General features: G+C 30.3%; 248 protein-coding genes, 10 tRNA genes, 3 rRNA genes, 1 other RNA gene, 6 pseudogenes and 1 CRISPR repeat array (2 of these 269 running past the window's edge). Of the genes and pseudogenes, 148 read left to right on the top strand and 120 right to left on the bottom strand.

Annotation, left to right across the window (positions count from 1 at the left end; genetic code table 11):
• On the top strand, window positions 1-597 hold the 3' end of the coding sequence (locus METVI_RS0105005; RefSeq protein ID WP_017981090.1) for a glycosyltransferase. It extends 648 nt beyond the left edge of the window; 597 of the gene's 1,245 nt are visible here — the last part of the coding sequence; its start codon lies beyond the left edge, outside the window; the stop codon is at window positions 595-597.
• A 37-nt stretch (window positions 598-634) separates the two neighbouring features.
• Window positions 635-1,357 carry a class I SAM-dependent methyltransferase gene (locus METVI_RS0105000; RefSeq protein ID WP_004593623.1) on the top strand — a complete coding sequence of 241 codons (723 nt, stop codon included), beginning with the start codon at window positions 635-637 and terminating at the stop codon, window positions 1,355-1,357.
• Window positions 1,358-1,471: 114 nt separating this feature from the next.
• Here METVI_RS0105000 and METVI_RS0104995 read toward each other — a convergent pair whose 3' ends face one another.
• From METVI_RS0104995 to rfbF, 8 genes are all read right to left on the bottom strand, one after another.
• Window positions 1,472-2,527 carry a glycosyltransferase family 9 protein gene (locus tag METVI_RS0104995; protein WP_004593622.1) on the bottom strand — a complete coding sequence of 352 codons (1,056 nt, stop codon included), beginning with the start codon at window positions 2,525-2,527 and terminating at the stop codon, window positions 1,472-1,474.
• Between the two features lie 213 nt (window positions 2,528-2,740).
• Window positions 2,741-3,547 (bottom strand): glycosyltransferase family 2 protein, encoded by an 807-nt coding sequence (locus METVI_RS07190; protein WP_017981089.1) that lies wholly within the window; start codon window positions 3,545-3,547, stop codon window positions 2,741-2,743.
• 6 nt (window positions 3,548-3,553) lie between these two features.
• Window positions 3,554-4,561 (bottom strand): glycosyltransferase family 2 protein, encoded by a 1,008-nt coding sequence (locus METVI_RS0104985; RefSeq protein ID WP_017981088.1) that lies wholly within the window; start codon window positions 4,559-4,561, stop codon window positions 3,554-3,556.
• Entirely contained in the window at window positions 4,551-5,588 is a 1,038-nt protein-coding gene (locus METVI_RS0104980; protein WP_004592961.1) for a GDP-mannose 4,6-dehydratase, read from the bottom strand. Before METVI_RS0104980 ends, METVI_RS0104985 begins: the two co-directional genes overlap by 11 nt.
• Entirely contained in the window at window positions 5,589-6,893 is a 1,305-nt protein-coding gene (rfbH, locus tag METVI_RS0104975; protein WP_004592962.1) for a lipopolysaccharide biosynthesis protein RfbH, read from the bottom strand.
• Window positions 6,877-7,977: a CDP-glucose 4,6-dehydratase gene (gene rfbG / locus METVI_RS0104970; RefSeq protein ID WP_004592963.1), complete on the bottom strand. Its 1,101-nt coding sequence runs from the start codon at window positions 7,975-7,977 to the stop codon at window positions 6,877-6,879. The genes rfbH and rfbG overlap by 17 nt, the downstream gene beginning before the upstream one ends.
• The gene (locus METVI_RS0104965; RefSeq protein WP_004592964.1) at window positions 7,967-8,866 is read right to left on the bottom strand and encodes an NAD-dependent epimerase/dehydratase family protein; all 900 of its coding nucleotides are present in this window, start codon (window positions 8,864-8,866) and stop codon (window positions 7,967-7,969) included. Before METVI_RS0104965 ends, rfbG begins: the two co-directional genes overlap by 11 nt.
• A 10-nt stretch (window positions 8,867-8,876) precedes the next feature.
• Window positions 8,877-9,650, bottom strand: a complete 774-nt coding sequence (gene rfbF / locus METVI_RS0104960; protein WP_004592965.1) for a glucose-1-phosphate cytidylyltransferase — start codon at window positions 9,648-9,650, stop codon at window positions 8,877-8,879.
• Between the two features lie 277 nt (window positions 9,651-9,927).
• On the opposite strand from rfbF, the gene METVI_RS0104955 reads away from it, so the two are divergent.
• The gene (locus METVI_RS0104955; protein WP_004592966.1) at window positions 9,928-10,218 is read left to right on the top strand and encodes a transposase; all 291 of its coding nucleotides are present in this window, start codon (window positions 9,928-9,930) and stop codon (window positions 10,216-10,218) included.
• Between the two features lie 27 nt (window positions 10,219-10,245).
• Here METVI_RS0104955 and METVI_RS0104950 read toward each other — a convergent pair.
• The 7 genes and pseudogenes from METVI_RS0104950 to METVI_RS0104920 form a co-directional block, all read right to left on the bottom strand.
• Window positions 10,246-10,893, bottom strand: a pseudogene (locus tag METVI_RS0104950) (DDE-type integrase/transposase/recombinase); the annotation flags it as partial.
• Window positions 10,894-10,923: 30 nt separating this feature from the next.
• Window positions 10,924-11,295: an oligosaccharide flippase family protein gene (locus METVI_RS0104945; protein WP_017981087.1), complete on the bottom strand. Its 372-nt coding sequence runs from the start codon at window positions 11,293-11,295 to the stop codon at window positions 10,924-10,926.
• A gap of 252 nt (window positions 11,296-11,547) precedes the next feature.
• Window positions 11,548-12,616, bottom strand: a pseudogene (locus METVI_RS07185) (ATP-binding protein).
• A gap of 24 nt (window positions 12,617-12,640) precedes the next feature.
• On the bottom strand, window positions 12,641-13,621 hold the full coding sequence (locus tag METVI_RS0104935) for an NAD-dependent epimerase/dehydratase family protein (protein WP_004594058.1): 981 nt from the start codon (window positions 13,619-13,621) through the stop codon (window positions 12,641-12,643).
• Window positions 13,618-14,943: a UDP-glucose dehydrogenase family protein gene (locus METVI_RS0104930; protein ID WP_004594060.1), complete on the bottom strand. Its 1,326-nt coding sequence runs from the start codon at window positions 14,941-14,943 to the stop codon at window positions 13,618-13,620. The genes METVI_RS0104935 and METVI_RS0104930 overlap by 4 nt, the downstream gene beginning before the upstream one ends.
• Window positions 14,944-16,464 (bottom strand): flippase, encoded by a 1,521-nt coding sequence (locus METVI_RS0104925; protein WP_017981086.1) that lies wholly within the window; start codon window positions 16,462-16,464, stop codon window positions 14,944-14,946.
• Window positions 16,465-16,475: 11 nt separating this feature from the next.
• Window positions 16,476-18,239 (bottom strand): KamA family radical SAM protein, encoded by a 1,764-nt coding sequence (locus METVI_RS0104920; RefSeq protein WP_004592020.1) that lies wholly within the window; start codon window positions 18,237-18,239, stop codon window positions 16,476-16,478.
• 98 nt (window positions 18,240-18,337) lie between these two features.
• Here METVI_RS0104920 and METVI_RS0104915 point away from each other — a divergent pair, with 98 nt between their 5' ends.
• Genes METVI_RS0104915 through purD form a run of 5 tightly spaced genes read left to right on the top strand, consistent with a single transcriptional unit; the run spans window position 18,338 to window position 23,529 of the window.
• On the top strand, window positions 18,338-19,576 hold the full coding sequence (locus METVI_RS0104915; protein WP_004592019.1) for a tRNA (N(6)-L-threonylcarbamoyladenosine(37)-C(2))-methylthiotransferase: 1,239 nt from the start codon (window positions 18,338-18,340) through the stop codon (window positions 19,574-19,576).
• A complete protein-coding gene (purM, locus tag METVI_RS0104910) occupies window positions 19,573-20,613 on the top strand; it encodes a phosphoribosylformylglycinamidine cyclo-ligase (RefSeq protein WP_004592017.1) in 1,041 nt (346 codons plus the stop codon). Before METVI_RS0104915 ends, purM begins: the two co-directional genes overlap by 4 nt.
• 7 nt (window positions 20,614-20,620) lie before the next feature.
• Window positions 20,621-21,691 carry a cobalt-precorrin-5B (C(1))-methyltransferase CbiD gene (gene cbiD, locus METVI_RS0104905; RefSeq protein WP_004592015.1) on the top strand — a complete coding sequence of 357 codons (1,071 nt, stop codon included), beginning with the start codon at window positions 20,621-20,623 and terminating at the stop codon, window positions 21,689-21,691.
• Window positions 21,688-22,185 carry an MJ0936 family phosphodiesterase gene (locus tag METVI_RS0104900; RefSeq protein WP_004592012.1) on the top strand — a complete coding sequence of 166 codons (498 nt, stop codon included), beginning with the start codon at window positions 21,688-21,690 and terminating at the stop codon, window positions 22,183-22,185. Before cbiD ends, METVI_RS0104900 begins: the two co-directional genes overlap by 4 nt.
• A gap of 9 nt (window positions 22,186-22,194) precedes the next feature.
• Window positions 22,195-23,529, top strand: a complete 1,335-nt coding sequence (purD, locus tag METVI_RS0104895) for a phosphoribosylamine--glycine ligase (protein ID WP_004592010.1) — start codon at window positions 22,195-22,197, stop codon at window positions 23,527-23,529.
• Here the strand turns inward: purD and METVI_RS0104890 are convergent.
• On the bottom strand, window positions 23,513-23,920 hold the full coding sequence (locus tag METVI_RS0104890) for a DUF371 domain-containing protein (RefSeq protein WP_017981085.1): 408 nt from the start codon (window positions 23,918-23,920) through the stop codon (window positions 23,513-23,515). The genes purD and METVI_RS0104890 overlap by 17 nt on opposite strands.
• A 92-nt stretch (window positions 23,921-24,012) precedes the next feature.
• Between METVI_RS0104890 and METVI_RS0104885 the strand changes: the two genes are divergently transcribed.
• Window positions 24,013-24,324, top strand: coding sequence for a winged helix-turn-helix transcriptional regulator (locus tag METVI_RS0104885; protein WP_004592008.1), 312 nt, complete (start codon window positions 24,013-24,015; stop codon window positions 24,322-24,324).
• Between the two features lie 6 nt (window positions 24,325-24,330).
• Window positions 24,331-25,098: a ParA family protein gene (locus METVI_RS0104880; protein ID WP_004592005.1), complete on the top strand. Its 768-nt coding sequence runs from the start codon at window positions 24,331-24,333 to the stop codon at window positions 25,096-25,098.
• Here the strand turns inward: METVI_RS0104880 and METVI_RS0104875 are convergent.
• Window positions 25,090-25,953, bottom strand: coding sequence for a hypothetical protein (locus tag METVI_RS0104875; RefSeq protein WP_004592003.1), 864 nt, complete (start codon window positions 25,951-25,953; stop codon window positions 25,090-25,092). The two genes, METVI_RS0104880 and METVI_RS0104875, sit on opposite strands and share 9 nt — an antisense overlap.
• An 83-nt stretch (window positions 25,954-26,036) precedes the next feature.
• Between METVI_RS0104875 and METVI_RS0104870 the strand changes: the two genes are divergently transcribed.
• The 12 genes from METVI_RS0104870 to METVI_RS0104815 are packed head-to-tail and all read left to right on the top strand — an operon-like array spanning window position 26,037 to window position 32,799.
• Window positions 26,037-26,450, top strand: coding sequence for a CBS domain-containing protein (locus METVI_RS0104870; RefSeq protein ID WP_004592001.1), 414 nt, complete (start codon window positions 26,037-26,039; stop codon window positions 26,448-26,450).
• The gene (mmp11, locus tag METVI_RS0104865) at window positions 26,447-27,343 is read left to right on the top strand and encodes a methanogenesis marker protein 11 (protein WP_169316586.1); all 897 of its coding nucleotides are present in this window, start codon (window positions 26,447-26,449) and stop codon (window positions 27,341-27,343) included. The genes METVI_RS0104870 and mmp11 overlap by 4 nt, the downstream gene beginning before the upstream one ends.
• Before the next feature lie 4 nt (window positions 27,344-27,347).
• Window positions 27,348-27,890, top strand: coding sequence for an Era-like GTP-binding protein (locus METVI_RS0104860; protein WP_004591997.1), 543 nt, complete (start codon window positions 27,348-27,350; stop codon window positions 27,888-27,890).
• Between the two features lie 5 nt (window positions 27,891-27,895).
• Window positions 27,896-28,303 carry a cell division protein SepF gene (gene sepF, locus METVI_RS0104855; protein WP_004591995.1) on the top strand — a complete coding sequence of 136 codons (408 nt, stop codon included), beginning with the start codon at window positions 27,896-27,898 and terminating at the stop codon, window positions 28,301-28,303.
• Window positions 28,304-29,083 (top strand): indole-3-glycerol phosphate synthase TrpC, encoded by a 780-nt coding sequence (locus tag METVI_RS0104850; protein WP_017981084.1) that lies wholly within the window; start codon window positions 28,304-28,306, stop codon window positions 29,081-29,083.
• Window positions 29,084-29,089: 6 nt separating this feature from the next.
• Window positions 29,090-29,815: a CRISPR-associated endoribonuclease Cas6 gene (gene cas6 / locus METVI_RS0104845; protein WP_017981083.1), complete on the top strand. Its 726-nt coding sequence runs from the start codon at window positions 29,090-29,092 to the stop codon at window positions 29,813-29,815.
• On the top strand, window positions 29,784-30,332 hold the full coding sequence (locus METVI_RS0104840) for a UbiX family flavin prenyltransferase (RefSeq protein ID WP_017981082.1): 549 nt from the start codon (window positions 29,784-29,786) through the stop codon (window positions 30,330-30,332). Before cas6 ends, METVI_RS0104840 begins: the two co-directional genes overlap by 32 nt.
• 18 nt (window positions 30,333-30,350) lie before the next feature.
• Window positions 30,351-30,965 (top strand): orotate phosphoribosyltransferase-like protein, encoded by a 615-nt coding sequence (locus tag METVI_RS0104835; RefSeq protein WP_004591988.1) that lies wholly within the window; start codon window positions 30,351-30,353, stop codon window positions 30,963-30,965.
• Complete coding sequence (locus METVI_RS0104830) at window positions 30,965-31,258, top strand: histone (protein WP_004591986.1); 294 nt, start codon at window positions 30,965-30,967, stop codon at window positions 31,256-31,258. Before METVI_RS0104835 ends, METVI_RS0104830 begins: the two co-directional genes overlap by 1 nt.
• 4 nt (window positions 31,259-31,262) lie before the next feature.
• Entirely contained in the window at window positions 31,263-31,949 is a 687-nt protein-coding gene (gene purQ / locus METVI_RS0104825; protein ID WP_004591985.1) for a phosphoribosylformylglycinamidine synthase I, read from the top strand.
• The gene (locus tag METVI_RS0104820; RefSeq protein ID WP_004591983.1) at window positions 31,930-32,160 is read left to right on the top strand and encodes an ATP-binding protein; all 231 of its coding nucleotides are present in this window, start codon (window positions 31,930-31,932) and stop codon (window positions 32,158-32,160) included. Before purQ ends, METVI_RS0104820 begins: the two co-directional genes overlap by 20 nt.
• 6 nt (window positions 32,161-32,166) lie before the next feature.
• Window positions 32,167-32,799: a hypothetical protein gene (locus METVI_RS0104815; protein WP_017981081.1), complete on the top strand. Its 633-nt coding sequence runs from the start codon at window positions 32,167-32,169 to the stop codon at window positions 32,797-32,799.
• A gap of 20 nt (window positions 32,800-32,819) precedes the next feature.
• Here the strand turns inward: METVI_RS0104815 and METVI_RS07405 are convergent, their stop codons facing one another.
• A complete protein-coding gene (locus METVI_RS07405) occupies window positions 32,820-33,101 on the bottom strand; it encodes a HesB-like protein (RefSeq protein WP_255296109.1) in 282 nt (93 codons plus the stop codon).
• 84 nt (window positions 33,102-33,185) lie between these two features.
• Between METVI_RS07405 and METVI_RS0104800 the strand changes: the two genes are divergently transcribed.
• Complete coding sequence (locus tag METVI_RS0104800) at window positions 33,186-33,347, top strand: preprotein translocase subunit Sec61beta (protein WP_004591976.1); 162 nt, start codon at window positions 33,186-33,188, stop codon at window positions 33,345-33,347.
• Here the strand turns inward: METVI_RS0104800 and METVI_RS0104795 are convergent.
• Together METVI_RS0104795 and METVI_RS07345 are read right to left on the bottom strand one after the other, a co-directional pair.
• A complete protein-coding gene (locus METVI_RS0104795) occupies window positions 33,339-34,067 on the bottom strand; it encodes an isopentenyl phosphate kinase (RefSeq protein ID WP_004591974.1) in 729 nt (242 codons plus the stop codon). The genes METVI_RS0104800 and METVI_RS0104795 overlap by 9 nt on opposite strands.
• Window positions 34,064-34,240, bottom strand: coding sequence for a hypothetical protein (locus METVI_RS07345; protein ID WP_004591973.1), 177 nt, complete (start codon window positions 34,238-34,240; stop codon window positions 34,064-34,066). The genes METVI_RS0104795 and METVI_RS07345 overlap by 4 nt, the downstream gene beginning before the upstream one ends.
• Before the next feature lie 107 nt (window positions 34,241-34,347).
• Here METVI_RS07345 and METVI_RS0104785 point away from each other — a divergent pair, with 107 nt between their 5' ends.
• The 15 genes and pseudogenes from METVI_RS0104785 (at window position 34,348) to METVI_RS0104720 (ending at window position 44,562) form a co-directional block, all read left to right on the top strand.
• Window positions 34,348-34,704, top strand: a complete 357-nt coding sequence (locus tag METVI_RS0104785; RefSeq protein ID WP_004591971.1) for a CBS domain-containing protein — start codon at window positions 34,348-34,350, stop codon at window positions 34,702-34,704.
• Window positions 34,701-35,174, top strand: coding sequence for a 5-(carboxyamino)imidazole ribonucleotide mutase (purE, locus tag METVI_RS0104780; protein WP_004591961.1), 474 nt, complete (start codon window positions 34,701-34,703; stop codon window positions 35,172-35,174). The genes METVI_RS0104785 and purE overlap by 4 nt, the downstream gene beginning before the upstream one ends.
• A gap of 10 nt (window positions 35,175-35,184) precedes the next feature.
• The gene (locus METVI_RS0104775; protein WP_004591959.1) at window positions 35,185-35,835 is read left to right on the top strand and encodes a V-type ATP synthase subunit D; all 651 of its coding nucleotides are present in this window, start codon (window positions 35,185-35,187) and stop codon (window positions 35,833-35,835) included.
• Window positions 35,828-36,199, top strand: a complete 372-nt coding sequence (locus METVI_RS0104770) for a DUF22 domain-containing protein (RefSeq protein ID WP_004591957.1) — start codon at window positions 35,828-35,830, stop codon at window positions 36,197-36,199. The genes METVI_RS0104775 and METVI_RS0104770 overlap by 8 nt, the downstream gene beginning before the upstream one ends.
• 40 nt (window positions 36,200-36,239) lie before the next feature.
• Window positions 36,240-36,455: pseudogene (locus METVI_RS0104765) on the top strand (ATP-binding protein); the annotation flags it as partial.
• Between the two features lie 102 nt (window positions 36,456-36,557).
• Window positions 36,558-39,527 (top strand): DUF1156 domain-containing protein, encoded by a 2,970-nt coding sequence (locus tag METVI_RS0104760; protein ID WP_004591954.1) that lies wholly within the window; start codon window positions 36,558-36,560, stop codon window positions 39,525-39,527.
• A 10-nt stretch (window positions 39,528-39,537) separates the two neighbouring features.
• Window positions 39,538-39,855, top strand: coding sequence for a hypothetical protein (locus METVI_RS07340; RefSeq protein ID WP_050559665.1), 318 nt, complete (start codon window positions 39,538-39,540; stop codon window positions 39,853-39,855).
• Window positions 39,834-40,136: a UPF0175 family protein gene (locus METVI_RS07335; protein ID WP_050559664.1), complete on the top strand. Its 303-nt coding sequence runs from the start codon at window positions 39,834-39,836 to the stop codon at window positions 40,134-40,136. Before METVI_RS07340 ends, METVI_RS07335 begins: the two co-directional genes overlap by 22 nt.
• A complete protein-coding gene (locus tag METVI_RS0104750) occupies window positions 40,121-40,498 on the top strand; it encodes a hypothetical protein (protein WP_004591953.1) in 378 nt (125 codons plus the stop codon). Before METVI_RS07335 ends, METVI_RS0104750 begins: the two co-directional genes overlap by 16 nt.
• On the top strand, window positions 40,492-40,698 hold the full coding sequence (locus METVI_RS07430; RefSeq protein ID WP_081604673.1) for a DUF3368 domain-containing protein: 207 nt from the start codon (window positions 40,492-40,494) through the stop codon (window positions 40,696-40,698). Before METVI_RS0104750 ends, METVI_RS07430 begins: the two co-directional genes overlap by 7 nt.
• Window position 40,699: 1 nt before the next feature.
• Window positions 40,700-41,185 (top strand): hypothetical protein, encoded by a 486-nt coding sequence (locus tag METVI_RS0104745; RefSeq protein ID WP_017981079.1) that lies wholly within the window; start codon window positions 40,700-40,702, stop codon window positions 41,183-41,185.
• An 82-nt stretch (window positions 41,186-41,267) separates the two neighbouring features.
• Window positions 41,268-41,546 (top strand): hypothetical protein, encoded by a 279-nt coding sequence (locus METVI_RS0104740; protein WP_017981078.1) that lies wholly within the window; start codon window positions 41,268-41,270, stop codon window positions 41,544-41,546.
• A 238-nt stretch (window positions 41,547-41,784) separates the two neighbouring features.
• Window positions 41,785-42,659 (top strand): annotated as a pseudogene (locus METVI_RS07175) (ATP-binding protein).
• Window positions 42,660-42,839: 180 nt separating this feature from the next.
• The gene (locus METVI_RS0104725; RefSeq protein ID WP_004591061.1) at window positions 42,840-44,198 is read left to right on the top strand and encodes an ATP-binding protein; all 1,359 of its coding nucleotides are present in this window, start codon (window positions 42,840-42,842) and stop codon (window positions 44,196-44,198) included.
• A gap of 169 nt (window positions 44,199-44,367) precedes the next feature.
• Window positions 44,368-44,562 (top strand): hypothetical protein, encoded by a 195-nt coding sequence (locus METVI_RS0104720; RefSeq protein WP_004591063.1) that lies wholly within the window; start codon window positions 44,368-44,370, stop codon window positions 44,560-44,562.
• 195 nt (window positions 44,563-44,757) lie between these two features.
• On the opposite strand, the gene METVI_RS0104715 is transcribed toward METVI_RS0104720, so the two are convergent.
• Genes METVI_RS0104715 through METVI_RS0104700 form a run of 4 tightly spaced genes read right to left on the bottom strand, consistent with a single transcriptional unit; the run spans window position 44,758 to window position 52,401 of the window.
• Complete coding sequence (locus METVI_RS0104715) at window positions 44,758-47,802, bottom strand: type I restriction endonuclease subunit R (RefSeq protein WP_004591064.1); 3,045 nt, start codon at window positions 47,800-47,802, stop codon at window positions 44,758-44,760.
• Window positions 47,803-47,814: 12 nt separating this feature from the next.
• The gene (locus tag METVI_RS0104710; protein ID WP_004591066.1) at window positions 47,815-49,122 is read right to left on the bottom strand and encodes a restriction endonuclease subunit S; all 1,308 of its coding nucleotides are present in this window, start codon (window positions 49,120-49,122) and stop codon (window positions 47,815-47,817) included.
• Between the two features lie 8 nt (window positions 49,123-49,130).
• Complete coding sequence (locus METVI_RS0104705; protein WP_004591068.1) at window positions 49,131-50,786, bottom strand: hypothetical protein; 1,656 nt, start codon at window positions 50,784-50,786, stop codon at window positions 49,131-49,133.
• 4 nt (window positions 50,787-50,790) lie between these two features.
• Entirely contained in the window at window positions 50,791-52,401 is a 1,611-nt protein-coding gene (locus tag METVI_RS0104700; protein WP_004591070.1) for a type I restriction-modification system subunit M, read from the bottom strand.
• A gap of 192 nt (window positions 52,402-52,593) precedes the next feature.
• Between METVI_RS0104700 and METVI_RS0104695 the strand changes: the two genes are divergently transcribed.
• Both METVI_RS0104695 and asnB read left to right on the top strand, forming a co-directional pair.
• A complete protein-coding gene (locus tag METVI_RS0104695) occupies window positions 52,594-53,034 on the top strand; it encodes an EVE domain-containing protein (RefSeq protein WP_004591072.1) in 441 nt (146 codons plus the stop codon).
• Window positions 53,035-53,044: 10 nt separating this feature from the next.
• Window positions 53,045-54,502 carry an asparagine synthase (glutamine-hydrolyzing) gene (gene asnB, locus METVI_RS0104690; RefSeq protein WP_026152901.1) on the top strand — a complete coding sequence of 486 codons (1,458 nt, stop codon included), beginning with the start codon at window positions 53,045-53,047 and terminating at the stop codon, window positions 54,500-54,502.
• On the opposite strand, the gene guaA is transcribed toward asnB, so the two are convergent.
• On the bottom strand, window positions 54,483-55,409 hold the full coding sequence (gene guaA, locus METVI_RS0104685) for a glutamine-hydrolyzing GMP synthase (protein ID WP_004594597.1): 927 nt from the start codon (window positions 55,407-55,409) through the stop codon (window positions 54,483-54,485). The two genes, asnB and guaA, sit on opposite strands and share 20 nt — an antisense overlap.
• Before the next feature lie 63 nt (window positions 55,410-55,472).
• On the opposite strand from guaA, the gene METVI_RS0104680 reads away from it, so the two are divergent.
• The 4 genes from METVI_RS0104680 to mch are packed head-to-tail and all read left to right on the top strand — an operon-like array spanning window position 55,473 to window position 58,599.
• A complete protein-coding gene (locus METVI_RS0104680; protein ID WP_004594595.1) occupies window positions 55,473-56,141 on the top strand; it encodes a fibrillarin-like rRNA/tRNA 2'-O-methyltransferase in 669 nt (222 codons plus the stop codon).
• Window positions 56,142-56,143: 2 nt separating this feature from the next.
• The gene (gene hisB, locus METVI_RS0104675; protein WP_004594593.1) at window positions 56,144-56,722 is read left to right on the top strand and encodes an imidazoleglycerol-phosphate dehydratase HisB; all 579 of its coding nucleotides are present in this window, start codon (window positions 56,144-56,146) and stop codon (window positions 56,720-56,722) included.
• A gap of 48 nt (window positions 56,723-56,770) precedes the next feature.
• Window positions 56,771-57,583: an SDH family Clp fold serine proteinase gene (locus METVI_RS0104670; RefSeq protein ID WP_017981076.1), complete on the top strand. Its 813-nt coding sequence runs from the start codon at window positions 56,771-56,773 to the stop codon at window positions 57,581-57,583.
• 50 nt (window positions 57,584-57,633) lie between these two features.
• Window positions 57,634-58,599 (top strand): methenyltetrahydromethanopterin cyclohydrolase, encoded by a 966-nt coding sequence (gene mch / locus METVI_RS0104665; protein ID WP_004593152.1) that lies wholly within the window; start codon window positions 57,634-57,636, stop codon window positions 58,597-58,599.
• Here mch and METVI_RS0104660 read toward each other — a convergent pair.
• Window positions 58,576-59,334: a hypothetical protein gene (locus METVI_RS0104660; RefSeq protein WP_004593150.1), complete on the bottom strand. Its 759-nt coding sequence runs from the start codon at window positions 59,332-59,334 to the stop codon at window positions 58,576-58,578. The two genes, mch and METVI_RS0104660, sit on opposite strands and share 24 nt — an antisense overlap.
• The gene (locus tag METVI_RS0104655) at window positions 59,319-60,176 is read right to left on the bottom strand and encodes a coenzyme F420-0:L-glutamate ligase (RefSeq protein ID WP_004593148.1); all 858 of its coding nucleotides are present in this window, start codon (window positions 60,174-60,176) and stop codon (window positions 59,319-59,321) included. Before METVI_RS0104655 ends, METVI_RS0104660 begins: the two co-directional genes overlap by 16 nt.
• A gap of 52 nt (window positions 60,177-60,228) precedes the next feature.
• On the opposite strand from METVI_RS0104655, the gene rimI reads away from it, so the two are divergent.
• From rimI to METVI_RS0104615, 8 genes are read left to right on the top strand one after another with little or no spacing between them, the layout of a single operon-like run.
• The gene (gene rimI, locus METVI_RS0104650) at window positions 60,229-60,699 is read left to right on the top strand and encodes a ribosomal protein S18-alanine N-acetyltransferase (RefSeq protein ID WP_004593146.1); all 471 of its coding nucleotides are present in this window, start codon (window positions 60,229-60,231) and stop codon (window positions 60,697-60,699) included.
• Between the two features lie 4 nt (window positions 60,700-60,703).
• Window positions 60,704-61,408: a 1-(5-phosphoribosyl)-5-[(5-phosphoribosylamino)methylideneamino]imidazole-4-carboxamide isomerase gene (hisA, locus tag METVI_RS0104645; protein ID WP_017981075.1), complete on the top strand. Its 705-nt coding sequence runs from the start codon at window positions 60,704-60,706 to the stop codon at window positions 61,406-61,408.
• On the top strand, window positions 61,408-62,835 hold the full coding sequence (gene pheS, locus METVI_RS0104640) for a phenylalanine--tRNA ligase subunit alpha (protein ID WP_004593141.1): 1,428 nt from the start codon (window positions 61,408-61,410) through the stop codon (window positions 62,833-62,835). Before hisA ends, pheS begins: the two co-directional genes overlap by 1 nt.
• 4 nt (window positions 62,836-62,839) lie before the next feature.
• The gene (proS, locus tag METVI_RS0104635; RefSeq protein WP_004593139.1) at window positions 62,840-64,195 is read left to right on the top strand and encodes a proline--tRNA ligase; all 1,356 of its coding nucleotides are present in this window, start codon (window positions 62,840-62,842) and stop codon (window positions 64,193-64,195) included.
• A 9-nt stretch (window positions 64,196-64,204) separates the two neighbouring features.
• Window positions 64,205-65,023 carry a 2-amino-3,7-dideoxy-D-threo-hept-6-ulosonate synthase gene (locus tag METVI_RS0104630; RefSeq protein WP_004593137.1) on the top strand — a complete coding sequence of 273 codons (819 nt, stop codon included), beginning with the start codon at window positions 64,205-64,207 and terminating at the stop codon, window positions 65,021-65,023.
• A 24-nt stretch (window positions 65,024-65,047) separates the two neighbouring features.
• On the top strand, window positions 65,048-66,526 hold the full coding sequence (locus METVI_RS0104625; RefSeq protein WP_017981074.1) for a helicase HerA-like domain-containing protein: 1,479 nt from the start codon (window positions 65,048-65,050) through the stop codon (window positions 66,524-66,526).
• 21 nt (window positions 66,527-66,547) lie between these two features.
• Entirely contained in the window at window positions 66,548-67,204 is a 657-nt protein-coding gene (locus METVI_RS0104620; protein WP_004594739.1) for a selenouridine synthase SelU-like subunit, read from the top strand.
• On the top strand, window positions 67,197-67,856 hold the full coding sequence (locus METVI_RS0104615; RefSeq protein WP_004594741.1) for a selenouridine synthase SelU-like subunit: 660 nt from the start codon (window positions 67,197-67,199) through the stop codon (window positions 67,854-67,856). The genes METVI_RS0104620 and METVI_RS0104615 overlap by 8 nt, the downstream gene beginning before the upstream one ends.
• Here METVI_RS0104615 and truD read toward each other — a convergent pair.
• On the bottom strand, window positions 67,830-69,122 hold the full coding sequence (gene truD / locus METVI_RS0104610) for a tRNA pseudouridine(13) synthase TruD (RefSeq protein WP_004594742.1): 1,293 nt from the start codon (window positions 69,120-69,122) through the stop codon (window positions 67,830-67,832). The two genes, METVI_RS0104615 and truD, sit on opposite strands and share 27 nt — an antisense overlap.
• A gap of 27 nt (window positions 69,123-69,149) precedes the next feature.
• Here truD and METVI_RS0104605 point away from each other — a divergent pair, with 27 nt between their 5' ends.
• From METVI_RS0104605 to hemC, 6 genes are all read left to right on the top strand, one after another.
• A complete protein-coding gene (locus tag METVI_RS0104605) occupies window positions 69,150-69,455 on the top strand; it encodes a hypothetical protein (RefSeq protein WP_004594743.1) in 306 nt (101 codons plus the stop codon).
• A 2-nt stretch (window positions 69,456-69,457) separates the two neighbouring features.
• Window positions 69,458-69,844: an HIT family protein gene (locus METVI_RS0104600; protein WP_004594744.1), complete on the top strand. Its 387-nt coding sequence runs from the start codon at window positions 69,458-69,460 to the stop codon at window positions 69,842-69,844.
• Between the two features lie 72 nt (window positions 69,845-69,916).
• Entirely contained in the window at window positions 69,917-70,420 is a 504-nt protein-coding gene (locus METVI_RS0104595; RefSeq protein WP_394296186.1) for a hypothetical protein, read from the top strand.
• Entirely contained in the window at window positions 70,417-71,124 is a 708-nt protein-coding gene (locus tag METVI_RS0104590; protein ID WP_017981072.1) for a uroporphyrinogen-III synthase, read from the top strand. Before METVI_RS0104595 ends, METVI_RS0104590 begins: the two co-directional genes overlap by 4 nt.
• Window positions 71,121-72,518, top strand: a complete 1,398-nt coding sequence (locus METVI_RS0104585) for a replication factor C large subunit (RefSeq protein WP_004589800.1) — start codon at window positions 71,121-71,123, stop codon at window positions 72,516-72,518. The genes METVI_RS0104590 and METVI_RS0104585 overlap by 4 nt, the downstream gene beginning before the upstream one ends.
• Window positions 72,519-72,531: 13 nt before the next feature.
• A complete protein-coding gene (gene hemC, locus METVI_RS0104580; RefSeq protein WP_004589801.1) occupies window positions 72,532-73,377 on the top strand; it encodes a hydroxymethylbilane synthase in 846 nt (281 codons plus the stop codon).
• Here hemC and METVI_RS0104575 read toward each other — a convergent pair.
• Genes METVI_RS0104575 through mfnF form a run of 3 tightly spaced genes read right to left on the bottom strand, consistent with a single transcriptional unit; the run spans window position 73,366 to window position 76,550 of the window.
• Complete coding sequence (locus METVI_RS0104575) at window positions 73,366-74,337, bottom strand: methanogenesis marker 2 protein (protein WP_004589802.1); 972 nt, start codon at window positions 74,335-74,337, stop codon at window positions 73,366-73,368. The two genes, hemC and METVI_RS0104575, sit on opposite strands and share 12 nt — an antisense overlap.
• Before the next feature lie 27 nt (window positions 74,338-74,364).
• Window positions 74,365-75,597 (bottom strand): phosphoglycerate kinase, encoded by a 1,233-nt coding sequence (locus METVI_RS0104570; protein WP_004589803.1) that lies wholly within the window; start codon window positions 75,595-75,597, stop codon window positions 74,365-74,367.
• Window positions 75,591-76,550, bottom strand: coding sequence for a (4-{4-[2-(gamma-L-glutamylamino)ethyl]phenoxymethyl}furan-2-yl)methanamine synthase (mfnF, locus tag METVI_RS0104565; RefSeq protein ID WP_004589804.1), 960 nt, complete (start codon window positions 76,548-76,550; stop codon window positions 75,591-75,593). Before mfnF ends, METVI_RS0104570 begins: the two co-directional genes overlap by 7 nt.
• A 21-nt stretch (window positions 76,551-76,571) precedes the next feature.
• On the opposite strand from mfnF, the gene METVI_RS0104560 reads away from it, so the two are divergent.
• Window positions 76,572-77,147, top strand: a complete 576-nt coding sequence (locus METVI_RS0104560) for a FumA C-terminus/TtdB family hydratase beta subunit (RefSeq protein ID WP_017981071.1) — start codon at window positions 76,572-76,574, stop codon at window positions 77,145-77,147.
• Here METVI_RS0104560 and METVI_RS0104555 read toward each other — a convergent pair.
• The 5 genes from METVI_RS0104555 to METVI_RS0104535 are packed head-to-tail and all read right to left on the bottom strand — an operon-like array spanning window position 77,130 to window position 80,148.
• On the bottom strand, window positions 77,130-77,516 hold the full coding sequence (locus METVI_RS0104555; protein WP_004589805.1) for a DUF2209 family protein: 387 nt from the start codon (window positions 77,514-77,516) through the stop codon (window positions 77,130-77,132). The two genes, METVI_RS0104560 and METVI_RS0104555, sit on opposite strands and share 18 nt — an antisense overlap.
• Complete coding sequence (locus tag METVI_RS0104550; protein WP_004589806.1) at window positions 77,509-78,222, bottom strand: hypothetical protein; 714 nt, start codon at window positions 78,220-78,222, stop codon at window positions 77,509-77,511. The genes METVI_RS0104555 and METVI_RS0104550 overlap by 8 nt, the downstream gene beginning before the upstream one ends.
• Before the next feature lies 1 nt (window position 78,223).
• Complete coding sequence (locus METVI_RS0104545; protein WP_004589807.1) at window positions 78,224-78,643, bottom strand: translation initiation factor IF-2 subunit beta; 420 nt, start codon at window positions 78,641-78,643, stop codon at window positions 78,224-78,226.
• A 5-nt stretch (window positions 78,644-78,648) separates the two neighbouring features.
• Window positions 78,649-78,834 (bottom strand): 50S ribosomal protein L37e, encoded by a 186-nt coding sequence (locus METVI_RS0104540; RefSeq protein ID WP_004589808.1) that lies wholly within the window; start codon window positions 78,832-78,834, stop codon window positions 78,649-78,651.
• A 57-nt stretch (window positions 78,835-78,891) separates the two neighbouring features.
• Window positions 78,892-80,148, bottom strand: a complete 1,257-nt coding sequence (locus METVI_RS0104535) for a CBS domain-containing protein (RefSeq protein WP_017981070.1) — start codon at window positions 80,146-80,148, stop codon at window positions 78,892-78,894.
• A gap of 81 nt (window positions 80,149-80,229) precedes the next feature.
• Here METVI_RS0104535 and METVI_RS0104530 point away from each other — a divergent pair, with 81 nt between their 5' ends.
• The 9 genes from METVI_RS0104530 to fwdC all read left to right on the top strand — a co-directional run bounded on the left by METVI_RS0104530 (window position 80,230) and on the right by fwdC (window position 87,399).
• On the top strand, window positions 80,230-80,877 hold the full coding sequence (locus METVI_RS0104530; RefSeq protein ID WP_004589809.1) for a DUF5612 domain-containing protein: 648 nt from the start codon (window positions 80,230-80,232) through the stop codon (window positions 80,875-80,877).
• Window positions 80,874-81,167, top strand: a complete 294-nt coding sequence (locus tag METVI_RS0104525; protein ID WP_004589810.1) for a DUF167 family protein — start codon at window positions 80,874-80,876, stop codon at window positions 81,165-81,167. The genes METVI_RS0104530 and METVI_RS0104525 overlap by 4 nt, the downstream gene beginning before the upstream one ends.
• The gene (locus METVI_RS0104520; protein ID WP_004589811.1) at window positions 81,146-82,516 is read left to right on the top strand and encodes a PFL family protein; all 1,371 of its coding nucleotides are present in this window, start codon (window positions 81,146-81,148) and stop codon (window positions 82,514-82,516) included. The genes METVI_RS0104525 and METVI_RS0104520 overlap by 22 nt, the downstream gene beginning before the upstream one ends.
• A 92-nt stretch (window positions 82,517-82,608) precedes the next feature.
• Window positions 82,609-83,076, top strand: a complete 468-nt coding sequence (locus METVI_RS0104515; RefSeq protein WP_004589812.1) for a 4Fe-4S binding protein — start codon at window positions 82,609-82,611, stop codon at window positions 83,074-83,076.
• On the top strand, window positions 83,048-84,184 hold the full coding sequence (fwdF, locus tag METVI_RS0104510) for a tungsten-dependent formylmethanofuran dehydrogenase subunit FwdF (RefSeq protein WP_004589813.1): 1,137 nt from the start codon (window positions 83,048-83,050) through the stop codon (window positions 84,182-84,184). The genes METVI_RS0104515 and fwdF overlap by 29 nt, the downstream gene beginning before the upstream one ends.
• Before the next feature lie 10 nt (window positions 84,185-84,194).
• The gene (locus tag METVI_RS0104505) at window positions 84,195-84,446 is read left to right on the top strand and encodes a 4Fe-4S binding protein (RefSeq protein WP_004589814.1); all 252 of its coding nucleotides are present in this window, start codon (window positions 84,195-84,197) and stop codon (window positions 84,444-84,446) included.
• Window positions 84,447-84,454: 8 nt separating this feature from the next.
• Window positions 84,455-84,847, top strand: a complete 393-nt coding sequence (fwdD, locus tag METVI_RS0104500) for a tungsten-dependent formylmethanofuran dehydrogenase subunit FwdD (RefSeq protein ID WP_004589815.1) — start codon at window positions 84,455-84,457, stop codon at window positions 84,845-84,847.
• A gap of 10 nt (window positions 84,848-84,857) precedes the next feature.
• Complete coding sequence (gene fwdA / locus METVI_RS0104495) at window positions 84,858-86,558, top strand: tungsten-dependent formylmethanofuran dehydrogenase subunit FwdA (RefSeq protein WP_017981069.1); 1,701 nt, start codon at window positions 84,858-84,860, stop codon at window positions 86,556-86,558.
• Between the two features lie 19 nt (window positions 86,559-86,577).
• A complete protein-coding gene (gene fwdC / locus METVI_RS0104490) occupies window positions 86,578-87,399 on the top strand; it encodes a tungsten-dependent formylmethanofuran dehydrogenase subunit FwdC (RefSeq protein WP_004589816.1) in 822 nt (273 codons plus the stop codon).
• Here the strand turns inward: fwdC and METVI_RS0104485 are convergent.
• The 3 genes from METVI_RS0104485 to modA are packed head-to-tail and all read right to left on the bottom strand — an operon-like array spanning window position 87,396 to window position 90,077.
• Window positions 87,396-88,460: an ABC transporter ATP-binding protein gene (locus METVI_RS0104485; protein WP_004589817.1), complete on the bottom strand. Its 1,065-nt coding sequence runs from the start codon at window positions 88,458-88,460 to the stop codon at window positions 87,396-87,398. The genes fwdC and METVI_RS0104485 overlap by 4 nt on opposite strands.
• 22 nt (window positions 88,461-88,482) lie before the next feature.
• Window positions 88,483-89,283 (bottom strand): ABC transporter permease, encoded by an 801-nt coding sequence (locus tag METVI_RS0104480; RefSeq protein WP_004589818.1) that lies wholly within the window; start codon window positions 89,281-89,283, stop codon window positions 88,483-88,485.
• Window positions 89,274-90,077, bottom strand: coding sequence for a molybdate ABC transporter substrate-binding protein (modA, locus tag METVI_RS0104475; protein WP_004589819.1), 804 nt, complete (start codon window positions 90,075-90,077; stop codon window positions 89,274-89,276). The genes METVI_RS0104480 and modA overlap by 10 nt, the downstream gene beginning before the upstream one ends.
• Window positions 90,078-90,234: 157 nt before the next feature.
• On the opposite strand from modA, the gene spcS reads away from it, so the two are divergent.
• Both spcS and METVI_RS0104465 read left to right on the top strand, forming a co-directional pair.
• Window positions 90,235-91,542 (top strand): O-phosphoseryl-tRNA(Sec) selenium transferase, encoded by a 1,308-nt coding sequence (spcS, locus tag METVI_RS0104470; RefSeq protein ID WP_004589820.1) that lies wholly within the window; start codon window positions 90,235-90,237, stop codon window positions 91,540-91,542.
• The gene (locus tag METVI_RS0104465) at window positions 91,543-92,610 is read left to right on the top strand and encodes an MnmC family methyltransferase (RefSeq protein ID WP_004589821.1); all 1,068 of its coding nucleotides are present in this window, start codon (window positions 91,543-91,545) and stop codon (window positions 92,608-92,610) included. It abuts the gene before it with no gap.
• On the opposite strand, the gene METVI_RS0104460 is transcribed toward METVI_RS0104465, so the two are convergent.
• The 7 genes from METVI_RS0104460 to METVI_RS07165 form a co-directional block, all read right to left on the bottom strand.
• Window positions 92,569-93,786, bottom strand: a complete 1,218-nt coding sequence (locus METVI_RS0104460) for a M20 family metallo-hydrolase (RefSeq protein WP_004589822.1) — start codon at window positions 93,784-93,786, stop codon at window positions 92,569-92,571. The two genes, METVI_RS0104465 and METVI_RS0104460, sit on opposite strands and share 42 nt — an antisense overlap.
• Window positions 93,787-93,818: 32 nt before the next feature.
• Entirely contained in the window at window positions 93,819-95,123 is a 1,305-nt protein-coding gene (locus tag METVI_RS07170; RefSeq protein ID WP_081604667.1) for a formylmethanofuran dehydrogenase subunit B, read from the bottom strand.
• 18 nt (window positions 95,124-95,141) lie between these two features.
• Entirely contained in the window at window positions 95,142-96,326 is a 1,185-nt protein-coding gene (gene vhuB, locus METVI_RS0104450) for a F420-non-reducing hydrogenase associated-polyferredoxin VhuB (RefSeq protein WP_004589823.1), read from the bottom strand.
• Between the two features lie 231 nt (window positions 96,327-96,557).
• On the bottom strand, window positions 96,558-97,811 hold the full coding sequence (gene vhuA / locus METVI_RS0104445; protein ID WP_026152897.1) for a F420-non-reducing hydrogenase Vhu subunit A: 1,254 nt from the start codon (window positions 97,809-97,811) through the stop codon (window positions 96,558-96,560).
• Window positions 97,812-97,818: 7 nt separating this feature from the next.
• Window positions 97,819-98,670, bottom strand: coding sequence for a F420-non-reducing hydrogenase subunit VhuG (gene vhuG / locus METVI_RS0104440; protein ID WP_004589825.1), 852 nt, complete (start codon window positions 98,668-98,670; stop codon window positions 97,819-97,821).
• 110 nt (window positions 98,671-98,780) lie between these two features.
• A complete protein-coding gene (gene vhuD, locus METVI_RS0104435) occupies window positions 98,781-99,194 on the bottom strand; it encodes a F420-non-reducing hydrogenase iron-sulfur subunit VhuD (protein ID WP_201763955.1) in 414 nt (137 codons plus the stop codon).
• Window positions 99,195-99,259: 65 nt separating this feature from the next.
• A complete protein-coding gene (locus METVI_RS07165) occupies window positions 99,260-101,236 on the bottom strand; it encodes a CoB--CoM heterodisulfide reductase iron-sulfur subunit A family protein (protein ID WP_081606188.1) in 1,977 nt (658 codons plus the stop codon).
• Window positions 101,237-101,437: 201 nt separating this feature from the next.
• On the opposite strand from METVI_RS07165, the gene thsA reads away from it, so the two are divergent.
• Window positions 101,438-103,069 carry a thermosome subunit alpha gene (thsA, locus tag METVI_RS0104425; RefSeq protein WP_004589827.1) on the top strand — a complete coding sequence of 544 codons (1,632 nt, stop codon included), beginning with the start codon at window positions 101,438-101,440 and terminating at the stop codon, window positions 103,067-103,069.
• A gap of 49 nt (window positions 103,070-103,118) precedes the next feature.
• On the opposite strand, the gene METVI_RS0104420 is transcribed toward thsA, so the two are convergent.
• The 3 genes from METVI_RS0104420 to METVI_RS07315 are packed head-to-tail and all read right to left on the bottom strand — an operon-like array spanning window position 103,119 to window position 105,584.
• Window positions 103,119-104,498, bottom strand: coding sequence for a TldD/PmbA family protein (locus METVI_RS0104420; RefSeq protein WP_004589828.1), 1,380 nt, complete (start codon window positions 104,496-104,498; stop codon window positions 103,119-103,121).
• The gene (locus tag METVI_RS0104415; RefSeq protein ID WP_026152895.1) at window positions 104,470-105,429 is read right to left on the bottom strand and encodes an RNA-guided pseudouridylation complex pseudouridine synthase subunit Cbf5; all 960 of its coding nucleotides are present in this window, start codon (window positions 105,427-105,429) and stop codon (window positions 104,470-104,472) included. Before METVI_RS0104415 ends, METVI_RS0104420 begins: the two co-directional genes overlap by 29 nt.
• Window positions 105,426-105,584, bottom strand: a complete 159-nt coding sequence (locus tag METVI_RS07315; protein WP_017981063.1) for an AtpZ/AtpI family protein — start codon at window positions 105,582-105,584, stop codon at window positions 105,426-105,428. The genes METVI_RS0104415 and METVI_RS07315 overlap by 4 nt, the downstream gene beginning before the upstream one ends.
• Window positions 105,585-105,632: 48 nt before the next feature.
• On the opposite strand from METVI_RS07315, the gene METVI_RS0104405 reads away from it, so the two are divergent.
• The 6 genes and pseudogenes from METVI_RS0104405 (at window position 105,633) to METVI_RS07160 (ending at window position 109,821) form a co-directional block, all read left to right on the top strand.
• On the top strand, window positions 105,633-106,376 hold the full coding sequence (locus METVI_RS0104405; protein WP_004589830.1) for a DNA polymerase sliding clamp: 744 nt from the start codon (window positions 105,633-105,635) through the stop codon (window positions 106,374-106,376).
• Between the two features lie 6 nt (window positions 106,377-106,382).
• Complete coding sequence (locus METVI_RS0104400; protein ID WP_004589831.1) at window positions 106,383-106,820, top strand: DNA replication complex GINS family protein; 438 nt, start codon at window positions 106,383-106,385, stop codon at window positions 106,818-106,820.
• Window positions 106,817-107,104, top strand: coding sequence for a 50S ribosomal protein L44e (locus METVI_RS0104395; RefSeq protein WP_004589832.1), 288 nt, complete (start codon window positions 106,817-106,819; stop codon window positions 107,102-107,104). The genes METVI_RS0104400 and METVI_RS0104395 overlap by 4 nt, the downstream gene beginning before the upstream one ends.
• An 18-nt stretch (window positions 107,105-107,122) precedes the next feature.
• Window positions 107,123-107,311: a 30S ribosomal protein S27e gene (locus METVI_RS0104390; RefSeq protein WP_394296180.1), complete on the top strand. Its 189-nt coding sequence runs from the start codon at window positions 107,123-107,125 to the stop codon at window positions 107,309-107,311.
• A 49-nt stretch (window positions 107,312-107,360) separates the two neighbouring features.
• Entirely contained in the window at window positions 107,361-108,365 is a 1,005-nt protein-coding gene (gene argC / locus METVI_RS0104385) for an N-acetyl-gamma-glutamyl-phosphate reductase (protein ID WP_004589834.1), read from the top strand.
• 21 nt (window positions 108,366-108,386) lie between these two features.
• Window positions 108,387-109,821: pseudogene (locus METVI_RS07160) on the top strand (RtcB family protein).
• On the opposite strand, the gene METVI_RS0104375 reads toward METVI_RS07160, so the two are convergent.
• Both METVI_RS0104375 and METVI_RS0104370 read right to left on the bottom strand, forming a co-directional pair.
• Window positions 109,818-110,522, bottom strand: coding sequence for a hypothetical protein (locus tag METVI_RS0104375; protein WP_004589836.1), 705 nt, complete (start codon window positions 110,520-110,522; stop codon window positions 109,818-109,820). The pseudogene METVI_RS07160 and the gene METVI_RS0104375 overlap by 4 nt on opposite strands.
• 6 nt (window positions 110,523-110,528) lie before the next feature.
• Complete coding sequence (locus tag METVI_RS0104370; RefSeq protein ID WP_004589837.1) at window positions 110,529-111,239, bottom strand: hypothetical protein; 711 nt, start codon at window positions 111,237-111,239, stop codon at window positions 110,529-110,531.
• Between the two features lie 98 nt (window positions 111,240-111,337).
• On the opposite strand from METVI_RS0104370, the gene serA reads away from it, so the two are divergent.
• The 3 genes from serA to ilvE are packed head-to-tail and all read left to right on the top strand — an operon-like array spanning window position 111,338 to window position 115,257.
• The gene (serA, locus tag METVI_RS0104365) at window positions 111,338-112,909 is read left to right on the top strand and encodes a phosphoglycerate dehydrogenase (RefSeq protein ID WP_004589838.1); all 1,572 of its coding nucleotides are present in this window, start codon (window positions 111,338-111,340) and stop codon (window positions 112,907-112,909) included.
• Window positions 112,910-112,914: 5 nt separating this feature from the next.
• Complete coding sequence (locus METVI_RS0104360; RefSeq protein WP_004589839.1) at window positions 112,915-114,390, top strand: (R)-citramalate synthase; 1,476 nt, start codon at window positions 112,915-112,917, stop codon at window positions 114,388-114,390.
• 9 nt (window positions 114,391-114,399) lie between these two features.
• On the top strand, window positions 114,400-115,257 hold the full coding sequence (ilvE, locus tag METVI_RS0104355; RefSeq protein WP_004589840.1) for a branched-chain-amino-acid transaminase: 858 nt from the start codon (window positions 114,400-114,402) through the stop codon (window positions 115,255-115,257).
• Here ilvE and METVI_RS0104350 read toward each other — a convergent pair.
• Genes METVI_RS0104350 through METVI_RS0104320 form a run of 7 tightly spaced genes read right to left on the bottom strand, consistent with a single transcriptional unit; the run spans window position 115,247 to window position 122,988 of the window.
• Entirely contained in the window at window positions 115,247-116,854 is a 1,608-nt protein-coding gene (locus METVI_RS0104350) for a tRNA uridine(34) 5-carboxymethylaminomethyl modification radical SAM/GNAT enzyme Elp3 (RefSeq protein ID WP_004589841.1), read from the bottom strand. The two genes, ilvE and METVI_RS0104350, sit on opposite strands and share 11 nt — an antisense overlap.
• A complete protein-coding gene (locus METVI_RS0104345) occupies window positions 116,820-117,899 on the bottom strand; it encodes an SPOUT family RNA methylase (RefSeq protein ID WP_004589842.1) in 1,080 nt (359 codons plus the stop codon). Before METVI_RS0104345 ends, METVI_RS0104350 begins: the two co-directional genes overlap by 35 nt.
• Window positions 117,877-118,983 (bottom strand): O-antigen polymerase, encoded by a 1,107-nt coding sequence (locus METVI_RS0104340; RefSeq protein ID WP_004589843.1) that lies wholly within the window; start codon window positions 118,981-118,983, stop codon window positions 117,877-117,879. The genes METVI_RS0104345 and METVI_RS0104340 overlap by 23 nt, the downstream gene beginning before the upstream one ends.
• A 33-nt stretch (window positions 118,984-119,016) precedes the next feature.
• A complete protein-coding gene (locus METVI_RS0104335; RefSeq protein WP_017981062.1) occupies window positions 119,017-120,066 on the bottom strand; it encodes an ATP-binding protein in 1,050 nt (349 codons plus the stop codon).
• Window positions 120,036-121,115 carry an oligosaccharide repeat unit polymerase family protein gene (locus METVI_RS0104330; protein WP_004594639.1) on the bottom strand — a complete coding sequence of 360 codons (1,080 nt, stop codon included), beginning with the start codon at window positions 121,113-121,115 and terminating at the stop codon, window positions 120,036-120,038. The genes METVI_RS0104335 and METVI_RS0104330 overlap by 31 nt, the downstream gene beginning before the upstream one ends.
• Window positions 121,116-121,119: 4 nt before the next feature.
• On the bottom strand, window positions 121,120-121,839 hold the full coding sequence (locus METVI_RS0104325) for a TrmB family transcriptional regulator sugar-binding domain-containing protein (RefSeq protein ID WP_004594637.1): 720 nt from the start codon (window positions 121,837-121,839) through the stop codon (window positions 121,120-121,122).
• A 6-nt stretch (window positions 121,840-121,845) separates the two neighbouring features.
• Window positions 121,846-122,988 carry a cation:proton antiporter gene (locus METVI_RS0104320; protein ID WP_004594635.1) on the bottom strand — a complete coding sequence of 381 codons (1,143 nt, stop codon included), beginning with the start codon at window positions 122,986-122,988 and terminating at the stop codon, window positions 121,846-121,848.
• A gap of 71 nt (window positions 122,989-123,059) precedes the next feature.
• Here METVI_RS0104320 and thrC point away from each other — a divergent pair, with 71 nt between their 5' ends.
• Window positions 123,060-124,277, top strand: coding sequence for a threonine synthase (gene thrC / locus METVI_RS0104315; RefSeq protein WP_004594633.1), 1,218 nt, complete (start codon window positions 123,060-123,062; stop codon window positions 124,275-124,277).
• A 1-nt stretch (window position 124,278) separates the two neighbouring features.
• A complete protein-coding gene (locus tag METVI_RS0104310; RefSeq protein WP_004594632.1) occupies window positions 124,279-124,779 on the top strand; it encodes a 3-isopropylmalate dehydratase small subunit in 501 nt (166 codons plus the stop codon).
• Between the two features lie 2 nt (window positions 124,780-124,781).
• Here the strand turns inward: METVI_RS0104310 and METVI_RS0104305 are convergent, their stop codons facing one another.
• Window positions 124,782-125,369: an AAA family ATPase gene (locus tag METVI_RS0104305; RefSeq protein WP_004594630.1), complete on the bottom strand. Its 588-nt coding sequence runs from the start codon at window positions 125,367-125,369 to the stop codon at window positions 124,782-124,784.
• Entirely contained in the window at window positions 125,370-125,555 is a 186-nt protein-coding gene (locus METVI_RS0104300; RefSeq protein ID WP_004594628.1) for a class III signal peptide-containing protein, read from the bottom strand.
• A 67-nt stretch (window positions 125,556-125,622) separates the two neighbouring features.
• Here METVI_RS0104300 and METVI_RS0104295 point away from each other — a divergent pair, with 67 nt between their 5' ends.
• A complete protein-coding gene (locus METVI_RS0104295; RefSeq protein WP_017981061.1) occupies window positions 125,623-128,025 on the top strand; it encodes a DEAD/DEAH box helicase in 2,403 nt (800 codons plus the stop codon).
• On the opposite strand, the gene METVI_RS0104290 is transcribed toward METVI_RS0104295, so the two are convergent.
• From METVI_RS0104290 to METVI_RS0104255, 7 genes and pseudogenes are all read right to left on the bottom strand, one after another.
• Entirely contained in the window at window positions 128,014-128,466 is a 453-nt protein-coding gene (locus tag METVI_RS0104290; protein ID WP_004594798.1) for an HAD hydrolase family protein, read from the bottom strand. The genes METVI_RS0104295 and METVI_RS0104290 overlap by 12 nt on opposite strands.
• 257 nt (window positions 128,467-128,723) lie before the next feature.
• The gene (locus METVI_RS0104280) at window positions 128,724-129,164 is read right to left on the bottom strand and encodes a hypothetical protein (RefSeq protein WP_004592896.1); all 441 of its coding nucleotides are present in this window, start codon (window positions 129,162-129,164) and stop codon (window positions 128,724-128,726) included.
• A gap of 100 nt (window positions 129,165-129,264) precedes the next feature.
• The gene (locus METVI_RS0104275) at window positions 129,265-132,264 is read right to left on the bottom strand and encodes a helicase-related protein (RefSeq protein ID WP_004592898.1); all 3,000 of its coding nucleotides are present in this window, start codon (window positions 132,262-132,264) and stop codon (window positions 129,265-129,267) included.
• 19 nt (window positions 132,265-132,283) lie between these two features.
• Window positions 132,284-132,742 (bottom strand): hypothetical protein, encoded by a 459-nt coding sequence (locus METVI_RS0104270; RefSeq protein WP_004592900.1) that lies wholly within the window; start codon window positions 132,740-132,742, stop codon window positions 132,284-132,286.
• Between the two features lie 74 nt (window positions 132,743-132,816).
• Window positions 132,817-136,230, bottom strand: a complete 3,414-nt coding sequence (locus tag METVI_RS0104265; RefSeq protein ID WP_017981059.1) for a DUF499 domain-containing protein — start codon at window positions 136,228-136,230, stop codon at window positions 132,817-132,819.
• A 33-nt stretch (window positions 136,231-136,263) separates the two neighbouring features.
• Window positions 136,264-136,457, bottom strand: a pseudogene (locus tag METVI_RS0104260) (ATP-binding protein); the annotation flags it as partial.
• Between the two features lie 96 nt (window positions 136,458-136,553).
• On the bottom strand, window positions 136,554-137,000 hold the full coding sequence (locus tag METVI_RS0104255) for a protein-tyrosine phosphatase family protein (protein ID WP_004592470.1): 447 nt from the start codon (window positions 136,998-137,000) through the stop codon (window positions 136,554-136,556).
• A gap of 68 nt (window positions 137,001-137,068) precedes the next feature.
• On the opposite strand from METVI_RS0104255, the gene METVI_RS0104250 reads away from it, so the two are divergent.
• The gene (locus tag METVI_RS0104250) at window positions 137,069-137,989 is read left to right on the top strand and encodes a methanogenesis marker 7 protein (RefSeq protein ID WP_004592472.1); all 921 of its coding nucleotides are present in this window, start codon (window positions 137,069-137,071) and stop codon (window positions 137,987-137,989) included.
• The gene (locus tag METVI_RS0104245; protein WP_004592474.1) at window positions 137,979-138,359 is read left to right on the top strand and encodes a hypothetical protein; all 381 of its coding nucleotides are present in this window, start codon (window positions 137,979-137,981) and stop codon (window positions 138,357-138,359) included. The genes METVI_RS0104250 and METVI_RS0104245 overlap by 11 nt, the downstream gene beginning before the upstream one ends.
• Here the strand turns inward: METVI_RS0104245 and METVI_RS0104240 are convergent.
• The 9 genes from METVI_RS0104240 to METVI_RS0104200 form a co-directional block, all read right to left on the bottom strand.
• On the bottom strand, window positions 138,345-138,869 hold the full coding sequence (locus METVI_RS0104240) for a hypothetical protein (protein ID WP_004592476.1): 525 nt from the start codon (window positions 138,867-138,869) through the stop codon (window positions 138,345-138,347). The two genes, METVI_RS0104245 and METVI_RS0104240, sit on opposite strands and share 15 nt — an antisense overlap.
• Window positions 138,866-139,702 carry a fumarate hydratase gene (locus METVI_RS0104235; protein ID WP_004592478.1) on the bottom strand — a complete coding sequence of 279 codons (837 nt, stop codon included), beginning with the start codon at window positions 139,700-139,702 and terminating at the stop codon, window positions 138,866-138,868. The genes METVI_RS0104240 and METVI_RS0104235 overlap by 4 nt, the downstream gene beginning before the upstream one ends.
• Window positions 139,702-140,616 (bottom strand): aspartate carbamoyltransferase, encoded by a 915-nt coding sequence (pyrB, locus tag METVI_RS0104230; protein WP_004592480.1) that lies wholly within the window; start codon window positions 140,614-140,616, stop codon window positions 139,702-139,704. Before pyrB ends, METVI_RS0104235 begins: the two co-directional genes overlap by 1 nt.
• On the bottom strand, window positions 140,613-141,422 hold the full coding sequence (locus METVI_RS0104225; protein ID WP_004592481.1) for a vWA domain-containing protein: 810 nt from the start codon (window positions 141,420-141,422) through the stop codon (window positions 140,613-140,615). The genes pyrB and METVI_RS0104225 overlap by 4 nt, the downstream gene beginning before the upstream one ends.
• A gap of 89 nt (window positions 141,423-141,511) precedes the next feature.
• Window positions 141,512-142,537: an ATP-binding protein gene (locus tag METVI_RS0104220; protein WP_004592482.1), complete on the bottom strand. Its 1,026-nt coding sequence runs from the start codon at window positions 142,535-142,537 to the stop codon at window positions 141,512-141,514.
• 123 nt (window positions 142,538-142,660) lie between these two features.
• A complete protein-coding gene (locus METVI_RS0104215) occupies window positions 142,661-143,989 on the bottom strand; it encodes a phosphomannomutase/phosphoglucomutase (protein ID WP_017981058.1) in 1,329 nt (442 codons plus the stop codon).
• Complete coding sequence (locus METVI_RS0104210) at window positions 143,979-144,710, bottom strand: MJ0144 family RNA dihydrouridine synthase-like protein (protein WP_004589877.1); 732 nt, start codon at window positions 144,708-144,710, stop codon at window positions 143,979-143,981. The genes METVI_RS0104215 and METVI_RS0104210 overlap by 11 nt, the downstream gene beginning before the upstream one ends.
• Complete coding sequence (locus tag METVI_RS0104205) at window positions 144,707-145,501, bottom strand: GTP cyclohydrolase III (protein ID WP_004589878.1); 795 nt, start codon at window positions 145,499-145,501, stop codon at window positions 144,707-144,709. The genes METVI_RS0104210 and METVI_RS0104205 overlap by 4 nt, the downstream gene beginning before the upstream one ends.
• 86 nt (window positions 145,502-145,587) lie before the next feature.
• Window positions 145,588-145,672: transfer RNA gene (locus METVI_RS0104200), tRNA-Ser, on the bottom strand.
• A 143-nt stretch (window positions 145,673-145,815) separates the two neighbouring features.
• Between METVI_RS0104200 and METVI_RS0104195 the strand changes: the two genes are divergently transcribed.
• Window positions 145,816-147,129, top strand: a complete 1,314-nt coding sequence (locus tag METVI_RS0104195; RefSeq protein ID WP_004589879.1) for an MATE family efflux transporter — start codon at window positions 145,816-145,818, stop codon at window positions 147,127-147,129.
• Window positions 147,126-148,133 carry a TIGR01177 family methyltransferase gene (locus METVI_RS0104190; RefSeq protein ID WP_004589880.1) on the top strand — a complete coding sequence of 336 codons (1,008 nt, stop codon included), beginning with the start codon at window positions 147,126-147,128 and terminating at the stop codon, window positions 148,131-148,133. Before METVI_RS0104195 ends, METVI_RS0104190 begins: the two co-directional genes overlap by 4 nt.
• Here the strand turns inward: METVI_RS0104190 and METVI_RS0104185 are convergent, their stop codons facing one another.
• From METVI_RS0104185 to METVI_RS0104160, 6 genes are read right to left on the bottom strand one after another with little or no spacing between them, the layout of a single operon-like run.
• Entirely contained in the window at window positions 148,134-149,672 is a 1,539-nt protein-coding gene (locus METVI_RS0104185; RefSeq protein ID WP_004589881.1) for a glycogen synthase, read from the bottom strand.
• A gap of 5 nt (window positions 149,673-149,677) precedes the next feature.
• On the bottom strand, window positions 149,678-150,364 hold the full coding sequence (locus METVI_RS0104180; RefSeq protein ID WP_004589882.1) for a glycosyltransferase family 2 protein: 687 nt from the start codon (window positions 150,362-150,364) through the stop codon (window positions 149,678-149,680).
• Between the two features lie 16 nt (window positions 150,365-150,380).
• On the bottom strand, window positions 150,381-150,521 hold the full coding sequence (locus tag METVI_RS07310; RefSeq protein WP_017981057.1) for a hypothetical protein: 141 nt from the start codon (window positions 150,519-150,521) through the stop codon (window positions 150,381-150,383).
• A 2-nt stretch (window positions 150,522-150,523) separates the two neighbouring features.
• The gene (locus METVI_RS07155) at window positions 150,524-150,703 is read right to left on the bottom strand and encodes a hypothetical protein (protein ID WP_004589883.1); all 180 of its coding nucleotides are present in this window, start codon (window positions 150,701-150,703) and stop codon (window positions 150,524-150,526) included.
• Window positions 150,703-151,488 carry a septum site-determining protein MinD gene (gene minD, locus METVI_RS0104165; protein WP_004589884.1) on the bottom strand — a complete coding sequence of 262 codons (786 nt, stop codon included), beginning with the start codon at window positions 151,486-151,488 and terminating at the stop codon, window positions 150,703-150,705. The genes METVI_RS07155 and minD overlap by 1 nt, the downstream gene beginning before the upstream one ends.
• A 21-nt stretch (window positions 151,489-151,509) precedes the next feature.
• A complete protein-coding gene (locus tag METVI_RS0104160; protein ID WP_004589885.1) occupies window positions 151,510-152,388 on the bottom strand; it encodes a DUF2121 family protein in 879 nt (292 codons plus the stop codon).
• 91 nt (window positions 152,389-152,479) lie between these two features.
• On the opposite strand from METVI_RS0104160, the gene nikR reads away from it, so the two are divergent.
• Window positions 152,480-152,905: a nickel-responsive transcriptional regulator NikR gene (gene nikR / locus METVI_RS0104155; RefSeq protein WP_004589886.1), complete on the top strand. Its 426-nt coding sequence runs from the start codon at window positions 152,480-152,482 to the stop codon at window positions 152,903-152,905.
• Here the strand turns inward: nikR and METVI_RS0104150 are convergent.
• Together METVI_RS0104150 and METVI_RS0104145 are read right to left on the bottom strand one after the other, a co-directional pair.
• Window positions 152,874-153,866, bottom strand: a complete 993-nt coding sequence (locus METVI_RS0104150; RefSeq protein ID WP_004589887.1) for an archaeosine biosynthesis radical SAM protein RaSEA — start codon at window positions 153,864-153,866, stop codon at window positions 152,874-152,876. The two genes, nikR and METVI_RS0104150, sit on opposite strands and share 32 nt — an antisense overlap.
• A gap of 9 nt (window positions 153,867-153,875) precedes the next feature.
• A complete protein-coding gene (locus tag METVI_RS0104145; RefSeq protein ID WP_004589888.1) occupies window positions 153,876-154,994 on the bottom strand; it encodes a pyridoxal phosphate-dependent aminotransferase in 1,119 nt (372 codons plus the stop codon).
• A gap of 26 nt (window positions 154,995-155,020) precedes the next feature.
• Here METVI_RS0104145 and METVI_RS0104140 point away from each other — a divergent pair, with 26 nt between their 5' ends.
• The 5 genes from METVI_RS0104140 to arfB all read left to right on the top strand — a co-directional run bounded on the left by METVI_RS0104140 (window position 155,021) and on the right by arfB (window position 157,817).
• Window positions 155,021-155,536: a hypothetical protein gene (locus METVI_RS0104140; RefSeq protein ID WP_004589889.1), complete on the top strand. Its 516-nt coding sequence runs from the start codon at window positions 155,021-155,023 to the stop codon at window positions 155,534-155,536.
• A 9-nt stretch (window positions 155,537-155,545) separates the two neighbouring features.
• Entirely contained in the window at window positions 155,546-156,097 is a 552-nt protein-coding gene (gene hpt / locus METVI_RS0104135; protein ID WP_004589890.1) for a hypoxanthine/guanine phosphoribosyltransferase, read from the top strand.
• 114 nt (window positions 156,098-156,211) lie between these two features.
• On the top strand, window positions 156,212-157,000 hold the full coding sequence (locus METVI_RS0104130; RefSeq protein WP_004589891.1) for a translation initiation factor IF-2 subunit alpha: 789 nt from the start codon (window positions 156,212-156,214) through the stop codon (window positions 156,998-157,000).
• Complete coding sequence (locus tag METVI_RS0104125) at window positions 156,997-157,167, top strand: RNA-protein complex protein Nop10 (RefSeq protein ID WP_004589892.1); 171 nt, start codon at window positions 156,997-156,999, stop codon at window positions 157,165-157,167. The genes METVI_RS0104130 and METVI_RS0104125 overlap by 4 nt, the downstream gene beginning before the upstream one ends.
• Entirely contained in the window at window positions 157,149-157,817 is a 669-nt protein-coding gene (arfB, locus tag METVI_RS0104120) for a 2-amino-5-formylamino-6-ribosylaminopyrimidin-4(3H)-one 5'-monophosphate deformylase (protein WP_004589893.1), read from the top strand. The genes METVI_RS0104125 and arfB overlap by 19 nt, the downstream gene beginning before the upstream one ends.
• A 3-nt stretch (window positions 157,818-157,820) precedes the next feature.
• On the opposite strand, the gene nrdD is transcribed toward arfB, so the two are convergent.
• Window positions 157,821-160,109, bottom strand: coding sequence for an anaerobic ribonucleoside-triphosphate reductase (gene nrdD, locus METVI_RS0104115; protein WP_004589894.1), 2,289 nt, complete (start codon window positions 160,107-160,109; stop codon window positions 157,821-157,823).
• 160 nt (window positions 160,110-160,269) lie between these two features.
• Here nrdD and METVI_RS0104105 point away from each other — a divergent pair, with 160 nt between their 5' ends.
• From METVI_RS0104105 to METVI_RS0104080, 6 genes are read left to right on the top strand one after another with little or no spacing between them, the layout of a single operon-like run.
• A complete protein-coding gene (locus tag METVI_RS0104105; RefSeq protein ID WP_004589895.1) occupies window positions 160,270-161,436 on the top strand; it encodes a molybdopterin molybdotransferase MoeA in 1,167 nt (388 codons plus the stop codon).
• On the top strand, window positions 161,433-162,434 hold the full coding sequence (locus METVI_RS0104100) for a DUF354 domain-containing protein (RefSeq protein ID WP_004589896.1): 1,002 nt from the start codon (window positions 161,433-161,435) through the stop codon (window positions 162,432-162,434). The genes METVI_RS0104105 and METVI_RS0104100 overlap by 4 nt, the downstream gene beginning before the upstream one ends.
• A complete protein-coding gene (serS, locus tag METVI_RS0104095; RefSeq protein ID WP_017981055.1) occupies window positions 162,431-163,930 on the top strand; it encodes a serine--tRNA ligase in 1,500 nt (499 codons plus the stop codon). The genes METVI_RS0104100 and serS overlap by 4 nt, the downstream gene beginning before the upstream one ends.
• Window positions 163,921-164,961 carry a FecCD family ABC transporter permease gene (locus METVI_RS0104090; RefSeq protein ID WP_004589898.1) on the top strand — a complete coding sequence of 347 codons (1,041 nt, stop codon included), beginning with the start codon at window positions 163,921-163,923 and terminating at the stop codon, window positions 164,959-164,961. The genes serS and METVI_RS0104090 overlap by 10 nt, the downstream gene beginning before the upstream one ends.
• Window positions 164,958-166,052: a FecCD family ABC transporter permease gene (locus METVI_RS0104085; RefSeq protein WP_004589899.1), complete on the top strand. Its 1,095-nt coding sequence runs from the start codon at window positions 164,958-164,960 to the stop codon at window positions 166,050-166,052. Before METVI_RS0104090 ends, METVI_RS0104085 begins: the two co-directional genes overlap by 4 nt.
• 48 nt (window positions 166,053-166,100) lie before the next feature.
• Window positions 166,101-167,186: a 3-dehydroquinate synthase II gene (locus METVI_RS0104080; protein ID WP_004589900.1), complete on the top strand. Its 1,086-nt coding sequence runs from the start codon at window positions 166,101-166,103 to the stop codon at window positions 167,184-167,186.
• Window position 167,187: 1 nt separating this feature from the next.
• On the opposite strand, the gene METVI_RS0104075 is transcribed toward METVI_RS0104080, so the two are convergent.
• Window positions 167,188-167,331, bottom strand: a complete 144-nt coding sequence (locus tag METVI_RS0104075; protein ID WP_004589901.1) for a 50S ribosomal protein L40e — start codon at window positions 167,329-167,331, stop codon at window positions 167,188-167,190.
• The gene (locus tag METVI_RS0104070) at window positions 167,331-167,837 is read right to left on the bottom strand and encodes a DUF367 family protein (protein ID WP_004589902.1); all 507 of its coding nucleotides are present in this window, start codon (window positions 167,835-167,837) and stop codon (window positions 167,331-167,333) included. Before METVI_RS0104070 ends, METVI_RS0104075 begins: the two co-directional genes overlap by 1 nt.
• A gap of 69 nt (window positions 167,838-167,906) precedes the next feature.
• On the opposite strand from METVI_RS0104070, the gene METVI_RS0104065 reads away from it, so the two are divergent.
• Window positions 167,907-168,794 (top strand): PLP-dependent aminotransferase family protein, encoded by an 888-nt coding sequence (locus tag METVI_RS0104065; protein ID WP_004589903.1) that lies wholly within the window; start codon window positions 167,907-167,909, stop codon window positions 168,792-168,794.
• Here METVI_RS0104065 and METVI_RS0104060 read toward each other — a convergent pair.
• Genes METVI_RS0104060 through pgi form a run of 5 tightly spaced genes read right to left on the bottom strand, consistent with a single transcriptional unit; the run spans window position 168,781 to window position 173,652 of the window.
• Window positions 168,781-169,128 carry a roadblock/LC7 domain-containing protein gene (locus METVI_RS0104060; RefSeq protein ID WP_004589904.1) on the bottom strand — a complete coding sequence of 116 codons (348 nt, stop codon included), beginning with the start codon at window positions 169,126-169,128 and terminating at the stop codon, window positions 168,781-168,783. The two genes, METVI_RS0104065 and METVI_RS0104060, sit on opposite strands and share 14 nt — an antisense overlap.
• Window positions 169,129-169,148: 20 nt before the next feature.
• Entirely contained in the window at window positions 169,149-170,177 is a 1,029-nt protein-coding gene (locus METVI_RS0104055; RefSeq protein WP_004589905.1) for a H(2)-dependent methylenetetrahydromethanopterin dehydrogenase-related protein, read from the bottom strand.
• Window positions 170,178-170,216: 39 nt separating this feature from the next.
• A complete protein-coding gene (locus METVI_RS0104050) occupies window positions 170,217-171,092 on the bottom strand; it encodes a PHP domain-containing protein (RefSeq protein WP_004589906.1) in 876 nt (291 codons plus the stop codon).
• Window positions 171,089-172,519 carry a bifunctional ADP-dependent NAD(P)H-hydrate dehydratase/NAD(P)H-hydrate epimerase gene (locus tag METVI_RS0104045; RefSeq protein ID WP_004589907.1) on the bottom strand — a complete coding sequence of 477 codons (1,431 nt, stop codon included), beginning with the start codon at window positions 172,517-172,519 and terminating at the stop codon, window positions 171,089-171,091. The genes METVI_RS0104050 and METVI_RS0104045 overlap by 4 nt, the downstream gene beginning before the upstream one ends.
• Window positions 172,495-173,652: a glucose-6-phosphate isomerase gene (pgi, locus tag METVI_RS0104040; RefSeq protein WP_004589908.1), complete on the bottom strand. Its 1,158-nt coding sequence runs from the start codon at window positions 173,650-173,652 to the stop codon at window positions 172,495-172,497. The genes METVI_RS0104045 and pgi overlap by 25 nt, the downstream gene beginning before the upstream one ends.
• 147 nt (window positions 173,653-173,799) lie before the next feature.
• Here pgi and METVI_RS0104035 point away from each other — a divergent pair.
• The 11 genes from METVI_RS0104035 (at window position 173,800) to rnpB (ending at window position 179,772) form a co-directional block, all read left to right on the top strand.
• Window positions 173,800-173,876: transfer RNA gene (locus METVI_RS0104035), tRNA-Phe, on the top strand.
• Window positions 173,877-173,884: 8 nt separating this feature from the next.
• Window positions 173,885-173,960: transfer RNA gene (locus tag METVI_RS0104030), tRNA-Asn, on the top strand.
• A gap of 29 nt (window positions 173,961-173,989) precedes the next feature.
• Window positions 173,990-174,064: transfer RNA gene (locus tag METVI_RS0104025), tRNA-Ile, on the top strand.
• An 11-nt stretch (window positions 174,065-174,075) separates the two neighbouring features.
• Window positions 174,076-174,150: transfer RNA gene (locus tag METVI_RS0104020), tRNA-Glu, on the top strand.
• Between the two features lie 38 nt (window positions 174,151-174,188).
• A tRNA-Leu gene (locus METVI_RS0104015) sits at window positions 174,189-174,276 on the top strand.
• A gap of 13 nt (window positions 174,277-174,289) precedes the next feature.
• A tRNA-His gene (locus METVI_RS0104005) sits at window positions 174,290-174,361 on the top strand.
• 198 nt (window positions 174,362-174,559) lie between these two features.
• Window positions 174,560-176,047 (top strand): 16S ribosomal RNA (locus tag METVI_RS0104000).
• A 63-nt stretch (window positions 176,048-176,110) separates the two neighbouring features.
• Window positions 176,111-176,186: transfer RNA gene (locus METVI_RS0103995), tRNA-Ala, on the top strand.
• 106 nt (window positions 176,187-176,292) lie between these two features.
• Window positions 176,293-179,303, top strand: a 23S ribosomal RNA gene (locus METVI_RS0103990).
• A 46-nt stretch (window positions 179,304-179,349) separates the two neighbouring features.
• A 5S ribosomal RNA gene (rrf, locus tag METVI_RS0103985) occupies window positions 179,350-179,464 on the top strand.
• The 16S, 23S and 5S rRNA genes sit together here with 7 tRNA genes alongside, the layout of an rRNA operon.
• Window positions 179,465-179,517: 53 nt before the next feature.
• An RNA gene (gene rnpB, locus METVI_RS07235) (RNase P RNA component) lies at window positions 179,518-179,772 on the top strand.
• Between the two features lie 22 nt (window positions 179,773-179,794).
• On the opposite strand, the gene METVI_RS0103975 is transcribed toward rnpB, so the two are convergent.
• Window positions 179,795-180,778, bottom strand: coding sequence for a sn-glycerol-1-phosphate dehydrogenase (locus METVI_RS0103975; RefSeq protein ID WP_004595203.1), 984 nt, complete (start codon window positions 180,776-180,778; stop codon window positions 179,795-179,797).
• A 72-nt stretch (window positions 180,779-180,850) separates the two neighbouring features.
• Here METVI_RS0103975 and METVI_RS0103970 point away from each other — a divergent pair, with 72 nt between their 5' ends.
• Entirely contained in the window at window positions 180,851-181,162 is a 312-nt protein-coding gene (locus METVI_RS0103970; protein WP_017981053.1) for a CxxCxxCC domain-containing protein, read from the top strand.
• Here METVI_RS0103970 and METVI_RS0103965 read toward each other — a convergent pair.
• Window positions 181,144-182,475: an FAD-dependent oxidoreductase gene (locus tag METVI_RS0103965; protein WP_004590424.1), complete on the bottom strand. Its 1,332-nt coding sequence runs from the start codon at window positions 182,473-182,475 to the stop codon at window positions 181,144-181,146. The two genes, METVI_RS0103970 and METVI_RS0103965, sit on opposite strands and share 19 nt — an antisense overlap.
• 9 nt (window positions 182,476-182,484) lie before the next feature.
• Window positions 182,485-184,395, bottom strand: coding sequence for a PINc/VapC family ATPase (locus METVI_RS0103960; RefSeq protein ID WP_004590425.1), 1,911 nt, complete (start codon window positions 184,393-184,395; stop codon window positions 182,485-182,487).
• A gap of 128 nt (window positions 184,396-184,523) precedes the next feature.
• On the opposite strand from METVI_RS0103960, the gene METVI_RS0103955 reads away from it, so the two are divergent.
• Genes METVI_RS0103955 through METVI_RS0103925 form a run of 7 tightly spaced genes read left to right on the top strand, consistent with a single transcriptional unit; the run spans window position 184,524 to window position 190,287 of the window.
• Window positions 184,524-184,958, top strand: a complete 435-nt coding sequence (locus tag METVI_RS0103955; protein ID WP_004590427.1) for a GbsR/MarR family transcriptional regulator — start codon at window positions 184,524-184,526, stop codon at window positions 184,956-184,958.
• Entirely contained in the window at window positions 184,942-186,087 is a 1,146-nt protein-coding gene (locus METVI_RS0103950) for an efflux RND transporter permease subunit (RefSeq protein WP_017981052.1), read from the top strand. Before METVI_RS0103955 ends, METVI_RS0103950 begins: the two co-directional genes overlap by 17 nt.
• Window positions 186,080-187,687 carry a COG1361 S-layer family protein gene (locus METVI_RS0103945; protein ID WP_017981051.1) on the top strand — a complete coding sequence of 536 codons (1,608 nt, stop codon included), beginning with the start codon at window positions 186,080-186,082 and terminating at the stop codon, window positions 187,685-187,687. The genes METVI_RS0103950 and METVI_RS0103945 overlap by 8 nt, the downstream gene beginning before the upstream one ends.
• A gap of 14 nt (window positions 187,688-187,701) precedes the next feature.
• Window positions 187,702-188,190, top strand: a complete 489-nt coding sequence (locus METVI_RS0103940; RefSeq protein ID WP_004590429.1) for a MogA/MoaB family molybdenum cofactor biosynthesis protein — start codon at window positions 187,702-187,704, stop codon at window positions 188,188-188,190.
• Complete coding sequence (cbiB, locus tag METVI_RS0103935; protein WP_004590431.1) at window positions 188,190-189,125, top strand: adenosylcobinamide-phosphate synthase CbiB; 936 nt, start codon at window positions 188,190-188,192, stop codon at window positions 189,123-189,125. The genes METVI_RS0103940 and cbiB overlap by 1 nt, the downstream gene beginning before the upstream one ends.
• Window positions 189,109-189,927, top strand: coding sequence for a UbiA family prenyltransferase (locus METVI_RS0103930; protein ID WP_004590433.1), 819 nt, complete (start codon window positions 189,109-189,111; stop codon window positions 189,925-189,927). The genes cbiB and METVI_RS0103930 overlap by 17 nt, the downstream gene beginning before the upstream one ends.
• A gap of 6 nt (window positions 189,928-189,933) precedes the next feature.
• Entirely contained in the window at window positions 189,934-190,287 is a 354-nt protein-coding gene (locus METVI_RS0103925; protein ID WP_004590435.1) for a nascent polypeptide-associated complex protein, read from the top strand.
• Here the strand turns inward: METVI_RS0103925 and METVI_RS0103920 are convergent.
• From METVI_RS0103920 to METVI_RS0103910, 3 genes are read right to left on the bottom strand one after another with little or no spacing between them, the layout of a single operon-like run.
• On the bottom strand, window positions 190,273-191,391 hold the full coding sequence (locus METVI_RS0103920) for a methanogenesis marker 16 metalloprotein (RefSeq protein WP_004590438.1): 1,119 nt from the start codon (window positions 191,389-191,391) through the stop codon (window positions 190,273-190,275). The genes METVI_RS0103925 and METVI_RS0103920 overlap by 15 nt on opposite strands.
• Entirely contained in the window at window positions 191,388-192,242 is an 855-nt protein-coding gene (locus METVI_RS0103915) for a zinc metalloprotease HtpX (RefSeq protein ID WP_004590440.1), read from the bottom strand. The genes METVI_RS0103920 and METVI_RS0103915 overlap by 4 nt, the downstream gene beginning before the upstream one ends.
• A gap of 23 nt (window positions 192,243-192,265) precedes the next feature.
• Window positions 192,266-193,393 carry an MFS transporter gene (locus METVI_RS0103910; protein ID WP_004590442.1) on the bottom strand — a complete coding sequence of 376 codons (1,128 nt, stop codon included), beginning with the start codon at window positions 193,391-193,393 and terminating at the stop codon, window positions 192,266-192,268.
• A gap of 33 nt (window positions 193,394-193,426) precedes the next feature.
• Between METVI_RS0103910 and METVI_RS0103905 the strand changes: the two genes are divergently transcribed.
• Genes METVI_RS0103905 through METVI_RS0103895 form a run of 3 tightly spaced genes read left to right on the top strand, consistent with a single transcriptional unit; the run spans window position 193,427 to window position 195,120 of the window.
• Window positions 193,427-194,050, top strand: coding sequence for a metallophosphoesterase (locus tag METVI_RS0103905; RefSeq protein ID WP_004590444.1), 624 nt, complete (start codon window positions 193,427-193,429; stop codon window positions 194,048-194,050).
• Window positions 194,051-194,060: 10 nt separating this feature from the next.
• The gene (locus METVI_RS0103900; protein ID WP_026152885.1) at window positions 194,061-194,639 is read left to right on the top strand and encodes an anthranilate synthase component II; all 579 of its coding nucleotides are present in this window, start codon (window positions 194,061-194,063) and stop codon (window positions 194,637-194,639) included.
• A gap of 4 nt (window positions 194,640-194,643) precedes the next feature.
• On the top strand, window positions 194,644-195,120 hold the full coding sequence (locus tag METVI_RS0103895) for a hypothetical protein (protein ID WP_004590449.1): 477 nt from the start codon (window positions 194,644-194,646) through the stop codon (window positions 195,118-195,120).
• Between the two features lie 61 nt (window positions 195,121-195,181).
• On the opposite strand, the gene cyaB is transcribed toward METVI_RS0103895, so the two are convergent.
• The 13 genes from cyaB to mfnE form a co-directional block, all read right to left on the bottom strand.
• Complete coding sequence (gene cyaB / locus METVI_RS0103885) at window positions 195,182-195,742, bottom strand: class IV adenylate cyclase (RefSeq protein WP_004590451.1); 561 nt, start codon at window positions 195,740-195,742, stop codon at window positions 195,182-195,184.
• A 67-nt stretch (window positions 195,743-195,809) separates the two neighbouring features.
• Window positions 195,810-195,968, bottom strand: coding sequence for a hypothetical protein (locus tag METVI_RS07150; protein WP_004590453.1), 159 nt, complete (start codon window positions 195,966-195,968; stop codon window positions 195,810-195,812).
• Entirely contained in the window at window positions 195,940-196,155 is a 216-nt protein-coding gene (gene gatC / locus METVI_RS0103875; RefSeq protein ID WP_004590455.1) for an Asp-tRNA(Asn) amidotransferase subunit GatC, read from the bottom strand. The genes METVI_RS07150 and gatC overlap by 29 nt, the downstream gene beginning before the upstream one ends.
• A gap of 11 nt (window positions 196,156-196,166) precedes the next feature.
• Window positions 196,167-197,030 carry a 4-hydroxy-tetrahydrodipicolinate synthase gene (dapA, locus tag METVI_RS0103870; protein ID WP_004590457.1) on the bottom strand — a complete coding sequence of 288 codons (864 nt, stop codon included), beginning with the start codon at window positions 197,028-197,030 and terminating at the stop codon, window positions 196,167-196,169.
• A 4-nt stretch (window positions 197,031-197,034) separates the two neighbouring features.
• Window positions 197,035-197,226: a 30S ribosomal protein S17e gene (locus METVI_RS0103865; RefSeq protein ID WP_004590459.1), complete on the bottom strand. Its 192-nt coding sequence runs from the start codon at window positions 197,224-197,226 to the stop codon at window positions 197,035-197,037.
• Window positions 197,219-197,506 (bottom strand): chorismate mutase, encoded by a 288-nt coding sequence (locus tag METVI_RS0103860; RefSeq protein ID WP_004590461.1) that lies wholly within the window; start codon window positions 197,504-197,506, stop codon window positions 197,219-197,221. The genes METVI_RS0103865 and METVI_RS0103860 overlap by 8 nt, the downstream gene beginning before the upstream one ends.
• Window positions 197,493-198,812, bottom strand: coding sequence for a pyridoxal phosphate-dependent aminotransferase (locus METVI_RS0103855; protein WP_017981049.1), 1,320 nt, complete (start codon window positions 198,810-198,812; stop codon window positions 197,493-197,495). The genes METVI_RS0103860 and METVI_RS0103855 overlap by 14 nt, the downstream gene beginning before the upstream one ends.
• 33 nt (window positions 198,813-198,845) lie before the next feature.
• Window positions 198,846-199,049, bottom strand: coding sequence for a 50S ribosomal protein L29 (gene rpmC, locus METVI_RS0103850; RefSeq protein WP_004590463.1), 204 nt, complete (start codon window positions 199,047-199,049; stop codon window positions 198,846-198,848).
• A 10-nt stretch (window positions 199,050-199,059) separates the two neighbouring features.
• The gene (locus METVI_RS0103845) at window positions 199,060-199,671 is read right to left on the bottom strand and encodes a 30S ribosomal protein S3 (protein WP_004590465.1); all 612 of its coding nucleotides are present in this window, start codon (window positions 199,669-199,671) and stop codon (window positions 199,060-199,062) included.
• An 11-nt stretch (window positions 199,672-199,682) separates the two neighbouring features.
• On the bottom strand, window positions 199,683-200,141 hold the full coding sequence (rplV, locus tag METVI_RS0103840) for a 50S ribosomal protein L22 (protein WP_004590467.1): 459 nt from the start codon (window positions 200,139-200,141) through the stop codon (window positions 199,683-199,685).
• Window positions 200,142-200,172: 31 nt separating this feature from the next.
• Window positions 200,173-200,445: an elongation factor 1-beta gene (locus METVI_RS0103835; protein WP_004590469.1), complete on the bottom strand. Its 273-nt coding sequence runs from the start codon at window positions 200,443-200,445 to the stop codon at window positions 200,173-200,175.
• A gap of 8 nt (window positions 200,446-200,453) precedes the next feature.
• Window positions 200,454-200,621 (bottom strand): zinc finger domain-containing protein, encoded by a 168-nt coding sequence (locus METVI_RS0103830; protein ID WP_004590471.1) that lies wholly within the window; start codon window positions 200,619-200,621, stop codon window positions 200,454-200,456.
• An 11-nt stretch (window positions 200,622-200,632) separates the two neighbouring features.
• On the bottom strand, window positions 200,633-201,262 hold the full coding sequence (gene mfnE, locus METVI_RS0103825; protein ID WP_004590473.1) for a [5-(aminomethyl)furan-3-yl]methyl phosphate kinase: 630 nt from the start codon (window positions 201,260-201,262) through the stop codon (window positions 200,633-200,635).
• A gap of 21 nt (window positions 201,263-201,283) precedes the next feature.
• On the opposite strand from mfnE, the gene METVI_RS0103820 reads away from it, so the two are divergent.
• Window positions 201,284-201,715 carry an RNA-binding domain-containing protein gene (locus METVI_RS0103820; protein WP_201763961.1) on the top strand — a complete coding sequence of 144 codons (432 nt, stop codon included), beginning with the start codon at window positions 201,284-201,286 and terminating at the stop codon, window positions 201,713-201,715.
• On the opposite strand, the gene METVI_RS0103815 is transcribed toward METVI_RS0103820, so the two are convergent.
• The gene (locus tag METVI_RS0103815; protein ID WP_004590477.1) at window positions 201,712-202,035 is read right to left on the bottom strand and encodes a transcription factor S; all 324 of its coding nucleotides are present in this window, start codon (window positions 202,033-202,035) and stop codon (window positions 201,712-201,714) included. The two genes, METVI_RS0103820 and METVI_RS0103815, sit on opposite strands and share 4 nt — an antisense overlap.
• Before the next feature lie 11 nt (window positions 202,036-202,046).
• Window positions 202,047-203,411: an adenosylmethionine--8-amino-7-oxononanoate transaminase gene (bioA, locus tag METVI_RS0103810; protein WP_017981048.1), complete on the bottom strand. Its 1,365-nt coding sequence runs from the start codon at window positions 203,409-203,411 to the stop codon at window positions 202,047-202,049.
• Between the two features lie 788 nt (window positions 203,412-204,199).
• Here bioA and METVI_RS0103805 point away from each other — a divergent pair.
• From METVI_RS0103805 to METVI_RS0103785, 5 genes are all read left to right on the top strand, one after another.
• Window positions 204,200-204,274, top strand: a tRNA-Cys gene (locus METVI_RS0103805).
• A gap of 76 nt (window positions 204,275-204,350) precedes the next feature.
• The gene (locus METVI_RS0103800; RefSeq protein ID WP_004592618.1) at window positions 204,351-204,809 is read left to right on the top strand and encodes a 30S ribosomal protein S19e; all 459 of its coding nucleotides are present in this window, start codon (window positions 204,351-204,353) and stop codon (window positions 204,807-204,809) included.
• 13 nt (window positions 204,810-204,822) lie between these two features.
• Window positions 204,823-205,152, top strand: coding sequence for a DNA-binding protein (locus tag METVI_RS0103795; RefSeq protein WP_004592617.1), 330 nt, complete (start codon window positions 204,823-204,825; stop codon window positions 205,150-205,152).
• A gap of 4 nt (window positions 205,153-205,156) precedes the next feature.
• Window positions 205,157-205,753, top strand: a complete 597-nt coding sequence (locus tag METVI_RS0103790) for a DUF7411 family protein (RefSeq protein ID WP_004592616.1) — start codon at window positions 205,157-205,159, stop codon at window positions 205,751-205,753.
• Window positions 205,740-205,895, top strand: coding sequence for a 50S ribosomal protein L39e (locus METVI_RS0103785; protein WP_004592614.1), 156 nt, complete (start codon window positions 205,740-205,742; stop codon window positions 205,893-205,895). Before METVI_RS0103790 ends, METVI_RS0103785 begins: the two co-directional genes overlap by 14 nt.
• On the opposite strand, the gene METVI_RS0103780 is transcribed toward METVI_RS0103785, so the two are convergent.
• Window positions 205,884-206,282, bottom strand: a complete 399-nt coding sequence (locus METVI_RS0103780; RefSeq protein ID WP_004592613.1) for a UPF0146 family protein — start codon at window positions 206,280-206,282, stop codon at window positions 205,884-205,886. The genes METVI_RS0103785 and METVI_RS0103780 overlap by 12 nt on opposite strands.
• A gap of 83 nt (window positions 206,283-206,365) precedes the next feature.
• On the opposite strand from METVI_RS0103780, the gene METVI_RS0103775 reads away from it, so the two are divergent.
• Window positions 206,366-206,444 (top strand) — tRNA-Met (locus METVI_RS0103775).
• A 10-nt stretch (window positions 206,445-206,454) separates the two neighbouring features.
• Here METVI_RS0103775 and METVI_RS0103770 read toward each other — a convergent pair.
• Window positions 206,455-207,219, bottom strand: a complete 765-nt coding sequence (locus METVI_RS0103770) for a 4-phosphopantoate--beta-alanine ligase (RefSeq protein ID WP_004592612.1) — start codon at window positions 207,217-207,219, stop codon at window positions 206,455-206,457.
• Window positions 207,220-207,288: 69 nt separating this feature from the next.
• Between METVI_RS0103770 and METVI_RS0103765 the strand changes: the two genes are divergently transcribed.
• From METVI_RS0103765 to comC, 3 genes are read left to right on the top strand one after another with little or no spacing between them, the layout of a single operon-like run.
• Window positions 207,289-208,155 (top strand): ATP-binding cassette domain-containing protein, encoded by an 867-nt coding sequence (locus METVI_RS0103765; protein ID WP_004592611.1) that lies wholly within the window; start codon window positions 207,289-207,291, stop codon window positions 208,153-208,155.
• Window positions 208,127-208,642: a tRNA-intron lyase gene (gene endA / locus METVI_RS0103760; protein WP_004592610.1), complete on the top strand. Its 516-nt coding sequence runs from the start codon at window positions 208,127-208,129 to the stop codon at window positions 208,640-208,642. The genes METVI_RS0103765 and endA overlap by 29 nt, the downstream gene beginning before the upstream one ends.
• 10 nt (window positions 208,643-208,652) lie before the next feature.
• Window positions 208,653-209,687, top strand: coding sequence for an L-sulfolactate dehydrogenase (gene comC / locus METVI_RS0103755; protein ID WP_004592609.1), 1,035 nt, complete (start codon window positions 208,653-208,655; stop codon window positions 209,685-209,687).
• Here comC and METVI_RS0103750 read toward each other — a convergent pair.
• Complete coding sequence (locus METVI_RS0103750) at window positions 209,675-210,418, bottom strand: sugar phosphate isomerase/epimerase family protein (RefSeq protein WP_004592602.1); 744 nt, start codon at window positions 210,416-210,418, stop codon at window positions 209,675-209,677. The genes comC and METVI_RS0103750 overlap by 13 nt on opposite strands.
• A gap of 59 nt (window positions 210,419-210,477) precedes the next feature.
• Between METVI_RS0103750 and METVI_RS0103745 the strand changes: the two genes are divergently transcribed.
• The 11 genes from METVI_RS0103745 (at window position 210,478) to metG (ending at window position 222,578) form a co-directional block, all read left to right on the top strand.
• The gene (locus METVI_RS0103745) at window positions 210,478-210,867 is read left to right on the top strand and encodes a gamma-glutamylcyclotransferase family protein (RefSeq protein WP_017981047.1); all 390 of its coding nucleotides are present in this window, start codon (window positions 210,478-210,480) and stop codon (window positions 210,865-210,867) included.
• 93 nt (window positions 210,868-210,960) lie between these two features.
• Window positions 210,961-213,522, top strand: coding sequence for a type III-A CRISPR-associated protein Cas10/Csm1 (gene cas10, locus METVI_RS0103740; protein WP_004592280.1), 2,562 nt, complete (start codon window positions 210,961-210,963; stop codon window positions 213,520-213,522).
• A gap of 2 nt (window positions 213,523-213,524) precedes the next feature.
• Window positions 213,525-213,977: a type III-A CRISPR-associated protein Csm2 gene (gene csm2, locus METVI_RS0103735; RefSeq protein WP_004592279.1), complete on the top strand. Its 453-nt coding sequence runs from the start codon at window positions 213,525-213,527 to the stop codon at window positions 213,975-213,977.
• A 16-nt stretch (window positions 213,978-213,993) separates the two neighbouring features.
• Window positions 213,994-214,767 (top strand): type III-A CRISPR-associated RAMP protein Csm3, encoded by a 774-nt coding sequence (gene csm3 / locus METVI_RS0103730; RefSeq protein ID WP_017981046.1) that lies wholly within the window; start codon window positions 213,994-213,996, stop codon window positions 214,765-214,767.
• 25 nt (window positions 214,768-214,792) lie between these two features.
• Complete coding sequence (gene csm4, locus METVI_RS0103725) at window positions 214,793-215,866, top strand: type III-A CRISPR-associated RAMP protein Csm4 (protein WP_004592276.1); 1,074 nt, start codon at window positions 214,793-214,795, stop codon at window positions 215,864-215,866.
• Window positions 215,863-217,005: a type III-A CRISPR-associated RAMP protein Csm5 gene (gene csm5, locus METVI_RS0103720; RefSeq protein WP_017981045.1), complete on the top strand. Its 1,143-nt coding sequence runs from the start codon at window positions 215,863-215,865 to the stop codon at window positions 217,003-217,005. Before csm4 ends, csm5 begins: the two co-directional genes overlap by 4 nt.
• A 57-nt stretch (window positions 217,006-217,062) precedes the next feature.
• Window positions 217,063-218,553, top strand: a complete 1,491-nt coding sequence (locus tag METVI_RS0103715; protein WP_004592274.1) for a hypothetical protein — start codon at window positions 217,063-217,065, stop codon at window positions 218,551-218,553.
• Between the two features lie 411 nt (window positions 218,554-218,964).
• Window positions 218,965-219,360: direct repeats of the CRISPR family, unit length 37 nt; unit sequence GTTTGAATCGCTTATCCATTAAAACAAGGATGGAAAC.
• Window positions 219,361-219,511: 151 nt separating this feature from the next.
• Window positions 219,512-219,928, top strand: a complete 417-nt coding sequence (gene ribH, locus METVI_RS0103705; RefSeq protein ID WP_004591463.1) for a 6,7-dimethyl-8-ribityllumazine synthase — start codon at window positions 219,512-219,514, stop codon at window positions 219,926-219,928.
• Window positions 219,925-220,215, top strand: coding sequence for a phosphoribosyl-ATP diphosphatase (gene hisE / locus METVI_RS0103700; RefSeq protein WP_004591461.1), 291 nt, complete (start codon window positions 219,925-219,927; stop codon window positions 220,213-220,215). The genes ribH and hisE overlap by 4 nt, the downstream gene beginning before the upstream one ends.
• Window positions 220,212-220,658: an adenylyltransferase/cytidyltransferase family protein gene (locus METVI_RS0103695; RefSeq protein WP_017981043.1), complete on the top strand. Its 447-nt coding sequence runs from the start codon at window positions 220,212-220,214 to the stop codon at window positions 220,656-220,658. Before hisE ends, METVI_RS0103695 begins: the two co-directional genes overlap by 4 nt.
• 6 nt (window positions 220,659-220,664) lie before the next feature.
• Window positions 220,665-222,578 (top strand): methionine--tRNA ligase, encoded by a 1,914-nt coding sequence (metG, locus tag METVI_RS0103690; protein ID WP_004591459.1) that lies wholly within the window; start codon window positions 220,665-220,667, stop codon window positions 222,576-222,578.
• Here metG and mptA read toward each other — a convergent pair.
• Together mptA and METVI_RS0103680 are read right to left on the bottom strand one after the other, a co-directional pair.
• Window positions 222,571-223,512: a GTP cyclohydrolase MptA gene (gene mptA, locus METVI_RS0103685; RefSeq protein ID WP_017981042.1), complete on the bottom strand. Its 942-nt coding sequence runs from the start codon at window positions 223,510-223,512 to the stop codon at window positions 222,571-222,573. The genes metG and mptA overlap by 8 nt on opposite strands.
• Complete coding sequence (locus METVI_RS0103680; RefSeq protein WP_004591458.1) at window positions 223,496-224,725, bottom strand: ArsR family transcriptional regulator; 1,230 nt, start codon at window positions 224,723-224,725, stop codon at window positions 223,496-223,498. Before METVI_RS0103680 ends, mptA begins: the two co-directional genes overlap by 17 nt.
• A 622-nt stretch (window positions 224,726-225,347) precedes the next feature.
• Here METVI_RS0103680 and METVI_RS0103675 point away from each other — a divergent pair.
• Window positions 225,348-225,872: a hypothetical protein gene (locus METVI_RS0103675; RefSeq protein WP_004592510.1), complete on the top strand. Its 525-nt coding sequence runs from the start codon at window positions 225,348-225,350 to the stop codon at window positions 225,870-225,872.
• Window positions 225,873-226,402: 530 nt separating this feature from the next.
• Here the strand turns inward: METVI_RS0103675 and METVI_RS0103670 are convergent.
• Both METVI_RS0103670 and cobI read right to left on the bottom strand, forming a co-directional pair.
• On the bottom strand, window positions 226,403-227,428 hold the full coding sequence (locus tag METVI_RS0103670) for a Fic family protein (protein WP_017981041.1): 1,026 nt from the start codon (window positions 227,426-227,428) through the stop codon (window positions 226,403-226,405).
• Window positions 227,425-228,111, bottom strand: coding sequence for a precorrin-2 C(20)-methyltransferase (gene cobI / locus METVI_RS0103665; RefSeq protein WP_004591537.1), 687 nt, complete (start codon window positions 228,109-228,111; stop codon window positions 227,425-227,427). Before cobI ends, METVI_RS0103670 begins: the two co-directional genes overlap by 4 nt.
• 64 nt (window positions 228,112-228,175) lie before the next feature.
• On the opposite strand from cobI, the gene METVI_RS0103660 reads away from it, so the two are divergent.
• The 4 genes in view from METVI_RS0103660 to ribB are tightly spaced (at most 17 nt apart) and all read left to right on the top strand, a layout consistent with a single transcriptional unit that may run on beyond the window.
• Complete coding sequence (locus tag METVI_RS0103660; protein WP_004591535.1) at window positions 228,176-228,733, top strand: GMP synthase subunit A; 558 nt, start codon at window positions 228,176-228,178, stop codon at window positions 228,731-228,733.
• 17 nt (window positions 228,734-228,750) lie between these two features.
• Complete coding sequence (locus METVI_RS0103655) at window positions 228,751-230,031, top strand: cation:proton antiporter (RefSeq protein WP_004591533.1); 1,281 nt, start codon at window positions 228,751-228,753, stop codon at window positions 230,029-230,031.
• Window positions 230,021-230,401: a CTP-dependent riboflavin kinase gene (ribK, locus tag METVI_RS0103650; protein WP_004591531.1), complete on the top strand. Its 381-nt coding sequence runs from the start codon at window positions 230,021-230,023 to the stop codon at window positions 230,399-230,401. Before METVI_RS0103655 ends, ribK begins: the two co-directional genes overlap by 11 nt.
• Window positions 230,398-230,686, top strand: the 5' portion of a protein-coding gene (gene ribB / locus METVI_RS0103645; RefSeq protein WP_004591529.1) for a 3,4-dihydroxy-2-butanone-4-phosphate synthase. The gene runs 383 nt beyond the window's last position; only the first 289 of its 672 coding nucleotides appear in the window; the start codon lies at window positions 230,398-230,400; its stop codon lies off the right edge, out of view. Before ribK ends, ribB begins: the two co-directional genes overlap by 4 nt.

Here is a 230,686-nt window from a genome sequence, read left to right as displayed (position 1 = left end):
ATTTTAGGGGTTGATGAGAATAAAATAGAAGTCATATATAACCCAATATCTTATGATATTGTTTCTAATCTTTCTAAAGAAGAAACAAGAAAATTATTAAATCTACCAAAAAATAAAAAAATTATTTTATTTGTAGGAAGTTTAATAGAGAAAAAAGGAGCACACTTAATCCCTAAAATTGCTGAAAAACTGGAAGATTATTTGTTTGTAGTTATAGGAGATGGAATCTTAAAAGAACTGTTTTTAAAAAATAGTAAAGATAACATCATTTACTGTGGATATTTGCCAATTTCAAAAATTAAACATTTTTATCGAGCATCTGATATCTTATTAGTGCCTTCCCTTTGGCATGAACCATTTGGCAGGGTTGTTATGGAAGGAGCGTATAATGGATGTTATGTTATTGGAAGTAATAGAGGAGGAATTCCTGAAGTTATAGATTGGTTAAAATGTGGAGTTTATGTTGAACCAAAAATCGAAAATTTTATAAAAGAGATTGAAAAATTTGAAGAAAATAAAAATAAAATAAAGGAGTTTAAATTAGGAAGATACGATTATTATGGAATGTTTATGGCGTCGATTAAAAAAATATTATAATGGTATTTATAAAAAAACATAAAAAGAGGTGATACATATGACCTTTATATTTCAAAAAGAACTATCGCATATTAAAAATTTTCTTAGATTGTATGCTAGCAATAGATATATTTATTTAAGAAAATATATTAAATCAAACAAAAAAAGTAAAATAAGACTCTTGGATGTTGGTTGCGGTGTACATAGTCCTAAAGTAATAGAAGCACTATTTTCAACAAAAGTTGAATATTATGGTATTGATAAAATAGATATTAAAGATTCTCTAGATAAAAAATATAGTCGGATGCGTTTTATTAAGATAGATTTAGAAAAAGAATTAGAAATATTGGATAAAAAATTAAAAAATAATTTTTTTGATTTTATAATGATGAATCATGTGATTGAACACTTGGAGAATGGGTTGGAGGTAGTAAGTGTTTTATGTAAGAAATTAAAAGAAGGAGGTGGTTTTTATATAGAATATCCTGGTGTTCGAAGCTTAAGTTTACCATCTATGAAGGGAACCTTGAATTTTTGTGATGATCCAACACATAAAAGGATATACTCAATACAAGAAATCGGAAACGTATTATTAAAAAATAATTTTAGAATTATTAAAGCAGGTGTTGTACGGAATCCATTAATGATATCATTAATCCCTTTTAGATTAATTGAATCTATTTTTTATAACTATTCAAAAGCGAGTATTTTTTGGGATCTGTTTGGATTTGCTGAATTCATTTATGCAATAAAAAAGAACAATTCTTACAAACATAATTGAATCTTTTTATAAAAGACGATTAAAAAATTTGATGGGGGCAAATGAAAGAACAAAAACAAAAAAATATAAGCTACTGAATAATTACAGGCCATTTATAAAGGTATTATAAAATTATTAGATCAGATTTAAGGTTTTTATATGTGTTTTTATTGATTCAAAAGCATCTTCAGGTTCTAAATTCATTAGCAAATTTTTTGGTTTTTTAATAAAACCATAATAAGGTATATAATATATTTCGTAGTTTGGGGGAGTTATAATATTAACTTTGTTTGAGAAAGGTGCTGTATGTATGTAACTTGTTCCTCCAAAAATTACACTTTGTGGAATATTAAATAGAGATGCACAATGGGATAGTCCACTATCATTGCTTATAAAGTAATTACATTTACTTATTAATGAAATTACATATTTTAATGGAATGTTTTTTATTATAATTACATTATCATGATTTCGAAAATACTTTTCATATATAATTTCATCAGGACCCAAAAATATTAAAAATTTAATTTTATTTTTATATTCACTATTTAATAGGTCAATTAATTTTTTCCATTTTTTAATACCCCATCTTTTCCAAACCATATCACTTTTTCCACCAGGATGAATGCCTATAATGAACTCGTCTTTTAGATTTTGTTTATCTAAAAACTTATTAGCAAATTTGATTTCTTTTTGTGTTAAATAATATGAATATCGAATATCTTCATCTTTATATTTTACATTTAAGTATTTTATTAGATCCAAATTTATATACACACTATGTTTGTTTTCTATTTTTGGTGAATATGTTAAAAACCAATCTATATTTTCAAAGATTTTAAAGTTATATTTATGTTGAATTCTAATTTTTGCTTTAATCAACTTCATTAGTAATGCGGAAAAAATTCCTTGAGACGGATATATAGTTATTGCTATGTCATAATTATTTGTTTTTAATAGTTTTATTATAGCCTTTGTATAATTATCTAACAATAAACTTCTTATAGATTGATTTTTTAGAACAAAAATTTTATTTACAAATGGCTGATTTTCTAATACTTCTCTTGTACCTCTTAGCGCTACTAAAAAATCAATTTTTGAGTTAGGATAATTTTTTTTTAGTATATTTATCATTGGAAAAGCCATAATTAAATTTCCAATTCCTGAAAGTGCAATTATTAAGATTTTCATTTTAATCCCTATAATATTTTAAACCTAATTTTGTATATACCTTTCTTGCTATTCTAAACATAAGTGAAGGTGTTAAAAGTATCGGTATTATTTTGAAATAGAAATCTAAATTTTCTTTATAATAATTAACAAATTTAAGGAAAACTTTAAAATTATATTTAACTTTGTAATCTTTTGACAATTTTAAAGAAATTAAACTTTTAACAAAAAAATTTAATAATTCTTTTTTGAAGATCTCATATTCCCTAGAGTGTTCCCAAAAACCTCTTTGAAAATATCTAATGTGTTAAAATCTAATATAAGTCTATTATATTTACCTCCCACTTCTCTTATAAATGAATCATTTTCTAATCTTTGTCCCACTAATTTATACGGGATAAATTTAATCTTGGAACCTCTATTAAGTAAGGTAATAAATATGTAGAAATGAACATAAGCAGTTCCTATGTATTTATTCTTATTTGGCACAGAGTTCCATGCTTTTCTCTTAAATATTAAGTTTGATATATATCCTCCAGCAGGTGGTAATTTTTTTGAATATTCTAAAAATCCCTTCGCAGTAGTATCTTCTAATATTGTTAATCTATCTGCCAACTTATCTTTTACCTTTTTTCTTAAGGTGATATCATACTTTTGAACATTAGTATAAAAAATATCCACATCTTTATTTTTTTCAATCTCACTTAAAACAGTATCTATTCCACCATCTTCAATAATATCATCACTCCCCAATAACCAACAATACTCACCATTGGCAATTTCAACGACTTTTAAATAATTATAATCAGCGCCCATATTTTTTTTATTCCTATGGTATATTATTGGTATTGGGGATTTTTTTTGATATTCTTTAATTAACTCTTCAGTATTATCTTCAGATGCATTATCTGAAATACATATTTCAACTTTATCTTTATTATTTTCATTTATTTGTTTTATTATAGAATCTAATGCATCCTTGAGATATCTCGCCCTATTGTATGTAGGAATACAGATGGATAGTAATGGCCTAATCCTCATGAATACCTACCATTTACCTTTTATTATAAATCTAATAAATCTATATACAAAGGAAGGAATAATCATTAAAGGTACATACCATAACCAGAACTTTGGATGATCTTTATATATTGGAAATAAATCTTTAAATGCGTTAACATAAAATTTATAGGACAACCCTTTAAATTTCGCACCAGTGATTCTACCCCAAAAGCCAGATCTATTAATTAACATATCTTTGACTATTTTATATTCTTCAGAATCTTTTCCAAAAACATCTTCTGCAATATAAACATAATTTATGTCAATTTTAAATCTTCTGTATTCCCCTAATTCATGTAAAAAGCTGTCATTATCACTTCTCCAGCCTACTAAGTGTTTATTAATGAATTTAACTTTTGAACCTTGTTTGATTAAAGAATATATTATATAAACATGAACATAAGCACTTCCTATCCATTTTTCATATCCTTTTACAGAAAGCCATTTCTTCCTATTCACAACAATTACTGAAATGTATCCCCAATTTCCAGAAGAGTATTTAAGACATTCAATTTTATTATTAAATATATAATCTTTTCCTAATTTCCTGGTTTTTGGCTCATCAACTTCTTTTGTATGTTTATTATTTAAATTTTTAGAATAAATATATCTATCGAAAGTAAAAATATCCACATCTTTATTTTTTTCAATCTCACTTAAAACAGTATCTATTCCACCATCTTCAATAATATCATCACTCCCCAATAACCAACAATACTCACCATTGGCAATTTCAACGACTTTTAAATAATTATAATCAGCGCCCATATTTTTTTTATTCCTATGGTATATTATTGGTATTGGGGATTTTTTTTGATATTCTTTAATTAACTCTTCAGTATTATCTTCAGATGCATTATCTGAAATACATATTTCAACTTTATCTTTATTATTTTCATTTATTTGTTTTATTATAGAATCTAATGCATCCTTGAGATATCTCGCCCTATTGTATGTAGGAATACAGATGGATAGTAATGGCTTACTTGACACGTCGCTCACCTAAAATTTCTTCACACCATTTAATCATTCTCTTTAATCCTTCTTCTTTGGATATTTTTGGTTTCCAGCCAGTGTATTTATTTATCTTAGTAATATCTGCAACGAATATTTTTTGATCGCTAATCCTCCAAGGTTTTTTATTTATTTTTATTTCAATGTCAAGTTCATCTTCTAAAAATCTAAACAACTCTAACAATGATAAGCTGTTTTCCATCCCCCCCCCAATGTTAAACGCCTCACCAGCACATTTTTCAATGTTATCAACAGTTTTAAAATATAGGTTTATCACATCATCAGCATGTAACACATCCCTAACTTGTTTACCATTTCCATGAATTTTAACTTCTTCAATCTCCTCTCTCTTAATTCTCAATGCCTCTCTAATAAACCATCCAATCCATCCTTGGTCGTAGGTGGCAAACTGCCTTCCCCCATACATTGAAGAGTGTCTAAAAACAACAGTTTTTATACCAAATATTCTGTGGTAATCTAATAAATATTGATCTGCTGTTCCTTTTGAACATCCATAAGGAGTATGGAAATCTAATTTTAAGCTCTCATCAAACCCATTTGGATAATCTGGGGCAATATATCTTGTCTCTGTTTCTATATATTTGATATATTCCAAATCTCCATAAACTTTATTTGTTGAAGAATATAATACGATAGTTTCTGGGCTGTATTTTCTGATAGCTTCAAGTAAATTAAATGTTCCTAATGCATTAACCTCAAAATCCAATCTTGGGTTTTTTAATGAGGTAGTCATCGCCACCTGTCCGGCAGTATGGAAAACAACATCTGGTTTATACTTTTTTATCATTTCTTCAACGTCATACCATATTCTTATATCTTTATTTTCAAAGATAAACTCACCTTGCTCCTTTAGCCAATTATAGTTTAATGTAGTCCCTTCCCTAAAAAAATTGTCCATTATTATTGTTTCATATTCTCTATTTATGCTTTCACTAGCGAGATTGCTCCCTAAAAACCCTAAACCCCCAGTAATAAGGATTTTCATTTATTCCACCCCGTCTAAATACTTCTTAAACACTTCATAAACATAATCCAAATGTCCTTTTTCCAATGCAGGATATACTCCAATCCAAAATGTATTATTCATTACGATGTCGGTATTCTCTAAATTTCTAATCTGTTTATATTTAATACCGTAATCAACAAAATACGGCTGTTTTATTAAGTTCCCACCAAATAGTAACCTTGTTCCAATGCCATTATCGTTCAGATACTGCATAAATTTGGTTCTATTTATATTACTACTATCTTTTATAGTTAGTAAAAACCCAAACCATGATGGTTCTGAATTTTCAGTTGCCTTTGGAAGAATGAAATAATCTTCAAATTCTTTTAATTTATTATATAAATACTCAAAGTTTTCTTTTCTTTTTTTGATGAAATACCCCAACTTGTCCATCTGTGCTACACCAATTGCCGCCTGCAAATCAGTCATTTTCAAATTATATCCTATTTCAGAATAAATATACTTATGATCATAACCATAAGGCAATTTTCCTAACTGCCAGCTAAATCTCCTTCCACAGGTATTGTCCTTCCCTGTTGGACACCAACAATCTCTTCCCCAATCTCTTATTGAACGAGCTATTCGATACAGTTGTGGATCATTAGTTAGAACAGCTCCTCCTTCTGCAGTTGTTATATGGTGTGCGGGATAAAAACTCAATGTTGCTAAATCTCCAAATGTTCCAGTATACCTTCCATCATATTTTGAACCAAGAGCATCGCAATTATCTTCTATAAGCCATAAATTATAATCTTCACAAATCTCTTTAATCGCCTTAACATCAAATGGATTTCCCAAAGTATGTGCTAAGAATATTGCTTTTGTTTTTGGCGATACTGCCTCTTGTATTTGTTCAACTATGGCATTGTAAGTTCCCAGTTCAACATCTACAAAAACAGGGATTGCTCCAACTTCAATGATAGGATTAACTGTCGTAGGAAAACCTGCAGCTACCGTAATTACCTCATCACCAGGCTTAATTTTCCTATCTCCCAATTTTATTGATGTTAATGTCTTAATTGCAATAAAATTTGCAGATGATCCAGAATTAACCAAGAGGGCAAAGTCAATATTTAAAAAGTTTTTTAACTTCTCTTCAAAGATAGAACACCACTTCCCCTCTGTCCACCATCCTTCTAATGCTGCTTCAACGATATTTTGTAGTTCTTTCTCATCATAAACCTTTCCAGAAACTGGAACTTTGTTATAGGGTAATTTTTTATAGGTTTTATAGTAGTATTCCTTCACTAACTCTAAAATCTTATTTTTAATGCCTTCTGGCACGCTCCCACCTTTCAAAGAAGGTATTTATTTGCCTATTTGTGAATGTTATCATATCTTCTCCATTGTAATATCTTCTATACCATTCAAATGTCCATTTTAGTGTCTCGTCAATACTCAGCAGAGGTCTCCAACCCAAATAAACCTTTGCCTTTGTAGCATCTAACTTCAATATCTTTGACTCATGTTTTTCCTCATCCTTCTTAATTATGTATCTTCCTTTTCCTAATATCTCAGTTCCTTTTTTAACCAATTCCTCAACAGTAATAAAGTTTTCTTCATTAGGGGCAAGATTCCAAGCTCCAATAAAATCTATCTCTCCATTATACAGCCTTTCAGCCAATAATAAATAACCCAATAGAGGCTCTAAAACATGTTGCCAAGGTCTTATGCTTTCGGGATTTCTTAAAACTACAGTCCCATCACCTTCAAATATCGCCCTTATGATGTCTGGAACTAATCTATCTTTAGACCAATCCCCACCTCCAACAACATTTCCAGCTCTAACAGATGCTATTAATGTGTTGTGCTTTTTTCCATAATCCTTAACATTAAAAAACGACCTTATGTATGACCTAATTATCAATTCAGCACAAGCCTTTGATGTGCTGTATGGGTCATAGCCTCCAAGTTCATCGTTTTCTCTATAAGCCCAGATCCATTCTTTATTTTCATAAACTTTATCAGTAGTTATCATTATTGCAGCCTTTACACCTCCCACATCTTTAACTGCTTGCAGTATGTTTGCCGTTCCAATGATATTTGTTTCATAGGTATACAATGGGTCATCGTAACTATCCCTAACTAACGGCTGAGCTGCTAAGTGAAAAACGATTTCTGGCTTTTCTTTTTCCATAATAGATTTAATTTTATCAAAATCTCTGATATCAGCATAGTAGTTTTTTATTTTTTTATCTAATTTCAAAATTTTAAATAAATTTGGGCTAGTGTTTGGTTTCAGAGAATAACCAACAACATCAGCCCCAAAATTTAGCAGTATTTGAGTAAGCCAACTCCCCTTAAACCCCGTATGTCCAGTTATGAGAATTTTTTTACCTTTGAAAAATTCTGATAATTTATTTTCCATTTTTTTCCACCATAAGTTTTTTGTAATAATCTATAGTCTTCTTTAATCCTTCTTCTATAGATATTTTTGGTTCCCATCCTAAACTTTTTAAAAAATCAATGTTGGCATAAGACTTCATAATCTCATTTTTTCTGTAAGGTATTGCTCCAAAGTTTAATTTTATGTTAGAGTTACATAGCTTTTTTATTAAAATTACCAAATCTCTAATCTTAATAGGATTCCCAACTCCTACTTCAATATTATAAAACTTTTTTTCAAAATTATCTAACTTATTTAGAACCGTTATGTATGCACTAACCACATCGCTAATATAAATAAAATCTCTCTCCTGTTCTCCTTTTGTTAAATCAATCTCCTTCTCATTTTTTAGTATTTTTTCAATTATATATGGGATAAATTTTGTATTATCATCTTTTGGACCATACATGTGTTCTAACTTTATATTTATGAATCTTAAGTTATATTCATCACACATTCTTTTCCCATATTCTAAAAATTGCTTTTTTGATAACACATAGTAATTTAAGTTTTTAGGTAAAATTGTATCAGTATTAAAGAATGTATCAATATTAAAGAATGTACATAACTCTAATAACTTCAACGGAAACATTAAATTAGTGTCTACTATTTCGCTGATTTTTTCATTTTTTCTGCCGTAAGATGTAGCAGTATGTATAACTACATCTATTTGGTTTTCCTTAAATGGTTTTTCTAATTCAACTTTATCGATATCATAGTATATCACATTATCCAAAAGATGTTGAATCCTCCAAGTATTAGAAAAACTTCTTTTTAAAATAATAACATTATAATTCTCTTTTAATAATGATTCCAACAAATGACTTCCTAAAAACCCTGTAGCTCCAGTTAGCAATATAGTTTTTGACATAGATATTCACCTAATCTTTCCAAATTTTCCAAGGAGCATTTCCAGAATTCCATAATTTTTCCAACTCCATTTTATCTTTTAATTTATCCATGGGCTTCCAAAATCCTCTGTGGAAATACGCCATTAATTGTCCATCTTCTGCAAGGCGTTCTAAGGGTTCTTTTTCCCAAATTGTATCATCACCTTTTATGTAGTCAATAACCTCCGGCTCTAAAACAAAGAATCCAGCATTTATCCAACTATCTTTATTGTCCATCTTTTCGGCAAATTTTATAACTTGATTGCCATTTAATTTCAACACTCCAAATCTACCCTCAGGCTGAACAGCAGTAACAGTTGCTAATTTTCCATGCTTTTTATGGAATTCAACAAGTTCTCTTATATTTATATTCCCTACTCCATCCCCATATGTCATCATGAACGTCTCATCACCTATATATTTAGCAACCCTCTTTATCCTACCTCCAGTTTGAGTATGCAACCCAGTATCTACGAGAGTAACTCTCCAAGGTTCTGAATAGTTGTTATGGACCTCAATCTCATTAGTTTTTAAGTCAATTGTAACATCACTATTGTGTAAGAAATAGTTTGCAAAATATTCTTTTATAATATATCCTTTATATCCGAGACATATTATAAAGTCATTATATCCATAAGTAGAGTATATCTTCATGATGTGCCAGAGAATTGGTTTTCCTCCAATTTCTACCATTGGTTTTGGTATTCTATGAGTTTCTTCTGATAATCTTGTTCCAAATCCCCCGGCTAAGATGACAACTTTCATTAAAATCACCATCTTTTATATCGATTTTATCAGTAAGGCATTTATTTATTACGTTATAATTATTAACAGGTCTATAATATTCACCATTGCAATTTTTAGAACTTTTTATCTATTTTTTTATCTTCATTATATTTAGAACTTTCGCAAGTAAATTTAAATACTTAGATTAAGTTTAAATTAACCTCTTCAAGGAAAGATTTTATTGCTAAGCGGTAGAAATTTAATTTGATCTTCTTCGCTCATGTTCATTTAGAGTAACTTATATATGCAATGAACTGTGTGGGTAGTTTTTATTAGTGCGGGAATATATAAATTATTCTCACCGAAAGATGAAGAGCGTATTGAAGTTATAATGCGGATTAGGTGGGATAAAGGATATATTTGTCCGTTCTGTGGTTCAAGAGATGTTATTTTAAAGGGTAAGAAGAAAGGTAGGCCTCATATTAAGAGGTATAAGTGCAATTCGTGTGGAAAGAATTTTAACGATTTAACTGGGACAATATTCGCTAAAAAGCGAATGTCTTTAGGAGAAATGTTTTACATTATTAAAAATCTGAAAAATTCATAAATTAAACAAATATCGGTGGAGTTAGGGAGATATTCTTTCAACTTTTCCTATCGTTTGAGGGTGTCTGATTGAGGTTTTTATATGTAAAATTTTTCTTTCCATTAGAAACTTCTGAAATCTCGAGATTCCACTCTTTGCAGGGATGAATTGGGTTCCATTATCAGTTAATATCTTTTTCGACGTTCCATGCTTTTCAAAGTATTCTTCTAAAGCCGAGATAACAACGTCGGTTGTAGCTTCTTTGTAAATTCCAGCATGTAGGATGAATCTACTGTGATCATCAATTATTAACAGGAGATTATATCTAACTCCATCCACATCTACGATTTTAAAATCTATCTGCCACATTTCGTTAGGTTTTGAAGTGCTGAATCGCTTTGGCTTTTCGCTTGCGTAGCAAGCGAGCAACGAAAACCGAAGGTTTTCGTCTAATTCTTTCTTTTCTTCTTTCCCTTCTGGATAAGGTCGAACTTCTTCAGTATAGTATATATACGATTGTGTGGAATATATATTGTGCTTATTCTCTATGTATTTCTCTAAATGCACTGCACTGGTTCCTTTATACTCCTCAACTGCTTTAAGAACTAAATCAATCTCTCCCTTCGATATTTTCTTTGGCTTTCTACCCCTACGCTTTATCTTTGGAATTTCTCCGGTCTCTCTATATTCTTTCCATTATTCTTATTATTAACATTCCTCTTTTTATTACCTACTGATACGAAATAATTTCAGGATACCACACGCTATAAGTGGAGATAATAAAATTATTAAAATTGTTATAATTAAAGAAACTGAACTTTGTAAAACTCCAACACTAATTATTGCTGACTTAACCAAATCTTTCCTTTTCTCATGTAAAAATTTTGGAATAAATTTTACTAATGCTGAACTTAATCCTAGATCCTTAAAAATAGCCATCATACAACAAAAGTCTAAAACAGCATAAAATAAACCAACCTCTAACTTAGGAATTTCATTTGCATAAAGCATTCTAACCAAATATCCAATTGGAGCTGATAAAATTAAGAGTAAAAAATTCCAAGTAACACCTTTTATAACTCTCTCCTTATAACTCAAGAATTCTTCACCTTAGTTATTGGTGTGGAACAGTTATTATAACTATATCAGCTTCTTTTATTTTCTTCTCATCATAGGTAAATTTTATAGTTGTGTGCAGAATTAGTATTATACGGCAAAATCCCGAGAGATTTTGCCGTTGATTTTTTGAAATAACCTACAACCATTAAAAATTCATCAGCAGCATATTTCCAGATTCTAACGCACACAACTATATATTTCCCTATAAAATTTTCCTTTTTAAACTCTCCATTAATCTATCAATTCTTTTATCCCATTCCAGATTAAAAAAACTCTATGGTTTTATAACCCCTTTTATTGTATCTAAAAATAAAATGTTCCTTTTAACTAAAAACTTTCTAACTTTTGTTATCTATTGTTACATCCTCAACATTATAGTTTTCTTTAAATATTTTTAAAGCATAGACTACTTTTTTATAAAGTTCTTCATTTTCCTCCTTAACGTCCTCTAAGAAGTATTTTAATTTTTGTTTGGCATCATTTAAGAGGTAGTTTAAAACCTCTTTTAGATTTTTATTCTTAAGCTTTTGAATCACATATTATATCAACTGGCTTTCCTCCAACGTAGGAGTAGATTAGCTCTTTTTCTTCATTAGTGAGTTTTTTATTTAAAATATTCTCTGATAAAAAATCCGTAAACTTTATTGCTGTCTCTTTATCAAAGTCATCGACTAAGAGGTACTTAGCCCTTCCATTTAATATTGCTTCGCTATAAACCTTCTCAATGGATAAACTATCTGAACTTAGGCAGAATACGTGACATAAATGCAGTTATTTGGTTAAGCTGAAAATTGGTTAAGCTGATAAAATAGTTAAATAACTCATAGATAAGAAAGCCGTTAATCTTTAGATCTCCAATCTTTTGAAGTTCATCTAAAATAATTATCGGTATCTTTCCAGATTTTTTAATTTCTAATAGTATGTTAGTTATATATCTAAAAACATTTTTGGTGGTTTTTTTATTTAATAACTCTTCCAAAGTATTCTTTGGAACTGGAATACCAAATAACAATGGAGTATCTTTAATTAGACCTTTTATTATTTCAACTGGCTTTTTATTTTCGTTATATTCCTCAAACAAAACTTCAATAAAATCATCATATTTAGAGATAAAAATCTCTCTCAAATCAAAATAAAACACTACATACTTATCTTTATCTAATCTATTATTAATTATCTCATTAATTAAAGCTGTCTTACCAGAGTTTATAGGGCCATAAACAAAATAAATAAAATTTGGCTCAAATTCAATAATTGATAGAATCTCATTTATTTCTTTTTCTCTGTTAAAAAATTCCATAGAATCACCAAGTATTTTTTAAATCTAAATTTTTAAAGTCCAATCTTTATTTTTCAAAAACCACTCACAAAATCTTTTTAAACCTTCTTCTATCCTAACCTTTGGATCATATCCTAAGAGCTTTCTACTTTTTGTTAAATCAGCCCAAGTTCTCTCAACATCTCCTGGCTGAATAGGTTTATAATCTTTGATAGCTTTCTTCCCTAAATATTTCTCTATTAAAGAAATAGCATATTCTAAATTTGTAGGATTATCATTTCCTAAGTTGAATATTTCATAGTCAAAATTTTTATCTATACTTTTTATTATCCCATCAACTATATCAGATATATAGGTGAAATCTCTCTCCATCTTTCCATAATTATAAACTTCAATAGGCTTTCCTAAGAGAATATTTTTTGTAAATTTCCAAAATGCCATATCTGGCCTTCCATATTCGCCATAAACAGTAAAGAACCTCAAACCAATCATCTTAATACCATATAAATGATGATATGTATAAGCCATTAACTCATTACTTCTTTTTGTTGCAGCATATAATGAGATAGGTTTATCGACCCTATCATCCTCAGAAAAAGGAATTTTTTTATTCCCTCCATAAACAGAGGAAGATGAAGCATAAACAACTTTCTCAATATCTAACTTCCTTGCAAGCTCAAAGATGTTTAAAGTTCCCATATCATTACTCTTTATATAAGCCCAAGGATTTTCTAAAGAATATCTAACACCAGCCTGAGCTCCCAAATGAACAATTAAATCAATCTCCATATTTTTTAAATTTTCAAATAAACTATTCCAATCAGAAAAATCTAATTTTATAAAGTGATAATTTTCATAATTTTTTAAAATTTCATTTCTTTTCTCTTTTAATATAGGCTTATAGTAGTTGTTTAAATTATCTATTCCTATAACATTTACATCATCATAATTTTCTAATAAGTATTTACTTAAATGAAATCCTATAAAGCCTGCACTTCCAGTAACTAATATATTCTTATACTTCATCTCCTACCAACCCCATAGTATTTAAAGCCCAATTTTTTAACCTTTTTAACATCTAAAACATTTCTCCCATCAAAGATAACTTTTTCTTTAACTAATTTTCCTATTTTTTTCCAGTCTTCTTTATTATAGTCATATTCTGTTGCTATTATTATTCCATCAACATCTTTAACTGCCTCATATATATCATCTAATACATATAGGTTATATCCATAAACTATTTTGGATTTGTTTAACTTATACATGTTGATGGTATTTTCTCTTGCCTTCTCCACATAGTCAAACCCTTTTACAATTGCTCCACTATCTAAAAGCATATCTATCAATTTTATAGCTCTACTCTCCCTCAAATCATCAGTATTTGGTTTAAATGCCAATCCTAAAACTGCAAAGGTCTTTCCATTTAAATTTCCATAATAACCTTTAATCTTCTCAAAGAACCATTTTATTTGCTCCTCATTAACCTTATCAGTAGCTTTTATTAATATTGGCTCTATATTGTTGTTTTCAAACTGTTTTATTAAAGCTTTAACGTCTTTGGGAAAACAGCTTCCACCATAGCCTATTCCCGCATTTAAAAATTTATCTCCTATCCTCTTATCCAAACCCATGGCATAGCTTATTGTTTTTATGTCAGCCCCTACTTTATCAGATAACTTTGCCAACTCATTTATAAAAGATATTTTTGTTGCTAAGAAGGCATTTGAAGCATACTTTATCAATTCTGATGTTTCCCAATTGGTTATTATAAAAGGAATATTTTTCTCTTTAAAATACCCATAAATAGTTTCCATAATTTCAATTGGCTTTTTATTACTTAGATCTTCAAACCCTAAAACTATTCTCTCTGGATTGAAGAAGTCATAAACTGCAATTCCCTCCCTCAAAAACTCAGGGTTTGATACAACATCAACATTATAACCCTTCAAAATCTCTTTAACCTTTCTATTAGTTCCTACAGGAACAGTAGACTTTATAACAATAACCCTATATTTTTCATCCAAATAATCTTTCATTTTTTCAACAGCAGAAAACAGAAATCTCAAATCTGCATTTCCTTCTGCATCTTGTGGAGTTCCAACACATAAAAAAACAACGTCTGAATCTTTTATTGGTTCATAAGATGTAGTAAAAGTTAAATTTTTATTTATATGCTTTTTTAAAAGCTCTTCTAAATCTTCTTCATACAAAGGAGATTTTCCTTTATTTAATTGCTTTATCTTCATTTCATCTATATCTATTCCTACAACTTCAAAACCAAGCTCTGCCAAACCTACTGCCTGAATTAAACCAACGTAACCAGTCCCTACAACTGAAATTTTCATTTAAATCCCTCTTATTTTATTTAACATATCATAAATCTCTTTTACATCTATAATTCTTAAACCAAAAATTCCGATTAAATAGATACCAAAATAAACTATTCCTCCTAAAATTAACTGTAAAATAATATTATTTATAATTTTTGTTATTATTATTAAAGGAATCAAACTAAAAATTCCTATTAAAGTTACTAAAATCCACTTTTTAATCAAAAATGAATAATTTAAAAATTTATTTAAATATTTCACTTGTAAAATCCACATTAATAAATAACCAAAAACTGTTGTTAAAGAAGCTCCAACAATTCCAAACTTTGGAATCAGCAAAATATTAAAAATTAAATTAAAAATAGCTCCAACATATAAAATCTTAGTTGATAAATGTGGCTTCCCAATGCCATTTAAAACTGTAAACCCTATATTATTTAATGTCATAAAAATCATCCCTAGGCTTAAAATTCTTATAGCATCTGCTGCTGATAAATATTGAGGATTAAAAAATAAGTTTATAATAACCTTTGGAAAATAGGTCATTAATATTGCCATAGGTAAAACTAAAATAAAAGAATATAAACAGATCTTCTCTACTCCATATCCTAAAGCCTTCTTATAACCTTTTACCCATAGCTCAGAGCTTAAAGGAAAGAGGACAGTAGTAACAGAAGAGGCAAAATAGCTTAATACAGAAACAGTAGGCACAGCTACATTTCTATAATCAGCAACTGCATTTAAACCAATAAAATAAGTTAAACAAATTCCATCAATATAACCCAAAACAAGACTTCCAGCACTACCTATCATTATATAAATTCCATAAGAAAATAAATCTTTAATTAATTTTTTTGAAAGTAAAAATTTCACTTCAAAGAACTCTGGAAAAATCTTTTTAAAAAATATGTAAGCATAAATCAAAATCATTAAAACTGGGGTTAATGTATAAGCATAAGTTGGGACAAAAACATTATGAAATCCAAAAAAATAAATAAATATTGCAGATAAAATCAAAATTAAAGATATTCTAACAAAACTTATTGTTCCACGATATTTTTGATTTTGAAATCCTTGAATAGAACTAGAAATAACATCCATGATACTCTGAAACCAAAACCCTACACTTAAAATAATCAAAACATTAATAACTAAATCTAAATGCCCTGTAAATTGACCTTGATTATTTATGTAATATTCAGCTATAAGTGGAGATAATAAAATTATTAAAATTGTTATAATTAAAGAAACTGAACTTTGTAAAACTCCAACACTAATTATTGCTGACTTAACCAAATCTTTCCTTTTCTCATGTAAAAATTTTGGAATAAATTTTACTAATGCTGAACTTAATCCTAGATCCTTAAAAATAGCCATCATACAACAAAAGTCTAAAACAGCATAAAATAAACCAACCTCTAACTTAGGAATTTCATTTGCATAAAGCATTCTAACCAAATATCCAATTGGAGCTGATAAAATTAAGAGTAAAAAATTCCAAGTAACACCTTTTATAACTCTCTCCTTATAACTCAAATTTATCCACCTTAGTAATAATACCAAATTGTCCAATAATCTTCTATATTTTCTCCAATTTTCTTTAAACTATCTAAATAATCTTTAATTGGGTAATCTTCATAAGTATATAGCTTAGTCTTATATATTCCTTTCTCCCATGGATGCATTAAATAAACCCTACTTCCATCTTCTTTTAAAGCTATTAACTCCCTATCTTGGAAAGATCTCATGTGTAATTTTCCCATTCTTGGTACATTAAAAATAGCTTCATCTGTTCTAAATGTTCCAGGTAATAACCTAGCTTCTTCCTTAATTTCTTGACACAATCTTGCTATAGGTATTAAATACTCCTTATGTTCATATTTACCTTTAGGATAAAAAGTGTAATATGGAATAATCCCTGCTCTTTTTAATGCTATTCTCAGAGCAACATTTTCAAACCTTCTACTAACAAACTTATGAAAAACATGCTGATTATAAACATTAATACCTCTTTTATTTATCTTTTTAACAGTTTCTTTAACTTCTGGGGTAATTTCATAAGCTGATTCTGCATGAGTGACAATTAAAACTCTCTTATTATCATTAAAATTCTCCAAAATATCTAACAAATTCTCTGTTATTCTCATTGGAACTGTTAATAATGTTCTTGTCCCAAATCTAACACCAACAACATGATCCATATCTTCTATCCTATTTAATATTCTCTCAATTGCTTTATCACTTAAACTAAATGGATCTCCTCCAGTTATTAAAATCTCTATCATTGAATCATGTTCAGCAAACCACTCTAATGCTTTTTCAACTTTATCCCACCCAGAAAATGCTTTTTCATCAAAATTCTTTACCATCCAGTTTCTTTGGCAATAAACACATATTTGTGGGCAAGATTCAAATGGTTTTATTATGGCTATAGTTACATATCTTCTTGTTACAAGATCTATTGGTGTTGTATCTAACTCTCCCATGAAATCAAATTCTTCCTTTTCCTTAGAAGCCATAACTTCAACATAATGTCTTGTAGGAATCACTTGCCTTCTAATGGGAAGATCATACTTATATGCTTTATCAAAGTCAAACAAATGTAAATAATATGGAGTTATTCCAAAAGGAATTCCTTTTTCTATAGCCATTTCTATGACTTCAAAATCTTCCTTTGGAAAATCTATAAACTTCATTTCCTTTAAAATCTCTAGACCTTTTTTACCTTTTATTATATTTTTAAATTGCCATTTATAATCATTCCAATCCTCCTCATCTATTCCAAAAAATTCCATAAGTAATCTTTTATTTTCCCTTCTTCTCTCAATAACTTCCTTATCAAGACCACAGGGATACTTTTTAATATAATCTTTCATTACTCTATAAACTTCATCTAAAAATTCAGATCTTTTCTTTCCAGCTTCTCTACCACTGAGTTTTGAAAAATCTATAATTTTATCTTTTAATTTCTCCCCTAAAAATCCTTCTGAGTATTTAGCTTTTCCAGATATAGCTAATAATAAATGCTTGATTTCTTCTAAGAAAGCTTCATTTTTTATCTCTCCTTTATATGCTTTTATCATTAATTCTAGAGTAGAAAATCCTGCTATTTTTTCATACTCTTTTGAAATGAAATTTTTAAATACCTGTATGGCTTTTAAACTTAACCACCTATCTATCTCATTCTTAATAATTCCTTCATTCCTTACCTTATATTCAAATTCATTTAAATATTTAAATAAACTTTCTCTTATCTCCTCAATATCATCTTTGCTGAAAATTTCTTTTAGCTCTGGTAATATTGAAAACATAATTTCACCATTTGTGAATTATTTGTTAAAAAATGAAAAAAAGAGAGTTATTACAAAATATATTAGAAATAATATATAAAACTTGTTGGTGAAAGTTTATGAAGGTTTATGTAGAAGGTTATGGTTGTGTCTTAAATCAGGCTGATACTGATATTATTAGAAATTCTATAAAAAAAGAGGGATTTGAAATAACAGAAGATATTAATGAAGCTGATATTATAATAATAAACACTTGTGTGGTTAGATTAGAAACAGAAAATAGAATGATTTATAGAATAAATGAATTAAAGAAATTAAATAAATTCTTGGTTGTGGCTGGATGTTTACCAAAAGCTTTAAAAGAAAAAATAGGAGACCTACCCTATATATACCCAAGAGAAGCTCATAGAGCTGGAGAAATACTAAAAGAATATTTGCATAAAAGAAAGAGAGAGAATAAGGAGGATCATAAAACACTTTATGAAAAGCTAAAATATATTTCTCCAAAGCTAATAACCCCTCTCCCTATATGTGAAGGTTGCTTAGGAAATTGTTCATACTGTATAGTTAAAATAGCTAGGGGAAATCTTATTTCCTATCCTAAAGAAAAGATAGTTAAAAAAGCTGAAGAGTTAATTAAAGGAGGGACAAAATGCTTATTTATAACAGCTCAAGATACTGCTTGTTATGGTCTTGATATTGGAGAGAACTTAGCCAATTTACTAAATGATATCTGTTCAATAGAGGGGGAGTTTATAATAAGAGTGGGAATGATGCATCCAAAAAATTTAGAGAGGATTGTTGATGATTTAATAGAAGTTTATAAGAATGATAAGATAGGCAAATTTTTACATCTTCCAGCACAGAGTGGAGATGATGAAATATTAAAATTAATGAATAGGGGATATACTGTAGATGAGTTTAAATCATTAGTAAATGAATTTAGAAAAAAGATCAAAAATCTATGTTTTGTCACAGATATTATTGTAGGATTTCCTGGAGAGAGTGATGAACATTTTATGAATACTTTAGAATTTCTAAAAGAGGTTAAACCTGATTATATACATGGGGCAAAATACAGCCAGAGAAAAGGGACATTAGCAAGCAAGATGAAACAGGTTGATACAAAGATTAGAAAAAGAAGAAGTGAGATTTTAGATAAGCTTAGAAGGGAGCTAAGTTATATAAACAATAAAAAATATATTGGAAAAAGTTTAAGGGCAATTGTAGTAGATAAAGATAAGGGATATACAGAAAATTTTAAAACTGTAAAGCTTAAATGTGAAGAAGTTGGAGAATTTAAGAAAGTTAAAATAAAGGATGCTAAAACATTCTGCTTAATAGGGGAGATAGAATGATAACTTATAAAGATGCTGGGGTAGATATTGAGTTTGAAGATAAAGTAATAAAAGCTTTAACATCAAAAATAAAGTTTAAAAGAAATGATTTCAAGCCAGTATTAAAATACCATTATGCTGGGGCAGTAGAGTTTGGAGATTATTATTTAGTTTTAACAACTGATGGAGTAGGTAGCAAGATGATTGTTGCTGAGATGGCTAACAAGTTTGATACTGTGGCTATAGATATGATAGCTATGAATGTTAATGATGCTATTTGTATTGGGGCAGAACCTATTGCTTTAGTAGATTATATTGCATGTGGTAGGATAACAGAAGAGATTGCTGAGCAGATAGGGGAAGGGTTAAATAGAGGGGCTGAAGAGGCAAATATCAATATAATTGGTGGAGAAACTGCTACACTTCCTGAGATGGTTAATGGTATAGATTTAGCAGGAACTGTTTTGGCTATAGTTAAAAAGGATAAGATAATAACTGGAGAAAAGGTAAAAGAGGGAGATGTTATAATAGGACTTAGAAGTTCTGGGATACATAGTAATGGTTTAACATTAGCAAGAAAAGTATTATTTGATATAGCCAAGTTGCAGGTTTTTGATAAACTATCCTATGGAAAAACTGTAGCTGAAGAGTTATTAACCCCTACAAGGATATATGTTAAACCTGTTTTAGAGATGGTTAATAGCTTAGATATCCATGGGTTAGCTCATATAACAGGAGGAACTTATAGAAAGCTTAGAAGGTTGAATAGTGATGTTGTTTATTATATTAACAACCTTCCTGAACCACAACCTATATTTAAAGAGATTCAGAGGTTGGGAGATATAGAGATAGGGGAGATGTTTAAAACATTTAATATGGGTATAGGATTTTGTGTTATTACCTCTGAAGATAATGCCAAGGATGTTATAAAGATATCTAAGAGATATGGTATAGATGCACAAATTATTGGAGAAGTTTTAAAGGAGTTTAAAATTAATAATAAAACAATTAATGGAAAGAGTGTTATAGAATATAAGGACAACATTATTATCTTATGATGATAATATGATTTATGACTTTAGAAAGAAGCTAAAATATGGCTACACAACAGGCTCATGTGCTGCTGCTGGAGCTTTTGCTGCCTTATATTTTTTAAAATATAATAAAAAGCTGGATTATGTATTAATAGAGAATAGTAGTGGAGATAAATTAATAATTCCAATAGAAAAATTAGAAAAAGATAAAAATAGAGCTAAAGCTGTTGTGAGGAAATATGCAGGTGAAGATATAGATATAACAGATGGTATAGAAGTGGAGGTTGAAGTTTTTCTAAGAAATGATGGTGAGATAGAGATAAAGGGTGGAAAAGGTATTGGGATAGTTACAAAAGATGGCTTACAAATTAAGAAGGGAGAATATGCAATAAATCCAAAACCAAAAGAGATGATAATAAAAAATATTTTAAGACTTTTAGATAAAGGTGAAGGGGCTACAGTAATAATTTCCATCCCTAAAGGAGAAGAATTAGCTAAAAAAACATTAAATCCAAAGCTTGGCATTGTAGGAGGTTTATCTATACTTGGAACAACAGGCATTGTAAAACCTATGTCAAATGAAGCATATATAGAATCATTAAAACTACAAATAGATGTAGCTTTAGCTAATAATTATAAGGATCTTGTTTTTGTTCCTGGAAATATTGGGAGAGTTTATGCTAAAAGAATACTTAATGTTGAAGAGGATAGGATAGTAGAAGTTTCTAATTTTTGGAAAGAGTTGTTAGATTATGCAAACAATAAAGTAGAAAAAATAACAATATTTGGGCATGCTGGGAAGATAATAAAACTTGCTGCAGGAATTTATAACACTCATTCAAAAGTAGCTGATGCAAGAAATGAGATATTGGCAGCATATTCATCTCTTTTTATAAACAATAAAGATGATATTAAAAAAATACTCTATGCCAATACTACAGAAGAAGTTATTAATATTTTGAAAAAGTATAATATTGTTAATGATGTTTTTAATCTAATAGCTAAGAGAGTTATAGAGAGGGCTGAAGAGAGGTGGAATATAAAATTCAATTGTATTATTATAGATATGAAAGGGAATATATTGGGAAAGGTGGTAAAGTGAAAATTGGAATTATCAGTGACACACATGATAACTTAGTGAATATAAGAAAAGCTATAGAAGAGTTTAAAAAAGAGGGCATAGATTTGCTTATTCACTGTGGGGACTTTGTAAGTTTATTTGTTATAAAAGAATTTTATAATATAAACTGTGACATTATAGCTGTTTATGGAAATAATGATGGTGAAAGAGAGAAGTTAAAAGAGATGTTAAAGAACATTAATAAAAATAATACAATAGCAGACTTTCAATCTGTTGAAATTGATGGTTTAAAGTTTTTCATAACCCATGGGCATTATCAAGAGATTTTAGATCTTGCTATAGCCTCAAAACTTTATGATGTTATTATTTATGGACACACACATGAAAGAGTTTTTGAGAATATTGATAACACATTAATAATAAATCCTGGAGAGTGCTGTGGTTATCTTACAGGAGAAGCAACTATAGGAATTTTAGATACAGAAAAGAGAGAATATAAAGAAATATTTTTGTAGGTGGGAAAGATGAAGGTCTTGTTAATAGGTGGAGGGGCTAGAGAAAGTGCTATAGCTCATGCTTTAAAGAGGGGTGATGTGGAGTTATATACCCTTATGAAAAATAAAAATCCTGGAATTGCTAAGTTATCAGAGGAAATAAAAATAGCTAAAGAAACTGATTTAAATGCTATAGAAGAGTTTGCTAAAAAGACAAATCCTGATCTTGCTATTATAGGCCCAGAAGCTCCATTAGAGAAAGGAGCTGTTGATCTCTTAGAATCTCTTTCAATTCCTACAGTAGGTCCTAGTAAAGAGGCTGCTAAAATAGAAACTGACAAAAGCTTTATGAGAAACTTAATGAAAAAATATGGTATAAAAGGTTCTCTACTTTATAAAACATTTGACAGTTATGGAGAGGATTTAATCTCTTTTATAGATGAACTTACTGAAAAGGGTATAAAAGCGGTTGTCAAACCTGTTGGATTAACAGGTGGAAAAGGTGTTAAAGTAGTTGGTGAGCAGTTAAAAGATAATGAAGAAGCTAAAAAATATGCTAAAGAAATATTTGAAAAGAGCATAGGTGGTGGGAGGGTAATTATAGAAGAAAAATTAGAAGGGGTAGAATTTACATTACATGGGTTTGTTGATAGTGACAATATAGCTTTCACTCCATTTGTTCAAGATCATCCTCATGCTTTAGAGGGTGATAAGGGGAGCATAACAGGAGGGATGGGTTCATACTCATGTCCAGACCATAAATTACCATTCTTAACAGATGAGGATGTTGAAGAAGCTAAAGAAATAATGTCTGAAACAGTTAAAGCTTTGAAGGAGGAAGTAGGTGGGTATAAGGGAATATTATATGGTCAATTCATGCTAACAAAGGAAGGACCAAAAATTATAGAGTATAATGCAAGATTTGGAGATCCTGAGGCTATGAATATATTAGCTATCTTAAAAAATAATTTCATAGATGTTTGTGAAGGAATAGTTAATAGAAGTTTAAATAAGATGAATGTTGAGTTTGAGAATAAAGCAACAGTTTGTAAATACATTGCCCCAAAAGGTTATCCAGATGATCCTGTTAAAGGATTTATAGAAGTTGATGAAGGAAAGATAAAAGAAGTTGGGGCTATTTTACATTATGCTTCAGTTGATGAAAGAGACGGAAAGTTATATATGACAGGTTCAAGAGCTTTGGCAGTTGTAGGTGTGGCTGATACAATAGAAGAGGCTGAAAGGATAGCTGAAGAAGCTACAAAGTATGTAAGAGGAGAGGTTTATCATAGGAGTGATGTAGGTAAAAAAGAACTGATAAAAAAGAGAATAGAAAAAATGAGAAAACTTAGACAATTATCTTAAATATTAGCTCTTTACCTTCTTGAAGTTTTTTTACAATCTCCCTATTTATATCCCTAGCCCCTTTATTTGCCTTAATCATTAATGTTCTTGGGCATATGTAGGAACTCTTTCTTATAACAATATCCGTAGGATGAGTCATTAACAGATCCCTATGTCCATAACCTTCTATAATCTCTTTTAATCCATCTACCTCTATCTCAATTCTAAACTTTCCCCCTTCTCTTATTTTGTTTTTCAGCTCATCTGGAAAATCTAACATAGATTTGTTAGCTTTAATTCCAATAATACAATCCCCTCTTTTTGTTAAATAATCTTCTTTAGTAATTTCTAATGTTGTCTTATGCTTAGCTGATACATTCTTATGCCCATAAGCTTTTATAATAAACTCCATATAACCACCTTTAATATGATACATAACATTAATTTTATAAATATTAAAAACAAATTAAAAATATGAAACACTCTATTAAAGGTGAAATGTCTATGCCCATTTTTCATGTTCTTGGAAAAAAAGGAACAATTGAGATAATATATAAAATTAAAGATGGAATTAATACATTTACAAAGCTTAAAAACAGCTTGGATATGGATGGGTGTGGGGTAAGTACAAGAACTTTGGCAGAGAGATTAAATGAGTTAGAGCAGGAGAACATTATTCAAAAAGAAGGTAGTAAATACTATTTAACAAAAAAGGGTTATGAGCTCATTGAGATTATAGAGCAAGTAAAAGAGTGGGAAAACAAGTGGGAAGAGTCAAAGATTCCAAAGATTGTTATAAATATGTTAAAAGGGTGAAAAATAATGAAAGTTGTTACTTTTGCTATTGCTAAGGGTGGTACTGGGAAGACTATAATTACTGCAAATGTTTCAGCTGCATTAGGTAAGAAAGGAAAAAGAGTTTTAATAATAGACAATGATATAGGCTCAAGATCTTTAAGTTATTTATTCAACATCTCTCCAGAGAGATATCTCATAGATATTATAAATAAAAAATCTATAAAAGATGCAATAATAAAAACTGATGTGGAGAATATAGATATCTTACCTATGGGAAAGAATTTAATGGATTACTTAAAATTAGATATTGAAGATTTAAATAAGTTTAATGAGATAAAAGACTATGATTATATATTCATAGACTCACCTGCAACATCTACAGGTGTAGAAACATACATATCATTAGGTTTCTCTAACTACTTTATCCCTGTTATAGACTACACCTCTCTAGCTCCAAGCCTACAAGGGGCTATAAATACATTGGTTATAGGAAAAAATTATTTAGAAAGTGAACCTGTAGGATTTATAATAAATAAAGCTGAAGAAGTTCCAGAAAGTGTAAAAAAAGATCTTGAAAAGATTTTAGGAGTTAAATGTATAGCCATAATAAATAAAAATTCATTTATTGAAGATTCATATGAAAAGAAAAAGATCCTATACTTGACTGGAGAGGATGAAAGGTTTAATAAGATAATAGATAATATTGTCAATTTCTTAGAAGAGCTTGAAGATAAGAGTGAGATAAATATCCCAAGTGTTATAGCTAAGATAAAAAAGGCCACCCTATTTTAATTTTTTATTTTCAGATAAAAAAATAGCTAAAGTTTTTAAAACTTCTAATTGTTCATTTTCATCAGGTATTTTTACACCATACTTTTTTAAAAGCTCTTCATCAACACTATGTTTTATGGGTTTAACCTCTTCTCTAAGAACTGTTGTTAATATCTTATCCCTCAAATCAGGAGATCTGATAATTAAAAATTTTAAAGCTATTAATGTGACAGTAACAAATATCCCACAGAATAGGCTTAATAAAATAATTATAGGTAAGTTTATAAAAACATTACAAATCTTTGGTAGTTTATGCCCAGTAATAATCCTTACAATCTTTTCATATATGTGTCCTGTAACAATAGATATGAATGAAAGAGAAGTTGAGGATAGAAGTACTTTAAATATATTACTGCTAAATAAATAATCATCAAATTTATCTTTTATAATATAAATGATAGCTATTGAAACTATAACAGCATAAGGGATGTGCAAATAATTATCCATTTTTAAAAAAATAATGAGATAGTATAATATCAATGTTCCAAAAGCTATTATATGTAAAGATAACCTCCACCTCTTTTCACATAACCAACCTACAACTAAAGTAGATATTACTGGAGGAACTAACATAAATGGCTCAATCTGAAATAAATTTGTAATCATGTAGATAAAAAGTATTATTAAAATTGCTAAAGATCCATATATTGGCCCTAAAAATATCCCTGAAAAAGCAGATAATCCATTATTAATAGAAAATTTTAAATTAGATACATATTTAAAAAAGGGCAGAAAGAAAAATATGTTTATCAATACCCAAATAAAGAGCATTAAAAACAAGAATTTATCTTTTCTAATATACCTAATAACATTCATAAATTATCCCGTTAATATATGTTATAATAACCTTTGATATTAATATTAATTGTTAATAGCCTATATTAATGTTTGGTGGTAATATGTTTAATATTAAAAATATTAAGGTTAAAGATATAATGACAAGAAATGTAATAACCGCCAAAAAAGATGAGTCAGTTATAGAAGCCTTTGAAAAGATGTTAAAATATAAAATTAGTTCTCTACCAGTTGTAGAGAATAATAAGGTTATTGGAATAGTAACTACAACAGATATAGGATACAATTTAATTAAGGATAAATACACTCTAACAACAACTGTTGGAGAGGTTATGACAAAGAATGTTGTAACAATAAATGAAGATGCATCTATCTTAGAGGCCATAAAGAAGATGGATGAGTATGGAGATAAGGATGAAATTATCAATCAACTACCTGTTGTAGATAAAGACAATAACCTTGTTGGGATAATATCTGATGGGGACATAATAAGAGCACTGTCAAAAATAATAAGGTGAAAGCCTTGTATAAAAGAATAATAGCTTTAGTAGATGAACCATTAAAAAGAGTAGAACTAATTGAGGAACATCCTTGCCCAAATGGTAATGAATGGATGATATATCAATATAAAAGAACATCACCTCTAATCATCTCTGCTTGGAGGGAAGGTAATAAGCATCATTTCTTAGTAAAAATTGGTAAAGAAAGGTTAAATTTAATACCTTCATTAGCTGCTGCTGGTATAGAAGAGGTGTATGTTGAGGGAGATAGGGTTCACATAATACATGCAGGTTTAGCAGGTGCAGGAGTGGGAGTTGAGTTAAGAAAAGGAGCAGAAAATGTTATTGAGGCTAAAATAATAGAGAAAGGTGGGGGGTCAAAGTTAGGAAAGGGAGAGATTGTAACTAGGAAGATGTATAAAGTAATAGTAGGAATAGATGACACAGATACAAAGGATGAAGGGGCTACTTGGCTATTAGCTCATAAGATTGGTTTGGAAATAGAAAAGATGGGATTGGGTTATTATTTAGATCATACAACAGTTCAACTCTATCCAAAAAATCCAGAAAAAACTCAAAACTGTGTTTCTATAGCCCTAAGCTTTGCTGTTTTTCCTGAATATAGATATAAAATATGTAAATCTATAAAAAAGCTACTTAAAGAGAATACCCTTTCTGACAATACTGCTATGGCTATATACTATGGTCTTTTCCCATCAAAAAGTTTAAAACTTTTTGCATTAAAAGCAAAAAAAGAAATTGTTAGTTTAGAAGAGGCCAAACTTGTGGCTTTGAGAAATAATGTTGATGTCATTGAGATAACAGGAGAAAAAGGGATTATTGGGGCAGTAGCTGCTCTTGGCCTGGCTGAGCATCATAATATAGCCCCAAAACTTCCTGAAGATTTGTGATATTATGGAATTTAAGATAGCCATTATAGGACCTGAGAATGCAGGTAAATCTTCAATAATGAATGCTTTATTTGGAAAATATGTTTCTTTTGTCTCTGAAGTTGGAGGAACTACAAAAATGCCTATAAAAAAATATTGGGGAAAAATAAAAATTGGTAGAAAAAAACAGCCAGAATTTGCTGATCTGATATTTATTGATCTTGGAGGGCTTTATACTGAAAGGGATAAAGAATCTCCACTAAAACCAGGTGTATTAAAGAAAACTTTTGAAGTTATAGAAGATGCTGACATGATAATTCATGTTGTTGATGGTAAAATAGGACTTTTAAGGAATTTTGAAAGGCTACATCACCTTTTAAAGTTTAGATATCAAAAACCTATAATAGTGGTTATTAACAAATCTGACTTATTATCAGAAGATGATAAGATAAAAATAAAAAAATATATAGAAGAAAGATTAAAAAATGAACCATTATTAATCTCTGCTAAAACTGGTGAAGGGATTGAAGATTTATTAAATTTGATTATTAGTTATCTAAAAAGGTGAAAAAGATGTTTAAAAAATTAAAGGAGATATTTAGTCCGGAAGGAAAGAAAATAAAAAGCACAAAGCCAATAACAATAGAAGAATATTTTGAAAGTTTAGAGGAGTTACCACATGATGTTGTAGATGAAGAAAAGATAGTTATAAAAGCATGCTCTATATATAATGAAAAGGATGGGGTTGATGCTATATTATATGCTGAATCAGGGCATATAGTTATAGCAAAAATCCCAAACTTAGAGAAAGATGTAGATGAAGAATTTATAGAAGTTATAAAAAAGATTAGAGATGAAGTGTCTAAGTTTGGGGGGAAACTTATACTATTAGGTGAAGAACATTTATTAATCACCCCAAAAAATGTAATTATTGAAAAGGTGATAAAAGAGAGCAGAGAAAAGAAAGGAGAGGAGAAATAGATGAATATATTGAAAGAGATTGTATCAAATAGAAAAAAACTTGTAGAGGAGGAGAAAAAGGGTTTAATAGATGAATTAAAAAAATATATTGAAGATGAAAGAAAGAGATTTAAATTATCTAAAGCTATAAAATTGAATAAAAATTATTTAAATCCAATAATAGCAGAGATTAAGCCAAGTTCTCCTTCAAAAGGTAAAATCAAAGAAATTAATGAAAACAATATTAAAGATATAGCTAAAGAACTTATTGAAGGGAATGCTACTGCTTTATCAGTCTTAACAGAACCAAAATATTTTAATGGTTCATATAAGAATATTATATTACTCAGAGATATTAACATTCCAATACTTATGAAAGATTTTGTTATTGACAAGTATCAAATAGAGATAGCTAATGAAATAGGTGCTGATGCTGTTTTGTTAATTGTGTCTGCCTTAGGTGAAGAGTTATATAAGTTTTTAGACTATGTTGATGACTATAACTTAGAGGCATTAGTAGAAGTTTCTAATGAAGAAGAGATAGATTTAGCTGTAGATGCTGGAGCAAAGATTATTGGAATAAATAATAGAGATTTGAGAACTTTAAATATTGATTTAAAAAGAACTGAAATGCTCTCTAAATTTATACCAAAGGGTAAAATAAAGGTTAGTGAAAGTGGAGTTAAAAGTAGGGAAGATCTTCTATATGTGTTAAAATATACAGATGCTGCTTTGGTAGGGACATCTATTATGGAAAGTGATAATATTAAAGCAAAAATGTTATGGTTAACTAAGAAGTGATCTAAAATGAGGGCTAAAATAGAATTTGCTACTGAAAAAAATACTATAATTCCTTTTAATCACCAATATCCTTTAGCCTTAGCTATATGTAACATTTTAAAAAGTATAGATAAGTTACAGAAATATGATAAATATGAATTTTTTACATTTTCACTTTTACAAATTCCAAAGAGAGAAATTACAAAATTGGGAATCAAAACCTTAGATGGTAGAATTTTTTTACATATTGCTTCTCCAAATAATGAATTTTTAAAGACTTTTATTAAAGGAATTTTAGAATGTGAATCATTTAAAGTTGATAATATCGAATTAGTGCCAATAACACTAACTTTTGAAGATATACCAAAACAGTTTAATATATTAAAAACAATCTCCCCAATTTATCTAAGAACTACAATAGAGGAGAATGGAAAGAAAAAAATATATGATCTTTTGCCAAACCATTCTAAATTTTATGAAAACCTAAAGAAAAATTTAAAAATGAAGTATGAAGCTTTTTACAATAAAAAATGCAACTTTGATTTTGACTTTGAGATATTAAAATTCAAAACAAAGAGAATGTTAGTAAAGAATACATACTGTAGGTGCACAGAAATGGTTTTTAGGGTCTGGGGGGATTATGAGATTATAAAATTTGGATATGAATGTGGTTTTGGGGAGTGGAATTCAATGGGTTTTGGAATGGTTATAGAGGGAAAAGATGAAAATAATAGTGGGAATAACAGGAGCTAGTGGAGTTATATATGCTAAAAGATTATTAGAAGCTTTGGATAAGCATGAAACAATTTTAGTTATTTCTGAGGCGGGAAAGAGGGTAATTGAAGAAGAATTGAATATGAGTTGGGAAAAATTGAAGGATTTAGCTAATGAATATTATGACAATAATGACTTTTTCTCTCCATATGCTTCTGGATCTAATAAATTTGATTCAGCAATAATTATCCCTTGTTCAATGAAAACACTTTCAGCTATAGCTAATGGATATGCAAGTAGCTTAATAGTTAGGGTTGCTGATATAGCATTAAAAGAGAGAAGAAAATTAATTATCTGTCCAAGAGAGATGCCTCTTAATAGTATACACTTAAGAAATATGTTAAAGCTATCTAACTTGGGGGCAATAATTATGCCTCCCATACCAGCCTTTTACAGCAAGCCAAAAACAGTTGATGATATAGTTAATTTTGTTGTAGGGAGAATCTTAGATATTTTAGGTGTTGATAATAAGTTATATAATAGATGGAGATCATAATAGCATAAGGTGGAAAGTATGGATAAAAAGCTTTTAGAAAAAGTTATTGAATTGAAGAAATCTGGATTAACTGTTGGTGAGATTGCTGATGAGTTAAATGTATCTATGGAAACTGCAAGATATCTTGTTTTAAATGCTGAAAAACTTTTGGAAAAAGAAGAAATTAAAAAGAATGTTGATATATTTATTGATTGGAAAAATATAGGATCTTCTGCATATAGGTTAAGAAAAATAAGCTCAATAATTTCTGATATTATAAAGAGTAGGAAGATAGAGTTTGATACAGTTGTAGGCATTTCTAACAGTGGTGTTCCAATAGCCACTTTAGTAGCTGAGGAGTTAGATAAAGAGTTAGCCATATACATACCAAAAAAGCAATTATTAGAAGATGGAAAAAGGATTATTGGATCAATATCTCAAAACTTTTCAACTATAAGCTATAAAAGAGCTGTTATAATTGATGATGTTGTAACAAGTGGCAGCACATTAACAGAATGTGTAAAACAGCTGAAAAATTCATGTAGTCCAAAATTAATAGTAGTTTTAATAGATAAGAGTGGATTGGATGAGATTGATGGAGTACCTTTAGTACCTCTTATAAGGGTAGGAGCTGTTAATATAGAGGGGTTATAATGTTACCAAAAACAAGAATAAAAAAGATTATGAAACAATACACAAAATTGAATATCTCAAGTGAAGCTGTTGATGAGCTTAATAATATTCTTTTAGAAATAATAAAAATCATCACAGAAACTGCTGAGAAAAATGCTAAGAGAGAAGGAAGAAAAACAATTAAAGGTAGGGATATAAAAGAGTGTGATGATGAAAGGCTAAAAAGAAAAATTATTGAACTCTCTAAAAGAACTGATAAAATGCCCATACTAATTAAGGAGATATTGAATGTCATAACATCAGAGTTAGAGTGAAATTATGATAGCTGTAATAAAGTTTCTTGGAAGTAATTGTGATTTAGATGTTTGTAAAGCAATAACATTAGCTGGTGGTAAGGCAGATCTTGTATTTTACACTGAAAAATTGGATAAATATAAAGCAGCTGTTCTTCCAGGAGGATTTTCATATGGAGATTATTTAAGAGCAGGAGCTATTGCTGCAAGGACAGGAATTATAAATGAGATTAGGGAAATGATTAATAAAGGATATCCTGTTTTAGGGATCTGTAATGGGGCTCAAATTGGATTAGAAGCAGGATTTTCTAAAGGGGTTTTCACATTAAATAAAAATGCAAGGTTTATATGTAGATGGGTTTATATAAGGGTTGAAAATAATAAAACTCCTTTTACACAGTTTTATAAAAAAGGAGAAGTTCTTAAAATACCTATAGCTCATGCTGAAGGTAGATATTATGCTGATGATGAAACATTAGACTATCTTTATAAAAAAGATATGATTGTATTTAAATACTGTGATGAAACTGGAGAGATTACAGAGGATGCTAACCCTAATGGTTCTATTGATAATATAGCAGGTGTATGTAATGAAGATTACAACTGTCTATTAATGATGCCTCATCCAGAGAGAGCTTCTGAAAAGATATTGGGATCTGATGATGGATTAAAGGTTTTTAAAGGGATGCTTCATGCTATCAAAGATCTTTAATTTTTTATTTAAAAAGAAAACAACTAATGAGGAAAAGAGGATTAGGATTGATTATGATAAGTGTAAAAACTGTACAGCATGTGTAAGAGTTTGTAAAAATAATGTTTTTGTGATTAAGGATGGAAAAGTTATTTTAGCAAATCCTCAAAATTGTGATATGTGTTACTCCTGTATAAAAGTCTGTAGATATGGAGCTTTATATATTGGTTGATAGAAGATGTTATTTAAAGGAGAGAAGAAAATAAAGGTTAAAATAGGAAATTACATGTTAGAGGGTATTAAGTTAGAAGAAGAAAATAAGCTTTATGAGTTTTTTAATTTAGCTTTAAATAAATTAAGATATAGAAAAGCAATTTTTAACAACTTTTTATTGAGTGAGATAAAAAATATTAACAGACTTCAAAAAATTCATGAAATAGATGAATATTTCCTAAAATTATTGGATGAGCTAAATAAAGAAATAAATCTAATGTCACTTTCAAAAGGAATAATCTTTGAATTATTTATTTGCTACTCATTTTTTATTCTATTTAGTGATATAGAGGTAATGAGAAATCTTAATGTCTATTATAACAATAGACATTTTACAGAGATAGATATGCTCTTAAATGGGAAAAATAGGATAGTAGGTGAATGTAAGAATAGAGCAATATTTGCAAATGACATTTTAAAACTCTTTGGTTTAATAACCACATTAAATGCTGATTTTGGCCTTTTAATAAGCTCTAAGAAGTTTAATATAATAAAAAAAGAGGAAGTTTTTTATGAGTATAATATTTACATATTAGACAATCTATTTGAAAAGGATAAGAATAAAATATATAAGGAGGTTAAAAGTTTAGTCTGCTAACGTCCCAATAATGGGTTCCGTTAGCAGATAACCACATTAACCCCTTCCCCAAATATTGATTTTTTATAAACTAATTTAATTTTACCTCCATCTAAAAACTGTTTCACTATTGGATCAACATATATTTTAAATTCTTTATCATAGACTAATTCATCATTTGGGGAAGGGTCTTTTATTACCACATCAAATTTAGGGCCTCTTCAACTAAAACCAGAGAAATGTATAACTACTGCATCTTTTTTATTTTCTTTTAATTTTTTCATTATAAAATCTATAGCTTTTTCATCTATGTTCAAATTCATGACATCACCATAAACTATTATAAGAAAAATAATATATAAATGTTTCTTTATCTAATAACTTAATAACATTTATGAGGGGGATTTATGAGTAAAAGAGAAGAAAGAGGTTTGGCAACTAGTGCAGGATTAGTTAGATATATGGATGAAAGTTTATCAAAAATAAAAGTTAAACCTGAACATGTTATTGGGCTTACAGTAGCATTTATTATTATTGAAACTATATTAACATATGGTAGATTACTCTAATATTATCTCTGTCCCTATCTTTTCTCCTTTTAAAGCTTTATAGATATTATCTCTTTTATTTCCATTAAATATAATAGCATTTAACTTATTTTTAATTAACATCTCTATCTTATACCTCATTCCTCCAGTAACATCTATTCCATTAGAACCAGATAAATGTTTTAGCACATCCTCTACATTCTCCTTATCTATTCTCTCTATAACCTTCCCATTAACATAAACACCATCAACATCTGTAGCATATAAAAGTCTCAAACCTAATGTTTTAGCTAAATATGGGGCTATGTCATCACCAGAGAGAATTTTATAATCTTCTCCAATAATTATATCTCCATGAATGACAGGGACAAATTTCTTTTTTAAAAACTCTTTTATTGCTGATACATCAAAAACTATTTCTCCTTTATAAACTACAAAAGAAGAGGGCTGTATTGAAACTGCGGGAATATCATAACTTTGTAATGTATCAATAATAATATTATTAAATCTTCTCATAGCTCTTTGTATTTCCCAAAATCCCTTATGCATATTTATAAATTGCCCATTTTTCATATATTTTTTAGCAATAGGATGTCCAAAAGATCCTCCACCATGAACAATAATAAGATCATCTACAGAAGCTTTTTTAATTTCCATAGCTATTCTTTCTAAATTATCCCAATTAACAGAAAAAGGTATTTTCTTATCAGACAATACACTACCTCCTAACTTAAGTATCATCCTCCCACAACTTTTTTAATTTTTTCATTAGCTTCTTTAAGCTTATTATAAAGCTCTTCATACTCTTTACAATCTAAATTTAAATCTTTTAATAGTTGTATTATAGTCTCAAAATGTTCTTCTGTATGTTCTAATGTATGTAATAATTTTTTTATTATTTTCTCTCTTTCCATAGCCATCCCCAAATACCTAATAAGTTGGATGATAAGATATATAGTTTTTTATTAAAAATTAATAAGTTTTTATATAATCAATATAAAGAAAATAAATAGGTGAGATTGTGAAAGTAAAAGATGTTATGAGTAAGAATTTTATTAAAGTTTCTCCAAATGATGTAGTTGGTGATGTTATTTCTTTATTGTACAATGAGAGGCTTTACTATGCCCCTGTTGTTGAAGATGATGAATTAGTGGGATGGATAGATGTGTTGTCCATACTTACAAGTTGTAAGCACTCTAAGGTGGAGGATGTTATGCTTTATCTATATGAAATAAAAGTCTTAAATGAAGATGATGAAATAGATGAAAATTTTATAAATGAGATGATAAACAAGAGAATTATAGCATATCCTGTTATTAAAAATAATAAATTAGTTGGGGTTCTAAGTATATTTGATATCCTAAAGGTGAAAAAGTGATATGTATAATAATGGGTAGTGAGAGTGACTTAAAAATAGCAGAAAAGGCTATTAATGTTTTAAAAGAATTTAATGTTAAATATGAAGTTAGAGTAGCTTCTGCTCATAGAACCCCAGAACTTATAGAAGAGATTGTTAAAAACCCAGAGATAGAAGTTTTTATTGCCATAGCTGGATTAGCAGCTCATTTACCAGGTGTTATAGCAAGTTTAACATTAAAGCCTGTAATAGCTGTCCCTGTTGATGTCAAGCTTTGTGGGTTAGATGCTCTTCTTAGTTCTGTTCAAATGCCTCCAGGTGTGCCTGTAGCAACAGTTGGAGTGGATAGAGGGGAGAATGCTGCTATATTAGCTCTACAAATATTAGCCCTAAAAGATAAAGAGCTTTACAACAAATTGTTAGAATATAGGAATAAGATGAAAGAAAAAGTTTATAATTCTGATGAAAAAATAAAAAAGATGTTTAAATAAGGTGAAATAGATGCAAAGAGTTAACCCTACAAGAATGGAACTTTTAAAGTTGAAGAATAAGATAAAATTAGCTGAAAAGGGACATAAACTTTTAAAGCAGAAAAGAGATGCCTTAATTATGGAATTTTTCCAGATTATTGATTTAGCTCAGGATTTAAGAGAGAAAGTTGAAAAAAAATTAGAAGAAGCATATAAAGATTTAACATTAGCTGAAGTTTCTATGGGTACTTTAGCTGTTAAAGAAGCCTCTTTTGCTGCTAAGAATGATAAAATAGAAATAGATGTGGATACAAAGAATATAATGGGTGTTACTGTTCCTACTTTTGAAATATATAATGTTAAGAGAAAGGTTGGTGAAAGAGGATATTCCCCATATGGAGTGTCTTCTAAATTAGATGAAGCTGCTAAAAAGTTTGAAGAGGCTTTAGAATTAATAACTGAATTGGCTGAAATAGAAACTTCTGTAAGGTTATTAGCTGAAGAGATAATAAAAACTAAGAGAAGAGTTAATGCTTTAGAATACATAATAATCCCAAGATTGAAAAGTTTAAAGAAATACATATCTATGAGATTAGATGAGATGGAAAGAGAGAACTTCTTTAGGCTAAAATTGATTAAATCAAGAATTGAAAAGAGGGAAGAAGAGGGAGAAAATGTTTAGGGTGTTGGGTAGATTACCAAGTGCTATAAAAATGGTGAAAGCTAAGGAGCGCATATTTAAAATAAAAAATGAAAATGTTAAATTGGTTCCTATTGTAGCTGATGAAGATAAAGAGTTTAAATTAGGTGAGGTAAAACCAATAAAAATCAAGAAAATAAAGATCCCTCCAAATCACCTAACCATCTTATGTGCCTATGCAAGACATAGGTTAGGTCATGTAATTGCCATTGGGGAAGACATTCCATTACCATTAGATGCAGAAAGATCTGCTGATATGGCAACATTTGCCTGTGGTTGTGATGGAGTTGTTAAGAAAAATGATTTAATAGGGATGTTAATATTAGTTGAAGTTGAAAAATTATAATTTTTCTATTTTTTGCATTTTATTATTTTTGGTGATTTAATTGAAATTCTATAATAGAGAGGAAGAAGTAAATTATTTAAAAACCTATTGCCAATTAGAACCAAACACTATACTCTTTGTTTATGGCTCTAAATCGTCAGGAAAAATTACAGTGATGTTAAAAGTTATTGAAGAATTATCTGAGAAAGATATAATATTTTTCTATTATGATTTAAGAAAATATGCTACTTCCACAAAGGAAGAGTTCTTAGAAATATAAAAGGTAAAGAGCTCTAAAAGTTAAAAGTAGACATATTTTAATGTTTTATTCAATACCCTTCCTTATTGCTATTACATCTATCTAAAGTGGAGGGTGGACATGGAAGATATTGAGAGAAGATTTATAGAAAATCCAAAGTTTCCAATAAGAGAAATTAATGAAAAGAGTGAAAAAGAGAAAGGGCCTGCAAGACCTCCATATTGGGAGATGGTATTTTATTGGACAAGAAAACCATTAATTGGCGTTAGGAGTGTTATTGCTGGGGCTTTATTGCCTTATGACATTGGAGTAGAGAGGTTTAAAAAATTAGTATGTCTTGATGAAAATACCCCACATAGATTTAACCCAAGAATACCTAATGATTTAAAAAAATACTTTGAAGGTAAAAAATTGTTAGATCCATTTGCTGGTTTTGGTTCTATCCCATTAGAAGGGTTGAGGTTGGGGTTAGAAGTCACTGCTGTTGAGTTACTACCAACAACATACATATTTTTAAAAGCCGTTTTAGAGTATCCTAAGAAGTTTGGGAAGAGTTTAATTAAAGATGTTGAGAAATGGGGGAATTGGATTACTGAGCAACTTAAAAATGATCCTGAAATTAAAGAACTTTATGATGAGGATGTTGCTGTTTATATAGGAACTTGGGAGATAAAATGCCCTCACTGTGGAAAATGGACACCTTTAATAGGCAACTATTGGCTGGCAAGGGTTAAAGATAATAAAAAAGGCTATAAGAGATTAGCATTTATGAAAGCTGTTAAAAAAGAGGATAAAGTTGATATAGAGGTTGTTGATGTCAATAAAATAGCTAAAGAGAATAATTTAAGCTTAAATGAGGCAAAAGTTGATAAAAATAAAATAAAAATTGGTGATTTAGAGCTTGTAGTCCCTAATGCAAATATTGAACCAAAAAGGAACCAAGCTATTTGTCTATATTGTGGAAATATCATAAAGTTTGCTGACAAAGTAGGGAACCATTACATTGAAAAACCAAAAAATAAGGATGTTGATTTCTATGTCAAGTTTGCTTTAAGAAAATATCATGAAGGTGATGAGAGTTTTGCAAGGCAGAGATTATTGGTTAAAGTGAAAATAAAAGATAGGGATTTGGAGTTTGAACCAGCAACAGAGGAGGATAATATAAAGCTTGAGAAGGCGAAAGAGAAAGTTAGAAAGCTAATTGAGAAGGGAGATCCAGATGTTCCGAGTGAGCCTATTTCATATTATAGTGTGAGGTATCTGTTTCCAATTCTATATGGTATGACTGAATGGTATAAACTCTTTAACCCCCGTCAGCTCCTCACACTGGTAAAGATTGTAAAGCTAATAAGAGAGGTTGGTAAAAGAGTTGAGGAGGAAAAGCTCAAGGAAGGTTGGGATAAAGAGAAGGCATTCGAGTATGCTGAAGCAATAGCGACGTACTTGAGTGTGGCTTTGATAAACTATGTGGATTTCAATTCAATGCAAACATATTGGGAGGTTGTTTGGCTTACGAATAAAAGAACAATAGCAGTTAGGGGAATTTCAATGATGTGGAATTGGTGTGATGTTGTGCCCACAAGTGCCCTTGCCGTAGGTTCGTTTGTAAAGTCTATCCAAAAAGAGCTAAGGGGGATTGATTACCTCACCTCCGCCCTCGCTCCCTCAAGCCAGAAGACCCTTACGGACTTCACGAAAACGAATACTATCAAGGTCCTTCAGGGCGACGCCACCTCTTTGAACCTCGGAGAAAAATTCGACCTCATAGTAACAGACCCACCATATGCTGATGATGTCCCATATACTGAGCTTTCAGACTTCTACTATGTGTGGCTTAAAAGGGCTTTATCAGATGTTGAAGACAATAAGTTGGTTCCAAGGTTCCACAAAGAGGCATTCTTTAAGATGATTGGTAAAAAATACAAGGAAATAAAAACCCAATGGCAAGAGTTTGCTAAAAGGGAGGTTTCTAAAAATTCAGGAAGATTTATGAATGAAAATAACAAAAATAAAGTTGCAGAAAAACATTTTGAAAACCTCTTCTCACAGGCATTTATATCTATGAAAAACCATCTAAAGGATGATGGTTTATTAATCACTTACTATGCCCATACAAATCCAGAATCTTGGGCAACTCTCTTAGAGGCTGGGTGGAAGAGGGCAAAACTAACAATAACAAGAGCCATCCCTCTATCAACAGAATCAAAACAGAGTATTGTATCAAGAGGTAAACTGTCTTTAGATACTTCAATAATTGCCGTCTGGAAAAAGAAAACTCTAAAAGATAAAATCCTAATTTCAAATTTAATACCAAAACTAAGAGAGAAAGGGAAAGAAACAGCAGAATTATTAATAAAACATGGACAGCATGATTTAGATTTGCTATATGGAGTGATGGCAGGCATATTGGAAGAGGTAACCCAATACAATGAAATTGTAAGCCCAGAAGGAAAACTAACAACAAAGGATATTCTTGAAAGATATATTTATCCATTAACAATATACAGCATTATAGATGCTATTTCAAAAGAAAAAGAAGGAACTTTAAAAATCCTTTCAAAACCCGGTCTTTTCTATACAACTTATAAAATCTTATTTGGTAATAAAACCTTAGGCAGTGGGGATTTAATCTTATTAAATATTTCAACTGGAATTGATGCAAGAAATGCAGTTGAATATAAACTAATAAAAAGGGATGATAAAGGTTTTGTTTTAAACTCTCCAGATTTGATAAAAGAACTTGATGAGAAATATCTCTATCAGTTTTTAATTGAGAAGAACATAAACCCAACAAATCCAGAAATAAAAACATCAATAGATATCCTTCACTTACTTGAATATTATGCTTTTGCATATCCAATAAGTACCTTTAAATCTAACCTTGAAGAATTGAGGAATAAATACCCAACAGAAACTGAAGAGGCAATAAACATTGCCAAACTAATAAACAAATACTATACGAGTGTGTTTGCTAAATTGTATTCAGGAAAAAAAGATAGTGAGATTGATAAACAACTTAAAAAAGATAAAATTTATGAACTTTATTTGATAAGAAGATTAGTAAGATTTTTGGAAGGCAAAGCATTTTAAATTCAAACTTTTGAGGGATGAAAATGTCAAATTATCTAAAAAAATATTTGAAGAATTAGAACCAGAAGAAAAAATCATCCTCTATGCGTTGGGAGCATTAAACAACACTCCTTTAAATAGCAAAATAAAACTTCATAAATTGTTATTCTTAGTTTCTAATGTATTTCCACAACTAAATGAATTACTTGAATTTGAAGAGCACTTTTTAGGTCCTTACAGTGAAAAAATAAACTACATCCTCGATGATTTAATTAGTTTGGGATTGGTAGAAAAAAAGGTAGCGAATACAAACTTACTAAAAAAGGTATGGAAATATATAAACGACTAAAACCAAAACCAGAACTAAAAGAGGTCTTAGAAGATTTTAAAGAATTTATACACGATTTAACAGATGATGAAATATTGGCATTTATCTATGTCTCATATCCAAAATATACTAAAGAGTCTATAAAGTGGGATGAATTGAAAAAAAGAAGAGCTAACCTGGCTATTTCATTATTAAAAAAACAAAAAATTAGTTTTGGAAAAGCTGCACAAATAGCTGGATTCTCTCCTATAGACTTTGAAGAATTGCTTTTAAAAAGAGGGATAAAGTGGAGAGAAATATAACCACTAAAATTCTTGATAATACAGTAATAAGTGCTGGATTAAAAGAAATAAAAACCATAGACCTCATAGAGAGATGTCTAAAAAGATATAAATTAGCTACATCAAAACATGTATTTGAAGAGACATTAAAGGGCTTTTCAAACTCTACAATCAAAAATTGCTATTCAGATATTAAAGTCCATGAAACCGATGAAGAGACATTAAATTTTCTTTTAGATTACTTAGAAAAGAGATTTCCATATTTACACAGAGGAGAACTTTCATCCTTCTTAGTAGCTTTATTAAAATATGCTGAAAAGGGCAAGCCATACTACTATGTAACAGATGATAACAGAATAAGAAATAAAATCCCTAAATTTTAAATGACCCTGTATTAAAATCAAAATTAAAAAATCCTATAAATCCAGAAAATTTTAATATAACTGGGACAATTGGACTTATTTTACGATTAAAATATAGGGGATTAATATCAAAAGAAGAAGCTAAAAAGATTGCTGATGATTTAGAAAACAGTTCTTTTGGGGTAACTCCTGAATTACTAAAAAAATTAAGAGAGGATTGACATGGGCAAGTTGAAAGTCCATATAAACACTATAGATGAAAATTTAATGTTTAGAAGCTTAGATATAAAGGTAGGTTCTAAAACAATAGCAACCACTCCAATAAAAGCTAGCCTTCCGGAATATCCAATAAGTCCTGTAAATGAGGTATATAAAAAATTTTCTATTGATAAATTGGAAAAATGTAATATTGACAATTCTATGGAAACAAAGATAAATCAGGAAATAAGAAAATGTTTACTATTAGAACAGCATAATGGAGATGTAGCTATAACCCCAATTTTCTCTAAACTTATAAAGACCCTTAGAGAGGAAAAACTAAAAAATACATTCATTAAATTGACAAATCAATGTATAGAAATAGCAAATACCTTAAATAATAAAACTATTATTGGTGTAATTCCAGCAAAGATGCCAAGACAATTTATTGAAGATATTATAAAAAATTACATTGACAAAAATATCATTCATTACCATTATAGACCTTGATAGAAAAACTATCTCAGCTAATACTTCCTGGACTATAAAGTTATTTAGAACGATCCATAACAATAGAATTCTTGATGAGACTTTGTTATATTGTGTTAATGGTAGTGAAGGTAAATTCTTAAAAAATGCTGAGGTAATTTCCGCACATGATTTTATAAATTCTGGTTTTGGAATTGATATATTAGGCTTGAAACATGTTCCTCCTCCGCTACCCCCAGAAACTTGGGCAAAATTAAGAATAAAAAAAGAAAAAATTTACAGAATATTTAATGAAAATACTTATGGATATCATAAAGTAAATGAGGATATTCTCCAAAATTTGAGATTAATACCAAACCAAAAATATTGTAAAAATCCATAATATAAAGAAGCAGTTTGATGAAGCCAATTATTTACAAAATCTTCTTAAAGAAGAATCAACAGTTGAGCAATATGTATCAACAAAATCACAAATGAAAGACATAATTCCAAAAATCAAAAAAGTTAAACATAAAATTGAAGAAAAATCAACAACACTTGATTTTTTCCTATAAATAAGTTGATACATTAAATAGATACGCTCAGAATTTACCTATTCGTGGTGATTTAATTGAAATTCTATAGAGGAAGAAGTAAATTATTTAAAAACCTATTGCTAATTAGAACCAAACTCTATCCTCTTTGTTTATGGTCCAAATCGTCAGGAAAAATTACAGTGATGCTTAGAGTTATTGAAGAATTATCTGAGAAAGATATAATATTTTTCTATTATGATTTAAGAAAATATGCAACTCCAACAAAAGGAGTTATTAGAAATATTTTTCGAAAAAGGTGATAAAAAATACTTATTAAACAAATTAGAAATTAACCTAAAAATATTCAAGTTGGGAGTTGAAAAGAATTTTGATTTTAATAATCTATCTCTAAATGATATCTTTGCTAAGATAAACGAAAGTATAAATGCTGTTATCAAAGAAGGAAAAAAGCCAATATTAATAATAGACGAACTACAAAAATTAAAAAATATCTATTTTAATGGACTCATCACTATCAGAAGCTTCAAAGTTTTATTTAATTGATTAGTTAAAGAGGGAAGATATTAAAAAGATATTAGTAGAAGAAAACTTTAATAAGAAAGAGATTAATTATTGTTTAGATTATCTGTCTTTACTTTATGAAATAGTTGATTTAATTGAAAATAAAAAAACTTGGTTTGTCTGTTGAAGAGATAGTAAGACAGTGGATAAATATTGAGAAAGATAGGTTAGTTTATCTACTAAAATCAAATAAAGAAAGAAAAGAGAATCTGTTAAAAGTTTTAAGTAAATTTAAGGAAAAAATTAAAGTAAATATTGATGATTTTGAAGATGAAATCTTTGAAGATGTTAAATTCCTAATAAAAAATGAGATTTTGTTTTATGATCTTGTTAATGGTGTAATAAAGCCTACATCAGTAAAGAAGTGGTATGCTATAAGAGAGCTACTAAAATCATGATTTTATAAGTTTTTTGATAGTTTTACACAAGAATTAATCTATGAAAGTAATATAAAAAGTATGTAAGTGACAGATTCTATCTTTTTTAGTTTATTCTCAAAATTAATGTTATTGTTTATCAAAACCTATAAAAATGATAATTTCAATTATTATAATTATAGTTATCATTAAGTGGTTATCATGTTTATCAACAGAGAGGAAGAGCTTAAAGCACTAAGTGAAAAACTTAATAGTAATACGTTTGAATTTGTAGTTATTTATGGGAGAAGAAGGATAGGAAAAACAAAATTAGCATTAAAAAGTGTAGAAAACAGAGAGCATATTTACTATTTAGCAGTTGAAGGAGATAATTTAAAGCATTTTAAAAGATACGTATCAAAGGTAGTTCCAACAATTGAATATGCCAAAGAGGATTGGGAAGCATATTTTAATTTTTTAAAGGATAAAATCATAATTATTGATGAGTTTCCAAATTTAATTAAAGAAAACCCAAATATTCTATCTTTATTCCAAAGAATTGTGGATGTTCATTTGAAAGATACAAAAACAAAACTTATTATTCTTGGTTCATCAATATCCATGATGGGAGAGAAAATTTTAAGCTATAAATCCCCACTTTATGGGAGGAAAACAGGAGTTTTAAAAATTAGACCGTTAAAATTTAAGCATTTAAAGGAATTTTTCCCCAATGCAACTTGGAAGGAACTTGTTGAGATTTATGGTTTTGCAGATGGAATTCCCTATTATCTTGAAAAAATCAAACTACCATTTTGGGATTATTTAGAGGAAGAAATTAAAAGAGTTGATAGTTTTTTGAGGTATGAGGTTGATTTTTTGATGAAGTATGAATTTGAAGAACCAACAACTTACAAAAAGATACTTGAAGCAATTTCCTTTGGTAATCATTCACTTGGGGAGATAAAGAATTATTTGGGTGTTAAGCATTCGGATATAACGCCATATTTAAAGAATCTAATTGAGACGGAGTTCATTGAGAGGGAAATTCCAATAACCGAAAGCCCAAAAACAAAAAGGGGAAGGTATTATATTAAGGATAATTTCATTGCTTTTTATTTTAGATATATCTTCCCGAATTTGTCTGCGATTGAAGAGGGTATTTTTGAGATTGGGGAGATAAAGAATGACTATAATCAATATTTGGGCTTTGTTTTTGAAAAAGTTGCTAAGGAATTTTTAATTGAACTCAATAAAAACAATAAATTACCATTTAAATTTTTGAATATTGGGAGATGGTGGAAAAAGGGGGAGGAGATAGATTTAATTGCTTTAAATAAAAATGAGAAAAAAGCATTATTTGTTGAAGTTAAATGGAAGAATTTAAAAGATAGAGATATTAAAAAAATACTTAATGATTTAAAAAGAAAATCAGAACTTGTAGAATTGGGTGATTATGAGAAATATTATGCTATTATTGGGAGAAGAGTCGAGAATAAAGAGGATAAGGATTGTTTAGTGTTTGATTTGGATGATTTTGATAAATACTTCTCAACAATTAAAAACCCTCCTTTTTGTGACTAACATTTTATATCTTTAAAAATAAATGGGTAGATTGGGATTAGACTATCCTCCTTAATAAATTGATTAATTTTGACATGATTTAGAAAATATTTTAGGTATTCCAAAATGGAGAAAGAAGAGATTAGTTTGGAAAGTTGATCTAAATGAAAATAATAAATTAGAAAGATCTATGGAGTTGGAAGGAGAAGGATTATTATTCTGGGCTGAAAAGCAAGGAAATAAAGCGAGAATCTATTTAATCTCTTCAATCAGAGATTTCCTTAAAAGATTTGGAAATGAAGAGATAAGAAAGGCGTTAAAAAACAAGGATAATGAAAAATTAAACAGTATTTTATCATCAAAAGAGGAGATTAAAAATATTTAAAAGATAAAGGTATTTCTCTAAAAGAGAATAATGATTCAGAAGTTATAAGTCTAAAAGTTAAAGAAGATTTAAAAGATGTTAATGATCCAAAAACCTTTCATAATAAGTTTATAGAAGAGTTTAATAAAAATAAAATATTGTTATTACTCGATATGTTTGAGTTTTGGCATTATTGTATGGGTAATATATAGAAAATTATTCCATCACTTTAGCATGCTCAACAATAATATTTGAAAGTTTATTTAGTATAGAATATTCTAAAATACCTTTTTTCATTAATATTCTTTTTACCTCTGCTTTTATCTTAGACTTTATAAATTTATTTCTTTTCCAATCTGAAACTTTTATGTATCCTGACAATGTTTTTGCAATTTCTTTTGCAATATCTTTAATCTTTTCCTTTTCTTCTATTGGTAAATTTGGATATGATAATAATAAAGAATAGAATGTATATTCCTCCTCATTTAGGTTTAACTTTTTTCCTTCATCTTCAGCCTTTTTAATGTCTTTGGCTATTTCAATAAGTTTTAAAATCATTTCTGAAGTTTCTATTATCTTTCTGTTATGTTTATCTATCAATTCTTTTAATCTATCATACAAACTTTTATATCTCCAAGGATTTGTTCTTGTTTTAACTTTTAGATTATCATTTAGGATTTTAATAAGCATATCTACTGCAAGATTCTTATATTCTATATTTTTAATTTTATCTAAAAATTCATCAGAAAATATTGAAATATCTGGTTTATCTTTATTTAAGAGTTCAAATACATCTATTGGGTCACTTGCTGAAACACTTTTTGATATTAATCTTGACATATCTTTTTCTATTTCTTTTGACAATTCTTTAATTTTCCTTATTGAATACTTAACTAACATTTTTTTAATCATTTCAAAGAAGGCCAGATCTTCTCTTATCTTTATAGCTTCTGGATGTGGAGATGCTAATAGATAAAGCTTTTTTAAAGCTATGAAATTCTTTAAAAATTCTTCCTTAATTTTTTCATCTTTTGCTATCATTTCATAAGCCTTTGCTGTTAGATGTGCTAACTCCTCTGAACTCAAGTGTTTCCAATTTTTATAGTTTAAATCTTTAAAGTATAAAGAAACTATTTTGTATTTCTCTTTTAATAATGCCACAATTTCTTCAATATTTGTTAAAACTTCCTTAATTTGCTCACTTGTATATTTAGATAGTGATTTTTTTAGGTCATCTGATATTCCAATATAATCAACAATTAAACCCCCCGGCTTGTTTTTGAACACCCTATTAACTCTTGCTATAGCCTGAACTAAGGAATGGTTTTTCATAGGTTTCCAGAAATACATTGTATGTAAGCATGGAACATCAAAACCTGTTAACCACATATCTACAACAATAACCATCTTGGGATCAGAATTAGGATCTTTAAATTTCCTTGCTAACTCTTCCAACTCTTTTTTTGATCTTATATGATCATGAAATTCTTTAGGATCTTTACTTTTGTTTCCAGATATTACTACTGCAACAGAAGGAGCATTAGGATGTTTTGTAATTCTTTTATATAATTCTACAGCAACCTTTCTACTTATTGTGACCACCATTGCTTTACCATCAAGATCTGTAACTCTTTTGTTAAAATGTTCTACTATATCTTTTGATATTTTGTCAAGGTATTCATCAGTTAGCATTATTCTTTCAAGCTTTGCAAAGGCTCTTTTTATCTCTTCTTTTTCTTCAGGAATTAAATTTTCAGAAATTTCTTCAAATTCAAGATCTATAAATTCATTGGTTAAATGTAATTCTATGCATCTTGCTTCATAGTATATTGGAACAACAACTCCATGTCTTTTTGCTTTGTCTATTGAATAAATACTTATATAATCCCCAAATACTAAAGTTGTTGATCTATCCCTATAATCTATTGGTGTAGCTGTAAATCCTATAAATGATGCATTTGGAATGGCTTTTCTTAAGTTTTGAGCTAATTGCCTATATTGGCTTCTGTGTGCTTCATCAACAACTACAATAATGTTGTTTTTGTCTGTTAAAAAAGGATATTCTTCTTTATTTTTCCTTCCAAATTTTTGTATTGTGGCAAAAAATATTCCAGATTTAGCCTTTTTTAATGTTTCTTGTAGTTCTTTTATTGTTTCAATATGTTTTGCAGTAGGAAATACATTTTTAAATATTCCATATAACTGTTCATCAAGTTCTCTTCTGTCAGTTATAAATAATAAAATTGGGTTCTCAAGTTCTTTAACCTTTAATGCTTTTTTTGCATAAAATAGCATTGTTAATGATTTTCCAGAACCTTGAGTATGCCAAACTACACCAATCCTTTTATCTTTTCCTTTTACTGCCTTTATAGTTCTTTCAATAGCTTTTTTTACAGTATAGAATTGGTAGTAAGTGGCTATCTTTTTGATATATTCTTTACCACTTTTATCATATATTATAAAGTCTTCTATGTATTCAATTAATCTTCTTTTGTCAAATAAACCAAGGAGTAGGACTTCTAAACTTGTTAAAGTTTTACATTTATACTCATATATAGTCTTTTCTTCTGTTTCTATAACAATAACATCATCATCACTTTCTATACCTTCCCAAACAAAGAATCTTTCCCAATCTGAAGTTGGAGAGCCATATCTTGTTTCTAATCCATCACTTGCTACTAATATTTGTGCATATTGATAAAGTTGTGGTATATCTTCCTTTTTTATTTTATGATCTTCAAATGCATCTTTTGCTGTATAATCAGATTTAAATCCTTTAAATTCAAATATTGCTATTGGAATACCATTTATAAAGACCACTAAATCAGGAATTCTGTATTTGTTGTTTTCTTTATAGTATTCAACTTCAAATTGGTTTGATATTAAGAAATCATTATTATATGGATTTGAAAAGTCTATAAGTTTTACAATCCTTGTTTTTTCATTAGAGCTTTCTTTATAGGTTATTTTAACTCCACTTATTAGCATGTCATAAAATATTTTTCCTCTTATTATAGGGTCTGGATGATCTATATTTGATACTATTTTATAAACTTCCTCTGCTAATTTATCATTAAGCCAAGGATTTAGTTTTTTTATTGCAGAGATGAACCTATTTTTTAATATTACATCTCTATAAGTTGGTCTTTCTTTATTTTCAGGAGTTAGTTTTGAACCATGTTTGTAGTTATAACCCAACTTTTTAAATATTTCTATTGCTAAATTTTCTACTGTTTGTGGTTCATTAAGAGCTTCAACCATAGCTAATCACTTTTAAATTTCTTCTATTCTTAATCTTCCAAATACCAATTGAGGAAGTAAGGTATCTCTAATTTTCTTTAATGTTAATATTTGTTTTTGATTTAATATAATTTTTTTGAAGAGTGGCTCTACTAATGAGTGGAAGCGTTGGAGGATTGGTTCTGGTGGGATAAGGAGGTAATAGTTCTTTTTGAAGTTCTGAATTTTAAAATGTAAAATATTAGTACCACTATGAAATGTGGCAATTTCTTCTCTATTAAATCTGAAATTAAAGTAAAGGTAATATTTGTAATGATCTTTAATTGGAGTTACTTTAACTATATCCATTGAGTAAACGCCATAGTTTTTGTTATAGTCAGGAGGAAAAACGACAATGCCTGGACTTCCTAATAATCTTGCATCTTTTGTTTGTTCAGTATTTGGGAGGATTAAGTCACCTTCTTTTATCAAATGTTTTTTCTTTATTCTCTCGCTTTTAACCCAAGAATAAACTGGTTTAAATCCCCCACCTTCTACAGTATTGTTTAGTGTTATGAAGACGTAACTTTCAGGTTCTGAGCTTTCGAGCTTTTCTGAACTTTTATATGAGAAACCACTTGTTGCATCTGCAACCTCCCCAATAGGCTTAACCTCCCATCCTTTCGGAATCTCCATGTCCAGCTCCTCATTATAAACAAATTCTTCATCTTGAAAAGGTTCAAAATCAATAAACCAGCTTTTGAATATTGCCATTGCCATTTTTTCCAAAATTTCATTTTGCTTTTTCTTATTTTCTATTAAATCATCAAACCACGATAAAACTGTAGAGATGCGAGTTTGTTCTTCTGGTTGAGGATATGGAATTTCAAAATTTTTAACAATTTCTAAATTCAAATTTTGTTGTGCTGCACCTGAAGCCCTTAATAAGAGTCTTTCCCTATTACCAATTAATGAAAAAAACAAAAACTTATTATTATTTCCTTCAATAGCGGCTAATGCTTGATTAATTGTTGAAGGAATTTTTAAAATAGCTACTCTTCCTGCTGTAGGACTTGCATAAATTGCGAGAATTAAAGTCCCAGGAGGATATAGTCTTTTTGCATTACTATTTTTCATACCTTTTTCCGTTATTTTCTCCTCAGTATCATAAATATAGTTATCTTGAACCTCTTTGCTTTTTAACCAGTTTATTTTTCCATTCCAATATTCTTTCTTTTTTCTTGAAGGAGTTCCTCCTGTAGAAATATTAGCTATCTCCCCTAATCTCTTAACTTCCCAATCCTTAGGAATCTTCCCAATTTCAGTTTCCTTAAATTCGGTTTCCCATCTAAACTTAACCATATTCATCCTCACCCATATATCGGAATCATATACACTGCTAGTATCAATCCATTATTATACGGAATTGGCAAAATGTGAATCTTGACATTTTCCTCATTTAGCTCTTCGTTTGCCTTTTTCTCCATCCATGTTATTTGGTCATTCTTCAAATGATAAATTGGTTTGATATCAAAATTATCTTCAATACCATAGATAATACAGTGTCTTTGTACTTCACCATCCAAATATTTCTTAATTGTAGGTACGAGCTTTTTCTTTACAAATTTACTAGGATTTCCAAGAACGTCATCTGCTGATTTGAACTCCAGTATGTTCTCTGCTTGTAATATCCCAGAATTTCTGAACTCATATTCAATTTCGGCTTTAATAATATTTTCTATAATGAACTCAAATAGACTTTTAAGATGGGGATTTCTTATATTCTCAGAATATACCTTGCAAAACAAGTACTCAAGTAAAACTTTCCCTTTCCTACTTTGTGTATCTTTTATCTGTTTCATGAGGTTCTCTGAAAACTTAACAACATCTTCTGAAATATCAACTTGGTTATAAATTTTTAATCCTCCAATTTTAAAAGGTTCAAGAGAAATTTCTTCCCCAGCATGGAATATTTCTAACTCTCTTGTGTCCTCAAATATGCTCTGGTATAATTTTAAAAGAAAGCTATGCTTAGGCTCGATACCAGGTGTTGATTTAGTAAAGAAGCAGACAATATATTTTGGATGTTCTTTTTTAAATTTCAATTCCTCCCTATCTTGTGTAAATGAATAAACGGCTTTTTCATCTTCCATATACTGATATTTTCTATCATTGGAAAAATACATTGAAATTTTCTGTTGTGTAGGGATAAGTTTTTCAAATCTTCTGCGATATTCAGTAAGCCTTTCTGTTAATGCAACAAACATATCATAGAACATCTTGTATTCATATGCTTTATTGTGTACAAACACTTTAGTAACTTTTCCCTCGCTTCTTCCAATCTTAATCCTCCCTGTAGGTGATATAATCCCTTTATCTATCAAATTCTTAAGATCATCTTGTTCTATAGGTATCTGTATAGGAAAGTCGAACTCTTCCAACTCAACATTTAATCGTATTGTACCTATCGACTCCCATCCGACATCTTCTGGTTCTATCCCCCAAAACTTGGCATGACCTTTACTCATCCTTCTACTGTATTCAAATGCACCAAGAATGATGTTTTCTCCATCTTTTTTGATAATATCTGCACGTATGATATTTTTTGGATGTAACAATACCCTAACAGCGTAGAGTTTGTCCTTTATTTCTGCAAGGGATGGATCTTTTCTACAATGCACTATTACAAGAATGTTCTCCATCTGGAGAACTCCAATAAGGAATTTATCTGCTTCCTTTGATTTTGTATTCAATGCAGCTCTAAATGTATCTATTAGGTATTCAACCTCGTCATCACTCCGGTCTGGATATGATTCAAGTATCTTTTTGATCCATTTCTTTACAGATGCATTTTCGGGATCAACATCATTGTTGAAATCTCTCCAATTTCCAATTTTCTTTTCTAATGCTTGTATTAGATCCAGTATTCCTCCTCCCTCGTCGGTAGTAACTTCATTAAAATAGAGTTTATCCTCCATCTTGTTTTGGGGTTTTGTTGCAGACTTACTCCAGAAGTAGATCTGCATAATGCTACTCACCCCATATTTTGAAGCCAATTTCCTTAAAAACTTCCCTAACTTTCTTTGTTAAATCTTCCTCCTCTTTTAACAGCCTTTCCAACTCTTCACTATAAATTCTCATCTTCTCCTCAAAACTCTCTCTATCATCAATATCTAACTTAACTCCTACATACCTTCCAGGTGTTAATACATAATTATTTTTAGCCACATCTTCTATAGAGGCTACTCTTGCAAAGCCAACCTCATCAATTTTATCCAACTCCCCCTTTTCAAACAATCTAAACTTTTCAACTATCTTATTAATATGCTCATCAGTCATAACATTTAATCTTCTTGAAACTTGTTTATACAAATCCTTAGCATTGATAAACAATATTTTCCCTTTCATATGTTCTGGTTTCTCTTTCCTAATAAACCACAAAGAAACTGGCAGGGAAACATTATAAAACAACTTAGCAGGACAGGAAACAATCCCATAAACTAAATCAGCCTTAATTATTGCTTCTCTAATCTTCCCTTCAACACCTCCAGCTGATAAAGCACCATTAGCCATAACAAATCCAGCTTTCCCATTTTGGTTTAGATGATAGATAAAATGTAATATCCACATATAGTTAGCATTACTCTCAGGAGGAACAGGTACCCTATATTCTCCAACTTTCAACCTTGGATCATCAGGTTTTATCCTTTTAGAGTCCCATTCACTATCATTAAATGGTGGATTTGAAACCACATAATCAAACTTCATATCAAAGAATTTGTCATCATGATAACTATCTCCTACTCTAATATCTCCAGAAACCCCCCTAATAACTAAGTTCATCTTAGTCAATCTCCAAGCCATAACATCTGCATCCTGCCCATAAATAGAGAGTTTATATTTATCTAAATCTTCTCTTTCCAATTTTTCAATAGCAGATACAAAGAATCCACCACTACCACATGCTGGATCAAAAATTGTCCCTTCTTTAACATCTAAAATCTCTACTATCAATCTTGTTAAACATCTTGGTGTGTAAAACTTCCCTCCTCTTTTTCCTTCAACTTCTGTAAATTTTCCTAAGAAATATTCATATATTCTACCAAAAATATCTTTGGCTTTATGATTATAACCAAAATCTATTTCTGAAAATACATTAATTAAATAAGATAAATCTAATGAATCTAAATTTGATTTTAAATAAACCTTTGGTATAACATCCTTTAATTCCTCTGGATATTCATTTTCAAGTATTTCAATAGCATTTTCTATAATTTCAGCAATATTTGGCTGGTTTGCATTTTTATGTATATAATCCCATCTTGCCTTTTCAGGGATATATAAAACTCCAGCTTCTAAATAATAATCCTTATCTTCTAAAGCCTCTTTCCTTATTTCTTCATCTTCAATATAGTATGGGCTATTTTTATCTGAGAAAAGTTTTTTAAGCTCATTTTTCCTTTCTTCAAATGCATATGAAAGATATCTCAAAAAAATTAACCCCAATACAACATATTTATATTCATGAACCTCAACTTTCTTTCTTAACTTATCTGCTGCCTTCCATAGTTTATTTTCAAAGTCAGGAGGTAGCTCATAAGAAGTTTCAATAAAATTATCTAACTTTACAATTTTTGTCATAAATTTTCACCTCTATCAAAAATAATTTATCCTAACTTAATAATATTATAAAGTTAATTAAATTTTTATGAAACAATGGCTTTACAATAATAAGTCTTGACTAAGATCTAGATCTGGTCTTGCAATAATAAAATATATTAAAGAAGAGAATGAGAAAGAAAACATTATAGAATAATTTTCAGAGGGATAGATATGGCATATTGGCTCTGTATAACAAATGAGGATAATTGGAAGATAATTAAAGAAAAGAAAATTTGGGGAGTTGCTGAAAGGCATAAAAACACAATAAATAAGGTTAAAGTGGAGGATAAGTTAATTATTTATGAAATTCAAAGGAGTGGAAAGAATTATAAGCCACCATATATAAGAGGGGTTTATGAGGTAGTTTCAGAGGTGTATAAAGATTCTACAAAAGTTTTCAAGCCAACCCCAAGAAATCCAAATGAAAAATTCCCTTGGAGGGTTAAATTAAAAGAAGTGAAAGTTTTTGAGCCACCAATTAATTTTAAAGATTTAATTCCAAAACTTAAATTTATAACTAATAAAAAGAAGTGGAGTGGGCATTTAATGGGAAAGGCAATGAGAGAAATACCAGAGGAAGATTATATGTTAATTGTTAATAAAAACTTATAATGGGTTTATAATGTGTGGGATAGTAGGGATTGTTGCTAAAGAGAAGATAGAAGGAAATTATATTGTAGAGATGCTAAAAGCTATAGAACACAGAGGAAAGGATGGTTATGGTTTTTATATAGATGGAGATGTTTATTATAACAACTATCCAAATAAAGATATAAATAAAATAGCCTTAGCTCATTGTAGATTGGCTATAGTTGGGAATAGGGAACAGCCTATTATTATGGATAACTGTGTTTTGGTGTGTAATGGAGAGATTTATAACTATGAGGATTTGGAAAAAAGGTATAATTTAAATGTTGGAACTGATGTAGAGGTTATCTTACCATTATATAAAATTGGGATGTTAAAAGAGTTAGATGGAGATTTTGCTTTTGCCATTTATGATAACAATAGACTCATATTAGGAAGAGATTTTATTGGAGTTAAACCTTTATTTTTTGTTAATAGTGAGAAATATTTTGCATTTGCTTCAGAAAGAAAGGCTCTATGGAAATTATTAATAGAGTTGGATGGAATTGAAAAAGATATTGATAAGCTTAACAGTAAGATAAATAGAGTAGAGCCAAACTCTATATTGATCTATGACATAAATAACCATAAATACAATTCAAAGAGAATAAAAGATTTTGATATAAAGAGTTTAAATATTGATTATAAAGAAGCAAAAAATATTTTAGAAAATAAAATAAAAAGAGCTGTATATAAAAGAGTAAAAGGGTTAAAAAAAGTAGGAATAATTTTTTCTGGTGGAGTTGATAGTTCATTAATAACTGTTCTTGCTTCAAAATATACTGATGTTGTATTATATACAGTAGGTATTGAAGGTAGTGAAGATCTTTACTATGCTGAGAGATTAGCTAAAGAGCTAAATTTACCTTTAAAAAAGAAAATCATTAGAGAAGAGGAGTATGAAAAATATTTATTAAAAGTGGTTAAGGCAATAGATGAATTAGACCTGATGAAGATTGGTGTAGGCTTGCCAATATATATTGCCTCAGAATTGGCTAATAAAGATGGGATTAAAGTTATACTAGCTGGGCAGGGAGCTGATGAATTATTTGCTGGGTATGCTAAATATTTGAAATTGGATAAAAATGAGCTAGAAAAAAAGTTGATAGAAGATGTTATAAATATTAGTAAAGTGAATTTAGAAAGAGATGATCACTGTTCAATGGCAAATACTGTTGAATTGAGAGTTCCATATTTAGATGAAGATGTTATAAAGTTTTCCCTATCTTTACCAATAGAATATAAAATATCAAAAGAGAGAAAAAGAATTTTAAGAGATATAGCAAAAAATTATCTTCCAGATTATATAGCATATAGAAAAAAGAAAGCAGCTCAATATGGTAGTGGAGGAGAGAAGATTATATATAATGTAGCAAAGAAGTATGGATTTTCTAAGAGAAAAATTAAAGAATTTTTAGAGTTTTTAAAAAAGGTTATTCAAACTCAATTGTAGCTGGTGGTTTATCAGTTATATCAAACAAAACTCTAGAGACATTTAATTCAGATGTTATCCTTTTAGCTATTCTCTTTAATATATTAAAATCAATCTCTGGAACATGGGCAGTCATTGCATCTATTGACTTCACCATCCTAACAGCTACTACCCAACTATACTCCCTCTCATCTCCTTTAACTCCTGTAGCCTTACAATCTAAAACAGCAGCAAAATATTGCCATAGCTCTTTATCTAAATTTGCTTTCTTTACCTCTTCTTCAACTATAGCATTAGCTTCTCTACATATCTCCAACTTCTCTTCTGTAACTTCTCCAAGAACTCTAACAGCCAATCCTGGGCCAGGGAAGGGTTGTCTATAGACAATAGAATCTGGTAACCCAAGTTCTTTAGCTAATATTCTAACTTCATCTTTATAAAGCTCTCTTATAGGCTCAACCACTTCCAAAACCATACCTGATGGTAGAGAAACATTGTGATGACTTTTAATCTTACCCTCAGTTTCTATCCAATCTGGGGCTATTGTTCCTTGTATTAAAACTTCAGCCCCTATGTCTCTTGCCACCTCTTCAAAAACTTCTATAAATAGTCTTCCAATAATCCTTCTTTTCTCTTCAGGATCTCTTACTCCTTTTAAGGCTTTTAAAAACCTTTCTTTAGCATCAACAATGATTAGATTTAAACCTATGCTTTTAAAAACTTTCTCTACTTCTTCTCTTTCTCCCTTTCTCATTAATCCTGTATCTACAAAAACAGCTGTTAAATTATCACCAATAGCTTTATAAGCCAAGATAGCAGCAACAGAACTATCAACTCCACCACTTAAAGCAATTATAGCTTTCCTATCTTTAACTTTTTCTTTAATCTCTTTTACAGCTTCTTCAATGAATTCTTTTGGATTAAACATTTTACATCACCTTTTAATATATCTTAGATTTAATTATCTATATAATATTTTAAGGTGTTTAAGATGATTAAGGAAATATTTGAAAATGTATATAAAATAGAGATAGATGGAGAAGAGAGATTAGCTACAAAAGCTTTGAGTAGCAAGAGGGTGTATGATGAGAGATTTATTAAAATTAATAATGTTGAGTATAGGGTTTGGAATCCTAATAAGAGTAAATTAGCTGCAGCTATTATTAAAGGGCTTAAATTTCTTCCTATAAAAAAGGGTAGTAAGGTGTTATATCTAGGAGCGTCAGCAGGAACTACACCATCACATGTGTCAGATATAGTAGAAAATGGAATAGTTTATGCTGTAGAATACTCACCAAGAATAATTAGAGAACTTTTGGATGTTGCAGAAGATAGGAAAAATATAATTCCTATATTAGGAGATGCAAACAAGCCACAAGAGTATAGCTATATTGAGAAAGTGGATGTAATATATGAAGATGTAGCTCAGCCAAATCAAGCTGAAATATTAATAAAAAATGCTAAATGGTTTTTAAAAGAGAATGGATATGCTATGATAGCTATAAAAGCAAGAAGTATTGATGTTGTTAGAGAACCAAAAGAGATATTTAAAGAACAAAAAGAAATTTTAGAGAATAATGGATTTAAAGTTTTGGAAGAGATAGATATAGAGCCATTTGAAAAAGATCATATTATGTTTTTATTGGAATGGAGGGGTTAAATATGAGGGTTTTTGAGGTTGCAAGAGAGACTAAAGAGACATGCATATATTTAAAAATAAACATAGATGGTAGAGGGAAATATAATATTGATACTGGAATAGAGTTTTTTGATCATCTTTTATCAGCATTTGCAAAACATGGATGTTTTGACTTAATTGTTAAAGCAAGAGGAGATTTGGAAGTGGATGACCATCACACTGTTGAAGATGTTGGAATATGTTTAGGTTTAGCTTTAAATCAAATTGAAAGGAAGAATATAAAGAGGTTTGGATGGGCAATAATTCCTATGGATGATGCAAGAACTATGATGGCTTTAGATTTAGGTGGGAGAAGCTATTGTTTAGCTAAATATAAGCCAAGGAGAGAATTTATTGGAGGATTGTCTTTAGAGAATATAAATCACTTTTTCTCATCTGTAGCAAATTATGGATTTCTAAATATCCATTATGAGGTTATTGGGGAAAATGAGCATCATAAGTTAGAATCCCTATTTAAGGCGTTTGGTGTGGCTTTAGATATGGCAACTCAAATAGATTGTAGAAAGGGGATAGTTAGTACAAAAGGAGAGGTAAAATTATAAGTTAAGATATTATATAATAATAAACATAAAAAATAACTGGGGATAGGAATGTTTGATATTATAAGCTTATTCTGGTGGCTCTTCATTTTCTATTTAATAATGGCTCCACAGATTCAATATAAGCAGTTGCAATTAATAAGATTAAAATTGTTAAATAAAATATCTGAAAAGAGAAACTCAACAGTAATAACCCTAATTCATAGGCAAGAATCTGTAGGATTATTTGGTATTCCTATTTATAAATTCATTTCTATAGAGGATAGTGAAGATATACTTAGAGCAATAAGATCTGCTCCAAAAGATAAGCCTATAGATCTAATCATCCACACCCCTGGTGGTTTAGTTTTAGCTGCTACTCAAATAGCTAAGGCATTAAAAGAGCATCCTGCTGAGACAAGGGTTATTATTCCTCACTATGCTATGAGTGGAGGAACATTAATAGCATTAGCAGCAGATAAAATCATAATGGATAAAAATGCTGTCCTTGGGCCAGTTGATCCTCAACTTGGACAGTATCCTGCACCAAGTATAGTTAGAGCAGTTGAAAGAAAAGGAGTAGATAAAGTAGATGATAAAACCTTAATATTGGAAGATATTGCTAGAAAAGCTATTAATCAAGTTCAGAATTTCATTTACTATTTATTAAAAGATAAATATGGAGAAGATAAGGCTAAAGAATTATCTAAAATTTTAACTGAAGGGAGATGGACACATGACTATCCTATAACTGTTGAAGAGGCTAAAAAATTAGGGTTAGATGTATCAACTGATGTGCCTGAAGAAGTTTATCAATTAATGGAACTTTATAAACAACCTTTAAGAGAGAGAGGTACTGTTGAATATATAACTCAAAAAAACTAAAACAAAAATTATTAATATTTTAAATCCTTTAAAATTCATTTGGTGATAGTATGTTGAGTATTAATAAGAGAGCATGTAAAATAGTAAAAGAGATGATAGCTAAAAAGGAAGAGTTGAATATTGATGTGAAAAAGTTAGAAAATGGAACAACAGTATTAGACTGTGGAGTTAATGTTAAAGGTTCATGGGAAGCTGGAAAACGCTTTACAAGGGTTTGTTTAGGAGGTCTTGCAAAAGTAGGAATTTCTTTACAAGTCAATAAAGAGCTAAATTTACCATATGTTAAAGTAAAAACCTCTCACCCTGCTATAGCAACATTAGCTTCACAAAAGGCAGGATGGGCTATTAAAGTTGGGAAATATTTTGCAATGGGTTCAGGACCTGCAAGAGCTTTAGCTAAAAAACCAAAGAAAACTTTTGAAGAAATTGGTTATGAAGATAATGCAGATGTAGCTGTTTTATGTTTAGAGTCATCAAAATTACCAAATGAAGAAGTAGCTGATTATATAGCTAAAGAATGCAATGTTGAACCAGAAAATTTATATCTCCTAGTAGCTCCAACAGCCTCTTTAGTAGGATCAATACAGATAAGTGGTAGAGTTGTTGAAAATGGAACATATAAGATGTTGGAAGTTTTAGGTTTTGATGTTAATAAGGTTGAATTTGCTGCAGGTTTAGCCCCAATAGCTCCAATAGTGGGAGATGATTTTACAATGATGGGGGCTACAAATGATATGGTGATGTATGGAGGGATAGTTTATTATTACATAAAATCTGATGATGATGACTTATTAAGCTTATGTAAAGCTCTACCATCATGCTCCTCTAAAGACTATGGAAAACCATTTTTAGAGATATTTAAAGCTGCTGATTATGATTTCTACAAGATAGATAAAGGAATATTTGCTCCTGCTAAGGTTATTATAAATGATATAAGTAAAGGTAAAGTTTATGAGGCTGGAGAGGTTAATTATGAAATTATAAAAAAGTCATTAAATTGGGAATCTGTCATTTAAAATCTCTTCTATAATCCTTGCCCCCTCTTTGTAATCTATAACCCTTGCCCTAACTTCTCTTAGAATTCTCTGAATAGTGAATTTACATCCTCTTATTTTATGAAACTCATTAAGCATAGGACATCCATATTTATCTTTTATTTCAATTCCATATTTTTTTAAAATCTCTCTTTCTTCATTTTTTGTAAGAGCAAAAAATGATGGTAGGTTTAATCTATAAACTCTATCTTTATAAAATGATAAATGTCCAAATGCTAAAAGATCTCCAAATATTATATATTCAATTCCCTCTTCAATAGCTTTCTCCACAATAACCTCTTCAATTATTTTATGACACCTACCACAAGGATGAAATCTTCCTTCAACAGTGCCTTTATAAACATCTTCTAAATCAACATTAATAAATTCTACATTGAATCCTAATTTTTTAGCCCTTTTTAATATCACATCTTTATCTTTTATTATATAGGGAGAATAGCATGTTATTGGCTTAACATTAAATAAGTGTTTAGCAATGATTAAAGAGACAGAACTATCTACCCCACCAGAATATGCTAATATGGCATTTTCTTTTTCATTAAAATTTATTTTATAGAATTCTTTATTAACCAATCTATTTATTAACATCTCTTTTAAACACTTCTTTAAACTCTCATCTATATCCAACTTTTCTAAAATTTCTATGTGGTTGTTAATTCTTATTTCTATTAGTTTTCTATTTATTCTCTCTTCCATTCTTCTCTAACCTTTATTATCACTATTGGGGTATGCTCCATTTTTTCTAAAATATCTTCAGTTATCACATATGTGTTATATCTTTCTAATAATTCATTAACATTTTTAATATTGTTTTGAACCCTATCTGCTATATAAGCCATCCTTGCTAACTCTTTTATCCCATATCTCATTTCTCCAGCAATAGCTAATGGAGTTCCTCCTATAAAACCACCTATTTTCAGCTTTTCAGCAATTTTTCCTAGTAAAAATCCAAAAAATCCCAATCCACTGATAATTCCATCAATAGCATAAGGTAAAGCTGTAACATAGAAATTTAAAACCTTATAAGTTGCATCTGTGTCAGCAATCATAACTAATACATTTACATTAAACTCTCTCTTTATTTCATGATAAAGCATTTCTGCCCATTTTTTTGGTTCTTTTGGTAAAGGGTTAGCATAAGTTAATGGAACATTTGTTAAATCAACTCCTCCCTCAGCATAAGGCTTTAATGCATATCTTAACCCCAATGTTTCTATAATCATTTGCTTATGCTTTAAACTTTCTCTTTTTGGCATTTTTCTTAAACTTTTTATTTTTTCCTCTTTTAAAAATATCTTACCCAACAAATAACCCCAAATATATTTACTCCAATAATAGCAGAGATAAGCTAATATAGAAGGTTTAAATTGTTCCTCATCTATAAAATTACCTTCAGCTGTAGAAACCATTTTTTCACTTAGAATAATTACATCACCATCTTCCAACCTTATATTACTCTTCCTAATAGCTTCTAAGACTATTGGAATAAAATTTTCTCCCCTCTTAATATATCTTGTCCTTATTGGATAGGCTCTCATATTTATGGAATAACAAATAAGTATTATAAATAAATATTTTTAAAGTGAAATCATGATAATTAGAAAATTCACATCTAAGGACTTGGAAGATGTTGAAGCAATAGAAAAAGAAGCATTTAAACATCCCTATCCCACACAACTTTTATTAGGCTTATGGATAAACTATCCTGACTGTTTCTATGTAGCTGAAGTTAATAATAAGGTTGTAGGATACATAGTAGGTATGATGGATTGGGGGAATGGACATATAGTATCATTAGCTGTAAAGAAGGAATATAGAAGAAGAGGGATAGGTAGTTTATTATTAAAAACTTTGGAAAACTACTATTTCAATGTGGCAAAATGTAACTATATTGTTTTAGAAGTTAGGGTGTCTAATATAGCTGCAAGAAAGTTTTATTATAAGATGGGATATAGAGATAGAAAGCTTATACCAAGATATTATGAAGATGGAGAAGATGCTATTTTAATGATAAAGAAGAGGAAAAATGCAAAAGGTGTATTAATTGTCTCTTTATGGTGAGAAATTGATAATAATGCCAGCTATAGATTTAAAAGATGGAAAATGTGTCCAACTTGTCCAAGGAGATCCAAATAAGAAGTTATTTGAGAGTGATGATGTTATAGGAATAGCTAAGAAATTTGAAAAGTTTGCTGATTGCTTACACATAGTTGATCTAAATGCAGCATTAAATATGGGGAATAATAGGGAGCTAATAAGGAAAATAATAAATTCCATATCAATTCCTGCACAAGTTGGTGGGGGGATAAGGGATGTTGATGTAGCTAAAGAGATTATTGATTTTGGAGCAGAAAGAATAATTGTTGGGACAAGGGCAATATTAGATAAAGAGTTTATTGATGAGTTAAAGAGTGAGCTAGGAAAAAAGAAGATAGTTTTAGCAGTTGAGGAGAGAGAGGGTAAGGTTGTTATAAAAGGTTGGAAGGAGAAGATAGATAAAACACCTTTAGAAATTATAAAGGAGTTTGAAAATAAGGTAGGGTATATTTTATATACAAATGTCAATGTTGAAGGACTATTAAAAGGAATAGATCTAAAAAAAATAGAAGATATTGTAAATAATTCTAAATTACCAATCATCTATTCTGGTGGGATAACAAAATTAGATGATCTTATAAATTTAAAGAGGTTAAATGTCTATGGAGCAGTTATTGGATCAGCTATTTATAAAGGCTTAATAAAATTAGAAGATTTAAAAAAGGTGAAATAATGCTCCATATTGATGAGAAAAGGTTATTAAAGGTTTTCCAAGATAAAGGAAAAGAGATTTTAGATATTAATGAGGTACAGTTACCAAAAGAAAAAATTATGAGAGTTTCTCTATGGTTAAAAGGAAAAAATTTATTAGATATTGAAGAGAAAAAAAGAGAAAAGGTTAAAGTTGTTAATAAAAAACCATTTCCTGAAAGAAAAATAGCTAATTATTTAAAGGAGATAGGAAAGAATGAAATTGAAATAAAAGAGTTAAAGAACATTTTAGATAAAGAAGAAATAAATGCTGCCCTGGGAGCTATAAAAAGAAAGGGGATAGCTAAAGTTGAAAAAGGAAAAATAATTTTTGATAATTTAGATTATTATGATGAAGAAGAAGAGATTTTAAAGAGGTTAGAGGGTAAGTATTTAGATGAGCTTTCAGAAGAAGAGAAAAAATATTTAAATATACTAAAAAAAAGAGGTTATTTAGATATTGATGAAGAAAAAGAGATAAAACTAAAGCTTACTGAAAAAGGGAAGGAGTTAATAAAAGAACCAATTGTTATTGAGGAAGAAATTAATCAACTTAATAGGGAAATAATAATTAGTGGAAAGTGGAGGAAAGCTAAAATAAGAGAGTATGATATAAAAGCTCCAACTAAAGAAATATACCCTGCTAAACTTCATCCATTAACAAGAATCATTAGAGAGGTTAAAGAAATATTACTATCAATGGGTTTTAAAGAGGTTAAAAGTCCATTAGTAGAAACAGAATTTTGGAATTTTGATGTTCTATTTGAGCCTCAAGATCACCCTGCAAGGGAGATGCATGATACTTTCTTCTTAAAATACCCATGTAAAGGAGAAGTTCCAAAGGATCTATTGGAGAGAGTTAAGGAAGTACATTTAAAGTATTGGAGGATATTTGATAAAAGTGTATCTGAAAGATTGATTTTAAGAACCCATACAACAGCAGCTACTATAAGATATCTTGCCTCTCTAGAAGAAGATGAGAAAGTTAAACCACATAAAGTATTTTGTATTGATAGGGTATTTAGAAATGAAGCTATTGATTACAAACACTTGCCAGAGTTTTATCAATGTGATGGCATAATAATGGCTGATAATGTGAATTTCAACAATTTAATAGGTGTTTTAAGAGAATTTTTAAAAAGATTAGGCTTTGAAAAAGTTAGATTTAGACCAGCATATTTCCCATTTACAGAACCTTCATTAGAAGCTGAAATATATTTAGAAAATAAAGGATGGTTAGAGATATTAGGAGCAGGGATATTTAGGCCAGAATTATTAGAACCATTGGGGATAAAAAAACCAGTTCTAGCTTGGGGTATAGGGTTTAGTAGGTTAGCTATGTTGAAGTATGGATTAACAGATATAAGAGATCTACATAAAAATGACTTAAACTGGTTAAGGAGGGTGTAAAGTTATGGAATTTTCAGAGTGGTATTCAGATATATTAGAGAGAGCTGAAATATTTGATGTAAGATATCCAATAAAGGGTTGTGGGGTTTATTTACCATATGGATTTAAAATTAGAAAATACACATTTGAAATAATAAGAAAATTATTAGATGAAAGAGGGCATGATGAAGTTTTATTCCCTCTATTAATTCCAGAGGATTTGTTAGCTAAAGAAGGAGAACATATAAAAGGATTTGAGGATGAAGTTTTTTGGGTTACACATGGAGGTAGAGAGAAGCTTGAAAAAAAGCTTGCTTTAAGACCTACATCAGAAACTGCTATATATTATATGTTTAAACTTTGGATAAAGGTTCATACAGATATGCCTATAAAGATATATCAGGTTGTCAATACTTTCAGATATGAAACAAAACATACAAGGCCATTGATAAGATTGAGAGAAATAATGACATTTAAAGAAGCACACACAGCACATTCTACAAAAGAGGATGCTGAAAAACAAGTTAAAGAAGCTATAGAAATATATAAAGAGTTCTTTGACACTTTAGGTATACCATATTTAATTTCTAAAAGACCCAGCTGGGACAAGTTTCCTGGGGCAGAATACACTTTTGCATTTGACACAATTTTTCCAGATGGTAGGGCTATTCAAATAGCAACAGTTCATAATCTTTCTCAAAATTTCTCAAAAACTTTTGATATAGTTTTTGAAACTCCTGATGGAGGAAAGGATTATGCTTATCAAACATGTTATGGTATATCAGATAGAGCTATAGCTTCAATAATAGCCATACATGGTGATGAAAAAGGATTATGTCTACCTCCAGTTGTAGCTCCATATCAAATAGTTATTGTTCCTCTAATATTCAAAGATAATAAGGAACCATTAAATAAAGCTAAAGAACTAAAAGAAAAATTAAAAAGTTATAGGGTTTATTTAGATGATAGAGATATTCGACCAGGAAGAAAATTTAATGAGTGGGAACTTAGAGGAGTGCCATTAAGGATAGAAATAGGCCCAAAAGATATTGAAAATAAAAAAATTACTATATTTAGAAGAGATACAATGGAAAAGTTTCAAATTTGTGAAGATGAACTTGAGAAAATTGATGAGATATTAAATGATATTATGGAAAATATGAGAAAGAAAGCTATAAAGAAATTTGAAGATTTTATAACCATTATGGATTATGATGTTGATAGGATAAAAGAAACTCTAAATAATAAGAGAGGGATAATTTTAATACCATTTGATGAAAGTATATATAATAGTGAGCTAGAGGAAAAAGTGGAGGCAAGAGTGTTAGGAGAAACTGAATATAAAGGGAAGAAATATATAGCTATAGCAAAAACTTACTGAGGTGATAGAATGAAGTTGTTTGATAATATAAAGAATATTGGAAAGTTAGTTAGATTGGAGAGGATATTTAATAGAGAAACAGAGAAAACTGTTATTGTTCCTATGGACCATGGAGTCTCAAATGGGCCTATTAAAGGGTTAATTAATATGAAAGAAACAATTAATAATGTTGCTGAAGGAGGGGCTAATGCTGTGCTGTTGCACAAGGGAATTGTTAGACATGGGCATAGGGGATATGGGAAAGATATAGGGTTAATTATCCATTTGTCTGCAGGAACATCAATATCTCCAAATCCACTAAAGAAGGTTATAGTTACAACAGTTGAAGAAGCTATAAGAATGGGTGCTGATGCTGTCTCTGTTCATGTTAATGTTGGTTCTGAAGAAGACTGGGAAGCTTACAGAGATCTTGGTTTAATAGCTGAAACTTGTGAATACTGGGGAATGCCATTAATTGCTATGATGTATCCAAGAGGAAAACATATTAAAAATGAAAGAGATCCTGAATTAGTGGCACATGCTGCAAGACTTGGAGCTGAGTTAGGAGCTGATATAATAAAAACAAGCTACACAGGAGATGTTGACTCATTTAGAGAGGTTGTTAAAGGCTGTCCAGCTCCAATAGTTGTTGCTGGAGGGCCAAAAACTAGAACAGATGAAGAATTTTTACAGATGATAAAAGATGCTATGGAAGCTGGAGCCGTGGGAGTAGCTGTTGGAAGAAATATATTCCAACATGATGATGTTGTTGGTATTACAAGAGCTGTTTGCAAAATTGTCCATGAGAATGCTGATGTAGATGAGGCATTAAAGGAGATTAGAAAATAATTTTTTATTTTTTTGGTGATTTTTATGGAAATTATAGGTTATACTATTGGAGAAACAAGAGTTGATGAAATAACTTTTTTAGCAAAAAAAACTCCTGAAGTAGGGGATTATGTTAAGATAGTTTATGATGGTTATGAGCTTTTAGGGATGATTGAAAGCACAATACAGGGAAATTTAGCTCTAAAAGATATTTGGGATGTTGAACATTTAGAGAAGATTAAAGAGTTTGGAGATGAGGCAAATTACATTATGGGCAAAATAAAGATTTTGGGAGATATTAATAATGATCTAAAACTACCAAGAGTTCCACCAAAACCTGGATTAGCAATATATAAAGCTGATAATTCAATTTTAAAAAGAGTTTTTGCTAATGGACATATAAAAATAGGAAAGCTTATAACAAGGGATGATGTTGATATATATCTAGATGTAAATAAGCTATGTTCAAGACATCTTGCTATTCTTGCCATGACAGGGATGGGTAAATCAAACACTGTGGCTGTTTTACTAAAAGAGCTTAATAAACTAAATGCAACTGTTCTAGTTTTTGATGTTCATGGAGAATATAGAAATTTAGAATGTTATGAATTTAAAATGGATAAATATATTATAAGTCCTTATGTTAATATTTACCAAATTTCAGAAGATGAGCTTTGTGACTTAGCTGATGTAGATCCAAAAGCTACAAAGCAGAGGGCATATATTAAAAGGGCTATAAAGGAAATTAAAGAAGAGAATAGTGAAAATGATTTTTCAGATGCTAAAGATTACATTAAAGCCATAATTGAAAGGTTAGAAGATTATAGAAGTTCAGAAGAGTATAAAAGAGATGAAGGAAGCCTATTAACAGCCATATTCAGGTTAGAAAACTTTTTAAATTTTAAAAAGAAAATAATAACCCTTCATTACAATCCTGTTAATCATATAAGAGAGCACTGTATCAATATAATGCCTATGGAAGAGTTGGATGAGAATGATATTGACATTATTATAAGCTATGTAGCTAAACAAGTTTTAGAGGATAGGAAGAGAATTATTATAGAAAAAGGTAGAGATTTTGCCAAACCAATATTTCTAATATTTGAAGAAGCCCATTTAATAATCCCTAGCAATAGAGAGACAAGAGCTAAATATTACCTTAGTAGAATAGCTAGGGAAGGTAGAAAGTTTGGTGTGGGATTATGCCTTGTTTCCCAACGACCAAAAACATTAGATCCTGAAACATTATCACAATGCTCTAACTTAATAATATCTAAATTAATTGAACCTCATGATCAAAAACATGTTCAAATGGCTTCTGAAAGTTTAAGTGAAGATCTTATGAAACATTTGACAAGTTTAAATATTGGAGAGGCAATAATTCTTGGGCCTTGTATTAAGATTCCTGCACTAGTAAAGATAGATAAGTTTAATGGAGAATATGGAGGAGAAGATTTAGATTTAGTTAAACTTTGGAAAAAGGAAGAGATAAATGATGATATTGATAATGATGCATTTGAATAAATTTATTAAAGGTTATATGTTATGATAATCTTTGGACTTTTTGGAAAAACAGGTTGTGGTAAGACAGAGATATTGAGAGAATTAAAGAAAATGGGGCATAGTGTTATTGATATAGAAGATATTGCTAAAACTAAAGGAAGTGTTTTAGGAGATTTATATCATCTAAAAATGAGGAGTCAAGAAGAGTTTGATAAAATAATTAATGAAGAAATAAAAAAAGCTGAAAAAAGAGGTTATGTGATAGTTGAATATGAAGGAAGAAAGATAGGAGGGGTAAAAAAGTTAGAAATTCCAAAAATATTTGCTGAAGTTAAGAATTACAATTATAAGATTTTAATAGATTGTCCATATGAATGTCAAATTAGAAGATTGTTAGAATTATACAAACCAAAGAATGAATGGGAAAAGGAAATATTAAAAAGTAGGTTTTTAATATTAAAGAACAGTTTAAAAAAAGAAGAGATATTGGGGGCAATAGATAAAATAATTGAATTAATAGATAGAGAAGAGTATTTGGAAGCTGTAAAATTAGCTGAAGAGAGAATATATAGGGTTCATTACTTAAGAGCTATTAAAAAAATCACACCTGACCTTATTGTATATAATAAAGATGTAAAAAAATCAGCTGAAATTATAGATGATTTTGTCAAAAAGAAGCTAAGGGAAATTTATGGATGAGGATATATTGGCGAGATTAATAACATTTGATAAAGATGTGGTTTTAGCAATAGTATTAGATAGTGGAAAGAAAATGATAACTGATGGAGAAAAAATATTAGCTGGAAAAATTGGAGGAGATTTAGCATCTTTTATAATAAAAGAAGCTAAACATATAAAATCTCCAACAGTTAAGGAGTTTAATAATCATAAAATCTATTTTGAGAAGATAAATATAGATAAATTTTTAGGTAGTTTAGACAAGAGTTTTTTAAGAGATGTTATTAATGTTAGTGAATTAATGACATTAAAAAATTATATATTGGTAGATGTAAGATCTCCAAGAGAATTTAAAGAAGGGACAATTGAAGGGGCAATAAATATACCACTATTCTTAGATGATGAGCATGAACTTATTGGGAAAACTTATAAAGAAATGGGTAAAGATAAGGCTATAGATCTAGCTATCAATATTGTTGAAAAAGGTTTAAAGAGAATATTAAATGAGGCAAAAAAGTTAGATAGGGATAAAACTATTGTTGTTTTTTGTGCAAGAGGTGGTTTAAGAAGTCAGGTTATGGCATTGATATTTAAACTTTTGGGTTTTAAAGTTAAAAGGTTATTAGGTGGTTATAAGGCTTATAAGTTATCTTCTATCAAGAAACTCTCTTAAAACAGATGTAGCATAACATCCTTTTTTTAGGCAGAATTTTAAAATATAGCTATTATCTTCAATTTCATATGTTAAGTTATATATCTTACTAATCATTGCCCTTCTATCTCCAATAAATGATCCAAATTTTCCAATTTTAAAATCTTCTGGTTTTAATCCTTCTTCTTCATAAATCTCTCTTTCAATTTCTCCTTGCAAACCAGAAGCAAATTTTGTTTTATATCCAAAAAGTGCTCCTGAAGGATAACTATCAACTAAAATATCCCCCTCTAATTTTTCAAACCCATATTCATATCTCCTATTTATTATCTCATTAAATAGATAAGATTGGTATGCATTAATAAACATACACCTTAAATATGGGGGTAAGATTAGAAAAGCTTTTTCATAACTATCACTTTCCAAATAAGCTTTTATCATTTTTCTTTCATAAAAAAATACTTTTGGAAATTTTTTATATGCTAACCTATATTCCCCTTCATCAATCAACCTCCTAGCAAATTTTGATTTGTCATCATCATATGGTAAAGGTGTGCCACAGTATAGATGAAAAGCTGATTCCCAATCCCTCTCTATAATAAATCTGCCAACTATATGAGTTATTGGTCTTTTATCCCCAAATCTTTGAATACCATAATAGTTTAAAAATATTTTATATTCATTTTTAGCTTTTTTTAAAGTCTCTCTCAACTTTTCTCCTTTAACTTCTGGTTCTCTAACCCTTATTGTAAATCTATTTCCCCACAGGTCTCCTAATTTTATTTTCCAATTAACCTTTTGAAAATCTCTTAATACAATTCCCTTAATTTTTACTCTTTTTAAATCTTCTAATCTAACATTAAAACAGCCAACTCTTTGGGTTGTTATAGCAAATTTATCTTTATTTCCTGCAAAACCAAAATGTTTTCTTGGTTTATTTACCCTATTGGCTATCTCTCTTATAGCATCTATTGTACTCCAATTAACTTTTTCTAAAGTAAAGTGTATATAATTTCCCTTCCAATCTTCAACATCCTTAAACCCTACACTCTTTCCTACCTCTAATATAACCCCATCTTTTGTAATTTCCTCAACAATAAAATCTTCTACATACTTTTTTATAACCCCTCCAGTATATAAGTTAGTTAGATACTTATTCATATTTAATGGCATGCTTTTAAGATAATTTTCTATCCTCTTATCTCTAAACCTTAATCTAAATCTTTTAACTTTCTCCAGCAGGTTCTTTCTACTTTCATTCTTTCTCTCTTTAATTATATTGAACATGCTTTCACTTATTACCTAGGTGATAGTTTGAGAGCTAAGGAAATTTGGAAAGAGTTGTTGAAGATAGCTAAAGATTACTATGATGAAGATAAAAAGTTTTACTCAAAAACAAAAAGAGGGGTTTATAAAATAAAAGGTTTTACTAAAGATAAAATAATCATCAAAAAATTGAGTGGGAAGTTAGATGATGTATTAACAAAAAAAAGATTTATAAATTTGTTTGATGAACTTTTATATGGAGCAGATGTAAAGCCAATATCAATAAAATCTTTTCTTAAGTTACATCCAAAAATAGAAGAGGAAAATAACAAATTGTATTATAGAGGTGATTAGATATGTGCATATTTTGTAAAATAGCTAATAAAGAAATTCCTGCTAAGATAGTTTATGAAGATGACTATGTTGTTTCTTTCTTAGATATAAATCCAAGAAGTAAAGGGCATACTTTAGTAATTCCAAAGAGGCATTATAAAACCTTTGATGAGATGGATGATGAATATCTCTGCCACTTAATGAAAGGTGTAAAAGAGACTATAAAAATTCTAAAGAAACTGAATTTTGATGGATACAATATTGTTAATAATAATGGAAGAGCTGCAGGGCAAGAGATAGAGCATGTCCATATCCACATAATTCCAAGGTATGAGGGAGATGAAGCTATAAAATTTGGAGAAGTTAAAAAGATAGATTTAGATGAGGTTTATAAAATATTAATAGGGTGAAGAATGAAAAAATATATTAAAATTGGATTAATAATTTTTATTTTAATTAATATATTACCCCTAATACCTTTTGTGGTTTATTTGTATGAAAATATTGGTGGAGCTAAAGATATTGGAGAAGTGTTTAAAAACTCTCCATTTGAAAATTTTATTTATTTTGACCATAATGCCCTAATGCTAATGAAGAGCAATAATAACTCTATTTATAAAGAACTTCTAATATTTATTAATGGTATTTATATTTGGGAAGATAATATAGCCATAAAAGCTCCATTAACTTTTATAGCAAGATATTACCCAATAGATGATTTTGAGTATTATAATGGATTGTTAATTAAATGTAACAACCGAAGTTTGTTAAAAAAGCCCAAGAGTGATCTAATAAATTATGTTCCAAAAGATTATAAGGATGTGGTTATTTACAATGGATATTCACTTATTGCTATAAAGTATGATGTAAAAGATAATAAAACCCTCATTTATTATGTTTTTAATTATCCATTTGGAAATAAGACAGTTATAACAAGGGAAGAGAGAGGGGTTATTTTAAATATAAGTAGATTAGTGAAACTATGAAAGTTGTTATAACAAGACCTAAAGAGAGGGCTGAATATTTTAAAAAGCTTTTAGAAAACTCTGGATTTGAACCTATAATTTTTCCTACTTTAGAGTTAAAATATAATGAAGATATAGAAGTTGATATAAAAGGATATGATGGAGTTATCTTCACATCTCCAAGTGGTGTTAGGGGGTTGTATAAAATAGTTAAAAATAGAGATGCTTTAAAAGATAAGATTGTTGCTGTTATAGGAGAAAAAACTGGAAAGGAGGTGGAGAAGTATTTTAATAAAAAACCTGATATAATGCCAAATACATACACTGCTGAAGCCCTATTAGAAGAGCTTAGAAAATACAAAAATTTAAAATTTCTTATCCCTACAACACCAGCTACAAGGGATGTTCTAAAAAATAATCTAAATGCTGATCTTATATATGTTTATCAATCAATTGAACCTGAAGGTTTGAAAGAGAGAGTGGAGCAGTTAAAAGAAATATTAAAAAATGAGAAATTTATTTTAACTTTCACATCTAGCCTTACAGCTAAGAACTTTTTAAAATATGTGGATAATGAGTTTAGAGAATTAATTAAAAAGAATTATATAGTAGCTATTGGGCCAATAACTGCTAAAACTATAGAAGAATTTGGATTTAAAGCTTTAATTCCTAAAAAATATACAATTGAAGGGATGCTGGAGGTTATTAAGAATGTGAGATTATGAACTGGATTGAAAAATATAGACCAAAGTCTTTAAAAGATGTTGTTGGACATGAGAAAGTTAAAGAAAGGCTTAGGAATTGGATTGAAAGCTACATAAGAGGAGAAAAGCAAAAACCTATATTATTATATGGCCCTCCTGGATGTGGAAAAACTACTATGGCATATGCTTTAGCTAATGATTATAACTTTGATGTAATAGAGCTGAATGCAAGTGATAATAGAAGTGCATCTATAATAAAAAGGATTGTTGGACAATCAGCAGTTTCTTCTTCTATATTTGGTAAGAGATTTTTAGTTATTTTAGATGAAGTTGATGGTATCTCTGGAAAAGAGGATGCTGGTGGAGTTGGAGAGATAATTAAGATAATAAAAAAGGCAAAAAATCCTATAATACTGACTGCCAATGATGCCTATGCTCCATCTTTAAGGAATCTTTTACAACATGTAGAGGTTATTGAACTTAAGCCATTAACCACTACACAGATATTAAATGTTTTAAAAAAGATAGCTGAAAAAGAAAACTTAAATGTTGATGAAAAAACTTTAAGATTTATAGCACAAAGATCTGCTGGAGATTTAAGATCAGCTATAAATGACCTTGAAGCTTTAGCCCTTTCCAATGATTTATCATATGAAGCTGCACAAACATTGGCTGATAGAAATAGAGAAGCTAATATTTTTGATGCATTAAGGGTAATATTGAAAACTACAAAATATGGAATTGCTTCAATGGCTTTAATGAATGTTGATGAAACCCCTGATGTTATTATTGAATGGATAGCTGAGAATGTACCAAAGGAATATGAAAAGATAGAAGAGATTGAAAAAGCTTTTGACTATCTTTCTAAGGCTGATATGTTTTTAGGAAGAGCTGTTAGAAAGCAAAATTATAGTTTTTGGAAATATGCTGGAACTTTAATGACTGCTGGTGTGGCTTTAGCTAAAGATGAAAAATATAGAAAATTCACACCCTACAGCTATCCAAAGATATTTAGGCTATTATCTAAGACAAAAGCTGATAGAGAAATTATTAAAAAGATATTAAAGAAGATAGGGGAAAAAACACACTGTTCAACAAAAAGAGCTAGATTTGACTTAGAAGCTCTAAAAATAATAGCTAAGGAAAATAAAGAGTTAGCTGCTGATTTAGTTAAATATTTTGAAATAAAAGAGGATGAATTAAAAGCATTATTAGGAGAAGAGCTTGCATCAGAAATTATAAAAATAATTAAAAAAAGAAAAAAGGAAGATAAGAAAATAAAAAAGAAAGAAGAAGTTAAAAAGGAAAAAGAAGCTAAAAAAGAAACTAAAGAAGAGAAAAAAGAAGAAAATAAAAAAGAAAAGGAGAAAAAGGAAAAACCTAAGCAAATGACTTTAGATGTATTTTTTAAATAGGATTGGTGGTTAAATGATTGTTGGAACAAGGGGTAGTAAATTAGCTCTTTGTCAGACTGAAAAAGTAGTTAATGAATTAAAAAAATTAGGATATGATGTGAATATAAAGATAATAAAAACTACAGGGGATAAAATATTGGATAAAAAACTTTCAGATATTGGTATTGGAGTTTTTACAAAAGAGTTAGACTTAGCTTTGTTAAATAATGAGATAGATATTGCTGTTCATAGCTATAAGGATATTCCTACAGTTTGGCATGATGAATTAACTGTTGCTGCAGTGTTAAAGAGGGATAGCCCATATGACTTAATGATCTGGAGAAAAGATGTGAAAGATATTAAGGTTATTGGAACTTCTAGTCAAAGAAGAAGAGCTTTTTTAAAGGAATTATATCCAAATGCAGAGTTTAAGCTATTAAGGGGGAATGTGGATACAAGGTTAAGGAAGCTTAGAGATAAAATGTATGATGCTATTGTTTTAGCTGAAGCTGGAATTGAGAGGTTAAAAATAGATTTAAGTGAATTTAATTATAAGAGATTAAATATCCTTCCCGCTCCTGCTCAAGGGATAATAGCTGTTGCATGTAGAAAAGGAGATAGAGAGATAATAAATATATTAAAAAAGATAAATCATGAGGAGAGTTATCTACTAGCTGAATGTGAAAGAGCTGCATTAAGGGCATTTGGTGGAGGATGTTTAGAACCTTTTGGAGCTTTAGCTGAATATAAGGATAATATTTTATATTTAAAAGCTAAAACTATTAAAAAAGAGGCTCTTGGAAGGGTTAGATGCAAAATTGATGATATTAAAATGGCTAGACAGTTGGGTGAAGATATAGGAAGAATATTAGCATCCTGAAATATACTCCTTTTCAAAGTCAAAAACAATATCTTTTTCATCTTTATATTTTAAATAAAGTTTTCTATCTTTTATAATCTCTCCACAGTCTTCAGCTGTCATTCCTACATCTTCAAAGAGTTTTTTTATTTCATTAACATTTTCTTTCCTTGCTGTTAATACATACCCACTTCCTGGATAAACTTTAAGCCAATGTTTTAAATCTATATTATCAGGCTTAGGGATCTTTAATAAATCAACTACTCCACCTTTTTTAGAGACCTCAAGTAACATTCCCAACGTACCAATAGCTCCAGGATTACTAATGTCTTTACAAGAATTAGCTAAATTGTTTTCTGCAATGTCTATTAGAACATCCATCTGTGCTCTAACGATCTTTTTTGATTTCATTGTAGTTGTGTCCCAATTTAGTGGAAATTTGTCATACAATCTTCCATCTAAATCATAAGCAAAAATTATTCTATCTCCAACTTTAGCATTATCACTTCTCAATATCTTGTCTCTCTTAGCTATTCCTGTTATAGCAACATCTAAAACATTGCACTGTGCATCTGGATGAGTATGCCCTCCAACCATTGGCACTCCAAATTTTTTAACTCCATCTTTTACTCCTTTCAATACCATTTTACAAGTTTCTTTATCTTTTATACTTAAAATATTTGTCATTCCAATACTTTTTCCACCCATTGCAGCTATATCTTTACAATTAACTAAAACTGAACAATATCCTGCCCACCATGGATCTGCTTCTAATAATTTACCCCAAATTCCATCAGCAGCCAATAGTATAGCATTTTTTCCATCTATCCCTATAACTGCTGCATCATCTCCATAATCAACAATGATATCAAACTCATAATCACTATCAATAAAATTTATTATATTCACTACTTCCTTAATCTCTCTTTTCCTAATTACTCCTTCAAAGTTCTTTATCTCTTCAATTATTTTCTTTAACATAAATTATCCCCAAAAAAATAAGAAAATTTATTTTTTATATCTTTTATAAGATTCCTTTAACATTTCTATTACAGGTAATTCCTCTCCAGCCAAGAATTCTAATGTAGCTCCTCCTCCAGTGCTTATATAGCTTATCTTATCAGAGAGTCCAAACATCTCAACTGCAGCTGATAGGTGACCTCCTCCTATAACAGAGAAAGCTTTTGAATTTGCAATAGCTTTTAAAATTTCTATAGTTCCTTTAGCAAAATCTTTATTCTCAAAAACTCCAGCAGGTCCATTAGCAACAACTGTTTTAGCTTCGGAGATAATTTCTCTATACAGCTCTATTGTTTTTTCTCCAATATCATTTATGGGATAGTTAATACATTTTCCATTTAATTCCATTTCTTCTCTTTTTCCATTCACATTAAGGGCTATATCTATTGGACACACTATTTTATCTCTATACTTATCCAATAACTCTTTAGCTACTTCAATTAATTTTTCAAACTTAAGATTTTTTATTATTTCTAAGTTCACACCTAAATCATAGCCTTTTGCTGCTAAAAATATATTTGCTACTATTCCTGAAGTTAAAACTTTATCAGCTGTACCATTTTCCAAAACATTTTTAATAACCTTGATAGAATCATCTGCCTTAGCTCCACCTAAAACATATACACATGGTTTCTCTGGATTATTTAAAACCTTTGATAATACTCTTATTTCCCTCTCCATCAATCTTCCAGCAATCATTGGCATATAGTAAGAGAAACCTACTAAAGATGGCTGAGCTCTATGAGCTGCTGCAAAGGCATCATTTACAAAATAGTTAAACATTGGATAAAGTGTTTTTATAATGTAGGTATTTGCCTGCTTTTTTGGAGTAATTCCTTTCCAATTTTTCCAATCACTTAAAACTTCCTCAGAGTAGAATCTTATATTTTCTAACATTATTATATCTCCTTTTTCCATATCTCTTATCTCTTTCTTAGCTCTTGACCCTATAACCTCATCTACAAATTTTACATCTCTACCTATAATCTCAGATAACCTTTTAGCATGATTCTTTAATGATGTAAAATCCTTCTTTCCTGGCCTACTTTGATGAGCTATTATAACTACTTTAGCATCTTGTAACTCATTAATAGTATCTTTCACTTCTCTGATCCTTTTATCATCTAATATCTCTCCACTTTCAGGATTTATTGGACAATTTATATCTACCCTCAATATTACACTTCTATTATCAAAATCAAAATCATCTAAGGTTAGCATATTTCCACCTCTAAAAGCTTCCCTACAGCAAATGCTGGGAAAGCTAAAGATATCTCCTTACCATATTTCTCCTTTATAGATATTACATTATAATCTTTTAATGCATCTTTTATAATATCTTCTCCTTGTCCACATATGACTACATCTTTTATCCCATATCTACTAGCAACTTTATTAACATTCTCTCTTATTAAATTTAATATCTTATTATAAAACTGTTCAGCTAAGCTATACAACTCATCCTTGCTAACCATTTCAATATCAGCACATAAAACCCTTGCTAATCTAATATAACAACTTTCTAAATCTTTCCCACCACCATCAGGTGTTTCACAGGAGTAGTCGTTTTCATCAATCTTACCCAGTATTCTACAAATATCAGCTGTTATTGCAAAATACTCTGATGAAATATTTGTCTCTTTACCTCTAAATAATACTCTATTTGTTAGAAATGATAAATTTGTTCTTAAAGCTCCAACATACAACAGCTGATTCTCCATTAACCTTTCCAAATCAGTCTTTTTGGCTAAAATCTTTTTATCTTTTATTGGGATGATATCAGTGGTTGTAGATCCCATGTCTATAAATATGCAATTATCATAAAATTTGCTAATAAATTTAGCTGATGCCATCCAATTTGAAGCTGAAACTTTTAAATAATTCCTTTTAGCTTCATCTAAAGTTAAAAAGTTTCCATCAACATCTAAAACATAAACTTCTTTAAAAACACTTCCTACCTTATTTAATATATCCTCAACCCCTTCTCTCTTAGTTTTATAACAGTCAGCTAATTCAGCAGTCATCACTAGAGCTACCTTATCATCTGAAAAATCTTTTAGCAAATCTACTAACCTATCTTTCATTTTCCATATTGGAAAGTAGATATGATAAACTTTATTATTATCTATATCAACTATTTTTGTGTTAGCTCCTCCTATATCTATACCTAACATAAACATCAACCTGTGATAGTTATGAATCTAAATGGAATATGTAAGAAGGAGGTTAAAAAGTTTAAAGTTGGAGATGTTATTTATTTAAATGGGGTAATATATACTGCTAGAGATAAGGCTCATTTAAAAATAATAGATATATTAAAAAATGGTGAAGATCTTCCATTTAATTTAAATGAAGCAATCATTTACCATGCAGGCCCAATAATGAGAAAAGAAGGAGATGAATGGCATGTTGTATCTATAGGCCCTACAACCTCTGCAAGAATGGATGATATAGAAGAAGAGTTTATAAAATTAACAAATATATCAGCAATTATTGGAAAAGGAGGAATGAAGAAGGAGTTACTAAAGATTTTTAATGAATATAATGTTTTATACCTCTCCGCCCCTGGAGGTTGTGCAGCCCTTTTAGCTAATGCAGTTGAAAAGGTTGAAGATGTTTATTTCTTAGAAGAGTTAGGTATGGCAGAGGCTGTTTGGAAACTTAGGGTTAAGAATTTTGGACCTTTAGTTGTAACTATGGATGCTAATGGAAATAGTTTATATGAAGAAGTGAATAGAAGAGTTTATGAAAGATTAAAAACCCTCATTTAATAATAACTTTCTAACAGAGTATGAAACATGGTGGGCTATGTTAATAGCCTCTTTTTCCCCTCTTGTTCTTGGATATATCACATGCCTCTTTAATATTGATGAAACTTGCTCTTTTGGAAGATTAAAAAATTCTCCTTTTTCACATAGAATATATTCAAACTCTCCACCAATTTTATTTATTAATTCAATAGTCTCTTTTAAAATATCTCTCAATTTTTGAGACTCCTCTTTTTTAATTAACACATCTATCTTTTCAACATGCACTATTCTATCTGCTTCTATCTCTAATAAAACCCCAGCATATACTCTAAAAAACTCTTTATTCTCATGATGTCTTCCTGAAATATCTATTGCCAATACCTTAACCATTTAACCCCCAAATAAGGCTTTTATAAACTGTAAAAAATGTTTTAAATAGATCTAAATTATTAGCCTTAGCATAGTTGTAAATTAACCAATCTATTGGTTCTAAAAATCCTGCTATTGAAATAAAGGTAAATATTGACATTAATAATATAGCTATACTTTTAATACTCACTTTCTCTTTAATTGGATAAAATATATTAGCCAATTCTAAACCCAAAACAACAGCTAAGGAGTATCCAAAAAATTCAAAAATACCATGTGGGACAATAGCTATTAAATCTTTAAATTCTAAATTCACTCCAATAAGTGCTGTTATTGGATTAGCTATGGCAAAGATAAACAGAATACATATAAATCTTAAATATTCCTTCTCTTCAGCTTTTTCTTTTGAACTTAAATAACCTGCTAAAGCAAAAACAGCTATTATCATCATACAAGAGATTGAATTGTTTATTATATAAGAGAGAGCATAAGAGAGATATGGAATAGAAACATTTTGAGATATTACTGAAGAAACTGCATAAAATTTCATTTCTCCAAAAGTCTTAGCAATTTCAGCTGGTTTTTTTATAGGTTCAGATTTTAAGATATTTGATAGGAAGATTAAAAATTTTCCAAAAGAGAATGAGATTAAAAAACCTAACCAAGTTAAAAAATAAGTTAAAGTTATTTTATATTTTAAATTTAGACATAAAAATTTTTTAAACATGTTATATCATCCTTATAGGCCTTATAGCTCCACAAGCTGTACATTTTAATAAATGTATTCTACCTTCTTTAATAATTTTTGTATCTGGTTTTCCACACTCCTTACATAGAACATATTCTCTTAAGAAATCATTTATCCTTGCTTTTAATAATTCAGGGTTAATTCTTCTCTGTAATATTAATCTATTTCCTTCAATACTTCCAGCACTACCAGTTTCTTTAAATAAATACTTAGCTAACATCTCCATATCTCTATTCATAGCTTTAGCAAGTTCTTTAAAGTTCCTTATTATTGTTCTATTTCCTTCTATTAACAACTCTATCTCTGGTAGTTCAAACCTATCTTTTTGATAAACATACTCAGGTATTTGCTCTCTAGCTCTTTTTAGTAAAGCTTTGTAGTCATAATAGTCTATTTCCATATTATCTACCTTACTCTTTTACCATTAACCTTTTTATTTTGCCATGAGTATTTTCTCATTCTTGGATTTGGATAACCACATGCAGCACATCTCTTTTTTCTTACATGATATGCCCTTCTTCCACATCTTCTACATCTTATATGATATGATCCTTTATTTCTCTTACCCATTGAAGGAGTTCCTTTAGACATACAAATCACCTCATAAATTATTAAGCAATAAAAATATAAAATTAATATATATAAATTTTACTCTCTCTTAAATTCCTCTGGGTTAAATTCTACTTCAGGCTTTAATATTTTCCTAATTCTTTTATCATGTTTTGGATCATATCTCTTATGATCAATTTCAATCTGTCTTAAAACTGATTCTAAGGATTCTTTTAAAATATCTATGAATTCCCATCTTTCATGTAATGATATCTTATCTACATCCTCTCCAATCTCTTCTAATCTCTTTGGCAATGAAGCCTTTGGTTTACCTTCTCCAACATACAATTTGTGAGGAGTTTTAACATATGTAGTTATTCTATAATATGGCACTCCCCCTTTATCTCTCTCTTTCTTAATATTTATTTTTATCCAATGAACCTTTCCAGACAATTTGACCATCTTTCTAACTTCTGTGGCTATTATTCTTTCAGCTAAGTCTTTATAGTCAGGATCTAACATCCCATGAATTTCGACTTCAACCATTGCTCCTTTCTTTAGCTCAGCAATATATTTCATTATGTCATATCTTGTCACAATACCCTTAAGCTCATCCATTTTTATAACTGGCACTCCTCTTATGTCATAATCTTCCATCAATTTAGCAGCATCAGCTGCAGAAGCATCATAATCAACAGAAATTATTGGTGTGCTCATAATTAATTTAACAGGTTGTCCCATTCTTGGATATTTTTCCCCTTTAACCTCTCCATATCTCATTTTTCTTTTTGGTTTTACTATTAAGTTTAATATATCCATCTCTGTAACAATTCCTACAGGTTTTCCTTCATCATCAACAACAACTAATCTACCAATATTGTGATCTCTCATCAATGCTCTAGCTTTACCAATAGAGTCATTTTCATTAATTGTTATTACATTTCTTGTCATTATTTTTTTTACTGGAGTATCTTTCATTATCTTTGACCTTGCAGCTCTTGCCATTATATCAAAATCTGTAACAATCCCCACAAGTTTATTGTTATCATCCACTATTGGAGCTGCCCTCTGCCCACTTTCAAACATCTCACATACTGCATCTAAAACTGGAGTTTCTTGATGAATATAATGGGGTTTATACATTAATGATCTAACTTCCTCTTCCCATGAGTGGGCAAGTAGAAGATCTCTCATTGAAATAAGATAATACTCCTCTTCTCCTTCTTTTTCATCTACAACAATTAAATGGTGAAATCCATTCTCTTCCATAATTCCTAAGGCTTTTGATATTGGTGTTTCTGGTGTTACTGTTACAACATCTTTTGTCATTATCTCTTTTATTGGTTCATCAAACATTTTTCCACCCTCAGTAAATATTTTAATGTAATTATAATCTAAAGCATTATTATTTATATTTTATTAATAAGTTGTGAGATCATGGAGATTGGTCTAAGTATAGAAGCTGAAAACAAAATAGGAGTTTTACACAAAATAACAGGAATAATATTTGAGTTAGGCGGAAATATATTATATACACAACAGTTTTTAAAGGATAATGATGTGGGATTTATCTATATGGAAATTGAGATAGATGATGTAAAAAAATTAGAAGATGAATTAAAGAAGTGTAAATTTATAAAATCTTTTGAAATTCATAATACACTAAAGAAAATCTTTGGTAAAAGAGTTATTATTATTGGTGGTGGAGCACAGGTTGCTGAAGTTGCTAGAGGGGCTATAAGTGAAGCTGATAGGCATAATATAAGAGGAGAGAGAATAAGTGTTGATACTATCCCTTTAGTAGGAGAAGAGAACTTATATGAAGCTGTAAAAGCTGTTGCTAAGCTTCCGAGAGTTGGAGTTTTAGTTTTGGCAGGGTCATTAATGGGAGGAAAGATAACAGAAGCTGTTAGGGAATTAAAGAAAAATGGAATTATAGTTATAAGTTTAAAAATGTTTGGTTCTGTCCCAAAAGAAGCTGATTTAGTGGTTGGAGACCCATTACAAGCTGGTGTTTTAGCAGTTATGGCTATAGCTGAAACTGCTAAATTTGATATAAATAAAGTTAGAGGAAGGATATTATGATAAGAGAATGTAAAGATGGGGTTATTGTTGATATAGAGGTACAACCAAATGCTAATAAAAATGAGATTTTTGGAATTAATGAATGGAGAAAAAGAGTTATGGTAAAAATAAAAGCTCCTCCTGTAGAGGGGAAGGCTAATAAAGAAATAATAAAGTTTTTTAGAAAGTTATTTAATAGTGATATTGAGATCCTCTCAGGTACAACTTCATCAAAAAAATCTGTGCTAATTAAAGGAGTTAAAAAAGAAGATGTTGAAAGGGTGATTAAATGTTCTTACCAGAAGAAATAATTGAAACAATAAAAATGATAAAAATGGAGAATTTAGATTTAAGAACAGTTACTATGGGAATTAGCTTATTAGATTGTGTATCAAATGATTTGGATGAGCTAAAAGAAAATATTTACAATAAAATAGTTTCTTCAGCTGAAAATTTAGTAGAAACAGCTGATAGAATTTCAGAGAAATATGGTGTACCTATTGTTAATAAGAGAGTGGCTGTAACTCCTATAGCTCTACTGATAGGAGGAGCTTTAAAAAATATTGATGATAAAATAGGAGCTTGTGTGGAAGTTGGGAAAACCTTAGATAAAGCTGCTAAAAAAGTGAAAGTTGATTTTTTAGGAGGATATTCGGCATTAGTACATAAAGATGCTACTGAAGCAGATCTCTGTTTAATAAACTCTATTCCTGATATGATGAAAATGACTGAAAGGGTCTGTTCTTCTGTTAATGTAGCTTCAACAAGGACTGGAATTAATATGGATATTGTTAAGTTAATGGGTAAGATTATTAAAGATACTGCTTACAAAACTGAGAAGGCTATTGGCTGTGCAAAACTTGTGGTATTTGCAAATGCTCCAGAGGATAACCCATTCATGGCTGGAGCTTTCCATGGTGTTGGAGAGGGGGATAAGGCTATTAATGTTGGTATTTCAGGACCAGGAGTTGTTAGAGCTGTTGTTGAGAAATTAAAGAATGCAGATTTTGGAACTTTGCATAATGAAATTAAAAAGACTGCTTTTAAAATAACAAGAGTTGGGGAGCTCATAGGTAGGGAGATCTGTAAAGAATTAAATATTAAATTTGGAATTGTAGACCTCTCCTTAGCTCCAACACCTGCTAAAGGAGATAGTGTTGCTAATATTTTAGAAGCTATGGGTTTAGAGAAATGTGGAACTCATGGAAGTGTTGCTGCTCTTGCATTACTAAATGATGCTGTTAAAAAGGGAGGGTTAATGGCTACAACATATGCTGGAGGTTTAAGTGGAGCATTTATTCCTGTAAGTGAAGATAGTGGAATGGTCGAAGCTGTTAAAGCTGGAGCACTCAGTTTAGAAAAATTAGAAGCTATGACATGTGTGTGTTCTGTTGGTTTAGATATGATAGCTATTCCTGGAGACACTCCTGAAGCTACAATCTCTGCTATAATTGCTGATGAAATGGCTATAGGAGTTATAAATAATAAAACAACTGCTGTTAGAATTATCCCAATTCCAGGAGCTAAAGAAGGAGATATTGTTGAATATGGTGGATTATTAGGAAAGGCTATTGTTATGAAAGTCAATAAATTTTCTTCTGAGAAGTTTATTAATAGAGGAGGAAAAATACCTGCTCCTCTCCAAGGATTTACAAATTAAGTTAGCATTACTAACATTATTATATATAATTTTCCATCTATTTTAAGAAGATATTTTTATATATTTTGTTAGCAATACTAACATGTGGAATCATGCCTGAACATATACTCTCTGGTGTAAAAGCTATAGTAGCTATGAAATTAAGAAGAAAAGGTCTAACTCAGGAGGAGATAGCTGAGTTATTAAAGTGTAATAGATCAGCTATCTCTCACTATTTAACTGGAAAATATCCAAAAGAGAAAGTTATTAGAGTAGCAAGAGCTATTGAAAGTCTCTCCCCAAGAGAAGGAGTTAAGATAATAAAGAACTTAATTGAGGATAAAGAGTTAATAAAAAATCTGATAAAAAATCTGTATGATATTGAAATATATTGGGATGAAAATAAATGCCTCTTCTGTGGATCTTGTTTAATTTGTGAAGCAATATCTCAAGAAGGGATGAAAATAAAGATAGATAAAGATAAATGTTGGTTATGTTTAAAATGCTTAGAACTTTGTCCTGCAAATGCATTAATCTTAAAGAGGGAAAATTATGATAGTGCAAATAAAAGAGTATTTTGAAGATGGTTTAATTATAAAGAGAGAAGGAAAACAAGAAAGAGAGTTAATCTGGTTAGATAGCAAATGTGTTGGCTGTGGAATATGTTATGACATCTGTCCATGTTCAGCTATACATCTTGGTCCTTTAGGAGCAATAGCTAAAGGACTTGTAGATGCTCCAAAGTTAGATATAGATAAAGATGCATGTGCTCTCTGTGGTCTCTGTGCAGCAGCATGTCCATTTGATGCAATGGACTTAAAAATAAATGGAAAATCAATTAAAGAGGATGAGAATTATCCAAAAATAAAGAGATCTATAAAGATTAGTCAAGATAAGTGTGTGTTGTGTGAGCAGTGTGAAATGGTCTGTCCAAGGGATGCTATAACAGTTGATAGGGAGTTAGCTGAAAGAAAGAATTTTGTTATTGGAGAAATAAATATTAATAAAGATAGATGTGTTCTCTGTGGAATCTGTGCTGATTACTGTCCAGCTGATGCTATTATATTAGACTATATCCCTCCATCACCAGTCTGTCCAAAACCTGTTTTGGATATCAAAGTTGATAAGGATTTATGTGTTTACTGTAAAGTTTGTGAATTTGTCTGTCCTCATGATGCTATTGAAGTTATATGTTATAAGTGTCCAATGATAAAGAGAGTTAAAAAAGCTAAGCTTTATAAAGACATTACTGGAGAAACTAAAGTTGATAAAGAGAAATGTGTTACCTGTGGATGGTGTGCTTTAATTTGCCCAGCAGATGCTATAGAAGTTGAAAAACCATTTGAAGGAGAAGTAATTATTGATACAAACCTTTGTAATGCCTGTGGGGCTTGTGTAGCTATCTGTCCATGTTCAGCTATAGAGTTTCCAGAATCTGATAAAATAAAGGGTAAAAGTGAATATCCTGTTAGTAAAGAGATATGTGAAACCTGTGGAATATGCTTAAAAGATATCCCTAAAAAAACAGAAAAGATTTATGTTAATCAAGATCTCTGTGTTCTTTGTGGAGCGTGTTCAAAAGCATGTCCAATAAATGCTATAACAATAAAGAGAACAAAAATTAACTTTGAAAGAGAGCCAGAAGCATTAGCATGGAAATTAGCTTTCAAAAAATTAACAACAAATTAAAGGTGAGGAAATGAAAGCTTATGAGTTAATAGTTCATGAAGAAAAGTGTCATGGCTGTGGTAACTGTGTTGTTTCATGTCCTGTAAATGCTAAACTACCAGAAACATGGGGAGGCAAAGGGCCTTATAATGAGGAAAGTGTTGTTATATTGGTAGAAAATGGAACTGTTAAAGTAGTTAATCCTGAACTATGTGGGGGTTGTGGAGCATGTGTTGAAGCTTGCCCAGTTAATGCTATAGAATTAAGATTTAAATTGATTTAGGTGAAATAATGAAGTTTAAGCTTAACACTGGTAGAACTATTTGGCAAGGTCAGGGAATAGAGGCTGGAAAAAATTTAGAGTTATATAGAAAAGCTGCTGCAATTGCCTATATGAATGAAGAAGACATGAAAAAGCTTAATGTTAAAGAAGGAGATAAAATTAAAGTAAAATCTGAGTTTGGAGAAGTTGTTGTTTATGTTAAAAAAGCTAATGAAAGATTACCTGAAGGAAGCATATACATCCCTATGGGACCTTGGGCTAATCTTGTAGTTCATCCTTACACTGATAGTACAGGAATGCCATATTTTAAAGGAGATTATGACTATTATGTTGAAGTAGAAAAAACTGATGAAGAAGTGTTAAGTATGGAAGAGCTTATGAAAAAATATTACATAAAATAAAGGTGAAATTATGGAATACATAATAAAAAATGGAATTGTTTATGATCCTTTAAATGGTGTTAATGGAGAAAAAATGGATATATGTGTTAAAGATGGAAAAATAGTTGAAAAAGTTTCTGAAAATGCTAAAGTTATTGATGCTTCTGGCTGTGTAGTAATGCCTGGGGGGGTAGATCCCCATAGCCACATTGCAGGACCAAAAGTTAATGTTGGTAGAATATTTAGACCTGAGGATAGTGTTAAAGATGTATATAAAAAAGAGGGATTAAAATCAGGAACAGGGTTTTCTGTCCCATCAACATATAAAACAGGGTATCAATACTGTGAAATGGGTTATACAACAGTTTTTGAGCCAGCAATGCCTCCATTATTAGCAAGGCACGTTCATGAAGAATTTTATGACACTCCACAAATAGATAAAGCTGCTTATCCACTTTTTGGAAACAATTGGTTTGTTTTCCAGTATTTAATAGAAAAAGATTATAAAGCTTTAGCAGCTTATGTGGCTTGGGTATTAAGAGCTACAAGAGGTTATGCTATAAAAATTGTTAATCCAGGAGGAACAGAAGCTTGGGGATGGGGGCTAAATGTTACAAGCTTAGATGATCCAGTTCCAGGGTTTGACATAACTCCAAGAGAAATTGTTAAAGGTTTGGGAATTGTAAATGAGATGCTTGGCTTACCCCACTCTATTCATGTACATCCAAACAATTTAGGACATCCAGGAAATTGGGAAACAACAATAGAAACTATGAAATTATTAGAAGATGTAAAAGCCAAACCAAGGATTGGAGAGAGAGAAACATCTTATTATAATACTCATGCTCAATTCCACTCTTATGGTGGAACTTCTTGGAAAGATTTTGAGGCAAGAGGGGTGGAAATTGCTGAGTATGTTAATAAATCTAAACACATTATGATAGATGTTGGGCAAATAACATTGGATGAAACTACAACTATGACTGCTGATGGACCTATGGAATATGATTTACATAGAACAAATAAATTAAAGTGGGCTAACTGTGATGTTGAATTAGAAACAGGTTCAGGAGTAGTGCCATTTATTTACTCTCCAAAAGGTCCAGTTTATGCATTACAGTGGGCTATTGGTTTAGAATTGTTCCTTTACACTGATGTAGATAAGTTAATTCTATCAACAGATCATCCAAATGCAGGACCATTTACAAGATATCCAAGAATAATAGCATGGTTGATGAGCAAGAAGTATAGAGATGAATGGTTAAATAAGGTTCATAAATGGGCTGTTGAGAGAGCAAGAATAGCAGATGTTGATAAAGAGTATGATTTATATGATATAGCTAAAGTAACAAGGGCTAACCCAGCTAAGGTTTTAGGAATTAGTGAATTTAAAGGACATCTTGGTGTGGGGGCAGAGGCAGATATTGCTATATATAAAATAGATCCAGAAGAAAAGGATGGTAAAAAAATTGAAAGAGCTTTCAGATTTGCTAAATATGTATTAAAGAGAGGAGAAATTGTTGTTAAAGATGGAGAAATTGTTAAAGAGGTCTTTGGAGATACAATTTACTTAGATGTTCAAGTTGGAGAAGATATAATGAAAGAGGTTGAAAAAGATCTAGAAGAGAAGTTTAAGAGATATTACTCAGTAAATCTTGATAACTATCCAGTTTCTGATGAATATGCAAGAAGCTGGAGAGTTATTAAAATAGATGCTACAGATATTAACTAAAAACTTTTTTGGTGAAATGATGAAAGAGTTGATATTGGAGCTAAAGAAAGAGTTAGTTTCTCCTGTAGAGATGGATCCTGTATTACCAGAAAAAATAGAAAGTATGAAAATTGATGAAATAAAAGATATAAAACTCTACTGTGGAAAAAAAATTGTTAAATTAGAAGATATTTTCGATATTGAATTAAATGAGATAGATAGTGAGCCAAGAATAATTATAAAAAACTCAACAATGAAGTTAAAGTATATTGGAGCTAAAATGACAAAAGGAGAGATTGTAGTTGAAGGTGATGCAGGAATAGGTGTAGGGGCAGAGATGAAAGGAGGAAAAATAATTGTTGAAGGAAATGCAGATTCATGGGCTGGAATGAATTTAAAAGGAGGAGAGCTTATTATTAAAGGTAATGCTAAAAACTATTTAGGTTCATCATATAGAGGAGATTGGAGAGGGATGAGTGGAGGAAAAATAATTGTTGAAGGAAATATTGGATCAGAAGCTGGAGAGTTTATGAATGGAGGGGAAATACACATTAAAGGAAATGCAGGAATGTATTTAGGAATACATCAAAATGGAGGAATTATATTTGTTAATGGAAATGTTGGGCCAAGGTTAGGGGGAGAAATGAAAGCTGGGGCTATAGTAGTTTATGGTGAGGTAGAAGATTTATTACCATCATTTAAATATGAAGGTATTGTAGAAAATCCTGTAATAAAATTAAAGAAAAAAGATCCTGGAGTTAAAGTAGAAGGTAAATTTTATAAATTAACAGGAGATTTTGTTAATGAGAAACCAAAAGGGCAATTATACATTTCAGTAGATAAAAATCCTAACCTATTTTAATATTTTATGATGTGGACATCTTCTGGTTTGATTAGTATATCTATCTCATCACCTTCTTTAAAATCTAATAAATGTGTATTTGGTGTAATTGTTATATTTATATTTATGCCATTTATATCTACAACTAAACATATAAAATACCCTTTTTTAATAACTTGTTTAACTTTTCCAGTGAAAATATTTTTCTTGTTAGGATTATTATGTCCATTTAAAATTATAATTTTTTCAGGTCTAATTGAAATCTTTATAAGTTTATCATTTAAATCCAATTTATCAGTGGAATAAATAGTTAAACCATTAACATTTAAAACTGTTAAATTTCCTTCTTTTCCAATAACCTCAGCAGTCAATACATTTGTTCCTACAAAATCTGCTACAAAATTTGGAAGAGGTTTATTAAATATCTCCTCAGGCGTACCAATTTGAAGAATTTTTCCATACCTCATAACAGCAACTTTATTAGCTAAACTCCAAACATCATCAAGATCATGGGTTACATGGATAACTGTGGTGTTATATTCATCAATAACCTTCTTTAAGAGATTTCTTAATTTCTCTTTTGTTTTCACATCTAATGCACTAAAAGGCTCATCCATAAGAAGGAGTTTTGGTTTAACAATAAGAGCTCTTGCTATTGCAGTTCTTTGAATCTCCCCACCACTAAGTGTTGTTGGATATCTATCTAAGAGATGTTCAATATCTAAAATTTTTGCGATATGGATGACTTCATTTTTTATTGTTTCTTTATCTTTAATTTTTTTCCTCAAACCATATGCTATATTATCAAAAACATTCATATTTGGAAAAAGCATACAATCTTGATAAACTATACTTATATTTCTTTTTTCTGGTGGAAGTTCAGTTATATCTATACCATTCATAATTATTCTACCACTATCAGGTTTATAAAAACCTGCTATTGTTTCCAACAATATAGTTTTACCACTCCCAGTAGGACCAATAATTGTAAAATAATCTCCTTCTTCAACACTTAAACTACAATCTTTAAGATGAAATTCCCCTAATTTAATATTCACATTTTCTAATTGGATAAATGACATTTATTCTCACCCTAAATAAGGATTAAATTTTATTTTCTCCTTTTCTCATGCTACTTTCCAATTTTTCAAATGCAAATATTGCAATGAATGATATTATAACTAAAACAATTCCACTTGTAATTGCCATCCCTATATTTCCATAGGATATGTTTAAGTAGAGTGTTATTGGAAGTGTTTCTGTATAACAGTAAGAACCTCCTGCAAGTATAAGAACTGCTCCAAATGCTCCCATGCACCTTGCAAAAGTTATGATTGTAGAGGCAAATAATCCATTCTTTGCTAAGGGCAGTGTTACATTTATAAATGTTTCAAGTTCGTTATATCCAAGAGCCCTTGAAACAAATTCATACCTTGGGCTTATCTCTTCAAATGTGGAGTAAATTATCCTTATACCATAAGGTAATGCTGTAAATACCTGAGCAACAATTATACCAAGTTTTGTAAAAACCACATGTATTCCTATGCTCTCAAGAAACTTTCCAATATAGGTTTGACCAAAGAGGAGTAACAATGCTAAACCTAAAACCAACTCTGGAAATGCTATAGGTAAGTCAAGTATGGATTTAACCATATTTTTTCCTTTAAATGAATATCTTGATAATGCATAACCTGCGGGTATTGATAATAACATTACAGTGAAAGTTGAAATTAGAGAAGTTATGATTGAAAGTTTTAAAGAGTAAATCATTTCTTTAGTTCTTATTGAGGACAATACATCTTTTGGATTTGGGACTAAAAACAGTGAGATAATTGCTATGAAAAGTAGTGATGTTAGTAAGAGCGCAATAAATATACAGAATTTTCTAAAAGAAATTACCTGCATGGTTTAAACCCCCATTTTTCCCATATTGTTTTTGCCTCATCACTTGAAATGTAATTGTTAAATGCTTTTGCAACTTCCAAATCCTTAGCTTTTGTTGTAACTGCTGTTGGGATTGTTTTTATTATGTTTTTATCTTTTGGAATCTCAATAACCTCTATTTTTCCTTTTGCCTGTGACCATGTAGTCATATCCTCCCAAATGATGGCTGCATCAACTTGTTTAGTTGCCACATATATTAAAAGCTGATTAACTGTTGGAGCATATACTACAATATTTGGTTTTACCTTTTCCCAAATCTTGTTCTTTTCAAATATTTTTACAGATACTTTTCCAATTGCAGAGGATTTAGGATCTCCTATTGCTATTCTAACTCCTGGTTTTGTTAAGTCATTTAAATCTTTAATATTCTTAGGATTTCCTTTTGGAACTATAATAACTGGGATATGGTAAGTTATGTTTTTAACAGTGTCATTTAAAATCAACCCTATATCCATAGCATCTTTTGTGTATTTATATGCCCCTGGGATAAACACATCCCCACCAGTTGTTTTTAAGATTCCAAATAATTCAGCACTACCTCCATAATGAACATTTACTTTTGCTCCAGTTTTGTTTTCAAAATTTCTTTTCAATTCTTCCATAGGTTTTATCAAACCAGCCCCACATAAGACTATAATGCTATGCCCTTCGTAGATTTTTGCACTGTTTTGAGAGTCATGTGTTTTCTCTGTACATCCACATAGTGTTATAAGTAGAAACCCCACAGTTAAAATTAAAATGGTAAATTTTTTCATACCTCCACCTCAAATCTTTCATTGTGTTAATTATAATACATTACTATTTAACCTTTATGTTAATTATATTAGATTAACAAAAATGTTAGGAAAGAAGTTTATATATAGTTTCCATATTATAATGAAGATTGATTAATTTTATTTTGAGGATGATATTATGCTCAATTTAAATTTTACTGGACTCATTCCAGAAAATATGGAAAAAAGAGGAAAATTAACTTTAAAAGATAATTTAAATATAATAGAGGAGATTTTTAATCAGAGAAAAATCCCAAAGGAAGGTTTAGATGATGATAAAATAAAACTTCTATTAAAAATCTTATCTTTAATGGATACTGATAAAGATCCTAAAGTTATTCAAATAGGAGAAAGGGAAGCAAGAATTGCTTCAAGAATTCAAAATGAACTTGTTGCAGGGTTTTGTCATGGTATTGGTAGGAGTGGAAATTTAATTGATGCCCAACCTAAAGCCCCAGGGGCAAGTATAATGTATGCCCTAACTAACAAGATTTTAGAAAATTTTTTGAAAAATTTGGGATTAAAAGTTAATGCAATAGCTACTCCAGTAGCAACTGGAATGTCTTTGGCATTATGCTTAAGTGCAGCAAGGAAAAGATATTATTCAAATGTTGTTATTTACCCATATGCATCACATAAAAGCCCAATAAAAGCTACTTCTTTTATAGGTATGAGAATGAGATTAGTTGAGACAAAACTTTATGAAGATGCTGTTAGAGTTGATGTTTCTGATATAGAGAATGCTATAAAAAAGGAGATAAAAGAAAATAATAACCCCTGTGTTTTAAGTACTTTAACATTTTTTCCTCCAAGAGAAAGTGATGATGTTATAGAAATCTCAAAAATCTGTGAGGAATTTAATATCCCTCATATAATTAATGGAGCTTATGCTATTCAAAACAAATTCTACATTGATAAATTAAATAAGGCATTTAAATATAGGGTTGATGCTGTTGTTAGTTCTTCAGATAAAAATCTATTCACACCCATTGGAGGGGGTATTATTTATTCAAGAGATAAAGAATTTTTGAGAGAAACCTCTCTCTGTTATCCAGGAAGGGCTTGTGCTACACCAGTGGTTAATATATTGATATCCTTCTTATCTTTAGGTATGAATAAATATTTAGATTTAATGAAAAAGCAAAAAGAGTGTAAGAAGTTGTTAGATAATTTATTAAATGAACTTGCAGAGAAAAAAGGAGAAAAAGTTTTAAATGTAAAAAATCCAATTTCTTCAGCTATAACTACAAAAAAAGATCCTGTTGAAGTTGCTGCAAAATTGTATAATTTGAGAATAACAGGCCCAAGAGGGGTTAGAAAGAATGATAAATTTGGAACCTGCTATTTAGGAGAATACCCTTATGATTATATTGTTGTAAATTCCGCTATTGGGGTTAAAGAAGAGGACATATATAAGGTAGTTGAAAAACTTGAAAGAGTGATATAATTGTTAGTAAATAGTAAAGCTCTATCTATAATAAGAAAATACATTAAGAAGTATAATTTAGAAAATGAGGATTATATTAAGGGTAAGATAATAAATGAATTAAAAGAGAAAAATTTGTTAGTGGAGACAGAAGACGGGAGTTTAACATTAGTTTCAGAGGATATAAATGAGATGATGCACTCCAGAATTGGAGCTTTGACTGAAGCTATTTATAAATTTGTTAAACCTTCTAACTTAGAAAAAATGAAAGAGCCAAAAATATTGGATCTCTGTAGTGGGCTTTGTTATAATGCTGTTGCAGCTTTACACTTTAATAAAAGAGCTAAAATAGACATGGTTGAAATTTCTGAAGAAGTATTATTCCTATCTCTATTCTTAGATATACCATTTGAAGAACATGAGATAATAAAGGATAAAATAAGGGAGCATTTCCTACCAAATTATAAATCTGAACATGAAAATATAAAATTGTATATAGAGGATGCTAGGAAGTTTATTAAAAAGTCACAATCTTGTTATGATATAGTTTTTCATGATGCTTTCTCTCCAAAGAGAGATCCTACACTCTATACATATGATTTTTTAAGAGAGGTTTATCTTAGATTAAAAAATGGTGGGGTTTTATTATCCTATTCCTCATCAATACCATTTAGATCTGCTTTAGTTGATAACTCATTTATCATTTCTGAAGAAGAGAGTTTAGATAGAAAAAGGTGTATATCTTTAGCTTATAAGAACAGATGGAGTAAAAGGATAAATGAAGTTGATGAGAGAGTTATAGCATTATCCATAACAGCTTTACCATATAGAGATAAGAAATTAAATGCTAGAAAGGAGGAAATTATAAATGAAAGAGAAAAAAATAAAATGATTCTAAAAGATATTTTAACAAAAAAGGGAAAATATATATCAACTAAAAAAATAAAAAAAGGAAAAATACCAAAAGAATTGTTAGATATACAAAAAGAAAATTTAAACTCAACAGAAATTATAAAAAAGATGAGAAAAACATACTATGGTTATTACTCATTTCAAGATCTCATAGAAAACTTTAGCCATCTTTATTAGATCCTCTATTTTTATATGCTCATTAGGTTGATGTGCAGTTCCTTCGCCAATACCCCAAACTGCAACATTATATCCTTTATATCTTAAAAATGCTGCAACTGTTCCCCCTCCCATACCACAAAGCTTTGGTTCTACATGTAATACATTTTTAATAGCCCTTTTTAGCTCTTCTATTGTTTCAGACTGTTTATCAGTGTAATTTGGTTCCTGTCTCTGTAGAATTTTATATTCAATTTTTGGTTCTCCAGAGAAATAATTTATATATTTTTTAAAATCAAATTCATTTATAGCTTTTTTAATATCTTCTAATATATCATCTATCTTATAACATGGCAGAATTCTGCAATCAAAAGCTACTTCAGTATATCCTGGGATAGTGTTAGGATTTGTTACATTATTTTTAACTATTGTAGGTTCAAATGTTGAATAAGGGGGGAGGAAGATTTCATCCCTTTTGTTGTATTTATTATACAGTTTATTATATAATAAATTAGAGAAGTTAAAAGCTATAAGATTAGAATTTAATCCTTCTTCTGGAGTGCTACCATGACATTGACTACCTATAAAAGAGAAGAGCACCCATAAGATTCCTTTTTCTCCAATTTCAATAAGTTCTCCATTTTTAGAACTAAAATCTGGGACAATGATAATATCATCTTTTTTAAATATCTCATTTTCAAAGTTTAATAAATATTTTAATCCATATTCACTTCCAGCTTCTTCATCAGATACAAATATCAATGACAAATTATATTTTGGATTTAATCCACTTTCATAAATTAAAGGGATTAATAAGAGAGATGAAACAATAGCTTTATGATTGTCTTCAGCACCTCTTCCATAAATTTTTCCATCTTTTATAACTGGTTCATAAGGAGGGGTTTCCCATAATTTTATATCCCCTTCAGGTACTGTATCCAGATGGGAAATAATATGTAAACTCTTTTCCCTATTGAAATTTATCTTAAAAACTATATTTGGTCTTTCAAAACCATTCTTATCTTTTACATTATACTCTTTTAAAGAATAATTATGGATATTATATATCTTTATAAAATCATTTATAATTTTTTTAACATATTCAGCTTTTTCTTTTTCCCCATTTCCTCCAAATGCAGGATTTACTGAGTTTATTTTTATCAAATCTGATGCAATTTTAATAGCTAACTCTTCCATAATATCAACAAAATTTATTATTTAGAAAAAAGTTATTTAAGTTCTTTGACTTTCTTAATTAAGAGTTTAATGATTTCTCTATCTGGTAAAACTCCTTCTGGTGGATCAATAACCTTTCTTAACTTTATTGGAACTCCATCCATTCTATAAGCAGTACCTTCTGTCTCAACTCCTGCTAAAGCTGGTGGAAGGATAATATTTGCTAACTCTGTAGTTGGAGTTTTATGTGGTTCTATACATATTAATGGTATTTTAGCTATATGCTCAACAGCTTTTTGTGGGAAGTGAGCTCCTGGATCTGAAGCTATGTTAAGCATTGCATCAACATCTCCTCTAACTAACAAATCAACTGATGAAAATTCACCAGGGTTGTATCTTGGATATCCTCTTGAGAAATCTACAGCATAAGGATATCCTGTTATCCATGTACAGACTTGGTTAAATCCATTGACATTGTAATGTCCTCTCATTGGCATTAAACCAAACTTTGTAAATCTATTCAAATCAATAACTAATTGAATAGCATTATCTATATTTCTATGCTTACCTCTACTCATTGTCATTCCCATACCAAAGAATAACTGCCCAAATTGAGCATTTTTACATAATTCTACAGCTTCATAGATTAAATCTACAGGAACTCCAGCAACTTTGTCAGCATTTATTTCCAAGCCATTTAGTATAGCTCTCATAGCTGATATCAATTCATAATCCTTATGCTGTTCAACTTTTAAATGGATATCTGCTAATTTAGCAGTATCTGTTTCTCTTGGATCAACTACAATCATTGTTCTATCTTCTCTACCTCTCTCTCTGAAATAACCTCTTGCAAATATTGAATATCTTGACATGTGTCTGGGGTGGGCGTGCATTGGATTGCATCCCCAGTAAATAACTAAATCAGCTCTATTTTTTACTTCTCCTAATGTACAGATGGGGTATCCTACATCTTGTAATGCAAGAACAGAAGGTCCGTGTCAAACTGTTGCTGTATTATCTATCACTGCCCCTAATAATTCGGCTAATTCAATACCATAAGCTTGAGCATGTGTATCAGTTGAACTCCAACCATATAGTAGAGGCCAGTTAGCTTCAACTAATATTCTTGCAGATTCTTCTATAGCTGTATCCCAATCTACTTTTTTAAACTCTTCTTTTTTATTTTCTCTCATTAATGGTTCTGTGTATCTTACTGAACCTTCAAAGTGTAAAAACTTAGCAGTTCCAATTCTACATGCATGTCTAACTTTTACTATATGGTTATTTTCAACAAAGACTTCTAAATCATCACAAAGAGTTCCACAAAATGGACAAACTACATTTCTAATTACCTTCATATTCATCACCAAAAGTTTTTATTTTAGCATTAAAACTTTCTTTTTCTCAGCTTCAGCTACAGATAAGCATAAGAGACACATGACACAGTAACCTTTTAAAGGAATTCTACTCTTAGTTAATTTTAAAGTTTTCATTGGACAAACTTCAACACACTTTCCACATTTATTACATAGATAAGGTGAGTATTCAATTCTATTATATTCTTTACCATTATGTTCTATCTTACCTAATTTCAATGCCCCTGTTGGACATGCCACTGTACAGGCTCCACAGACTATACACATTCTTACTTCTTTCTTTTCAGGGTCTACAACTATAGCATCAGTTGGGCATACTGAAGCACACTTCTTTAATATATCATAATCCTCCTCTATAATAACTAAACCCTCATCAGTTATAGGATGTGGAGAACTGAATTTAACATCTAAATGTAATGCATCTACCGGGCAGATATTAACACACAATTGACAGGCTGGACATGCCTTTGGAGGTTCTACAACAAACTCTTCAGGGTTTGGTTTTATAAGTTTTATCTTATCTTTATTCCCAGGACAAACTTCAACACATTTTAAACAGTAAATACATTTTTCTTTATCAACTGTAAAGCTTTTGATTTCTTTTCTTCTCTTTTTAGGTATTTTTCCTGCAACAATTATAGCATTCCATGGGCATGTCTGAGCACAGATGCTACAGTAAATACATTTATTCTTATCTATTACTGCTTTTCCATCTTCTATTGTTATAGCATTCACAGGACATTCAGGAACACATAGTGAGCATCCTACACAGTCATCAGTAACATATATAGGTTCTTTAACCACAGGAATTTTTCTTTCTGGTTTATCTATAACTCCTGGTAAAGAGATGATCTCTATTGGGCAAGTTTCAATACATTTTAAACATAAAACACAGTGTCCCTTTGAATATGGAAACTCATCATCAACCTTCTTTATCCCTACACTACAAGCTTCTGCACAAGCTCCACATTTTTTACATTTTGATGGATTATAACTAATTCTTTTTAATTTTTTCCCATTTATTTCTGTTTCTTCAACAGTTAAAGCTCCTGTAGGGCAAACTTCTGCACATTTTAAACATAATGTACAAACTTTAAAGCTATCAATATCTATTGCCTTTGTAGGACACTCTGCCTGACATGCATAGCAAACCAAACAAGCGTCCTTTTGTATTTTAATCGGCATTATTTCACCTAAAAGTTATTATTAATAGTTAACCCTCCTCACTTAAGGAGGGATTGCTCACAACCTCCCATAAAGGGTTCGGTTGTGAGCTTATTCATCATCTTCATCTTTTTTATTATCTCTCTTTATAATAATATGTGCTGCACATGAGTATCAAGGATCATAAGCTCTTAAAACTACTTCTATTAAGTTTAATTTAACTTCATCTATCTTTTCACTCATAATTCTCACCTATTTGAATATTTCTTTAGCAGCCTGTTGTATGGCCTTTTCCATTGTAGGTACATTATGTGTGGTGGCCACAATCATGTTAGCCTTTGTTACAATACCATTATCATCAGTTTCATAGTTGTGTATTAAAACCCCTCTAGGAGCTTCCACAACTCCCACACCATTTCCAGCTTTTGGTTCAACATCAGCTTTAATATCATCAGAGGTTATATTATTATCATTTAAAAGTTCTTTAACCCTTTCACAAGCTTTTAACATTTCAACCATTCTGGCATAGTGGTATGCTAATGATTGATTTGCAGGAAATCCAAAAATGTCAAAGAACTCTTTTCTATATTCTTCAGCTAACTCTGTACCCATGTGATCACAGACATTTAGCATTGATAGTGGCCCCACTCTATAAATTCCATCAGGATACCCTATTTTTTTATAGAATGGATGTTTTACATAGTTATAGCTAACAACATGTTCTCCAATATAGTCTTTATAATCTTTAGCCTCAAATTCATCTTTTTCTTTACCATCAGGAGACAAAAATCTTAATTTTCCATCATAAAATTCATGTTTTCCATCATTAACTATACCTAAATACCATGTATCTATGACCCCTAGAGTTTTTACATAATTCATATACTGCTCTGTTAGTTTTTTAACAACTTCAATAGATTCTTTTGAATATTCAATCATTAAATCAATTTCTTTTAAAAGTTCATCTCTTTCTTCTTCAGAAAGCTGTTTTGATATTCCTCCAGGAATAGCTGTTATTGGATGAATGGCTTTTCCACCAACTATCTCAACTACCCTCTGCCCAAATCTTCTTAAAGCTATAGCTTTTTTGGCCAATTCTGGATCTTTATTTATTACCCCTATAATATTTCTTATCTTAGGATCAGCATCTACTCCTAAAATAAAGTCAGGTGATGCTAAGAAATAGAAATGTAAAGCATGACTGTGTATCATATTTCCTAATAACATTAACTCTCTAAGTTTTTTAGCTGTTTCAGGAATTTTTGCATCCCAAGCCATATCAACAGCTTTTACACTTGCAAGATGGTGAGCTGTTTGGCAGATTCCACAGATTCTTGTAACAATTCTTGGAACTTCTTCAGCAGGCCTACCTACAACAAATTTTTCAAAACCTCTTAAAGCTGTTATGTGTAATTTTACATCTATTGCTTTACCATCCTCTATTGTTAAAGTAACCTTACCATGCCCCTCCAATCTTGATAATGGCTCTATAGTCACTTTCATAATAACACCTTTATTTTATCTTTCTATTAATTAAAGCAGCTGGTAAGCAGAATCTATATAATAACCCTAACTTATCTGGGAGTTTTAATGCATGTTCTCCAGAGTTTGCTAATACATTAGCTGCCTTAGCTCCAAAGTCTAACACTGCATCAGTTTTTCCATAACAACCTCTACATGGCATACCTGATTTTGGACATTTTGCTCCACATCCTGCTCTTGTAGCAAATCCTAAGCATGGATATCCTTGTTCAAATAAACATCTTTCTGGATCTGGTTTTCCTTCAAATGGTCTTTTAAACTCTTTTGGATACACATTTTCTTTTTTTCTTGGACATTCATCACATACAATTTTTTGAGGGATTTTTGGCTCTTCTCCATTTAATATAGCTAATAAAGCATCTTTTATTATATTTGGACATGGAGGGCATCCAGGTAAAATGTAATCAACTTTTATTACATGTGAAATTGGTTTAACTACTTCAGTTAATTCAGGGATTTCTTCATTGGGTATCTCTTTATTTTCAGTAGTGTCAGTGGAATAAACAGTGTTTAATAAATCTTCCTTAGTATATAAATTTCCTAACCCAGGAATTCCTCCATAAGCTGCACATGTTCCAAATGCTACAACAATTTTTGATTTTTCTCTAATCTCTTCTAATAAGTGTTCATCATGTTCATTTCTTACTCCCCCTTCAACCAAGAAAACATCTATTCCATCAGGTATTTCTTTAGGATCAGCAATTATAGGAGCATAAACAATTTCAATGTTTGGTATAAGATCTAGTAATTGATCATGTAAGTCTAATAAAGATATGTGGCATCCAGAACATCCACATAGTTGAATCATTCCAATTTTTGCCAAATTATCACCTCAGAATTTTTAATATTTAAAAAAGAGCCCCTCACTTAGAGGGGGGTCTTCCCTCTGGTCCCTGTTAGGGTTCCCAGAGGGATCATCCCTTATTTATCTTTTTATTGTTGTTTAACTTTTAGAGGGTTGGGGCCGAGCTTTTTTAACCTTTCAGTCATTTCATTAACAGCTGCAACAAATTTATCTGCTTCAGCAGCTGACATTAAGAACATTTCCAACCTTTCTCCACCTATACCTAACTCATCTAGTATCATTTTAGCAAATTTAACTCTTTCCATAGCTCTTAAGTTCCCACTTTCATATGCACATTCTCCTACTTTACATCCAGCAACAAACACAGCATCTGCCCCTTTTTGGAAAGCTCTTAATGCATATGTAATATCAAAAGTTCCAGTACATGGAATTCTTACAATTCTAACAGTTGGAGGATATTGCATCCTACTAGTCCCAGCAAGATCAGCGGCCCCATACCCTCATTGGTAGCAACAAAATGCTATAATTACATAATCCTTCATCTTATCCCTCCTAAGAATTTTTTTAAATAAATAAAGTTATCTGCACCCTTTTAAGGGTGCTTCATCTAACTTTCTAACTTGTTATGTGCTTCCAACACTCCATCTATGAAGGCAATTATCTGTTTTGGTCTATAATACCTTAGCTCCATAGCTCCACTAGGACAAACTCCTGCACAAGATCCACAACCTTTACATGCAACATCATTAACTTTTGCTACAAGATGCCCTTCTTTTTCTACATAAGAAATCGCATTGTATGGGCAAACTTTACCACATGCCTCACATCCACCACAAATATCTTCATTAACTGTAGCCCTTATCATCTCAATCTTGAACTCTCCTTGAGCCATTGGTATGGATACTGCAGAAGCAGCTCCTTTAGCTTGAGCTACAGTGTCAGGAATATCTTTTGGCCCTTGTGCAACTCCTGCAATAGCAATACCATCAACTTTTGTATTAACTGGGGCTAATTTTGGATGTAATTCTTTAAAGAACCCATCTGGACTTAATTCTAATCCTAACATCTTAGCTAATTTTGGATTATCTTTTCTTGGAGATAATCCAGCAGATAATACAACTAAATCTGCCTCTATTTCAATTATCTCTCCTAATAATGTATCTTCTACTCTAACAATTAAATTCTTAGTTTCGGGATCTTCCAATATACATGCTGGCCTTCCTCTTATGAATTTAACTCCAAACTGCTCTTGAGCTCTTCTATAATATTCTTCATAACCTTTACCAAATGCCCTAATGTCCATGTAACAAATATAAACTTCAGTGTTAGGATCATGTTGCTTAATTAATTGAGCATTCTTTAAGGCAAACATACAACATATTCTTGAACAGTATGGTTTTCCTACTTTAGCATCTCTTGACCCTACACACTGAATAAATACAACTCTCTTTGGATGTTTTCCATCACTTGGCCTTATTTCATGCCCTCCTGTAGGCCCAGCAGGGTTTAACATTCTTTCTAATTCTAATGTTGTTATCACATTGTCATAAATTCCATATCCATACTCTTCTTTTAGTGTACAGTCAAATTCATCATAACCTACAGCACAGATTATAGTTCCAACTTTCAACTTAATTTCTTCAGGTTTTTGATCATATCTTATAGCTCCTGGACCACAAGCTTTGGCACACAATCCACATCTAATACAGTGTTCCATATCTATTGTATAAACTAATGGAACTGCCTGTGGGAATGGAACATAAATAGCTTTTCTCATACCTAAACCTAAATCAAACTCATTTGGTACTTCAATAGGACACACTTTAGCACAAGCTCCACAACCTGTACAAATATTTTCATCAACATATCTTGGTTTTTTCTCAATAGTAACTTCAAAGTTTCCTATGAATCCTTCAACTTTTTTTATTTCAGCGTAAGTGATTAATTCGATATTGGGGTGGTTTGCAACGCTAACCATCTTTGGGGCGAGAATTCACAGCGCACAGTCATCAGTTGGGAATGTCTTAGCAAGTTGAGCCATTCTTCCTCCAATAGATGGTTCCTTTTCAACTAAATAGACTTTATAACCTTGATCTCCTAAATCTAATGCAGCCTGAATTCCAGCAATACCTCCTCCAATAATAAGACAAGATTTATCAACTTTAACAACTTTTTGTGGAACATCTTCTAATCTCTTAGCTCTTTCAACACCCCCAGCAACAAGCTCCATTGCCTTTTTTGTTGCTGCTTCTTTATCAAACATGTGAACAAAAGAGCACTGTTCTCTAATATTAACAAACTCTAAGTAATATGGGGATAATCCTGCCTCTTGCAGACACTTTCTAAATGTTGGTTCATGTATTTTTGGAGTACAGGCGGCAACAACTACTCTATCTAAATTGTATTTTTTAATACACTCTTTTATCAAATTCTGTCCAGGATCTGCACACATAAATGGATAAGTTTTAGCTACTACAACTCCATCTAATTTTTCAGCAAAATCTCTTACAGCTTCACAATCAACTACACCATTAATGTTAGCTCCACAATAACAGACAAAAACTCCAACTCTAACCATAATCATCCCTCCAAATAAAATAGAACACCTAATAATTTATTATGCAGGAGTATATAAAAAGCTATATCCTTAAGATATTTAATATTGGTTATTAACATTTTTTATGTTCAAAATTGTGACTATAATTTACACAAAACCAAAAATTATATATAGAATTTTAATAACATATACATACCGAAGTTGTAGAACAAAAAAAAGGTGAGATGTATGAGCATGGCAGGAACTCCAATAGTAGTATTACCACAAAATGTAAAGAGATACGTTGGAAGAGATGCTCAAAGAATGAACATATTAGCAGGGAGAATAATTGCTGAAACCGTTAGAACTACATTAGGACCAAAAGGAATGGACAAAATGTTAGTTGATGAGTTAGGAGACATTGTAGTTACAAATGATGGGGTTACAATATTAAAAGAAATGTCTGTTGAACACCCAGCTGCTAAAATGTTAATAGAAGTTGCTAAAACCCAAGAGAAAGAAGTAGGAGATGGAACTACAACAGCTGTGGTTATTGCTGGAGAATTATTAAGAAAAGCTGAAGAATTATTAGATCAAAACATACACCCATCTGTTATAATTAACGGATATGAAATAGCAAGAAATAAAGCTATTGAAGAATTAAAGAAAATTGCTAAAGAAGTTAAACCAGATGACAAAGAAATGCTCAAAAAAATAGCAATGACTGCTATAACTGGAAAAGGTGCTGAAAAAGCAAGAGAAAAATTAGCAGAAATTGTTGTTGAAGCTGTTAGCACTGTTATTGATGATGAAACAGGAAAAGTTGAAAAAGATTTAATAAAAGTTGAGAAGAAAGAAGGAGCTCCAATTGAAGAAACAACATTAATTAGAGGAGTTGTAATTGACAAAGAAAGAGTTCACCCACAAATGCCAAAAAGAGTAGAAAATGCTAAAATAGCATTATTAAACTGCCCAATTGAAGTTAAAGAAACAGAGATTGATGCTGAAATAAGAATTACTGATCCAGCAAAAATAATGGAATTTGTTGAACAAGAAGAAAAGATGATTAAAGAAATGGTTGATAAAATAGCTGCTACTGGAGCTAATGTAGTCTTCTGTCAAAAAGGAATTGATGATTTAGCACAACACTACTTAGCTAAGAAAGGAATATTAGCTGTTAGAAGAGTTAAGAAGTCAGATATGGAGAAATTAGCAAAAGCTACTGGAGCTAGAATAGTTACAAAAATTGATGACTTAACACCAGAAGACTTAGGAGAAGCTGGGTTAGTAGAGGAGAGAAAAGTAGCTGGAGATGCAATGATATTTGTTGAAAACTGCAAACATCCAAAAGCTGTAACAATATTAGCAAGAGGTTCAACTGAACATATTGTTGAAGAAGTGGCAAGAGCTATAGATGATGCTATAGGAGTTGTTAAGTGTGCTTTAGAAGATGGAAGAATAGTTGTTGGTGGAGGAGCTACAGAAATAGAATTAGCTAAGAGAATTAGCAAATTTGCAGAAACTGTTGCTGGAAGAGAACAATTAGCTGTTAAGGCATTTGCTGAAGCTTTAGAAATCATTCCAAGAACATTAGCAGAAAACTCTGGATTAGACCCAATAGATATGTTAGTTAAGTTAAGAGCTAAACATGAAGAAGAAGGAGGAGAAGTTTACGGATTAGATGTGTTTGAAGGAGAAGTTGTTAATATGTTAGAAAGAGGAGTTGTTGAACCATTAAAAGTTAAAACACAAGCTATTGATTCAGCTACAGAAGCTTCAATAATGTTGTTAAGAATTGATGATGTTATAGCTGCAGAGAAGTCAGAGAAAGAAAAAGAAAAAGGACCTGGAGGAGAAGAAGAGGGAGGGGATGAATTCTAAATCCCTCTAAATAATTTTTTTATTAAACAAAAAATTAATTAATTTGAATTTATGAAATTACTGTTTTTGTTCTTACACAGCCTCCTCCATCACCTACGGGAACAGATTGGCCATTTTTTCCACAATAACCTACTGACAATTTTAAATCTTTAGTTATAGCATCTATTTTAAATAAAATATCTAAAATTTCCCCACTTAATCCAGCATCTTTTATAACCTCTTTCAACTCTCCATTTTCTATTTTATATGCCTCAACAGCTGAGAATTGGAAAAGCCCTTTACCAGTATCTACTTGCCCTCCTCTTGAACCTTTTAAAAACAATCCTTCCTTTGTATCTTCAATTAGCTCATCTAAACTCCAATCACCTGGCTCAATATAAGTGTTACTCATTCTAACAATTGGCCTGTTTAAACCTTCTGCTCTTCCATTACCTGTTAATTCCATATCCAACCTTCCAGCTGTTTCTCTTGAATGAAGGTAACTTTTTAAAATCCCATTTTCAATAATAACAGTTCTTTTTCCTTCAACTCCTTCATCATCATATTTATAAGATCCAAAACCATTCTCTAAAGTAGGGTCATCAATAACATTAACTATCTCACTTCCTACCTTTTGATTGAGCTTACCTTTAAATACACTGTCATTCTGTAAAACCAAATCAGCTTCAGCAGCATGCCCAACAGCTTCATGAATAAAAACTCCTGCTAATTCATGATCTAATATAACTTTAAATTCTCCTTTAGGACATGGTTTAGCTTTTAACATTCTTAAAGCTCTATCTTTAGCTTCTTTGGATTTGTTTAAATAATTGTCCTTAATATTCTCAAAACCAAATCCCCCAATTCTTTCAGAGGCATATTCTAATCTTCCATTTTCTTTAGCAACACAGCTCATATACATTATAGCCCTTCCCACTTCACCTTCAATAAATGAACCTTCACTATTAATGAATATCTTCTTTCCACAAATATCTGAATAACTAACAGAAATACTTTTAATCTTTTCATCTCTCATAGCTTTATATGATTCAATAGCTATTCTCTTTTTTTCTTCAATATCTACATCATATGGGGCTATTTTCCCAATTAATTTATATTTATCATTAATAGCTTTATAATCTTTTAAAATAACCTCTTTTTTGGTATTATCATTAGCTAATTTAGCCATTTTATATGCTTTTTTTATTAACTCTTCTAAATCTTCTATATTTTTTGATTTACAGAAACCCCATCCATTTTTATATAATACCCTAACAGCAATCCCTTTACCCATTCCAAAAGATATTTCCTCAAAAACTCCATCTTTTAATACTATGCTATTTGAATATCCACTATTTATCCTAACATCTGCATAATCTCCTATATCTAAAAGTTTAATAATCTTATCAATATCCAATATCTCACCTTTTCCACATCTTTGGATAAACATTTCTCTCCATAAACACTCTTTCAATATCTACAGCTTTTCCTTTTTCAGCAGTTAGCATTTCTTTACTACTCATTAGTGCTTTTCCAAAGCCAATAGCTTCTCCTTTTAAAGTTTCAACAACAACAATATCTCCTTTATTAATATCCTTACTTAACTTAGATATCCCTCTAACATAAACATCTGCTCCATGACATATAGCAGAAACAGCACTGTCTTTAACAACAACCTTTTTTAAATGCCTCAACCCATATTCTAATGGTTTTATTATTCTTCTTAATTCTTCTTCATCACCATCTTCTTTCCAAAATACATAAGCATCTAAAAGATCTTGTAAATAAACAGCATCATTCTCATCAAAAACTCCACTTTTTATTCTTCTCAACTCTTGCATATGTGCAGAGGTTCCTAAGGCCTCTCCAATATCTTCACAGAGTTTTCTAATGTATGTTCCTGATTGACATTTAACTCTAAACAAAACATCTCTACCTTCTTTATCTAATAATTCTATCTCATAAATCCTTCTTACCCTTAATCTTTTTTTAACAGCAGATTTTAATGGAGGTCTCTGATAAATTTTTCCAGTAAATTCTTTAAAGACTCTTAAAATATCTTCTTCACTAGCATCCCTATGTAAATGCATTAAGCAAACATATTCTTTTGGGGGGATGTGCCATAGTGGGATAGATTTAGTAGCTTTTTCTAAAGCTACTGGTAAAACTCCAGTTACTTTTGGATCTAATGTCCCACCATGTCCTGCTTTTTCAATGTTTAATATTTTTTTAACCCATGATGAAACTTCATGAGATGTGGGCCCCCTAGGTTTATCTATAACAACAACCCCATACTTGATTAAATCTTCTATCTTCCTATTATATGGATCTGAGCCATATTTCCAATTTGTTTCAGCTTCTTCTCTTACTAGTAAAATTATCTCACCTTCTTAACTAATCTTAAAAGCATAGCTATAATTCCTAAAAATAAAAATATTATTAACCATAGATAGTTATTAGTATTTAAACTTAAGACATACCCTATAACTGTAAATGCCATTAAAATAAATAAAAGTTCAAAAACTATATCTACCATAAAATTTATTTTAAAATCATAATAGATATTAAAAATTTTGGTGATATCATGAGAGCCACATTAGAGAGTGCCAAGGAGTTTAAGAAGGTTGTTGATACTGTTGCCCAAATATTAGATGAAATCTGTTTAATAGCTAATGAGGATGGGATAACTGCAAGAGCTATGGACCCAAGCCATGTAGCTCTTGTCTCATTAGAAATACCAAGATTGAGCTTTGAAGATTATGAAATAGAGGGAGAGAAAGAGATTGGTATTGATTTAGAAGCATTTAAAAAGATAATGAACAGAGCAAAATCAAAGGATAAGCTAATATTAGAATTAGATGAGGAGAAAAATAAGCTAAATGTCATATTTGAGAACTCTGGAAGAAGGAAGTTTAGCTTAGCTCTCTTAGACATATCAGCATCAGAAATAAAGATGCCAGAGATAGAGTATCCTGCTGTTGTCATGCTAAAAGGAGATGCTTTTAAAGAGGCTTTGAAGGATGCTGATTTAATAAGTGATTATGTTATCTTAAAAGTTGAGGATAACAAATTCATAGTTGAGACAAAAGGAGAATTAAATGATTTTTCAGCAGAGTTTGATGAGGATAGTTCAGCTTTAATATCAATAGAGAGCCAAGGGCATGCTAAAAGTGCCTTTAACTTAGAGTATTTATTAGATATGGTTAAAGGGATTAAAGCAGGGGATATTGTTAAGCTCTATTTAGGAACAGACATGCCATTAAAGTTAGAGTATAGCTTAGGTGGAGCTAATCTAACCTTCCTATTAGCTCCAAGAATAGAAGGCTGATGATCTATGTATAAAGAACTAAAAAATTATTTTTTTAATGAGATTAGATCAGATACTTTATTAAAGTTACCTGAAGATTTCTATGAAAAAGTTAGAGAATATATTAAAAAATTGGAAGATGAAAAAGAAAAAGAAAGGGCTAAATATTATTATAGGGAGTTAAGAAAGCTTAGGATATATAAAGCTATGTATTTTGATAGAGAAAATTTATTAAAGGAAGAAGAAGAGATATTAAATAAAATAGAATTCATAGAAGAGGAACCAAAAGGTATATATACAATAAAAGATATTGAAGTTGTGAAAGTTAATAAGCAGTTTCCACAATTCACTGATGGCAATTTTATTTATAATTTAAATAAAGAAGAAGTCATAACTTTAGATAAAAAGATAGCTACTATTCTTGAAAAACATGGTATTATCTCTAAATTAAGGGTGAGAATGTGAAAATACCAAAAAAAATCAGAAGGTATTGCCCATACTGTAAAAAACACACAATTCATATTGTAGAAAAAGCTAAGAAAGGGAAAGCAAGTGAATTAACTTGGGGGCAAAGACAGTTCAGAAGAGTAACAGCAGGATATGGAGGTTTCCCAAGACCTAAACCAGAAGGTAGATCAAAACCCGTTAAAAAAATCGATCTAAGATTTAAATGTACTGTTTGTGGGAAAATACATACAAAAGCAAATGGATGTTTTAGAGCAGGGAAGTTTGAAATAGTAGAGAAATAAAGGTGAGAAACAATGGATTTGGCAAAGATCATTCCACAGCCAAGATCAAGATTTATAAAAGTCCAATGTCCAGAGTGTAATAATGAGCAGATAATCTTTGATAGACCTGCAACACTTGTAAAGTGTGTGGTCTGTGGTACTGTTTTAGCTGAACCTACAGGGGGTAAAGGAAAAATAAAAGCTAAGGTTTTAGAAGTTCTTGAATAAAATTTATTTTTTATTAAAATATATTTAAAAATTTATATATGGTGATTATATGGATGTAGCCATTGTAGGAGCGTCTGGTTATACTGGTGGAGAGTTGTTAAGACTTTTAGCATTTCACAAAGAGGCTAATGTAGTTTCTATAACATCAAGGAGATTTAAAGGAGAAAAGGTTTATAAAGTTCATCCTCATTTAAGAAAATTTTATGATTTAACATTTACTGAAGATGTTAAAGATGCAGATGTAGTTTTTACTGCCCTTCCACACGGAACCTCTATGAAAGTAGTTCCAGAATTTTTAGAGAGGGGAATGAGGGTTATTGATTTAAGTGGGGATTATAGATTTGAAGATCTCTCTATTTATGAAAAATATTATAAGATTAAACATACAGGCTTACCAAATGTTAAAATAGTTTATGGGCTAACTGAAATATATAGAGAGGAGATAAAGAAGGCTCAACTTATATCTAACCCTGGATGTTTTCCAACAGGGGCAATATTAGCTTTATATCCATTAGTTAAGGAAGGTATAATAGAAGAAAATATTATTATAGATGCTAAGACAGGAATTACTGGTGCTGGAGCTAATCCTTCTGAAAGAACACACTTCCCATTTGTTAATGAAGATATTATAGCTTACAATATAACTACCCACAGACATAAACCAGAAATAGAAAAAGAGTTAAGAAAGGTAAATAATAAAATAAAAGTTTCTTTTGTACCTCATTTAAGTCCAATAAATAGAGGAATTTTAACAACTATTCATGGATTTTTAAAGGAAAAGATTGATAATGAGGAATTAATAGAGATTTATAAGAAGTTTTATAAAAATGACATATTTATAAGAATCTACAAAGATATTCCAAAATTATCATATGTTAGAGGATCTAATTTTTGTGATATTGGAGGATTTGGCATTGATGGAAAAAACTTGATTGTTATATCAGCTATTGACAATCTTATTAAAGGAGCTAGTGGGCAGGCTATTCAAAATATGAATGTTATGTTTGGAATTGATGAGAGTGAAGGGTTAATGAATGTTCCTATCAATCCATAAAATTTTTAATGGTGATAATTTATGCTAAATAAGATCTCTGAAGTTGTTTGGGAGTTGCCAAAAGATTATAAAAGCTGTATGAGAGTTCCTGGAAGAATATATTTAAATGAAATTTTATTAGATGAATTGGAAAAAGAAGTGTTAGAACAAATAGCAAATGTGGCTTGCTTACCAGGAATTTATAAATATTCAATTGCCATGCCAGATGTTCATTACGGTTATGGATTTCCCATTGGTGGTGTAGGAGCTTTTGACTTAAGAGAAGGCGTAATAAGCCCAGGAGGTGTTGGATTTCGACATAAATTGTGGTGTTAGATTAATAAGGACAAATTTAAAAGCTGAAGAAGTTAAACCAAAATTAAATGAACTTATAAAAACATTATTTAAAAATGTCCCTTCTGGGTTGGGAAGTAAGGGAATATTGAAGTTTAGTAAAGGAGAGATGGATGAAGTTTTAGAAGAAGGGGCAAATTGGGCTGTGAAAAATGGTTATGGATGGGAAAAAGATATTGAACACTTAGAAGAGCATGGATGTATGAAAGATGCTGATGCTTCTTATGTTTCTGATAAAGCTAAGGAAAGAGGAAGAGTTCAATTAGGTAGTTTAGGTAGTGGAAATCACTTTTTAGAAGTTCAATTTGTAGAAAGGATCTTTGATGAAGAAGCTGCTAAAGTGTATGGTATATTTGAAGGGCAAGTTGTAATTATGGTTCATTGTGGTTCAAGAGGATTGGGACATCAAGTGTGTACAGACTATTTAAGAGTGTTAGAAAAAGCTTCTAAGAAGTACAACATACAGCTTCCAGATAGACAGCTAGCATGTGCCCCATTTGAGTCAGAAGAGGGGCAGAGTTATTATAAAGCCATGTGCTGTTCTGCTAACTATGCATGGGCTAATAGGCAGATGATAACACACTGGGTAAGGGAGAGTTTTGAAAGTGTATTCAAAATACATGCTGAAGATTTGGAAATGGATGTTGTATATGATGTAGCCCACAATATAGCTAAGATAGAGGAGCATAATATTGATGGTAAGAGAGTTAAAGTTATTGTTCATAGGAAAGGAGCTACAAGAGCATTTCCTCCAGGACATGAGAGCGTACCTAAGGATTATAAATCCATTGGACAGCCTGTTCTTTTACCTGGAGACATGGGAACAGCATCTTATTTAATGAAAGGGACAGAGAAAGCCATGGAAGAAACTTTTGGTTCCACTGCCCATGGAGCTGGTAGAAAACTTAGCAGAGCAAAAGCATTAAAACTTTGGAGAGGAGCTGAAATAAAAAGAAAATTGTTAGAAAAAGGAATTATAGCTATGAGTGATTCAAAAGCTGTATTGGCAGAAGAAGCTCCCGAAGCATATAAAAATATTGATCTAGTAGCTGATACTTGTCATACAGCTGGAATATCATTAAAAGTTGCAAGAATGAGACCATTAGGTGTTATAAAAGGTTAGATATCTTCTAACTCTGTTATTATATAATTTCCATCTTTTCCATCAAATCCTCTAACCAAAAATGTTTTTCCATGAAGTTTTATTGCTATATCTTTTATTGTATCTTCAACTCCAAATTCCTCTAATATTTCTAAAATTCTTGGCATATATTTTTCAAGTGTTGAAAATGGAATGTAACATCTTTTTGAAACTGTTCCAAAGTGTATCTTTCCAAGAGCTTTTATTCTAACTATAACCTCTTCAGGATCCAATTCTCCACAGTTCTTACATATATAAACTAAACCTTTTGGCTTTATTTTAGCCTCTACTAAGCTATTGCAAATACTACAGTAATAATTTATGTATATATTGTCTGAAGATATCTCTAAGATTGCTGGAACTTTAACATCAAATACCTCTCCTCTATTGAATAACTCTTCCTTAGGGATTTCTGGAATTTCTCTAGGGTATTTTATCCCTTTAATAACTTTTTCTATAATCTTTACTGACTTTTCGTCAGTTACTCTACCAAATATTTCATAACATTTTCCTTTTTCTAATGGAATATTTGTTATAAAATTAGCTACTCCATCTTTATCAACTATAGTTCCTATATAGAATATACTACCATCTTCACTCTCCCTTTCTCTAATATCAACTACTTTAACTTTAGTAATTATCTGTGCATTTACAGGCAATTCTTTTATTTTTCCTAATACCATAAAACTTCACCTTACTATAATCTCCTCATTTTCCATTTCATAATCTTCATTATCTTGACTTTCCTCCTTTATTCCCTTTAATATTACTGAATCAACAAACTTCTTATGGACAATATATTCCTTAGGCTGTACTAAAACAGGAAGATCATTTAAAGTTAGAGAAATAGCTTTTCTTAACTCTCCTTTTTCATCTCTAAACTCTATTAAACCAAATCTTACAAATCCCCTAATAAATAATCCTGTGTATAATTCAGGATTTGCTTTAATTCCAAATAACCTTAATTTGCCCCAACCATAACCATCAAACACTCTAAATATTGTGTAATCCTTACCTGAACTTGTCTTACCATGCTGCACCCCTACAACTATTCCTACTATAATTCCTCTCTGTATTGGGGCTGAGTTTATTTCTAAATAAGTTATTCTCTCATCATCCTCCTCCACTCTTCTTAAATACTTAGGCCTACATATAGAAAGAGGTATGGGAACAGATGTTCTAAGCTCAGTACCTCTAACCAATTTTAAATCTTCAAGATTTCCTAAATAGGTTACATCTTTCTTAGGAAATGGCTCATATTTTCCTAAAACACTCTCATAGTCATCTGCAGTGGTTAATAAATAGGTTTCCTCTATCTCTTCAATCCCTTCATCAGTATAAACTGTAGAGTATCTAACAATTTCCACTTTTTCTTCATCTATTTTTATTTCATACCTCATATTATCACCTTATTTTATTATATCAAAATCTTTTTATAAAAACCTATTTATTGTTTATATTAAAATTTAAAAAATAAACTTTAGAAAAGGTGTAACCAATGGTCAAAATATTAATTACTGACCCTATACATGAGGAAGCTATAAAAATATTAAAAGAGCTTGGAGAAGTTGAGATAGCTACAGATTTATCTAAAGAGGAGCTTTTAAATAAAATTAAAGATGTTAATATTTTAATTGTTAGGAGTGGAACATATGTTGATAGGGAAATTATAGATGCTGGGAAGAATTTAAAAATTATTGCAAGAGCTGGAGTTGGAGTTGATAATATTGATGTTGATTATGCTACAGAAAAAGGTATTATTGTTGTAAATGCTCCAGATGCTTCATCCATTTCAGTAGCTGAATTGACTATGGGGTTAATATTAGCTGCAGCAAGAAATATCCCACAGGCGAACAATTCTGTTAAAAGTGGAAAATGGGAAAGAAAGAAGTTTAAAGGTATTGAATTGTATGGAAAAATTTTAGGAGTTGTAGGTCTTGGAAGAATAGGACAACAAGTTGTTAAAAGGGCTAAAGCATTTGGTATGGAGGTTATTGCTTATGATCCTTATATTCCAAAAGAAGTTGCTGAAAATTTAGGAGTTAAATTATTAAATGATTTAAATGAACTCTGTAAGATGGCTGATATTATAACATTACATGTTCCTTTAACACCAAAAACAAAACATATGATTGGTGAAGAGCAAATAAATCTAATGAAAAAAAATGCTATTATTGTTAATTGTGCAAGAGGAGGATTAATTGATGAAAAAGCTTTATACAAAGCTTTAAAAGAAAAAAGAATAAAAGCTGCTGCTTTAGATGTATTTGAGAAAGAGCCTCCAAAAGACAATCCATTGTTAAAATTAGACAATCTCATCTGTACACCACATTTAGGAGCATCTACTGAAGAAGCTCAAAAGGCTGCTGGAATTATAATAGCTGAGCAAATAAAAAAAATATTAAATGGAGAATTAGCTGAAAATGTTGTTAATTTTCCAAGCCTACCAAAAGAAAAGTTAGGGAAATTAAAACCATATATGTTGTTAGCTGAAACCCTTGGGAATATAGTTATGCAAGTATTAAATAGAGTTGATAGAGTTGAGATTATATACATGGGTTCCCTTACAAAAGAGAACACTGATTTAATAACAAGGGCTTTTTTAAAAGGTTTATTATATCCTATACTATTAGCAGGAGTTAATTTAATTAATGCACCAATTATAGCTAAAAGTAGAAATATTAATGTTATTGAAAGTTATACAACAGAGAAAAAATATGGAGATGCTATAAAGATAATTGCTGAAGGAGATAGAAGATTCTCAATAGTAGGGGGAATAATTAATAATAAGTTTGTTATATTAGAAGTAGATGGTTATGAAGTTAACTTTATTCCAGAAGGAGTTTTGGCTATAATTAAACATATTGACAGGCCAGGAATGATTGGAAAAGTGGGAATGATATTAGGTGAATATGGAATAAATATAGCAAGTATGCAGGTTGGTAGGAGAGAACCTGGAGGAGAGGCAGTAATGTTAATTAACTTGGATCATCCAATTTCTGAAGAGGTTATAAAGAAAATTAAAGAAATTCCAAATATTAAAGATGTAGCTGTTATTAATCTATGGTGAAGAATATGAAAGTTAAAATTCTGGATACAACACTAAGAGATGGAGAACAAACTCCAGGAGTTTCTCTAACACCATATGAGAAACTGGAGATTGCAAAAAAGATTGATGAATTAGGAGTTGATATTATTGAAGCAGGTTCTGCAATAACATCAAAAGGAGAGAGAGAAGCAATTAAAATGATTGTTAAAGAAAATCTTAATGCTGAAATCTGCTCATTTGTCAGAGCTTTAAAAGTTGATATTGATGCTGCATTAGAATGTGAAGTTGATAGTGTTCATTTAGTAGTTCCATCCTCCCCAATCCATATAAAATATAAATTAAAGAAATCTGAAGATGAAGTTTTAAAAACTGCTACTGATGCTGTTGAATATGCCAAAGATCATGGTTTAATAGTTGAACTTTCTGCTGAAGATGCAACAAGAGCTAAAGAGGAGTTTCTAATAGAGTTATTCAATAGAGGAAAAGAGGCTGGAGCTGATAGGTGCTGTATCTGTGACACAGTTGGAGTTTTGACACCTCAAAAAGCTGAAAGGTTATTTAAAAATATTTCAGAAAAGGTAGATTTACCAATTGCAGTGCACTGTCATAATGATTTTGGGATGGCAACAGCTAATACATGCTCTGCCATTTTTGCTGGAGCAGTGGAAGCTCATGTGACGGTGAATGGTATTGGTGAAAGAGCTGGAAATGCTGCTTTAGAAGAGGTTGTTACAGCTCTAAAATTCCTTTATAATATTGACACAAATGTAAAATTAGAAAAACTTTATGAAGTTTCAAGATTTGTGGCAAAAATGATGAAGTTGCCTGTACCATTTAATAAAGCTATTGTAGGAGATAATGCCTTTGCTCATGAGGCAGGAATTCATGTTGATGGATTAATAAAAAATACTGAAACTTATGAACCAATAAAACCAGAAATGGTAGGGAATAGAAGGAGAATTATATTAGGAAAACACTCTGGTAGAAAAGCACTGAAATATAAGTTAGATCTTATGAATATAGAGGTTTCAGAGGAAGAGTTAAATAAGATATATGAAAAAATTAAGGAGCTTGGAGATCTTGGTAAGTATATATCAGATACAGATTTATTAGCTATAGTTAGAGAGGTTAAGGGATCAGGTATAGAAGAGAAAATTAAGTTAGATGAACTCACAGTAGTTTCAGGGAATAAGATAACACCAATAGCATCAGTTAGATTACACTATAGAGGAGAAAATAGACATTTAATAGAAACTGCCTATGGTGTAGGTCCTGTTGATGCAGCCATAAATGCTGTTAGAAAGGCAATAAGTGGAGTAGCTGATATTAAGTTAGAAGAATACTCTGTTAAATCTATAGGTAGTGGAACTGATGCAATAGTTGAGGTTAAAGTCAAGCTAAGAAGAGGTTCAGAAGTTGTTGAAGTTGTTAAATCTGATGCTGATATTATAAAAGCTTCTGTAAATGCTGTAATGGAAGGAATAAATTTATTACTATTGTGAGGTGAGATATTGAAAATCTACTTAAATGGAAAGTTTGTTGATAAAGAAGAAGCAAAGATTTCTGTTTTTGATCATGGTTTATTATATGGAGATGGGGTTTTTGAAGGAATAAGGGCTTATGATGGAGTAGTTTTTATGTTGAAGGAACATATTGATAGACTTTATGACTCAGCAAAAGCTATATGTTTGGATATTCCATTAACTAAGGAAGAAATGATAGAAGTTGTATTAAATACCCTTAGAGTTAATGGATTAAAAGATGCATATATTAGGCTAGTTATAACCAGAGGAGAAGGAGATTTAGGTTTAGATCCAAGAAAGTGTAAAAATCCAAATATTATATGTATAGCTGTCCCAATGGATCCATTACTTGGAGAGGATGGAATAAGGGTAATAACAGCATCTGTAAGAAGATTACCTGTTGATGTTTTACCTCCAGCAGTTAAATCTTTAAACTATCTAAATAGTATATTAGCTAAGCTACAGGCCAATTATGCTAATGTTGATGAAGCTTTTCTATTAGATGAAAATGGATTTATTGTTGAAGGAACAGGAGATAATATTTTTGTCGTAAAGAACAATATTTTAAAAACCCCTCCTGTTTATTACAGTGTTCTAAAAGGAATAACAAGAGATGTAGTTATAAAATTAGCTAAAGAAGAAGGAATAGAAGTTAGAGAAGAACCATTAACATTATATGATCTTTACACTGCTGATGAAGTTTTTATAACAGGAACTGCTGCTGAAATAGTTCCTGTATTTGAAATAGATGGTAGGAAAATAAATAATGGAAAAATTGGTGAGATTACAAAAAGATTGAAAGAGAAATTTAAAGAAGTTAGAAAAAAATGGGGAATTAAGATTTAATAACTTTTCCCATATATGGCCCAATTCTTTTGTATCCTAATTTTCTATAATATTCTCTAACTCCTATTCCACTAGTTACTAATATCTTATTTTTATCAAACTCCTCTTCCGCTACCCTTTCAGCTTCCATTAATAACTTTCTACCAAACCCCATATGTTGCAAAGATAACTCCTCAAACTCTCCTTTTAATGGTTTTTCTGGACCACAAACATGTAATTGCCTAACTAACATTGTCTTTTCATCTATTTCTTTTCTAAATGGTTTATAAGGTTCTCTTAGCCTTAAAAATGCTATTAAAATATCATTCTTAACATCTTCAAATGATAAGAATATCTCCACACCATTACTAGCTTCATATTCTTCTCTACATAGTTTAACATGTTTTAAATCTGGTATTATTCCTCTTTTATACATAACATGCCCAACTTCTCTACACCTAATACACCTACATTTTATATTTTTTTCCTCTAAATACTTATAAACTAACTCTCCTAAATTGCTCTTTTTTACTCCATCAACTATTACAGTAGCAGGTATATCTCTTTGAATTCTTGAAGTTCTTACCCATTTTGGCATTATTGACTTTGCATATGCTATAACCTCAATAGCTTCTTCTTCTCTATATGGTTTATATTCTCCTTTCTTCCACAACTCATAAAGTTCAGTACCTTCAATAACTAAGCATGGATATATTTTGACCATATCTGGCCTAAAGTCTGGATTCTCAAATATTTCTTTAAACATTTCCTTATCTTTATCAATATCACTTCCTGGCAATCCAGGCATAATATGGTAAGAAACCTTCAATCCAGAATCCTTTAAAAGTTGAGTAGCTTTTATAGAATCTTCAACAGTATGTCCTCTTTTACAGAATTCTAGAATCTCATTATATATTGTTTGAACCCCTATTTCCACTCTTGTAGTGCCTAATTTTAACATTTGGTTTATATCTTTCTCTTTACAGTAATCAGGTCTTGTTTCAACACATAAAGCTACACATCTGTGTTTTGCTGTCTCATTAATTTTTTGTGCTTCTTCTAAGCTTTTACTTTCTTTTTCATTTAATGCATCCAAACATCTTTTAATAAACCAATCTTGGTATTCTATATTTCTAGCAGGAAAAGTTCCTCCCATTATTATTAGCTCAATTTTATCAATAGGATGTCCAATTTTCTTAAACTGCTCTAATCTAGCTTTTGTTTGTAAATATGGATCAAAATTAAACATTAAACCTCTCATTGTTGCTGGTTCTTTTCCAGTGTAACTTTGAGGGACATCTCCAAAACAGCTATTAACTCCACCGGGGCAGAATATGCACTTCCCATGGGGGCATTTTGATGGAGATGTCATAACTGCTACAACAGAAACTCCAGAAATGCTTCTTACAGGCTTTTTTCTCAATAATGGAATAAGAATTCTTTTCTCCTCTTCATTAGCGTATTCTAAAATTTCTGATGTAGATGGGAAGCTTAATCCTCTAAACTCTCTTAAACATTCTCTTTTAATTCTTTCAATCTTTTTTTTATCTAATTTTTCTCCTCTTTTATATGCCTCCAATAATTTATTGATCAATGTTCTTATCATCTTCTCTCTCATAGTCATCATCAAAAGATTCTCTAAATACTGTCCATAGGGCTATCAAAGCTGCAGGAATTGCATGCTCTGTAGCAAATGTCATGTGAGGGGATAAATCAATAATATAATCAGCAAATCTAAAAACCCCTTTTGGAATCCCTTCTCTAGAACCACAAAATACAACTATTTCTTTCTTTTTCTTTAAATCTTCTTTTAATTTATCTTTTATTTTTATTATTTCCTCTCCTTTAGGATCTGTTATAATTAACAGTCTATTATTTCTTCTCTTATCTCTAACAGTCTGATATAAATCATGGACATATACTGGTACTTTCTTTATTTCAAATGGATATGCCTTTTTTTGAATTTCATATCTTGATATTTGTCCAATTTTTACACCTTTAATGAATTCCATTAATTCATAAGCATCAACTTTATCTTTAGGAGCTATAATAAGTTCTTTAACTTCAAAAGCTTGAGCAGATCTTCCAATAGCTTCTCCAAACTTTCTACAAGCTTTAATATCTTCTAAATAAGGTAATTGGACAATAGAAATTTTTTTAAATAAAGTTCTTGCATTTATCTTCTCTTTGGTATATTTTTTACCTTTATACTCATCTTTTTTACCTATACAAATATAAGTTTTATGTTTAAAAACTTCAACATAAATGACTTTATCAGGGTTTGTCAAATTAACTTCAGCATTTGTGAGATCTTTTAACTTTGCACCTAATACTATATTCACATCAACAGAATTAAAATCTTGTTTACCTCTCTTTTTAGTTTCTACAGCAAATGTCTCATTCTCATTAATATGCTCTTTTATTTTTTCAGCCATATTAACAATCTTTTCAAAATCTGTTTCAACTTCATAATCTACTTTTAAAACACTATCAACTTCAGGTATTTGTAGTATTTTATCCCTTATGTCTTCTTCAGCCTCAACTATAACAATTCCTTGATAACCATCAGGGGAAGTAATATAGTTAAAATTTTCTACTAAATCTTTTAAATGATTAACAACTATGTTTTCTAAACCCCTTTCAGTTTTTATTATAAATTTCATATTTTATCACCTTACATATGTTTATATAAAAGAGTAACAGTATAACTACCAAAAAACCATAGTTTATTCCTATTTCACAATAAATTAATAATAGAGAGGCATAGATAGAATATAACTTCCAATCACCCTCATATAAAAACTTTGATATTATTCCAAATATAATTGAAAAAATTGGTGAAAAAATATTAAAGTCCATATAAACAGTACCAAACATTGTTGTTGTAAAATTGTGTTTGTAACTAAATAATAATTCTCCTATTTTTTCTTCCCCTCCTGGAGTTAAAATTATAGAACCGTAAGTTGTTATATGATTTTCTATTATACTTTTAAATATATAAAGATCAAGATATGCTCTATAACATAAAACTTCAATTGTGCTGAGCTTCCAACACTGGCCAGATGTAGATAAAATAATTTTATTCATTATTAATATCAGTAATATTAAAATGCTACCAAAGATAGTTATTTTTTTTATAGGATACTTTTTATAAATTAAATATGAGGTAAATAATATTACAGGCCCTACTTTATAACCAGTTAATGAGAGAATAACTAATGATAATAAAAAATATTTCCAACTCTCTATTCCAGAATATGCTAAAGCTCCTAAAGATATTATTCTTAATGGTTCATAATTTATTAGCATTCTTACATTATAATTTAATAATGGAATTGCTTTATACTTAATAACTAACAATAGAAATGATAGCACACCAATTACAAATAGAAATATATTAAATATTTTTTTATAATAATATTTTAGAAATATCTCCACAACTATAAAAATGAAAATAACATACAATATTGATAAAAATAAACATTTTGTAATAACAAAAGCTCCATAAAATGATATAAAGGCTAATAATATAGAGGATATATAATATATTGTTTTATTTATTTTTACTTTTATATCTAATATAAATGGGATTGAAAAAGTAAGAATATTTGAAAGTATAATAAAAATTATTTTAAATATAGAAAAACCTAACTTATCATAATAGGGGAATGCTAATAGAAAAATTATTAAATGCCCTATAAATATTATATTTACTGGATGTTCTATTTTAAACGCTTTTTTAAACATATTATAGTACCCCCCAATATTACATTCATTAATTTAAATCAATATTTTTATGGCATTCCAAATCAAAAAACTCTGTGGTTTTATAACCCCTTTTATTGTATCTAAGAATAAAATATTTCTCTTAACTAAAAACTCTCTAACTTTTTTATCTATTGTTATATCTTCAACCTCATGATTTTCTTTAAATAAACTCAAAGCTTTTATTATTTCCTTATATAGCTCTTCATTTTCTTCCCTTATGTCTTCTAATAAATATTTTAACCTTTGCTTAGTATCATTCAACATAAAATTTAAAATTTCATCTAATTCCTCAGTTCTCATTTTATTTATCACTTTTATTATTAGAACAGGTTTTCCTCCTACATAGCTATAAATTAATTCTTTCTCTTCATTAGAAAGCTTTTTATTTAAAATATTCTCTGATAAAAAATCTATAAACTTCATTGCTGTCTCTTTATCAAAGTCATCAACTAAGATATAATCCGCCCTATCTTCAAGCATCGCCTCGTTATAAACTTTCTCAATGAATAAACTATCAAAAGATAAACAAAATACATGGCATAGGTGTTTATGCTTTGTTAAGCTGATAAAATAGTTAAATAGCTCATAAATTAAGAAGTCGTTTATTTTTAAATCTCCTATCTTCTGAAGTTCATCTAAAATAATTATCGGTATCTTTCCAGATTTTTTAATTTCTAATAGTATGTTAGTTATATATCTAAAAACATTTTTGGTGGTTTTTTTATTTAATAACTCTTCCAAAGTATTCTTTGGAACTGGAATACCAAATAACAATGGAGTATCTTTAATTAGACCTTTTATTATTTCAACTGGCTTTTTATTTTCATTATATTCCTCAAACAAAACTTCAATAAAATCATTGTACTTAGAAATAAAGTATCTTCTTAGATTTATGTAAAACACTACATATTTATCTTTATCTAATCTATTATTAATTATCTCATTAATTAAAGCTGTCTTACCAGAGTTTATAGGGCCGTAAAGAAAATAAATAAAATTTGGCTCAAATTCAATAATTGATAGAATCTCATTTATTTCTTTTTCTCTGTTAAAGAATTCCATAGAATCACCAAGTATTTTTTATAGCAACTATTTCTTAAGCTCTTTAATATAGTTCTTAAACATAGTAGTATTCCAAATATATAATAGATAATAACATCTAAATCTAATATTCCACTTTCTACACTTATTAATGTATAAGCAAATAAAACTCCAAAGATACCTAAATATATCCCTCTTAATCTTTTAGCTAATTTATATAAAAAGCCTAAAAATATTCCTAAAAATCCAAAATACGGTATTATTGCTAAAACTCCATAATCTGCTATAATTGCTCCTACAACTGTTGGTGTTATTGTTACTCCTTCAATATTCAAGGTTTTTGCTATAAAATACCTTGGCCCCACACTATGCCCAAAATAGGACATTATAGCTGCATAGTGAAGAAATCCATAGAACATGTCATTATAATGGTTATATATTATATCATAGATTGACATAGTGAGAGAAATTCTTGAAAGTATAGGATTTCCTAAAGCTCCTAGAAACATAAGCCTCAATATTGATAAAGTTAAAAGTATAGAAAATATTATAATTCCAAATATCAACAATTCCCTTTTTTTTAGTTCTCCTTTATAATATAAAACAGCAAAAGATGATAGAAGAAGGGCTAAAACATTTGTTCTGTAGCCTAATAATGATATAAAAATAGAAAAGATTATAGTGTAAATAATAGCTCTTTTCTTATCTATATTTTCAGTAGCTAAAATTATTGCATAACCAACAATAAATAGATGAGATAAGGTTGTTAAATAAACATTTAAAAATCTTCTTGATAAAGGATCAAAAAGAGGTATTGAGCCTGATAAGATAAGATCAATCACTACTGATACAAATCCAATTATTAATAGTAAATACCCAAAACCTCTATCTATATAATTTGATCCAACAAATTTACCAACATCTAATTTAAACAGATCCTTTCCAACTATAAAAGATATGTAAAATACTATCCCAGAAATTAAAAAAATTATTGCAGCATTAACACTAACATCTGAAAAAATTATATAGATGGCTATTAAAAAAATAAATAAATGATGTAATTCAATCATACTATCAACTTAAAGATATTACTTTATAGCCACTGACTTTATCATTAGTTACAATATATAGCTTTAATTTTGATGTTGATGTCTTATTAACCTTTATATAATTATCTAACTCCTTTAACTTATCTAAATTAATTTTTCCAGATAATATTAAACCATTCTCTATATAAAAAACATCTAACCCTTTTATTTCATCAACAAATAATATGTTATCTAGCTTAATTCTTTCTGTGGGTTTAAAAGTTTCTGTGTCTGCAGCTATTTTTCCTACTATGTATGCTTTAATATAATTAAAAGAAATATTTTTTAAAACTCTTTCATAAATATCTCTAAAATCTTTCCCCTCTAAAGGATTTATGTCAATTACAACTATATATTTTCCAATAGGGATCAACTCTATTTTTTCAGCAGCAATATCCTCTTTATATGCTAATCTACCCCCAATAGTTACTGTGTCATTATTGTATATGGCATATAATATCCCGCCTCTAGCATAATACACTTCCACCGTATCATTAAATAATTTTTTATCATATACCCAATAGCCATAAATATGAGCTTTTAAAGGAAAACCTTTATTCAATATCTTATCTGCTATCCATGTACATTTATACATCTCATCTCCAGAAAATTCATAATCTTTATTATTATTTATAAATTTATAAGCTACAGCTGTAGCTGTTATTATTATAGCTAAAACCACTAGTAATTCTAAAATTCTTTTCATCAATTTTCACCAAGAAGATTTTAGGTTTTTTGCAATTATTGGTACTAATGTAGAGGTTATCACAGACATTGCTATTATAGCAACAAAAATACTATTATCAATTATCCCCATTTCTTTTCCTATTGTAGCTGCCACTAAAGATGCTGATATCTTTGGAACTGTTAAAAGGCTTCCAAAAAGACATTCTTTATTATTGAATCTTAAAAGTTTTAATGGAATGTAAGATGAAACTACCTTTAACAACACAGCTGATGATAATATTAGTAAGATTTGCTTTAAATTTTGCAAATTAAAAATCACCCAAAAATTAGTTTCCATCCCGAGAACTAAGAAAAATATAGGTATGAAGAACCCATAACCAATAGCATTTAGATTTTTATTTAAGATCTCATCACATTCTTTCTTAGTTAAAGCCTCACTGACAGCAACTCCACATATAAATGCTCCCACTATTGGGTGGATATTTAGATACTCTCCTATAATAATTACAATAAATATAATAAATAGAACATAGTGAATTCTCTGAGCATGAAGCTTCTCAAAAATATTTAAAATATACTTTGAAATGATAGGAATAGAGATTAGCAGAATAGATATGTATACAAAAATTTTTAGGAAAAATATTAAAAGATTTCCATCTCCATTGTTTATTTTTATAATAACAGAAAGTAGGAGGAGTGTTATTAAATCTATAATTATTGTTGAGCTTAATATGATTATCCCTAATCTGTTATTTGTTAAATTTAGCTCATTTAAAACAGCATAAACAATAGCTACTGAATGAGAAGCAAAAATAACAGCCATTAATAAAGAACCTGAAAAGTTTAGTCCAATTAAATTTCCTATATAATATCCTCCAATACCTGGAATGAGGATGGATAATAAAGTTAAAAATAATGAGTTTTTAAACTCCTTCTTTAATGTTTCATTATCAACCTCTAAACCTGCTAAAAACATTAACATTATTGCCCCAAGTTCTGATAAAACTTTAAGGGTCTCATTAACCTCTATAATTTTTAACCCATAATCTCCAATTATCATACCAGCTATCATTATTGATGTTATGGCAGGTATGTTAAACCTTTTCAGCAGATTTGGGATTATAAATATGATTGACAATACTATAAAAAATATATAATAGAAATCCATATTTCACCAAAAACTATTTTAATCTTAAAAACTTCTATTCTGCTAATATATAAATCTTTAGGTGAATATTTATGCTACAAAGATGTATAGAATGTGGAAAAACATATAAAAAAGAAGATATTGTTTATACATGTGAATGTGGGGGGTTATTAGAGGTTGTTTATGACTATGAAGAGATAAAAGAGAAGATTTCAAAAGAAACTTTTAAAAAAAGAGAGCCTGGAGTTTGGAGATATATTGAATTTCTTCCAATAGAAGATATGAGCAAAATAATCTCATTACAGGAGGGAAATACTCCATTATACAGATGTAAAAACTTAGAAAAGGAGCTAAATGTGAAAGAATTATATGTTAAAAATGAAGGAGCTAACCCTACAGGTAGTTTTAAAGATAGAGGAATGACAGTTGGTGTTTCAGTAGCTAATGAATTGAATATAAAATCTGTTGGGTGTGCATCTACAGGAAATACATCAGCATCACTAGCAGCATATTCAGCTAAGGCTAATATGAAATGCATAGTCCTCCTACCTGAGGGTAAAGTGGCTCTTGGAAAGTTAGCACAGGCAATGTTTTATGGAGCTAAAGTTATACAAATAAGAGGTAATTTTGATGATGCTTTAGAGATTGTCAAAAAGTTAGCTGACGAAAGATTAATATATTTATTAAATTCTGTTAATCCATTTAGACTGGAAGGGCAAAAGACAATAGCATTTGAGATCTGTGAAAGGCTAAATTATAATGTTCCTGATAGGGTTATTGTTCCTGTAGGAAATGCAGGAAATATATCTGCTATATGGAAAGGTTTTAAAGAATTTTATATTACAGGATTAATAGATGAGCTACCAAAGATGACAGGAATTCAGGCAGAAGGGGCTAAACCAATAGTAGAAGCATTTAAAAAGAAAAAGCTTGAAATAGAACCTTATAAAAATCCTGAGACTGTAGCAACTGCCATTAGGATAGGCAATCCTGTAAATGCAAAAAAAGCTTTAAAAGCCATTTATGATTCTAATGGATATGCTGAAGCTGTTTCTGATAGAGAAATTATAGAGGCTCAAAAGTTATTAGCTAGAAAAGAGGGAATATTTGTTGAACCTGCATCAGCATCTTCTATAGCAGGGTTAAAAAAGTTATTAGAAGAAGGAGTTATAGATAGAGATGAAAGAATTGTATGTATTACAACAGGACATGGTCTGAAAGATCCTGATATAGCTATAAGAGAGAGTGAGGAACCAATTAAAGTTGAGGCTGACTTAGAGAAAATTAAATCACTTCTTATGGAGGGATAGGATGATTAGAGGAAGAGTTTGGAAATTTGGTGACAATGTTGATACTGATGCCATAATGCCTGCAAGATATTTAGTTTATACTGAACCTGAAGAATTGGCAAAGTATGTCATGACTGGTATTGATGAAGATTTTCCTAAAAAGGTTAAAAAGGGAGATATTATAGTTGCTGGTAAGAACTTTGGATGTGGCTCATCAAGAGAGCATGCTCCTCTTGGATTAAAGGGTGCAGGGATTAGCTGTATTATAGCTAAGAGTTTTGCAAGGATATTTTATAGGAACGCTATTAATTTAGGATTGCCATTGATAGAATGTAAAGATGTGGATAAAATAAATGAAGGTGATATTTTAGAAGTTGATTTAAAATCTGGAGTAATAAGGAATGTAACAACAGGAGAAGTGTTATATGGGAATAAACTACCTGACTTTATGATGGAAATATTAGAAGCTGGAGGTTTGATGAATTATCTAAAAAAGAGGTTGGCTAATGAAAAGAGTTATTAAATTTATTTTTTGTAAATAAAATTATATTCCATAAACTTATCTTTATTTTTTACTATTTTTAAAATAACTTCTTTAAGATTATTAAGATACTCTTCATAACCATCTTCATTAACAACCATAAAATCTGCTATAGCTATAGCCTCACCTATCCCAAACTTAAGTTCTCTCAAATCTCTCTCTACAAATACATCCCAAGTATTAGGGTCATCCTCCCTTCCTCTTCTTTTTAATCTCTCAAATCTTGTTATTGGTGAGGAGTGAATAGCTATTAAAACTAGTGGGTAGTGTTTTCTAAAATAATTAACCTCATACAAACTTCTTATTCCTTCTATAATAATAATTTCTTTATCTTTAAAATGCTCTTCAATATACTTTAAAGTTACTACTGCTATTGCCTCATTTCCAAATTCTTCCCTCAGTTTAATGGCTATATTACCTACATTCTCAGGAGTTAATGGCAAAGATCTCTTTTTTGTTTCATACCTTACAACATCCCCCATAGAAACAATAGGTATATCTAGCTCTTCAGCAATATTATAAACAGCATTTTTCCCTGCTCCAGGCATACCTGTGACTCCAATTAAAAGCATTTAACTCACCTTACTAAGATAAGACTCTATAATTCTTGAAGTTTTATTGATAAGATCAATATTTGTGTCTTTAACATGTATAGCTGATGTAATTAAATAATACCCAACAATTATTGCTGAAAGTATAACAACTGTAAGTAATAAAGAAAATTCTAAGGATAATTGGGCTCTTTTTGAAAGTATCATTATTATCCCAAACATGTTTTTTAGATTATATTGTATAAGTTAATAATATAAAAATTTGGTGATTTTTATGTTGATAATTAGGAAAATAAAAAAGAAAGATGAGATAGAGATTGTAAAAGTTGAGAATATTGATGAAGGTGTAGAAGTGAGAAATAGCAATAAAATATTTGCTAATTATAAAAAAGTTGGGGATAGGTATAAGCTTTATAGATGCAGATTAGGAGATAAGTTAATACAGCCTTCAAAGGTTTTAGAATTATTAAAGAAGGAAAAAATAGCAATTGTTAAAGATAAAAGTTTAGAAGAGCTATTAAAGAGCTATCATTTAAAGTTTGATTACATCAACCTCTGCCCCCTATGTTTAATAAAAAATGTTTATAAAAAATTAATAAAAAACAATAAATGTAAATATGGTAATATATATATTTGTTTAGAATGTGCTATAAAAGAGGTTAAAGAGGAAATTAAAGTTAGTGAAGAATTGATAGAGAAGTTTTTAAAAAAATTTAAAGATGTGGATAAAGTGTTATCTCTTTTAAGGATAAAGAACCCTCTAAATCATCCTGAACTTACAAGATATGATATTATTGAAAGTTCTGAAGAAGATATTGAGTGTTATAAAATAGATGATTTAAATATTCCTGAAAAACTTAAAAAAATTTTAAAAGAAAGATACAATACTCTACTACCAGTGCAAACTCTTGCTATAAAAGCTGGATTGTTAGAAGGGAAAGATCTATTAATAGTATCTGCAACATCTTCAGGGAAAACCCTTATTGGTGAGATTGCAGGGATAAAAAATTTATTAGAAGGAAAAGGGAAAATGATATATTTAACTCCTTTAATAGCATTAGCAAATCAAAAATATTTTGAATTTAAAGAAAAATACAATTTTAAAGTATCATTAAGAGTGGGATTTGGAAGAATTGGTAAGAAATTGGATGTGGATAGAGATATCAATGCTGATATAATTGTGGGGACTTATGAAGGAATTGATTATCTTATAAGAACAAATAAGTTAAAAGATGTAGGAACAGTTGTTGTTGATGAAATACACAGTCTAAACATGCCTGAGAGGGGGGCAAGATTAGATGGGTTAATTGGTAGGTTGAGATATTTATTTAATGCTCAAATGATCTACTTATCAGCAACAATAGGTAACCCAAAAGAGCTTGCAAAAAGGTTGAATGCTAATTTAGTTTTATATAATAAAAGACCTGTCCCACTAGAGAGGCATATTATTTTCTGTAAAAATGAATTCCATAAATTATCAATAATTAGGGAAATAGTTAAGAGAGAATGGAATAATATTTCAAAATATGGTTATAGAGGGCAAAGTTTAATTTTTACATTCTCAAGAAAAAGAGCTGAATACATTGCAAGATCTTTAAAAGCTAAAGGAATAAAAGCTGAATTTTATCATGGAGGTATGGATTATTTTAGAAGAAGAAGAGTAGAAGAAGATTTTTTAAATCAAAAGATACAGTGTGTAGTTACAACAGCAGCTTTATCTGCTGGAGTAGATTTTCCTGCATCAACAGTAATCCTTGAAAGCTTAGCTATGGGTGGAGATTGGCTATCTCCTTCAGATTTTCAGCAGATGTGTGGAAGAGCTGGAAGAAAAGGGATGCATGAACTTGGAAAGGTTTATTTGTTAGTTGAGATAGGAAAAAAATACCATGCTAAAATGCAAGAAACTGAAGATGAAGTAGCTGTTAAACTATTAAATGCAGAACCAGAAAAAATAGATGTAGAATACAGTGAAGATGAGGAAGAAGAACAAATATTAGCTACAGTATCAGCAGGGGTTAACAATATTTATGATATTGATAGAGTTCCATATTTAGGAAGATCCCATCATTTAAATGCAATATTAAATAACTTAAAAAGTTATGGAATGATAAATTTAGAAGGAAAAGAAGTTAAATTAACAAAATATGGTAGAGCTGTAGCTATCTCCTTTTTATATCCAAAAGTTGCTGAAAAAATAAAAGAAGCTATTAAAAAGGAAAAAGAGCTAATAAAATTAATTAAAGAGATTTATCCTTTTGAAAATGTTTATTTGTCACAAAATTTACAAAAAAGCTTGTCAAAGATTTTAAAGATAAATGTTCCATCAAGATTCTTTGATGCTTTAGAAGTAATAAAAGAAGCTTTAAAGAAGGTAGAAGATAAAAAGCTAAAAGATATTCTAACTATGATTATTATAGAGTTTGAGCACAACCCTGAAGAGAAGATAATTGAAGAATTGATTAATCTCAGATCTTTAGGAAAAACCCCTGGACAAATAGCAAAATATCTTTATGAGAATTATAAGATATTGACTTATGCAGGAGATATACACTATTATTTAGAGCAGTTATTAAATATCTTAGATGCTGTAGAAAGGATAGCATTAATATACAATAAAAGATATGCTAATAAAGTTAAGGAGTTAAAAGATAAAATAGAAAATAAATCAGTTTCTTAAAGTTGCTTTTAACCTATTTTCTTTTAATATTAAATCTAAAGCATCATTTATATCTTTTACAACAACATCAGCAGAAAGTATTGCTTTTACTGAAGCTCCTTCCTCATTTATTACACATATTCCTAAATCTGAATACTTAAGCATTAGTTCATCATTACTACCATTACCTATAGCAATAATCTTTTCATTTGGAAATTTTTTCTTAAGCTCTTTTAATATTTTTAATTTAGCTAAACTTTCTTTTTCATGATTTTCTTTATTAATTCTTATACCTTCAACATTTAAATCATTTAAAATATTGTTTAATGTACCATATGTGTCTGCTGAGAGAATAAATATTTTAGCTTTATTTTTTAATTTATTTAATCTATCTTTAACTCCTTCTTTTATTTTTCCATCAACTGCTATAGTTCCATTTAGATCTAATAAAATAATACTCATTCTATCACCATTATTTAAATCAACAAAATCATCAATATTTACTTTAATTTTCCTTAAATTTACTTAAAACTTCTAATAGATTCTCTTTTTACAAGTTTTTTATATAATCTATTTATTATTGTATTTTTCATCAATCATCTTATCCAATGTTTGTTCATCAATTTTCAATTTTTCCATAACCTTTTTCTTTAGTTTCTTATACTCATCTAAATCCATTTTCAATCACCTTAAGCCAAGAACAGACTTTACATATTTCATTAAATTAATTTTAAACCAAAAATAATACCTAAAGCAATAGATAAATACATAATGCTCCTTACAATATCCCTTCTTGATTTTGCTTGATATTTACTTCTTGCCAATGCTATTGCAACCTCTAATTCAGCTTTTAGTTTTTCAACTCTCAATATCTCACTTTCATCAATCATAAATTTAGATAATTGACTAAACGTAAATACGTCCACCAAAGTAGAATAATAAAGAAATGCTCCCCATATTTTATTTTTTCCTTCTGAGCTTAAGCCCTCTTCTGACTCTTTAAGTTCTTTAATAGTATTTTTAACAAATTCCTCTAAGCTATCAATATGCTCATAAAGAATTCTTTTAGATTCTGTATTATTTCCTAAAAATTCCTGAATTTTTTCTCTTATTTTTCCTTTTTCAAAATCAAAATCTAAATAGGAACTATCATCTTTCATTAACATCCCTCAATAATCTTAACCCAATCATGGAACTTATTTTCTTAACTAATTTGCTTATTTCTTCATTATCTTTCATGTTATTTAGGTTTTTGCAATTTTATGCAAGTTTAAACAAATATCTCTTTTTTTCAGTTATATTTATGTTATTATAATATTTGCTCACATCTATCTTTTCTCCATTTTTAATTAGATATATTCTTCTATGTTCTTTGTTGAGAGGTTTGTGAATTTCAAATACTATTAAATTTTTTTCATCTTTTCCAAGGTTGCAGACTATATACAAATAGTATTTATCTTCATTTTCCATGGCAAATCTGTATTCTGCTTCTGTAAGTTCTGCAATTGGTAATAACCCCTTATGCCCTTTTACTTCAATATATTTCTCATCCCCATTTTCAATAACCTTTATATCATAATGCTCATGTAGGGAAACATCCAAAACATCCCAAACCTTACCTTTATTTTCATATCCATATTTACTTGCTAATCTTTTTTCTTCGAGATTCATTATAACATTCATAGCCAGTTTTTCAATTTTCACAAGTTCTTCAAGGGGCAGAAAATTCCTATCCATTGCCTTTAAATCATTTTCATCTGGTAAAATAATATTATCTTTATCTAAAGTATCCACAATCTCTAAAGGAATAATTTTTCCAATTGAGAATTCATTCTCTGGCAGATAATCAATAATTATAGGATCACTAATACTTATTTTCAAATTCTTAAATAATTTATCATCTTTTAAACCTAAATCCTTGAGATTTTCGTAATTTGAGATTCTTTTACCTATGTTACTTACAATACTTCTAACATAAGTAAGAATATTTCCTTTAATAGCCAATATTTGCTTTTCATAAGGTTTTTCTATGTATTCTGTGAAAAATAAATCTTTGCTAAATATTTTTGTTAAGTATTCTAATAATTCAACACTTGTCACTAACTTAATATTTTTTTCTTGACGAGAAACCATTAATGGAATTTCCCAAACGACCTCATCATCTTCGTTTAATACCTTTACAAAAAACAAATATTCTCTATTTTTAACTGGATTTTTTACAACAATTCTTGATATTTGTAAATCTTCATCATTTTTTGATTTTATGATTTGATATAACCCACTTTGGGTATGTATGTTCTTATTTAAAACCTTATCTTGATAGTCCCTTAAAATTTCCTCAATCTTTTCAATCTTCAAATAATCTTCATTTTGAATAACATTTAAAACCTCATTTTTAATCTCTTCAGCATGTTCTTCTGGAAAAATGCTCATCATTTTTAGCTTATTCCTAATAATTTTTAGTGTTTTGACAATTTCTTCAGTATAACTGTTTAAGTTCCCCATTATTGCTGAAATTATAATATCATATTCAGACAAGTTTTTTATGCATGCGAATTCTTCTAAGTTAAATAGATTTTCAGCATTTACAATATATATCTCTTTACCTATTGCTAATTGATTATCAAGTGCAGTTTTAATATTCATTATTTTTTTATACAAGCTATTGAGCAGTTCTAAATCCATTCTATTTGAAAGGAAAATGTTATAAATAGACACATCTTTTTCTTGCCCTAACCTCCAAACTCTACCAATTCTCTGCTCTAATTTTATAGGGCTCCATGGGGAATCATAATTTATCAAGACACTTGCAATTTGCAAATTAAGCCCTTCAGAAGCAACATCTGTTGCTAGTAAAATTTTTCCATGATCTTCAAATTTTCTATTTATCTCTTCAGTAATATTCTCTATTCTATTTTTATCTTCCCCTGAAAGTGTTAGTATTTCATTTGAATCTATTTTTATGCCATAGTTATTTAGATACTTATGTAGATTTTCTTTCAGATATTTGAGAGTATCAACATATTCAGTAAATACTACAATTTTCTCATTATTTTTAATATGTTCTGCAATAATTTTTGCTAAAGCGTCAATTTTATTATCTTTTTTGATTATGATGTTAGTTGTTGTTTTGAGGAGATTTTCAAATAATTCTTTTTGTTCTCGGCTTAAATAGGGTGAATATTTATCAACAATATTATTTATTATGTCAGATATTTCTCTATATTCTTCAAATTCCATTTCTTCAAAACTCAATGAGAATAAGTTTTGAATATCCTCTGACACATCAATATCATCAGTTTTTAAAATGTTAGTTTTTATAATCCTATTCAGTGTTTCAATTGCTGCTTTATAACTTGAAGATGCTCGTTTACCCAAAATTACTGCTAAAAGAGCTATTGGAGAATTCCTTTTTGTATTCTTCAGTATATTTTTAAGAGTATTTTCAAGAAGGTCAAAAAATCTTTTTTCCTCTTCTGATATATCTACTACAACTGCATTAAATTGACAATCTTTAAAAACTCTTTTATTTTCAAGAGTATTTACTAATTTTTTCGTCCTTCTAAAAACTAATATGTCATGAGTCCTACGATAGAAATTTTTAGCATTTAATTTATCAAAATCATTTATAAGTGTAGGGTCTAACATCTTTAACCTATATAGATAATCTTGAGGGTTTCCCCTGTGTGGGGTTGCAGAAAGTAAAAGTATATTTTTTACTTTTTCTGAAAGCTTTTCTACTAATCTTCCTCTTTGAGTATTTTTAGTGATGTTGTGGGCTTCATCAACAATAACCAAATCCCAATCAATTTGTAATATTTTATCAACATACCTTTTTGCAAGGTCTATTGAGATTATAATATAAACTGCAGAATCGTAATTATACTGAAAAGAATTCTTAATTCTACTTATATCATTTCCATCTTTAATAATCTTTGGAATTCCTCCTACCCTTTTTATTTCTGATTCCCATTGCTCTCTTAAAATTTTTGGTGTCAAGACTAAAATCTTTTTTATGCCTTCTTTTAATTCTAAATATCTTGCTATTGCTAAAGACTCTATTGTTTTACCTAAACCTATCTCATCTGCAATTAAAAAACGAACGGGGCGGAGAAGCATTGCATTATATAAAAGGTGAATTTGGTGTATAAATGGTTTTATTTCTTTTTTTGATGTTGGATGATTTAAAGCATAGAAGAATAGTAAGGGGTCGTGCAAAAATATCTTTTTTGTGAGATAATTTTTTATTTTATCTTGCAATTTTCATCCCCTCATAAATTTAGATTTCTTCGACATCTAAAAAACATTTTGCAATTTTTAATAATTTTCTTCTGTTATTATGTTCCCAATAGTTATTTCTAAAAGTTGATGCCCAATAACGTAAAGCTAATGGTTCCATAGAAAGAATATGGTCTTCTAATTTTCCCCACATTGTATTATCTTTTAATGCTTGCATAACCATGGCATAAACAAATAATCTCAGATATGCATAATCATCATCAGTTTTTAATGTGATTCTTTTCTTACCAGAAACTTCAAAGCCAAGGTGTTTAGCAAAATTAATAAACTCTGGGAGAAATACTCTTGCAGCTCCTTCAATTTTACCTTTTATGTATTTATCATCTTCAAGAGGTATTATTGGAATAAATTCTACTAATTTTTGTTCTTTTACAATTGGTAATTTTATTGGTTTAATATATTTAAGCTTAACCATATACTGAGTATTTTTACTCTCCACGACATCACCTCACAAAAAAGAGAAATAAGGGAAAGAAAAATAATTACGCTAAATATATAAAAAACTACTTAAAATTAACATTTCTTAATTTTAAATACTGCTTTTTTATTTAAGCATTTAAGTTTCTCAAATATTAAATCATCAATCTTTATTTCATCTGTAAAAATAATATCCACACATAACTTTGCTTTATGTTCCATAACCCCCTCTATCTCCTCAATAATATATTTTACAACATTGAGAGATAGATTGTTGAAATCTGCTCTAAAGTATTCATCATTTTCAATAATAAAGACTCCTCTAACTTTGGCATTTAAGTTTTCAGGAACCATATCTAAATCATCATAGGACTTTATTCCCTTTATTTCTAATAATTTTCCTCCTTTTAAGTTTTCAGACAATTCATGGACTTCTACAATATCAGTTCTTGGGATAAGGGTTATTTTATCAGTTTTTATTATATTATCTTCAGATATTGCCCTTATATTATAAGTTTTTTTGGATTCAGGGATTTTGATGTGCCATATTGTTTCATAAGGAACCTTTCCATGGTTTATATCCAATTCCCCTTCTTCAACTTCAAGATATACTTCAAAACCACGTCCTTTTAATGGTGTTATTACTACTTTTACATCCACATTTTCTCCTGGTTTTCCTTCAATATTGTGTCTATCCAATTTCAAAGAAAATTCATTTCTTTCTCCAATAATTTTTTCTTCAGTTTTTCTTACTATATAGCCATTTATTACTAAATCCACAAACTCAGGTTTGACAACAAAACCATCTTCTGTCTCTTCAACAAGTTCTCTTAATGGCAATGACTCAGAATCTGAAATACAAACTTCATACCAAACTTTTATATACTTATTATCAACAACTTCATCCTTCTCTTCTTTTAAAATTTGGTTTATTTGTTTGTTTAATGCCTTTATTTGTGGAAGAATTATATCGTTTTCTCTTATATCCTCAAGAGGTACTCCAGATTCATTATAATTTGGCATGTTTTGATATACCTCTTTAAATAAAACCCATCCATCCCTTTCAATACCAATTTTTAAATCCCTAACACCCTCTTTTATAGCCTCTTTTAATTGTTCATCAGTAATAAATGGAAGTTTTGTATTTGTTCTAATAATACTTCTAAGTTCTGAAAATCGTATTGGTTTATCAAAAGTTATATTTACCTCATTTAAATAATACTCAAGACCTTCAAAAGTTAGATTAGATGGGATTTTTCCCCATTCAACCAGTGCAGAATAGACATTTTCAAGTATTGACTTAGATGTTGGGGTGGCATTAACAATCTCCACATCATTATCTTTAGGATATGCAACTTTTTTAAATACACTTGCTACAAATTCATCAAACTCTGCTTTTGCATTGTCTTCAATACTTCTTACCATATTTGTTTGTATTTGAACTACCTCTTCTCCATAGGATTTGTATTTTGCTTTAATGTCTCCTTTTACTTTATCACAAGCCATTATACGGGCAGTTATTTCAAGTAGTTTGTTTAGAGCTTTATCTGCATAACAGACAGTTATAGTATTTCTATATGTTCTCGTCCCAGTTCCATACTGATAAATTATCCTGTAAAGTGTAGATTTATCAACGTCATCTCTTATGAGTATTTGCAATTTATAATCCTCATCATCTTGGAATTCTTGTGGGTCTCTTGACACTATAATACTATTCTTTTTGAAAAATGTTATATTATTTCCAATTTTTTTAGTCTTTAGACCCTTTCCTTCAACAGCAAATTTTTTAACAAATTCTTCAAGTTTCTTATGAACACTAACTATATTGAGTGTGAGCAACTCTTCTTTTTTGCTTTCAACCATTTGAAATACATTTGCAACTCTCCAAAACCAGAAGACGCCATCCTTTTTGTTTAAATATATAAATGATGAGCTTTTTTCAATTTCGCTTATAGTATTTGGAATATCAGTTAATTGCAATGCATGTTTTTCAAAGAAACTAATTTCATAAACTGCTCTTGCAATACTATCTTTTTTTGGAAATCCTTCAAGTGGTGTTGGGGAATCATAAGGGTAGGTCTTTAAGAATATATATCTTAAGATAATCTCTGCCAATTCAGGTTTTGAAAATCTTTTAAATTTTTCAAGAGATAAATCTACATCTAACACTGCTCCTCCATAGTCGGCAAATATTTGATTTTTTCCAAACAATATTCCTTTTAGTTTCTCATTTCTTGGGTTTATATGATATGGCATTATTAAAGTTGGAAACTCTTCTTCTTGTAATAGATTTCTCACTACGATTCTTGTTATTCTAACCATATCTCTTGTTTTTTGTAAGTTCCCTCTCTCAACAATGGTTCTCAGTGTTGCTATAAAATCTGGATGGAATGGATAAGTTTTTGATAAGTTTTCTTCAAATCTTCCAAATATTTCAGTGTTTGAATAAGCTTCTCTATATTTTTCAATTATTTTCTCTTTAAAATCTTTATCTATGTCTTCAAAAATTCTCTTTTTTAAAATTTCAACAATTTCTCCTCCAGAAATGCCTTCAGTTCTTAGTGGAGAATAGAGCTCAGCACCTCCAACCCTCTCAACTGCCCTATGAAGTGAAAGAACTATTTCCCTATTATATCCTTTTTCAACTTTTTCCCCATCTTTTTCCATTGGTAAAGTTAGAATCATTACACTGTCAGTTCCAATTAAAGCAGTGCATAGGGCGTCAAAGAACTTACAGATATTTTTTGCATATCTTCTATCATCTTCATTTCCACTGTTGTATAAGTTATCAATATAATGAACAATCTCATCAACTAAAAACACTACTTTATTTCCTTTTAAAAGCTCTCTAATTGTGTCTATGGTAGGAACTGTCAGGTTTTTATCATCATTTTCAACAAGTGCATATTTTCCTAAACAGTGCCCTATGTATCCCCATAATGTTTTGACTTCATAAGCACTAAAGTTTAATGGATTACTTGGCTGCCCCAATTTTCCTTTACCATATATTGGAAGTATTTTTACATTTTGATTTTGAAGGTTTTTTAATTTTAACCCAATATTTTTTATTTTCTCCTTTTTATCCTCAGGATAATCTTTTAGAACTTCATAATTTACAAGAGAGTCAGGACTATTAAGTGCATGATAGATTGTTAATATTGTATGTGTTTTCCCTCCCCCAAAAAGAGAGTATATTAAGAATATATTATGCCTTTCTTTCCCACTTAAAGTATTTAACAGTCTATCAAGTATTTGTACCATAGAGTCAGTAAAATATGTCCTTTTAAAGAATTCTTCTGGTTCTGTATAAATTTTATGGGCAGTTTTGTTAATAACATCCCCCAATTCAGGAGCTACTTGCATATCGAGAGTCTCATCTAAAACATCCTTCCAAACTTTTAATCCTTGCATGGTCTCCCCTCTTTTTAGATGACTTCTTTTATAACAAACCATTTCTTTATTGAATGTTGATTTTATAAGCATAGGGCTTCGCCCTATTGCTATACCCACTAACACCTCCACCATAAAGGTTGGTGGTGTAAATTAAATAATCTCTTTAATAGCATACCATTTTTTATTGACGTTGGTTTTATTACACCATTAACAACATCATAAAACAAAATCTCATTTTTTATTAGGAATTTAACATCTTCAAAGATTTCATCTTCAAAATCATCAATATTTACTTTAATTTTTTCCTTAAATTTACTTAAAACTTTTAACAGATTCTCTTTTTGCAAGTTTTTTTATACGATCTATATTATTATTAAAGTTTTCTCATCTATAACCTAACTAATAATTAAAAATATATAATTAAGAAAATTATACAGAAATTAATCAATCCTTATACTTAAATAATATTTTACAAACTCTTCTTGTTCTTTTGTTTCAACAGCACATTTACAATAACGCTCTCTAACATACTCTATTGGATTCTCAACCCCATTTAATCCACACCAAATTGCTAAAACAGTTCCAGTCCTTCCATGCCCACCAATACAAGAAACAACAACTTCTTTACCTCTAGAAACATGATATTTTATAAAATCAACAATCAAATCCATATCCTCAACAGTTGGAATGCTATAATCCTCAATTGGCACATATAAGGTTGGAATTCTCATCGGATATTCTATAATTTCACACCACCTTATCAACCATAACTCATCTAATATTACAAACCCTCCAATTTTATCTTTTAAATGAAATGGAAAATAAGGAAAACTTGCAGGTCTTACTCCAAAAATACTAACTTCTCCATTATGCCTACACTTGCCCATAATAATCACCAAAAGATATAAAGGAAATAGGTTTTATTATAATTATAAATTATATTGGTGATTACATTATGTATGAGATTGTAAGATATGAAGGAGGAGTTTATAAAAACAATGTATTTAAAGAATGGATAGAAGATATTGGTGGTTTTATATTGCAAGAGCATGTCATGCAATTAGATGTTTATATGACATTAGCCATCCCTTACAATGAACTTGAAAGATTAAAAGAAGAGGCTAAAAAATATAAGGGTAAGATTATTGAAACTCCATTAGCAGGAACAGAGATTGCAGTTGTGGCTCCAAGTTTATCAAGACATCATCTACCACACATTGCATGTGATGTAGCTGAATATTTAAGAAGATTTGGAGCAAAATCAAATATGATAGGGTTAGCAAGAGGTGTAGGAAAAGATATTGCTCAAATTAGAGAAATTGAGAAGGATTTAATAGAAGAGCATGACTTAGCAGTTTATGTTATGGGTAATTTTGAAGCTTGTATTAAAGATAAAGTTCATCTCTTTGATGTTGAGATTCCTGTAGTTGTTACAGGAGGGCCAGAGAAGATTGATATTCCATACCCATATGTAGGAAATCTTGGAAGAAGAAGCCATAGATTGAGAAGAGGAGAGGAAATCAGAGCTTTGAGAAAGATGGTTGAAGTTATTACTGAGCTAATAAATAACAGAAGAAAAGAGCTATCTTATGATCCTCCAGTGGTGCCTCCAGTGGTAGTTAAAGATGAGATTGAGAAACAAGTAGATGAAGTGGCAAGAGTGTTGTCTCCACTACCAATAGTTACACAGTTAGATGGTTTAAGAGTAAAGTTAGATTATGATAAATATGTAAATAAGATAAAAGAAGTTAAAATTGGAGAGTATAGGTTAGATGAGATAGCAAATATAAAAAGAAGTGTTATGAAAAATTATATACTTATAAAATTAAAACCTAAATCAGAAGTAGAATTTGAGAGGGAAATGCATGGAGCTTAAATTACCTCCAGGTTTACCACAATCAATAATAGCAAGAGTTATTGAATTCTGTAATGTGAATTATGATATAAGAGAAGATCCAGCCTTAGGGGTAAAATATCCTGTGTTAATAGGAGATGAAGAGAGCTTAGAAAAAGCTAAAGAATATTTAAAATTAATTACAGAGTTAAAATTAGCTTTAAGAGATATAGCAAGATTGGCTAGGAAACATAAAATAAAAGCTAAGGTGTATGCTGAAGATGAGAATATAAGAGAACTGTTAAAGATTATAAAAAATGATATTGCTAATAGAGAGTTTGTAGAAGTTGTTGATGAAAAAATAGAGGGTGAGGTTATAGAGGTGTTAGATAAAAAATTAATTGTGGGATAGTCTTTTAATTTTATTTATTATTTGTAGATACCTATCCTCTATTCTCTCAATTAAAGGTAGATTTTTATGTGTTTCTATTATTATATCAGCCTCTCCAACATAATCAGGTGCTATTGTTACACCATCTTCAGATATTTCCAAACCCAAATCTTCAACAACCCTTTTAATAAATTCTGTTTTAGGATTAACTTTAAATTTAAAATTTATTAAACTTTTTATATCTCTCTCCTTCTTTTTTAACATCTCTATTGATTCATCTATCTTATCTCTCTTTCCCAATCCTAACTTTTTTAATTCATTTAAACTCTCAATCAGATCTTTAAATGTTGCTGATCTCACTTCAAATATATAAGCATTTTTATTAAACATCTTAACTCTTTCTTTATAACCTTTAGATATGATTAAAAAATCACAATTCACATTTTTATTATATGGATCTACAATCTCATATTCTTCTAATCCAATAAGATCAGCTATATCTTTATACATCTTAGTTATCCCTACTCTCATAATTTTAACCTTCTCTTTGCTTTTCTATGAGCCCAACATTGAATACATAACCCTACAGGCAATGAAGCTGTATGGCACCCTGCTGTTTCTATAAATACATCTAAAGCTGTAATATCTCCTCCTAATCCCATAGCTCCTATCCCTAAATTATTTATCTTTTCTAACAACTCTAACTCTAAATTTGCTATCATATCATCTTTATTTCTCTCTCCAATATCTCTTAAAAGTGCTTTTTTAGCCAATTTCATAGCATAATCTGCTGTTCCTCCAATACCAACACCAACAATTATAGGAGGGCAAGGTTTTCCAGAAGCTTCAGCTATACTTTCTAAAATAAATCTTTTTACCCCTTCTAAACCTTCAGAAGGTTTTAGCATTTTTAATTTACTCATATTTTCGCTACCAGCTCCTTTTGGAAAAACTGTTATCTCTATCTCTTTGTTTAAATTATCATCAAATTCTACATCTATAATAGGCATACCTAAACCAACGTTTCCTAAGTTTTTTCTTGTTATAGGATTAACAACATTTGGTCTTAATGGAACAAGTTTTGTAGCTATCTCAACACCTTTTTCTATCTCTTTAATAATATCAAATATTTTATCACTTTCTATCCCTTTCCCAATTTTTAAATAAACTATTGGTACTCCAGTATCTTGACAAAGAGGGATTCTTTTTCTTTCAGCTATTTCAATATTTTCCAAAATAGCCTTTAATGTATCTTTAGCTAACTTACTACTCTCTCTTTCATAAGCCTCCTTTAAAGCTCTTTTAACATCATCTGGTAAATAAATTACAGCCTCTCTAAACAAATCAACAATTATTTCTCTCATTATTCCTCCTCTAAAAGTTTTTTTAAAATAGCCATCCTAACAGGAATACCATAAAAAGATTGTTTAAAATATTTTGCTTGCTCTAACATATCAACAGTGTAATCAATTTCATCAACTCTTGGTAAGGGATGCATGATTATAAAATTCTTATCTTCAACGAGATCCTTAGTTATCCTATAAGAACCTTTAACTCTTTCATACTCATTTGGATCTGGAAATCTTTCCTTCTGTATCCTTGTCACATAAAGAACATTTACATCTAGATTTTTTAAATCTTGAATACAATTGCTTTTGTAGAATTCAATACCTTTAGCTTTTAGATCTTCTGTAATATCTTTTGGCATCTCTAAATCTTTTGGAGAAATAAAATAGAGCTTAACTCCATCAAAAAGAGTTAGTGCATATACAAGAGAATGAACTGTCCTGCTGTATTTTAAATCTCCTACAAAAGCTATTTTTATATTATCAATTTTTCCAATCTCCCTATTTATTGTGTAAAGATCTAAAAGTGTTTGTGTAGGGTGTTGGTTACTACCATCTCCAGCATTTATTATAGGTACAGAAGAATACTCTGATGCTAATCTTGCAGCACCCTCATTAGGATGTCTTAAAACAATAATATCAGAATAGCCACTCAAAACCCTAATTGTATCAATTAAACTTTCTCCTTTTGCTGTTGATGCAGTTTTAACATCTGTCATTGTAATAACATCTCCACCTAACCTCTTCATAGCTGTCTCAAAACTCAGTCTTGTTCTTGTAGATGGTTCAAAAAATACAGTTGCTAAAATTTTTCCTTCTAAAATTTTTAATGGCTTTTTCTTATTCAATAACTTTTCCATTTTTTCAGATTCTTTTAAAATAGAGATAATCTCATCCTTCCCAATATCTCTCATTGAGATAAGATGTTTCATAGTTTCACTTTCTCTAATATATTTTCTTTAGTGATATCTTTTATATTATAATATTTAAACCCAAACTTTTTAGCTAATCTATCACCAATTCCTACTTTTACAAATGATGTTTCAGTATCTATTAATATAACATTAATCCCCTTTTCAACTATCATCTCACATATTTTATCTATCTCCTTAATATCTCCAACTGTTGGTTTAAAGTCACTAATGATGACCATAATTGGAATTATTGGCTTTTTCATCTCTTTAATAATTGTCTCATAGGCTTTAACCAGTGCCTTACCCAGTGGAGTTTTTCCTCCTGTAGGGATATCTTTTAATAATTTTTCAGCTAAATCAACAGAGTTTGTAAATGGTAATACAAGATCAGCTTTATCATTTCTAAAAACAATCATTCCTACTTTATTTCTTTTTTGATAGGCATTTAAAAGTAGAGATAAAACAGCTCCTTTAGCAGCTTCCATCCTCTTTTTAGCAGCCATTGATCCACTGGCATCCACAACAAATAATACATATGATCTTATTTTTCTTTGTCTTACCTTTTTTAAAAGATCTTCTTTCTCTAAATATATAGCCAGACCTTTTTTATATCTTTTTTTTCTATCTTTTTGATAAATAGCAGCCCTTCTTATTGATGCATCTAAAGCAAGATCTTCAAAATCACTAGTAGGTTTATACTTAATATATCTTCCCCTTTTAGCCATTGCTTTTATATGCTTTCCTCTGCTCTCACTTATATAGCTTTTACATTTTAAATTTAATATATTTGGATTAACAGTTATATTTTTATCAATACCAAACACTTTCTCACTATTTCCATAACTTCCATTACTATTATTTTCCTCCTGCTCCTTATTATTTTCTTTACTTTCTTTTTCTTTTAATTTTTCTTTTAAGTTATGTTTTTTTTTAGCCCATCTAAATTTTTATTAATAATTTCTTCAAGCCTATTCTTATCTATTCTTGGTGGTTCAAAAGGTTTTCTTCTCATCCTATGTGGTAATGCAAGTTCCATAGCTAATTTAACATCTTCTAGATTAACTTTTTCCCTATTATCATAAGCTGCAATAGCTTTAGCAGTTCTTACAACAGTTATATCTGCTCTATTTGTAAATATTCCTAACTCTACACAAGTTTTTGATATTAATTCTAAAAGATCTTCATCTATTTCTACTTTATCTAAAATTTTTCTAGCTTTTAATATTCTTTCTCTAAGCTTTTCTTGTTCTTTCTCAAATTTTTTATAAAATCCTTCAGGGTCTTTACTAAATTCTTCAACTCTCTTAACAACTTCAACCCTTTGTTTTGGATCTTTCAATCCTTCAACTTCAACCATTAAACCAAATCTATCCAATATCTGTGGTCTCAACTCACCCTCTTCTGGATTCATTGTACCAACTAATATAAACCTTGAAGGATGTTTTATTTTTATACCTTCTCTTTCAATAATATTCCAACCAGATGCAGCAGCATCTAATAAGAGATCAATGATGTGGTCATCTAATAAATTAACTTCATCAATATATAAAATATTTCTATTTGCTTCAGCCAATATTCCAGGCTCTAAAGCTTTTATTCCTTCTTTTATAGCTTTTTCTATATCCAATGTTCCAACAACCCTATCTTCTGTAGCCCCTATTGGTAAATTTACAACCTTCATTTTTCTTTTAATTACTCTAATATTATCTCTCTCCTTACAGAGATCACAAGGTTCTTTAGGATCACAATTAAATGGACATCCTTCAATAACTTCTATCTCTGGTAAGAGATCAGCTAGTGCTCTAACTGCTGTTGATTTTGCAGTACCTTTTTCCCCTCTTATTAAAACTCCGCCAATTTTAGGATTAATAGCATTTAATATTAAGGCTAATTTCATTTTTTCTTGCCCAACAATAGCTGTAAATGGATAAACTTTCATCATTTTCACCTAACTGATAATAAAAAATAGGATATTTTTAATATTATAAATAAATTACTATTAAAATTTTAACACTAAAAATATGAATAATAAAATAAAATAGTAATAAAAAATAATAAAAAATTATTTCATAGATTCAATTAATCTCTTGATCTCTTCTACTTTTTCTTTTAAAATCTCTTCTTTCTCAGCCTCTAAGTTTAATCTTATTAAAGGTTCTGTATTTGATGGCCTTAAATTGAACCAGAAATCTTTACAATAAACTGAAACTCCATCTAACTCCTCTATTTTACAATTTTTATATATCTCTTTTATTTTTTCTAACACTTTTTTCTGATCACTAACTTTAAAGTTTATCTCCCCACTGTGATAATATTTGTTAAACTCTCTATTTAACTCTGATAGCTTCTTATCCTCTTCATCCATAATTTTTAAGATATAATATAATGCTAAAAGTGGGCTTTCAAAGTATCCAATTTCTTTAAAATAGAAATGATTACTCAACTCTCCAGCAAAATAACCATCAATCTCATGCATTAACTTCTTTATGAAATAATGCCCTACCCTACTCTTTATAGCAACACCCCCAAATTTTTCAATAATTTCAGGGACTATTTTTGAGCATCTTAAGTCATAAATAATCTTTACACCCTTATTTTCCTTTAAAATCTCCTTAGCTATAATTGCTGTTATTATATCCCCTCTCAATGTCTCTTCTCTCTCATCTACCATTCCCAACCTATCTCCATCACCATCAAATATTAATCCAAGGTCACATTTATTCTCAAAAACAGCTTTTTTAATATCTTTTAAACATTCTTCTTTTAAAGTATCTGGAAGATGAGCAGGAAAAGATCCATCAGGATAGTCATTAATTAAAACAATATCATCAAACAATTCCTTTAAAATCTCTTTTTCAGCTACTGTTGTAGCCCCATTTGCAAAATCAACAGCTATTTTAATATCAAAATCTTTATCAAACTTTTTCATAAAGAACTTTTTATATTCTTCAATAACATCTACTTTATAATTATCCAAATCTAACTTTTCTGCCTCTTCTTTAACACTTCTATCTATATCATAAAATTTAAATATTGGTTTTATTTCCTCCTTTGGGGAAAGAGGAATAGCTTTTTTATCACACATTTTAAATCCTGTATATTCTGGAGGGTTATGGGAAGCTGTAATTATAACCCCTAAATCATATTTTCCTTTAGTTCCAAAGTATAATAGTGGAGTAGATATTAGCCCAGCATAATGAACATTAGCATTTTCTGATAAACCTAAAATAAAATAGGGTAATAAATTTTTTGAGCCAAATCTTACATCATTTCCTACAAGGACATCCTTATCTTTAAACTTTTCTCCAAGACATTTTCCTAAGGAGTATGCAAATCTCTCATCAATTTCTTTTCCATAAATTCCTCTTATATCATATGCCTTAAAAACCATAATAATCCCTTAATTTCATTATCCAGCTGATATTATTATTTAAAACAGCTCTTGCTACTGATATATGATCAGAATATTTTAACATTTCTTTAGCTCTTTCTAATGAATTTATTGAATTATTTCCTATAATTTCTTTATCTTTGAATTCTTCAGATATTATTTTTAATGAGTTTATATCAGGATAGGGTTTATTTGGGTAATAGCAATCAATATGTAACCCATCAAAATAATCTCTTACATAATTAAGATTTCTTATTAAAGTATTTAAAGGTATATAATTGAGTCTTATTTTTAAAAAAATAGGTATATCAAAATTAATATTTTTTAAATAGTATTTCAATCTCTCCTTATCCTTTAATAGTTCCTGTCCTAACCCTAAAGATGTTATTTCTCTCTGCCTACAATGACAGTTTAATTCTAAATAATCAGCATACTTTGAGATTGTCAATAGCTTATCATAAGCCTCTTCTAAATTAAAAAATCTAACATTAACAGAAACTTTACCATATTTTTTTACTTTCTTTATTTCACATCTAATGTAGTCATTAAATTTATCTAAATCAATAATAAACTCTCTCCTCCTATTACTTATAAGCTTAGCAGCTTCTAATGTTTTCTTATCTAAATTATAACCTCCAAGGACAAATGCATCAAAATAATTTTTATATCTTAAACAGAATTCTCCATCAGTAATTCCAGCCATGGGAGCAAGAAAAATCATTCTACCCCACAAATTTTTCTTTTAAAAGTGGGATTTTCAATAAAATCTTGCTTTAAAAAACAAACACTTTTATTTACCTCCCTAGCTCTAATCTTTTCTAATCCAATGTCTGCTAAGTTTGATGCATCTTCAGCAGTTTTTCCTACACCTATACCTGCCTTTAAATGGAAGTTTAATTTTTTATAAACTTTATCAAATATGTCTAAAAAATCCTCCTCATTCATACCATTACATGGAGACATAAAATTATCTCCACCAACAAAAAATAACAAAGCTTCATGTTTTAATAACTCTTCCATTAATAATAGTTGAACTCTTTTTATGTTTAGATAATTATCATATGTACTCAATGTATCAGTGTATGAGGTTATATTATTAATATCAATATGTGCTATTTGAACATAACCATCTATTAATTCATTAGCAACATCTAAAACCTCTCTCCTGTTTTCATCCTTTGCACTACCATACTCCTGCAAAGTCTCTGTGGCAAGTTTTTGAGCTTCATAAGGGGTTTCTCCTGAAGCTATGACCATACTTATTGTAAAGGGATATCTATTCCTAATATTTTCTTGAATTCTTTTATGTGTTATTAGATCAATTCCATTGGTTATGGCTATTAAATTATCAAATCTTGTATAGAAAACTAAACCTTTGTGAGCTCCAAATAGTAAGTTCAGATCTGAATATAATCTACTTTGTAAGGCCTGTAAATCACTTTCTCTCCTAGGCTTTGGAGTAACTGTCCAAGGGCCATAATTATCTATTTGAATTACAGTGATTTGGATCATTCTCTCATCTCTTATAATATTACATAAAAGAGGATGTTTTTAAAATATATAAAATATTCGATATGATTTTTTATAAAAAAATAAAACGCGGGGGCCGGGATTCGAACCCGGGAAGGGCAAAGCCCAACGGGATTAGCAGTCCCGCGCCGTACCAGGCTGGGCCACCCCCGCACATGAACATTAACTAAATACTTAAAAAGATATATATAAAGTTTATTATTATTTAATCTTTATATTCTATTTTTTGAATAATTTCTGTCATATTTTATATTATTTTACACTTTTATAAATATAAAAACAATTCTTGTGGAAACATGTTATTAGATGATCCAAAAAAAGCTGTTATAAATGTCTCTAAACCTATAATCTTAGCTACATTTGTTGAATCTTTATATAGTATAGTTGACAGTATTTGGGTATCTGGGTTAGGAGATAAAGCATTAGCTGCTATTGGAGCTAGTTTTCCAATATTGATTAGCATATATGCCATTAGTTGGGGTTTTGGAATTGCTGTTAGTTCAGCTATTTCAAGGAGAATAGGAGAAGGAAATTTAAAACTTGCAAATAAAACAGCATTCCATGGGCTATTATTAGCTGTGATTTTAGGAATTTTATATACACTTTTAATTTATCCTAATCTAAGCATTATCTTTGATCTTATGCATGTTTCAGGAGACACTAAAATTTTGGCTATAAATTATCTAAAACCATTAACCCTCAGTGCAGTGCTATTTAATATTTGTGATGTTTTATATGGGATATTTAGAGGTGAAGGAAGAACAAAGGTAGTAATGATTGCTAGTGTGATAGCAACAGTTAGTAATATTATTTTAGACCCTATATTAATTTATATATTTAAATTAAATATTATTGGAGCTAGTTTAGCTACAATAATGGCAATATTCATAGCTATTTTTATCCTTACAGCAAATTTAAGAAAAAGCAGAATAAAGATAATCTTAAGTAAAATAAATTTAGAGATTATAAAAGACTTATTAAGAGTAGGTCTTCCTTCATCTTTAATAGACTTTACAGTAGCTATTGAATTTTTTATAATAACCTCTATTATTATGTCAATAACTAGTGCTGAAGATTTGGCTATATTTACGGGGGCTTTAAGGATAACTGATTTTGGTTTTATTCCTATGCTTGGTTTAGCTTCAGGAGCTTGCTCTGTTATTGGTGCTAACTATGGAGCTAAGAGGTTTGAAAATGTAAAAATAGCATACCTATACACAATAAAAATTGGAACAGTTATGGAATTTCTTATAATTTTATTTATCATCCTTCTCTCTCCATATCTTGCATATTTATTTACATATACAAAGGCATCATATATAATATATAATAAGCTCGTCCTTAGTTTGAAAATACTACCTTGGTATTTGCTATTTACCCCAATGATATTAACTACTGGAGCCCTATTTCAAGCTTTAGGTAGGGGAGAATTATCACTTTTAGTTTCAATATTTAGAAGTTCTTCACATATAATTTTTATCTATATTTTGTCAGCCATATTATGTCTAAAAATCTTTGGAGTATTTCTTGGTTTTATATTTGCTGAAATGTTCTCAGGATTTTGCGCTTTAATGTTTGGATATTATGTTACAAAGAGGTTGAAAATATGATTGGTTATGTTTTAAGTGGAGATCATACAGATCTTGCTTTTGCTGAATTAAATGCTTTATTAGATATATTTGGGTATAAAGGAAAAATAGAAAGGTTAGATAGATATGTTCTGACGGGTGAAAGTAGAGGAGAAGAGATTGTAAATAGGGCTGGGTATATAAATGAGTCTCATAAGATTATTTATAGTTATAACTATGAAAATTTTTCTCTAGAGGGGTTTTTAAGAGATATTGAAAGATCTTTGGAAATTAAAATAAATGGCTCCTATGCTGTGAGAATTTTAAAACTCCATAAGGATAAAAGTATTAACTCACAATTATTAGAAAGAGAAATTGGGGCAATAATAAAGAGAAAAACTGGAGCTAAAGTTAATTTAACTAATCCAGAAAACTTAATAAGAGTGGTTATCTTAAAAGATAGAATATTTATTGGAAATTTAATTAAAATGAGAGACAAAAAATATTTTTATGAAAATAGACCTCATTTAAGGAAATATTTCCATCCTGGTTCTATTTTACCAAAACTTGCTAGGGCTATGGTAAATCTTGCAAGGGTTAGAGAGGGGGATATAGTATTAGATCCATTTTGTGGAACTGGTGGATTTTTAATAGAGGCTGGATTGATTGGAGCTAAATTGTTAGGATGTGATATAGACTGGAGAATGGCAAGAGGTAGCTTAATTAACTTAGAAGATTATAATCTTTTAGACAAAGTTATAAAAATAGAATGCTTAGATGCAAAATATGTAAAAGATTTTTTAAAAAGAAACAATATTGAAAAAGTAGATGCTATAATAACTGACCCTCCATATGGAATATCTACAGCAAAGAAAGGAGAAATAGAAGAAATTATAAAAATCCTTCCAGAGGTTTTAAAAGAAAATGGATATTTTGTTTTTGCTTACAATAAAAAAATTAATTTAAACTTGAATTTGGAGGGTTTATTTAAAATACCTATCCATAAACAGTTGGTGAGGTATATACATGTGTATAAAAAAGTTTAATTAAAAGTAATGCTTATAAATGCCCCCTCCAAAAAGTCCAATATACTTCTTTATAGATGGTGAATTCTGCCAACTTAGATTTTTCACAACATGATGATGACAGTTTCTCATCATCATTGGTAATGGAGAGTTGTAGTCATATGGATGATCAGGACAGATTTTTCTATATTGGATAAACATACATATTTCCTTTATTCTATAAAAGCTCCAATTTAATGCATGTTCTATTCCCCAAATAAGTCCATATTTATCAGGAACTTTAAATAGTACTCCTGTAGCTTTATTAAAGTTTGGATTTTCTAAAGGGTTAGGATTTAATGAAATTATTGTATCTTTTAACCCTCCAGTTTCAGTAGCTATTACAGGAGTACAGTAGCTCATAGCTTCCATTTGAACTAAACCACAAGGCTCCCAATAAGATGGCATTATTATCCAATCACTCCCAGCAAAAATAACTGATGTCAATGGTAGACAATAACCAATTATTGACATCACTTTACCATAAAACTCTTTAGCTAATTCTTTTAACTTTTCTTCTATATCCTTTTCTCCTTTAGTTAAAAATACAAATCTTATATCATGCTTCTCTAACAATTCTGGAAGGGCTTCAAATATAGTTTTAAATCCTTTTTGATATGTTGCCCTTCCAACAAAACCTATGAGTGGTGTTGTGATATCTCCTTTAATCTCACCATGCACTTCAATTTTATCAAAATATTTATTCCAATCTTCTACATATTCAAATACTCCTCCATTATAAAACCATGAATATTTTATCTTTGGTTTGGTCTCATGAGCATCTTCAGTAGAGTATGGAGCAACATACGCATAGTTTTTTGGATTTAATTTACAGTTTGATAATCTGTACATCCTATCTATTATTTTATATGGGTCATACTCATCAATATCAATTCCATTTAATATTCCATGGAAAGGTTTATTTTCAATGTATTTTTTAATATAATCAATATTTCTTATTTCTTCAGCATGGGTGGGGCTGACTGTATTAACAGCATCTGCATACTTTAAACCTAACTCTAAAAATGTTAATACCTCTCCTTTATACTCTATAAGAGAGCCTTTAAAAGCTTCATTATGAATAGTTAAAGTTGTTGGTAAGTCAAGAATATCTTTACACTTAGCTATAGCTAAACCACACATCCAATCATGACCAGAAACTATATCAACCTTATTCTCATCTAAATAAGCCACTACAAGATCAGAAAAAATCTCATATTTTAGAGGATCCCAAACATCTAAATTATTCACTTTATTATTACTAAAAGCTATAATCTCCACACCAGTTTCAGGATGTTTTGTCTTTAACACTTCAAAAACAATTTTTGAACCTTTATAAACTATAGGGATGTTTCCAATAATTTCATATGGTAGCTTATAATATTTACCATAATGATTTAAAGTTAAGACAATAACATCATTATCTTTATCTAAAAATTTTGGTAAATCTCTCATAACATCTCCTAAACCTCCATAAGAGACAATTGGTGTTATAGTTGGTGCTAAAATAGCTATCTTCATAATTTTCACCTAAAAAATACAAATTTTATTATTTGTCTGATAACATTTAAAATCTTTTTGTGTGTTATATAAGATATAGCTTCATCATGATAATCAACATCAACATATTCCTCCACTATCTTAGCTCCTTTCTTTACTAACTGTAAAGCTATTAAATGTTCTACTGCATAACCTTCACCAAACTCAACATCCTTCAAGAAATTAGCTTTTATTATTCTAAAACCACACTGTATATCTCTAAAAAATATAATTTTTTTTGTATAAACCATTATAGCTAAAGAAGTTAAAAAAGATGCTATTACATTCATTATTTTTCTATGAAAGGGAATTTTTTTATATTTCCTAACTCCAAACACTGCATCAGCATTACATTTATTTAATTTATTATAAAGCTTAATTATATCTTTTGGTTTATGTTGGTAATCTCCATCCATATAGATTATCAATTCATATCCTAAAGATAAAGCTAATTCAGTACCTTTTTTAATAGATTTAGCTTTTCCAAGATTTTTTTCATTTTTAATTAAATAAATCTTTATTTTAGCTTTTTTTGAAAAATCTTCAACTACTTTATAAGTGTTATCTGTAGATCCATCATCAATGACAATGGCATCAATACCTAAATCATTTAAATCTTTCAATACTTTTATAATATTCCTCTCCTCATTATAGGCAGGTATTACTGCAATCATAAAAACCACAAAAAAGCTATAGCCTAATTATATGTAAGATTAAAAATCCAAATAAAAACCCTAAAGCTAACCCTATAATTATATATATAATAATTTCATTATCAAATATTCCTAAAGGGGTATTTATAAGGAAAAATATCATCATTGTTTTTTCCATCTTTATCCCTCAAGTTTTAATCTTCTTAATCTTTCATTTAGTTTATCAACCTCCTCTTTAGTTAATCTTGTAGCTTGTTTCAATTCATTTAACTCTTTTTGTAGTTCTATAACTTTTATACCCAAAGCTATGTTTAATATAATACTAATAAATACAACAACATAAAGCACAATTAAATCCATCATCTCCCTCCAAATAACCCTTTAAGAAATCTTGTTATAAATGATTCTTTTTTACTTTCCTTTATTTTTGGTGTATATTCAACACCTATTAACTTTGCAGCTATTTCCATGATAGCCTGAGCTGCAGGAGAATCAGGATACATTACAACCAATGGAGTACCAAAAGCAGCAGCTTTTCTTACATGAGGATCTTCTGGCACTACTCCTATAACTTTAACCTCTAAAATAGTTTCAATAGCTTTAATACTAAGCTCAGTACTCTCATTTGAAACTCTATTAACTATAGCCCCTATTATTTCTGTTCCTAACCTTTTTGTTATAGCTATTAATTTTAAAGCATCTGAAATAGATGATATCTCTGGATTAACTACAACAATTAACCCATCAGCAGATGATATTGCTATTAATGTTTCTTTTCCAATTCCTGCTGGACAGTCAATAATTAATATCTCCACTAAATCATGAATCTCTTTTAAAACATCCTTTAATTTTTCTGGATTAGCTCTCCTAAATTTTTCTAATGATACTCCAGCTGGTATAACTAAAACTCCCTCAGGTCCTTTATAAATTGCCTCTCTAATATCTGCCTTTCCAGCTAGTACATCATTTAATGTTATTGGCTTTCCCTCCAAACCCATTATAAGCTCAAGATTAGCCATAGCAATATCTGCGTCCAAGACAGCTACCTTTTTTCCAAATTTTGCAAGAGCTACAGCTAAGTTAGCAGCTATTGTAGTTTTTCCAGTACCTCCTTTACCAGAAGCTATTGCAATAGCAATTGCCATAACTTTTCCACCTAAAAAATTTTATTTATAGCAAATAATATAATCTGTCATAACTTTAATACCTTTATTTTTTATTTTCATATCTCCATTTTCAATAACAACAATATCTCCATCTTCAACATCCCCTTTTACATCAATAATCCTAAAAGTTTTGAAATTTGGGGATATTTTATCAATAGCAATGTATTGGTCATATAAATGCAACTTTCCTTCTTTTATAACTCCAACCTCTCCATTCTTAACAATCTTATTAACAATACTCATAACTTTTCCAAAGTCTATCATCTTTTTTCTTATGTCTTCTCTATATTTAAATAGTTTGTTTATATCTTCTTCAACAGTTTTTTCAAAGTTAATATCAATATTTTTAGTTACATAAATATCATATTCTCTACTAATTGTAGGATGTTCTTTAAATCTCTCAAAAACATCTTTAATAACTTTTCCTACCTCATCAATATCCATCTTTGGAAAATCCTTTGCTACATTTTTTAATATTTTTTCAGCTTTATTTTTCAAATATCTATTTCCAAAAACTATTAATCCTGCCCCATTTTTTAACATCCTGTCTGTTATAACATCTCCTAATATCTCTAAAATCATACATTTTCCTTTAGTTGCATAAACCCTCCTTCTTTTTGCTTCTAAGCCTATACTCCTAACTTCACCTACTAAAGTGTTTCCTATCTTTCTAACCTTTTCTCTATTATCTTCTATAATAACCTTTACTCCTAAATCATCTGCTAATTTATAAAGATCTTCCTCATTCTGAATTTCTCCACTATAAAGCTTTTCCTCTAAAATTTTTCTTTTCTCTTCAGGACCTTTAAAAAACATCTGCCTTCTATCTCCTGCCATTACTGCTCCATTATTTCCATAGTAGCAAATCACTAAAGACACACTCCCACCAAAATAATATATATTATTTAATATTATTAATATTAATATTTTTAATGAATAATATTACTAAAAAATAATATTGGTTGAGAGTATGGCAGATATGGAAAGAATAAGTGTTTCATTACCATCAAAGCTGTTGAAGGAGTTTGATGAAATTATTGCTGAAAGGGGATATGCTAGTAGAAGTGAAGCTATAAGAGATGCAATAAGAGATTATATAATAAAACATAAGTGGATTCAAAGTTTAGAGGGAGAGAGGGCTGGAGCTATAAATATTATTTATAATCATCATGAAAATGATGTTATGGAAAAACTGACTGAAATACAGCATGATTATAATGACATTATTGTAGCTACTTTACACATACATTTAGATAAAGATCACTGTTTAGAGACAGTATTAGTTAGAGGAGATGCTAAAAAAATAAAAGAGCTAACAAATAAGATTTCTGCATTAAAGGGAGTTAAGCAAGTAAAATTAAGTATTATGGTTCCAGAAGGTCACATTCCTGAATAAATGGTACAATATTTTTATTTTCAGCTATTATATAACTTTCATAGACTTTTTTACATTCACATTCAACATCTAAAAGATCCAAAGTTTGATATAGGTTAAATTTTTCTATATTCTCTTTTATTATCTTATTACAACCACATCCTATTATATTATGAGCTCCTCTTTTTAAACCAAAAGCTGTAGTATCACAGACAATAATTTTTTTAGGATAATGTTCTTTGACACTTCTTATAATCTCTAAAACACTCCACAGAAATGGAGGTCTATATTGACCTTTCTTCCATAAATATTCTAAAACTGTATTTTTATGTATTGTAATTGGACAGAAAGAGATTCTTGAACATCCTAACTCAAAGGCCTTTTTAGCTGAAGAAATAGCATCCTTTATAGCATCTCTTTCAGTTAAAAATGGTGGTTTAATTAACAAATATGCCTTTATCCCTACATCATATTTTTTAGCAATTCTTATAGCTTTAACAATATCCTCACACTTTAATCCTTTATTTAACAATTCCCTAAGCTCTTCATTAAATGTTTCTATACCCAAACCAATATCAATATGACAACTTAGATATTTTCTCATCTCATCCAGTTTATCCTCTGTTATATACTCTGCCCTAGATTCTATAGAAAACTCCTTTAAGTTTTTATATTGGCTTAATCTTTCATATATATATCTTCTAACTCTCTTACTAACTTCTCTGTCATCCAAAAAACTCCCTGATGTGAATATCTTTACACTAAAACTATCTAATTCTTCTAAATTATACTTTTTTAAAGCATGATCAAACTGACCAATTATTTCTTCTTCCTTTATATCCTTTGAAGCATCTTCTTTATATGAGCAAAAAATACATCTGTTATATGAGCAACCAATAGTTTTCAATATTATAACTAAACACTTACCTATAGAAAAATCATGATATATCTCATCCTTTAACCAAACTGCTATAGGTTTCATATTATTCCTCTAAAACAATTCTTTAATAATCTCAATAGCTTTTTCAATATCTTCATACTTTGTAGCAAAACTAAACCTTATATATTTATTAGAATTTCCAAAAGCTATGCTAGGTACACATAAGATATTATTTTCAATTAATTTCTTAGCAACCTCTAAAGAGTCTCCATATTCTGAAACATCTGGATATATATAGAATGTTCCATCTGGTTTATAAACATTAAAAATATCTTTTAAACCTTTATATATCAAATTTCTTCTCCTTTTAAACTCTTTAACCATTTTATTGACAAAATCGTCTCTTTTTAAAGCTTCTAAAGCCCCATATTGGGCAAAAGTTGTAGCACAGGCAAAGGAATATTGATGAATTTTAATAAAATTGTCTATTAAATTTAACTCATTATTTAACTCTTCAGGCACAGCTAAATAACCCACTCTCCAACCTGTCATAGCATATGTTTTTGAGAAACTATTAACCAATATAGCCCTATCAGTAAATTGTAATGGAGAATAGTGTTTTTTCTCATATACAATTTTATCATAGACTTCATCAGAGATAATTATTAAATTATAATCTTCAGCAATTTCTGATATAGCTTTTACAGTTTCTTTATCATAAACTTTTCCTGTAGGATTTGAAGGAGAATTATATATTATTAACTTTGTTCTTTTATCTATCATTTCTTTTAACTCTTCTACATCAAATTCAAACTCTTCATTCAAACTTATGGCCTTTACTTGACCTTCAGCTAAGTTAATTAAAGAATTGTATGACACAAAAGTGTGTTCCTTAACTATAGCTACATCCCCTCTATCTACTAAACTTAAGATGGCTAACATCAACCCTTCTGAAGCTCCACAAGTTATCATTATATTATCACAACTTACTTCAATATTATAATCTTTTTTTAGCTTTTCAGATATTGCTTCTCTAAGCTCAGGAATTCCATTATTTGGTGAATAATGTGTTTTCCCCTCATCTAAAGCTCTTTTGGCAGCTTCTATTATATATTCAGGAGTTTTAAAGTCAGGTTCTCCAATACCAAGGTTTATGCTGTTTGAGTTAGCTAAATTAAATACTTCTCTTATAGGTGAGGGTTTAATATTTAAACATCTTTTAGCTATCATTATTATATCACCCTTATGGTGAAATTATGGATGTGGCTTATAAAATATATCCTGAGGAGTTTTTAAATAATGAGGTTGTTGATAACTGCTTAATATTAAATAATAGAAAGCTGAAAAAGATAAGGGTTATGGGTAGAGTTGATATAGTAGGAGAAGGAGAATGTTATTTAGAAGGTGTATTAATAAAAGGAAATTTGGAAGGTGTTAAAGAGGGAGATATTATTGATGTTATAGGTTATCCAAGAAATAAATTTATAGAAGCTGAAATTATAAAGAGAAGAGATGAAAAATGGTTAAATTTGAGAAAATTAGAGATTGAATTAACAAGAAAGTATATAGAGTTTGCTGAACCATTTATTGAAGATAAAGAGGAGTTAAAAAGAAAAATTATTGAAATTATAAATAAGTTAGAAAGTGTGAAATTTGATGAACTTAAAGATATGCTACCAATATCTGAAGAAGAGTTAGAAGAAATTATAAATGAACTTATTGAAATTGGAGAAATATTTGAACCTAGGCCAAGAGTTTATAAGACTCTATGAGGTGAAAAGTTGTTATTGGAAGAAACTTTAAAATCTTGCCCTATAGTTAAAAGAGGTAATTATGACTATTTTATTCATCCAATAACTGACGGTGTGCCTGTAGTTAAACCTGAGCTATTAAGAGAAGTGGCTGTGAGAATATTAAAGGTTGGGAATTTTGATGAAGTGGATAAAATAGTTACTGCTGAAGCTATGGGTATACACTTGGCAACAATATTATCTATATATACAGATATACCATTTGTTATTATGAGGAAAAGACAATATAATTTACCAAATGAAATTCCTGTCTTTCAAAAGACAGGATATAGCAAGGGGCAATTATATTTAAATGGAATAAATAAAGGGGATAAAGTAGTGATTGTTGATGATGTGATATCTACAGGAGGAACTATGATGGCAATAATCTCTGCATTAGAAAAGGCTGGGGCAGAGATAAAGGATATAATATGTGTTATAGAGAGAGGTAATGGAAAAGAAATAGTAGAGAAAAAAACAGGATATAAAATAAAGACTTTGGTTAAAGTAGATGTTGTGGATGGAAAATTAATTATTTATTAATTCCCTTCAGACAGCCATCCTCTCATCATATATCAGAAGCTCACCTTGTCATCATCAGGGAGTATATAATAATAATTTAATAATAATTATATAAAACATTTATTGGTGATAAACATGAGAAAAGAATTCCCAGAAGAAGGGGATATAGTTATAGGGGTTGTTAAAGAAGTTAAGCCTTATGGTGCCTTTGTAGAGCTTTTAGAATATCCTGGAAAAGAGGGAATGATTCACATATCAGAAGTAACTTCTGGATGGGTAAAAAATATTAGAGATCATGTTAAACCTGGACAGAGAGTTGTTGCTAAGGTTTTGAGAGTTGATGAGAAGAAAGGGCATATTGATTTATCATTAAAAAGAATTAGTGAACAGCAGAGAAGAGAAAAAATACAAGAATGGAAAAGGTTCCAAAGAGCATCTAAAATGTTAGAAAGAGCTGCTGAAAAATTAGGAAAAAGTTTAGAAGAAGCTTGGGATGAAGTGGGATATTTACTTGAAGATGAATTTGGTGAGCTATATAATGCATTTGAAACACTTGTTATAGAAGGTAAAGAAGCATTAGAAGGGTTGGATATTAGTGAGGATTGGAAGAATGTTTTATATGAAGTGGCTAAAGAGAGTATAGAGCTTACAAATGTCGAAGTTGAAGGAATTATAGAAATGACTTGCTTTGAGCCTGATGGAATAGATAGAATAAAGAAAGCTTTAAAAGAAGCTTTAAAAGCAAATCCATATGAGGATGTTGAGGTTAAGATAACTTATGTTGGAGCTCCTAAATATAGAGTGGAAGTTATTGCTCCAGACTATAAAAGTGGAGAGGAAGTATTTAAAAACGTCTGTGAAAGTGCAATAAAGGCCATTAAAAAGCTTAAAGGTGAAGGGAAATATTATAGAGTGAAATCATGAAGATTAGAAAATGCCCAAAATGTGGAAAATACACTTTAAAGGATATATGTATTTATTGTGGAGAGAAAACATTTGTCCCAAAACCTCCAAAATTTTCTTTAGAAGATAAATGGGGAAAATATAGAAGAATGTTAAAAAGGTCTTTAAAATGCAAAAACTCAGATTAAATTCTGGTAAAGTATTAAATGAAAGAGTACATAAAGTAGGAATCTTAGCTATGGGTTCATTCTTAGAAAACCATGGAGCTGTTCTACCAATAGATACAGATATTAAAATAGCATCATATATTGCTTTAAAAGCCTCTATTTTGACTGGAGCTAAGTTCTTAGGAGTAGTTATTCCATCAACAGAGTTTAGCTATGTTAAACATGGAATTCATAATAAACCAGAAGATGTTGTCAATTACTTAAAATTTATTATAAATTGGGGTAAAAAGATAGGTATTGAGGAGTTTATAATAGTTAATTGTCATGGAGGAAATGTTATAATTAATGATTATATAAAAGATCTTGAAAAGGAATTAAAAGTGAAGATATGGAAAATAGACTTCTTTTTTACACATGCTGCTACAGAAGAGGTGTCTATTGGTTATGTTATAGGTATAGTTGAAGGTAGTATAGAGGAACATAATAAATTTAATAAATATCCTGAAGTGGGAATGGTGGGGTTAGAAGAGGCTAGGAAGATGAATAAAGATATAGATGAAGAAGCTAAAAAAGTTGAAAAAAATGGTGTTATTATAGATGAAAACTTAGGAAAAAAACTTTTAGATAAAGCTATAGAGAAAGTGGTTAATAAAATTAAATCTCTTGTCTAATATTTAAATCCACCATTTTCTATCCTTCAACTCTTGTTTCTTAGCAGGATTCCAATTGTTTATATTTTGTAAATATCCTGTAATTCTACTATACTTAGCTAAACTCTCAGAACCACAGTTAGGGCATTTATCTAACAATCCACCATAACCCTTTCTACAATTTTCACATATTGTTAGATTTTTTGTATATGTCCAAAATCCTATATCTCTCTTAGATATTTTTTTGGTTAGATCTAATAAAACATCTGGGTCAGCTCTCCTCTCAATATTCCAAACATGTAATATATGCCCTCCATTACATAGAGGGTGGAATTTTTCCTCAACTAATATTTTTTCTGATAAAGTTATTGGAGCATCTACTCTGACATGTGAAGAGTTTGTATAATATAAACTATTTATATCATTTAAATCTCCTCTAACAACTGAAAGTGTTTCCTCTTTATAGTATTTATAATCTAACCTGGCAAATCTACCTGCAGTTGATTCTGCTGGAGTTTGTGTTACTGACCATCTTAAGCCTGTTTCATCTTTTAATTTATTGGTATATTCTCTTATATATTCAATCACTTTTACTCCAAACTTTAAAGCTTCTTTCTCATGTAGCTCTTCTCCCAAGTGATACTTAACCATCTCATTCAGCCCAACAAATCCTATGGATTTGGTGGTATGTTCATATCTATAGTAATCTTCCCCATCAAACTTTTGTGTTAAGAATGGAAGGATTTTATCTTTATATAACCTTTCTAAGGTAATTTTGTGTTTTATTAACAAGGCTTCTTTTACTAGCTCTAATTTATCATTTAGTATTTCAAAGAGTTTATCATCATCACCTTTTGCTTCATATGCAATCCTTGGCAAGTTTATAGAGTACCACTGCATATTACCAGTTCTTAGTGTATCCTTCTCTGCATCTCCTGTCCAATCTGCTGATAACCTTGTTCTACAACCCATTGCATTAGTGTTTATTTTTTGCCATTCTGGGAACATGTTAATAAAATATGGAATTCCAAATTTAGCAGATAATTGATGAATTTTAATTAATAATCCATAATTTTCATTTTTAAATGCATTTTCTCTTAATTTTACAATAAAGTTTGGGAATAAGAATGGTTTTCCTAGGGCATCTCCTTCTAACATAACATCTAACAATGCCTCTAATATCATCCTTGCCTCTTCTTCATACTCTTCATATGTTCCAACAACTTCTCCTCCTTTTATAGCTGGTTTATCTTTTAGGAAATCTGGAACCTCTAATTCTAAATTTATTGAAGAGAAAATAACTTGTCCTCCCCTTGCTACATACATTTGGTTTAACTCATAAATAAACATCTGCATTAGTTGTTTTATTTTTTCATAAGTCAAACCTCTAACATATGGAGCAAGCCAAATATTGAACTCATCTATACTCTGTCCTCCAGCCATGTTGGTTTGTGCTGCCATTAGGACTTTAGCAGCATGTTGAATAGCAACTTCTGGATGTTTTGCGGGCTTAGACACACTTGTATGTAACCCTGTTCCATCAACTTTCAACCCATATTTAAAGAATGGCCTTAGGTCATGTTGAAGACATACAGGTCTAGTGGCTGCATATTCTAAGTCATGTAAATGAATATCTCCTTTTAAATGAGCATCAGCTATATGTTTTGGGAATAGCTTTAGTAGAGCATATTGTTTCATAGCTTCATCAGCAACCCACTTATGAATACTTTCTGGGTTATGTAAGAGATTAGCATTTTCCCTATTTCCACACTTAATTAATCTTGTTATATCATAAACTGGAATTCCTACTCTTGTGTGATTATGTCTTAACTCTTCTAACCCATATTCTATCAGCTTATAATTGACAATTTCTCTAATTAGAGGGGCTGTTAAGTATCTAACATTCATCTTCTTCAGTTCTCTTTCTACATCATCAGCTATTTTCTTAGCTATATTTATATCAGCATTAGCTTCTCTAACAAGGGCTTTAACAATTTTTTCTTTATCAAATGGTTCAAATTGGTTGTTAGATGTTCTAACCCTTAATATAATTCCTCTATAATAATTTTCAGCAACATCTCTATCTATCTTCTTTAAAATTTTATAGATATTCTCTTTTAACTCATCAGTAGTCATTCCATTGTATACTTTCTTTTGTATCTCATTAACAATAAAATCTATATCCTTGTAATTAACACCAGAATTTATTAAGGATCTAGCTAATTTATTTATATCAAATCTCTCTCTTTTCCCATCTTTTTTTATAATAAAAACAGAACTAACAAAATCTTTCAGTTCTTTAGAATTTATCATAAACTCACCTCAAAAATAATAAAATATATAAATCTTTTATTGTTAGTTTTTTCATACAGTATTTTTGGAGAAGCTAATATAAAACAATTTATAATTAAAAAAATGAAATATCCTAATTTTATCATTCACAACAATGGAAATAATATAATGAGGTGATTATATGATAAAAAAACTAACCTCATTTAAAGAAGCTGAAAAAAAAGTTTTTAGTAAAATAGATAGCTATGTAAAAAATAAAATAAAAATAGTTCCATTAATAGATGCAATAAATAAAGTATCTGCTGAGGAGATTATAGCTAATGAAAACTTACCATATTTTAACAAAGCTGCTATGGATGGGTATGCTGTTATAGCTGAAGACACATATGGAGCTTCATATACAAATCCAATTATTTTAGAACTTTCTAATGATGTTGAACATGGGAAAGCTAAAAAGGTATTCACTGGAGATCCCATTCCAGATAATACAAATGCTGTTATTATGAAAGAGTTTTGTAGAGAAGAAAATGGATTATTAGAAATTTATAAAACTGTCCATCCTAATGAAAATGTAGCTAAAATTGGTGAAGATGTAAAAAAAGGAGATGTTATTATAAATAAACATGAAAAAATAACTCCTTACCATATAAATTTATTAGCATCTTTAGCTATAAAGGAGATAGCAATTTATGATTTAAAATTTGGGATTATAGCTACAGGAGATGAGTTAGAAGATTTGGAAAATGCTAACTTGGAGAAATTAAAAAGAACAAAAAAAATTGTTAATTCTAACAGTTATATGCTATATGCTTTAATAAAAGATCTTGGATTTGATGGAAAAATATATGGAATAGTAAGAGATGATAAAGATATGTTAAAAGAGATGATAAAAAAAGCTTTAAAAGAGAATGATTTCATTATCACTACTGGAGGGACTTCAGTAGGGGATAGAGATTTAACAGTTAAGGCTATTAAAGAATTGGGAAATATTATCCTACACGGTGTAAATATTCGCCCAGGAAAACCTTTTGGTCTTGGAGAGGTTAATAACAAATTAATATTCCTCCTATCTGGCTATCCTGTAGCTTCAGCAGTACAGTTTGAACTATTTATATATAGGTATTTTTTAAAAAGAAAAAGTGTAGTCCTTCCATTAAAAAGAAGTTTAGCTAGTGAGCTTGGTAGGGTGGATTTTGTAAGAGTAAAGATTGATAGTGGAGTAGAACCTATAAGGATTAGTGGTAGTGGAGTGATAACATCACTAGTTAAGTGTGATGGCTACATATTAATTCCTGAAAATGTTGAAGGATATGAAAAAGGAGAGATGGTAGAGGTGTTTATTTTATGAGTGTGTGGATTGATCTAACAAATGCCCCACATGTGCATTTTTTTATACAACTTATAAGAAAGCTTGAAAGAGAAGGAATAGATTATTTTATAACTTATAGAATGTCAAAACATTTAAAAGAGTTAATAAACCTTTATAATATCCCTGCTATCTGTGTAGGAAAACATGGAAAGGATATAAAAGATAAACTTATTCAATATGCAAATAGGGTTAAGAAGTTATCTAAGATCATATCAAAAATTAATCCAAAAGTAGCTGTAGCAAAACACTCTGTTGAATTGCCAAGAGTAGCTTTTGGTTTAAATATAAAAACAATTTTTGTCGTTGATAATGAATATGCTGAAGCTCAGAATAGATTAACATTGCCTTTAGTGGATAAAATAATAAAACCTATTCCTACAAATAAGTGGCTGTTAGAAAAGTACGGTGGTAGAGAATTTTTGGAGTTTGATGGAGTGTGTGAAATGGCAAATGTTAATGCAAGATTGAAAAATATTGACCATAATATCTTAAAAAGATTAAACATTTCAAATGATAAGCCCATAATTATTATGAGACCATGTCCAAATTCATCTTATTGTAATGAGAAAGACATTTTACCAGAGATTATTAAAGAGATTAAAAAGAGATTTGATTGTTATATAATAGCATTTCCAAGAACAAAAAAGCAGGAAATTTTATATAAGAAGCTTAACACCATAGTTCCAAAAACTTTAGATAACATATCTCTTCTTTATCACTCTAATGCCATGATAGGGGCTGGAGGGACAATGAATAGGGAGAGTGCTATTATTGGCATAACAACAGTTTCTTGTTATCCAAAAGAACTTTTAGGAGTTGATAAATATCTAATAGAGAAAGGTAGGATGATTCATACATTTGATATAAGCGAAATTATAGATTACTTAGAAAATAATTTAGATAAGAGAAAGAAGGTTTTAAAATTGGAAGATCCTACTGAAATGATATTTAAAGAAATTTGTAAGGTGATAGAGTGAAATTTGATTTAGAAGGGAAGATAGTGTTTAGTAAAGATTTAAATGATGATGCTAAAAAGGCAGTTATTGATGTCATTAAAGATGCTGATAAGATATTTTTAAAAGGAGTTCCAAAAGGAAAAGAACATGAAGCTTCAAAGATAGTAGATTATAACATTGAGGGGAATATTTTAAAGCTAAGAATCATTTCTGGTAGGTACAGTAGAGCACATGATGCCATAATAAGGCTAAAAAAACAGTTAGCTCAAAGATTAGGTAAAGAATTTAAAATAGGAGCTAGAAAAGTTGAGATTGATAAATATGTAGTTGAGGTTGAGGGAGGAAGGAAAGATATAAAAATTCCAGAATGTAAAGTTAATTATATTAATGATAAAGTAATTTTGATATTTGAGAATCTTAGTGAGAGTGATTTAAAAAGGAATATAGTTGATAGGGCAATAAAGTTAGTTTTAAAAAATGACGAAGAAGATTTAACAAAAACTGTATGTAAAATTCCTCCAGGGACTGTTATAAGGAAGTATAAATCTAAGAGAAAAATTAGTTTTATTGAACCTACAGAATTAGCTGAACAGAAAGGATGGATAAAGAAATTTCCTGGTAGAGGGCAATGGATTTATCTACCACCTATGGCCTCACTCTTTAGAGCTTTTGAAAATATGATTGTTGAAAGAATAAAGAAAATAGGTTTTATAGAAGCTTTATTTCCTAAGCTAATACCACTAGAAATTATGTATAAAATGAGATACCTTGAAGGGCTACCTGAAGGTATGTATTATGTATCTCCTCCAAAAAGAGAACCTGAACTTTTTAAAGAATTTGTGAATGAAATGATGGTTAAGAAAGAAATTCCTATTGAAAAATTAAAAAAATTGTTAAGAGATCCTTCTTATGTGTTAGCCCCTGCACAGTGTGAGCCTTTTTATCAGCTGTTTGAAGGAGAGATAATAGATGTGGATAATCCAATAAAATTATTTGATAGAAGTGGGTGGACATACAGATGGGAAGGAGGAGGGGCTAGAGGTTTAGATAGAGTTAATGAATTCCTAAGAGTTGAATGTGTTTGGATAGGAAAACCAGAAGATGTTGAAAAAATTAGAGAAGAGACATTAAAATGTGCTGAAAACTTAGCTGAAACTTTAGATTTAAGTTATTGGGTGGAAGTAGGGGATGATCCTTTCTATTTAGAAGGTAGGAAAAAAGAGGAGAGGGAGATAGAGTTTCCTGATGTACCAAAGTATGAGATGAGGTTGGAAACTAAAGAAGAAAAAGGTGTTGCTGTAGTTTCAGCTAATGTTCATGGAACACATTTTGTTGAAGGTTTTAGAATAAAGGATTATAAAAATAGAAGAGTTTGGACTGGATGTACTGGTTTTGGAATTACAAGATGGGTTTATGGCTTCCTATCTCAATATGGATTTAACTATGATGATTGGCCAGATGAAATAAAGAAGAGAGTGGAAAAAATTGAAACTGTAAAAATGATAACATGGCCATAAAAAAGAGATTTATTCTTACAGTATTTTTACTTTTAGTATTATTATTTATATTATTTTATTATTCATTAATACTAGGATCTATAAAATTAAGCCATAATGACATAATAAATTTTATTTTAAACAAAACAACAGGAAATAAAATCAAAGATATAATTTTAATAAAATTAAGATTGGTTAGAAGCTTATCAGCTATTATAGCTGGAGTAGCAATAAGTGTTGCTGGAGTTTATATGCAGAGTTATTTTAGAAATCCTTTAGCAGATCCATATTTAACAGGTATTGCTAGCGGAGCAGCTTTGGGAGTTGTTATTTATGGATTTACAAATTTATTTTTAAATTATAGCTCAATTTGGATTCAGATTGGTATGGCTTATTTATTCAGTTTAATAACAATGTTAATTGTCATAAAGTTAGCAGAAATTACTAAACAAGTCTCTACCTTATTAATATGTGGAATAATGATAGGAGCTATACTTTCAGGATTTATTGATATTTTAGTATACACTGCTGATATATTAAATGTTGAAAATAATAAACTTCAAGGATTTTTACTTTGGGGAATGGGTTCTTTTAATAATTTAACTATGAAGGAAGTAAAAATTATGACATTTTTAACCTTACCAATATTACTCTTATCTTATATATTTTTATCAAAAAAGTTAGATGCTTATTTATTAGGAGAAATGTATGCAATGAGTGTTGGAGTAGATATAAAAAGACTAAAAAGGTATTTAATTCTACTTTCTTCTTTTTTAATAGCATCAATCATCTCTTTTACTGGGCCAATAGCTTTTATTGGGTTAATATGTCCACTATTAGCTAGAATGTTTTTAAAGACTTCAAAACATCTATATGTAATTCCTATAACTGCCCTTTTTGGTGCAGTTTTACTACTATTATCAGATATTCTTGTTAGACCACATGTTATTATTAAAACCTCTATACAACTACCTCTTCTAGCACCACTGTCTATTATTGGATCTCCAATAGCTGTGATATTATATTTAAAATATAGAAGGTTGGGATTATGAGGAAGATTTTAATTCCTTTTCTTTTAATATCTTCATTAATCCTATTTATTTTGTCCCTCTATTATAGTGGAACTGCAGAGTCTATAACAACATCTGATGTTAATAATTTTATTATTTATAAAATAAAAAGTGGAATTAACTATCTATTTAATAAACATGTTTTTGACACTTACTTATCTGAAAAAGATAGGTTTAAATTTGAACTTTTAGAACAGTATAGATTTCCTCCAACAATTGGAGCTATTTTTGTAGGAATAATATTATCTGCCTCAGGATTAATGCTACAAACACTGTTTAGAAATTTATTAGCATCTCCATATACAACAGGAATTAGTAGTGGGGTTTTATTAATTGCTGTTTTAGTTATATTTAATGATAGTCTTTCTAAGCTTATGATATCCCTATTTGGCGGAAAATATTTAGTTGTAGCTGGATGGATTGGAGGTATTATATCAATGCTTATGCTGTTAATCATTGCATATAGAGTAAGGGAGAGTAATGGAGTTTTGATAGTAGCTCTTCTATTAACATACTTTTTCTCTGGCATAAGAGCTTTTTATATTTCTCAGGCTGAAGATATAAAAGTACATGAGTATTATGGATATGTTATTGGTAATTTAAAAAAGATAACATTAAATGACCTACCAATTATGGCTATTTGCACTATAATATTTTTAATAGCCCTAATATTTTTAGTAAAGCCATTGAATGCTCTATTATTTGGAGAAAGATATGCAAAAAGTTTTGGGTTAGACATTAAAAAAATAAGAATTTTAATTTTATTGACAACATGTTTTGCAGTAGGTTCAATTATTCCTTTTGTAGGACTTATGGCATTTGTAGGAATAGTCTCTCCATACTTGGCGAGAATTATAATAAAGACATCTGATCATAAATATTTACTACCAACAACTATGCTTTTAGGTGTAAATCTTCTATTATTCTGCCATATTCTTACTGTTAAATATGCTTCATTTTTAAATATTAAATATGCTCCTCCTTTACCTATTGGCTCTCTTTTAGATATAATAGGGGGGCTATTGGTTATATATCTAATATTTAAAGAAGAGAAAAAAATAGTTATACAATGAGCAAGGTATAAATTTATTGATAACTTTATCAATAATTTTGGTGATAGTATGAAATTTGGATGGATAAAGATAGATGGGGATGATTGGGAAGAAAAGAAAGAGAAAGTAAAAATGGCTTTAGAATCATCAATACCAGTTGTAGTTGCTGATCCTGAGGATATAGAGAAGATAAAAGAACTTGGGAATATTAAAGTAGCCTCTCACAGTTTAGATGCAGATATAGTTATTATTAATAAAAATGATGATATTAACTTTTTAAAGAAGGCTAAAGAACTTGGAAAAGAAACTGCTGTTTTTATTCCTATAGAAGGTAAGGAAGATGAAGAACTAGCTTCAGAAATAGCAAGATTTGGGTTTGTTGATAATATTATATTAAAAGGTGAAGATTGGAAAATTATTCCATTAGAAAATTTAATAGCTGATTTATTTAATAGGGATGTCAAAATAATAGCTTGTGTTGATGATGTTAAAGAAGCAAAAACTGCATATGAAATTCTAGAAAAAGGTACAGATGGAGTAGTTCTATCACCAAAAAGTTTAGAGGATATAAAAGAGTTGTCTAAGCTAATAGATGAAATGAATAAAGAAAAGATAAAACTTGATACTGCTGTAATAAAAAGGGTAGAACCTATTGGTAGTGGAGATAGAGTTTGTATAGACACATGCTCACTAATGAGCATTGGAGAAGGAATGTTAGTTGGATCCTATTCAAGGGGTTTCTTTTTGGTTCATTCTGAAACTGTTGAAAATCCATATGTAGAAACAAGACCATTTAGAGTTAATGCTGGAGCAGTTCATAGCTATATTTTATGTCCTGGAAATAAAACAAAATATCTATCAGAATTAAAAGCTGGAGATAAAGTGCTAATTGTTGATAAAGATGGAAATGCTAGAGAAGCTATAGTTGGAAGAGTGAAAATAGAAAGAAGACCTCTAATGTTAGTAGAGGCAGAATATAAAGGAGATATTGTAAGAGTTATTTTACAAAATGCTGAAACAATTAGATTAGTAGGTAAAGATGGAAATCCTATATCAATAGTTGATTTAAAGCCTGGAGATGAAGTTTTAATAAAATATGATGAATCTGCTAGGCACTTTGGAATGGCTATAAAAGAGAAAATAATAGAAAAATAATTTATCCTCTTGGCTCTTTTGCTTTTGGTCTAAGTTTTGTATATCCACACTTTCTACATTTTTCTGCTCTCCATGGATTTCTTGCATTACATCTCATACATATTTTTTTATTAAATATCCTTTTTATTGCTTCCTCAAAAGGCATTATCTCACCATATATTCTTTTTGTATTTCCACAATCTCTTTTGAATTTTTAGCTTTTGAGTATCTTTCTAATAGTTCATAGTTAATATTTATAAATGTTTCTGCCCACTTAAAACACTTTGTTAATTCATAAGCCTCATTTTTAAGATTTACTATATAAAGAGATGCAATAAATGCTTCTAAAGTAGATAACATAAAAGGTTTTCCATAATTTATAGGATTTGCAGCTATTAAAAATGGCAAAGCTCTTTCATTTTTAAACCTGAATTTTTTAAAAATACTCTCAGCTTCTTTCCATGAACAGTCAAAAGCAGTTATCCCAAATTTTTCAATAATATCTCTGTCCTCCGAAGAAATGGCTTTTTCTGCAAATGGATTTAAAATTAAAGAATTTTTTGGAATCTTATATGGATTTTTTATTATAATAGCTTTTCCTAATTTAGCCATTTTTAGAGATGTGCATTTTTTTGGATTACATTGATTTGCATGATAAATAAATAATCTCATAGTTATCAATATAAAAGTTTTGCCTTAATTATAAAACTTAACAGCTATTTAAATGTTTTGGGTGATATGTTGATTTTAAGATATAGAAGAGTTAGGTTAGCAAATAAAGAAGGAGATAAGAGAGAAGTTATAAGGATTATAAATCATTTATTAAATAACGAATATGATATTATTTTCTTGCCATCAGGTAGCTCAGGCGTTTTTCTTTCAATGTTTTTAGCTGATAAATTTTACATTCCTGATATGGGAGGATGGGAAGGATTTCTAAAATACCCAAAGGTATTAAATAAAAGTTTTGAAATTTTAAAAACCAACTTTGGAATTATAGATTTAGATATATTGTCTAAAATAAAAGGAGGGGCTCTGTTGGTAACTTCACTAGCTGGATATCTAGCAGAACAGCCTTTAAAAGAGATAAGGAAGATTTGCAATGAGAATGAAATCCTTTTCATAGAAGATATATCAGGTAAGATTGGTGGAGATTGTGGTTATGGAGATGTAATTATCTGCTCTACAGGATCTCCTAAGATATTAAACTGTGGCTATGGAGGTTTTTTAGGTATTGCTAAAAACTCCAATTTAGATCTGGAAAAAATAAAAGAAATTGCTAAAACATATAAAACTATAAATTATTTTGGATTATTAAAAGAAGAGCTAATAGATGCTGAAAAGGTTTATAAAACATATATTAAAGCTAATTATAAAATAAAAAAGGAAATTGATTGTTATTTTAAAGAGCATGAAGGATTATCAATATTTATAGAATGTGATAATCCAAAAGAAAAGGCTAAAGAAATAAACAGTAAAATTATGTTAGACAATTTTAAAAGTCTTACAACTATATGTCCAAATTATAATAGGCTATTAAAAAAAGGGATAGTTTTTGAAACAAAAAAAATTGATTATAAAGAATTGGAAGAGGATGTAATTAATTATATAATCACTACTCTAGCATAGTCTTTATTTTATCTCTTGCCTTTTTTGCAACAATTCTTACCAACCCTAAATTAACTTTTGGTTCTGTTAATATAGCCAAAATAGCCTCATTAGCATCATAAGCTAGTATTTTTCCATGCTCACTCTCAACCATTATCTGTTCCAATTTTCCAATACCTATTTCTGATGCTGTCCTTTCAGCAGCTCCATAAGCAGCTGAAACCATAGCCCCTACCAACTCTGCATCAATATTTCCTGACAGCTGTGAAGCTATTATCAAACCATCCTTACCTACAACTAAACTACCTTTTATACCTTCAGTTTTATTTAACTCTAATAGAACTCTATCTATCAATAATACCCCCTCCAAGTTTTTTATTGTTTAAATAGTTTTATTGTGCTCCTCTTTATAGCTCCTTCTGCAGCAGCTCCTCCTATAAGTGACTTTATCTCTTTAACTAATGACTGTGAGGCTACAAAACAAGTTTCTTTTAATTCAGCATTTTTACTTTCTTCTAAAATATCATTTTTTAAGTTTTTAAGGATTTCTAAAGCTGATAATAAATCTTTTTGATCATCTATTAATTTCATAGAAGAGGCTGAATTAATTAGCAAATCAAGATCAATAGCCTTTAATAACCCATCTATCCCAGAAGTTTCTACTATTGAAGCTAGAACATATAAACTCATCATAACTTGATGTTCAATCATCTTTTTAGGGGCATTTATTATTTTTCTACCTACTGTATAGTAATCCAATATACCTGCCAATGCAACAGCTGTTACTAAAGAACCCATATCCGCCAAAGCAGAGGAAACTCCTGCGGGGATAAGGTAGGGTTTTTTATTTACACTCTTGCAAAGCTCCACCAACTTATTTATTTGCTCTTCTCTACACAACTCTTTTCCATCTAAAGTTTTTCCAGATATTACATAATGTTTATGCAATTCTGTGCCTGGAACAGAGGCAGGATGCATAGAACTTATTCCAACATCTCTCCTTTCAAATTTTAAGATCTTTTCTAAGCTGTAGTATAGAACTAGTGGAGAAAGGGTACAGGTGGTACATATAATAGCATCTTTTGGGACATTTCTAACAATTTTCTCAGCTATTTTTATAGTATGGTTTCCAAAAGGTGTGAATAATATATGAACCTCTCCATGCTTAGCTGCTTCAATATCATCATTAACCACTTTTACACCTACATCTTTAACACATTTCCATAACTCCTCTTTCATAACATTTCTATTTGGTTCAGACAGTATGACATCATGTCCTACTTCAGCAAACTCCATAGCTATCTTAGCTCCGCCATATGGGGGTTTTCCATTAAATTTTTTATGAAGTTTTAGCTTATCTATATATAACCTTTGATTTCCCGCCCCATATACAGAAATTTTCATTTTACCACATAAAATTTAAGTTTATTATTTTATAATATTTTACTCTAATAAATAATTTTTCATTTTCTTTTTAGCTAATCTCTTAAGATAATAATTTCCAAGAAAACCTGAAAATATTGGTAGAGGAGTGAAAATATATAAAAATCCTCCAAACATAGCCAATAGCTTCTTATAAAGTTTTATAGATTTTATATAGTCATTCCCATTAAAGAATAGAGAACTGATAATCATTTTCTCAGATTTTAACACAACTTTATAACTCCATAGAATAGCTTGATATAGTGGAGTTAAGTTTCCAGAAAATGTTGTTTCTTTCTTTTTTATAGCTTTATATAAATCATCTGCAGAATTTCCTTCAAATAGTGTGTAAGCATTTCCCACCATCATAGCTATATGTGCATCACTACCTCCAATGAAAGCATATCTCTTTTTATGATAATTTTTAATAACTTTACTTAAAGCTATATTGTTTATTATTCCATCTCTATGGTAAGCATTGAATACTTCAACACCATCTAAATCTAATGAAAATATTTTATCCCCTAAACCTTTACATATTGGACTATATGGATGTGGAGCTATAGCTAAACCTCCTTGCTCCTTTATTCTTTCTATGGTTTCTTCAGCTGAAAGACCTTTTGGTATTTCCTCATTTAGAAACAATCCAATGATCTCTCCATCCTTACTCATAATTTCTGATCCAACAATAACTTCAACTCCATAATCTTTAGCTATCTTTTTTGTTTCCAGCCCTCCCCTAATGGTATTGTGATCAGTTATAGCTACTATATCAATTCTCTTTTTCTTAGCAACTTTTAAAATGTTTTTTGGCTCTTCAACAGAATCTGGAAATTTCAATTTCCAAAACTTAGATATGCCTGAGTATTTTGTATGAATATGTAGATCAGCTTTCATTTTATCAGCCTTAATACATTAGGAATTTTATTAATAATGTCTATAGGTGTATAATAACTGCCTTTTTCTTTTAATAAAAGATCAGCTGCATAACCATTTATAAATGCTGAAGAGCATGCAGATATAAAAGGATCATTTTTAGCAAATATAGCTCCTGTTAAACCAGCCAACACATCTCCTGTTCCTCCTTTAGTCATACCTTTATTCCCTGTTAAATTTATCTTTACATTTTTACTATTGAATATTATATCCTTTTTTCCTTTTAATAAAATGGTTGATTCTGGGATTGAAGAGAATTTTATGTAGTTAAACTCTTTTTTATGGGGGGTGAATATAACATCCTCCCTAAAATCAAATTTATGATAATTGATAACTTTTATAGCATCAGCATCAATAACTAATTTCTTTTCATAATTATTAATAAACTCATTAACAAAATCTTTAGTTTTCTCATTAACAGATAAACCATTACCAATTACTACAACATCATAACCATCAGCAACTTCTAAGGCATAATCAACATTATTAACATAATCTCCTTCTAAACTATATAATATAAACTCTGGATGAGTTATCTTTCTAATAACTTTATCCACTGAGAGAATTCCAACAATATCAACAATTTTTAAAGCTGCCAATCCTGCTAATATTGGGGCTCCAAAATAGTCTTTACTACCTCCAATTATTAAAACTTTTCCATTTTTCCCTTTATGTTTATTTTCTATTAAATTTAATGCCTTAATATCTCCAAATCCAACTATCCATTCAGCTTCTTTTGGGATGCCTATATCTTTTATAATAGCATTTTTATTCAAATTCTTTTTCTTGTGAAAAGTCACTGTTAAATCAATTTTTAAATCTCCTGTCTCAACATCTACACTCACAATAAATAACTCTTTATTTCTCTCTTTTAATTTATTTAATTCACTAACAACACTCTTATATGGCTCTCTAAGCTCCCCTCTCTGCCCAGTGCCAAGCATGGCATCTATAATAATATATTTCCCCTCTTTTAGTCTTTCAAAGATATCACATATCTCATTCACATGCCTTATTTCTCTTATTTTTATATTTCCAAAAATTGAGAGATTTTTTAATATCTTAAAATTTTCTCTTGCTTCATATGTTTTTATTTCATCCTCTTTTCCCAATAGTATTACAGTAGCTTTATTTAAGTGCCTAGCTACTACAAAACCATCTCCACCATTATTCCCCACACCACAAAATATTATAAATTCTCCTTCTTTATCTTTTATTTCTTCATATACAGCCCTACCAGCATTTTCCATTAACATTAATCTATTTATTCCTAAATATTCAGCATTTTCATCAATTATAGCCATTTCTTTTGGAGAAATAACTTCTTTTTCTCCTATTTTCTCTTTTATTTCATAAAAAATTTTTATTTCATCATCATCTCTAAACATATTCTCTTCTCCTCCTCAACTGCTGGCTGATTATATGCATTAATATTATACAACTCTCCCATAAATCCAATCTGTAGCATATACATATATAATAAAGCTCCCAAACATTCTTCTTTTACTTCTTCTAATGTTATTTTTACATTTGGAACTTTATTATTAGTTAAAGCTTTTTCTGTTGCTAGTTGTTCATATTTTATAATTTCAGAAAGCTTAAAAATCTTATTATTATACTCTACTTCAATGTCATCCCTATATTTCTCTACAGTTAAAAATGTTATTATCTTATCTTTCTTTCCATCCATATATAGCTGTAAAAGTGAATGTTGATCTTTAGCTCCTATAGATAACAGAGGAGTTATTCCTTTTCCCTCTTTACCTAAACTTTCCCCTAACAATTGTTTAAACCATTCTCCAAAATGATATAAAGATTCAACATAACTCATTAGCACAGCTATATCTACACCTCTCTTTTCATAAAGATAATGGATAATAGCATTTATGATAGGATAGTTTTTATAAAAATCCTCTTCTAAAAATATTTTATCCATATATTTAGCACCATTAATTAATCTATCTATATTGACATTTAATGAATATAATGGAGCTAACCCAACAGCTGTAAATATAGAATACCTCCCAGGGACATTTTCAGGTATGTTCATTATATAATATCCTTTTTCTTTAGCTTCTTCTAAAAGCTTACCACCATTAGTTATGAATATATAATCTCCTTTAACTTCTTTTTTTATTAAGTTATAATTAACTATAGTTTCTAATGTATTTCCTGATTTACTAACAACATATATAAGAGGTTCTTTATCTTTAATCTCATTTATTATTTTGACAATTTTTTCAGGATCAGTATTATCTAAGAAATATGCATTATTTAATTTATTATAGCCTTTTAATGCATAATAAACTGTCTCTGTACCTAATATTGATCCTCCCATACCTATAACTACTACATCTTCAGCTTTCTCTATTTTATATTTATTTATATCTTCAAAAATAGCCTTTCTAAAACCTACTGTATTTTCCAATTTATTTAAAAATCTATTGTAGTATTCCTTATAATCAAATTTTATATCTATTTCATTTAATTTTAAAATATTTTCATAGTTAAAGTTTATCATTTGCTTCACCAAATTATTATTTAATATTATTATAATTAGTAAATAATATTATTTATTTTTTTATATTTTTAAATTTAAATTTGTAGATATAACTTACCGAAAAGTTTATATATTAGTGATGTTATTTAAGAATAATGCTGATGTAGTGCCGCGGTAGTTCAGCCCGGGAGAACGCTGGACTGAAGATCCAGTTGTCGGGAGTTCAAATCTCCCCCGCGGCACCAGTTCATGTGCCCCCATAGCTCAGCTGGTAGAGCGACGGACTGTTAATCCGTAGGTCGCAGGTTCGAATCCTGCTGGGGGCGCCAATATTTACTCTTTTTTCATTATTTTCATAGGGCCCGTAGCTCAGCCTGGTCAGAGCGCTCGGCTCATAACCGAGTGGCCGAGGGTTCAAATCCCTCCGGGCCCATTATTTTAATTGCTCCGGTGGTGTAGTCCGGCCAATCATGCGGGCCTTTCGAGCCCGCGACCCGGGTTCAAATCCCGGCCGGAGCATTATTTATAAAGTTTATTTATTCAAAAATTCCATCTGTGCAGGGGTCGCCAAGCCTGGCCAAAGGCGCCGGGCCTAGGACCCGGTCCCGTAGGGGTTCGTGGGTTCAAATCCCACCCCCTGCACCATAAGTTAGTAGTGGCCGGGGTGGGGTAGTGGCCATCCTGGGGGACTGTGGATCCCCTGACCCGGGTTCAATTCCCGGTCCCGGCCCTTATTTTTTATTTTTTTATAATATCATTTGTTCTAAACCTAAAAACAATTCAATATACACTACTAGCCTATAAGGTGCAGTTGAGATGCGTTCCCGATCCGGGAAGGATCGGGACTGAGGCAAGCCCACGACTGGTGGTGAAACCCTGCAGCAACCAGCTCAAGGTTGATCCTTTCTTGCGACTGTGCTCCCATTTAATTCCGGTTGATCCTGCCGGAGGCCACTGCTATCGGGGTCCGACTAAGCCATGCGAGTCAAGGGGGCGTTCCTTTTGGAACGCCACCGGCGCACGGCTCAGTAACACGTGGCTAACCTACCCTCGGGTGGGGGATAACCTCGGGAAACTGAGGCTAATCCCCCATAGGGGAGGAGGTCTGGAATGATCCCTCCCCGAAAGGGCCTTTAGGCCCGCCCGAGGATGGGGCTGCGGGGGATTAGGTAGTTGGTGGGGTAACGGCCCACCAAGCCTACGATCCCTACGGGCCCTGAGAGGGGGAGCCCGGAGATGGACACTGAGACACGGGTCCAGGCCCTACGGGGCGCAGCAGGCGCGAAACCTTGGCAATGGGCGAAAGCCCGACCAGGGGACCCCGAGTGCCCTGGCTCTGCCAGGGCTTTTCCGGAGTGTTAACAGCTCCGGGAATAAGGGCTGGGCAAGTCCGGTGCCAGCAGCCGCGGTAAGACCGGCGGCCCAAGTGGTGGCCACTGTTATTGGGCCTAAAGCGTCCGTAGCCGGCCCAGTAAGTCCCTGCTTAAATCCCACGGCTTAACCGTGGGGCTGGCGGGGATACTGCTGGGCTTGGGACCGGGAGAGGCCGGGGGTACCCCAGGGGTAGCGGTGAAATGCGTTGATCCCTGGGGGACCACCTGTGGCGAAGGCGCCCGGCTGGAACGGGTCCGACGGTGAGGGACGAAGGCCGGGGGAGCAAACCGGATTAGATACCCGGGTAGTCCCGGCTGTAAACGCTGCGGACTAGGTGTCGCGTCAGCTTCGGGCTGGCGCGGTGCCGAAGGGAAGCCGTTAAGTCCGCCGCCTGGGGAGTACGGTCGCAAGACTGAAACTTAAAGGAATTGGCGGGGGAGCACTACAACGGGTGGAGCCTGCGGTTTAATTGGATTCAACGCCGGGAATCTCACCAGGGGCGACGGCAGGATGAAGGCCAGGTTGACGACCTTGCCAGACGAGCCGAGAGGTGGTGCATGGCCGTCGTCAGCTCGTACCGTGAGGCGTCCTGTTAAGTCAGGTAACGAGCGAGACCCGTGCCCCATGTTGCCATCTCCCCCTCCGGGGGGAGGGCACTCATGGGGGACCGCCGGCGCAAAGCCGGAGGAAGGTGCGGGCAACGACAGGTCCGCATGCCCCGAATCCCCTGGGCTACACGCGGGCTACAATGGCCGGGACAATGGGACGCGACCCCGAAAGGGGGAGCGAATCCCCTAAACCCGGCCTTAGTTCGGATCGAGGGCTGTAACTCGCCCTCGTGAAGCCGGAATCCGTAGTAATCGCGCCTCACCATGGCGCGGTGAATGCGTCCCTGCTCCTTGCACACACCGCCCGTCACGCCACCCGAGTCGGGTCCAGGTGAGGCCCATTCCGTTAAGGGGTGGGTCGAACCTGGGTCCGGCGAGGGGGGCGAAGTCGTAACAAGGTAGCCGTAGGGGAACCTGCGGCTGGATCACCTCCCGAGAAAAAAGCTGGTTGCTGCAGGGCACTAAAAACCAGTCGTGGGCTTGCCTCAGAAGGATGTGGGCCCGTAGCTCAGCTGGGAGAGCGCCGGCCTTGCAAGCCGGAGGCCGAGGGTTCAAATCCCTCCGGGTCCACCAAATTATTTTTTTATGCAGCCCACAACTCATTAGGGTTGTGGGTGAAGGGCTCGATATAGATGAGAGCCGCGCATAGGTCCCCATCCTTAAGGTGAAATCTGGACACCTTACCGAGCCGTAACCCCACCTGGTGGATGGCTCGGCTCGGGCGCCGAGGAAGGGCGTGGCAAGCTGCGATAAGCCCGGGGGAGGCGCAGGCAGCCGTAGAACCCGGGATCCCCGAATGGGACTTCCTGCCCCATTTGGGGCGCTCCCGTTAGGGAGCGGGAACGCGGGGAAAAGAAACATCCGAGTACCCGCAGGAAAAGAAATCAACCGAGATGCCGGGAGTAGGGGCGACCGAAACCGGCATAGGGCAAACCGAATCCCTTCCCGTAAGGGAAGGGAGATGTGGAGTTGCAGGGCAGCCCATAATGGATCCATGTTGGGAAGCCGAAGTCCCCTGGAATGGGGCGCCATAGAGGGTGAAAGCCCCGTAGGCGTAACCAACATGGATCCTGGGCTGTCCCTGAGTACCGTGCGTTGGATATCGCGCGGGAAGCTGGGGGACATTAGGCCTCCAACCCTAAATACGTCCCGAGACCGATAGCGCACTAGTACCGTGAGGGAAAGCTGAAAAGCACCCCTAGCGGGGGGTGAAAAGAGCCTGAAACCAGGTGGGGACAGAATGGCACGGCCCTTAAGGTAACCCCTCCGAAGGAAACTCCCGCGAGGGAGGAGTACGAGGAGGGGTATGCCGGGGTCGTGCCGTCCGTTTCGAAAAACGGGCCGGGGAGTGTACGGGTGTGGCGAGCCTAAGGGGTTTAACCCCGGAGGCGTAGGGAAACCGACATGCCCGCAGGCTCTGCCGAGGGGCGGGGTCCGAAAGGGCCCGGAGTCACACCCGTACGACCCGAAACCGGGCGATCTAGGCCGGGGCAGGGTGAAGCCCCTCATCAGAGGGGTGGAGGCCCGCAGGGGTGTTACAATGCAAAGTGCTCCTCTGACCCCGGCCTAGGGGTGAAAAGCCAATCGAGCCCGGAGATAGCTGGTTCCCCCCGAAATGTCCCGCAGGACAGCCGGGGGTTAGGTAGATGGCGGGGTAGAGCCACGGATAGGGTGTTTGGGGGCGAAAGCCCTCGGCACCCTGTCCAACTCCGAACCCGTCATCGCCTTAGCCCCCGAGTGAGGGCGTACGGGTAAGCCGTACGTCCGAGAGGGGAACAACCCGGACCCGGGTTAAGGCCCCTAAGTGCCGGCTAAGTGTAAATGAGAAGGGTGTCCCCGGCCTAAGACAGCGGGGAGGTTGGCTTAGAAGCAGCCATCCTTTAAAGAGTGCGTAACAGCTCACCCGTCGAGGTCGGGGGCCCCGAAGATAACGGGGGCTAAGCCGGCCGCCGAGACCCGGGGGCATCCCGAAAAGGGATGATCCGGTAGGGGGGCGTCCCGCGTGGGTAGAAGCCTCTGCGTGAGCAGGGGTGGACCACGCGGGAACGAGAATCCCGGCAGTAGTAACAGCAAAGTGGGGTGAAAATCCCCACCGCCGAAGGGGCAAGGTTTCCACCGCTATGGTCGTCAGCGGTGGGTTAGCCGGTCCTAACCCCCGGGGTAATTCCCTAGGGGGGAAAGGGAAGCCGGTTAATATTCCGGCGCCACCGGGGTACGTGCGGCAACGCAAGGCCAGCTCCCGACGCTTCGGGGTAGGCCGACCACCCTTGCCAGGGTGGCCAAGCGCATAAGCCCGGGGAGTGCCGTAATGGCGAGAACCGGGCAAAAGCGTGATGGGCCCTCCTTTTGGAGGGTTCGGCTGAGCCCTGGAGCCCGTGAAAAGGGAGCTGGCAAGGATCCCCGGTGACCGTACCCAGAACCGACACAGGTGCCCCTAGGCGAGTATCCTAAGGCGTGTCGGGGTAATCCGGCCCAGGGAAGTCGGCAAATTGGCCCCGTAACTTCGGGAGAAGGGGTGCCTGCGGTCTTCTCTTTATGAGGGGACCGCAGGTCGCAGTGACCAGGGGGGTCCGACTGTTTAATAAAAACACAGGTCCTGGCTAGCCCGTAAGGGTGTGTACCAGGGCCGACGCCTGCCCAGTGCCGGTACGTGAAACCCGGGTACAACCGGGCGAAGCGCCGGTAAACGGCGGGGGTAACTATAACCCTCTTAAGGTAGCGAAATTCCTTGTCGGGTAAGTTCCGACCTGCATGAATGGCGTAACGAGACCCCCACTGTCCCGGGCCGGATCCCGGTGAACCTACCTTTCCGGTGCAAAGGCCGGAGACCCCCAGCGGGAAGCGAAGACCCCGTGGAGCTTTACTGCAGCCTGCCGTTGGGGCGTGGCCGTGGGTGCACAGCGTAGGTGGGAGGCGTCGAAGCCACCCCTCCGGGGGTGGTGGAGCCGCCCATGGGACACCACCCACCCATGGCCACGTCCCTAACCCGCGTAAGCGGGGACACCGGTAGGTGGGCAGTTTGGCTGGGGCGGCACCCCCCTGAAAAGGCATCAGGGGGGCCCAAAGGTCGGCTCAGGCGGGTCAGAACTCCGCCGTTGAGTGCAAGGGCAAAAGCCGGCCTGACTCGGTCGGTAAAAGAGGCCGACCGAGAGGCGAAAGCCGGGCCTAGCGAACCCCTGTGCCTCACCGATGGGGGCCAGGGATAACAGAAAAGCTACCCCGGGGATAACAGAGTTGTCGCGGGCAAGAGCCCATATCGACCCCGCGGCTTGCTACATCGATGTCGGTTCTTCCCATCCTGGGCCTGCAGCAGGGCCCAAGGGTGGGGCTGTTCGCCCATTAAAGGGGATCGTGAGCTGGGTTTAAACCGTCGTGAGACAGGTTGGTTGCTATCTGCTGGGGGTGTTGGCCGCCTGAGGGGAAGGTGGCTCTAGTACGAGAGGAACGAGCCGCCGGCGCCTCTGGTCTACCGGTTGTCCGGCAGGGCATCGCCGGGCAGCTACGCGCTAAGGGATAAGGGCTGAAGGCATCTAAGCCCGAAACCCTCCCCGAAAATAGGCGGCCATTCCCCGTAAAGGGGACGAGGGCTCCGCTAGAAGAGCGGGTTGATAGGCCGGGGGTGTAAGCGCCGAGGCCTTTTTGGCCGAGGCGTTCAGCCCGCCGGTACTAATCGCCCGAGGGCTCGGTAAGGTGTCCAGACACCAAATAAGGATGGGGACCTATGCGCGGCTCATGGTATGGCGACCATAGCGAGGGGGCTACACCCGTTCCCATCCCGAACACGGAAGTTAAGCCCCTCTACGTTACTCCGAGTACTGCCTTTTGGCGGGAAAGGAGTAAAGTTGCCAGCCACTATTTTTTATTTTTAATTTATTAATTTATAAATTCAAATTAATTTGATTGGGTAAGGGGGCTGGTGGCTCTCCCCTCTTATTGAGGGGAGGAAGTTCCGCCCACCCCAATATAGGCAGATGCTCCCGAGAGGGAGCGGGAGGTGCAACAGAAACGACACGGCCCTGGGGGGATGTGGATGATAGAAAAAGTTGACAATCCCCAGGGAATCGGTGAAACGGGCACCTCCCCTGCCTGGGGTGCAAGCCGTTAAGGCGCTTAGCCGAATGCCACCGAAATTACAGAAGGCGGGCTATAGCCCCCATACCCAAAACAATTAATAAAATAATTTAATAAAATAATTCTTCTATAATTTTTCTAGCCTTCTCTTTTGATATACCTTCTCTTAAAATAGTCCATCTATCTCTCATTTTATGAGCTATTGAAAGAGCTTCAATAATAACCTCTTTATCAAAACCTAACTCTTCTATAGTTGTTGGAGCTTTTACTTTTCTTAAAGCTTCTCTTATTCTTATATGTAAATTTGTTAAATTTTTATTTTCTTTTTCATGCAAGTAGCTCATTATAATAGCTCCAAATCCACACTGTTCTCCATGTAAGCTATCTACATCTAGCTTATATTTCTCTTTTAAATAATCTAATGCATGAGAAAATAAATGCTCTGATCCAGAAGCAGGGCGAGAAGAGTTAGCTATGGCTATAGCAATTCCACTACCTACAAGAGCTTTAGCTAATTTTTTATGAAATTCTTTTAAATCAGAGCTTAAAACATAGTTTAATATTTCCTCTGCTACGGTTTTTGAAAAAATAGCAGAGCTTTCACTATATTTCTCCCCTTTCTCTTTATATGCTAACTGCCAATCTAAGACAGCAGTAATATTTGAAACTATATCTCCAAAACCTGATGCTAATAATCTCTTTGGAGACTTTTCTATTATTTTTGTATCAACTATTATTGCTATAGGTGAAACCGTCATAAAAGAAGGCTGTTTTATAGAAACTATTGGTGAAGCTATTCCATCATTAGATGCTGTTGTAGGGATTGAGATAAAAGGTAGGTCATTTTTATAGGCTAAATATTTACCATAATCTATAGCCCTTCCTCCACCTACACCTATAATAGCATCATAACCAGAAATCCTTTCAGGAAGTTCAGAGTAATAGATAAAATCAAACTCTTTTGGAGCAAATTTTTTAGTTTTTTTTCCTGTTATAACTAAAGGATTGTTTATTGACAATTTTTTCAAAATATCATTAAGATGATTAATTGCATGATCCTCTATTATAGTGTATCTTGGAGTTATTATTCTCACATTTTCACCTTAAGGTTAAATATATATAATATTAGAGATGTTAATTTACAAAAAACTTTCTTGGTGGGATCTTTGAAAACATTAAGATATAAAAAAGAAAGAGCAATAAAAATAAGTGAAGAACTTTTTCCTGATGAATTATGTGAAAGATGTGGAAGATGTTGTATAATTCATGCATATAAAAGGGATAATAAGGTAGAGCTGATATATTGTGAGCATTTTGATAAAGAAAAAAAGTTATGTAAAGTATATGATAAAAGATTTGAATATGGATGTCTAACAGTTTTAGAAGGAATATTAGCTGGAGTTTTTCCTAAAGACTGTCCATATGTTAAAAACTTAAAAAACTATGAAGAACCAAGATTTTATAGATTTTTAAAATAATTTAAAGCCTCTTCAGCTGCTAAAGATATTGGTTCATTAACCATTGCCACAGGAGGAGCATAGCAGTGCTCCATTTTACATAATTCTTCAGCTTTTACTCCATTATATATAGCTAAGCTTACTAAATCTATTCTTTCAGCTACTCTCTCTCCACCAATTATTTGACATCCTAAAATTTTCATATCTTCTCCAAAAACTAATTTTACATAAATATCTTTTCCACCAGGATAATACCTAGCCCTTGTTAATGCTTTAGCTTTACCAATTACAATAGGAATTCTTTTTAAATTTGCTGAAAATGCTGTCAATCCAGTACCCCCAATTTCTAATGATCCTATTTTACTCACTGCAGAATTTAATACTGGTGGAAATTCTACATTTTTTCCAACTATATTTAAACCCACAACCTTCCCTTGTCTAACAGCTGTTGAACCAAATGGAGACAAAGTTTTTTCCCCTGTTATAAAATCCACTACCTCCACACAATCTCCTGCAGCATAGATATTTTTTATAGAAGTCCTCATATATTCATCAACAACTATAGCCTTATCAACTTTACATCCAGCTTTTTTAGCTAAATCTATATTTGGTCTGACCCCAGTTGATAGAATAACTATATCAGCATCAAATTCTTTTCCACCAACAACTACTCCCTTAACCTTATCATCTCCAATAATCATCTCTAAAGGCTTTGATAAAATAAATCTTATTCCTTCACTCTCCAAATACTTTTGAACAATTTCTGCCATATCAGGATCTAAAAATCTTGGTAATATCTGTGGAGCCATTTCAACAATTAAAACATCTAAACCTCTCTTTTTTAGAGCATAACCCATCTCCAATCCAATAGCTCCAGCACCAGCAATAACTGCTCTTTTACAATTATTCTCTTCAATATATTTAAGTATCCTTCTACCATCATCTATTGTCTTTACTGTAAAAACCCCATCTAAATTAACTCCCTTAATTGGAGGAATAAATGGAGTAGAACCTGTAGATAGTACAAGGTAATCATAATCTATTTTCTCTCCATTATCTAAAACTACTTTATTACCTCTACTATCTATATCAATAACTTCAGTTTCTGTTAAAACATCAATATTTTTTCTTTTTTTATAATCTTCAGGCTTATGCATTATAATATCTTCAAAACTCTTTATTGTTCCTTCAATAACATATGGAATAGCACAGGGAGAATAGGCAATATCTCTCTCTTTGGTTATAACAATAATCTCCTTCTCCTTATCATACTTTCTTACAGTTGATGCTGCTGTAAGTCCTGCAGCTCCTGAACCTACTATTACAACTCTCAAATATCTCACCTAATATAGATCAATATAAATATCTCTTCCTTCTTCAATTGATTTTAATAAATTTTTTCCAACTACTGTATTTTTATTTATTCTTACAGTTCCATCATTTCTTACAGTAACTGTAGTTAATAACTTCCCATCTACATATATTCTGATATTCTCTCCAGCATAATCTTCTCCAACATCAATAATTATATGTTTATCAGTCTCATAAATTTTTGTAGATTCTAACTCAGTAACATATTCATACTTTCTTCTAATATTTTCCATCTCTTTCCTTTCTTCCTCTTCTTTTTCTTTAACAGAGATTCTTAACCCTAAGATATCTTCTAATTTAGCTATTTCTTTCCCACCTTTTCCTATAATAGAGCCTATATATCTTTCAGGAACATAGAGATTTATAGAATCATCTCCAGTAACTTTAACTATAGGCTTGGCTTTTCTTGGAAGTAGTTTTTTTAATATTTCTTCTAATTTCTCTTCAGCATAACTATATATTGGTTTTCTAACTTCCTCTCCTTTTATAGGCATAACTACAACTTGTTCTCCATATGTATATATCTCATATTCAACCTTTCCTGTCTCAAAATCTTTAACCTCTATAACAGGCCTAGCAAGATCTTCCTCAAACATACCATGTGGAACTTTAACTGTAAAGTCTAACTCATAAACCTTTTCAATTTTTCCATCTTTAATAAATATAACTGTATCTACAACTTGAGGAATCACTCCTAATTCCACCCTTCCAATCAATCTTTGTATTGCATCTATAGGTTTTGAAGCATGAACAACCCCTACCATTCCTACTCCTGCCATTCTCATGTCAGCAAATATTTCAAAATCCCTAGTTTTCCTTACTTCATCATATATTGTATAATCAGGCCTAACTAATAAAAGAATATCACATGTTTTCTCCATATCTCCTTCTAATGGAGCATATTGGGTAATTTCTTTACTAACTTGTAGATCTCTTGGGCTTTCCATTGTTTTAACTATCTTCCCCTGACTTCTATAAAACTCTGCTAAAGCTGCTACAAATGTAGATTTTCCACTACCTGGTGGTCCTGATACAAATATTCCCTCTGCTCTCTCTTTCAACCTTTCCATAAGTTTATCAGATATTCCATAATCTTCTAATTTAGCTTTAATAATTGGCCTAACAGCTGTAACCTCTAAAGCATCTGAAAATGGAGGTCTTGCTATAGAAATTCTTATATTTCCTAATTGTATAACAGTTGCCCCTTTCCTCTGAATTTCAAAGAAACCATTATTTTGTTCAGCATATTTTATAATATTATCAATAATTTCTTCCATATCTTCTTTTGTTAGCTCTTTATCTCCTATAGGAACAAGTTTAACATTCCCAGGCTTACCTTTCTTTGCATATGGTAAGCATCCCTCTTTTAAATGAACAGACATTGTCTCTTCATCAAAATATTTATTTAGAATTAATTCTATCTCCTCTTCTAAAGTCTCTAAATAATAAGCCTCTATTCCCTGAGCTACAGCTAAATTATATTGAATCCAATCACTTGTTAATAATATAGCCCCTGTCTCTTTAGCCACTTTCCTAATTATTGCATCTATTTCCCCACTTCTAGCAAGCTCAATAGCTTCTTTACTAGGTCTTTCACCATAATATTCTATTTTTATTCCATAATTAGCTGCTTTTTCTGTTATTTTTCTTAACTCTTCAATTCCCTGATATCCTATCTCTCTTCCCATGTTAGCTTGATACTCTAATTCAGAAATTACAGCTTCAGGAATTATTACTGTTGCTTCACTAAGCTTACCTTTATCAATTAATTCAGATATTCTACCATCAATAATAACACATGTATCAACACAAACCTTTTTTCCAATTAATTCAAGCTCATCTATCTTCTTAGCTTCTAATTTTTTTCTTTCTTCTAAATTCATATTAATCACCTAATAAATTAACATCATTAAAAATATTTGCATATGAGATATAACTTTTTTTATAGTCGAAAAGTTTTTATATTTCTATTTTTTTAAAAATTTTTGAACATTTTGAACATGTGGTGAGTATGGAAGATTATGAGAAAAAGATTATTGAGATGTTTTCAGAGATATCTAAACTGCATGGATTGAGTAAATCCATTGGAGCTATATATGCTGTATTATTTTTGTCAGATGAGCCATTATCAATTCCAGATATAGTTGAAAAGTTGAAAATAAGTAAAGGAAATGTGAGTATGGGATTAAAGAAGTTAGAGGAGTTAGGTTTTATAAGAAAGGTTATGGTAATAGGAAAGAGAAGGAATTATTATGTGGTTGAAGACAGATTTTCCTCAATAAAAGATATTGCTAAGAAAAAATATGAAATCATCTCTAAAACATATGAATCTGTTAAAGACTCAAAATTACCAAAAGATAAACTAAAAAAACTTGAAAAAATGAAAAATCTGTCTGAAAAGATACTTAAAGTCCTGGAGGAGATTAATAATGAGGAAAATATTTAAAAAAATAGCTAATTTTTCTGAAAAACATCCTTTTACTGTTTTGGGCATTATATTTATTATAACTCTATTCATGGCTATATCCGCTACTAATATAAAATCACAAACAGCATTTGAGAAATTCTTACCTCAAAATAATGAGATTGTAAAAACACTCTATCAAGTTAGAGATGAGTTTGGAGGGACTGATATTATAACAATAACTGTAAAAATTGTTCCATCAGATGCTAGTGATAAAGTTATAGATATAAGAGATCCAAGAGTTTTAAGAGCAGTTAAAGAGTTAGAAGATAATATTAGGACTATAGATGGAATTACTAATGTGAATTCTCCTGTAGATACAATAATAAAGTTAAACAATGGAAAAGTTCCTGACAGTTTAGATCAGGTTAAAGATTTATTGAAAAAACTTCCTGAAGAGCAAAGAAGAAAGATGTTCAATTCTGATTATTCAATGATGATAATACATGCTTTTACTGATGCAGGAGGGGATCAAAAGAAACTATTTAGAATATTAAAGCAAGTTAAAAGCTATATGTATGAATCACCCTTCCCTCCAGGGGTTGAAGTTATATACACAGGCACCCCTCCATTAAGAGAATTATTGTATAATCTGATGAAAGAAAGTCAAACTTTCACAACAGTTGTTGGACTTGTGGCTATATTGATAATCTTATTTTTATACTTTAAAAAACCAATTTCAAGCTTTTTACCACTAATTCCTGTTGCAATCTCCGTTATTTGGACTGGAGGAGTTATGGGTTTGCTAGGTATTCCATTAGATATGGCAACTGCAGGGATAGGTTCATTAATTTTAGGGCTTGGGATTGATTATGGAATACATCTTATGCATAGGTATAATGAAGAAAAAAGAAAAGGATTGCCTGTAGATAAAGCTATTGAAATAGCTGTTGTTGAGACAGGATCAGCTGTTATGGCTACAACTGCAACAACTGTAGCTGGTTTCTTAGCTCTTGTTTTAGCTCCATTACCTATGATGGTTAATTTGGGAAAAGTTTGTGCTCTTGGAATAACATTCTGTATGATTGTTGTTCTCACCCTTTTACCCTCTCTACTCATTATTGAAGATAGATATATCCTACCACTAATAAAAGGTGAAAAGAATGAATAAAAAACTCCTTCTTCTTCCAATAATAATATCTTCTATAATGGCATTACAAATAGAAGAGCCTGAGTATAACCCAAAAATTATCCACCCTGGAGATGATGTAGATTTATGGATAAAAATTTATAATGATTATAGTGATGAAATCAAAGACATAAAAATAACTATATCCCCTCATTATCCATTTGAAATTAAGCAGGTTAATCCTATAAAAGGGACTGTTATTATAGACCATTTAGATGAAGGAGAACCTTATACAGCTTATTTTAAGCTACATGTGAATGAAAATGCTGAAACAGGGAATTATAGGATAGATATTAATGTCAGCTATGATAGAGATAATTACACTTACAGCTTTACAAAGCTTTTCTATTTACCTGTGTATGGAAAAGCTAATTTTTTAATAAATGGAAACTTCTCACTAATCCCTTCAAAAACTAAGGATGTTAAAATCTATGTAATAAATACAGGTAATGGGAAAGGTAAGGATGTTTGCCTATACATAGGATATCAGTTAAACTCAATTGTAGCAGGAAGCTCATCAGTAACAAAAAGCTATTATTCAGTAACAAAGAGGGATGAAATTAACATCTATCATCCAACACCAATACCATTAAATAATTTAATAGTGTCTCCTGTTGGAGATAGTAAATTCTATTTAGGTACAATGAAAGTTAATGAATATAAAGTTATTACAGCTAAACTTTATGTTTCTCCAAAAGCTAACCAAGGAGTTTATAACCTACCAGCAGTAATTAAATGGATTGATGATGATGGTTCTGAAAGAGCAGAACTTATTAATATCCCAGTTTATGTGAAAGGAGATATATTATTAGGGATAGCTAATGTTATAACTGAACCTAAAGAGATAAAAGCAGGAGACAGCTATGTTAGGGTTGATGTAACTGTTACAAACAATGGCCATGAAGAAGCTAAAGATGTTAAGTTGAGGTTGATAACAGAAGAACCATTTAAGGATAGTTGGAGTAATTGTAATATAAAAGATATTGGAAATCTCCTTCCTGGAAGTTCAAAGACAGTTTCATTTTATATAGATGTAGATAAAAATGCTGAAGCAAAACATTACAAACTTCCAATAAATATAAGCTATCTTGACACTGAGAATATCAAACATAACTTAATAAAATATATTGATATATACATTAAACCAAAACCCCTTTTTGAAATCCTCACTAAAGAGGTTAAAGTTGAAGCTGGAAAGGAGAATACTGTCCTTATAAAGATAAAAAACACTGGTAATGAAAAAGCTGAAAGAGTTAGAATATCAGCCATTAGGAACTCAGGTCAGCCATTTGACTATCCTTTAAAAAGTGATAGCATTGGAACTCTTGAACCTAATGAAACTGGCGAGGGGGTTCTAAAGATAAATGTAGATAGATCTGCACCAAGTAAAGAGTATTTTATTACATTAGAAATAAGATGTGCTGGAGATAGTGAGATAGGAGATGATAATGTTTATATTTACCAAAAACCATTAAAAGTTATTGTTGAAGGGAAAAAATCAGATAACAGTTTATTATATATTATTTTATTAATTATTGTAGCTATATTCATCATAGGATACTTATTTAAGAGATCTAAATAAATTTTTGTGAGAACATGCATAAGAGGTTAGATGTTAGATATGCCATTATAACTGTCAGTGATAGTAGATTTGAAAAGTTTATAAAAGGAGAAAGCTTTAAAGATGAATCTGGGGAGTTTTTAAAGAATGAATTAAAAGCAAAATACCATCTTCTCATACCTGATGAAAAGGATATGATAAAAGGGGCTGTAAGGTATTTAATAAATAAAGATGATATTGATTGTGTGGTATTAACTGGTGGAACAGGAATAGCCAAGAGAGATAATACTGTTGAAGCTGTTAAAGAGATTATTGAAAAAGAATTAGAGGGTTTTAAAATAGCTTTCCAAATTCTAAGCTATAATGAAGTAGGTTTCTCATCCATACTATCAAGAGCTACTGCTGGAATTGTCAAAGATAAACTAGTATATGCCATACCTGGCTCAATTAATGCTTGTAAAACTGCAGTTAAAATTATCAAAGAGGAGTCTGGGCATATTATTGGACATTTAAGGGAAATATAATGATAAACCCTATAATTTTATATATAACTATAATTGTTGATGTGATATTTGGAGAGCCAAATGAAAAAGTGCACCCTACAGTACTTATTGGAAGGTTAATATCATTATTAGAAAGATTGTTACCATCAACATACTCTAATAATAAAATAAGAGATTTTTTATTTGGTAGTGTTGTAACAGTAACAACCATCCTAATAGTGGGATACATTAGCTATATAGTTGAAAAGCTTATACTTGCACTTCCAAAACATTTATCTTATCTTCTATATGCAATACTATTATCAACAACCATTGGCTATAGATCATTAAAGGAGTTTTGTATAAAACCAATAGAAGCACTAATTGAAGGAGATTTAGAAAAAGCTAGAGAGCTTGTTAAACATGTTGTAAGTAGAAATACAGAAGATTTAGATAAAGAACATATTCTTTCAGCTTCAATAGAAAGTCTTTCAGAAAATTTAACTGATAGTGTTATATCACCACTTTTTTATGCTATCTTCTTTGGGTTAGTTGGGGCTTTTATTTATAGAACAGTAAATACATTAGATGCAATGATAGGGTATAAAAATAGTAAGTATTATTATTATGGAAAATTGGCAGCAAGATTAGATGATATTCTCAATTTTATACCCTCAAAGATATCTGGACTTTTATTAATAATAACTGCTCCATTTTATGGTGGAGATTGGAAGAGGGCTTTATATGGATTCTTATTTGAAAGTTTAAAAACTCCTTCTCCAAACTCTGGATTTACTATGGCTACATTGGCAAATGCTTTAAATATGAGCTTAGAAAAAATAGGTTATTATAAATTAGGAAATGGGAGGATAGATATAGATAAAAGTTTAAGAGCTTTTAAAGCCATTGACTATTCTATTATAGCTTTTTTATTGATCTATACATTATTATGGTGGTTATTTGAAGGCTTTCATTGAACTAATCAGAATGAAAAATTGTATATCTGCTGGTATTGGAGGAGTTATAGGATATTTACTTTCATGTAATTTCTGTTTTGATTATAAGGCAATACTAATATTTTTAACCATATTTTTTATATGTGGTTATGGAAATGTAATAAATGATATTTATGATATAGAGATTGATAAAATAAACAAACCCTATCGCCCTTTACCATCTGGAAGGGTTAAAATTTTTGAAGCTAAGATGTTATCATTCTCTTTTTTAATTATTGGGATAGTGTTAAGTATCTTTATAAACATTTTGGCTTTTATTATAGCTGTAATTAATAGCTCATTACTATATCTATATGCAAAAACTTTTAAAAAAATAAAAATATTTGGAAATATTATTGTAGCATATCTCACTGGCTCTGTTTTTCTATTTGGAGCTGCTGCTGGTAAGGAGGTGTTAGTTGCTATAATTTTATTTATATGTTCATTTTTAGCAACATGGGCTAGAGAGATAATAAAAGATTTTGAAGATATTAAAGGAGATGAACTAAAAGGAGTAGTTTCATTACCAATAAAATATGGTAAGATATCATTATATTTCTCAGGTTTTCTATTAATATTAGCTATTGTTTTTAGCTTCATACCATACATTTTAAATATCTTCAATATCTATTACCTTATCTTAATATCTGCTTGTGACTTTCTATTTTTAATATCAATAGTTAAGCTTTTAAGACATCAGAATGCTAAGGAAGTTTCAAAAGAAATAAAAATTATTATGAACCTAGTATTATTAGCATTTATTATCAGCTCATTAATAAGGTGATTCTTTATGTTTCCAGGAAAAATAAACCCTAGGATGTTAAAACAAATGCAAAAAATGATGAAAGATTTTGGTATGGATGCAAAAGATTTGAATGTCAGAAAAGTTATATTTATATTTGATGATGAAGAGTGGCATTTTGATGAACCAAAAGTTCAAGTTATGGATGTTATGGGAATTAAAACATATTCATTAACAGGAAAACCAAAAAAGGTTAAAAGAGATGTTAAAGTTGAAATTACTGAAGATGATATAAAGCTTGTAGCTGAGCAATGTAATGTTTCTTATGAAGAAGCTAAAAAAGCTTTAGAGGAGTGTAATGGAGATATTGCTGAAGCTATATTAAAATTAGAAAATAAATGACTTTTCTAATCTCTTTTTTAATTCTTTAGCTAAATCTAAAGCTCTTTTTCTATCTGATTGCCTACATGTTATAGGTATGCCACATATAGATCCCAATTTTATTTCAAAAACACCATGTGGACAAATACTACAAATTCCACATCCAAAACAATCTTTAGAAATCTTTATTTCTCCATTTATTTTTTTTATAGCCATTGTTGGGCAATATTCCTCAGCTAAACAATTTTTACAATTTTTACACCTATCTTTATGTAATTTTGGTCTTAAATCTACATTTTCCCAAACTTCTCCATAGTTAGAGATATCTATTATCTCCCTACCAAAAATATTTACTAAAGGTAATGCTATATCTTTATCTAACTTTTTTAAAGCTTCAATATGTTGTTTAACATCTACTGCAATAGCCACTGTATTAAAAACTTCTTCACCATCACCTGTCAAAAATCCACCCAAATAATAACTGTCCATTTCTTTCATATCAGCAGAAATCATTAAATTTGGTTTTTCTAAACTAGCTCTTGTCCCAAATCCTAATATTAAAGCATCAGCACCATTTAATAAAGCTCTTTTTCCTATTAAATCCTTTTCATTTTTAATAACCATATTTTCCAAAGGATTAAATTCACCACAACCAGAGAAAGAAGCTTCTCCTCTCTTTAATGGCAGTCTATGAAAAATTGTTTTAACAGGTTTATCTGACAGGTTTGTTATGGCTGAATAATTTTTAAAACACATCCTTGTCCCAATCATTTCAGCCTTTTGTAGATCATTTATAGTTATTATGTTATTATAGTATTTATTATCAGCTAAAACCTTAGCTTCCAATTCTTCTCCTTTAACTAACCTTTTAAAAAGAAAACCATTTCTAAAAAATACTGCATCAACTTTTCCCAAGTACTCATTAGGACAAGGTCCAACAAATCCTTTATAGCCATCTAAATAAATCTTTTCAGCTTTTCTAAATTTATCATTAAAAGGAATGTGGAAAACTGCCATAGTTCCAGACATTATTCCACAGGTCGCTGTAGTGACAATGTCTATCTCACTTATATCTTCATTATTTCTGATCATTTTCTTTAATTTATCAACAGTTACAATTTTCATCTCCATCCTCTCTTATACATCTCCATTAATCTTCTTATTCTCTCTTCTGTTGGTGGATGGGTAGAGAAGAGTTTAGCTATAAAATCTCCTCTAAATGGATTTACTATAAATAGATGAGCTGTTGCAGGATTTCCTTCTTTTAGAGGGTATAATTCAACACTTCTTTCCAATTTAGCTAAAGCATTTGCAAGCCATAATGGGTGTGTCCATCTAGCCCCATCTTCATCTGCGTAAAACTCCCTTTGCCTTGATATGGCTAATTGTATTAAAGTAGCTGCAATTGGGGCAAGGATTATTAATAGTAGGGTAGCTACTATTTGCAATGGGTTCTCTTCTTCTTCAGAAACAAAGAAATGACCAAACCACATAAACCATTCAGCTATATATGTTATTGCTCCTGCTAAGGTTGCTACTATAGTGGCTAATAATATATCCCTATGCTTTATATGAGCTATCTCATGCCCTATAACCCCTTCTAACTCCTCTGGTGAAAGAATATTTAATATCCCTTCAGTAACTGCTACAACAGCATTTTCTGGATTTCTACCAGTAGCAAAAGCATTAGGAGTAGCTATTGGGACAATAGCTACTTTTGGTTTTGGAATCCCTGCTTTTCTAGCAACTCTCCTTACTATATCATGTAACCATGGCATTTCATGCTCATCTAAGATCCTTGCACCATAACTTGCCAAAACTATTTTATCACTTAAGAAGTAGGCTATTAAATTTGGTATCAAAGCTATAATAATAGCAAATATTGGAGGAATATGGAGTAGTAGGCAAATAGCATATATTAAACCTATAAGGAATGCCATTAATAGATATGTTTTTGCTTGTATCAAAAATGACATTCACATCACCTTGAATTTTATTATTATTCTCTTATTTTTAAATAACATATAAATCCTACTATAATTGAAAACATTGCTGATGCTTTGAACATCCCACTTATTCCAAAAATATCTGCCAAAAATCCAAAAAATACTGAACCTAAAAACATTCCTATATTTATACTTGTAGTAAAAATTCCCATAGCTCCTCCTTTCCTATATGGTGGAATGTCTTTAACAGCAATTGATGTTGTTGCAGGAGAGCACATTGAAATACCTATGGCCACAGTTGCTAATGAAAACATTATTTTCCAAAATGATGATGAGAGAGATAGAAAATAAACTCCACATGAAGCAATACATATCCCAAATATAATAACCACTTTTCCTAGCTTATCATACAACTTTCCAAAACTTCTTTGTAGTGCAGCCATTAATAAATTAGTCCCTGCAATCATAGAACCTATTTGGGCTATACTTATTCCATATTTAATTGTATATATTCCTAAATAAGTAATTATCCCTGCATTCATCATAACATTTGACGTGTTAATAATAAATGAGTATAAAAAGTTTTTATTCTTTAAAAACTCAAGTGAGATTTTATCACAATTTTCTTTTTTAAATTTAATATCTTCAAGTTTAGTGTAGCTTATAATTGCTGCTAATATTCCTAAAAATCCACAAAAATAAAATGGTGTTTTAATTCCATATATATCAGCTAAAGTTCCACCTATAAAAGGCCCTACACCAAAACCTAATGTAATTGCAGAATTGAAAATACCCATGTATTCTCCCAATCTATCTTTTGGAGCAATAGCTGCTACATAAGATCCTGCTACTGGTGTTACAAAAGAAGAAAAAGCTCCTGTTAAAGCCCTAACAATTAAAAGATCAAAAACAGTATTAACAAAATTATAAAGTAAGGTAAAAAGGCCATAAAAGAATGTTCCACTTACAATAAAAAATTTTTTTCCATAAATATCTGATAAAATCCCTACAGGAACCTGTGTTAAAGTCCTTGCTAATGCAAATGAGCCAAATATTAAACCTATTTCAAAGTTTGTAGCTCCTAAAGTTTGAGCATAGATTGGAATTATTGGAGCAATAAAACCTACACCAAGCATTGTCACAAAGGTTGTAACCCAAATAATAAATAAATTCTTATCCAATATATCACCTATAAAATTTATAAGGGGATGAACATGAGGATAGTGGGAATAACTGATTTACATGGGAGGTTTCCTAAGTCTATTAAAGAGATATCTGCAGATGTTTTAGTAGTTTCTGGAGATATAACACATTTTGGTAAAGGGATAGAGGTTATAGAAGATTTAGCTGAACTTTCAGATAATATGGAGGTTCTATGTGTTCCAGGCAACTGTGATACAGAAGAGGTTATAGATGAGTTGAATAGTTATAATCTAAATATAGATAGAAAAGTTAAAAAGATAGGGGAAATAAATTTTGTAGGTTTTGGTGGGAGCAATAGAACACCATTTAATACAGTTTATGAGTGGGATGAGGAGGAGTGTTATAACATTTTGAAGAGGATAATGAAGGGGTTGAAGAATATATGTCTAATTACTCATGCTCCTCCATACAATACTATGGCAGATTACATTTTAGATAAAGATATACATGTTGGTAGTAAAAGTATAAGGAGAGTTATAGAGGAGGAAGATGTTATATTAAATGCATGTGGGCATATACATGAAGCAAGATGTATAGATAAGATAGGTAAGACTATAATAGTAAATCCATCACCAAAAAGCTATTTCATATATGATACAAAAAAGGAGATAGTTGTATTGGAAGATTATATATAAAGTGATAAAAATGAAGGTGCTAATTATTGATAATATAGACTCTTTTGTTTGGAATCTTGTTCAGTATGTTGGGACTTTAGGGCATAAAGTAATTTTAAGAGATAATAAAATAACTGTAAATGATATAAAAAAGTTAGATCCTGATTGTATCATCATCAGCCCTGGACCAAAAAGACCAAAAGATGCAGGAAATTGCATAGATATAATTTTAAATGTAGATCTTCCTATATTAGGTGTTTGTTTGGGACATCAATGTATTGTTGAAGCATTTGGAGGAAGAGTTGATAGGGCGGAAAGGGTAATGCATGGAAAAGCAAGTTTAATAGAGCATGATGGAAAGAATATTTATAGAAACTTACCAAAGAGATTTTATGGTGGTAGATATCATTCTTTAATAGCAAAGGAAGTTCCAAACTGTTTAAAAATAACTGCTGTAAGCTTAGATGATAATTATATTATGGGAGTTAGGCATAAAAAACTACCTATAGAAGGAGTTCAATTTCATCCTGAAAGTATATTAACTGAATCAGATGAGCTGAAATTTCCATATTTAGGATTAAAAATGATAAAAAATTTCATTGAAGGTTAAAATTATGGATGTTTATGAAGTGTTATATCAAGCTTGTTTAGAATATGAAGTAGTCTTAGATGGAAAAAGAGTTCCATTATGGAAGGTAAAAAAAGAAGATTTAGAAAAAGTGGATTTTAGATTACCCTGGAACTCTCTAAGAGAGTTAGCAGTTCATTTATATGAACTTAAAAGTAAGCAGCAGAAATCTAAGGAGCTTATAAGGGTTAATTTAGTTGAGATATTAATAGGGATAGCCTTTTTAAAAGTTGAAGATGAGTTTGGATCTATATGTAATGTTGAAGATTTATGTTTAACATATTTAAGTGAGTTAATTACTGCTAGGATAAATTGTATAGCTAAATATTACTACCTAATAAAGAAGCCAAATAATACTGATCTATTTGATGAAATTATATTAAAGTTTCCACAGAATAAGAACATTAAAGCTGGAAATTTAAATGACTTGAAAGAGTTGATATTTAAATTAAAAACTTATTAAAAATACAGGAATTACTGATAATAGCATTATTACAGCAATAAATATAGCTAACATTTGTCTTTTAGTTAAACTTATTTTTTTGTTTTCTTTTTTCATAACTCTCCCTCATTTCTAAGTAAGATTTTTTAATAATTCTTTCTCTTTTAATATTTAAAGCTTTCAGTATATTTAATAATTCATCTAAAGCTTTGTCTTTTTCATCAAAACTATTTACAGGCTTTTCAAGTTCTAAAAAATAACCTAACCCAAAAATATTATCAATACATGCTGTTATATCATTTTTTTTATATATCTCTCTTGTCTTTTTTATTGGTTTTACTTCTATAAAACCTAATTTTTTCAGTATTTTTCTCATTTTTTCTTTATCTTCTATCCTAACCTCTATCTCTTCTCGGGTTTTAGATATGTTATCTATTTTTGGCCCTTTATAAGTTAGATAATAAGTATTATTATCATTTCTAATTCTTAAAGCTTCATCAGTTTTTCTAAAATCTCTTTGTGGATGATTAAAATAGATATCTTCTTGAAATTTTTTTTCTTTAAATTTAAAACCTAATTTTTCCAATTTTTTCTTAATTTCATCAATATTTTTAATTCTAACCTTTATTTCAACTTCAATCATTAAACCACCAAATCAATATATTTATAAAATTGAATTAATAAATTTAATAGGGTATAAAAATAGTGATTTATGATCTAGCTCTTCTTCTCTCTCTTTTCAATCTTCTTAATCTCTTCTTATACCACTTCCATCTCATTCTTCCTTTCTTTTTCCATCTTCTGGAACTTCTCTTTATAATCTCACCCTCCTTTTTGTTTTTATTTAACCCAACTACCTTTTTCAACAACAATATAACCATCTTTAACTTTAGGAGCTATGTTTAATATTTTTTCCCTCATATTTGAAGGTTCAGCTTTATCATCTCTTAAGACATTTTTTTCATCTATTATATAATAGCTTTCCTCAATTTCTAAATCATATTTTTCTAAAATCTCACTAAACATTTTTATAATTTTTTCAGCCTCTTCCCTCAAAAATGCTCACCCTATAATAACCCAAGATCTCTTAAAACTTTTTCCAATATCTTTTTATTTTTCTCACTCATTTCACACAGTGGAGATCTTAGTTCTGAGGAACATCTGCCTAACATGCTAAGAGCAGTTTTAACAGGTATTGGGTTGGTTTCAATGAATAAAGCCTTCATTAATGGGTAAAGCTTGTAATGAATTTCCTTTGCTTTATCAAAATCTCCTTTTAAAGCTGAATGAACAAGTTCTACCATCTCTTTTGGGGTTATATTGGCTACAACACTTATAACCCCTTTACCTCCTAATGCTAATATTGGTAATGTGAGTTCATCATTACCGGATAAAACAGTAATACCATATCTTACTAATTCAGAAACTTGGGAGAGATTAGGATTAGCCTCTTTGATGGCTACAATATTACTGAATTCATCAAATAAATATTTTGCTGTCTCAGGCTCTAAGTTAATCCCTGTTCTTGAAGGAACATTATATAATATTATTGGTAGATTTATAGCTTTTGCTATCTCAGAGAAATGTTTAATCAAACCTTGCTGTGTGGGTTTATTATAGTAGGGAGTAATAGAAAGAACTGCATCAGCTCCAACATCTTCAGCAAATGTGGATAGTTCAACAGCTTCTTTTGTAGAATTTGAACCTGCTCCAGCAACTAATTTAACTCTACCATTAACTATCTCAACACTCCTTTCTATTAACTCTTTATGCTCATCATGAGATAGTGTAGCACTCTCACCTGTAGTACCAGCAACAACTATACCATCAACTCCATTATCAATTAAAAAATTTATATGTCTTTCTAAGCTTTCATAATCAATATTTCCATTTTTAAATGGAGTTATTATTGCTGGGAAAACCCCATACATAGATTCACCTTGATAATTGCCTCATTTTATGGGTTATATATCCAGCTAATCTATTTCTTAATCTCTTTGTTGAAACATAAGCTACTTCCTCTAAAACCTTCTTGTTAGTCTCAAAATCTGTTGTAAATTTATCCTTAAACCTTTTTATTAATTCCATAGCAGTCCTCTTTATTAATGCCTGTCTAATCCTACCCATAATTTTCACCTTTTAGGTGTTTTTTTTGTAATTTTTTATTATGTTCAATCAGTATTTTGAAGATTTTTATAGCCATATCTTCATCTATGTTATAACAATTGCATAACCTTTTTATTTTTTCATATATATGTTTTTCCCTTTTAGGATCATCTATTTCTAAACCAAGAGCTTTTTTAGCTTCAGCTATATCTTTAGCAAGCCTGTTTCTTTCAGCTATAAGTTTCAATATATTTTCATCAATTTCATCTATTTTCTCCCTTAATTTTTTAAGGTCTTTCATTTTTATCACAAGTTGATAAAAACTCTTCTAATTTCTCAGCTACTGTGTTGAATATCCAGTCAAATTTATTATCATCTTTCTCTAATAAAGTTATTCTAAATCCATTTAAATTAGTACAAAAAGATGTTAATGGAACAACACATATACCTGTTGAAGCTAATAAATAATAAACAAATTTTTTGTCTATAGGGTTATTTTTTACTAATTTATCAATATAATTTTTTAATCTTTCGTTTTTTATTTCTATCATATTATTTTTTAAGTATTCATCTTTAAAAACAACAGCCATATAGAAAGCTCCATAAGCTTTATTTGCTATAATACCTTCTACATTCTTTAAAATATCATATGCTCTATTACTTCTCTTCTCATAAAATTTGTTTCTTTCTTTTAAATAACTCTTATATCTTCTATCCCCTAAAATTTTTGGAATTACCATTTGTGGTAGTGTTGTAGAACACACTTCTATTAACTTAGATCTATATAAACTCTCAGCATACCTCTTAAACTCTTCATCCTTTTCCTTATTATATATCTCTACCCATCCACATCTTGCCCCAGGCCATGGAATCTCTTTTGATATCCCTTTTAAAGATATTCCACAAACATCATCAATAATTTCAGCTAAAAGAGTAGGCTTTTTACCATTATAAACAAGGTTACAGTAGATTTCATCACATATTATAAACAAGTCAAACTCATTAGCAATATCAACAATCTCATCTAATATCTTCTTACTATAAACTGCTCCAGTTGGATTATCAGGGTTGATTATTAATATTCCTGCAATTGAAGGGTTGTATTTTATTCTTTTATAAAGATCATCTGTATCAGGATACCAATTATTATTTGGATCTAAACAGTATGTCAATGGCGGAGCTCCTGCATGTGAAGCTTCAGCTGATGAGTGTGTTGAATAAGATGGAGAAGGATTAATAACCCTAACTTCTCTTTTTAATAGGCTATATATTTTGGAGATAGCATCTCCTAACCCATTAAAAAAAATAATGTCTTCAGCTGTTATATTAACATTAGCTCTTTTATTAATATAATCAGCTAAAAACTCTCTTGTTTCTAACAATCCCCTTGTAGGGCAGTATGCAAATGACCTATCATCTTTAATAGCTTCTATAATTATCTCTTTTATCCAATCAGGTATTTTTTCTCCTTTAGCTACAGGATCTCCAATATTTTCCCAAGTAATTTCTATATTAAAATCTCTCTCTATCTTCTTAGCTACATCAACAATCTCCCTAATCTCATAACTTAACTCTTCAGCTCCTATATCAACTATTTTACTCCTCATAGTTATCATCAATAAAAATAATAGAGAGAGTAATTATTTATTTTTCTTCTCATTCATTATTGTCAATATTCTTGCTATTGTTCTTCTTATCTCTCTCATTCTTCCAGGATTTGAAGGAGCCCCGGCTGCAGCTTTATGAGCCCTTTCTTTTAATAGTTCTTTTTTTAATTCTATTAATTTCTTTTTAAGATCATCTATAGACATCTCTCTTAATTCACTAGCTCTTAAAATAGCCATTACTTCTCACCTACTGTTTTTCTTTTTCAGCATCTTCCTTTATTATTATCTCATCTGGTAAGAGGACGTCTGGTCTCATAATTTTTACAGTAACTCCTATAACTCCAGGTTTTGTCATTGCAATAGCTCTACCTTCATCCACTAACTCAGCTGCAGGTTCTCCACAGTGTTTCATGTATCCTGCCATAAACTTTTCAGTTCTTGCTCTTTCCCCTGTAAGTTTTCCAGATATAACTACTAAAACTCCTTTAGCCCCAGCATTCATAACTCTTCTAACAGCAGTATGTCCTACTCTTCTAAAGTGTAGTCCTCTCTCTAAAGCCCTTGCTATTTTCTCTGCTACAACTTGAGCATCTAAATCTGGATTTTCAATAGGTTTAACATCTATTTGTGGTTTTTCAACATTGAATTCTTTTGCAAGTGTGTCAGTTAGCTCTCTTATCTTAGCTCCTCTCCTCCCTATAACCAAACCAGGTTTCTCTGCATAAATAGTAATTTTTGTCCCTATTGGGGTTTTTCTAATCTCACAGTGGCTATATCCAGCTCTAATTAATTCTTTTTTAAAATATTCATCTATTAAAACCTTCTTTTTATTTTCATCTACAAACACTCTCTCTATCATGTTTGCTCACCTTAATACTCTTCTAATATAACTTGAACATGTACTGTTTCTTGATTCTTAGGTGTAGCTCTTCCAAAAGCTCTTGGCATGTATCTTTTTAAAGTTATTCCCTTGTTTGTTGAGATGTGTTTTATTCTCAATCTATCAGTGTTTAACCCTTTATATTCTGCATTAGATTTAGCATTTAATAATATCTTTAATATTGCTTTAGCAGCTTTTACAGGATATCTACCTGCAGGCCATCCTAATTTTCCTTTTCTGTGTCCTACTTTTTTACAGTGTCTTCTAAATAAAACAGGTCTTTTCATAGCAATAACATCCTCTAAAAATTTAATAGCTTTATCTAATGGCATACCATTTATTTCTCTACATATCTCTCTTGCATGTTTTCTAGATATTGGGATATTTCTTCCCATAGCCTTTGCAGTTTTTTCATCATCAACCTTTATCTTATACCCTATTTTTCCCATAACTCTCCACCTTCCTCATTTAAAATTTTATTTAAGCTAAAGAAACCTCTACAGTTTCAACACTCTCAACATCATCTATTTCAGATAAAGCATTTTCTATAGGCTCAGTACCTCCCTCTTTCTCTTCCATTTCTATAACAATGTATATAGCATACAATCCAAATGCTACTGGTTCATCTTTTATTCCTCTTAGAGCTACATCATCTAACTTAGATATCACTTCTTCTATCTTCTTTTTTAAAGCTTCTTTATCAACTTCTGGACTTTTTGGCATGATTTTTATTCTTGCTAAAACTTTTGCCATTTTTTCACCTATGGTCCTTCAAATCCACATTTTGGGCATTTGTAAGGATTGTTTAGTTTTCTACATCTTTCACATCTAACTATCTCTACTTCCCCACAGTTAGGACATAAAAATCTTGTTGCTTTTTCTCTTGGAGCTATTTCAGCATTGCAACTTATACAGATGTATTTTCCCATTTGCTCACCCCTTATGGAATTATCTTTGTGCATATTGTGTTTCTTCCTTCTAATATATCAATTATTCTTTCTGGATATTTTCCATTAACAACATAAGCAATCTTATTTAGAGACTTTAAAAGAGTTGGAAAGTATTCATCAACAGCTGTTAAGCCTTTAATCATATCAGCTTTTATAATATTTAACAATTTCCCTTCAGGATACTTATCATATATTCCATCAACATCAGTGGCTATAATGATATTCTTAACATTTAAAAATTTACTAATATATAAAGTTAATGAATCTGAAGTTACATTCCAAGAGTGTTCAGAGATATCTGTAGATAATAACAATTTTGATGGAAGTAATATAGCTATTCTCTCCTTTTTAATTTCTCTTTTTAAATCAAATAGATTATCATAAGCCTTTATCCCTCCAATATCAGAGAACACTTCTCCTAATATATCCATGCACTTTATAGCTAATTTGTGAGATATTGAAGGAGATAATGAGAGATTTTTATCTATTTCCCTTAATGTATCGGCAAACTTTCCCCCACCAGGAATAATTATAATCTCCTCTCTTTTATAGGATTTCAATGATTCTAATAAAGGTTTTATATAATATGTAAGAGAACCACCTATCTTTATAATATTCATAATCTCACTGAGGTGGTAATTATTAAGGTAATAATAAAATCAAAAGTTAAACCTACAGAAGATAAGTATAAGGTTAAGAAAGCTATATTAAATATTTTTCCAAAAGCTAACTTAAGATACTCTGAAAAAGACTTTTATGGAAAGTGGGAAGGAGAAACAAAAGATGTTGAAAGATTTAAAGAACTAATTAGAAGTCAGGCAATATTAGATACTGCAAGAATGATATTAGAAGAAAAGATGGATGAAAATTCAACAAGATTTTATTTAAATAAGCAAGCTGCTTTTGTTAAAGCTGTGAATTTTGATATAGATGTTCATGGAGGAATTTATGTTAAGATAATAGCTGAAAAAGGTGAAGATATATTAAAGATAATTAAAGACATTGCTCCAAGAACAAAAGGAGGTGTTATAATTGAAGAAGAGGAAGAAGAAATAATAGAAGAAAAAGGTTAATCATACTCTCTCCATGTATGTCCACATTTTTTACATTTATAGAATCTTGTTTCAGGTTCATCAGCACATCTTGTCTGTTGCATCCACCAGTAAGCTTCTTTATGCCCACATTTTGGACATTCTGCTCTTGTTGTTGGAAGAGTTTCCATCTCTTTTCCTTCTATAATAGTTATTTCTTTCTTTTTATCTAATTGTTCCTTATACTCATACTCTTTCTTACTATCTTCAGAAGCTTCCTCTACATAACCACAAACTGCACAAACAAGCATGCCATTTTTAGGTAGCATTATATTATTACATTTTGGACAGAACTTTACCATTAGTATTCACCTTACAAAGCCTCTTTTATTGCATCATATAAAGATGAACATAAATACTCAATTTCTTCTTCGGTAATTGATAGTGGTGGAACTAAGATAATTACATTCCCTATAGGTCTCATATAAATATTTCTCTTTAGAAGTGCCTCAGCTACTCTAAAACCTGCCTTGTATCCATATGGATATGGTTCTTTTGTTTCTTTATCTTTAACCAATTCAATCCCTACCATAAATCCTCTACCTCTAACATCCCCAACATGCTCAAGATCTTTTAATTCTCTTAATAACTCATGGAAAAGCTTTATCTTAGGTTGAATCTTCTCTATCACTCTCTCTTTTTCAAATATTTCTATATTTGCTAATGCAGCTGAACAGAGTAGTTGGTTTCCTGTGTATGTATGTCCATGATAAAAGTGTTTAGCTTTTCCATATTCATCTAAAAATTCCTTATAAATCTTATCTGTTGTCATTGTTGCTGCTAATGGTAAATACCCCCCAGTTATAGCTTTACCAAGACAAATAATATCAGGTTTTTTCAGTTTTTTTAACTTATCATTATCAGAAAAAAACATTTTTCCTGTTCTTCCAAATCCTGTAGCTACTTCATCAAGTATTAATATTATATCATTATCTTTACAAGCTTTAGCTACTTCCTCAATATATCCATCAGGAAATGGTATCATCCCTGCAGAACCTCTTATTCCTGCCTCTAAAATTACACAGAAAACTTCATCTTTTTTCTCTTCTATTAAATTTAACATTTCATCTAAACATTTCATGTCACAGCCTTTCTCATTCCTTTCATCAGTATCCTTCCAATTGTAATATTTGCATCTATAACAATAAGGAGCATATGCATGATACCCTTTAAATAGGAGAGGTTTAAATATTCCATGGAAAAGCTCACAACCCCCTACACTCATGGCTCCAAATGTATCACCATGATATCCTTCTTTAACAGAAATAAACTTCTTTCTATCCTCTCCTCTCAAATAATAATATTGATAAGCTATTTTAATAGCAATTTCTACAGCTTCAGCCCCATCTTCAGAATAGAATACTTTTGTTAAGTGTTTTGGTGTAATCTCAACCAATTTTTTAGCTAAAAGTATTGAAGGAATATTTGAAGCTCCTAAAAGTGTAGAATGACAGATTTTTTCAGCTTGTTTTTTTATGGCTTCTATAATTTCTCTTCTACTATGCCCAAAGGTATTACACCAAATAGATGATACAGCATCTAAATATTTATTTCCATTGATATCTATTAAATAATTTCCTTCCCCTCTTTCTATAATAAATGGCTTATATTCTTTCATCTGTGTATATGGATGCCAAACATACTCCAAATCCCACTTTTCTAATAATTTTTTGTCCATAACATCACCAAAATTTTTTAGAGTTTATCTACATTTAAATATATAATCTATATATAAAGATTTTTAATAACTATACCAATTTTTCTAATTAACTTTTCTTGCCTTTATATACCCCCTGTTGAATTTTGGTACTAGAAAATCAGGAAAAAGTAATAATGATTTTTTCAAATTAAAATTGAGATTTTTTAATTATTTTGGTTATTTATTTTTATTTTTATAGTTTTATGTTTAGTTTCTTTTTATTTAAGTTAGATAAGTTATAATTGTTTATATTTTATAATACAGTTGTGCGTTATATTTATAAATAATTTGCATAATCTTTCTTAACTTTATAAAGGTTTTAATAATTGGGTAGTAAGAAAAATCTTGTTGAAAAAGAAAGATTTATATAGGAGTTTTGGCGAATATAGTTAGTGGTTGCATAGGGTTTAAATCGCTTATCCATTAAAACAAGGATGGAAACTCTCTCGCCTTCTTTTCCCATTCACTCATCAGTTGGGTTTGAATCGCTTATCCATTAAAACAAGGATGGAAACACGTTTGTGTTCTTCACATGCTCCATGTTGTCACCTGTTTGAATCGCTCATCCATTAAAACAAGGATGGAAACATATGAAACTTAGCCCACAGCTCTTTATCTTCATATAGTCTGAATCGCTCATCCATTAAAACAAGGATGGAAGAGATAAAAACAACGAAAAGTATATATATAATAGTAACATAGTCTTGAATTACTAAGACATAAAATTTATATACCACATATAACTATAGAAATACCTTGGCTATAGAGCCGGGGTAGTCTAGGGGCTAGGCGGCGGACTGCAGATCCGCTTTACGTGGGTTCAAATCCCACCCCCGGCTCCAATTATTTTTTGATGTAATAAAATATAAATATCATTAATCTCTTTTTTTATTTCAAAAATTTCTAAAAGGTGGAATAATGGTTACTGTATATGATGTTCCTGCAGATAAACTAATACAAAAAACTGCTGAAAAATTAAAAGAAATTGGTTTAAAAGAACCAGAATGGGCTAAGTTTGTAAAAACAGGAGTTAGTAGAGAGAGAAGGCCTCAACAGGATGATTGGTGGTATATAAGGTGTGCATCTATATTAAGAAAAGTATATATAAATGGTCCTGTAGGGGTCTCAAGATTAAGAACTGCTTATGGGGGAAGAAAAAATAGAGGACATGCTCCAGAGCATTTCTACAAAGGTAGTGGAAGTATTGTAAGAAAAGCTTTACAAGAGTTGGAGAGATTAGGACTAGTGGAAAAAAGACCTGAAGGTAGAGTAATTTCTCCAAAAGGTAGAAGCTTCTTAGATAACTTAGCTAAAGAGGTGTTTGATGAAGTGGTTAAAGAGAAACCTGAATTAGCTAAATACGGGCCAGGATATTAGAATAGTGATACATATGGATATTGAAGAAATAAGAAGAAAAAAAATGTTAGAGCTTCAAAAAAAGTTAGCTGAGGAAGAAGAAAAACAAAAAGCCCTGTTAGAAGCAGAACTACAAAAAAGAGCTCTAATAAAAAGAATTTTAACAGCTGAAGCTAGAGAAAGGTTAGAAAGAATAAGAATGGCTAGACCAGAATTTGCTGAAGCTATTGAGTTACAGCTAATACAATTAGCACAACTTGGGAGACTACCAATTCCACTAACAGATGAGCAATTTAAAGCATTATTAGAGAAGATAGCAGCAGCTAAAAAGAAAAAAAGTGAAATCAAGATAATCAGAAAGTGAGTTTATGGAGGCATATCTCCTTTACAGTGGGGGTAAGGATAGTTCTTTGGCTGCATTACTATTGAAGAAACTAAATTATGATTTAACACTAATAACTATTAATTTTGGTGTAATAGATAGTTATAAACTAGCACAAGAAACTGCTAAGGCATTAGGTTTTAGACATAAGGTTATTAAGCTAAATAGAGAGATAGTTGAAAAAGCTGCAGATATGGTTATAAGTGATGGCTACCCCGCTAATGCTATAAACTATATCCATAAAACAGTCTTAGAAACATTAGCTGATAAATATAAGGTTTTAGCTGATGGGATTAGAAGAGATGATAGAGTCCCAAAGCTTAGTTATTCAGAAATTCAGAGTTTAGAAATGAGAAAAGGAATCCAATATATATCTCCATTGATGGGATTTGGACATAAAACCATAAAAGAGTTAATAAATAAATTCTTTATAATAGAAGAGATAAAAAGTGGGACAAAATTAACATCTGATTATGAAGTGGAAATCAGAGAAATATTAAAGGAGAAGGGTTACAACCCAAAAGATTATTTTCCAGAACACAAACAGACAAGAGTGTTAGGGTGGAAAAATGGGGAGCAATAAACCATTAGGAAAAAAATTAAGATTAGCAAAAGCTTTGAAGCAAAATAGAAGAGTTCCAATATTTGTTATATTAAAAACTAAGGGAAGAGTTAGATTTCATCCAAAGTTAAGACATTGGAGAAGGAAAAAATTAAAAGCTTAAATAAAAAATCTCTCCTTTATAGTTTTTTAGTTTTAATTCTAATGGTGGCTCATTATACATAGGTCTAATTATAACTTTACAATTTACTATTTTTGCTAACTCTAAGATAGCTAATTGAAGCTCTATAGGAGGTCTTATACTATAAATTAAATCTACATTTTTATATATGTAAATATTTGGGTTAAATACATCATCCACATAACCCTTTAACCCCATCATTCTAGCTTTTTTTATGGCATTTTCATTAATATCAACAACAAAAATATTAAACTCTCTTAAACTTAAAGCTACACTATAATTATACCCTACACCCACTTCAACTATATTTTTAAATTTATACTCTTTTGCTATATTTCTAATAAATTCAGCCACTACTTCATTTTTCATGATATCATCAAAATTTGTTTTAAAATTTAAAACGAAAAGTTTATATATCTCTTTATTTTATTAAATTTATTGCTATTTTATGAAGCGGGGTGGGGTAGCCAGGTCCATCCCGCCGGGCTCATAACCCGGAGGTCGGAGGTTCAAATCCTCCCCCCGCTACCATAGTTTTATATTAAAATTCAATATTTTTTAACCTTTCAATTATATAATTTAAAGTCTCTTTTAGATTCTTTTTATTATCAAAATTTTCAACTATCTTTCTTAACTCATCTCTATTAACTTTTTTGTACTCTCTAACATATTTTATCAATAATGGCAAACATCTTGTTAATTCATCAACTATAGTTATAGTAGCAGCCTTTGCTGTTCTTGAAAGAGGGTTTAAATCTATAGCTATAACCTTTTTACCCATTTTTACTAAAGCCTCTGTTCTATCCCCATCCTCCAAAGGTACTAGAACTACATCAGCATTGTAAAAATCTTCTGAAACTTTACCCCTCAAACTATCTAAATTTGGTATTTGCTTTTTTGCATTCAAGCCAAGGATTTTTATTTTTCCACTCTCAACATCATCTTTATATTTTCTATAAAATTCATTTTTTATAGCAATCTCTCTTTCTCTTGTTCTATAAAATAGATTAATCTCTATTTTTCCATTTAGTTCCTTAGCCAATTCAACTATCTCATCTATAGCTAAAGCTACAGTATTTCCATTAACACTTATTATAGGATTTTCTGCTAAAACTAACAATGCTGCAGCAGCTTTTATAGCATTTAAAGCTGTTTCTGTTGTTTTTTCTCCTATTAAATAATCAAAAGTCTCTCCTCTACCATGTGCTATTAATCCTGCTTTAGCTAAAATCCCTCTATTTAAAGCATCAACTAATTTTTCCCTCTTCATTAAAGACTCATATCTTGGATGAGATTTTGGAATCATATGATCACCAAAACTGTTAAATATTAAAATTATCTTGAATTATGTTAAAATTATTTTAGCGGTGCTATTATGTATGTTTTAGAAACAAGAGATTTATATTTTTCTTATCCAGATGGTACTGAAGTTTTAAAAGGAATTAATTTTAAAGCAAAAAAAGGAGAAATGATTGCCCTATTAGGCCCAAATGGTGTAGGAAAAACTACTCTATTTCTACACTTTAATGGTATTTTAAAGCCAAAAAGGGGAGAAGTATTAATTAAAGGAAAACCTATAAGATATGATAAGAAAGGGCTTATGGAGGTTAGAAGAACTGTAGGAATAGTTTTTCAAAATCCTGATGATCAGATTTTTGCACCTACTGTTAAGGAAGATGTTGCTTTTGGTCCTCTAAATTTAGGCTTACCTAAAGAAGAGGTTGAAAGAAGAGTTAAAGAAGCTTTAAAAGCTGTAGGTATGGAAGGTTATGAAGACAAACCTCCACATTTATTAAGTGGTGGTCAAAAAAAGAGAGTGGCTATTGCAGGAATATTAGCTATGGAACCAGAAATCATCATTCTTGATGAGCCTACAGCAGGATTAGATCCTTTAGGAGCATCAAAGATTATGAAGCTATTATATGATTTAAATAAAAAAGGAATAACTATTATCATATCAACACATGATGTAGATCTTGTTCCAGTTTATGCAGATAGAGTATATTTGATGTATGGAGGTAAAATATTAAAAGAAGGTACTCCAAAAGATGTTTTTTCTGATGTAGAAACAATTAGAAAAGCTAATCTTAGGTTACCAAGGGTTGCACATCTTGTAGAGATATTAAATAAAAAAGATAAGAAAAATATAAAGATGGGGTATACTATAGGAGAAGTTAGAAGAAATCTTTTAGAAGCTCTAAATTGTGATAATCATGAGAAAAATCTTGGGGATGTTAGATAAGGATAGAGTGGTTATATTTGACAAAAATGGAATAAATAAACTTTTGTCAAAACATTATGGAAATTTTGAAGGCAACTTTCTTTCTCTATCTCTTGTAGAAGCTTTATATTTGGTTAATTTAGGATGGTTGGAAGTTAAAGACAAAAAAATTCTATCTTTTGAGGAGCTATACAATTATGCTAAAAATATAGAAGAGAGATTATGTCTAAAATATTTAACATATAAAGACCTTAGAAGTAGAGGGTATATTGTTAAAACAGGATTAAAATATGGAGCTGACTTTAGACTTTATGAAAGAGGAGCTAATATTGAAAAAGAACACTCTGCTTATTTAGTAAAAGTTCTATCTGAAGATGATAGGATAACAGTTAATGAACTTACAGGCTTTGTTAGGGTAGCACACTCTGTTAGGAAGAAGTTATTAATAGCTATAGTAGATAATGATGGAGATATAGTTTATTACAATATGGCATTTATAAAACCTTAAAGGTGGTATATTGTTAATAAAACCTGAAAAAGCTAAAAAGTTAATAATTGATGTTTTAAAAAGATATGATGTGCCCAAAGAAGATGCTGAAATAGTATCTGATGTTCTTATTGAAGCTGATTTAAAAGGGTTTTCATCACACGGAATAGGGAGGTTTCCACAATATATTAAAGGATTAAAGCTAAAGAATATTAACCCAAAGCCAAATATAAAGATAATTAAGGATAAAAAAGCTACAGCAGTTATTGATGGAGATCTAGGTTTTGGTCAAGTGGTGGCAAAAAAGGCTATGGATTTAGCTATAGATAAAGCTAAAGATTATGGAATATCAGCAGTGGCTACTGTAAATTCAAATCATTTTGGAATAGCTGGATATTATGCTGAAATGGCTATGAAAAATGATATGGTAGGAATAGTTATAACAAACACTGAACCTGCAATGGCCCCCTATGGAGGAACAGAAAAGATATTAGGAACAAATCCAATAGCTATAGCATTTAGAGGAAATAAATATAAGTTTTCATTAGATATGGCAACAGCTTCCATAGCTAGAGGTAAGATATTTGAAGCATTAAGAAAAGGGGAAAAAATACCTTTTGGATGTGCTGTTGACAAAGATGGAAATATTACTGATGACCCAAAAAAGGCATTGGAGGGAAGTATATTACCATTTGGTGGGGCTAAAGGATATGGATTAGCCTTAGCTATTGAAATGTTATCTGCTATAGGGGGAGCTGAAGTAGGAAAGGGAGTGAAAGGAACAGCTAATCCTGAGGAAAGATGTACAAAAGGAGATCTGTTTGTTGTCATAAATCCTGACTTCTTCATGGGAAAGGAAGAATTTAAAAAGAAAGTTGATAAATTAATGGAGGAAATAAAAACATCAAAGCCTATGAAAGATCATGAAATTTTAATTCCAGGAGAGATAGAAGAAAGAAATAAAATAAAAAATAAGGAAGGAATAGAAATTGATGAAGTATTATATGCACAACTAAAAGAGATCTTAAAAGAAGTTGGTTTAAATGTTGAAGATTATTTTAAATAATTTTTAAGCTTATTTAAACAATTCTCTAAATTTTCAAAGTTTTTATAATGTAGCTCAATAATTTTAATTCCATTTATATTCTTTAAATCTTTTTTATATTTTTCAAAATCTATCTTCCCAAAACCTATTGGTAGGTGTTCATCTGCATGACCATTGTTATCATGTATATGAACATGACCAATTAAATCCTTATAAGCTAAAAATTTATCTATATTATTATTAATAAATGCATGACCTATATCAAAACATATTTCCAATTCCCCTAAATTCTCTATTATCTCTTTCTCAGGATTTTTAAACATAAACATATCATATGGCATGTTTTCAATAAAAATATTAATCCCATATTCACTCTGAAGTTTATTTAGATCTTTCAAACTTAAAATTAAACTTTTTAAACATTTGTCATAATCATGTTTAAAAATATAAAATCCTGGATGAATAATAAGTGCTTCTGAATTAACCTTTGTAGCAGTTTCTAATACATCTTTAATAAATTCTAAACTACTTTTTCTTATTTTCTCCCTATAAGAAGAAAGGTTAAAATCAGCAATTGGGCAGTGTAAGGTGTATTTTAAATTAAAATTTTCAGTTATCTCTTCTCTACCCATAACATTAACATTACCATCACAACATAATTCAACCCACTTTACTTTATTTTCTAAGTAAGACAGTGCTCTTTCTAAAGTATAATCACTATTAATAAAGACAGACATGGACACTCCTATCATGATACCACTTATCAATAAAATATTTTATAAACCCTATAAAATTGTTTTGGGTGAAAATTATGCAATATATCTTCGTCTATGGAACTTTAAGGAGAGGTTTTTGGAATAATAAGTTATTAAAAAACTCAAAATTCATTGGAAAAGGTAGAACTAAAGAAAAATATGCTATGTATGCTGATATAATCCCCTATGTTGTGGAAGATGAGAAGGTGTCTCATATAGTTGGGGAGGTTTATGAGGTTGATGAAGAGATCTTAAAAAAGATAGATGCTCTTGAAGATCATCCTCATTGCTATAGAAGAAAGAAAGTCCCAATAATCTTAGAAAATGGGGAAGAGATAGAGGCTTGGCTATACTTCTATCCTGAACCTTATGGAATTTTAGTAAAATCTGGGGATTATCTAGAATATTACTTAGGTATAAAGTTATCAAATAATAAAACAAAATAATTTTTTAAACTATATAAAAATAGTTAATTATAAATATTAAAAATTCTAACTACCATATTAAAGAAGTTGAAATTTAACTATTTTGGTGGTGGTATGAATTATTATAGAGCAGTTGTTATAGGGGCTTTATTACATGATATTGGTAAGTTTGTTCAAAGAAAAATTATGGATGAAAAAAATATTAAAAAACCACCAAAACATGATATTGAAGGCTATAATTATTTAAAAAAATTGTTTGATGATGGATTTTTAAGTTTTTTAAGTAATGAAGAAAAGAAGATAATCTTAGATATTGTTAAAGAGCATCACAACAACAAAATAAAAGATGGTGTTATAGGAATAGTAAGATTGGCTGATTGGTTAAGTAGTGGAGAGAGAAAAACTGTTGAAGAAAGTGAAGTTTTAAAGGGTTATGGAAAAGATATAAAGTTGTTATCAATTTTTGAGACTGCAAATGTTTTAAATTATATTAAAAGTGAAATTATATTAGAAAATTTATATAAAATTGGATATAAATATCCACTTAATGAATTAAAATTAGATAAAAATGTTATTTTTACAACTAAACCTCATCCAAATGACAGCTATCTTAATTTATTTAGTGACTTTGAAACAGCTTTAAGAGATTTTAAAAATAAAAATGATGTCAGTTTTGAAGAACTTCTGCAACTTTTATACAAATATACTTGGTGCATACCTTCCGCTACATTTTGGGAACGTGAAAAAATAAAAGGTAGTTATCCAGACATTTCTTTATATGATCATCTAAAAACAACCTGTGCAATTGCAGCATGCCTCTATAGGCTTTATAAAAATGAAAAAATAAATGATAAAAAATTAAAGGAATACTTAGAAAGAAAAAATTGGGAAGATAAAATATTCTGCCTTATTCATGGAGACATTTCAGGAATTCAAGACTTTATTTTTACAGTTAAAAATAAATATGCAGCAAAAACTTTGAGAGGAAGGAGCTTTTACTTAGATTTTTTAATGGAGTATTTGGCAAGATATATTTGTAAAGAGTTAGATTTACCAATAGCTAACATACTATTCTGTGGAGGGGGGCATTTCTATATTTTGAGTTATAAAGTTGATGATGGAAAAATTGAGGAATTTGAGAAGAAAATAAATGATATTCTTTTTAAAATGTTTAAAACTAAAGTTTATGTTTATTTAGTCAAAGAAGATGTTAGTTTAAATGATTTTTTAAACTTTTCAGATGTTTGGAAGAGAGTTTCAGACAGAACAGTAGTGAGAAAGTTAAGAAGGTTTGACTATAAATTAGAGGAAATATTTGATTATATAGATGAAGGAAAGCCAGAGAGATGTGAAATTTGTGGGATAGAGCTTGATGAAGATAAGAAGAGAGAAGATCCTGAAATTGAAGGTTATATATGTAAATATTGTAAATCATTCATCGAGCTTACAAAAATCCTAAAAAACTCTAATAAATTTAGTTTAAAAGAAATTGAAAATATAGAAGTTATTAAAGACCTTAAAAGAGGGCTTAATGTCAAAAATAGTAAAGAAAAAGAATTCTTCAGATATTATTTAGATGAGTATAATTTGCCTGATGACAATGGAGAGTTAATAATTCCATTTAAAATCTTCCCAATATCATTTCCATTAGATGAGAGTGGAAAGATTTTAGATTTAAATAAACTAGCTGAAAAAGCTGAAGAAAGGACTGGAACAAAGAAAATAGCTGTATTAAAGATGGATGTTGATAATTTAGGGGAGTTATTTACTAAAGGATTAAAAATAATAAAGAATAACAAAGATGAAAAATCTAAGAATTTAGATTCAATATCAAGAATGAGTACATTAAGCAACTTCTTAAGTTTGTTCTTTACTGGATATATACCCTATTTAATAAAAACTGGGAAATTCAAAGATAAGGAAGGAAAAGAACATGAGTTTAAGGATAATATTTACTTAATCTATGCTGGAGGAGATGATACTTTAATAACTGGTTCATGGGATGCTGTATGGGAATTAGCCAAAAAAATTAGAGAAGATTTCAAAGAATTTGTTTGCTACAATCCATTTATTACCTTAAGTGCTGGAATCTACTTAACCAGTCCAAAATTTAAATTTAAAAGAGCTGTTGAATTTGCTGAAGAAGAGCTTGAGAGGGCTAAAGATAATGAAATCAATAGTATAAAGAAAAATTCTTTATCTATATTCTCAACTTCATTAAATTGGGATTTAGAGGTTAAATATATCCCTAGATTTTGGGAGAAATTGAAAGATATTGAGAGAGAGTTAAAGCTTGAAAATGAGTTAATAAATGAAATGCTGAGCTTGGAAAAATATTGTGAGAAGTTCAATGAAGATATTTTAGAGGATAAATTTAATGAATTAATTAAAGACACCAATAAAAAAAGAATCTTGCATGTCTCTCAAGTTGTTGCAGAGATGCTAAATAAAATTGTGAAGAAAGGTGAGAATGGTGAGACCATTCTCTATCTTCCTTACTATTGGAGATTACTCTACTACATCAAAAGAAATTACAAAAATAACTATGAGAAAGTTAAATTCTTAGAAGATTATATCAAAGGAAAAGTGCATCAAATGCTGCTCCAAAATATAGATTTATCCCTAAATGATCTTAAAGTTGCTGCTAAGATAACTGAGCTTAAGTGGAGGGGGTAGATATGGGTTACAGTAGATATCAAAATCTTAAAGGTGAAAGAGGAGAAGGTAATAGAAAAAAGGAAGAAAAAGAAATTGTATTGAATGATAAAGAAATTGATATTATTCTAAACATTACAAGTGAGAATGCTAATAAAATGGTAGAAATTGCTGAGAAGTTTGCTAATGAAATACTTAGTATTCCAAATACAAAAATTAGAGAATTTTATGATTATGTTTTGAAAATTAAGGAGAATGAAGATTGGTATAAAAAGTTAGTTCTTCTAAAACCAAAGATGGCTTATACTTATGGAAAGGAGACTAATAAAGGTAAAAAAATAGCATTAAAAAAGTTACATGATACGTTTTCAGAAATTATTGATAGAATCGATAATTTAAATAAATTTAATAATTTCAAAACCTTCTTTGAAGCTGTTATTGCATATCACAAACTACATGGGGGTAAAGAAAACTAAATGAGGTGTTGAGTTTATGGTTTTTGGGCAGACAATGAATCAAAATAATAATGAGCAGGGTAATAATGAAATATACACATTAAAAGGAAAAGTTATAATTTCAGGAGTTATTGAGCTATTGACAGGATTACATATTGGAGGGCTTAGAGAAACTTTAAAAATTGGAGGTACTGACAACCCAGTAATTAAAGATGCTTTTGGTAATATATTAATTCCAGGAAGTTCATTAAAAGGAAAAATAAGGTGTTTATTAGAGAAAAAAGAGGGAAAATACACCAATGACAATAGAGGTTACTTACCTTGTAGCTGTGGGGACTGTAATATTTGTAAGTTATTTGGACCTCATAATTCAAAAGAGATTAAAGAGCCAAGAAGGGTGATATTTAGAGATGCATATATAGAAGTAGAAGAAGGTAAAGAAATTCATGATTATCTTGAGATAAAGGTAGAAAATACTATTGATAGATTGAAAGGAACAACAATTACAGGAGGGGTAAGAAATACAGAGAGGGTAGTTGCTGGAAGTAAATTTAAATTTGAAATAGTCTTCAATGTGTACAAAGAAAATGATAAAGAACTTTTAAAAGAGCTAATAACTGGGATGAAGTTGTTAGAGGATGACTACTTAGGAGGTTCTGGAAGTAGGGGATATGGTAAAATTAAATTTAAGGAATTAAAAATTGTAAATAGGCCTAAACAATATTATGAAGGGAATGAAAAAGCTGAAAAAGAAGAAGCTAAAGATTTAGATGAATTAGAAAAGAAAATAGAAGAAATTTGGAATTATTAAGTTTTATTCTTTTTTTGGTGATAAAATGAAAAAGTTGGTTATTTTAAAACCAAGTGTTAATAGTAAGTATCATTTTGGTAGTGGTGATTTGGAAAAGAGTGATATAATATTCCATTCATCAAATTTATTTTCTGCCATAGTTAATAACTTTGTCTTATTGTATGGGGAAGATTATAAGGAAGAAATAAATAAAAAAGTTAAGGAATTGGCTGAAAATTTAAGATTATCATCATTATTTATTAAAATAGATGATATTTTCCTTCTACCTAAACCAGAACATCCTATATTTTACCTACTAAAAAAAGAGGTTTATGAAAATATCAAACCTAAGGATATAAAGAAAATTAAATTTGTTACTTTAAAAGCTTACAAAGAAATAGTTATGGAGAAACTCAAAGAAAATAATTGTTATATTGATTCTCTATTTGAGGATGATTTAGATAGATATTTTAATAAAAGAGTAGTTAATGGAATATTTGCTACAGAAGAAGAAGTTAATAAGATAAAAAATAAATTAAAAATCAAAAAATTATTTGAAGCATATGATGAGGAAAAGAACACAATAGATAGGATTTGTGAAAGACCTGCTGAAGGGCAGCTCTATAAGGTAGAGTTTATCAAATTTGATAAAAATGTGGAGCTTTATTTTATTATTGATTATCCAGAATATTTAAATAAAGAGATTCAAGCAAGTATAAAATTGATTGAAGATGAGGGTTTAGGGGGAAAGAGAAGTATAGGAGCAGGTCATTTTGAAAAGGTTGAGATAAAAGATATAAAAAAATTTAAAGATTTTAATGAATTGTTTAATACTCAAGGAGAACTAAATATTCTTTTAGGTGTAGGAATTCCTAAAGAAGATGAGATTAGTAATATTAAATATTATAAACTTTTAGAACTTGGAGGATACATTTATTCAACAACTAAGCCAGAATTAGTAACTAAGCATAGAAGGTCATTAATGGCTTTATCTGAAGGTTCTGTAGTTAAGGCATTTGAAGGGTGTGTAAAAGATGTTAAACCTAAAAATAGCTCTGAAAATATCCATCCAGTATATACTCATGGGAAACCAATAACTCTACCACTGGTGGAAAAATGATGCTAAAATGCTCTCTAATAACACCAATATTTATTGGCTGTGGGGAGGAATATACACCATTAGATTACTATATTGAAAATAATATTGCTCATATAGTAGATATTGAAAAGGCTTTAGAGGTTTTGGGAAATTTAAAAAGCATAGATGAGATATCAGATTATATTGTAAAAAAGTCTATAGGAAATAGAGTAGAGACCAATGCTAAAGATATCTTAGAGAGAGTTGGGCTTTGTGCTGAAGATTATGTTGTTTATAAAATAAAATCTGAAATAAAGGAAGATAGTAGAACAAGGGTAAAAAAATTTATTCATCAAAATAATAGAAAATATATCCCTGGTAGTTCAATAAAAGGGGCTATAAGAACAGCCTACTTATTTAATTACTATGATGGAAAAATTTCTGAGATATTTAAAATATTAGATAACAAAAAAATAGATAATAAAGGAAAAGAAATAGAGAGAAGGGCTATAGGAGATATTAGAGATGATTTCTTTAAATACCTTAAAATCTCTGATAGTATTAAATTAGAAAGAGAGGAATTTAAATTTATTTTAACAAAAAGATGGCATATAAAAAAGAAAAAACTAACAATTCCTAATTATTTAGAAGGAATGACCAAAGGAGAGTTCATAATTAACTTAAAAGTTGAAGAAGAATTCTTTAAAGAACTTAACAATAGATTAAATAAGAATTTTAACCCAAAAAATGATTATGAGAAGTTTGAAATAATTAAAGAGTTGTGCAACAACTTCTCCAAAACTGTTGTAGATTTTGAAATTAAAAGAGATCTCCCTATTATTCTAAAGGAATTTTATGAAAAATTAAAAAAAGATATTGAAAAGAATGATGCTATATATATTAACCTTGGTTTTGAAGGAGGATTTTTAAATAAAACTATCTACCCATTATTATGGAAAAATGACCAAAATAATATTCTATTCCATAAAATTAGACAATTTTTCTTAGATTTATATAAACCTAAAGGAAAAATTAATCCAAGAAATCCACAATATAAGTTATATCAAACTTGGCAAAATGCTAAAAGTTATTTAGATTTTCCAACTACAGTTGGAGTTTATGTTAAGCACAATAGGATTAGCTCTCCATTAGGATGGATAAAATTGGAAAAGGTTAATTAAAATTATGGAAAGTACAAACAAAGTTTTAGAAATTTTAAACTTTTATTTGGTGAAATAATGAGAGTTTGGATAAGTACTGTAGGGAGTTCTCCTTTAGCAGTTTTTAATACTCTATGGATGGCTATAGTTAAAGAAGGTTATATCCCAGATAAGGTGTATTTGTTATGGAATTATAAAGTGGAAAAAAATAAAGAGATTATTAAAAATTATATAAAATCTTTAAATGAATCATATAATTTTAATATTGATGTAGATGAAAGTTATAAAGTAAGTGAAGATGACTTTAAGGATTTTTCTAATGCACTAAAAGAGATAATTGTTAAAGAAAAAAAGAGAGGAAATGAAGTAGCAATAGATATGACTCCTGGAAGGAAGTTTATGAGCGCTCTCTCAATGTTTGCTGGTATTGAGGGGGTTAGTGATGGAAAAAATAAGTATAAGTGTGATAAAGTTTATTATCTACATTTAAAAGATATGGGTTATATAAACTACCCTCTCTTTTTAATTCCTTTCTCAATTCAAGAATTACATGAGTTTATAAGTGAGTTATCAGATGGTAAAGAAGATAACAAGGTTTTAAAAAAAGAGGAGTTAGAGGATTTAGCCATTAGCAGAAAGGAAATTTTGGCTATTATTAACCAATATTTTTTATTTGGAAAATCCAATTTTGAAATTAAGGTAGAAAACCAAAAGTTTGCAGCAATCTCATTATATGAGAATGATAACAAAGCCAAGGTTGAGATAAATAAAGATTTAAAGTTAAGTTATTATGTTGGTGATTGTGAGAGTATTGAAACTATTTTAAATGCTTCTGGGTTAAAGGAGATTAAATTTATTGTTTATGATGATGAGAAGGAAGAATTTAATGAAGAAGAGTTTTATAAATGGTTATTTAAAAAACTAAAAGAAAAAGAGACTTATTATATAACTTTTGACACAAATGCACTAATAAATCAAATACCAAGGAAAATAATTGACTATTTAGATAAGCAGAGAGAAAAGATATCTCCAAATTTTGTTATATCTCAATGTGTTATAAATGAACTAACCAATGAAAGAGGAAAGATTAAAGATTGTGAAGATAGAGATTTTATAAATCAACCATCTTCAATTGATAGAATATTCAAATTAGGATTATCACAAATAAGGTTATTAAATAATAGGAATGCCATCATTATCCCTGGAAAAGGTGTATGGGATAATAATATAAAAGAATCATTTATTAAATTTTCAGATGAACATAAAGGAAAATTGCTAATTTTAACTTCTGACAAGAATTTTACCCATAATCTACAATATTTGCCAGATATAATTCCAATCTATATAGAATTTGGAGAGCTTAAAAAATTAGTTAAATGGGAAAATGTAAGAGATTTAATTTATATCTCTTCAATAGTTTTTGGTAAGATACATGTTAAACCTATCTCTCAAGTTTTGGGTATTTGGAGAGGAAAAAATCCAATAGATTGGGATGAAGAAAAGATTTTATTTAGGAAAATAAATGTGATGTGCAAACATGCCATAGATGTTTTAAGGAATATACATTAAAGAAATAATAAAAAGTTTCATTAAAGGGAGAGTACTTCTTAATTAATTTAATATTAGATATTAACTTCTCTAATTAACTTTTCTTGCCTTTATATACCCTCTTGCTAAAATTTGTATGAGAAAATCGGGAAAAAGTATTACTGATTTTTTCTAATTAAAATTGAGATTTTTTAATTATTTTAGATATTTATTTTTATTTTTATAGTTTTATGTTTAGTTTGTTTTTATTTTAGTTAGATAAGCTATAATTGTTTATATTTTATAATACAGTTGTGCGTTATATTTATAAATAATTTGCATAATCTTTCTTAACTTTATAAAGGTTTTAATAATTAGGTAGTAAGAAAAATCGCATGGGAAAAGAAAGATTTATATAGGAGTTTTAGTGAATATAGTTAGTAGTTGCGTAGGGTTTGAATCGCTTATCCATTAAAACAAGGATGGAAACTTATATCAGTAATCATTTCCTTTATACTGTCTCGTTTGAATCGCTTATCCATTAAAACAAGGATGGAAACACACTGATTGTATCCTCTAACACCAAGTTGAACCCGTTTGAATCGCTTATCCATTAAAACAAGGATGGAAACTTCATTCTCAAAATTTCCTTGTAAACCCTAAGCCCTGTTTGAATCGCTTATCCATTAAAACAAGGATGGAAACAAAAATCATAAATAAATCCAATGTTTCCTAAATCAGGTTTGAATCGCTTATCCATTAAAACAAGGATGGAAACACTGCTCCATCACTAACAAATTCTGAAATCTCGAGTTTGAATCGCTTATCCATTAAAACAAGGATGGAAACTGATGAAAACTAACAAGGATGAAAAAGAAGACTTCTATTTTTGAATAGAAGTTCATTGAAATTATATTATATTTAAGTTTTTATTCATAAAAAAAGTTTTTAAATAAAAAATAAAGAATTTTTTATAAAAATTAAATTAGGTGATAACATTATGGTTAAATTAGCTTTGGTTGTTGCAGAGTTCAATAGAGATATAACATATATGATGGAAAAACTAGCTGAAGAGCATGCAGAATTTTTAGGAGCTGAGATAAAATATAAACTCTATGTTCCAGGAGTTTTTGACATGCCATTAGCCATAAAAAAACTTCTAGAAAAAGATGATGTTGATGCTGTAGTTGCTATTGGATGTGTTATTGAGGGTGAAACAGAGCATGATGAGATAGTTGTCCATAATGCAGCAAGAAAGATAGCAGATCTTTCTGTTCAATATGATAAACCTGTCACATTAGGGATATCAGGACCTGGAATGACAAGATTACAGGCTCATGAAAGAGTAGATTATGCTAAGAGAGCTGTTGAAGCTGCTGTAAAAATGGTTAAAAGGTTAAAAGCTTTAGAGGAATGAATATGTTATATGAAGTATTCAATATTATAAAAGAAAGAATTAAAGAAAAACCAGAAGGTTCTTATGTAGCTAAATTAACAACTGATGATGAGAAAAAAGCTATTAATAAGATATGTGAGAAAATAGGAGAAGAAGCTGCTGAATTAATATTAGCTGCAAAAGATAACATTAAAGAAGAGATAATAAAAGAATCTGCTGATCTTATTTTTCATGTGATGGTGTTATTAGCATACAGTGGAGTAGATTTGGATGAGTTAATAAAAGAGTTTGAAAGAAGGAGAAAATGAAAAAGGTTGTTGTTGCCGCAGGTACTTTTGATCTACTGCATCCAGGTCATTATGAATTTTTAAAATTTGCTAAGAGTTTAGGGGATGAATTAATTGTTATTGTAGCAAGGGATAAAACAGTTGAAAAAATTAAAGGAAGAAAACCAATAATTCCTGAAGAGCAAAGAAGAGAAATGGTAGAAGCATTAAAACCTGTAGATAGAGCTATATTAGGTAGTTTAGATAACAAATTAGAACCCATATTGAAGATAAAGCCTAATATCATTGTCCTTGGTCCTGATCAGAAAACATTTGATGAAGAGGAATTAAAAGAAGAATTAAAAAAATATGGGTTAGATGTTAAAGTTGTGAGATATAATGAATATAAAAAATGTCCATTTCATAGCTCTTTTGATATTGTTAAAGAAATTGTTAAAAGATTTTGCAATAAAGAAATTAGGTGAAAGATTATGAAATATCTAATAACTACGGCTTTAGCATATACAAATGGCCCTCTACATTTAGGCCATGTTAGAAGCACATACATACCTGCTGATATTTTATATAAATATCTTAAGCTAAAAGGGGAAGAAGTTATTCATGTTGGTGGGACAGATAATCATGGAGTTCCTATTTTATTAATTGCTGAAAAAGAGGGAAAAAACCCTGAAGAGATAGTTGAAAAATATCATAATGAAATAAAAAGAGATTTGGAAAGTTTAAATATTGAATTTGATGTATTTGGGAAAACTCATAGTGATATACATATAAAAACAGCTCAAGAGTTTTTTTTAAAATTAAAGGAAAATGGATATATTTATGAAAAGGAGATAGAGCAATTTTATTGTGAAAATTGTAAAAAATTCTTACCAGATAGATATGTTGAAGGAACTTGTCCATACTGTGGTGGAGAAGCTAGAGGAGATCACTGTGAAAGTTGTGGGAGACATATAGAACCTATAGAATTAAAGGACCCATACTGTGTTATCTGTGGAAATAGGCCTGTAATAAAGAAAACTATTCATTATTTCTTCAAACTTAGTGCTTTAAAAGAAGAGTTAGAGAGATATATTAAAAATGCTGAAGAGATGCCTGAACATGTAAGGAATCTCGCATTGAATTGGATAAATGAATTAAGGGATTGGGATGTATCAAGAGATATTAGCTGGGGAGTTCCAATCCCTGGTAGTGATCAAGTAATGTATGTTTGGTTAGAAGCTCCTATAGGATATATATCATTCACAAAAATGATAAATAAAGAAAACTATTGGGTAGATAAAGATACAAAGATATATCATTTTATAGGAAAAGATATAATTGTTCATCATGCTGTATTTTGGCCTGGGATGTTAATTGCACATAAAGGTTATAATCTACCAACATCTGTTATTGCTGGAGGGTATTTAACATTAGAAGGAAAAAAAATGAGTACTAGTAAAAGATGGGTTATTTGGGTAAAAGATTTTGTTGAGGTGTTTGAACCTGATTATTTGAGATATTATTTAATTATAGCATCACCATTATTCAAAGATAGTGATTTCTCATTTGAAGAGTTTAAAAATAAGATAAATAATGAGCTTATAAATATTATTGGAAACTTTACCCATAGAGTGTTAACATTTACATATAGAAAGTTTAAATCAGTTCCTGTAGTTGATAGTTTAGAAGATGAAGACAAGAAAATATTAGATATGATAGAGAAAACTTTAGATGAATATGATAAAAATATAAGGAGTTTTAAATTTAGAGAAGCTTTGGTTAATGTATTGCACCTAGCTATAGAGGGTAATAGTTACTTCCAAAAAATGGAACCTTGGAATATTGAGAGTGAAGATAGATTAAAACAGATCCTCTATGTCTGCTGTAAGTTAGTGAAAACTATAGCTTATCTCCTATACCCATATATGCCAAAAAAATCTAAAGAGATTTTAGATATAATGAATGAAGAGTTAGATATAGAGATTAGGGGTAATGAGTTAAAGAAGCCAAAGATTGTATTTAAAAAGGTTGAAGATGATGATATAGAAAGATTAAAAAACAAATTAAAAGGAGATAATATGGAATTTATTGATATTCAAGATTTCCAAAAAATTGATTTAAGAGTGGGAAAGATTGTTGAAGCTGAAGAAGTGAAAGGTTCAAAGAAACTATTGAGACTTACAATTGATTTAGGAAATGAGAAGAGGCAAATAGTTTCTGGAATAAAAGAGTATTATAAACCAGAGGAGCTAATAAACAAGAAAGTTATTGTTATTTGTAATTTAAAACCAGCTAAGATCTTTGGTATAACATCAGAGGGAATGATATTAGCTGCTGAAGATGATAAAACAGTTAGCTTATTAACAGTAGATAGAGATGTAAAAGAAGGTAGTAAAGTTAGATAATTTCACAGAGCTCTTTTCTTAATTCTCCTAATGTTGCTTTTTTCTCTGCAAATGCATCATGTCTATGAATACTCTCTAAATTTATTTGAGTTATCACAACTTTAGTATCATCAGGGAGATAAGAGAATTTTTCCACAATATGTTTAGCCATCTCCCTAACACAGTCTTCAACAAATTTTGGATTTTTATGACTTTTCTCTACAATATAAGCTTCATCATCTCTTTTTAATATCCCATAGATTTCAGAGCTCATGGATTTTTTTATAATATCTATTATATCCATTATCTCAACATTATACCCTTCAGGTATTTCTAATATTATCTTACCAATTCCCCTCTGATTGTGAGTTGCTAATATAACAGCATCTAATATCCTCTCTATCTCCTCCTTACTATATCCTAACTTCATTAAATTTTTTGCTGAGATTTCTCTTATTAAATTCTGAGCACATGGACATGCAGTTATCCCTATAACCTCAGCTCCAACTATTTTTGTTATCTTTATCTTCTCCCCTTCCTTTCTTCCTTTAGCCCCTCCTATAATTTTATGAACCTCCTGAGAAAGCTTCTTTGATACTGGTGATTTCTCCTTAACCATAAAATCACTAATCATAATAACCTCAGCTTCAGTAGCATAATTATGCTTTTCAAATAACTTTTTTACTATTTCAGCCCCTATCTCCTCAATCTCATAACTGTCTTTTTCCAAAGCAGAATCTATTATCTCCTCAATAACTTCTGGATTTCTTGACATATGTATTCCTTTTTGAGAACTTGGGAGATTAACAAATACATTAAATGTTGATAATAGTATTATTGGCCTTTTATTTTTCCTTTTTATTCTAATAAGTTTTTTTAAATTTTTAACACCCACTCTTGTTAAAGAAATTTTAACATCAGGTTCAAAATTCTGAATATCACAACTCCAATTCATTATCCTCACCCAATAACACATCTTTCAATTCCTTAGAGAGTTTGTAATAAACATTGTTTTTATCCCTTTCTTTATAAATATAGCCCATCTCATATATGTCAGATAGATGAGTACCTATAGTGCTTGGGGATTTGTTTAAATACTCTGCTAACTGTGTTACTGTAGCAGCTCCTCCAAGCTTTGCCATTGCCTTTACAATCTCAGACTGTGCAGGGGTTAGATGGTTTAAAATTTGATGTCCTACACTTATTCCAAGGTGATGTAAAGCCTCTTTAACTATATTCTCATCTATCTTCCTTAAGTGTTTTTTTATAGCTATTGATATAGATTCTGAGCAGGTCATTATTATCTTTCTTGGAATGCCATCACACTCTTCAACTATCATATCTATAGCATCCTCTGTAAATGGCTCGAATGTATCAGCTCCATCTATATGTGCGTCTTCTAACCTCCTTCTGATTAAATCATAAGATTCATCCTTTGACAATGGTGGCATATTTATAATTTTAGGAATTCTATCTTTTATTGGAGGAGATATTTTTGTTAAATCATCCATTAATGTTGGAGAGCCTGCAAAAAAAGCTAAAATATTTTCCTCATATAAAAATGAATGGAAAAATTGCAATAGGGATAAACAGCTTTTTTTAGCAAACTGGTCAGCTTCATCAATAAGAATTATGCATAATTTATCCTCATCTTTAACATCATTTATTAAATATTCCAAATCCCTCTCTATCCTTTCTCTTGGGTAATGTATAGGTACTTTATCACCATAGTTATTCAATCTCTTATACATCTCTAAAATTCTTTGAGAGTGTTCCATATAATCTGATTTTATTGTTCCATTTATAGATATAAGATTTTCAATTAATATGTTATATAAGAGTTGGATAAGGAACTGTCTTGGAGTTATCTGAGATGCCGTAAGCTCAACTACCCAATGTCCTTGCTTTTTTGTAGCATAATATATAATATTCAGCATTGAACTTTTCCCAATACCTTTTGTTCCTACTATGGCTGCATTAGCTACACTACCATGCATTGCTGCTCCTAAGATTTCCCCAATTTCTCTAAGCTCACTAACCCTTCCCACAAAAAATTTTGTGTTTCCTCTTATTGGCTTCTCTGAAAATGGATTGTATTTTAATTTAAGCTTATACATTGTGTTTTTTATAGAGCATGCTGACTGTTGTATAAACTCTATAGGATCCACGATCCCACCTTTGGGTATAATTTTAGTGGTATAGGTTATATAGCTTTCGAAACTTCGAATCTATTTATTTATTAGTTTATATATTTAAGATTATGGTAATATATTTTAATATTAAAAATCTCATGAATCTAATTTTATTTTATATCATTTATTGTGAATCTAAGCTAATTATGTTTAATAAAATGCTTAAAAATGCTCAGAAGAAAACTTTAAAAAATTTTAAAAACTTTATATACTATTCTTATGAAATAAAGTTTTCTTGAATTTTTCCTCTAGGAAAATTATTAAAAGTTGAAATTCTAAAAATTATGAATCTAAGATTTTTTTGATATAAAAACTATGAATTTAAACTTTTTATAGTACATAACTGATATTAATTTTATTTTATTTTCAAAAAGGAAGAATATTTTTTTCAATTTTTGAGAAAAATATAAATATTGGTAAAAATATGTTAACATTGGAAAGATAATTTGAGAAAATCTCAGTAATACTCATCCAAGTTAATAAATTTATCAATTATAAAATGAATCTAAACTTATTTATAATAGTTTTCAAATGATAATTGAAATAATAGAAAATTTTAAATAATAATGTCAAATAAAATAAAAATTGGTGATATTAAATGGAATATCTACCTAAAGAAATTGTATCAACTATATATAGAAAAGCCATTTTACACTATATGTTAATAACAGGAAGTACATTTCCGCAAAAGTTATCAGAAGATTTAAATATATCAAAAGGTTTAGCATGCTCTTTTTTAAGGTTATGCTCTGCTCTTGGGTTTATGGAAAGGAAAAGGTTAGGTCATAGGGTTTATTATAACCTGACAAAAGTAGGAATAGCTAAATTAAAGAGAATGGCGGCAGAAATATTCGATTTGAGTTTTTCGAATGTTTTCGAAATATTGTCAAAAAAGAAATTCACACTGAAACACTATCCATTAAGTAAAGTTGGTTTTAGTATTAAGTGGGAAAAGGATTTTCTTGGAGGTTATACATTTTACTTCTATGATAGCAATGGAGAGCTTATAGGGAAAGTTTTTAGAAATACTTTTGGAGAATGGTGGTGTGTGCCTTGTCAATCTAAGAACTGTAAACATATAGAATACCTCAAAAAATTATATGAGAAGATCAAAGATGACTAAAATCCATTAATAGATTCAAATTTAAAAATTTCGAATTTTCGAAGTGCATATATGTATAGCTTTTCCCCAAACAATAATGAATTTTAGATAGTTGTGATTATCACAAAACTAATTTAAAGAATTTTATAACTTATTTTATGTTTTATTAAAAATTTCATTGTTTTTATGTGAAAATAAGAATTTTTTATTTTTTATTTTTTAAAATAACATATATTTAACAATTATTTTTTTATTTTTATTATAAATGATTTTATTTTTTATAATTTATAAATTAACAATTTTGTTTTTCTTTTATAGATCAAAAAAATAATATAGTATTGTGATAATTTTAATTTTGTTCTATGTGGGTATAGGGGTGTGAAGGTTATACATATATGCACTTCGAAAATTCGAAAATCTTTTAAGAAATTTATTTTTATACTAAATTTCTTATTTTATTATTTGTATGTAAAATCATAAAAACTTGAATTGTCACAACCATACACTACTCATAATTTTTAATAAAACATTAAAAATTTTTATTAATATATTTACCGAAATTTAGAAACATCTATGGGGAAACATTCCATTAAAAAAATAGAAAACCAATTTTCAAAACTGTAATTTTTAATCAATTCTAATATTTTTTCTTTTTTAATTTTTAATCTAAATCTAACATATCTTTTATATCTTACTTTTGACAATATACCTAAATCTACAAGGTCATTTAAATATCTGTAAATTGTTGATAAACTATAATCTACTTTATTGATAATATCTTCTATTTTAAAACTTCTTACTTCAATAATAACCTCTACCAATTTTCGATATTTCGAATCAACTATATATGGCAAAATTTTTAGCCAAGGTATTTTTAGCTCCCTCAAATTTCTAATTTCTCTTTTGCTATGTTTTAATATGATATAAACCATCTCCAAATTTCCATTAGTTATTTCTAATAAATATCTTGCTACCTTTTTACTTATATAATACCCATGAATTTTAGCAAAATATCTTATAGCTACATCTACATTTAAAATAGCTTCTGGAAACAGAGATTTTATTAACCCATGAGCTTCTAATGGATATCTTAAAACTATTGATATGTTATGTTTTCTTAAATATTTTATAAAATTGATAAATCCTTTTTTATAATTCCATTTTCTAATATCATGCAAACCAAATACAAGAATTGGATTTAAAACTTTTAGAATATTTATAAATTTGCCCATAAATCTATTAAAATCTTTTTCTAGATCTTTAAATAAATCTTTTATTAATCTAAACCAAGCTTTTTTTGCTCTATAATAATTATCAAAATATATCTTCTTATTAACATAATTCAAGAAATTTTTTAGCCATACAGCTTTATTAATATCTTTAAAAAGATAATATTTATCTTTTATTATATAAAGAATTTTTGAAAGAGTTTTTTTCACATTTGGTGTAGAGAATACTTTAATTATTACACTGTCACCTATTAAAATCTTATTTTCCTCTGAAATATTATCCTTATCTGTAGGAATTAAATATAATCCATTTTTAAATTCTTCTGGAAAGTATTTTATTAATCTCATTCTTTAACCTTTTTTATAATTGCCATTGATAGATAATCATTGAATTCTTCAAATTTTGCATCTTTTATTTTTCCAAAAAATACTTTTTCATCATTAAAAGAAGCTTTTTTAACTAATCCAATTAATATATCATCCCTATTCATAATATCCTTTAGACATTCTTTTAAATTTTTGGTTTTCATAACTATTATAGTATCAAATTCATCAATATATTTATATAGATCCTTTCCTTGTGGTAAGATACAGAGCTTTTCATCTCCTTCTACTAAAGGCATATTTAAAGCTTTTGCTGATGCAAATATTGATGACACTCCATTAATTACCTCTACTTCAACCCCATTCTCTTTTAACAATTTCCATAAATATGAGAATGTGCTATAAAGTGTGGGATCTCCAATAGTTACTATTGCTACTTCACCATCCTCTTTTAATATTTTCCTTAATGCCTCATCCCAATAAGATTTTAATTTATTTTTATCTTTTACCATTGGAAATAATAGCTCTTCAATATGCTTATCTTTAATGAAATCTTTTATTATTTCATAAGCTAAAGACCTTCTACCTAACTTTGATATAGGAACAAAAACTTTATTAACTTCTTTTAAAACTCTTAAAGCCTTTAATGTTATTAACTCTCTATCTCCAGGCCCTACACCAACACCATAAACTTTTTTTAATGGCATGACTAATAACCTCTAAAAACTTAATTAAATAAAAATTTCACTAAGAGTATATAAGGGTGAAGGGATGATAGTTATAATAAACAATGGAGGGCAGTATGTTCATAGAATATATAGAAGCTTAAAATACTTAAATATTCCCTCAAAAATTATTCCTAATGAGAATTTAGAAGAGATGTTTAATGAAATAGAGAATGCTTATGGAGTTATTTTTTCAGGAGGACCTAGTTTAGAAAGAGCTAAGAATTGTATTGAAGTAGCTTTAAAAGTAGATAAACCTATATTAGGTATTTGTTTAGGACATCAGTTAATTGCTCTAGCATATGGTGGAGAAGTAGGAAGAGCTGAAAAAGAGGAGTATGCATTAACAGAGATATATGTAGATGATGAAGATGATATTTTTAAAAACATTCCAAAAAAGTTTAATGCTTGGGCTTCTCATAAAGATGAAGTAAAAAAACTACCTGAAGATTTTGTTATTTTAGCACACTCTGACATATGTAAAGTAGAGGCTATGAAACATAAGAGAAAACCAATATATGGAGTTCAATTTCATCCTGAAGTAGCACACACTGAATATGGAGATAAAATATTAAAAAATTTTTATGATGTTTGTATTAAATAAAAAAAGAAGGTGTCATTATGGAGCTTATGAGTGCTATAGGATTCTTAGGATTATCTTTAGTTTTAGGTTCAATAATGGCAAAGATTTCTGAAAAATTAAACATTCCTGACATTCCATTATTACTAATGTTGGGGCTAATACTAGGGCCTATATTACAAATTATCCCACAAGGAGGAGCTCTTGAGATTTTTGAATATGTGGGACCCATTGGATTAGTCTTTATTCTTTTAGGTGGAGCTTTTACTATGAGAATATCACTGTTAAAGAAAGTTATAAAAACTGTTATTAGGTTGGATACAATAACATTGATGGTAACTTTAATCATTTCAGGAATATTTTTTAATTTTATTTTAAATCTCCCTATAACTTCTCCTGTAGGATATTTATTTGGAGCTATAACTTGTGCTACTGATCCAGCCACTCTTATTCCTGTATTTTCAAAAGTTAAAGTGGATCCTGAAATAGCTATAACTCTTGAGGCAGAGAGTATATTTAATGATCCACTTGGTATAGTGGCAACAAGTACAATTCTTGGAATGTTGGGATTAGCTTATGTAAAAAATCCAATCCTTTATTTTCTCTCCCTATCTCTTGGGGCTATAATAGCAGGAGTGATATTTGCTAAAATATATAAATATATCATCTATCGCTGTGAGTTTCATGAATATGTATCTCCTCTGGTTTTAGGAGGGGCTATGCTTCTTCTGTATTTAGGAGAACATCTAATTCCAAAGTATATTAATTATGGTTACAGTGGATATATGGCTATAGCTGTAATGGCTCTATATTTGGGAAATGAGTTGTATAAGCTTATGGGAGATAAACATAAAAATTATGAATATATTGTAAATTTCTCTAATGATCTCTCTTTATTGGCAAGAATATTCATATTTGTATTTTTAGGAGCATGTATTAATATGGAAATGTTAATAAAATACTTAATTCCTGGAACAATAGTGGCTTTAGTTTCAATATTTATTGCAAGACCTTTAGGAGTGTTTATTGGTTTATTAGGTTCAAATATATCATTTAAGAAATGCCTATATTTTGCTTTAGAAGGACCAAGAGGAGTAGTGCCTGCTGCATTAGCTGCAACTGTGGGAGTAATGATATTGAAACATGCTGATAAACTACCAAAATATGTTATAACACATATTTCACCAAAAGACTTTTCTGGAATGATAATAATTGGAACTTTTTTAACAATACTGCTGAGTGTTATATTAGAAGCCTCATGGGCAGGAATTTTAGCTAGAAAGTTAATAGGAGAGTATAAAGGGAAAAAATATGATCATTAAAGGAAAGATTATAAGTGGTAAGGGGGAAGGGAGGTATTATTTATCAATAAAAAAGTATAAAAAAGATATAAGAAAACTGTTAAACTTTGAACCTTATGAAGGAACATTAAATTTAAAGTTAAATATGGATTTTAATATAGAAAATTTTAATTATTTAGAAACAGAAGATTTTATATTGAATGGCAAAAAATATTTTGGAGTTAGATTATTGCCTGTAAAAATAAAAGTGAGAGATGGGGTAATTTGTGGGGCTATAATATCTCCTAAAAAAACTGATCATGGGAGAGATGTTATAGAGATAATAGCTCCTATAAAGTTAAGAGAGAAATATAATTTAAAAGATGGAGATGTCTTAGAAGTGGTAATATGATAGAGAAAGCAATTAAAGCATTTAAAAATGGAGAGATAGTTTTGATATATGATGCGGATGATAGAGAAGGAGAAACTGATATGGTTATAGCTTCACAGTTTATAACCCCTGAAGTGATAAGGAGAATGAGAAAAGATGCTGGTGGTTTAATTTGTACAGCTATCCATCATGACATCTGCTCATCTTTAGATCTTCCTTATTTGGTAGATATTTTCTCTTATGCTTCAGAGAAATTTAGGATATTAAGAGAGCTATATCCAAATGATATTCCATATGATGAGAAAT

The organism is Methanocaldococcus villosus KIN24-T80 (assembly GCF_000371805.1).
Lineage (GTDB): Archaea > AGJL01 > Methanococci > Methanococcales > Methanocaldococcaceae > Methanocaldococcus > Methanocaldococcus villosus.
This window is presented reverse-complemented; position numbering and strand designations above follow the sequence as displayed.

What these genes read in the sequence shown, in the direction of transcription:
- METVI_RS07335 (WP_050559664.1), top strand. Translation starts at nt 39,834, where the DNA reads ATGGAAATATATAAACGACTAAAACCAAAACCAGAACTAAAAGAGGTC.
- METVI_RS0104215 (WP_017981058.1), bottom strand. Translation starts at nt 143,989, where the DNA reads ATGGTTTTTAAGGCATATGATATAAGAGGAATTTATGGAAAAGAAATT.
- METVI_RS0104240 (WP_004592476.1), bottom strand. Translation starts at nt 138,869, where the DNA reads ATGAGAGTAGGGATAACTAAGATGTATAAAGATATAGCTGATCTTATT.
- purD (WP_004592010.1), top strand. Translation starts at nt 22,195, where the DNA reads ATGAAGGTCTTGTTAATAGGTGGAGGGGCTAGAGAAAGTGCTATAGCT.
- METVI_RS0104720 (WP_004591063.1), top strand. Translation starts at nt 44,368, where the DNA reads ATGGAGTTGGAAGGAGAAGGATTATTATTCTGGGCTGAAAAGCAAGGA.
- mfnF (WP_004589804.1), bottom strand. Translation starts at nt 76,550, where the DNA reads ATGTTAGGTATAGATATAGGAGGAGCTAACACAAAAATAGTTGATATA.
- proS (WP_004593139.1), top strand. Translation starts at nt 62,840, where the DNA reads ATGGAATTTTCAGAGTGGTATTCAGATATATTAGAGAGAGCTGAAATA.
- asnB (WP_026152901.1), top strand. Translation starts at nt 53,045, where the DNA reads ATGTGTGGGATAGTAGGGATTGTTGCTAAAGAGAAGATAGAAGGAAAT.
- csm5 (WP_017981045.1), top strand. Translation starts at nt 215,863, where the DNA reads ATGATGCTAAAATGCTCTCTAATAACACCAATATTTATTGGCTGTGGG.
- METVI_RS0104100 (WP_004589896.1), top strand. Translation starts at nt 161,433, where the DNA reads ATGAGTGTGTGGATTGATCTAACAAATGCCCCACATGTGCATTTTTTT.
- METVI_RS0103815 (WP_004590477.1), bottom strand. Translation starts at nt 202,035, where the DNA reads ATGGTAAAGTTCTGTCCAAAATGTAATAATATAATGCTACCTAAAAAT.
- METVI_RS0104185 (WP_004589881.1), bottom strand. Translation starts at nt 149,672, where the DNA reads ATGAAGATAGCTATTTTAGCACCAACTATAACACCAATTGTCTCTTAT.
- METVI_RS0104820 (WP_004591983.1), top strand. Translation starts at nt 31,930, where the DNA reads ATGCTATCAAAGATCTTTAATTTTTTATTTAAAAAGAAAACAACTAAT.
- METVI_RS0104615 (WP_004594741.1), top strand. Translation starts at nt 67,197, where the DNA reads ATGGATGAGGATATATTGGCGAGATTAATAACATTTGATAAAGATGTG.
- METVI_RS0104570 (WP_004589803.1), bottom strand. Translation starts at nt 75,597, where the DNA reads ATGCTAACCTTAGATGATTTTGATTTTGATAATAGAAGTGTAATATTG.
- nikR (WP_004589886.1), top strand. Translation starts at nt 152,480, where the DNA reads ATGGCAGATATGGAAAGAATAAGTGTTTCATTACCATCAAAGCTGTTG.
- rfbF (WP_004592965.1), bottom strand. Translation starts at nt 9,650, where the DNA reads ATGAAAGTTGTCATCTTAGCCGGGGGATTTGGAACAAGATTATCAGAA.
- fwdD (WP_004589815.1), top strand. Translation starts at nt 84,455, where the DNA reads ATGAAGTTTAAGCTTAACACTGGTAGAACTATTTGGCAAGGTCAGGGA.
- fwdA (WP_017981069.1), top strand. Translation starts at nt 84,858, where the DNA reads ATGGAATACATAATAAAAAATGGAATTGTTTATGATCCTTTAAATGGT.
- METVI_RS0103915 (WP_004590440.1), bottom strand. Translation starts at nt 192,242, where the DNA reads ATGTCATTTTTGATACAAGCAAAAACATATCTATTAATGGCATTCCTT.
- vhuB (WP_004589823.1), bottom strand. Translation starts at nt 96,326, where the DNA reads ATGCCGATTAAAATACAAAAGGACGCTTGTTTGGTTTGCTATGCATGT.
- cas6 (WP_017981083.1), top strand. Translation starts at nt 29,090, where the DNA reads ATGAGGGCTAAAATAGAATTTGCTACTGAAAAAAATACTATAATTCCT.
- METVI_RS0104460 (WP_004589822.1), bottom strand. Translation starts at nt 93,786, where the DNA reads ATGGAAGAGTTAGCTATTAAAATTGCATCAGATTTGATAAAAATAAAC.
- METVI_RS0104560 (WP_017981071.1), top strand. Translation starts at nt 76,572, where the DNA reads ATGAATCTAAATGGAATATGTAAGAAGGAGGTTAAAAAGTTTAAAGTT.
- METVI_RS0104295 (WP_017981061.1), top strand. Translation starts at nt 125,623, where the DNA reads ATGTTGATAATTAGGAAAATAAAAAAGAAAGATGAGATAGAGATTGTA.
- hemC (WP_004589801.1), top strand. Translation starts at nt 72,532, where the DNA reads ATGATTGTTGGAACAAGGGGTAGTAAATTAGCTCTTTGTCAGACTGAA.
- cyaB (WP_004590451.1), bottom strand. Translation starts at nt 195,742, where the DNA reads ATGATTGAAGTTGAAATAAAGGTTAGAATTAAAAATATTGATGAAATT.
- METVI_RS0104590 (WP_017981072.1), top strand. Translation starts at nt 70,417, where the DNA reads ATGAAAGTTGTTATAACAAGACCTAAAGAGAGGGCTGAATATTTTAAA.
- METVI_RS0103845 (WP_004590465.1), bottom strand. Translation starts at nt 199,671, where the DNA reads ATGATAGAGAGAGTGTTTGTAGATGAAAATAAAAAGAAGGTTTTAATA.
- modA (WP_004589819.1), bottom strand. Translation starts at nt 90,077, where the DNA reads ATGAAAAAATTTACCATTTTAATTTTAACTGTGGGGTTTCTACTTATA.
- METVI_RS0104350 (WP_004589841.1), bottom strand. Translation starts at nt 116,854, where the DNA reads ATGAGAGAGAAGATGATAAGAACATTGATCAATAAATTATTGGAGGCA.
- METVI_RS0104340 (WP_004589843.1), bottom strand. Translation starts at nt 118,983, where the DNA reads ATGTTTAAAAAAGCGTTTAAAATAGAACATCCAGTAAATATAATATTT.
- METVI_RS0104325 (WP_004594637.1), bottom strand. Translation starts at nt 121,839, where the DNA reads ATGAAAAGAATTTTAGAATTACTAGTGGTTTTAGCTATAATAATAACA.
- cbiD (WP_004592015.1), top strand. Translation starts at nt 20,621, where the DNA reads ATGATTTATGACTTTAGAAAGAAGCTAAAATATGGCTACACAACAGGC.
- METVI_RS0103785 (WP_004592614.1), top strand. Translation starts at nt 205,740, where the DNA reads ATGGGGAGCAATAAACCATTAGGAAAAAAATTAAGATTAGCAAAAGCT.
- METVI_RS0104290 (WP_004594798.1), bottom strand. Translation starts at nt 128,466, where the DNA reads ATGAGTATTATTTTATTAGATCTAAATGGAACTATAGCAGTTGATGGA.
- purM (WP_004592017.1), top strand. Translation starts at nt 19,573, where the DNA reads ATGATAACTTATAAAGATGCTGGGGTAGATATTGAGTTTGAAGATAAA.
- METVI_RS0104180 (WP_004589882.1), bottom strand. Translation starts at nt 150,364, where the DNA reads ATGATTGCAGTAATACCTGCCTATAATGAGGAGAGGAATATTATAAAA.
- METVI_RS0104885 (WP_004592008.1), top strand. Translation starts at nt 24,013, where the DNA reads ATGCCCATTTTTCATGTTCTTGGAAAAAAAGGAACAATTGAGATAATA.
- METVI_RS0104930 (WP_004594060.1), bottom strand. Translation starts at nt 14,943, where the DNA reads ATGAAAATTTCAGTTGTAGGGACTGGTTACGTTGGTTTAATTCAGGCA.
- METVI_RS0103795 (WP_004592617.1), top strand. Translation starts at nt 204,823, where the DNA reads ATGGATATTGAAGAAATAAGAAGAAAAAAAATGTTAGAGCTTCAAAAA.
- METVI_RS0104480 (WP_004589818.1), bottom strand. Translation starts at nt 89,283, where the DNA reads ATGCAGGTAATTTCTTTTAGAAAATTCTGTATATTTATTGCGCTCTTA.
- arfB (WP_004589893.1), top strand. Translation starts at nt 157,149, where the DNA reads ATGCAAAAACTCAGATTAAATTCTGGTAAAGTATTAAATGAAAGAGTA.
- METVI_RS0103925 (WP_004590435.1), top strand. Translation starts at nt 189,934, where the DNA reads ATGTTTCCAGGAAAAATAAACCCTAGGATGTTAAAACAAATGCAAAAA.
- METVI_RS0104525 (WP_004589810.1), top strand. Translation starts at nt 80,874, where the DNA reads ATGATAAGAGAATGTAAAGATGGGGTTATTGTTGATATAGAGGTACAA.
- mch (WP_004593152.1), top strand. Translation starts at nt 57,634, where the DNA reads ATGTTGAGTATTAATAAGAGAGCATGTAAAATAGTAAAAGAGATGATA.
- ribK (WP_004591531.1), top strand. Translation starts at nt 230,021, where the DNA reads ATGATCATTAAAGGAAAGATTATAAGTGGTAAGGGGGAAGGGAGGTAT.
- METVI_RS0104965 (WP_004592964.1), bottom strand. Translation starts at nt 8,866, where the DNA reads ATGTCAAAAACTATATTGCTAACTGGAGCTACAGGGTTTTTAGGAAGT.
- bioA (WP_017981048.1), bottom strand. Translation starts at nt 203,411, where the DNA reads ATGGACAAAAAATTATTAGAAAAGTGGGATTTGGAGTATGTTTGGCAT.
- METVI_RS0103655 (WP_004591533.1), top strand. Translation starts at nt 228,751, where the DNA reads ATGGAGCTTATGAGTGCTATAGGATTCTTAGGATTATCTTTAGTTTTA.
- METVI_RS0103800 (WP_004592618.1), top strand. Translation starts at nt 204,351, where the DNA reads ATGGTTACTGTATATGATGTTCCTGCAGATAAACTAATACAAAAAACT.
- METVI_RS0104345 (WP_004589842.1), bottom strand. Translation starts at nt 117,899, where the DNA reads ATGAAATTTATAATAAAAACTGAAAGGGGTTTAGAAAACATAGTTGTT.
- METVI_RS0104830 (WP_004591986.1), top strand. Translation starts at nt 30,965, where the DNA reads ATGTTACCAAAAACAAGAATAAAAAAGATTATGAAACAATACACAAAA.
- METVI_RS0104760 (WP_004591954.1), top strand. Translation starts at nt 36,558, where the DNA reads ATGGAAGATATTGAGAGAAGATTTATAGAAAATCCAAAGTTTCCAATA.
- METVI_RS0104890 (WP_017981085.1), bottom strand. Translation starts at nt 23,920, where the DNA reads ATGGAGTTTATTATAAAAGCTTATGGGCATAAGAATGTATCAGCTAAG.
- METVI_RS0103830 (WP_004590471.1), bottom strand. Translation starts at nt 200,621, where the DNA reads ATGGGAAAATACATCTGTATAAGTTGCAATGCTGAAATAGCTCCAAGA.
- METVI_RS0104680 (WP_004594595.1), top strand. Translation starts at nt 55,473, where the DNA reads ATGATTAAGGAAATATTTGAAAATGTATATAAAATAGAGATAGATGGA.
- nrdD (WP_004589894.1), bottom strand. Translation starts at nt 160,109, where the DNA reads ATGATAAATTCTAAAGAACTGAAAGATTTTGTTAGTTCTGTTTTTATT.
- METVI_RS0104360 (WP_004589839.1), top strand. Translation starts at nt 112,915, where the DNA reads ATGAAAGTTAAAATTCTGGATACAACACTAAGAGATGGAGAACAAACT.
- METVI_RS07315 (WP_017981063.1), bottom strand. Translation starts at nt 105,584, where the DNA reads ATGGTAGATATAGTTTTTGAACTTTTATTTATTTTAATGGCATTTACA.
- METVI_RS0104575 (WP_004589802.1), bottom strand. Translation starts at nt 74,337, where the DNA reads ATGTTAAAGAAAATAATTGAAGAGATAAAGAACTTTGAAGGAGTAATT.
- csm3 (WP_017981046.1), top strand. Translation starts at nt 213,994, where the DNA reads ATGGTTTTTGGGCAGACAATGAATCAAAATAATAATGAGCAGGGTAAT.
- mptA (WP_017981042.1), bottom strand. Translation starts at nt 223,512, where the DNA reads ATGAATTGGAGTTGTGATATTCAGAATTTTGAACCTGATGTTAAAATT.
- METVI_RS0103860 (WP_004590461.1), bottom strand. Translation starts at nt 197,506, where the DNA reads ATGAAAGACCTTAAAAAATTAAGGGAGAAAATAGATGAAATTGATGAA.
- METVI_RS0104280 (WP_004592896.1), bottom strand. Translation starts at nt 129,164, where the DNA reads ATGAAAGATGATAGTTCCTATTTAGATTTTGATTTTGAAAAAGGAAAA.
- METVI_RS0104530 (WP_004589809.1), top strand. Translation starts at nt 80,230, where the DNA reads ATGGAGATTGGTCTAAGTATAGAAGCTGAAAACAAAATAGGAGTTTTA.
- METVI_RS0104370 (WP_004589837.1), bottom strand. Translation starts at nt 111,239, where the DNA reads ATGAGGTATGAAATAAAAATAGATGAAGAAAAAGTGGAAATTGTTAGA.
- METVI_RS0103715 (WP_004592274.1), top strand. Translation starts at nt 217,063, where the DNA reads ATGAGAGTTTGGATAAGTACTGTAGGGAGTTCTCCTTTAGCAGTTTTT.
- METVI_RS0104140 (WP_004589889.1), top strand. Translation starts at nt 155,021, where the DNA reads ATGGATGTGGCTTATAAAATATATCCTGAGGAGTTTTTAAATAATGAG.
- METVI_RS0104520 (WP_004589811.1), top strand. Translation starts at nt 81,146, where the DNA reads ATGTTCTTACCAGAAGAAATAATTGAAACAATAAAAATGATAAAAATG.
- METVI_RS0104935 (WP_004594058.1), bottom strand. Translation starts at nt 13,621, where the DNA reads ATGAAGTATAAGAATATATTAGTTACTGGAAGTGCAGGCTTTATAGGA.
- METVI_RS0103900 (WP_026152885.1), top strand. Translation starts at nt 194,061, where the DNA reads ATGAAGGTGCTAATTATTGATAATATAGACTCTTTTGTTTGGAATCTT.
- sepF (WP_004591995.1), top strand. Translation starts at nt 27,896, where the DNA reads ATGTTTAAAAAATTAAAGGAGATATTTAGTCCGGAAGGAAAGAAAATA.
- minD (WP_004589884.1), bottom strand. Translation starts at nt 151,488, where the DNA reads ATGGCAATTGCTATTGCAATAGCTTCTGGTAAAGGAGGTACTGGAAAA.
- serA (WP_004589838.1), top strand. Translation starts at nt 111,338, where the DNA reads ATGGTCAAAATATTAATTACTGACCCTATACATGAGGAAGCTATAAAA.
- fwdC (WP_004589816.1), top strand. Translation starts at nt 86,578, where the DNA reads ATGAAAGAGTTGATATTGGAGCTAAAGAAAGAGTTAGTTTCTCCTGTA.
- METVI_RS07310 (WP_017981057.1), bottom strand. Translation starts at nt 150,521, where the DNA reads ATGGAAAAAACAATGATGATATTTTTCCTTATAAATACCCCTTTAGGA.
- METVI_RS0104090 (WP_004589898.1), top strand. Translation starts at nt 163,921, where the DNA reads ATGGCCATAAAAAAGAGATTTATTCTTACAGTATTTTTACTTTTAGTA.
- mfnE (WP_004590473.1), bottom strand. Translation starts at nt 201,262, where the DNA reads ATGAATATTATAAAGATAGGTGGTTCTCTTACATATTATATAAAACCT.
- METVI_RS0104550 (WP_004589806.1), bottom strand. Translation starts at nt 78,222, where the DNA reads ATGTTTAAAAAATTTTTATGTCTAAATTTAAAATATAAAATAACTTTA.
- METVI_RS0104310 (WP_004594632.1), top strand. Translation starts at nt 124,279, where the DNA reads ATGATTAGAGGAAGAGTTTGGAAATTTGGTGACAATGTTGATACTGAT.
- METVI_RS0104815 (WP_017981081.1), top strand. Translation starts at nt 32,167, where the DNA reads ATGTTATTTAAAGGAGAGAAGAAAATAAAGGTTAAAATAGGAAATTAC.
- truD (WP_004594742.1), bottom strand. Translation starts at nt 69,122, where the DNA reads ATGTTCAATATAATTAAAGAGAGAAAGAATGAAAGTAGAAAGAACCTG.
- METVI_RS0104515 (WP_004589812.1), top strand. Translation starts at nt 82,609, where the DNA reads ATGCCTGAACATATACTCTCTGGTGTAAAAGCTATAGTAGCTATGAAA.
- METVI_RS0103895 (WP_004590449.1), top strand. Translation starts at nt 194,644, where the DNA reads ATGGATGTTTATGAAGTGTTATATCAAGCTTGTTTAGAATATGAAGTA.
- rplV (WP_004590467.1), bottom strand. Translation starts at nt 200,141, where the DNA reads ATGGGAAAAATAGGGTATAAGATAAAGGTTGATGATGAAAAAACTGCA.
- METVI_RS0104915 (WP_004592019.1), top strand. Translation starts at nt 18,338, where the DNA reads ATGAAGGTTTATGTAGAAGGTTATGGTTGTGTCTTAAATCAGGCTGAT.
- rfbG (WP_004592963.1), bottom strand. Translation starts at nt 7,977, where the DNA reads ATGGAAAATAAATTATCAGAATTTTTCAAAGGTAAAAAAATTCTCATA.
- pgi (WP_004589908.1), bottom strand. Translation starts at nt 173,652, where the DNA reads ATGATAAACTTTAACTATGAAAATATTTTAAAATTAAATGAAATAGAT.
- cas10 (WP_004592280.1), top strand. Translation starts at nt 210,961, where the DNA reads ATGAATTATTATAGAGCAGTTGTTATAGGGGCTTTATTACATGATATT.
- METVI_RS0104660 (WP_004593150.1), bottom strand. Translation starts at nt 59,334, where the DNA reads ATGGAAGAGAGAATAAATAGAAAACTAATAGAAATAAGAATTAACAAC.
- METVI_RS0103835 (WP_004590469.1), bottom strand. Translation starts at nt 200,445, where the DNA reads ATGGCAAAAGTTTTAGCAAGAATAAAAATCATGCCAAAAAGTCCAGAA.
- METVI_RS0104255 (WP_004592470.1), bottom strand. Translation starts at nt 137,000, where the DNA reads ATGGGCAAGTGTAGGCATAATGGAGAAGTTAGTATTTTTGGAGTAAGA.
- METVI_RS0103750 (WP_004592602.1), bottom strand. Translation starts at nt 210,418, where the DNA reads ATGATAGGAGTGTCCATGTCTGTCTTTATTAATAGTGATTATACTTTA.
- METVI_RS0103660 (WP_004591535.1), top strand. Translation starts at nt 228,176, where the DNA reads ATGATAGTTATAATAAACAATGGAGGGCAGTATGTTCATAGAATATAT.
- METVI_RS0104210 (WP_004589877.1), bottom strand. Translation starts at nt 144,710, where the DNA reads ATGATTTTTCTTGCTCCCATGGCTGGAATTACTGATGGAGAATTCTGT.
- METVI_RS0104505 (WP_004589814.1), top strand. Translation starts at nt 84,195, where the DNA reads ATGAAAGCTTATGAGTTAATAGTTCATGAAGAAAAGTGTCATGGCTGT.
- METVI_RS0104725 (WP_004591061.1), top strand. Translation starts at nt 42,840, where the DNA reads ATGTTTATCAACAGAGAGGAAGAGCTTAAAGCACTAAGTGAAAAACTT.
- METVI_RS0103950 (WP_017981052.1), top strand. Translation starts at nt 184,942, where the DNA reads ATGAGGAAAATATTTAAAAAAATAGCTAATTTTTCTGAAAAACATCCT.
- METVI_RS0103960 (WP_004590425.1), bottom strand. Translation starts at nt 184,395, where the DNA reads ATGAATTTAGAAGAAAGAAAAAAATTAGAAGCTAAGAAGATAGATGAG.
- spcS (WP_004589820.1), top strand. Translation starts at nt 90,235, where the DNA reads ATGCTCAATTTAAATTTTACTGGACTCATTCCAGAAAATATGGAAAAA.
- METVI_RS0103765 (WP_004592611.1), top strand. Translation starts at nt 207,289, where the DNA reads ATGTATGTTTTAGAAACAAGAGATTTATATTTTTCTTATCCAGATGGT.
- METVI_RS0104545 (WP_004589807.1), bottom strand. Translation starts at nt 78,643, where the DNA reads ATGGAAATAGACTATTATGACTACAAAGCTTTACTAAAAAGAGCTAGA.
- METVI_RS0104700 (WP_004591070.1), bottom strand. Translation starts at nt 52,401, where the DNA reads ATGACAAAAATTGTAAAGTTAGATAATTTTATTGAAACTTCTTATGAG.
- METVI_RS0104850 (WP_017981084.1), top strand. Translation starts at nt 28,304, where the DNA reads ATGAATATATTGAAAGAGATTGTATCAAATAGAAAAAAACTTGTAGAG.
- METVI_RS0104080 (WP_004589900.1), top strand. Translation starts at nt 166,101, where the DNA reads ATGAAATTTGGATGGATAAAGATAGATGGGGATGATTGGGAAGAAAAG.
- METVI_RS0104745 (WP_017981079.1), top strand. Translation starts at nt 40,700, where the DNA reads ATGGGCAAGTTGAAAGTCCATATAAACACTATAGATGAAAATTTAATG.
- METVI_RS07190 (WP_017981089.1), bottom strand. Translation starts at nt 3,547, where the DNA reads ATGAGGATTAGGCCATTACTATCCATCTGTATTCCTACATACAATAGG.
- METVI_RS0104145 (WP_004589888.1), bottom strand. Translation starts at nt 154,994, where the DNA reads ATGATAGCTAAAAGATGTTTAAATATTAAACCCTCACCTATAAGAGAA.
- METVI_RS0103790 (WP_004592616.1), top strand. Translation starts at nt 205,157, where the DNA reads ATGGAGGCATATCTCCTTTACAGTGGGGGTAAGGATAGTTCTTTGGCT.
- pheS (WP_004593141.1), top strand. Translation starts at nt 61,408, where the DNA reads ATGCTCCATATTGATGAGAAAAGGTTATTAAAGGTTTTCCAAGATAAA.
- METVI_RS0104305 (WP_004594630.1), bottom strand. Translation starts at nt 125,369, where the DNA reads ATGCTTTTAATTGGAGTCACAGGTATGCCTGGAGCAGGGAAAAATGCT.
- argC (WP_004589834.1), top strand. Translation starts at nt 107,361, where the DNA reads ATGGATGTAGCCATTGTAGGAGCGTCTGGTTATACTGGTGGAGAGTTG.
- ribH (WP_004591463.1), top strand. Translation starts at nt 219,512, where the DNA reads ATGGTTAAATTAGCTTTGGTTGTTGCAGAGTTCAATAGAGATATAACA.
- rimI (WP_004593146.1), top strand. Translation starts at nt 60,229, where the DNA reads ATGATAATTAGAAAATTCACATCTAAGGACTTGGAAGATGTTGAAGCA.
- METVI_RS0104085 (WP_004589899.1), top strand. Translation starts at nt 164,958, where the DNA reads ATGAGGAAGATTTTAATTCCTTTTCTTTTAATATCTTCATTAATCCTA.
- METVI_RS0103865 (WP_004590459.1), bottom strand. Translation starts at nt 197,226, where the DNA reads ATGGGTAGGATTAGACAGGCATTAATAAAGAGGACTGCTATGGAATTA.
- METVI_RS0104235 (WP_004592478.1), bottom strand. Translation starts at nt 139,702, where the DNA reads ATGAGAGAAATAATTGTTGATTTGTTTAGAGAGGCTGTAATTTATTTA.
- METVI_RS0103955 (WP_004590427.1), top strand. Translation starts at nt 184,524, where the DNA reads ATGGAAGATTATGAGAAAAAGATTATTGAGATGTTTTCAGAGATATCT.
- dapA (WP_004590457.1), bottom strand. Translation starts at nt 197,030, where the DNA reads ATGTATGGGGTTTTCCCAGCAATAATAACTCCATTTAAAAATGGAAAT.
- METVI_RS0104540 (WP_004589808.1), bottom strand. Translation starts at nt 78,834, where the DNA reads ATGTCTAAAGGAACTCCTTCAATGGGTAAGAGAAATAAAGGATCATAT.
- METVI_RS0104420 (WP_004589828.1), bottom strand. Translation starts at nt 104,498, where the DNA reads ATGTTTATCCAAAGATGTGGAAAAGGTGAGATATTGGATATTGATAAG.
- METVI_RS0103675 (WP_004592510.1), top strand. Translation starts at nt 225,348, where the DNA reads ATGGAATATCTACCTAAAGAAATTGTATCAACTATATATAGAAAAGCC.
- METVI_RS0104075 (WP_004589901.1), bottom strand. Translation starts at nt 167,331, where the DNA reads ATGCCTTTTGAGGAAGCAATAAAAAGGATATTTAATAAAAAAATATGT.
- METVI_RS0104840 (WP_017981082.1), top strand. Translation starts at nt 29,784, where the DNA reads ATGAAAATAATAGTGGGAATAACAGGAGCTAGTGGAGTTATATATGCT.
- METVI_RS0104920 (WP_004592020.1), bottom strand. Translation starts at nt 18,239, where the DNA reads ATGTTTTCAATATTACCAGAGCTAAAAGAAATTTTCAGCAAAGATGAT.
- METVI_RS0104205 (WP_004589878.1), bottom strand. Translation starts at nt 145,501, where the DNA reads ATGATCCAAATCACTGTAATTCAAATAGATAATTATGGCCCTTGGACA.
- METVI_RS0104195 (WP_004589879.1), top strand. Translation starts at nt 145,816, where the DNA reads ATGTTATTAGATGATCCAAAAAAAGCTGTTATAAATGTCTCTAAACCT.
- METVI_RS0104555 (WP_004589805.1), bottom strand. Translation starts at nt 77,516, where the DNA reads ATGGTTAAGGTATTGGCAATAGATATTTCAGGAAGACATCATGAGAAT.
- METVI_RS0104770 (WP_004591957.1), top strand. Translation starts at nt 35,828, where the DNA reads ATGTTTAGGGTGTTGGGTAGATTACCAAGTGCTATAAAAATGGTGAAA.
- hisE (WP_004591461.1), top strand. Translation starts at nt 219,925, where the DNA reads ATGAATATGTTATATGAAGTATTCAATATTATAAAAGAAAGAATTAAA.
- pyrB (WP_004592480.1), bottom strand. Translation starts at nt 140,616, where the DNA reads ATGAAACATCTTATCTCAATGAGAGATATTGGGAAGGATGAGATTATC.
- METVI_RS07155 (WP_004589883.1), bottom strand. Translation starts at nt 150,703, where the DNA reads ATGGATTTAATTGTGCTTTATGTTGTTGTATTTATTAGTATTATATTA.
- METVI_RS0103770 (WP_004592612.1), bottom strand. Translation starts at nt 207,219, where the DNA reads ATGATTCCAAAATCTCATCCAAGATATGAGTCTTTAATGAAGAGGGAA.
- METVI_RS0103855 (WP_017981049.1), bottom strand. Translation starts at nt 198,812, where the DNA reads ATGAGGAGTAAAATAGTTGATATAGGAGCTGAAGAGTTAAGTTATGAG.
- METVI_RS0103945 (WP_017981051.1), top strand. Translation starts at nt 186,080, where the DNA reads ATGAATAAAAAACTCCTTCTTCTTCCAATAATAATATCTTCTATAATG.
- METVI_RS0104625 (WP_017981074.1), top strand. Translation starts at nt 65,048, where the DNA reads ATGGAAATTATAGGTTATACTATTGGAGAAACAAGAGTTGATGAAATA.
- METVI_RS0104125 (WP_004589892.1), top strand. Translation starts at nt 156,997, where the DNA reads ATGAAGATTAGAAAATGCCCAAAATGTGGAAAATACACTTTAAAGGAT.
- METVI_RS0104105 (WP_004589895.1), top strand. Translation starts at nt 160,270, where the DNA reads ATGATAAAAAAACTAACCTCATTTAAAGAAGCTGAAAAAAAAGTTTTT.
- METVI_RS0104835 (WP_004591988.1), top strand. Translation starts at nt 30,351, where the DNA reads ATGGATAAAAAGCTTTTAGAAAAAGTTATTGAATTGAAGAAATCTGGA.
- METVI_RS0104705 (WP_004591068.1), bottom strand. Translation starts at nt 50,786, where the DNA reads ATGCAGATCTACTTCTGGAGTAAGTCTGCAACAAAACCCCAAAACAAG.
- METVI_RS0104775 (WP_004591959.1), top strand. Translation starts at nt 35,185, where the DNA reads ATGCAAAGAGTTAACCCTACAAGAATGGAACTTTTAAAGTTGAAGAAT.
- METVI_RS0103920 (WP_004590438.1), bottom strand. Translation starts at nt 191,391, where the DNA reads ATGAAAATTGTAACTGTTGATAAATTAAAGAAAATGATCAGAAATAAT.
- thsA (WP_004589827.1), top strand. Translation starts at nt 101,438, where the DNA reads ATGAGCATGGCAGGAACTCCAATAGTAGTATTACCACAAAATGTAAAG.
- METVI_RS0104300 (WP_004594628.1), bottom strand. Translation starts at nt 125,555, where the DNA reads ATGATACTTTCAAAAAGAGCCCAATTATCCTTAGAATTTTCTTTATTA.
- METVI_RS0103695 (WP_017981043.1), top strand. Translation starts at nt 220,212, where the DNA reads ATGAAAAAGGTTGTTGTTGCCGCAGGTACTTTTGATCTACTGCATCCA.
- guaA (WP_004594597.1), bottom strand. Translation starts at nt 55,409, where the DNA reads ATGTTTAATCCAAAAGAATTCATTGAAGAAGCTGTAAAAGAGATTAAA.
- METVI_RS07345 (WP_004591973.1), bottom strand. Translation starts at nt 34,240, where the DNA reads ATGGAAAGAGAGAAAATAATAAAAAAATTATTACATACATTAGAACAT.
- METVI_RS0103670 (WP_017981041.1), bottom strand. Translation starts at nt 227,428, where the DNA reads ATGAGATTAATAAAATACTTTCCAGAAGAATTTAAAAATGGATTATAT.
- METVI_RS0104400 (WP_004589831.1), top strand. Translation starts at nt 106,383, where the DNA reads ATGTATAAAGAACTAAAAAATTATTTTTTTAATGAGATTAGATCAGAT.
- METVI_RS0104535 (WP_017981070.1), bottom strand. Translation starts at nt 80,148, where the DNA reads ATGTTTGATGAACCAATAAAAGAGATAATGACAAAAGATGTTGTAACA.
- METVI_RS0104980 (WP_004592961.1), bottom strand. Translation starts at nt 5,588, where the DNA reads ATGAAAATCCTTATTACTGGGGGTTTAGGGTTTTTAGGGAGCAATCTC.
- METVI_RS0104045 (WP_004589907.1), bottom strand. Translation starts at nt 172,519, where the DNA reads ATGTTTAGAGATGATGATGAAATAAAAATTTTTTATGAAATAAAAGAG.
- METVI_RS0104320 (WP_004594635.1), bottom strand. Translation starts at nt 122,988, where the DNA reads ATGGATTTCTATTATATATTTTTTATAGTATTGTCAATCATATTTATA.
- METVI_RS0104860 (WP_004591997.1), top strand. Translation starts at nt 27,348, where the DNA reads ATGGAATTTAAGATAGCCATTATAGGACCTGAGAATGCAGGTAAATCT.
- METVI_RS0104050 (WP_004589906.1), bottom strand. Translation starts at nt 171,092, where the DNA reads ATGAAAGCTGATCTACATATTCATACAAAATACTCAGGCATATCTAAG.
- METVI_RS0104150 (WP_004589887.1), bottom strand. Translation starts at nt 153,866, where the DNA reads ATGAAACCTATAGCAGTTTGGTTAAAGGATGAGATATATCATGATTTT.
- METVI_RS0104875 (WP_004592003.1), bottom strand. Translation starts at nt 25,953, where the DNA reads ATGAATGTTATTAGGTATATTAGAAAAGATAAATTCTTGTTTTTAATG.
- hisB (WP_004594593.1), top strand. Translation starts at nt 56,144, where the DNA reads ATGAGGGTTTTTGAGGTTGCAAGAGAGACTAAAGAGACATGCATATAT.
- METVI_RS0104190 (WP_004589880.1), top strand. Translation starts at nt 147,126, where the DNA reads ATGATTGGTTATGTTTTAAGTGGAGATCATACAGATCTTGCTTTTGCT.
- csm4 (WP_004592276.1), top strand. Translation starts at nt 214,793, where the DNA reads ATGAAAAAGTTGGTTATTTTAAAACCAAGTGTTAATAGTAAGTATCAT.
- METVI_RS0104330 (WP_004594639.1), bottom strand. Translation starts at nt 121,115, where the DNA reads ATGATTGAATTACATCATTTATTTATTTTTTTAATAGCCATCTATATA.
- rpmC (WP_004590463.1), bottom strand. Translation starts at nt 199,049, where the DNA reads ATGGCTATTTTAAGAGCTAGTGAATTAAGAGAGATGTCTATAGATGAT.
- METVI_RS0103780 (WP_004592613.1), bottom strand. Translation starts at nt 206,282, where the DNA reads ATGAAAAATGAAGTAGTGGCTGAATTTATTAGAAATATAGCAAAAGAG.
- METVI_RS0104695 (WP_004591072.1), top strand. Translation starts at nt 52,594, where the DNA reads ATGGCATATTGGCTCTGTATAACAAATGAGGATAATTGGAAGATAATT.
- METVI_RS0104655 (WP_004593148.1), bottom strand. Translation starts at nt 60,176, where the DNA reads ATGAGAGCCTATCCAATAAGGACAAGATATATTAAGAGGGGAGAAAAT.
- purQ (WP_004591985.1), top strand. Translation starts at nt 31,263, where the DNA reads ATGATAGCTGTAATAAAGTTTCTTGGAAGTAATTGTGATTTAGATGTT.
- METVI_RS0104630 (WP_004593137.1), top strand. Translation starts at nt 64,205, where the DNA reads ATGAAGTTGTTTGATAATATAAAGAATATTGGAAAGTTAGTTAGATTG.
- METVI_RS0105000 (WP_004593623.1), top strand. Translation starts at nt 635, where the DNA reads ATGACCTTTATATTTCAAAAAGAACTATCGCATATTAAAAATTTTCTT.
- fwdF (WP_004589813.1), top strand. Translation starts at nt 83,048, where the DNA reads ATGATAGTGCAAATAAAAGAGTATTTTGAAGATGGTTTAATTATAAAG.
- METVI_RS0104375 (WP_004589836.1), bottom strand. Translation starts at nt 110,522, where the DNA reads ATGGTATTAGGAAAAATAAAAGAATTGCCTGTAAATGCACAGATAATT.
- METVI_RS0104405 (WP_004589830.1), top strand. Translation starts at nt 105,633, where the DNA reads ATGAGAGCCACATTAGAGAGTGCCAAGGAGTTTAAGAAGGTTGTTGAT.
- METVI_RS0104055 (WP_004589905.1), bottom strand. Translation starts at nt 170,177, where the DNA reads ATGAAAATTTCTGTATATGGGGCGGGAAATCAAAGGTTATATATAGAT.
- METVI_RS0104995 (WP_004593622.1), bottom strand. Translation starts at nt 2,527, where the DNA reads ATGAAAATCTTAATAATTGCACTTTCAGGAATTGGAAATTTAATTATG.
- cbiB (WP_004590431.1), top strand. Translation starts at nt 188,190, where the DNA reads ATGATAAACCCTATAATTTTATATATAACTATAATTGTTGATGTGATA.
- endA (WP_004592610.1), top strand. Translation starts at nt 208,127, where the DNA reads ATGAGAAAAATCTTGGGGATGTTAGATAAGGATAGAGTGGTTATATTT.
- METVI_RS0104130 (WP_004589891.1), top strand. Translation starts at nt 156,212, where the DNA reads ATGAGAAAAGAATTCCCAGAAGAAGGGGATATAGTTATAGGGGTTGTT.
- metG (WP_004591459.1), top strand. Translation starts at nt 220,665, where the DNA reads ATGAAATATCTAATAACTACGGCTTTAGCATATACAAATGGCCCTCTA.
- METVI_RS0104670 (WP_017981076.1), top strand. Translation starts at nt 56,771, where the DNA reads ATGTTTGATATTATAAGCTTATTCTGGTGGCTCTTCATTTTCTATTTA.
- METVI_RS0104245 (WP_004592474.1), top strand. Translation starts at nt 137,979, where the DNA reads ATGGAGCTTAAATTACCTCCAGGTTTACCACAATCAATAATAGCAAGA.
- cobI (WP_004591537.1), bottom strand. Translation starts at nt 228,111, where the DNA reads ATGCCATTAAAAAAAGTTTATGGTGTTGGTGTAGGGCCTGGAGATAGA.
- METVI_RS0104795 (WP_004591974.1), bottom strand. Translation starts at nt 34,067, where the DNA reads ATGATACTTAAGTTAGGAGGTAGTGTATTGTCTGATAAGAAAATACCT.
- thrC (WP_004594633.1), top strand. Translation starts at nt 123,060, where the DNA reads ATGCTACAAAGATGTATAGAATGTGGAAAAACATATAAAAAAGAAGAT.
- METVI_RS0104600 (WP_004594744.1), top strand. Translation starts at nt 69,458, where the DNA reads ATGTGCATATTTTGTAAAATAGCTAATAAAGAAATTCCTGCTAAGATA.
- METVI_RS0104710 (WP_004591066.1), bottom strand. Translation starts at nt 49,122, where the DNA reads ATGGTTAAGTTTAGATGGGAAACCGAATTTAAGGAAACTGAAATTGGG.
- METVI_RS0103940 (WP_004590429.1), top strand. Translation starts at nt 187,702, where the DNA reads ATGCATAAGAGGTTAGATGTTAGATATGCCATTATAACTGTCAGTGAT.
- METVI_RS0104485 (WP_004589817.1), bottom strand. Translation starts at nt 88,460, where the DNA reads ATGTCATTTATCCAATTAGAAAATGTGAATATTAAATTAGGGGAATTT.
- METVI_RS0104250 (WP_004592472.1), top strand. Translation starts at nt 137,069, where the DNA reads ATGTATGAGATTGTAAGATATGAAGGAGGAGTTTATAAAAACAATGTA.
- METVI_RS0104585 (WP_004589800.1), top strand. Translation starts at nt 71,121, where the DNA reads ATGAACTGGATTGAAAAATATAGACCAAAGTCTTTAAAAGATGTTGTT.
- METVI_RS0104880 (WP_004592005.1), top strand. Translation starts at nt 24,331, where the DNA reads ATGAAAGTTGTTACTTTTGCTATTGCTAAGGGTGGTACTGGGAAGACT.
- METVI_RS0104620 (WP_004594739.1), top strand. Translation starts at nt 66,548, where the DNA reads ATGATAATCTTTGGACTTTTTGGAAAAACAGGTTGTGGTAAGACAGAG.
- METVI_RS0104715 (WP_004591064.1), bottom strand. Translation starts at nt 47,802, where the DNA reads ATGGTTGAAGCTCTTAATGAACCACAAACAGTAGAAAATTTAGCAATA.
- METVI_RS0103905 (WP_004590444.1), top strand. Translation starts at nt 193,427, where the DNA reads ATGAGGATAGTGGGAATAACTGATTTACATGGGAGGTTTCCTAAGTCT.
- METVI_RS0104220 (WP_004592482.1), bottom strand. Translation starts at nt 142,537, where the DNA reads ATGAAAGTTTATCCATTTACAGCTATTGTTGGGCAAGAAAAAATGAAA.
- METVI_RS0103745 (WP_017981047.1), top strand. Translation starts at nt 210,478, where the DNA reads ATGCAATATATCTTCGTCTATGGAACTTTAAGGAGAGGTTTTTGGAAT.
- csm2 (WP_004592279.1), top strand. Translation starts at nt 213,525, where the DNA reads ATGGGTTACAGTAGATATCAAAATCTTAAAGGTGAAAGAGGAGAAGGT.
- METVI_RS0104335 (WP_017981062.1), bottom strand. Translation starts at nt 120,066, where the DNA reads ATGGAATTCTTTAACAGAGAAAAAGAAATAAATGAGATTCTATCAATT.
- METVI_RS0104870 (WP_004592001.1), top strand. Translation starts at nt 26,037, where the DNA reads ATGTTTAATATTAAAAATATTAAGGTTAAAGATATAATGACAAGAAAT.
- METVI_RS0104070 (WP_004589902.1), bottom strand. Translation starts at nt 167,837, where the DNA reads ATGAGATTATTTATTTATCATGCAAATCAATGTAATCCAAAAAAATGC.
- METVI_RS0104800 (WP_004591976.1), top strand. Translation starts at nt 33,186, where the DNA reads ATGAGTAAAAGAGAAGAAAGAGGTTTGGCAACTAGTGCAGGATTAGTT.